General features: G+C 40.5%; 189 protein-coding genes, 4 tRNA genes, 2 pseudogenes and 1 riboswitch (2 of these 196 cut by a window edge). Of the genes and pseudogenes, 109 read left to right on the forward strand and 86 right to left on the reverse strand.

Annotation, left to right across the window (positions count from 1 at the left end; all coding sequences use genetic code 11):
* Both ACKPCE_RS07820 and ACKPCE_RS07825 read right to left on the reverse strand, forming a co-directional pair.
* A protein-coding gene (locus ACKPCE_RS07820; protein ID WP_319505939.1) for a transglycosylase domain-containing protein crosses the window boundary here: on the reverse strand, positions 1-1,140 show its start. 1,269 nt of this gene lie to the left of the window's left edge; 1,140 of the gene's 2,409 nt are visible here — the first part of the coding sequence; its start codon is at positions 1,138-1,140; its stop codon lies off the left edge, out of view.
* Positions 1,141-1,570: 430 nt separating this feature from the next.
* Positions 1,571-1,825 carry a type B 50S ribosomal protein L31 gene (locus tag ACKPCE_RS07825; protein ID WP_319504750.1) on the reverse strand — a complete coding sequence of 85 codons (255 nt, stop codon included), beginning with the start codon at positions 1,823-1,825 and terminating at the stop codon, positions 1,571-1,573.
* A gap of 207 nt (positions 1,826-2,032) precedes the next feature.
* Here ACKPCE_RS07825 and ACKPCE_RS07830 point away from each other — a divergent pair, with 207 nt between their 5' ends.
* Complete coding sequence (locus ACKPCE_RS07830; RefSeq protein WP_024997537.1) at positions 2,033-3,049, forward strand: endonuclease/exonuclease/phosphatase family protein; 1,017 nt, start codon at positions 2,033-2,035, stop codon at positions 3,047-3,049.
* A gap of 276 nt (positions 3,050-3,325) precedes the next feature.
* Positions 3,326-4,327 carry a class II fructose-bisphosphate aldolase gene (locus tag ACKPCE_RS07835; protein ID WP_319504751.1) on the forward strand — a complete coding sequence of 334 codons (1,002 nt, stop codon included), beginning with the start codon at positions 3,326-3,328 and terminating at the stop codon, positions 4,325-4,327.
* Between the two features lie 93 nt (positions 4,328-4,420).
* Here ACKPCE_RS07835 and ACKPCE_RS07840 read toward each other — a convergent pair whose 3' ends face one another.
* The 8 genes from ACKPCE_RS07840 to ACKPCE_RS07875 form a co-directional block, all read right to left on the reverse strand.
* The gene (locus ACKPCE_RS07840) at positions 4,421-6,271 is read right to left on the reverse strand and encodes a glycoside hydrolase family 13 protein (protein ID WP_319504752.1); all 1,851 of its coding nucleotides are present in this window, start codon (positions 6,269-6,271) and stop codon (positions 4,421-4,423) included.
* A gap of 115 nt (positions 6,272-6,386) precedes the next feature.
* Complete coding sequence (locus ACKPCE_RS07845; protein ID WP_319504753.1) at positions 6,387-7,715, reverse strand: tetratricopeptide repeat protein; 1,329 nt, start codon at positions 7,713-7,715, stop codon at positions 6,387-6,389.
* Positions 7,716-7,928: 213 nt separating this feature from the next.
* Positions 7,929-9,089, reverse strand: a complete 1,161-nt coding sequence (locus ACKPCE_RS07850) for a sodium ion-translocating decarboxylase subunit beta (RefSeq protein WP_277639084.1) — start codon at positions 9,087-9,089, stop codon at positions 7,929-7,931.
* Positions 9,090-9,093: 4 nt separating this feature from the next.
* On the reverse strand, positions 9,094-9,525 hold the full coding sequence (locus tag ACKPCE_RS07855; RefSeq protein WP_308765055.1) for an acetyl-CoA carboxylase biotin carboxyl carrier protein: 432 nt from the start codon (positions 9,523-9,525) through the stop codon (positions 9,094-9,096).
* Positions 9,526-9,550: 25 nt separating this feature from the next.
* Positions 9,551-10,498: an OadG family transporter subunit gene (locus tag ACKPCE_RS07860; protein WP_319504754.1), complete on the reverse strand. Its 948-nt coding sequence runs from the start codon at positions 10,496-10,498 to the stop codon at positions 9,551-9,553.
* A 21-nt stretch (positions 10,499-10,519) separates the two neighbouring features.
* Complete coding sequence (locus ACKPCE_RS07865; RefSeq protein WP_319504755.1) at positions 10,520-12,073, reverse strand: acyl-CoA carboxylase subunit beta; 1,554 nt, start codon at positions 12,071-12,073, stop codon at positions 10,520-10,522.
* Positions 12,074-12,111: 38 nt separating this feature from the next.
* On the reverse strand, positions 12,112-12,516 hold the full coding sequence (gene mce / locus ACKPCE_RS07870) for a methylmalonyl-CoA epimerase (RefSeq protein WP_319504756.1): 405 nt from the start codon (positions 12,514-12,516) through the stop codon (positions 12,112-12,114).
* A gap of 161 nt (positions 12,517-12,677) precedes the next feature.
* The gene (locus ACKPCE_RS07875) at positions 12,678-13,661 is read right to left on the reverse strand and encodes a GNAT family N-acetyltransferase (protein WP_319504757.1); all 984 of its coding nucleotides are present in this window, start codon (positions 13,659-13,661) and stop codon (positions 12,678-12,680) included.
* Positions 13,662-13,761: 100 nt separating this feature from the next.
* Between ACKPCE_RS07875 and ACKPCE_RS07880 the strand changes: the two genes are divergently transcribed.
* From ACKPCE_RS07880 to ACKPCE_RS07895, 4 genes are read left to right on the forward strand one after another with little or no spacing between them, the layout of a single operon-like run.
* Positions 13,762-14,298 (forward strand): nitroreductase family protein, encoded by a 537-nt coding sequence (locus ACKPCE_RS07880; RefSeq protein WP_276962990.1) that lies wholly within the window; start codon positions 13,762-13,764, stop codon positions 14,296-14,298.
* 11 nt (positions 14,299-14,309) lie between these two features.
* On the forward strand, positions 14,310-15,101 hold the full coding sequence (locus ACKPCE_RS07885; RefSeq protein WP_319504758.1) for a Rossmann-like and DUF2520 domain-containing protein: 792 nt from the start codon (positions 14,310-14,312) through the stop codon (positions 15,099-15,101).
* 1 nt (position 15,102) lies between these two features.
* Positions 15,103-15,624, forward strand: a complete 522-nt coding sequence (locus ACKPCE_RS07890; protein ID WP_319504759.1) for a KdsC family phosphatase — start codon at positions 15,103-15,105, stop codon at positions 15,622-15,624.
* 25 nt (positions 15,625-15,649) lie between these two features.
* Entirely contained in the window at positions 15,650-16,258 is a 609-nt protein-coding gene (locus ACKPCE_RS07895; RefSeq protein ID WP_319504760.1) for a Maf-like protein, read from the forward strand.
* Positions 16,259-16,334: 76 nt separating this feature from the next.
* On the opposite strand, the gene ACKPCE_RS07900 is transcribed toward ACKPCE_RS07895, so the two are convergent.
* The 9 genes from ACKPCE_RS07900 to pheS all read right to left on the reverse strand — a co-directional run bounded on the left by ACKPCE_RS07900 (position 16,335) and on the right by pheS (position 26,931).
* Positions 16,335-16,856: a DUF3836 domain-containing protein gene (locus tag ACKPCE_RS07900; protein WP_319504761.1), complete on the reverse strand. Its 522-nt coding sequence runs from the start codon at positions 16,854-16,856 to the stop codon at positions 16,335-16,337.
* A 220-nt stretch (positions 16,857-17,076) separates the two neighbouring features.
* A complete protein-coding gene (locus tag ACKPCE_RS07905; protein WP_319504762.1) occupies positions 17,077-19,275 on the reverse strand; it encodes a tetratricopeptide repeat protein in 2,199 nt (732 codons plus the stop codon).
* Positions 19,276-19,287: 12 nt separating this feature from the next.
* On the reverse strand, positions 19,288-20,466 hold the full coding sequence (locus ACKPCE_RS07910) for a DUF418 domain-containing protein (RefSeq protein WP_319504763.1): 1,179 nt from the start codon (positions 20,464-20,466) through the stop codon (positions 19,288-19,290).
* Between the two features lie 20 nt (positions 20,467-20,486).
* Positions 20,487-21,506 (reverse strand): porin, encoded by a 1,020-nt coding sequence (locus ACKPCE_RS07915; protein WP_319504764.1) that lies wholly within the window; start codon positions 21,504-21,506, stop codon positions 20,487-20,489.
* Between the two features lie 15 nt (positions 21,507-21,521).
* The gene (locus ACKPCE_RS07920) at positions 21,522-22,397 is read right to left on the reverse strand and encodes an ABC transporter substrate-binding protein (RefSeq protein WP_319504765.1); all 876 of its coding nucleotides are present in this window, start codon (positions 22,395-22,397) and stop codon (positions 21,522-21,524) included.
* Positions 22,398-22,573: 176 nt separating this feature from the next.
* Entirely contained in the window at positions 22,574-23,833 is a 1,260-nt protein-coding gene (locus tag ACKPCE_RS07925) for a phosphoglycerate kinase (RefSeq protein ID WP_276963011.1), read from the reverse strand.
* A 104-nt stretch (positions 23,834-23,937) separates the two neighbouring features.
* Positions 23,938-24,594 (reverse strand): endonuclease III, encoded by a 657-nt coding sequence (gene nth / locus ACKPCE_RS07930; protein ID WP_319504766.1) that lies wholly within the window; start codon positions 24,592-24,594, stop codon positions 23,938-23,940.
* Positions 24,595-24,626: 32 nt separating this feature from the next.
* On the reverse strand, positions 24,627-25,823 hold the full coding sequence (locus ACKPCE_RS07935) for an MFS transporter (protein ID WP_319504767.1): 1,197 nt from the start codon (positions 25,821-25,823) through the stop codon (positions 24,627-24,629).
* A gap of 88 nt (positions 25,824-25,911) precedes the next feature.
* Entirely contained in the window at positions 25,912-26,931 is a 1,020-nt protein-coding gene (gene pheS, locus ACKPCE_RS07940) for a phenylalanine--tRNA ligase subunit alpha (protein WP_024997520.1), read from the reverse strand.
* A 110-nt stretch (positions 26,932-27,041) separates the two neighbouring features.
* On the opposite strand from pheS, the gene ACKPCE_RS07945 reads away from it, so the two are divergent.
* Positions 27,042-28,352: an MATE family efflux transporter gene (locus ACKPCE_RS07945; protein ID WP_319504768.1), complete on the forward strand. Its 1,311-nt coding sequence runs from the start codon at positions 27,042-27,044 to the stop codon at positions 28,350-28,352.
* A gap of 9 nt (positions 28,353-28,361) precedes the next feature.
* Here ACKPCE_RS07945 and ACKPCE_RS07950 read toward each other — a convergent pair whose 3' ends face one another.
* From ACKPCE_RS07950 to ACKPCE_RS07975, 6 genes are all read right to left on the reverse strand, one after another.
* A complete protein-coding gene (locus ACKPCE_RS07950) occupies positions 28,362-29,273 on the reverse strand; it encodes a DUF4249 domain-containing protein (protein ID WP_319504769.1) in 912 nt (303 codons plus the stop codon).
* Positions 29,274-29,278: 5 nt separating this feature from the next.
* A complete protein-coding gene (locus ACKPCE_RS07955) occupies positions 29,279-31,918 on the reverse strand; it encodes a TonB-dependent receptor domain-containing protein (RefSeq protein WP_319504770.1) in 2,640 nt (879 codons plus the stop codon).
* A 31-nt stretch (positions 31,919-31,949) separates the two neighbouring features.
* On the reverse strand, positions 31,950-33,110 hold the full coding sequence (locus ACKPCE_RS07960; RefSeq protein WP_319504771.1) for a FecR family protein: 1,161 nt from the start codon (positions 33,108-33,110) through the stop codon (positions 31,950-31,952).
* Between the two features lie 69 nt (positions 33,111-33,179).
* On the reverse strand, positions 33,180-33,773 hold the full coding sequence (locus ACKPCE_RS07965) for an RNA polymerase sigma factor (RefSeq protein WP_024997029.1): 594 nt from the start codon (positions 33,771-33,773) through the stop codon (positions 33,180-33,182).
* Between the two features lie 83 nt (positions 33,774-33,856).
* On the reverse strand, positions 33,857-35,770 hold the full coding sequence (locus tag ACKPCE_RS07970; protein WP_319504772.1) for a KUP/HAK/KT family potassium transporter: 1,914 nt from the start codon (positions 35,768-35,770) through the stop codon (positions 33,857-33,859).
* A 147-nt stretch (positions 35,771-35,917) separates the two neighbouring features.
* Positions 35,918-37,132 carry a DUF6051 family protein gene (locus ACKPCE_RS07975; RefSeq protein ID WP_319504773.1) on the reverse strand — a complete coding sequence of 405 codons (1,215 nt, stop codon included), beginning with the start codon at positions 37,130-37,132 and terminating at the stop codon, positions 35,918-35,920.
* 167 nt (positions 37,133-37,299) lie between these two features.
* On the opposite strand from ACKPCE_RS07975, the gene ACKPCE_RS07980 reads away from it, so the two are divergent.
* From ACKPCE_RS07980 to ACKPCE_RS07995, 4 genes are read left to right on the forward strand one after another with little or no spacing between them, the layout of a single operon-like run.
* Entirely contained in the window at positions 37,300-38,043 is a 744-nt protein-coding gene (locus tag ACKPCE_RS07980) for a glycosyltransferase (protein ID WP_319504774.1), read from the forward strand.
* Positions 38,036-38,656 (forward strand): lipid-A-disaccharide synthase N-terminal domain-containing protein, encoded by a 621-nt coding sequence (locus tag ACKPCE_RS07985; protein ID WP_024997032.1) that lies wholly within the window; start codon positions 38,036-38,038, stop codon positions 38,654-38,656. The genes ACKPCE_RS07980 and ACKPCE_RS07985 overlap by 8 nt, the downstream gene beginning before the upstream one ends.
* Position 38,657: 1 nt before the next feature.
* A complete protein-coding gene (locus tag ACKPCE_RS07990; protein WP_319504775.1) occupies positions 38,658-39,677 on the forward strand; it encodes an NAD-dependent epimerase/dehydratase family protein in 1,020 nt (339 codons plus the stop codon).
* A complete protein-coding gene (locus ACKPCE_RS07995) occupies positions 39,655-41,319 on the forward strand; it encodes an ArnT family glycosyltransferase (protein ID WP_319504776.1) in 1,665 nt (554 codons plus the stop codon). Before ACKPCE_RS07990 ends, ACKPCE_RS07995 begins: the two co-directional genes overlap by 23 nt.
* Before the next feature lie 314 nt (positions 41,320-41,633).
* Here the strand turns inward: ACKPCE_RS07995 and ACKPCE_RS08000 are convergent, their stop codons facing one another.
* Positions 41,634-42,005, reverse strand: coding sequence for an RNA-binding regulator (locus ACKPCE_RS08000; protein WP_319504777.1), 372 nt, complete (start codon positions 42,003-42,005; stop codon positions 41,634-41,636).
* Positions 42,006-42,328: 323 nt separating this feature from the next.
* Between ACKPCE_RS08000 and ACKPCE_RS08005 the strand changes: the two genes are divergently transcribed.
* Positions 42,329-44,635, forward strand: a complete 2,307-nt coding sequence (locus tag ACKPCE_RS08005) for an LruC domain-containing protein (RefSeq protein WP_319504778.1) — start codon at positions 42,329-42,331, stop codon at positions 44,633-44,635.
* A 151-nt stretch (positions 44,636-44,786) separates the two neighbouring features.
* Positions 44,787-45,533, forward strand: coding sequence for a NigD1/NigD2 family lipoprotein (locus ACKPCE_RS08010; RefSeq protein WP_024997036.1), 747 nt, complete (start codon positions 44,787-44,789; stop codon positions 45,531-45,533).
* A 381-nt stretch (positions 45,534-45,914) separates the two neighbouring features.
* Here the strand turns inward: ACKPCE_RS08010 and ACKPCE_RS08015 are convergent, their stop codons facing one another.
* Complete coding sequence (locus ACKPCE_RS08015; protein ID WP_319504779.1) at positions 45,915-46,466, reverse strand: DNA-3-methyladenine glycosylase I; 552 nt, start codon at positions 46,464-46,466, stop codon at positions 45,915-45,917.
* A gap of 146 nt (positions 46,467-46,612) precedes the next feature.
* Here ACKPCE_RS08015 and ACKPCE_RS08020 point away from each other — a divergent pair, with 146 nt between their 5' ends.
* Positions 46,613-47,485 (forward strand): gamma-glutamyl-gamma-aminobutyrate hydrolase family protein, encoded by an 873-nt coding sequence (locus ACKPCE_RS08020; RefSeq protein ID WP_319504780.1) that lies wholly within the window; start codon positions 46,613-46,615, stop codon positions 47,483-47,485.
* A gap of 35 nt (positions 47,486-47,520) precedes the next feature.
* Positions 47,521-50,358: a DUF8487 domain-containing protein gene (locus ACKPCE_RS08025; RefSeq protein ID WP_319504781.1), complete on the forward strand. Its 2,838-nt coding sequence runs from the start codon at positions 47,521-47,523 to the stop codon at positions 50,356-50,358.
* A 69-nt stretch (positions 50,359-50,427) separates the two neighbouring features.
* Here ACKPCE_RS08025 and ACKPCE_RS08030 read toward each other — a convergent pair whose 3' ends face one another.
* Genes ACKPCE_RS08030 through ACKPCE_RS08040 form a run of 3 tightly spaced genes read right to left on the reverse strand, consistent with a single transcriptional unit; the run spans position 50,428 to position 55,703 of the window.
* A complete protein-coding gene (locus ACKPCE_RS08030) occupies positions 50,428-50,940 on the reverse strand; it encodes a hypothetical protein (protein ID WP_319504782.1) in 513 nt (170 codons plus the stop codon).
* A 22-nt stretch (positions 50,941-50,962) separates the two neighbouring features.
* A complete protein-coding gene (locus ACKPCE_RS08035; RefSeq protein WP_319504783.1) occupies positions 50,963-52,408 on the reverse strand; it encodes a SusD/RagB family nutrient-binding outer membrane lipoprotein in 1,446 nt (481 codons plus the stop codon).
* Positions 52,409-52,430: 22 nt separating this feature from the next.
* A complete protein-coding gene (locus ACKPCE_RS08040) occupies positions 52,431-55,703 on the reverse strand; it encodes a SusC/RagA family TonB-linked outer membrane protein (protein ID WP_319504784.1) in 3,273 nt (1,090 codons plus the stop codon).
* A gap of 228 nt (positions 55,704-55,931) precedes the next feature.
* Here ACKPCE_RS08040 and ACKPCE_RS08045 point away from each other — a divergent pair, with 228 nt between their 5' ends.
* From ACKPCE_RS08045 to ACKPCE_RS08065, 5 genes and pseudogenes are all read left to right on the forward strand, one after another.
* Positions 55,932-56,390, forward strand: a complete 459-nt coding sequence (locus ACKPCE_RS08045; RefSeq protein WP_319504785.1) for a cupin domain-containing protein — start codon at positions 55,932-55,934, stop codon at positions 56,388-56,390.
* Positions 56,391-56,538: 148 nt separating this feature from the next.
* Positions 56,539-57,699 (forward strand): COG1470 family protein, encoded by a 1,161-nt coding sequence (locus tag ACKPCE_RS08050; RefSeq protein ID WP_319504786.1) that lies wholly within the window; start codon positions 56,539-56,541, stop codon positions 57,697-57,699.
* 2 nt (positions 57,700-57,701) lie between these two features.
* A pseudogene (locus ACKPCE_RS08055) lies at positions 57,702-58,382 on the forward strand (ABC transporter ATP-binding protein); the annotation flags it as partial.
* 262 nt (positions 58,383-58,644) lie between these two features.
* On the forward strand, positions 58,645-59,601 hold the full coding sequence (locus tag ACKPCE_RS08060) for an ABC transporter permease (RefSeq protein WP_319504787.1): 957 nt from the start codon (positions 58,645-58,647) through the stop codon (positions 59,599-59,601).
* Between the two features lie 67 nt (positions 59,602-59,668).
* Positions 59,669-60,436 carry an EFR1 family ferrodoxin gene (locus ACKPCE_RS08065; protein WP_319504788.1) on the forward strand — a complete coding sequence of 256 codons (768 nt, stop codon included), beginning with the start codon at positions 59,669-59,671 and terminating at the stop codon, positions 60,434-60,436.
* A gap of 5 nt (positions 60,437-60,441) precedes the next feature.
* Here ACKPCE_RS08065 and ACKPCE_RS08070 read toward each other — a convergent pair whose 3' ends face one another.
* The 6 genes from ACKPCE_RS08070 to ACKPCE_RS08095 all read right to left on the reverse strand — a co-directional run bounded on the left by ACKPCE_RS08070 (position 60,442) and on the right by ACKPCE_RS08095 (position 65,230).
* Positions 60,442-60,954, reverse strand: coding sequence for a TlpA family protein disulfide reductase (locus ACKPCE_RS08070; protein ID WP_319504789.1), 513 nt, complete (start codon positions 60,952-60,954; stop codon positions 60,442-60,444).
* Between the two features lie 41 nt (positions 60,955-60,995).
* Positions 60,996-61,787 carry an EFR1 family ferrodoxin gene (locus ACKPCE_RS08075; protein WP_319504790.1) on the reverse strand — a complete coding sequence of 264 codons (792 nt, stop codon included), beginning with the start codon at positions 61,785-61,787 and terminating at the stop codon, positions 60,996-60,998.
* A gap of 2 nt (positions 61,788-61,789) precedes the next feature.
* Positions 61,790-63,043, reverse strand: a complete 1,254-nt coding sequence (locus ACKPCE_RS08080) for a Y-family DNA polymerase (protein ID WP_319504791.1) — start codon at positions 63,041-63,043, stop codon at positions 61,790-61,792.
* Positions 63,043-63,474, reverse strand: coding sequence for a LexA family protein (locus ACKPCE_RS08085; RefSeq protein WP_024997049.1), 432 nt, complete (start codon positions 63,472-63,474; stop codon positions 63,043-63,045). Before ACKPCE_RS08085 ends, ACKPCE_RS08080 begins: the two co-directional genes overlap by 1 nt.
* A gap of 96 nt (positions 63,475-63,570) precedes the next feature.
* On the reverse strand, positions 63,571-64,029 hold the full coding sequence (locus ACKPCE_RS08090) for a MarR family winged helix-turn-helix transcriptional regulator (protein ID WP_319504792.1): 459 nt from the start codon (positions 64,027-64,029) through the stop codon (positions 63,571-63,573).
* A gap of 37 nt (positions 64,030-64,066) precedes the next feature.
* On the reverse strand, positions 64,067-65,230 hold the full coding sequence (locus ACKPCE_RS08095) for an IS4 family transposase (protein WP_319504793.1): 1,164 nt from the start codon (positions 65,228-65,230) through the stop codon (positions 64,067-64,069).
* 242 nt (positions 65,231-65,472) lie between these two features.
* On the opposite strand from ACKPCE_RS08095, the gene ACKPCE_RS08100 reads away from it, so the two are divergent.
* A complete protein-coding gene (locus ACKPCE_RS08100) occupies positions 65,473-66,183 on the forward strand; it encodes a DUF169 domain-containing protein (RefSeq protein WP_319505940.1) in 711 nt (236 codons plus the stop codon).
* 54 nt (positions 66,184-66,237) lie between these two features.
* On the opposite strand, the gene ACKPCE_RS08105 is transcribed toward ACKPCE_RS08100, so the two are convergent.
* Together ACKPCE_RS08105 and ACKPCE_RS08110 are read right to left on the reverse strand one after the other, a co-directional pair.
* The gene (locus tag ACKPCE_RS08105; protein ID WP_319504794.1) at positions 66,238-66,840 is read right to left on the reverse strand and encodes a sugar O-acetyltransferase; all 603 of its coding nucleotides are present in this window, start codon (positions 66,838-66,840) and stop codon (positions 66,238-66,240) included.
* 54 nt (positions 66,841-66,894) lie between these two features.
* Positions 66,895-66,968, reverse strand: a tRNA-Ala gene (locus ACKPCE_RS08110).
* Positions 66,969-67,044: 76 nt separating this feature from the next.
* Here ACKPCE_RS08110 and ACKPCE_RS08115 point away from each other — a divergent pair.
* From ACKPCE_RS08115 to pulA, 3 genes are read left to right on the forward strand one after another with little or no spacing between them, the layout of a single operon-like run.
* Positions 67,045-67,350 carry a DUF4286 family protein gene (locus tag ACKPCE_RS08115; protein WP_319504795.1) on the forward strand — a complete coding sequence of 102 codons (306 nt, stop codon included), beginning with the start codon at positions 67,045-67,047 and terminating at the stop codon, positions 67,348-67,350.
* A complete protein-coding gene (gene ruvC / locus ACKPCE_RS08120; protein WP_024997052.1) occupies positions 67,347-67,913 on the forward strand; it encodes a crossover junction endodeoxyribonuclease RuvC in 567 nt (188 codons plus the stop codon). Before ACKPCE_RS08115 ends, ruvC begins: the two co-directional genes overlap by 4 nt.
* A gap of 29 nt (positions 67,914-67,942) precedes the next feature.
* A complete protein-coding gene (gene pulA, locus ACKPCE_RS08125) occupies positions 67,943-69,952 on the forward strand; it encodes a type I pullulanase (RefSeq protein ID WP_319504796.1) in 2,010 nt (669 codons plus the stop codon).
* A gap of 64 nt (positions 69,953-70,016) precedes the next feature.
* Here the strand turns inward: pulA and ACKPCE_RS08130 are convergent, their stop codons facing one another.
* Positions 70,017-74,192: a hybrid sensor histidine kinase/response regulator transcription factor gene (locus ACKPCE_RS08130; protein ID WP_319504797.1), complete on the reverse strand. Its 4,176-nt coding sequence runs from the start codon at positions 74,190-74,192 to the stop codon at positions 70,017-70,019.
* Positions 74,193-74,565: 373 nt separating this feature from the next.
* Here ACKPCE_RS08130 and ACKPCE_RS08135 point away from each other — a divergent pair, with 373 nt between their 5' ends.
* The 18 genes from ACKPCE_RS08135 to ACKPCE_RS08220 all read left to right on the forward strand — a co-directional run bounded on the left by ACKPCE_RS08135 (position 74,566) and on the right by ACKPCE_RS08220 (position 105,116).
* Complete coding sequence (locus ACKPCE_RS08135) at positions 74,566-77,739, forward strand: SusC/RagA family TonB-linked outer membrane protein (RefSeq protein ID WP_319504798.1); 3,174 nt, start codon at positions 74,566-74,568, stop codon at positions 77,737-77,739.
* Between the two features lie 16 nt (positions 77,740-77,755).
* Positions 77,756-79,390 carry a RagB/SusD family nutrient uptake outer membrane protein gene (locus ACKPCE_RS08140; RefSeq protein ID WP_319504799.1) on the forward strand — a complete coding sequence of 545 codons (1,635 nt, stop codon included), beginning with the start codon at positions 77,756-77,758 and terminating at the stop codon, positions 79,388-79,390.
* Between the two features lie 16 nt (positions 79,391-79,406).
* Complete coding sequence (locus tag ACKPCE_RS08145) at positions 79,407-80,825, forward strand: glycan-binding surface protein (protein ID WP_319504800.1); 1,419 nt, start codon at positions 79,407-79,409, stop codon at positions 80,823-80,825.
* A 24-nt stretch (positions 80,826-80,849) separates the two neighbouring features.
* Positions 80,850-83,069 (forward strand): endo-1,4-beta-xylanase, encoded by a 2,220-nt coding sequence (locus ACKPCE_RS08150; protein WP_319504801.1) that lies wholly within the window; start codon positions 80,850-80,852, stop codon positions 83,067-83,069.
* A 179-nt stretch (positions 83,070-83,248) separates the two neighbouring features.
* Positions 83,249-84,466: an alpha/beta hydrolase family protein gene (locus tag ACKPCE_RS08155; protein WP_319504802.1), complete on the forward strand. Its 1,218-nt coding sequence runs from the start codon at positions 83,249-83,251 to the stop codon at positions 84,464-84,466.
* Between the two features lie 167 nt (positions 84,467-84,633).
* Positions 84,634-85,488 (forward strand): DUF7833 domain-containing protein, encoded by an 855-nt coding sequence (locus ACKPCE_RS08160; RefSeq protein ID WP_319504803.1) that lies wholly within the window; start codon positions 84,634-84,636, stop codon positions 85,486-85,488.
* A 357-nt stretch (positions 85,489-85,845) separates the two neighbouring features.
* Positions 85,846-86,703, forward strand: coding sequence for an AraC family transcriptional regulator (locus ACKPCE_RS08165; RefSeq protein WP_319504804.1), 858 nt, complete (start codon positions 85,846-85,848; stop codon positions 86,701-86,703).
* A gap of 229 nt (positions 86,704-86,932) precedes the next feature.
* Entirely contained in the window at positions 86,933-90,013 is a 3,081-nt protein-coding gene (locus tag ACKPCE_RS08170) for a SusC/RagA family TonB-linked outer membrane protein (protein WP_319504805.1), read from the forward strand.
* Positions 90,014-90,032: 19 nt separating this feature from the next.
* The gene (locus tag ACKPCE_RS08175; RefSeq protein ID WP_319504806.1) at positions 90,033-91,982 is read left to right on the forward strand and encodes a RagB/SusD family nutrient uptake outer membrane protein; all 1,950 of its coding nucleotides are present in this window, start codon (positions 90,033-90,035) and stop codon (positions 91,980-91,982) included.
* 94 nt (positions 91,983-92,076) lie between these two features.
* Positions 92,077-93,792: a GH35 family beta-galactosidase gene (locus tag ACKPCE_RS08180; protein WP_319504807.1), complete on the forward strand. Its 1,716-nt coding sequence runs from the start codon at positions 92,077-92,079 to the stop codon at positions 93,790-93,792.
* Between the two features lie 160 nt (positions 93,793-93,952).
* The gene (locus ACKPCE_RS08185; protein ID WP_319504808.1) at positions 93,953-95,437 is read left to right on the forward strand and encodes an MFS transporter; all 1,485 of its coding nucleotides are present in this window, start codon (positions 93,953-93,955) and stop codon (positions 95,435-95,437) included.
* 18 nt (positions 95,438-95,455) lie between these two features.
* Positions 95,456-96,595, forward strand: a complete 1,140-nt coding sequence (locus tag ACKPCE_RS08190; RefSeq protein WP_319504809.1) for an endo-1,4-beta-xylanase — start codon at positions 95,456-95,458, stop codon at positions 96,593-96,595.
* A gap of 16 nt (positions 96,596-96,611) precedes the next feature.
* Positions 96,612-99,155, forward strand: coding sequence for a glycosyl hydrolase 115 family protein (locus tag ACKPCE_RS08195; RefSeq protein ID WP_319504810.1), 2,544 nt, complete (start codon positions 96,612-96,614; stop codon positions 99,153-99,155).
* Between the two features lie 117 nt (positions 99,156-99,272).
* Complete coding sequence (locus ACKPCE_RS08200; RefSeq protein ID WP_024997721.1) at positions 99,273-100,247, forward strand: glycoside hydrolase family 43 protein; 975 nt, start codon at positions 99,273-99,275, stop codon at positions 100,245-100,247.
* A 70-nt stretch (positions 100,248-100,317) separates the two neighbouring features.
* A complete protein-coding gene (locus ACKPCE_RS08205; RefSeq protein ID WP_319504811.1) occupies positions 100,318-101,301 on the forward strand; it encodes a Gfo/Idh/MocA family protein in 984 nt (327 codons plus the stop codon).
* Positions 101,302-101,334: 33 nt separating this feature from the next.
* Positions 101,335-103,395: an alpha-glucuronidase family glycosyl hydrolase gene (locus tag ACKPCE_RS08210; protein ID WP_319504812.1), complete on the forward strand. Its 2,061-nt coding sequence runs from the start codon at positions 101,335-101,337 to the stop codon at positions 103,393-103,395.
* Between the two features lie 39 nt (positions 103,396-103,434).
* Positions 103,435-104,607, forward strand: coding sequence for a mannonate dehydratase (gene uxuA, locus ACKPCE_RS08215; RefSeq protein WP_319504813.1), 1,173 nt, complete (start codon positions 103,435-103,437; stop codon positions 104,605-104,607).
* 140 nt (positions 104,608-104,747) lie between these two features.
* The gene (locus ACKPCE_RS08220; protein WP_319504814.1) at positions 104,748-105,116 is read left to right on the forward strand and encodes a hypothetical protein; all 369 of its coding nucleotides are present in this window, start codon (positions 104,748-104,750) and stop codon (positions 105,114-105,116) included.
* 389 nt (positions 105,117-105,505) lie between these two features.
* Here ACKPCE_RS08220 and ACKPCE_RS08225 read toward each other — a convergent pair whose 3' ends face one another.
* From ACKPCE_RS08225 to ACKPCE_RS08260, 8 genes are all read right to left on the reverse strand, one after another.
* Entirely contained in the window at positions 105,506-106,384 is an 879-nt protein-coding gene (locus ACKPCE_RS08225; RefSeq protein WP_319504129.1) for an IS3 family transposase, read from the reverse strand.
* Positions 106,385-106,416: 32 nt separating this feature from the next.
* Positions 106,417-106,782, reverse strand: coding sequence for a transposase (locus tag ACKPCE_RS08230; RefSeq protein ID WP_319503938.1), 366 nt, complete (start codon positions 106,780-106,782; stop codon positions 106,417-106,419).
* A 92-nt stretch (positions 106,783-106,874) separates the two neighbouring features.
* A complete protein-coding gene (locus tag ACKPCE_RS08235) occupies positions 106,875-107,975 on the reverse strand; it encodes an AMP-binding protein (protein ID WP_319504815.1) in 1,101 nt (366 codons plus the stop codon).
* Positions 107,972-109,000, reverse strand: coding sequence for an o-succinylbenzoate synthase (locus tag ACKPCE_RS08240; protein WP_319504816.1), 1,029 nt, complete (start codon positions 108,998-109,000; stop codon positions 107,972-107,974). Before ACKPCE_RS08240 ends, ACKPCE_RS08235 begins: the two co-directional genes overlap by 4 nt.
* Positions 109,001-109,027: 27 nt before the next feature.
* Positions 109,028-109,852 carry a 1,4-dihydroxy-2-naphthoyl-CoA synthase gene (gene menB / locus ACKPCE_RS08245; protein WP_027318111.1) on the reverse strand — a complete coding sequence of 275 codons (825 nt, stop codon included), beginning with the start codon at positions 109,850-109,852 and terminating at the stop codon, positions 109,028-109,030.
* A 4-nt stretch (positions 109,853-109,856) separates the two neighbouring features.
* A complete protein-coding gene (gene menD / locus ACKPCE_RS08250) occupies positions 109,857-111,521 on the reverse strand; it encodes a 2-succinyl-5-enolpyruvyl-6-hydroxy-3-cyclohexene-1-carboxylic-acid synthase (RefSeq protein WP_319504817.1) in 1,665 nt (554 codons plus the stop codon).
* Between the two features lie 12 nt (positions 111,522-111,533).
* Positions 111,534-112,628, reverse strand: a complete 1,095-nt coding sequence (locus ACKPCE_RS08255) for an isochorismate synthase (RefSeq protein WP_319504818.1) — start codon at positions 112,626-112,628, stop codon at positions 111,534-111,536.
* A complete protein-coding gene (locus ACKPCE_RS08260) occupies positions 112,625-113,857 on the reverse strand; it encodes a Cof-type HAD-IIB family hydrolase (protein WP_319504819.1) in 1,233 nt (410 codons plus the stop codon). The genes ACKPCE_RS08255 and ACKPCE_RS08260 overlap by 4 nt, the downstream gene beginning before the upstream one ends.
* 114 nt (positions 113,858-113,971) lie before the next feature.
* Between ACKPCE_RS08260 and ACKPCE_RS08265 the strand changes: the two genes are divergently transcribed.
* Entirely contained in the window at positions 113,972-115,426 is a 1,455-nt protein-coding gene (locus tag ACKPCE_RS08265; protein ID WP_319504820.1) for an ATP-binding cassette domain-containing protein, read from the forward strand.
* A gap of 95 nt (positions 115,427-115,521) precedes the next feature.
* Positions 115,522-116,178 carry a fructose-6-phosphate aldolase gene (gene fsa, locus ACKPCE_RS08270; RefSeq protein WP_024997160.1) on the forward strand — a complete coding sequence of 219 codons (657 nt, stop codon included), beginning with the start codon at positions 115,522-115,524 and terminating at the stop codon, positions 116,176-116,178.
* Positions 116,179-116,263: 85 nt separating this feature from the next.
* Here the strand turns inward: fsa and ACKPCE_RS08275 are convergent, their stop codons facing one another.
* Both ACKPCE_RS08275 and ACKPCE_RS08280 read right to left on the reverse strand, forming a co-directional pair.
* Positions 116,264-117,301, reverse strand: coding sequence for an endonuclease/exonuclease/phosphatase family protein (locus ACKPCE_RS08275; RefSeq protein WP_319504821.1), 1,038 nt, complete (start codon positions 117,299-117,301; stop codon positions 116,264-116,266).
* 104 nt (positions 117,302-117,405) lie between these two features.
* The gene (locus ACKPCE_RS08280; RefSeq protein WP_319504822.1) at positions 117,406-118,866 is read right to left on the reverse strand and encodes an aminoacyl-histidine dipeptidase; all 1,461 of its coding nucleotides are present in this window, start codon (positions 118,864-118,866) and stop codon (positions 117,406-117,408) included.
* Positions 118,867-119,107: 241 nt separating this feature from the next.
* Between ACKPCE_RS08280 and ACKPCE_RS08285 the strand changes: the two genes are divergently transcribed.
* From ACKPCE_RS08285 to ACKPCE_RS08295, 3 genes are all read left to right on the forward strand, one after another.
* Positions 119,108-119,341, forward strand: coding sequence for a hypothetical protein (locus ACKPCE_RS08285; protein WP_024997163.1), 234 nt, complete (start codon positions 119,108-119,110; stop codon positions 119,339-119,341).
* Between the two features lie 28 nt (positions 119,342-119,369).
* On the forward strand, positions 119,370-119,981 hold the full coding sequence (locus tag ACKPCE_RS08290) for an OmpH family outer membrane protein (RefSeq protein ID WP_024997164.1): 612 nt from the start codon (positions 119,370-119,372) through the stop codon (positions 119,979-119,981).
* 224 nt (positions 119,982-120,205) lie between these two features.
* The gene (locus tag ACKPCE_RS08295) at positions 120,206-120,994 is read left to right on the forward strand and encodes a DUF4382 domain-containing protein (protein ID WP_319504823.1); all 789 of its coding nucleotides are present in this window, start codon (positions 120,206-120,208) and stop codon (positions 120,992-120,994) included.
* A 52-nt stretch (positions 120,995-121,046) separates the two neighbouring features.
* On the opposite strand, the gene ACKPCE_RS08300 is transcribed toward ACKPCE_RS08295, so the two are convergent.
* Complete coding sequence (locus ACKPCE_RS08300) at positions 121,047-121,385, reverse strand: hypothetical protein (protein ID WP_024997165.1); 339 nt, start codon at positions 121,383-121,385, stop codon at positions 121,047-121,049.
* Complete coding sequence (locus tag ACKPCE_RS08305) at positions 121,382-121,699, reverse strand: FtsB family cell division protein (RefSeq protein ID WP_024997166.1); 318 nt, start codon at positions 121,697-121,699, stop codon at positions 121,382-121,384. Before ACKPCE_RS08305 ends, ACKPCE_RS08300 begins: the two co-directional genes overlap by 4 nt.
* Positions 121,700-121,823: 124 nt before the next feature.
* Between ACKPCE_RS08305 and ACKPCE_RS08310 the strand changes: the two genes are divergently transcribed.
* A complete protein-coding gene (locus tag ACKPCE_RS08310) occupies positions 121,824-123,674 on the forward strand; it encodes a DNA polymerase III subunit gamma/tau (RefSeq protein ID WP_319504824.1) in 1,851 nt (616 codons plus the stop codon).
* Between the two features lie 73 nt (positions 123,675-123,747).
* Here ACKPCE_RS08310 and ACKPCE_RS08315 read toward each other — a convergent pair.
* From ACKPCE_RS08315 to tilS, 7 genes are all read right to left on the reverse strand, one after another.
* Positions 123,748-123,826: transfer RNA gene (locus tag ACKPCE_RS08315), tRNA-His, on the reverse strand.
* A 73-nt stretch (positions 123,827-123,899) separates the two neighbouring features.
* A complete protein-coding gene (locus tag ACKPCE_RS08320; protein ID WP_319504825.1) occupies positions 123,900-124,988 on the reverse strand; it encodes a CapA family protein in 1,089 nt (362 codons plus the stop codon).
* Between the two features lie 99 nt (positions 124,989-125,087).
* Complete coding sequence (folD, locus tag ACKPCE_RS08325) at positions 125,088-125,978, reverse strand: bifunctional methylenetetrahydrofolate dehydrogenase/methenyltetrahydrofolate cyclohydrolase FolD (RefSeq protein WP_024997169.1); 891 nt, start codon at positions 125,976-125,978, stop codon at positions 125,088-125,090.
* Between the two features lie 16 nt (positions 125,979-125,994).
* Complete coding sequence (ffh, locus tag ACKPCE_RS08330; RefSeq protein ID WP_319504826.1) at positions 125,995-127,311, reverse strand: signal recognition particle protein; 1,317 nt, start codon at positions 127,309-127,311, stop codon at positions 125,995-125,997.
* Positions 127,312-127,383: 72 nt separating this feature from the next.
* Positions 127,384-128,706 carry an MATE family efflux transporter gene (locus ACKPCE_RS08335; protein ID WP_319504827.1) on the reverse strand — a complete coding sequence of 441 codons (1,323 nt, stop codon included), beginning with the start codon at positions 128,704-128,706 and terminating at the stop codon, positions 127,384-127,386.
* A 103-nt stretch (positions 128,707-128,809) separates the two neighbouring features.
* Positions 128,810-130,870: a transcription termination factor Rho gene (rho, locus tag ACKPCE_RS08340; RefSeq protein WP_319504828.1), complete on the reverse strand. Its 2,061-nt coding sequence runs from the start codon at positions 130,868-130,870 to the stop codon at positions 128,810-128,812.
* Positions 130,871-131,174: 304 nt separating this feature from the next.
* A complete protein-coding gene (gene tilS, locus ACKPCE_RS08345; protein WP_319504829.1) occupies positions 131,175-132,461 on the reverse strand; it encodes a tRNA lysidine(34) synthetase TilS in 1,287 nt (428 codons plus the stop codon).
* A gap of 128 nt (positions 132,462-132,589) precedes the next feature.
* Between tilS and feoB the strand changes: the two genes are divergently transcribed.
* The 7 genes and pseudogenes from feoB to ACKPCE_RS08380 all read left to right on the forward strand — a co-directional run bounded on the left by feoB (position 132,590) and on the right by ACKPCE_RS08380 (position 139,087).
* Entirely contained in the window at positions 132,590-135,205 is a 2,616-nt protein-coding gene (gene feoB / locus ACKPCE_RS08350; protein ID WP_407655030.1) for a ferrous iron transport protein B, read from the forward strand.
* A complete protein-coding gene (locus ACKPCE_RS08355) occupies positions 135,202-135,414 on the forward strand; it encodes a hypothetical protein (protein WP_407654959.1) in 213 nt (70 codons plus the stop codon). The genes feoB and ACKPCE_RS08355 overlap by 4 nt, the downstream gene beginning before the upstream one ends.
* 50 nt (positions 135,415-135,464) lie before the next feature.
* Positions 135,465-135,535 (forward strand) — tRNA-Cys (locus ACKPCE_RS08360).
* Between the two features lie 110 nt (positions 135,536-135,645).
* Positions 135,646-136,386 carry a Fic family protein gene (locus ACKPCE_RS08365; protein WP_319504830.1) on the forward strand — a complete coding sequence of 247 codons (741 nt, stop codon included), beginning with the start codon at positions 135,646-135,648 and terminating at the stop codon, positions 136,384-136,386.
* 2 nt (positions 136,387-136,388) lie between these two features.
* Positions 136,389-137,150: a Fic family protein gene (locus ACKPCE_RS08370; protein ID WP_319504831.1), complete on the forward strand. Its 762-nt coding sequence runs from the start codon at positions 136,389-136,391 to the stop codon at positions 137,148-137,150.
* A gap of 234 nt (positions 137,151-137,384) precedes the next feature.
* Positions 137,385-137,708 (forward strand): annotated as a pseudogene (locus ACKPCE_RS08375) (TIGR02391 family protein); the annotation flags it as partial.
* 239 nt (positions 137,709-137,947) lie between these two features.
* Entirely contained in the window at positions 137,948-139,087 is a 1,140-nt protein-coding gene (locus ACKPCE_RS08380) for a DUF4062 domain-containing protein (protein WP_319504832.1), read from the forward strand.
* 301 nt (positions 139,088-139,388) lie between these two features.
* On the opposite strand, the gene ACKPCE_RS08385 is transcribed toward ACKPCE_RS08380, so the two are convergent.
* Genes ACKPCE_RS08385 through ACKPCE_RS08395 form a run of 3 tightly spaced genes read right to left on the reverse strand, consistent with a single transcriptional unit; the run spans position 139,389 to position 141,646 of the window.
* Positions 139,389-140,912, reverse strand: coding sequence for an RNA-directed DNA polymerase (locus tag ACKPCE_RS08385; RefSeq protein WP_319504833.1), 1,524 nt, complete (start codon positions 140,910-140,912; stop codon positions 139,389-139,391).
* Positions 140,913-140,934: 22 nt separating this feature from the next.
* A complete protein-coding gene (locus tag ACKPCE_RS08390; protein ID WP_319504834.1) occupies positions 140,935-141,372 on the reverse strand; it encodes a hypothetical protein in 438 nt (145 codons plus the stop codon).
* Between the two features lies 1 nt (position 141,373).
* Entirely contained in the window at positions 141,374-141,646 is a 273-nt protein-coding gene (locus ACKPCE_RS08395) for an ECs_2282 family putative zinc-binding protein (protein ID WP_319504835.1), read from the reverse strand.
* A gap of 1,436 nt (positions 141,647-143,082) precedes the next feature.
* Here ACKPCE_RS08395 and ACKPCE_RS08400 point away from each other — a divergent pair.
* The 5 genes from ACKPCE_RS08400 to ACKPCE_RS08420 all read left to right on the forward strand — a co-directional run bounded on the left by ACKPCE_RS08400 (position 143,083) and on the right by ACKPCE_RS08420 (position 148,711).
* Entirely contained in the window at positions 143,083-143,586 is a 504-nt protein-coding gene (locus ACKPCE_RS08400; protein ID WP_319504836.1) for a DUF2867 domain-containing protein, read from the forward strand.
* Between the two features lie 99 nt (positions 143,587-143,685).
* Positions 143,686-144,705 carry a sensor histidine kinase gene (locus ACKPCE_RS08405; protein WP_319504837.1) on the forward strand — a complete coding sequence of 340 codons (1,020 nt, stop codon included), beginning with the start codon at positions 143,686-143,688 and terminating at the stop codon, positions 144,703-144,705.
* Positions 144,702-145,394 carry a LytR/AlgR family response regulator transcription factor gene (locus ACKPCE_RS08410; RefSeq protein ID WP_319504838.1) on the forward strand — a complete coding sequence of 231 codons (693 nt, stop codon included), beginning with the start codon at positions 144,702-144,704 and terminating at the stop codon, positions 145,392-145,394. The genes ACKPCE_RS08405 and ACKPCE_RS08410 overlap by 4 nt, the downstream gene beginning before the upstream one ends.
* Positions 145,395-145,411: 17 nt before the next feature.
* The gene (locus ACKPCE_RS08415) at positions 145,412-146,260 is read left to right on the forward strand and encodes an MBL fold metallo-hydrolase (RefSeq protein WP_319504839.1); all 849 of its coding nucleotides are present in this window, start codon (positions 145,412-145,414) and stop codon (positions 146,258-146,260) included.
* A gap of 138 nt (positions 146,261-146,398) precedes the next feature.
* On the forward strand, positions 146,399-148,711 hold the full coding sequence (locus ACKPCE_RS08420) for an outer membrane beta-barrel protein (RefSeq protein ID WP_319504840.1): 2,313 nt from the start codon (positions 146,399-146,401) through the stop codon (positions 148,709-148,711).
* Between the two features lie 67 nt (positions 148,712-148,778).
* Here the strand turns inward: ACKPCE_RS08420 and ACKPCE_RS08425 are convergent.
* A tRNA-Thr gene (locus ACKPCE_RS08425) sits at positions 148,779-148,852 on the reverse strand.
* Between the two features lie 130 nt (positions 148,853-148,982).
* Here ACKPCE_RS08425 and ACKPCE_RS08430 point away from each other — a divergent pair.
* The gene (locus ACKPCE_RS08430; RefSeq protein WP_319504841.1) at positions 148,983-149,543 is read left to right on the forward strand and encodes a TlpA family protein disulfide reductase; all 561 of its coding nucleotides are present in this window, start codon (positions 148,983-148,985) and stop codon (positions 149,541-149,543) included.
* Here ACKPCE_RS08430 and ACKPCE_RS08435 read toward each other — a convergent pair.
* Entirely contained in the window at positions 149,536-150,264 is a 729-nt protein-coding gene (locus ACKPCE_RS08435) for a class I SAM-dependent methyltransferase (protein WP_319504842.1), read from the reverse strand. The genes ACKPCE_RS08430 and ACKPCE_RS08435 overlap by 8 nt on opposite strands.
* Before the next feature lie 101 nt (positions 150,265-150,365).
* Between ACKPCE_RS08435 and ACKPCE_RS08440 the strand changes: the two genes are divergently transcribed.
* Complete coding sequence (locus ACKPCE_RS08440; protein ID WP_276994018.1) at positions 150,366-150,554, forward strand: hypothetical protein; 189 nt, start codon at positions 150,366-150,368, stop codon at positions 150,552-150,554.
* 65 nt (positions 150,555-150,619) lie between these two features.
* Here the strand turns inward: ACKPCE_RS08440 and ACKPCE_RS08445 are convergent, their stop codons facing one another.
* The 6 genes from ACKPCE_RS08445 to ACKPCE_RS08470 are packed head-to-tail and all read right to left on the reverse strand — an operon-like array spanning position 150,620 to position 155,359.
* Positions 150,620-150,997 (reverse strand): VOC family protein, encoded by a 378-nt coding sequence (locus ACKPCE_RS08445; RefSeq protein ID WP_276963106.1) that lies wholly within the window; start codon positions 150,995-150,997, stop codon positions 150,620-150,622.
* Between the two features lie 19 nt (positions 150,998-151,016).
* Entirely contained in the window at positions 151,017-152,237 is a 1,221-nt protein-coding gene (locus tag ACKPCE_RS08450; protein WP_319504843.1) for a DUF4468 domain-containing protein, read from the reverse strand.
* A gap of 8 nt (positions 152,238-152,245) precedes the next feature.
* Positions 152,246-152,977, reverse strand: a complete 732-nt coding sequence (locus ACKPCE_RS08455; RefSeq protein WP_319504844.1) for an MBL fold metallo-hydrolase — start codon at positions 152,975-152,977, stop codon at positions 152,246-152,248.
* Between the two features lie 12 nt (positions 152,978-152,989).
* Positions 152,990-153,637, reverse strand: coding sequence for a pyridoxamine 5'-phosphate oxidase (gene pdxH, locus ACKPCE_RS08460; RefSeq protein WP_319504845.1), 648 nt, complete (start codon positions 153,635-153,637; stop codon positions 152,990-152,992).
* 11 nt (positions 153,638-153,648) lie between these two features.
* Positions 153,649-154,353 (reverse strand): pirin family protein, encoded by a 705-nt coding sequence (locus ACKPCE_RS08465; protein ID WP_027317911.1) that lies wholly within the window; start codon positions 154,351-154,353, stop codon positions 153,649-153,651.
* 4 nt (positions 154,354-154,357) lie between these two features.
* The gene (locus tag ACKPCE_RS08470; protein ID WP_024996197.1) at positions 154,358-155,359 is read right to left on the reverse strand and encodes a 2-hydroxyacid dehydrogenase; all 1,002 of its coding nucleotides are present in this window, start codon (positions 155,357-155,359) and stop codon (positions 154,358-154,360) included.
* Between the two features lie 282 nt (positions 155,360-155,641).
* Between ACKPCE_RS08470 and ACKPCE_RS08475 the strand changes: the two genes are divergently transcribed.
* The 4 genes from ACKPCE_RS08475 to queF all read left to right on the forward strand — a co-directional run bounded on the left by ACKPCE_RS08475 (position 155,642) and on the right by queF (position 159,041).
* A complete protein-coding gene (locus ACKPCE_RS08475; protein WP_319504846.1) occupies positions 155,642-156,982 on the forward strand; it encodes an OmpP1/FadL family transporter in 1,341 nt (446 codons plus the stop codon).
* Between the two features lie 253 nt (positions 156,983-157,235).
* Positions 157,236-157,916 (forward strand): queuosine precursor transporter, encoded by a 681-nt coding sequence (locus ACKPCE_RS08480; protein ID WP_277639005.1) that lies wholly within the window; start codon positions 157,236-157,238, stop codon positions 157,914-157,916.
* Positions 157,913-158,575, forward strand: coding sequence for a 7-cyano-7-deazaguanine synthase QueC (queC, locus tag ACKPCE_RS08485; protein WP_319504847.1), 663 nt, complete (start codon positions 157,913-157,915; stop codon positions 158,573-158,575). Before ACKPCE_RS08480 ends, queC begins: the two co-directional genes overlap by 4 nt.
* Position 158,576: 1 nt before the next feature.
* Positions 158,577-159,041 (forward strand): preQ(1) synthase, encoded by a 465-nt coding sequence (gene queF, locus ACKPCE_RS08490; protein WP_276994271.1) that lies wholly within the window; start codon positions 158,577-158,579, stop codon positions 159,039-159,041.
* Positions 159,042-159,044: 3 nt separating this feature from the next.
* On the opposite strand, the gene rlmH is transcribed toward queF, so the two are convergent.
* Positions 159,045-159,518 (reverse strand): 23S rRNA (pseudouridine(1915)-N(3))-methyltransferase RlmH, encoded by a 474-nt coding sequence (rlmH, locus tag ACKPCE_RS08495; RefSeq protein WP_024996192.1) that lies wholly within the window; start codon positions 159,516-159,518, stop codon positions 159,045-159,047.
* Positions 159,519-159,629: 111 nt separating this feature from the next.
* Between rlmH and ACKPCE_RS08500 the strand changes: the two genes are divergently transcribed.
* The 7 genes from ACKPCE_RS08500 to ACKPCE_RS08530 all read left to right on the forward strand — a co-directional run bounded on the left by ACKPCE_RS08500 (position 159,630) and on the right by ACKPCE_RS08530 (position 164,829).
* Entirely contained in the window at positions 159,630-160,022 is a 393-nt protein-coding gene (locus ACKPCE_RS08500) for a DUF4783 domain-containing protein (protein ID WP_024996191.1), read from the forward strand.
* Positions 160,015-160,854, forward strand: a complete 840-nt coding sequence (nadC, locus tag ACKPCE_RS08505; RefSeq protein ID WP_024996190.1) for a carboxylating nicotinate-nucleotide diphosphorylase — start codon at positions 160,015-160,017, stop codon at positions 160,852-160,854. The genes ACKPCE_RS08500 and nadC overlap by 8 nt, the downstream gene beginning before the upstream one ends.
* A gap of 100 nt (positions 160,855-160,954) precedes the next feature.
* Positions 160,955-161,509 carry an RNA polymerase sigma factor gene (locus tag ACKPCE_RS08510; RefSeq protein WP_024996189.1) on the forward strand — a complete coding sequence of 185 codons (555 nt, stop codon included), beginning with the start codon at positions 160,955-160,957 and terminating at the stop codon, positions 161,507-161,509.
* Positions 161,493-162,548: a Dma2 family dual membrane-spanning anti-sigma factor gene (locus tag ACKPCE_RS08515; protein WP_319504848.1), complete on the forward strand. Its 1,056-nt coding sequence runs from the start codon at positions 161,493-161,495 to the stop codon at positions 162,546-162,548. Before ACKPCE_RS08510 ends, ACKPCE_RS08515 begins: the two co-directional genes overlap by 17 nt.
* Positions 162,549-162,573: 25 nt before the next feature.
* Positions 162,574-163,101, forward strand: coding sequence for a DUF4943 family protein (locus ACKPCE_RS08520; protein ID WP_319504849.1), 528 nt, complete (start codon positions 162,574-162,576; stop codon positions 163,099-163,101).
* 21 nt (positions 163,102-163,122) lie between these two features.
* The gene (locus ACKPCE_RS08525) at positions 163,123-163,794 is read left to right on the forward strand and encodes a DUF4858 domain-containing protein (RefSeq protein ID WP_319504850.1); all 672 of its coding nucleotides are present in this window, start codon (positions 163,123-163,125) and stop codon (positions 163,792-163,794) included.
* A gap of 96 nt (positions 163,795-163,890) precedes the next feature.
* A complete protein-coding gene (locus tag ACKPCE_RS08530; protein ID WP_319504851.1) occupies positions 163,891-164,829 on the forward strand; it encodes an NAD(P)H-dependent flavin oxidoreductase in 939 nt (312 codons plus the stop codon).
* A gap of 101 nt (positions 164,830-164,930) precedes the next feature.
* Here ACKPCE_RS08530 and ald read toward each other — a convergent pair whose 3' ends face one another.
* A complete protein-coding gene (ald, locus tag ACKPCE_RS08535; protein ID WP_319504852.1) occupies positions 164,931-166,037 on the reverse strand; it encodes an alanine dehydrogenase in 1,107 nt (368 codons plus the stop codon).
* Positions 166,038-166,561: 524 nt separating this feature from the next.
* Here ald and ACKPCE_RS08540 point away from each other — a divergent pair.
* From ACKPCE_RS08540 to ACKPCE_RS08555, 4 genes are all read left to right on the forward strand, one after another.
* On the forward strand, positions 166,562-167,908 hold the full coding sequence (locus ACKPCE_RS08540) for an ammonium transporter (RefSeq protein ID WP_319504853.1): 1,347 nt from the start codon (positions 166,562-166,564) through the stop codon (positions 167,906-167,908).
* Positions 167,909-168,045: 137 nt separating this feature from the next.
* A complete protein-coding gene (locus ACKPCE_RS08545) occupies positions 168,046-169,686 on the forward strand; it encodes a M23 family metallopeptidase (protein ID WP_319504854.1) in 1,641 nt (546 codons plus the stop codon).
* 88 nt (positions 169,687-169,774) lie between these two features.
* Positions 169,775-171,415 carry a C69 family dipeptidase gene (locus ACKPCE_RS08550; RefSeq protein WP_319505941.1) on the forward strand — a complete coding sequence of 547 codons (1,641 nt, stop codon included), beginning with the start codon at positions 169,775-169,777 and terminating at the stop codon, positions 171,413-171,415.
* An 81-nt stretch (positions 171,416-171,496) separates the two neighbouring features.
* On the forward strand, positions 171,497-173,242 hold the full coding sequence (locus ACKPCE_RS08555; RefSeq protein ID WP_276963143.1) for a phospho-sugar mutase: 1,746 nt from the start codon (positions 171,497-171,499) through the stop codon (positions 173,240-173,242).
* A 61-nt stretch (positions 173,243-173,303) separates the two neighbouring features.
* Here the strand turns inward: ACKPCE_RS08555 and nudC are convergent, their stop codons facing one another.
* Together nudC and cdd are read right to left on the reverse strand one after the other, a co-directional pair.
* Positions 173,304-174,089: an NAD(+) diphosphatase gene (nudC, locus tag ACKPCE_RS08560; RefSeq protein ID WP_319504855.1), complete on the reverse strand. Its 786-nt coding sequence runs from the start codon at positions 174,087-174,089 to the stop codon at positions 173,304-173,306.
* 13 nt (positions 174,090-174,102) lie between these two features.
* Positions 174,103-174,582 (reverse strand): cytidine deaminase, encoded by a 480-nt coding sequence (gene cdd / locus ACKPCE_RS08565; protein ID WP_024996181.1) that lies wholly within the window; start codon positions 174,580-174,582, stop codon positions 174,103-174,105.
* 97 nt (positions 174,583-174,679) lie between these two features.
* Between cdd and ACKPCE_RS08570 the strand changes: the two genes are divergently transcribed.
* The 18 genes from ACKPCE_RS08570 to ACKPCE_RS08655 all read left to right on the forward strand — a co-directional run bounded on the left by ACKPCE_RS08570 (position 174,680) and on the right by ACKPCE_RS08655 (position 196,599).
* Positions 174,680-175,591 carry a glucosaminidase domain-containing protein gene (locus tag ACKPCE_RS08570; RefSeq protein WP_308765312.1) on the forward strand — a complete coding sequence of 304 codons (912 nt, stop codon included), beginning with the start codon at positions 174,680-174,682 and terminating at the stop codon, positions 175,589-175,591.
* Positions 175,592-175,733: 142 nt separating this feature from the next.
* A complete protein-coding gene (locus tag ACKPCE_RS08575; protein WP_319504856.1) occupies positions 175,734-176,981 on the forward strand; it encodes an efflux RND transporter periplasmic adaptor subunit in 1,248 nt (415 codons plus the stop codon).
* Positions 176,978-178,264, forward strand: coding sequence for an ABC transporter permease (locus tag ACKPCE_RS08580; protein ID WP_319504857.1), 1,287 nt, complete (start codon positions 176,978-176,980; stop codon positions 178,262-178,264). The genes ACKPCE_RS08575 and ACKPCE_RS08580 overlap by 4 nt, the downstream gene beginning before the upstream one ends.
* Before the next feature lie 10 nt (positions 178,265-178,274).
* Positions 178,275-179,555, forward strand: a complete 1,281-nt coding sequence (locus ACKPCE_RS08585; RefSeq protein ID WP_319504858.1) for an ABC transporter permease — start codon at positions 178,275-178,277, stop codon at positions 179,553-179,555.
* Between the two features lie 31 nt (positions 179,556-179,586).
* Positions 179,587-180,252, forward strand: a complete 666-nt coding sequence (locus tag ACKPCE_RS08590) for an ABC transporter ATP-binding protein (RefSeq protein ID WP_308765310.1) — start codon at positions 179,587-179,589, stop codon at positions 180,250-180,252.
* A gap of 25 nt (positions 180,253-180,277) precedes the next feature.
* Entirely contained in the window at positions 180,278-181,561 is a 1,284-nt protein-coding gene (locus ACKPCE_RS08595) for an ABC transporter permease (protein WP_319504859.1), read from the forward strand.
* Positions 181,562-181,572: 11 nt separating this feature from the next.
* Complete coding sequence (locus ACKPCE_RS08600; protein ID WP_319504860.1) at positions 181,573-182,844, forward strand: ABC transporter permease; 1,272 nt, start codon at positions 181,573-181,575, stop codon at positions 182,842-182,844.
* A 565-nt stretch (positions 182,845-183,409) separates the two neighbouring features.
* The gene (locus tag ACKPCE_RS08605; protein WP_319504861.1) at positions 183,410-186,016 is read left to right on the forward strand and encodes a sensor histidine kinase; all 2,607 of its coding nucleotides are present in this window, start codon (positions 183,410-183,412) and stop codon (positions 186,014-186,016) included.
* Positions 186,017-186,143: 127 nt separating this feature from the next.
* Positions 186,144-187,625 (forward strand): TolC family protein, encoded by a 1,482-nt coding sequence (locus ACKPCE_RS08610; protein WP_319504862.1) that lies wholly within the window; start codon positions 186,144-186,146, stop codon positions 187,623-187,625.
* Between the two features lie 94 nt (positions 187,626-187,719).
* Positions 187,720-189,078, forward strand: coding sequence for a sigma-54-dependent transcriptional regulator (locus ACKPCE_RS08615; protein WP_319504863.1), 1,359 nt, complete (start codon positions 187,720-187,722; stop codon positions 189,076-189,078).
* A 6-nt stretch (positions 189,079-189,084) separates the two neighbouring features.
* The gene (locus tag ACKPCE_RS08620) at positions 189,085-190,377 is read left to right on the forward strand and encodes a sensor histidine kinase (RefSeq protein ID WP_319504864.1); all 1,293 of its coding nucleotides are present in this window, start codon (positions 189,085-189,087) and stop codon (positions 190,375-190,377) included.
* Positions 190,378-190,560: 183 nt separating this feature from the next.
* A complete protein-coding gene (locus tag ACKPCE_RS08625; protein ID WP_276992899.1) occupies positions 190,561-191,859 on the forward strand; it encodes an inositol-3-phosphate synthase in 1,299 nt (432 codons plus the stop codon).
* A gap of 118 nt (positions 191,860-191,977) precedes the next feature.
* Complete coding sequence (locus ACKPCE_RS08630; RefSeq protein ID WP_276992897.1) at positions 191,978-192,685, forward strand: sugar phosphate nucleotidyltransferase; 708 nt, start codon at positions 191,978-191,980, stop codon at positions 192,683-192,685.
* 2 nt (positions 192,686-192,687) lie between these two features.
* Positions 192,688-193,554 carry an ATP-grasp domain-containing protein gene (locus ACKPCE_RS08635; RefSeq protein WP_276992895.1) on the forward strand — a complete coding sequence of 289 codons (867 nt, stop codon included), beginning with the start codon at positions 192,688-192,690 and terminating at the stop codon, positions 193,552-193,554.
* Entirely contained in the window at positions 193,541-194,464 is a 924-nt protein-coding gene (locus tag ACKPCE_RS08640) for a CDP-alcohol phosphatidyltransferase family protein (RefSeq protein ID WP_319504865.1), read from the forward strand. The genes ACKPCE_RS08635 and ACKPCE_RS08640 overlap by 14 nt, the downstream gene beginning before the upstream one ends.
* A 3-nt stretch (positions 194,465-194,467) precedes the next feature.
* Entirely contained in the window at positions 194,468-195,466 is a 999-nt protein-coding gene (locus ACKPCE_RS08645; protein WP_319504866.1) for a lysylphosphatidylglycerol synthase transmembrane domain-containing protein, read from the forward strand.
* A gap of 3 nt (positions 195,467-195,469) precedes the next feature.
* A complete protein-coding gene (locus tag ACKPCE_RS08650; RefSeq protein WP_319504867.1) occupies positions 195,470-196,201 on the forward strand; it encodes an HAD family hydrolase in 732 nt (243 codons plus the stop codon).
* Positions 196,202-196,254: 53 nt separating this feature from the next.
* A complete protein-coding gene (locus tag ACKPCE_RS08655) occupies positions 196,255-196,599 on the forward strand; it encodes a winged helix-turn-helix transcriptional regulator (protein WP_276963174.1) in 345 nt (114 codons plus the stop codon).
* 8 nt (positions 196,600-196,607) lie between these two features.
* Here ACKPCE_RS08655 and ACKPCE_RS08660 read toward each other — a convergent pair whose 3' ends face one another.
* Both ACKPCE_RS08660 and trxA read right to left on the reverse strand, forming a co-directional pair.
* Complete coding sequence (locus ACKPCE_RS08660; RefSeq protein ID WP_027317919.1) at positions 196,608-197,069, reverse strand: thioredoxin family protein; 462 nt, start codon at positions 197,067-197,069, stop codon at positions 196,608-196,610.
* Between the two features lie 9 nt (positions 197,070-197,078).
* Positions 197,079-197,375: a thioredoxin gene (gene trxA / locus ACKPCE_RS08665; RefSeq protein ID WP_276963177.1), complete on the reverse strand. Its 297-nt coding sequence runs from the start codon at positions 197,373-197,375 to the stop codon at positions 197,079-197,081.
* Between the two features lie 156 nt (positions 197,376-197,531).
* Here trxA and ACKPCE_RS08670 point away from each other — a divergent pair, with 156 nt between their 5' ends.
* From ACKPCE_RS08670 to ACKPCE_RS08680, 3 genes are read left to right on the forward strand one after another with little or no spacing between them, the layout of a single operon-like run.
* The gene (locus tag ACKPCE_RS08670) at positions 197,532-198,347 is read left to right on the forward strand and encodes a UDP-2,3-diacylglucosamine diphosphatase (RefSeq protein WP_276963179.1); all 816 of its coding nucleotides are present in this window, start codon (positions 197,532-197,534) and stop codon (positions 198,345-198,347) included.
* Positions 198,344-199,468, forward strand: coding sequence for a glycosyltransferase family protein (locus ACKPCE_RS08675; RefSeq protein WP_319504868.1), 1,125 nt, complete (start codon positions 198,344-198,346; stop codon positions 199,466-199,468). The genes ACKPCE_RS08670 and ACKPCE_RS08675 overlap by 4 nt, the downstream gene beginning before the upstream one ends.
* Positions 199,465-199,647 carry a type II toxin-antitoxin system HicB family antitoxin gene (locus ACKPCE_RS08680; protein ID WP_024996166.1) on the forward strand — a complete coding sequence of 61 codons (183 nt, stop codon included), beginning with the start codon at positions 199,465-199,467 and terminating at the stop codon, positions 199,645-199,647. The genes ACKPCE_RS08675 and ACKPCE_RS08680 overlap by 4 nt, the downstream gene beginning before the upstream one ends.
* Positions 199,648-199,672: 25 nt before the next feature.
* On the opposite strand, the gene ACKPCE_RS08685 is transcribed toward ACKPCE_RS08680, so the two are convergent.
* The 3 genes from ACKPCE_RS08685 to ACKPCE_RS08695 are packed head-to-tail and all read right to left on the reverse strand — an operon-like array spanning position 199,673 to position 205,292.
* On the reverse strand, positions 199,673-201,841 hold the full coding sequence (locus ACKPCE_RS08685; RefSeq protein WP_319504869.1) for a S46 family peptidase: 2,169 nt from the start codon (positions 201,839-201,841) through the stop codon (positions 199,673-199,675).
* Between the two features lie 23 nt (positions 201,842-201,864).
* On the reverse strand, positions 201,865-204,030 hold the full coding sequence (locus ACKPCE_RS08690; RefSeq protein ID WP_319504870.1) for a S46 family peptidase: 2,166 nt from the start codon (positions 204,028-204,030) through the stop codon (positions 201,865-201,867).
* Between the two features lie 26 nt (positions 204,031-204,056).
* Complete coding sequence (locus ACKPCE_RS08695) at positions 204,057-205,292, reverse strand: anaerobic sulfatase-maturation protein (protein WP_319504871.1); 1,236 nt, start codon at positions 205,290-205,292, stop codon at positions 204,057-204,059.
* A gap of 271 nt (positions 205,293-205,563) precedes the next feature.
* On the opposite strand from ACKPCE_RS08695, the gene ACKPCE_RS08700 reads away from it, so the two are divergent.
* On the forward strand, positions 205,564-206,295 hold the full coding sequence (locus ACKPCE_RS08700; protein ID WP_319504872.1) for a DUF4369 domain-containing protein: 732 nt from the start codon (positions 205,564-205,566) through the stop codon (positions 206,293-206,295).
* A gap of 12 nt (positions 206,296-206,307) precedes the next feature.
* Here ACKPCE_RS08700 and ACKPCE_RS08705 read toward each other — a convergent pair whose 3' ends face one another.
* The 3 genes from ACKPCE_RS08705 to ACKPCE_RS08715 form a co-directional block, all read right to left on the reverse strand.
* Complete coding sequence (locus ACKPCE_RS08705) at positions 206,308-207,063, reverse strand: lysophospholipid acyltransferase family protein (RefSeq protein WP_276963191.1); 756 nt, start codon at positions 207,061-207,063, stop codon at positions 206,308-206,310.
* A 123-nt stretch (positions 207,064-207,186) separates the two neighbouring features.
* Positions 207,187-208,761 (reverse strand): Rne/Rng family ribonuclease, encoded by a 1,575-nt coding sequence (locus ACKPCE_RS08710; RefSeq protein WP_024996160.1) that lies wholly within the window; start codon positions 208,759-208,761, stop codon positions 207,187-207,189.
* 269 nt (positions 208,762-209,030) lie between these two features.
* Positions 209,031-209,309: an HU family DNA-binding protein gene (locus ACKPCE_RS08715; protein WP_024996159.1), complete on the reverse strand. Its 279-nt coding sequence runs from the start codon at positions 209,307-209,309 to the stop codon at positions 209,031-209,033.
* A 204-nt stretch (positions 209,310-209,513) separates the two neighbouring features.
* Here ACKPCE_RS08715 and mutY point away from each other — a divergent pair, with 204 nt between their 5' ends.
* From mutY to ACKPCE_RS08735, 4 genes are all read left to right on the forward strand, one after another.
* Complete coding sequence (mutY, locus tag ACKPCE_RS08720; protein ID WP_319504873.1) at positions 209,514-210,557, forward strand: A/G-specific adenine glycosylase; 1,044 nt, start codon at positions 209,514-209,516, stop codon at positions 210,555-210,557.
* Positions 210,558-210,656: 99 nt separating this feature from the next.
* On the forward strand, positions 210,657-211,106 hold the full coding sequence (locus ACKPCE_RS08725) for a single-stranded DNA-binding protein (RefSeq protein ID WP_276992869.1): 450 nt from the start codon (positions 210,657-210,659) through the stop codon (positions 211,104-211,106).
* Between the two features lie 101 nt (positions 211,107-211,207).
* Positions 211,208-212,551 carry a gliding motility-associated protein GldE gene (gene gldE / locus ACKPCE_RS08730; RefSeq protein ID WP_319504874.1) on the forward strand — a complete coding sequence of 448 codons (1,344 nt, stop codon included), beginning with the start codon at positions 211,208-211,210 and terminating at the stop codon, positions 212,549-212,551.
* Positions 212,552-212,622: 71 nt separating this feature from the next.
* Positions 212,623-213,258, forward strand: coding sequence for a 4'-phosphopantetheinyl transferase family protein (locus ACKPCE_RS08735; RefSeq protein ID WP_319504875.1), 636 nt, complete (start codon positions 212,623-212,625; stop codon positions 213,256-213,258).
* An 81-nt stretch (positions 213,259-213,339) separates the two neighbouring features.
* Here the strand turns inward: ACKPCE_RS08735 and ACKPCE_RS08740 are convergent, their stop codons facing one another.
* From ACKPCE_RS08740 to ACKPCE_RS08760, 5 genes are all read right to left on the reverse strand, one after another.
* Positions 213,340-214,068, reverse strand: a complete 729-nt coding sequence (locus ACKPCE_RS08740) for a DUF4465 domain-containing protein (RefSeq protein WP_319504876.1) — start codon at positions 214,066-214,068, stop codon at positions 213,340-213,342.
* Positions 214,069-214,107: 39 nt separating this feature from the next.
* Positions 214,108-216,072, reverse strand: coding sequence for a YncE family protein (locus tag ACKPCE_RS08745; protein ID WP_407654960.1), 1,965 nt, complete (start codon positions 216,070-216,072; stop codon positions 214,108-214,110).
* Positions 216,073-218,106, reverse strand: coding sequence for a TonB-dependent receptor plug domain-containing protein (locus ACKPCE_RS08750; protein ID WP_407655031.1), 2,034 nt, complete (start codon positions 218,104-218,106; stop codon positions 216,073-216,075).
* 32 nt (positions 218,107-218,138) lie between these two features.
* A riboswitch (cobalamin riboswitch) is annotated at positions 218,139-218,336 on the reverse strand.
* 36 nt (positions 218,337-218,372) lie between these two features.
* Positions 218,373-220,148, reverse strand: coding sequence for a two-component system sensor histidine kinase PhoR (locus ACKPCE_RS08755; protein WP_276992857.1), 1,776 nt, complete (start codon positions 220,146-220,148; stop codon positions 218,373-218,375).
* A 14-nt stretch (positions 220,149-220,162) separates the two neighbouring features.
* Entirely contained in the window at positions 220,163-220,852 is a 690-nt protein-coding gene (locus ACKPCE_RS08760; protein WP_024996151.1) for a two-component system response regulator PhoB, read from the reverse strand.
* 189 nt (positions 220,853-221,041) lie between these two features.
* Between ACKPCE_RS08760 and ACKPCE_RS08765 the strand changes: the two genes are divergently transcribed.
* From ACKPCE_RS08765 to ACKPCE_RS08790, 6 genes are all read left to right on the forward strand, one after another.
* On the forward strand, positions 221,042-222,235 hold the full coding sequence (locus ACKPCE_RS08765) for a hypothetical protein (RefSeq protein WP_319504878.1): 1,194 nt from the start codon (positions 221,042-221,044) through the stop codon (positions 222,233-222,235).
* Positions 222,236-222,593: 358 nt separating this feature from the next.
* On the forward strand, positions 222,594-225,779 hold the full coding sequence (locus tag ACKPCE_RS08770) for a SusC/RagA family TonB-linked outer membrane protein (RefSeq protein ID WP_319504879.1): 3,186 nt from the start codon (positions 222,594-222,596) through the stop codon (positions 225,777-225,779).
* Between the two features lie 17 nt (positions 225,780-225,796).
* Positions 225,797-227,806 carry a SusD/RagB family nutrient-binding outer membrane lipoprotein gene (locus tag ACKPCE_RS08775; protein WP_319504880.1) on the forward strand — a complete coding sequence of 670 codons (2,010 nt, stop codon included), beginning with the start codon at positions 225,797-225,799 and terminating at the stop codon, positions 227,804-227,806.
* Between the two features lie 157 nt (positions 227,807-227,963).
* Positions 227,964-228,680 carry a hypothetical protein gene (locus ACKPCE_RS08780; RefSeq protein ID WP_407654961.1) on the forward strand — a complete coding sequence of 239 codons (717 nt, stop codon included), beginning with the start codon at positions 227,964-227,966 and terminating at the stop codon, positions 228,678-228,680.
* 391 nt (positions 228,681-229,071) lie between these two features.
* Positions 229,072-230,040 (forward strand): tyrosine-type recombinase/integrase, encoded by a 969-nt coding sequence (locus ACKPCE_RS08785; protein WP_319504881.1) that lies wholly within the window; start codon positions 229,072-229,074, stop codon positions 230,038-230,040.
* Positions 230,041-230,603: 563 nt separating this feature from the next.
* A protein-coding gene (locus ACKPCE_RS08790; RefSeq protein ID WP_277639839.1) for a hypothetical protein crosses the window boundary here: on the forward strand, positions 230,604-230,686 show its 5' end (the start). 292 nt of this gene lie beyond the right edge of the window; the window shows 83 of its 375 coding nt (coding positions 1-83); its start codon is at positions 230,604-230,606; its stop codon lies off the right edge, out of view.

The raw sequence follows: 230,686 nt of genomic DNA on the forward strand, positions 1-230,686 counted from the left end.
GCGCCACGGATTCTCGCGTCCCCAGTGGTTATTGAAGTTGCGTTGCACCACACGCATCTGCTTGTCGACTGCCTCCTCGGCATATTTCTGCATACGCGTATCAATGGTGGTGTATATCTTCAATCCGTCGGCATATAAATCAATGTTATTTTCCTGACACCAGCTTTGCAACGATTCGGCCACTGCTTCGCGAAAATACAATCCTTCACCGTCGTAATTGCTTTCCACGTTGAAGTTAAGCTGCATGGGTATTTGCTTGAGCGAGTCAAACTGAGCTTTGGTTATCACACGGTGCGACCACAAATTCTCGAGCACCACGTTGCGCCTCTTCAAGCTGTTTTTCGGATTCAGCTTGGGGTTGTAAGTGGTGGTTGCTTTGAGGAGTCCCACAAGTGTAGCAGCCTGTTCGTAGGTTATGTCTTTGGGTGTGGTGTGGAAATAGGTTTTACAGGCCGTTTTTATGCCGTAAGCATTGCTGCCGAAGTCGACCGTATTGAGATACATCGTCAGAATTTCCTCTTTGCTGTAAAACATTTCAATTTTCACGGCGGTGATCCACTCTTTCGACTTCATGATAATCAGTTTCACTCCGGGGATGAAGCCCAACACTCCGGTAGAATATTGTGATCTTACCTTGAACATGTTTTTTACCAGCTGCTGGGTAATGGTGCTGGCGCCGCGGGCTTTACCGCCGGCCATGTCTTTAACGGCAGAGAAAACACCTTGCAAGTCGACTCCGAAATGCTCGTAAAAGCGCTCGTCTTCGGTAGAAATCAATGTTTTGATTAGTACGGGAGAGATCTCTTCGTATTTTACGGGCGAGCGGTTTTCGCGGAAGAATTTTCCGATGAGCTTGCCATCTTCACTGTAAATCTCAGAAGCAATGGGTTGGTCGGGGTTGTGAATGCTCGACAATCCGGGCGATTTGCCGAATAACCAAAGGAAGTTTACATCGACCATCCCTAAATAGATGATGAACGAGGCGATAAAAGTCAGTATGACTATTAGCGTCTTTTTGTACCAGGGCGACCGTTGGTAGAGATGTTTGTACCAATTCCATCCGGCTTTGCCTTTGCTAGTCAGATAATAGAAAGCGCTTTTCGCGCGTGAAACCCATTTATGGGTATCAAAGTTTCTCATCATGCGGCATATAATAAAACGGCTGCAAATGTACTCCAAATTTCGGAATATTGTCATCGCGAGGACTAAAATTCTGTGGTCGGTACGAATATTAAATGAACTGCGTACGGAAGCTAAGCCCATGTGCCCCATAGACTAACGCATTTGCTGCCGAAGTTTAGTTCGTCACTGCACCCTGTGCCACTCGTCACAGCATGCGAGGCTATACGTCCCCGCATGCAGTGCCATTCGTCCCCGCATGCGGGGACGAACTGTTGATAAAGAAGAAACGACTTAGTTAGCGTGCTGTTTGCCCTTAGGTAACGGTAGTAGTAGCGTTGTTCGGCGTGTTGAAACGGGTGAGTGTTTTTACTCGTGCGGGGTGGGTATCAAACAAAAAAGAGGGAATTCAGTAAGAACTCCCTCTTTTTTATCTGTCTGACTTGACTGATTACTTCTTTTTACGGTCACCGTAGCGGTTCATGAACTTATCAACGCGTCCTGCTGTGTCAACCAATTTAGATTTACCAGTATAGAACGGGTGAGAAGTACTTGAAATTTCAATTTTCACTACCGGATAAGTTTCTCCTTCAAATTCGATAGTTTCCTTTGTATTGCAACTAGATTGAGAAAGGAACATATCGCCATTCGACATATCTTTGAATACAACCGGACGGTATGATTCTGGATGAAGACCTTTTTTCATTTCAGTATCTTTTTTATTAATTATTATTTCGTTTACTATTCGGTAAAATAGTGTAATGGTCATTTTCAGAGCGCAAAGATAACACTTTTTATTTTAGTTCAAAAGTAAGTCTAAAAAAAATAGGATGAAAACACATACTATTACTATTTTTTGAGATATTTGTAGGCTCAATATAATGGCAAACTAAAATATAATACATATTATTCCATGAGAAAGTTATTCTTTTTATTACTGTTTCTGGTGCCCGGCTTAGCACAAAATGCCCACGCACAAAAGAAAGAGACACTTTACAGTGTAGCGTTTTATAATTTAGAGAACTTGTTCGACACCATTCACGATACGGGAAAGGACGATTATGAGTTTCTGCCCGATGGTGATATGAAGTGGACTCCAGAAAAATACCTGGCCAAGCAGAAAAACATGTCGACCGTGCTGAGCATGCTCTCGCGTGAGAAAGTACCTGCCGGCCCGGCATTCATCGGTGTGGCCGAGATTGAAAACCGACGTGTGCTCGAGGACTTGGTGAAACAACCGGCTTTGGCTGCCGATAACTATCAGATTGTGCATTATGAAGGTCCCGACAAGCGGGGTATTGACTGTGCACTACTTTATAACCCAAAGCAATTTGAAGTGATATCCAGCAAATTGGCTCCTTATGTGTACGTTGACGATACGGTACACAAAACACGTGGTTTCCTCATTGTAAACGGAAAACTGGCAGGAGATAATGTTTGTGTCATTGTAAACCACTGGCCTTCGCGCGGAGCTGACTCACCGGCTCGTGTGCGCGCTGCTGAACAGGTAAAGGCGCTGAAGGACTCTTTGCTGGCCGGCAATAAGAATTTGAAATTGATTGTGATGGGCGATATGAATGATGACCCCATGGACGAAAGCATGGCAGTCACTTTGGGAGCCAAGAAGTTTGCCAATGAAGTGAAGGAGGGCGAATTCTTTAATCCGTGGTGGTCTACGCTCGAAGACAAAGGCGTTGGTACCTTGCTTTATCGCGGAAAATGGAATCTGTTCGACCAGATTGTCGTTTCTTCTTCTTTGCTTACAGCCACAAAAGGTTTGAAGTATGATCACAACGAAGTTTTTCTGCGCGATTTTCTGATTCAACAAGATGGCAAATACAAAGGATCACCCCTGCGCACGCACGGCGGAAAAACATGGTTAAACGGTTACAGCGACCATTTGCCCACCATCATTTATCTGAAAAAATAAATTAATATAATAATGTCTAAATAGGCCGGAGTGACTAAACAGTGTCTCCGGCCTGTTTGTTTATATACCGTACGCCGGGTAATAATGAAGCAACAGAGAAGGCGGATTGTAATATGGAGATTACAAATCATTCAATACAATGCGGCAAACCCTATAATTTTGCTGTTTATGACCGTTCATAGCAGACATTTGTTAGAAGTAAGCTCTGTTTTTAGAACTAAAATTGTTACTTTTGCGTAGTTTTTTTAATTCACTAACAATAAAAAAATAAAAAACATGATTAATTACAAAGATTTAGGCCTTGTAAACACCAGAGAGATGTTTGCCAAAGCTATTAAAGGCGGATATGCAATTCCTGCTTATAACTTTAATAATCTGGAGCAATTGCAGGCTATCATTCAGGCAGCTGCAGAAACAAAATCTCCTGTTATCCTTCAGGTTTCTAAAGGTGCACGTGCTTATGCAAACCAAACTTTGCTTCGTTTCATGGCCGAAGGTGCCGTTGAATATGCAAAAGAATTGGGCTGTGCAAAACCTGAGATTGTGTTGCATCTTGACCACGGTGACTCTTTCGAAACATGTAAATCATGTATCGACATGGGCTTCTCTTCTGTAATGATTGATGGTTCTCATCTTCCTTATGATGAAAATGTTGCTCTTACAAAGAAAGTCGTAGAATACGCTCATCAGTTCGATGTAACTGTTGAAGGCGAATTAGGTGTATTGGCTGGTGTTGAAGACGAAGTTTCTGCAGACCACCACACATATACAAAACCTGAAGAAGTAGTTGACTTTGTTACTAAAACCGGTTGCGACAGCTTGGCTATCTCTATCGGTACTTCTCACGGTGCTAACAAATTTACTCCCGATCAGTGTACTCGTGACGCTAACGGCCGTTTGGTTCCTCCTCCTTTGGCATTCGATGTTTTGGATGGTGTTATGCAGGAACTTCCCGGATTCCCTATCGTTCTTCACGGATCGTCTTCTGTTCCTGAAGAAGAAGTGGAAACGATCAACAAGTATGGTGGCGCATTGAAAGATGCAATCGGTATTCCTGAAGAGGAATTGCGTAAAGCTGCTGCTTCTGCTGTTTGCAAAATCAACATCGACTCTGACAGCCGCTTGGCAATGACTGCTGCTGTTCGTAAGGTGTTTGCTGAAAAACCTGCTGAATTCGACCCACGTAAATACTTGGGACCGGCTCGTGATAACATGAAGAAGCTTTATGTTCACAAAATTGTGAGCGTACTTGGTTCTGCTGGTAAATTGGCAGAATAATCTTCCGATACCCGTAAACACTTTTAGATAATAAAAATCCCGATGGTCGTATGATCACCGGGATTTTTTTATATTCTCTCTGCCAGGTTTGCTTTATAATTCAATAATGAGGGAGCCTCTTGCTTCCAGGGTCAGCTTATCGGCAAGCTGCACTGTCTGGTTGCTGATAATCTCTTTGCCCTGAGTTTTTCCCTGAAGTATTTCCGTGTAAAAGTGCAGGGGTAGGTTTATTTCTTTGTTGGTACCGTTGAGCAATACCATCACCGTTTTGCCTTTATACATGCGGGCAAATACATATACGCCTTGTTGAGGCATGAACTGCACCATATCACCTTTGGCAATTACGTCGTTGCCTTTGCGCCATTGCAACAAGGTGCGGTAGAAGTTGAAGCATTCGTTTTGAATCTGGCTTCGGCCTGCGGAAGTAAAGGCATTTTCCTTATCATCCATCCATCCGCCGAGGAAGTCTTTGCGAACGTAACCGTCACTCTTGTCTTTCACACCGTTCATCATAACTTCCGTGCCGTAATAGAGCTGGGGAATGCGACGGGCAGTGAGCAGAAGCGCCACGGCTTGCTTGAGGGTTTGCAGGTCTTGTCCTTCTCCCAGGTAACGGTTGGTGTCATGATTCTCATAGAAAGCAAGTACCATAGCCGGGTTAGGATACAAGAAATCGTATACAAAACTATTGTAAATGCGGTTTAAACCGGTAGAGTAGGGGTCGGTCTCTTCATGCTTCATCGTATTTACTTTTTCGAAGAAGCTGAAGTCCATAACGGTCTTGAGGTTGCTGTTGCGCGGAGCGGATAACTTGGAATCTTTTTGCCACCAGGCTGTGTAGGCCGGCTCGGTAACCCATGTTTCGCCTACTACGTTATAATTGGGATATTCATCGTTCAGCTCTTTCATCCAATTACTCATGGCATCGTAGTCGGCATACGGATAAGTGTCCATACGGATGGCATCAATCCCGGCGTACTCAATCCACCAGAAACTGTTTTGCACTAAGTAACGATACACGTGCGGATTCTTTTGATTGAGATCGGGCATGGCCGTTACAAACCAGCCGTCGTTCATCTGATTGAAATCATATTTGGAGGTATAGGGATCAACGTGCGGAGTCAGTTTGAACGATGTTTGAACAAAGTTTGTTTTATGGTCGGGATTGTTAAACCAATCTTTTGAAGGCATGTCTTTGATCCATAGATGTTCCACACCGCAATGGTTGAATATCATGTCCATTACCATTTTGATGCCTTTGTCATGCGCTTTGGCTATCAGACTTTTGTATTCTTCGTTTGTTCCGAAACGTGGGTCTACTTTATAATAATCAGTAGTGGCATAGCCGTGGTAAGAACCGCCGGTCATGTTATTTTCCAGCACAGGCGTAAACCATAAGGCTGTGATACCCAAATCGCTGAAGTAATCGAGGTGTTTTTCCACTCCGGCTAAGTCGCCTCCGTGACGGGCGTTCGGGTCTTTGCGGTCAACCGTGTAAGGTGCCATTCCTTTTATCTGATCGTTATCGGGATTGCCGTTAGCAAAGCGGTCGGGCATCAGCAGGTACAAGGCATCCGAGGCGTCGAACCCTTTGCGTTCGCAGGGTTTCTTCTCGCGTTCTTTGAGTTCATACGTTTGGATGATCTTCTTTTTACCTTGCGTAAAAGTCAGATTCACCTTGCCGGGTTTGGCTTCCTTACTTACGTGGAGGTAAACAAGCAGGTAGTTGGGGCTTTCCAGTTTAACCACGCTGCTAAGCGATACACCCGGATAACTGACTGTTACGTTGGCATTGCCAATACCTTCTCCGTAAACCATTAGCTGGAGTTCAGGGTTTTGCATACCGGTAAACCAGCACGGCGGGTCAATTTTGTTCACATTCATAGCTGCATAAGTACTAATGGATAGTATCAGAGAGCTCAATAAGAATAATAATCTTTTCATGATATTAGTAATTCTGTTATTAACACCTCTAAGATAGCATTTAATATTCAGATAGCTATTGCACTCAGTCTGTGTGAACACTTATATATTTATGCAAACGTTTTCATTTCTTGTTTTAATTCACGGCTTTGTACTCTTTGTTGTTTATAATCACCTTTGAAGGCACTCCTTCTCTGAAAAACTGTTCTTTCCGGATGGCGTCCAAACGACGTTCGGCTACGTTATACAGAGAGGCACTGATTGTTCCTTCCGGATCTTCTTCTTTGGTCTGTTTTTCAGGACGGGTGGCCATAAACATTTCCAAATATTTTTTGGCTCTGCTCATATCTTCCAATGCGTCTTGGTAGATGCGGCCAACAGTAAATAAAAGCTGGTGGTTGTTTTTATCGTATTTGTACTGTTCCAGTAGCGCTTGTATTTGTTCTTTGGGTTTTTGTGCCAGGTTATAACAGTCGGCCAGCCCTTGATATAGATTGGTATACGTTTCGTCACTTGGTGTGGTAAGGCGTATCGCCTTGTTCATGTAGTCGATGCCTTCTTTTTTCCAAGATGTTTTGGCGCAGGCTCTTGCCAGGTAATAGAGTAGGTTGATGTTGTTGGGATCATTCTTGATTGCGGCCTCGAGGTAATCATGTGCTTCGTAAAATTTTTCATCGGCATAATAACAAATTCCCAGGTAATGGCAAGTTAAGGTGCTGGAGTCGCCTTGAGCAACGAGCTTTTCGTATTGATTAATGGCTTCTTTGTATTGCTTGTTCAGACAGTATGCTTGGGCATTCAGGCGGTTAATAACGATCTGCGAACTGTCTGTTTCTTTATATTTTTCAGTGCAGATGATTGCATTTACATAGTCTTCACACTTAATGTATAAACTGGCTAACCGGGCTGTAGCGATGTAATCGGTCGAATCGTTTTTGAGTATATGGTTATAACAGTTCATGGCAGAATCGTTTTCGTTCAACGCTTCATGGCATTGAGCCAGTTGCTTCAGACTGATGTTTGAGCTGTCATTCTTGAGATAGGTTTGACAAGCCTCTTTGGCTCGTTTAAACTGTTCCATGCCGCACAGCAAACTGATGTATTGCAAAGAGGCGTAACGATTCTCCGGATTATCTTCCAGTATTTGTTTATAGAGATTCGATGCTTCGTTGAATTTGCCCGACAAGCGGTAGCACTCGGCTAATTCGGTAAGCAGGCGTACGTTTTTGGAATCTTTCTGCAGTAGTTGTGTATAAAGAGGGATGGCCTCTGTGTATCTGTTCAACCCTTTGAGAACCAGTGCTTTTTGTGATGTCAACTTTGTCGTTGCATTTTTCTCTGAATCAATGAGCTGCAATGCTTTTGAATAATCATAATTACTGATGGCTTCTTCTATGGAAGAGTGGTTCTGTGCACTGATGCTCAGGCAAGCGCAGAGGAATGTTGCAATAAGTGTTTTTCTCATAAGGGTGTTTTTTGTAGTTTATGGTTGCAAGGTAGAAATAAAATGAAACAAGCACGATGTCTTATAATGCGATTTATTGTAAAATTTGTTTTTTTAACTTTGTGAGACATTCGGTTGTGTTATAATAAAAAGCGCCTTCCCACAATAAATGGAAAAGCGCTTTTTTATGTACGGATAAAATTGTCTGTTTCTTCAGATGCCTTCTATCTTAATTTAAATAAGGAAGCCCAAAAGTACACCGGCTGCAACGGCAGAACCGATAACTCCTGCTACGTTCGGTCCCATGGCATGCATCAACAAATAATTGGTTGGGTCATATTCCAAACCAACGTTTTGAGAGATACGTGCCGACATAGGTACGGCGGATACTCCGGCATTACCGATAAGCGGGTTGATCTTCTTACTTTGAGGTAAAATCAAGTTGAACAACTTAACAAATGTCACTCCGGAAGCTGTGGCAATAATAAATGCCATGAATCCAAGGAAGAAGATGTAAAGTGTGCTCGAAGTAAGGAATTCACTTGCTTGTGTGGAAGCACCTACTGTTAGTCCTAATAACATAGTGATAGAATCAATCAGCGGTCCGCTGGCTGTATCAGCCAAACGACGTGTTACACCACTTTCTTTCAGTAAGTTACCAAAGAATAACATACCTAACAAGGGTAATCCCGATGGTACAAGGAAACAGGTTAGCAACAAACCGATAATAGGGAACATTACTTTCTCTGTGTGTGATACCTGACGAGCCGGTTTCATGCGGATCAACCTCTCTTTTTTAGTTGTAAGCAAACGCATAACAGGAGGTTGTATTACCGGAACAAGTGCCATGTATGAATAGGCAGATACGGCAATAGCACCCATTAAATTTGGCGACAATTTGGATGAAAGGAAGATTGCTGTAGGGCCATCTGCTCCACCGATGATTGCAATACCGGCTGCTTGATTAGGCTCAAATCCTAAAGCAAGAGCAACCATGTAGGCGCCAAAAATACCAAATTGAGCTGCGGCTCCAACAAGCATTAATTTAGGATTGGAGATTAATGCTGAAAAGTCAGTCATAGCTCCGATACCCAAAAAGACAAGTGGAGGATACCATCCTGTTCTTACTCCCTGATAAAGGATATTCAAGACAGAACCTTCTTCATACAAGCCAACTTCCAATCCCGCATCTATTTTAAAAGGAATATTACCGATCAGAATACCAAAACCGATAGGTATGAGAAGCATAGGCTCAAAATCTTTCTTGATTGCAAGAAAGAGGAAGAACAATCCTACCAAGATCATAATGAAGTGCTCGTAACCCGCATTAGCGAATCCCGTATAACTCCAGAAGTCGGCAAAGTTGTTCGATATAAATGACATAAACTCTCCCATAAGACTATTCGATTATGATAAGGTCTGTTCCTTCAAGTACAGAATCACCTTTGTTAACTTTAACTGCAGATACTACACCGTCTTTATCGGCATTGATATTGTTTTCCATCTTCATCGCTTCGAGAATAGCAATAAGTTGTCCTTTCTTAACCGTATCGCCTTCTTTAACTTTAATATCAAGAATAACGCCTGGTAGTGGAGACTTGATGCCGCTTTTAGTTGAAGTGGCTGCCGGACGGGCAACTACAGGTGCGCCGGTTGAAGTTTTAGGAGCAGATGCCGGACGAGTAACAGGTTTGGGAGCTGTCTTAACCGGTTTGTCCATCTCAACTGTATAAGGAGTACCGTTAACCTCAACGCGGGCAATGTTCTCTTCGATATCATTCACCGTCACATTATAGAGGTTACCATTGATTTTATATTTATATTGTTTCATATTCGTTTTTCTTTAGGGTTTTAATTTAATTTTTGGGTGTCTGACGCAAAGTGTAAATCTTAGAACTCCATGGAGAGTAGTTGCGTTTTACTCTATTGATAGTCAAGATGGTATCTTCAATATCATGAACGTTGTCTTGATATTCATGGAGTGCTAAAGATATGGCAGCAAATATTTCACCCGATTCTGCACCGATAGCCTTTTCTTTGGCTTCTTTCTTATCGGTGATACCGCGTGTCTTCATTGCATTTCTTTTAGCCAGTTTAACACTGATTGCGCCAATCAGACGGAATGAAACGTATAACAAAACAAGTCCGCCAAATACAATAGACATAGCAATGATAGCCATGGCAATACCTGCACTGTCGTGCTTACGGAAGCCATCTATCTTTTCTTGCTTGTCTTGCGTTTGATTATTGGTATTTGGGGTTACGTAACTATTAGCATCTCCACCTTTAAGAATCCAGTGGTGACTTCCGTCTGCTTTTCTTGCGTATGAGAAGTTGGCAGGAATATTGGCCGGCACTGTAACAGAGTCGATCAATGTTTTGCCGTTAGCATCATACAACGCAATCCAGTTTGAAGCAACAGAATCTAAAGCAAAATTTAAATGAAAAGTACCTCTGTTAGGTCTGTTGTCTGCCCAAAATAACAAATGTTGTCTGGGAGCAATTTCCGTCAGTACGTCACTCTTGGGGATAGTATACATCATACCAACCCTCTCCTCAATACTTAAGTTTGGATTAAGAACTCGCTTATCATTTGTAAGGTAGCAGCTTCTGATATCAACACTGGCAAAAGAAGAGTTGAAAATTTCAATCCACGCATTGCGCTGACCGTAGTCATCTTGGAAATTTTCAGTGTTCTTTATCAGTACTTCGTTGATTTTCAGACTTTTTGCTCCTTGTCCGTAAGAGTTGAAGCAAACTGCTGCCAATAAAACGATAAGTATTCCTGTTTTTATTTTATTCATAACTTACTTCATTATATGATGTTACAATGGAATATTACCGTGCTTTTTGGCAGGATTGGTCAATTTCTTGGTTTGTAATTGCTGTAAAGCTCTAATAATACGGAAGCGGGTATTTCTTGGTTCGATAACATCGTCAATATAGCCATATCTGGCAGCATTGTAGGGGTTAGCAAACAGTTTGGTGTACTCAGCTTCTTTTTCAGCAACAAAAGCTGCAGGGTCTGCGGCTTCTTTAGCTTCTTTAGCATACAACACTTCTACAGCACCGGCACCTCCCATTACTGCGATTTCAGCAGTTGGCCATGCATAGTTCATGTCGCCGCGAAGTTGCTTACAACTCATAACGATGTGAGAACCACCGTATGATTTACGCAAGGTCACAGTTACTTTAGGCACTGTTGCTTCACCATAAGCATAAAGCAGTTTGGCTCCGTGAAGAATGACACCGTTGTATTCTTGTCCGGTACCCGGAAGGAATCCAGGAACGTCAACCAATGTAACCAAAGGAATGTTGAATGCATCGCAGAAACGAACGAAACGAGCAGCTTTACGAGATGCATTGCTGTCGAGCACACCTGCCAGGAATTTAGGCTGGTTAGCTACTACACCTACTGATTGTCCGTTGAAGCGGGCAAAACCAATAATGATGTTTTTAGCATAATCTTTTTGAACTTCGAGGAATTCACCGTTGTCAACGATGGCACCTATCACTTCATACATATCGTATGGTTTGTTGGGGCTATCAGGAATGATTTCATTCAATGAGTCTTCCAAGCGATCAATAGGGTCGGTGCAGTTTACGATGGGAGCTTCTTCCAAATTATTTTGAGGGATAAAGCTCAATAGTTTACGGATGATGGATAATCCTTCCTCACCATTGGCAGCAGTAAAGTGCGTAACTCCCGATTTGTTTGCATGTACGCTGGCACCGCCAAGGTCTTCTTGTGATACATCTTCGCCGGTAACTGTCTTCACCACTTTAGGACCTGTTAGGAACATGTAAGAAGTTCCTTCTGTCATAAGTGTAAAGTCTGTTAATGCCGGAGAGTATACAGCACCGCCGGCACAAGGTCCGAAGATTCCTGATATTTGAGGAATAACTCCCGAAGCCATGATGTTACGTTGGAATATTTCTGCATATCCGGCTAATGCGTTGATACCTTCTTGAATACGAGCACCACCCGAGTCGTTGATTCCGATACAAGGTGCACCCATCTTCATGGCCATATCCATTACCTTGCATATTTTTTGTGCCATTGTTTCTGACAATGAACCACCAAATACGGTGAAGTCTTGTGCAAAAACGTATACTAATCTTCCTTCTATGGTTCCGTAGCCGGTTACTACTCCGTCACCTAGGAAATGTTTCTTTTCTTGTCCGAAGTTGGTACATCTGTGTTCAACAAACATATCCATTTCTTCAAAACTTCCTTCGTCAAGCAATTGGGCTATACGCTCACGAGCAGTATATTTTCCTTTTGCATGTTGTTTTTCAATAGCTTTCTCTCCACCACCTAAGCGGGCTTGAGCGCGAAGCTCAATAAGCTCCTTTACTTTTTCAAGCTGGTTACTCATGAATTTTATGTTTAAGCGTTAATATTTTGTTAATTCGATCAATGTTCGCAAAGTTCAGTAAGTACGCCACGCGTTGATTTCGGATGAAGGAAAGCGATGCTCAATCCTTCTGCTCCTTTACGAGGTGATTTGTCAATCAAACGGATTTCTTTGCTTTCTGCTTCCGCCAAAGCATTTGCAATTCCATCTTCAACAGCGTATGCTATGTGATGAATTCCTTCCCCTTTGTTTTCGATGAACTTAGCGATAGTGCTTTCAGGAGATGTTGGTTCCAGCAATTCAATCTTTGTTTCGCCAACTTTTAAAAAGGCCGTTCTAACTTTCTGATCTTCTACGGTTTCAATGTTATAACATTTAAAACCTAATACATTTTCGTAGTAAGGAAGAGCTTCTTCAATGCTTTTTACAGCAATGCCCAAATGCTCGATGTGTGAAATCTTCATAACTATAATTTTTTGATATTGAATTTAAATGTGTTTCGTTTGGATAAAAACTGCACAAAGAAACGGAATAATTGCATAATAAAGAAATATTTCTTCATTTTAGTGAGAAGTTTTAAGGGTTGGGAGCGAAGTTTTAAAAATAGTTATTTTTACTTTGAGGGCTAAACGTATATCTTGCACAAAACCTTATTCAGCCATTTCCACCTGACACGGAACCAGCGGCGACTACTACTCTGCTTACCGCCGAATTGGAGCACAAAATCGCGATATCCGTGCTTTCGGAAAGGCAAGCCTACATCCATAAACTCTAAGTGCCGGTATTTATTTTCATGTGCGTATTGCATCGCAGCCCATACGGATAAAACACCCGGATAAAGTGACGCGTAAGTTTTACGCATCCCACCCGAAAACCACAGATAGGCTGTATCTTCCGAGAAAATGAGAACGGATCCTCCAATGATTTTGTCTTTGTATCTTACAACGAATATTTTCCCGATCTTTGCAGACAATAAAGTGCTGTCTATATGCTCGAAAAACTCAAATCCCGGGAAGTATCGGCGAATGCGGGCGGAGTAGATGCGATGCATGACTTTGGTGAAAGCCTGAATTTCTGCTTTATTTTGTGCTTCGTATACTTCTGCGCCGTTCTTTAATCCTTTTTTTATTTGCCGGATTCGTGAGGCTGTGAAGCGTTCATCGACAGATTTTACGCTATGCAGGGAGTTATGCACCCGTAGCCAATTGACAGGAAAGTAATGATTGCTCCGAAAATGTTTATACCCGAAAAGAGAATTATTCAGATTCCTGAATTCAATAATAGAGGCTTCGCGAAATATTTCTTTAGTGAAGTGACTAAGCATTTCGCCAAAAAGTGTTTCTTTATCAATGGTATCATCCAAATATTCGCCTGTACCGTATACGTCACAGCGATTTAGAATTGAAAAAGGAATCAGACTGGTGTTTTTTCGAATGACAACTAATATTTTAGCTAAAGTTTTTTGTTCTTCAGTAGCTACTATATATATAGGTGTATAAGAAGGAGTTGCTTCGTATAAAAGAAACAGCTCTTTGGAGTGAAAGAAGTTATTCCCTGGCAAATGGGGAATATCACTACCTTTATAATATGTAGTAAGTTTTAATGCCATGTGGGGGCAAATATACATTTTTTAATAGAAACAAGGCTACGATTGTACTGATCATTTTTTTGTATCTTTGTACCCGTGTTATCAAATAAAGGATTTATTCATGGAAAATTTTAGTGAATTGATAAAGTCTCGTCGCAGTATGCGCAAGTTTACCGAAGAAGAATTGTCTCAGGAAGAAGTAGTGGTTTTGTTGAAGGCTGCTTTGATGTCTCCATCATCCAAAAGAAGCAATCCATGGCAATTTATTGTCATAGACGATAAGAACGTGTTGAAAGAATTGTCTCATTGCAAAGAACACGGGGCATCTTTTTTGGGTGACGCTGCTTTGGCCATAGTAGTTACGGCCGATCCTTTGGCAAGTGATGTATGGATTGAAGATGCTTCGATTGCTTCGTTGATGATTCAGCTCCAGGCAGAAGATATGGGCTTGGGCAGTTGTTGGATACAGATTCGCGAGCGATACACCGCTACAGGGATGCCTTCCGATGAATTTGTTCGTGCCGTGTTAGACATCCCTTTGCAGTTGCAGGTGTTATCAATTGTTGCAGTGGGTCATAAAGGGATGGAACGTAAACCTTTTGATGAAGAACATCTGCAGTGGGAGAAAATTCACATCAATAAGTTTGGCGGTCAGTAATCATTCTTCAAATGATAAATAGCATAAAGAACATATCAGTAGTTTTTATTGGTGCCGGGAATCTTGCTACAAATTTAGCAAAAGCACTTTATAAAAAAGGTTTTAGTATTCAACAAGTGTATAGCCGTACGGAAGAATCTGCAAAGGCTTTAGCCGATTTGGTTGAATCGACTTTTACCACTTCATTAGAAGAGGTCACCAATAATGCTTCTTTGTATATCGTGTCTTTGACAGATGATGCTTTATTGCAATTGTTGCCCAATATAACAAAAGGGAAAGAAAATGCGTTGATTGTACATACGGCCGGTAGCATTTCTTTAGATATATGGAATAGTTATGCGCAACGTTTTGGAGTGTTGTATCCCATGCAGACTTTCAGCAAAAAAAGAGAGACTTCCTTTCAGGATATACCTTTTTTTATTGAGTCTAACTCGCCCGAAGATACTGAGTTACTTAAGAAAATAGCGTCAATACTGTCGGATAAGGTGTATTACGCAACGTCACAACAACGGTGCTCTCTTCATTTGGCTGCTGTTTTTACTTGCAACTTCACCAATCACATGTATGCATTGGCAGCGGAGTTGCTGGAGAAAAATAATTTGCCTTTTGATGTGATGATTCCCCTTATTAATGAAACCGCTGCAAAAGTGCATTTACTACCTCCTTGTGATGCGCAGACCGGCCCGGCTGCTCGTAATGACGAGGAAGTCATGAGAAGACACTTGAAGATGTTATCTGATGATCCCGCTACTCAAAACATTTATAAGTTACTGAGTGATAGTATTATCTCAAAAAAGAAATAATATGAGTACGATAAATTATGATTTAAACCAAATAAAAGCGTTGGCTTTTGATGTAGATGGTGTGTTGAGCTCGGATGTGTTATCTCTTCACCCCACAGGAGAACCTATGCGTACTGTTAATGTAAAAGATGGATATGCATTGCAATTGGCTGTGAAATTAGGATTTCATGTAGCGATTATTACAGGTGGCAGAACAGAAGCGGTACGTAAACGTTTCGCCGGCTTGGGGATAGAAAATATTTATATGGGATCTTGTGTGAAAATTCATGATTATAGAGATTTTCGAGATAAACATGGATTAAAAGATGAGCAGATTTTATATATGGGAGATGATGTTCCGGATATTGAAGTGATGTGCGAATGTGGCTTGCCGTGCTGCCCTAGGGATGCTGCTGCTGAGGTTAAGCAGGTGGCTCTTTATATTTCTCATCAAGATGGTGGGTGTGGCTGCGGCCGTGATGTGATTGAACAAATTTTAAAATCTCAGGGCAAGTGGATGAATGGCGATGCTTTTGGGTGGTAACTAAGTTCTAATTAATTAGATAATCGTGTTAGAAGATTTAAAGAAATATTCAGTCGTCTTGGCTTCGAACTCACCTAGACGAAAAGAATTGCTAAGTGGTTTAGGGGTCAATTTTACTGTAAAGACGCTTCCTGATGTAGATGAGTCGTTTCCCGATACTTTAAAAGGTGAGGAAATACCTTTATTCATTGCTCGGAAAAAGGCGGATGCATATAAAATGCTATTTTCATCTGTAACTTCAAATGAAGTTGAAGAACCTTTGTTGGTTATAACAGCCGATACAATTGTTTGGATAGAGGACGAGGTATTAGGTAAACCTGCCAATGCAACAGAGGCCAGAGTTATGCTTAGCAAGCTATCCGGAAAAAAACATCAGGTTATTACAGGAGTGTGCCTGACTACCGCTTTATGGCAAAAAAGTTTTGCAGCAGTTTCCGAGGTTCAGTTTTCATCTCTTACTGAGGAGGAAATGGATTATTATATTCATAATTACTGTCCTTACGACAAGGCAGGGGCTTATGGTGTGCAAGAGTGGATTGGCTTTATTGGCGTTGAAAGTATACAAGGAAGTTATTTTAATGTAATGGGACTACCTATTCAACGGCTGTACCGGGAATTAAAAACAATCAAATAAATAAAGTGAGCTGCTTTTAAGGGCAACTCACTTTCTAGAAAAACATCGATATGTAATAATCTCTTCACAGAGCGTTTTAATTTCTTTGGGCGAATATATCTTCTATTTTTGAAACGACAGCTTTTTTCTGTAGTTCCCATTGGCTGGTATGTTTGTTCATTTTATAGCAATACTGGGTAACTAGATTTGTATCGTTATTGGTTACATAAACATACTTCTGAGAAGGAAGAAATCCTTTTTTTGAACTAATCCATTCGCCATATTCTACAACAGTCTCATCCGTATGGCGGCTGATGTTCATTTTTGATTCTTCAACCCATTTGACTTTAGCCGGGTTCCACTTATAAGTTACCTTTTCGGCTAATTCTCCATTTAGATCATACTTATACTTATTCATTTTAACGGGAAGCATGCTATAGGATGCTTTGTCGAGAGCATAAATTTCGCGGACTACAACTTTTCCTTCCTTTAAAGAATCATTGTATATAAAACTTCTTTCACCTCCTTTGTTGGAGTTTGCGGCTGATGCCATTCCACATGCTGATAACAATAGAGTAACTGATACAATTACTTTGCTGATAAATAATGTTGTTTTCATACTTGAAATATTTAATTGGTTTTTAATTCTACCTTTTGTTTATTAGACGTAACTCGATTCCATGAAGTTGCATCAATCTGAATATTTTCCAGTGAATTATTCAGTATCAGTATGAAGACAATAGTCGTGCCGTTTGTTTAGTGTGTTGATAATCAGCTATTTACATAAATAAAAGGGTGTTCAGAAATGAACACCCTGTACTTATTTTATAGTCGTTACGTTATAGTAAGTCAATCAATAAAGGAATGTCATTTTCATGAATGCCATTCTTTAGAAGTAATTCTTTATCTTGGTAGAAAAGTTCTATGAATCGTTCTTTTGAATTTATAGTTGAAAAAGCTTTATTATATTGCGATAAAGCTTGATCTATTTTTTTAGTACACAGGTATGCATGTCCTGCATTTAGATAATCCTTGTAATTAGGCTTCATGGTAAGGACTTTCTCGTAGTAAATGACTGCTTGCTCCAATTTATCGTTGGCCAAAGAACACCAAGCTATTGCCCGCCATGATTTAATGGAAGCCGACCCCATGAAATCTAACTTAAAGAAGTAGTTAATAGCTTCATCATATTTTTTAAGTTCGGCTAAACAGACACCAATGTAATATGTAACATTTGGATTTTCAGTTAATACAGATTCTACTTTTTTATAATAGCTAAGAGCATTGGAGTAATTTTTCGTTATTCTATAACAGGTGGCCAGATGACGCATTGTCCACACATTGTCAGAGTGAATCATGTCTGCTTTTCGGTACGCCTCTATTGCTTTATCGTATTCTTTTAGTTTTTGGAAGCAAAAGCCTAATTTCTCAAAAAGATCAGCTTTCCCTTTAGCTAACCCGATAACTTCCGAATATACTTCCGCTGCCTTATCAAAATGCTCTTTGCTAAAATAATAATTGGCTAAAGGCAGAAGGTACTCTTCTTTATATAATACATCACGAAGAGTATGATGACGATGAATATTGATGCTTCCATCGAATATTGTTGGAAATTCCTTACGTGACTGATGCAACTTAAAGAATCGATAGAGACTGTGCAAATACTGCCTGCATACAATGTTAGGTTGAGTGTCTCCTTTTTTGGCACTCAGAATTTGCATATCATCTGTGAAATCATTGAGTTGTTGTTCGGTCAGTTGTGAGAGCATTTGCTGCCTTTGAGACTCAGGAACATGTTGAAGTGTGAAGCAAAGAGAGTACTTATCACTATCACAGAAAATGGTACTGTCAAGTATGAGATTGACAATATTTTTGGGATCTGTGCCTTCTTGTAAAACATTGACAACCATAGAGTGCTGTTTGTCAAAAGGATAAAACCAGTTGCTCAATATTTCAAAGAAGGGATATCTTTTGAGTTGTGAGAAAGAACTCATATAGACATCTGCTCCTTCTTGTTGCAATTCACCAACTTCGCGCATCATATCCTCAAAATCCGATTGTTTTTTATTACTGTTCCAATCGGGGTTTTTATCTTCGTTGTCATCGTCTGTTTCATCCAGAGGCAGATCTAAGTTTTGCGTGGCATTTTTAATCATCTCTGGAATAATTTCTTCACGCATTTTTTTATCGATTTTCTCGGTCTCTTGGCAAAACAACCATTGAATATGCATTCGATTTAATTCTTTGCCAAACTCAGGCATTTCATTCAGACTGTTGACTTGTGCTCTGATTTCGGGATACAGATGCATTCGTTCTTCGTATAAGTGGATGTTGAATGCTATTCCTACCAACGCACGTTGATTGACATTTGTTGAAGTATGGAGATAAGCGTCAAGTAACCATTTCATTTTTAAGGAATCAAAGCAAATGAGTAGGCTCATTGTCACAGCACTGACCATAAGGCATAAATCATTCCCTGCCACATTCGATGTCTTAAGGAATGAATCTGCTGCTAGTTTGTCTGTTTTGTCCCAATGAGTATTGAGATAGATGTAAGTGAACATTTCAGCCAAGATATCCTCGTGTCTTTTGCGAATCTGATCACTCTCAAATGAGTTGTCTTTGATGTCTAGGTTTGAATCGATGCACCATGTTTCAAGCTCAGTTTTTATTATTTCAAGATTTTTGTTGTTATGACTGTTTGAGTAGGCAGCTTTTAATCTATAATAAGAGTTGTACTTATAGTTAGCCAGTTGGCTAATTTTCATCCGGTCGTTGATCTCCAATGTCTCTGCCAATAATTTCATATATAAGCTATGACGTTCGGGATCTTCAACTCCCTTTTGCATGTATTGTAGCATGCTTGTATATGAAAATCTTATTTCATCCAGTTTATATTGTAATTCTGCTTGAGCTATTGTTTCCACTAACGGAGCCAAGAGTGAAATAGCTTCGTTTAATCGTTGATCCAATATCAGCTTTTTTATGGCTGTATGTTGTAACTCAATATATTCAGCACTTAGAAAATTGTTGTCCATCTTACGTATTGTTTATTTTCTGATCCATGTCAGATATTTCCATAATCCCTCAAAAGGGCCATGCTTATGTCGCTTTAACCACCATGAGCAAAAGCTCATTTGTAGAAGTACAAAAAGAATGCCAAAAAGAAAACTTAATGTATGATTCATGTTGGGACTAAGGAAAAAGCCCCAATGATAGAAGAAAAGCGATCCGATAATAGATTGTCCGATATAATTTGTCAGACTCATCTTCCCATAACTGCTAAAACGCATTAAGAAACTGCGATTTTTTACTTTGTAAAAGGTAAGTAGCCCTCCCGTCACCAAAACTAACATGAAACTCAAATTAGTAAGTGAATAAAGAATCAGGTTTAGTGGCTCATAATAGGCTGGTCGGTTAATAAATTCAGGGAGTAAGTTCTTTAATCCATAGAGAGGGAAAAATAGGATTAGTGCAAATCCTAATGTCTTTAACCAAATGAGTTCATGTTTGGGGGTATAGATAAAGAGCTGACGTCTGCCTATTAGCATGCCAAACAGAAAGAGGGCGGCAGTTTGCATGATCCGGCCATGTTCAAAAGCCCAAGTGAAGTTTGCCAGCTGTCCTTCCCATAAATTCATACGCAGTGTTTCAAGAAAAGTTCCGTTTTTCTGTATATCGTACGCTACACCGAAATAGTAATTAGATAGGCTTTCGCCAGGCGTATAGGAAGTATCAATCAGAGCATAAATTAACTTCCCCCAGTCGAGTGGCTGCAATATGAGCAGCGTAGCAATAATCGTTATTGTTCTATCATTGAGCTTGCAACAAACAGGTAATATGATTCCAATTATGGAATACATCACTAATATTTCTCCTGTGAAAAATGAAGCGTTAAATTGTCCGATGATAAATAATAGGACCAATCTCCATAAGAAACGTAGGCGAAAATCTTTTCCTTTTTGATTTTGATTGTTATTTTGAATATAAAAGCTAAACCCAAACAGCAAAGCAAAAACGGCATAAGCTTTGCCGCTGAATGTGAAAAACAAACCATCCCAAATAATGCGATCAGTAAATTTCATCCATTCAAATGGCGGATTCTCAGGAAAGTAATAAAAGTTATAATGCTCAATGCTGTGTAATAGAATAATGCCCATCACGGCCAGCCCTCTGAGTACATCAGCTACATCTATTCGGGTATTATTCTGAATTGAAGGTGTCTCCATGTTATCAATTTATTGGTGGTTTAGAAACGCACTTGAATCTGCGTTTGAATTCTGTTGTAGTTTTCACCTTTTTTATTGTCACAATAGGTATATTGCGCTTGCAGGCGGCATTTGGGATAGAACCAATATTGTATGCCCGCAACGTAGTTTTGCTGTTTGTAGTCCATATCCTTATTTTTATTTAGGTAATCATAAGAAAGAATGATGTCGAAGTTCTTGCATGCATGATAGTTTGTTGTTGCATAAAAACCTTCGCTTTTCACATTACCATCCTTACCTGCCAGATATTCTGCACGCAAATTAAGCGGCTTCGTTTTTAAAATACTCCCCAATGACCAACGGTTACGGGTGTAGCTTTGATCTTTCTTAATGTCAGGATTAATGTCTGACGTTTCAACAGCACAACCTTTTCCCTTAATAAAGGAGCCGGTTACTGATATAATTTTAGCCGGATTGAAGGTGATATATCCTACAAGGTCTTTGTTATCGTTTTTATCTTTGATATTTATACCTTGTCCGTTCATTACTGCCAAATTGTAACTTAATCTTTTTTGGAACAGGTCTCCAAAAATCATAAATCCCATATCACGACCGGTGGATGATCCATATAACTTATCGCTATTATCAACTCCAGCTAAATAGTTGGTTGCTTGAGAGCCGCAATTAATTAATTCTATTTCACTGGGAGACATTTGATTCTCCATAGCATACATTGTTTTGAATTGTCCTAATCGGGCTGTTAATCCGGGCAAAAATTGATAGTCGGTATATACTTCCAGCAAGTTACCTCCACTATTAAAGTTGTACATAAAGTAGCATGACCATTCTTTGGTTATTTGTCCGTGTGCCATGAAGATGATGCGTTTAACGTCAAAAGTATTGGTGGACTCCTTTAGATCATCATATGTGTAACCCGCCTGAGCATAGCCCGATAAGGTAATTCGCTCCTTGAGGGTGTTGATTACTTTATCTGTTGTAATTTGTGCATGAGAAATAAACAGTGTAAAAACAGAGGCTATTGCCAGTAGTATTCGTTTCATAAAAAAAGTTATTTGTTATTTTTCAATATTTACTTGTTCAGATTGAATATATGATGAATCGATAACGCTTGTGTATTGAAAGGATTTATGAATGATGTTTTTTTCTATCAACCATGAGGCACATTTTTCTAAATCATCCATTGAAGGTAATGATGCATATGTATATTGTGGTAATGCAATGATACCGGCTAAAGCCTCTGGTATACCAATTTCTTCTATTAATATTTGTTTTAAAGAGTCAGTTGGATGGTTTTGTATATAATCTACTCCAAGGTTATAACCTTTGATTAGTAATTCTATCTCCTTTTTCTTTTCTTTAAGAGCTTTTACCGAGAAAACAGTTCCGGTTACCGATATATTTAATTCGCTGGTACTGGTCAGTGATTTATGTCCATTACTCATGGCTATAGTAGCATACGGGTCAGGAAAAAGTGAGGCGTCAATTTGTCCGTTTTCAAGCATTAATAGTCTCAAAGGAATATTATCAATTTCCGGTCTGTTGACTTGTTGCGGTAGAATTCCTGCTGTTTTGATTATAAAGTCTGTTGTGTAATCAACGACTGTATTTCTAGATACAGCAATGTTTTTGTTTTTAAGTTCTTTGATCGAAGTGATGTTACTGCCGTTCCTAACAATCATGCATAGATAACTTTCATTTCTCATGATAATTTTCAAAGGAATACCCGAAGACTTAAGTTGAAATGCGCTGAGAAAGTCGGTTATGGTTCCATCGATTTGTGCCGATTGAAATGCATGGTCTCTATCTGTTGAGGAATAATATTTAATCAGGTTAACTGTTAATCCTAATGTATCATAGATACCGGCCTTTTGAGCAACAATAAATGGTAGATAGTCAACAGAAGGCATTACTCCCAAAGTGATGACTTTCATTGGTGTGTGAGAAATATTTTCTTTCTTTCGGGTAGGAGTACAAGCCGTGAATAATACCAGAATCGTACCTATGTATAGGATGTGTCGCATAGTAACAAAGATAAAGTTCCGATTATAATAGGAAAGGCAATTTTCCTAGAAGTGTAGGAAAATTGCCTGAAATATGCAAAAAGAAATTATTCTTTGATTGCTGCGATACCGGGGAGAACCTTACCTTCAATTGCTTCTAGTAAAGCACCACCACCAGTTGATACGTAGGATACGCCATCGGCTAATCCGAATTTATTCACACAAGCTACTGAATCGCCACCACCAACTAAAGAGAAGGCTCCATGCTTTGTCGCTTCAACAATGGCTTCTCCAACAGAGCGTGAACCATGAGAGAAATTATCAAATTCAAACACACCTGTCGGTCCGTTCCATAGGATCGTTTTAGATGCTTTAATAACTTGTGCATAAAGTTCTTCTGTCTTGGGGCCGATATCAAGACCACTCCATCCATCAGGAATCTGATCAGCGTCAACAAACTGAGTGTTTGCATCGTTAGAGAAAGAATCTGCAACCTTAGCGTCAACTGCAATAACTAACTCTACGTTGTTCTTTTTAGCTTTTTCAATTAATTCTAAAGCCAAATCTAATTTGTCGTCTTCACAAAGTGAAGAACCAATTTTTCCACCAAGTGCTTTAGTGAAAGTAAAAGTCATACCGCCAGTAATGATTAGATTGTCAACCTTAGAAAGTAAATTTTCAATGATTTCAATTTTTGAAGAAACCTTAGAACCTCCCATGATTGCTGTGAACGGACGTTTGATGTCATTTAATACTTTATCAACCGCTTTCACTTCTTTTTCCATCAAATAACCAAACATTTTGTTGTTTACATCAAAATATTTAGCAATTAATGCAGTGGAAGCATGTGCGCGGTGAGCAGTACCGAAAGCGTCATTTACATAACAGTCTGCATACGAAGCTAATTTTTTGGTGAATTCTTTCTGACTTTCTTTCACCGCTTTCTTAGCAGCAGCTTTTTCTTCGTCAGTAGCATCTTCTGCTAAACCACGAGGTTTGCCTTCCTCTTCTGCATAAAAGCGGAGGTTTTCAAGCAACAAAGCTTCACCTGGTTTTAAGGCTGCCGCTTTAGCTACTGCTTCTTCACCCATGCAATCGTTGGCAAACTGAACTTCTACGCCCAATACTTTAGAAACGTGATTAACAATATGCTTTAACGAGTATTTGTCTGTTACGCCTTTGGGACGGCCCAAATGAGAACCTATAATCAGACTGCCGCCATCTGCAATAATCTTTTTTAGAGTTGGGAGAGCAGCGCGAATACGATTGTCATCTGTAATGTTGAAGTTTTCGTCCAATGGAACATTGAAATCTACTCTGACAAATGCCTTTTTACCGGCAAAGTTGAATTGGTCAATTGTTTGCATAATACTCTATTTTATTTAAAAGTGTTATATTATTTTCTGTAGACTGCAAAGTTACTATATATTTCTATTTTTTGCTATGAATTTATCATTTATTCTTTATGTGTCTACGAGTCTTTTTCAAGTTTATGAGAGTCTGAATAATATTTGCAGAAAGGCCTTAATCCACATTGATCACACTTTGGAGTTCTTGCCTGACAAACATACCTCCCGTGCAAAATGAGCCAATGATGTGCGATAGGAATAAGGCCCTTTGGAATGTATTTTGTCAACTCTAGTTCTGTTACCAATGGATTTTTAGAGTTAGTAGTGAGTCCGATACGGTTTGAAACCCTAAACACATGGGTATCAACTGCCATAGCTGCTTTGTTGTATACAACAGATTGAATGACATTGGCTGTTTTTCTGCCTACACCAGGCAATTTAATAAGTTTTTCTAGTGTATCGGGCACTTCGCTATTAAAATCATTCACTAACATGCGAGCCATTCCTACTAAGTGCTTTGCCTTATTATTGGGGTATGATATGCTCCGAATATATTCAAATATTACTTCAGGCGTACTTGCTGCAAGTGCTTCGGGAGTAGGGAAGTCTTTAAATAATCGGGGGGTAATCATATTAACCCGTTTGTCTGTACATTGTGCAGATAAAATAACTGCAATCAGTAGCTCGAAGGGGTTATTGTAATGTAGCTCAGTTTCAGCAATTGGCATGTTCTTTTGAAACCAATCTATTACATTCTCAAATCGTTCTTTTTTTCTCATACTTACTTAAATACTTAGGTGTATATTAAACGTTATCTCATCTTATTTCGTTCAAAGTGAGGGGTTACTTTGAGCTTAAAAAACAATGCCGAGATAACGGTGAGCAGGGCACCGAAAAAATAAGCAGTATCAAAAGATGTGATTTGAGCAATATATCCGCCCGACATAAGACCAATACCTATGCCTACGTCCCAAGAAGTTAGATAGGTGGAAGTAGCTGTACCTCGTTTGCTGTTTGGAGCTAGGTTAACAAATAAAGAATTGAAGGCCGGAAACATGGTTCCAAATCCAACTCCTAGCAACAGAGCTATCAGGAAGAATAAGACTGTTGTAAATTCAGGGTTCCATTTCATCAATGTTCCACATAAACTAAGTGAGAAAAAGCAAAAACAGACTAAATACAGACCTAATATGATGATTTGTGTGATGCGCCCTTTGTCGACTTGTTTTCCTGAAAAAAGACGTGAGACGGCCATGCCAAAGGCCATGAATGTAAAGAACAATCCGGAGCTTAATGTGATACCTATTTTTTCAGCATACATGGCCACGTAGGTTGTTGTCATGCCATAAGGAATGGACAATAATAAAAGAGAAATGCCTGCAGGAATACCTTTCAATAAAATAAATCGATCAAATGATATAGGCTCACTTTCAACCGGCTGTTTGGCAGGAGTTCGTACCAAACAAGCCATAATGAATCCCAATACGCCTGAAGTCAAAGAGCAAATAAAAATAGTGTTGAATGAACAAGCTTCATGCATGAATAATCCTACCATAGGTCCTATACTCATAGCTGTATTGTTCATTAAACCGTAGTATCCTACTGCTTCACCCCTACGCGAAGAGGGTGTAATGTCAATAACGATCGTGTTACCTGCTACGGTTACCATACCAAAAGCCAGTCCATGAACAATTCTTAGCATTATAAATAGACTCAGAATTCCAGCCAAAAGATAGCCTGCGAAAATGGCTGTAAAAATAAAATAGGCGATGAGATAAAGTGGCTTTCTTGACAACGTGTCAAGTAGGTATCCCGAAAAAGGGCGGATGCAGAGTGCTGCAATTGTATAGCAGGAAAGAATGATACCAACAGTGGCATTATTTGCATTAAATACCTCAGTCAGGTAGAAAGGTAAAACAGGCAGAATGAGGTAGAAAGCAAAAAATAATAAGAAGTTTGCAGCAAGTATCCGACAATAGTCAATTGTAACAAGCCTATCTTTAGTCATAATGAACCGTTTTACGCAAAGATGCAGAGCGTTTACCCTGCATCTTTCATTTTAATATTGAGAAATCTGTTATGTCAGAATGCAGTTCTTAATAGGCTGCCTCAAATTCTTTTAGGAAGCGCATATCGTTTTCTGAAAACATACGCAAATCTTTTACTTGATATTTCAAGTTGGTGATACGTTCTATACCCATACCCAATGCATATCCGCTATATATCTTGCTATCAATGCCGTTGGCTTCGAGTACATTAGGGTCAACCATGCCACATCCTAAAATTTCTACCCAACCGGTATGTTTGCAGAATGGGCATCCTTTACCTCCACAAATGTTACAGCTGATATCCATTTCTGCACTTGGTTCTGTGAATGGGAAATACGAAGGACGCAAACGAATTTTAGTTTCCGCGCCAAACATTTCTTTTGCAAATAACAGTAGAACTTGCTTTAAATCAGTAAATGAAACATTTTTATCAATATATAACGCTTCTACTTGATGGAAGAAACAGTGTGCACGGTAGCTGATTGCTTCGTTGCGATATACGCGTCCCGGACATATAATGCGGATAGGAGGCTGCGAAACTTCCATCACTCTACTTTGTACGGACGAGGTATGTGTGCGCAACACTACATCGGGATGTGCCTCAATAAAAAAGGTATCTTGCATGTCACGAGCCGGATGGTCTTCTGCGAAATTCAAAGCGGAAAAGACATGCCAATCGTCTTCTATCTCAGGACCTTCAGCTATGCTAAAGCCTAATCGGCCAAATATGTCAATAATCTCATTTTTTACAATTGACAGTGGATGACGTGTGCCTAATTTGACAGGATAGGCAGAACGAGTAAGATCAATCTCAGCTGAGCCATTGTCTTGAGCTTCGAATTGTTCTTTTAGCGCAGTTATTTTTTCCTGTGCCAATGTTTTCAGTTCATTCAGTTTTATGCCTACTTCCTTTTTCTGCTCGGCAGCCACATTACGAAAGTCTGCCATCAAATCATTAATGGCGCCCTTTTTACTAAGGTATTTTATACGAAGGGCTTCCAACTCTTCTGCGTTTGAAGCTTTCAGAGTCTCGACCTCTTCGAGAAGTTGTTTAATTTTGGCTATCATATCTTTATTAATTTAATACGCTGCTGGACATTTGTAAAAGAGATGCAAATATACAAGTTTATCTTTGAATAATTTAATTTATGGCTAATTTTGCCTTAAAATGAATCGCAATGAACAAAAAAATACTTCAACTAGCTTTGCCATCTATCATATCTAACATAACGGTGCCATTGCTGGGGCTTATTGATGTTGCCATTGTAGGGCATTTGGGAGCTACCGCCTATATAGGAGCTGTCGCCGTAGGGGGGATGCTGTTTAATATTCTTTATTGGAGTTTTGGCTTTTTGCGGATGGGGACCAGCGGTCTCACATCGCAAGCTTATGGAGCCGGGTTACTCGACGAATCAGTACGTACACTGATTCGATCATTGATCGTTGGTATTGGTATTGGAGTTCTTTTTATTGCTTTTCAGCTGATAATAGAAAATATAGCTTTTTATTTTATTGAAACATCAGATAGGGTGAGAGAACTTGCCGTTATTTATTTTCGTATCTGTATCTGGGGAGCGCCTGCCTTATTGGCTCTTTACGGATTTACAGGTTGGTTTATAGGTATGCAAAATTCACGTATTCCAATGTTTATTGCGATAGCCCAGAATATCATGAATATAGTTGTTAGTCTGTGTTTGGTATTTCTGTTTGAGATGAAAGTTGAGGGTGTGGCAATTGGAACCTTAGTAGCCCAATATGGTGGTCTTATAATGGCTGTATGGTTATATCGTAGATATTATAAGAAGCTTGGCTTCAAGCAACATTGGCCGAACACTTTGTGTCGAGTAGCTATGAAACGTTTTTTTAGTGTGAATAGTGATATCTTTTTGCGTACGCTCTGTCTTGTTAGTGTTTCGGTGTTCTTTACTTCAACAGGAGCTGGTGAAGGAGAGGTAATCTTAGCTGTAAATACACTTCTTATGCAGTTTTTTACGCTTTTTTCGTATGTCATGGATGGTTTTGCATACGCCGGAGAGGCTCTAACTGGCCGTTATGTTGGTGCCAATGACTTTTTAATGCTGCGCCGTTTGATTCGTTTACTTTTTCGATGGGGATTTGGATTGTCTATCTTATTTACATTGCTATATGCCTTTAATGGTAATGCCTTTATTGCATTGCTTACTGATGACGAGGCTGTAGTAGCTGTGTCTCAAGAATATTATTACTGGGCATTGGCAATTCCATTAGCTGGTTTTTCTGCTTTTATCTGGGATGGAATCTTTATTGGAGCAACGGCTACACGTTATATGCTGTTCTCGATGTTGATCGCATCGGTTAGCTTTTTCATTATGTTCTATTTTCTGCATAATCAGTGGGCAAACCATGCTCTATGGGCTTCGTTTATTGTATATCTTATATTAAGAGGAGTGATGCAAAGTTTTTTTGGAAAAAGTATATTCCGGGTCAAGATAACCCGGAATATTGATTAAACTGTATCTTTATTGCTCTTTTTTTGCTATTGCTTGCTTTTGTGAAATACTGTAGGCCGCGAAATATCCGATGCCACCTCCTTTAATATTAGTACTGATGTTGCTTAACGGTCCTCCGAAGAAAGGACTTTCTCCATCTTTTTCTTCTTGACATTGCAATAAGAAGTTATAAAAACCTTTGCCAATATTTGATAGTTGTAGTTTCACTACATCTCCATCAGCGATGAATGTCATCGTGTTATAATCGTCTGCATCTTTGTATTCATCTCTTTCTGTATCGTCAAAGAAATAACCGATTGAAGAGCCGTTAATGTATTGATTGTCATAACTTAAATCATCAAAAATAACATATTTGCTTATACGGTCATATACCGAATCATTGACAATGTATTTGCACATGTAATAGTTTGTACCAGCAGGTTCTTTGGCATAGATATTAAAAGAATAATAATGGTATTTAGCTATTTTCTCATACGAAATATCTATTGAATCGAGTTTAACAGGCAGTTCCATTTTAGCGTCGGCTTCGTAGGTTTCATTAATGCCATCATTATTGAAGTCTACCATCACTTTTAAATGATAATTTTCTCCCGGAATACCTGCCATTTGAGTGGTCGTTTTATATGTTCCGGGCGTGTTGTGTACCTCTTCTAAATTGTATAAGTCTCCTTTATCGGAAGTTATTGTAATTGTCGCGCCTGATACTTTAGCATTTTTATTGCCATCAAAATATCCTGTTGAAGAACTTAGTTGCACCTGCTGATAAGTCAGCTCATCTGTAATGGTGCTATAAATAACAATCACAGGATCAGCGTCATCGGTATCTAACTCAATACTTTCTGTGCAACTGCTTAGTCCCAGCAAAATAGCAGTCAGTGTTATGGTCAGTATGTAATATTTATATAATAATTGAACTATCATCGTCATTAAAATTTAAAATTATAAGTAATGGATGGAACCATGCTGAACAAATAAGTCATCTCTGCATTAGGGATTCCACTTGCTGTATTTTGGTCGTAAGTAATAATCCATGGATTTTTATGTCCGTAGGCATTGTACAGTGAGAAATTCCATTCTCCTTGCCATTTTTTACCCGGTTTATGAGTTGGTACATAGTTTACTGACAAATCAAGGCGGTGATAATCTTTCTTTCTATATTCGTTTCTGCCTGAATATATGGGGAAATATTCTCCGTTGATCTCAAAGCGTCCTGTAGGGTAAGAGGTTGGATTACCGGTTGCGTAAATCCAGGCAGCAGATACGCTCCATTTTTTAGAAAGCTGATATGCCGCTGAAATATTGATGCTGTGCGTTTTATCAAACGGAGAAAGATAAGTCTTGCCTTCATTAATTTCAGGAATTGTTCTTTCAGAACGTGACAGTGTATAGTTGATAAATCCGGTTAACGGTCCGTTGTTCTTCTTTACCATAAACTCAATTCCGTATGCTTTTCCTTTACCCGAACGAATTTCACCATCTAATTTATCATTGAGTAATAATTGAGCGTGATCCGCAAAATCAATTACATGATTCATCTTCTTGTAGTATACCTCTACAGATGTCTCAATATTGTTTTCGTTGAAATTACGGAAATACCCGGCCGATAACATATCAACTGTTTGAGGTTTTATGTTGGGACCGGCAGGAAACCATAAGTCCAAGGGTGAACCTGCGGAAGAATTATTGGCTAACTGAATAAATTGTGTATTGCGAGCGTAATTAGCTTTCACAGAAGAGGTTTCGGATAGTTTGTATACCATTCCAATTCTAGGCTCTAGTGCATGATATGTATGGTATATTTTTCCTGATCCGTATTGTGTTGAATCAGCTACTTCGTAGTTTTTATCATAGCTATATACTGTAGCGCTGCCTAGGTTTTGAAAAATGGACCATCGTAATCCATATCTTATTGTAAATTTATCTGTAAATTTCTGCTCAGCAGAAAGATATACTCCGTGCTCCAAAGCCTTGTTTTTAGGTATTCGAAAGTCCGGATAATCAGGCTGAGTGATAAAGCCCGGATTAAAATGATGTAGCGTACTGGTTGCTCCGTAGGTGAGTTTCAAGTTTCTGTTTAAGGTTTGGTTCCAATCCCACCTAAACATTAAGTCTGTAATGCCGGCTTCCCACTTAATACTAGCTTTGTCTAGCTTTGATTGTAACATGTAATGGTAATTGCTTGCATTTAAACTAATCTTTGAAATGAGGCTCTCGTTGAATACATGTCCCCATGTAAGCGATCCTACCCGGTTCCCATACGAAAATTCAGCAACTGAAGCAGCTCCAAATTTATCATTACCCATATAAAGATTGAGTGACAGTTTGTCTTTATTCGATAAACGATGAGATATTTTCGCATTAATATCATAAAAGTAGATAACGCTTTTGTTCAGTGACTCATCCGATGATGCTTTTAAAAACAAATCAGCGTAGCTGCGACGTCCGCCTACCATCCAGTTTGTTCGTTCGCCCATAGAACCCTCCAGCATCAAACGACTGGATATTAATCCAATACCTCCACTACCTTTTAATTTGTCAGTATAAGTGTCTTTCAATTGCACATCAAGAAGTGAAGAAAGACGCCCGCCATATTTCATGGGTAAGTCTCCTTTATATAACTCTACATTATCAACCACATCATTGTTGAAAACTGAAAAGAATCCAAACATGTGCGAAGCATTGTACACGGTAGCGTTATCAAGTACAATTAAGTTCTGATCGGCCGAACCTCCTCTGACACTATACCCTGATCCTCCTTCGGCTGTAGCTTGAACTCCGGGCAATAGTTGTATGGCTTTAATGACATCCACTTCACCCATTAGTGCAGGCATTCGCTTGATTTCATTCATTGTCAGCTTTTCAACGCCCATATTTGTGCGACTCACATTCTCGTCTTTTTTATTGGCTAACACGACTACTTCATCTAACTTTGTGTCCGACTGGAGCATAAATTCCTGTTGTGTTTCCTGACGAATGTTGATCTTTTCAGTGCGTGTTCCATAGCCGATGTAGGACATCCTACAAGAATAATTCCCAGTTGGTAACACTATGGAGAACAAACCGTTTTCGTCTGTTGAAGTACCGATACCTAGCTCTGGAATGTATATGTTTACATTCATCAGTGGCATACTGTTTTCGGCATCCTTAACAGAACCTTTAAATCTGACATTCTTTGCCACTCTGTTTTGTTTGGCCGGCATTTTCTCGTCTCGGCGATTAATAGTCACTTGCCTGTCGTTTATTTTATAGGTAAGTGTTGTGCGATTCAGAATTTCATCCAGAATTTGCTTTAAAGGCTTCTCTGTAGCCGATATAGTTACCCTGCGTGTCAATTCAGTCTTTACATCATCTGAAAAGAAAAATACATAGTTACTTTTCTTTTCAAGTTCATTCAATACTTGAATGATGGGAGTTTCTTTTTTATGAATTGATAATTTGTTAGTTTGTGCCAGTATCCCCGTAGAAATAGAAGCGAACAGAATAGTTAGTAAAAAAGTCTTTAGTTTACAAAATTTCATCTTCCTAAAATAATACCCATTGTTTTCTAATAAATCAGTTAGTCTCATAAATTTGTAGTTTGTACATTTAATACTCTTTTTAATCGGTTGAACATATTTTTATTTTATTGTCTTTCTTCACTATTTTTACAGGCATAGTCATTGCAATGCTGTTTAATACATCTTCTATGCTATCTGTTAGTATAAGCTTTCCATTACATTTCATACTATCGGCTTTGGCACAACTTTCTATTTCTACGCCATAATATCTCTCTAAATAATGTACTACATCGCTGAGTGGTTGACTGTTCAATGTTAGTACTCCGTCTTTCCAGCTTATATAATTGTATGCATCTACCTCATGAACCGTGAGATTGTTTTTGGTAATTGCGGCCATTTGGTTAGGGTCCAATATGAGTGATTGATCATTGCTTGATTGTACTTTGACTTTACCTTCCAATAGCACTACTCGTTTAACTATATCACCAGGATATGAAGATATATTGAATTTTGTGCCTAAAACTTCAACAGAAAAATTATCTCCCTTTACAGTAAAAGGACGTTTGGGATCTTTACTTACTTCCAGGTATATTTCTCCTGATACATTTACTTCTCTTTTGTTATGATCCATCAACGCGGGAAATTCAATCTCAGTTCCGGAGTTGACCCATATTTTACTCCCGTCGGGCATGCTTAAATAGGAACGCTGTCCACGAGGAACAATAAGTCTGTTTCGTTTTCGTCCGCTTTTAATCGATTGCGACTTAGTGTTGTTTTCACTAATTAAAATACTCCCGTCGGTTCTATATGTAATGTGAGCATTTCGTGGAAGAATTGATACTTTTTCATCCGTTATCAGTTGAATCACCTTAGAACCTCGTGCTATCGTATCGTTAATTTGATTGTCTTTTATAAATAGATTTTGCAGCACGAACAAAGCCCCAATCAAACATGCAGCGGCTGCAACATACGAAGTACGGAGTAATATAACCTTTCTTTTATTATTTCTAATACGCACTTTTAATTTCGTGAGCTCTTCTTTTTTCTCTTCTAGGGAAAGGCTGCATTGATTTAATTTAGTAGACTGCAATATTCTGATAGCCTGAATTATTTCAGGTTTGCAAGCAGGATATTCGTTCTGAAAGTCTGTCCAGAACTTATTGTTGCTTTCATCAGGGGAGAGTCTCCAGCCAATGAAATTTATGTCTTTAGCAAAATCAACTGCTTTATATGAACTATATTTTTCTTTTGATATCTGCATAAAAAAGAGGTTTTGTATATAAGACGACAGTCTTTCAAAAACGTTCCCATTTTTGCAGAAAAAGTTTTTTTAGTTGATCATTCTTGAAATACAAAGCAGCATCACCAGTGACAATTCTTCCGTACGAATGCGCGCTATGGCTCTGCATACTAGTTTACGAACTGCCGGAGCACTCATTTCGAGTATAATAGCAATTTCTTCATATTCCATTTCTTCAATGAAGCGCAGATAAACAGCCTCTCGCTGTCTTCCGGTCAGAAGATTAAGATATAGTTCTATCTGTTTTTCAATTTTATTCCGCTCTTCTTCGGCTATTAGCTCATCGAGTACAGTTGGTCTTACCGAAAATTCCAGTCCGGTCAAATCTATAGTGTCCATGTTTGATTTCTGTATGTCGAGAATACGGTTTTTAAGTGCTCTGATAAGGTAGAATTTAGGGTTGCTAACTCCCTGAAAAGCTTTGCGATTAAAATATAATTTATAGAAAACGTCTTGAATTGCATCTTTCAGAGTTTCTTTATCAAAACCCCATCCCATGCCATACGCCATGAGCTGATTTACATAGCGATTATAAATTATTGTAAAAGCATCATCATTTCCGTTTATGAAACGATCTAGCAAGAACAAATCATCGGTTGGTAACTGATTAAGCTTTTCAGACATATAAAGAATGACGTATATGTTATATTTTTTTGCAAATATATCATAACGTCATTGCATTTATGTGTTATTTACTTTTTTTAATACTATTGTACGGACTTAAGAGGCACATATTCAAGTGTAACAACAGATGGATCCAGATCCAGTATCTGAGTATCCGATGTGGAACATTTCTTTATTAGATAATAAAGAAGTAATAGTGTCTTTTTCATCGGAGGTAAATCTACATTCCGAGCTATTCGTTCAACCACTACAAAACGAAAATCACCTTCTATTTTTCGTTCCCGTAAAGATGGGTAACGGCTTAACAAGTCCACTTCACCTTTTTCCTCAAGCTCTTTACAGATGCGGTGAACAAATTTATCAATGTGTGCTCCTTGTTTGAATCCCGAGTGAATATCTATTCTGAACATCTTGCCCGGTACAAATACTTTAACGTCATACTTAAAGTCATAAGGTTCGTCACTGCGGTGCAAATAAACAAACCAGTATGTATCTGCTCTTTTAGGTTGTTTATTTATAAGCGAATAAGATATTTTGCTTTCCATATCTGTGGGATATTTGGCGCGTGTTACGTAAACCAAATGTGTTGCAAATTTTGGAATGCTTTTATCTTCGCAAATATTTTTTAAACAGTCTATAGTGGGAGCAATTGGTTCGTATTTTGAATAGCGGTTTTTTATTCTTCGTCCGTTGTACCATACGAACATAATTCCGAAAATACATCCTGCAATTAATATGGTAGCCCATCCTCCATGTGTGAATTTAAACAGATTAGCAATGAAAAAACTACTTTCTATCGTAATAAAGAATGCTGTAAGCGGTATACTTATCCAAAGAGTGATGTTTTTATATTGAAAGTATATGAATAATAACAGCGTAGTCATCAGCATGGTAATTGTGATGGATAAACCGTACGCTGCTTCCATGTTCGATGAAGAGCCAAAACATACAACCATTAGCACACAAAGAGCCATCAGGGCATAATTTACTTGAGGAATAAACATTTGCCCTTTAATGTTAGTTGGATATTTAATTTTAATATTAGGCCATAAGTCAAGTGAGATTGCTTCACTGATGATAGTGAATGACCCACTTATCAGAGCTTGGCTGGCAATAATAGCTGCAAGTGTAGCCATCCCGACTCCTATAAAAGAGAACCATCCCGGCATAATTTCAAAGAAAGGATTCACGTCTGTTGTTACGAGGTTGGGATGTGTGATAATCCATGCTCCTTGCCCCAGATAGTTTAAGATCAGAGTTGATTTTACGTATACCCATGATACCCTGATATTGTGCAAACCACAATGCCCCAAGTCTGAATATAAAGCCTCGGCGCCCGTTGTACAAAGGAATACGGCACCTAGAATAATGAACGCATCGGGAACCTCAATCAGCACTTTTACTGCATAAATAGGATTAAAAGCTTTAATAATCATTGGATAATGAAAAAAAGCCAATAAACCCAATACGCCAATCATGCTGAACCATAAAAACATGATACGACCAAACGGTTTACCTAAACGTGCAGTACCTAAAGGCTGTACCAAGAATATTGCTGCGATGATGATTAACGCGATAGGTACTACCGGTAATGATGGCAATAATCCGTTGAGCCCTTCAACGGCCGAGACCACAGTAATGGCCGGAGTAATAATCCCGTCGGCAAGTAAGGTCGCAGCACCGATGATAGCAATGATATAGGCCCATCTATACTTTTTTCTCATTAGCGCGAAAAGTGATAAAATGCCTCCTTCCCCTTTGTTATCAGCTCTAAGAGTGACTATTACATATTTTATAGTTGTTTGCAGGGTCAGCGTCCAGATAATACATGAAATTGCTCCGATGATATAATCAGGGTTTGCTTTTAATCCGGAAGGAAGGCCATTGATAATGGCTTTCATCACATAAAGCGGAGAAGTACCTATGTCCCCGTAAACAATACCGATAGCCATAAATATGCCCATAATACCAAAGGGCACTTTGTGCTGCTGTTTCATTTTACTATAATCTCTAATTTTACCTTAATTGAAAATCGCGCAAAAATAGATAAATAAGTGAAACCCAGTTGTTTTGAACGGCTAAATACGTTGCAAGACTTCTAAGATACCTCTTAAGAGATATGGATGTTACAAAACTGTTTCATTTCATCGTAAGAATTCGCATATTCGGTTAAAGGTTCGGTGAAAATGTTCGTCTACACTGTCGGCTATCGTATCCAGAGCAGGGAAGGGGTCCTCGTGTTTATATGGATATGGAAAGTCTAAAATATCTACTTTAATTGGGATGTTTCGCTTTACTCCTTGTAAGGTGTTAATCACTTCGTAGGCCGGTACAACAGTGTCTTTTGCCAGTGTTATAGCCAGAATTTGTTTGCTCATTTGGTTAAAGACGGCTTCACGCGGTTCGGTCAAGCATTTGTAATTCAACATTTTGCGGAAATTAACCCCTTCCGGATGCGCATCACTTAAATAATGACGAAGCAATTCGTCTCTGCGCATGTGACTTTCCAGATGCTCTACTACATACGAGTACAAGCTTACGTTTGCTTCACTGTCTAAAATAAATTTAGATACCGGTGACAAACGGTTGAATACGGCGCCTCCACAGAACATGCACAATTTTGATTCAGAAAAATACCCATCTTTGTTCGTCATCATGAGAATTTCAGCCAAAAAGCTACCTATTGAATATGAAAAGAAATCAATAGAAGCTTCTTTTTCGATGGCCGGATGTAGTCCTGCTTTGATTTGTTCCACCAAATCAATAACATCATAGTATGTTTGTAAGCCCGACCAGATAAAACGTTGAGGTTTGTTGTGCAGGCGGGTGCTAATTGCTACATTCGAAAGCGTTGAACACAGCACATCAGGGTGCCTTTCTTTTCTTTGTTGGCTGATGGCAAACATTTGTCGGCTGTCACTCCAGCTGAGCGGTGCTCTGTTCATGTGAAATGCGATGGGGAATAGCAATACAGCTTTTCCTGTCTCTTCAACTAACGTTTTAGCCCATGTTAAGTATTTGGCCCAGTATTTCTCATTAAAGCCATGAAATAACAAAATTACATGGTTTACCTTGTTATCACCTTTCGGACGGAACAAGTGATAACGGAATTTGATGTTTTCCATGATTTCCGCATCACACTTGTTTATCATGGATTGTATAATATCCGGTTCATAATCAGGATCGGCAGCCGTACAATACTCATAGGAATCTTGATTGCCGGTTCCTCCTGGTAGGAGAAATCGATAGGCCGATTCAAAGTTGTAGTTTTGCACGATAATCTTTTCGTCAATTACAATTTCCTTATTTTCATAGTTGACAATCTTTTTGAGATAGTTATGAAGGTCGATGTATTTCATTGTTACGTCTGATTTAATAATTGTTCAATGCTTAGAACATTGCCAAAGATAAATATAAATGTTTCAGATTGTTATTTAAATCGGGATAAATGGTGTTAAATACCTAAATACAGATTCTATTCAGAATTTGCACCTACTTTTACGTCCTTAAAATATTTATATTGTTTATGAATAAGACTGGTACTTATCAATTTTGTATTATCATTCCGGTATACAATGAAGAGGGAAACATAACTAGATTGGAAAACGAACTAAAAAAGTTTCAGCATATTTCTCCTCTTAAAACATGCATCCTTTTTGTTAATGATAGTTCGATAGATAAAAGCTTAGCGCTGATAAAAGCTGTTTGCGCAGTCAATGAAGGTTTTTTCTACCTTTCATTTAAGCAAAATAGAGGTTTAAGTGCAGCGATTAAAGCCGGAATTGATTATGCTGAATCAAAGTTCATCGGTTATATGGATGCCGATTTGCAGACAACGCCGGAAGATTTTAACCTCCTGTTTCCCTATTTGAACGATTACGAAATGGTCATGGGCATTCGAACAGGCAGGAAAGATTCGTTTATTAAAAACCTTTCTTCCAGAGTGGCCAACGGATTCAGGCGGATGATGACAGGCGATGGTATTAAAGACACGGGTTGTCCTTTGAAAATAATTCATTCGGATTGTGCCAAACGCATACCCCTGTTTAATGGCATGCATCGTTTCTTGCCGGCATTAGTGCAGTTGCAGAATGGCAAAGTAATGCAGATTCCTGTTCGTCATTTTGAACGAACTGCCGGTCAATCCAAATATCATCTATTTAATAGATTAGTTGGTCCTTTTAAAGATTGTTTTGCTTTCCGATGGATGAAACATCGGTACATAAATTACACGATTGATTCAAGTAATGTTGACCTATTGAATGAATAATTATATTGTTTTTGGCATTGGCTTTCTGGCTCAGGCACTTTTCTCCGCTCGTTTGGTTGTTCAATGGCTTCTTTCCGAGAAAGCGCGAAAGGTTGTTTCACCCACGAGTTATTGGCAAATTAGCATTTTGGCGTCTTATTTGCTGTTTGTTTATGGCTGGTTACGTGATGATTTTGCTATTATTTTGGGTCAATACATTTCATATTACATTTATATATGGAATTTAAACACTAAAAATCATTGGAAAGAACTACCGGCATTCATTCGCCTTGTATTGCTGTTAACGCCTGTATTAGTAATAATATATCTGCTATTGACATGGGATATAAACGGGCCGAGATTATTCCGTAATGCCAATATTCCGTTGGGATTGTTAATTTTCGGTTCTATGGGACAGATTATTTTCACCTTTCGTTTCATATATCAATGGTTTTATTCTCGCCATAAAGGAGAATCTGTTTTCCCGGTTACGTTTTGGGTGCTCAGTTTACTTGGCTCAGCCATTATAGTAAGTTACGGTATTTATCGTAGCGATCCGGTACTTATTCTGGGGCAGTCGGCCGGGTTCATTGCATACATAAGGAATTTGTTTATACTTAGAAAAAATAAGTAAGATGAAAGTATTGGTAACCGGTGCAGCCGGATTTATAGGATTCCATGTAGTTCGCAAACTACTTGATTATAAGTGGCAAGTAGTAGGACTTGATAACATCAATTCCTATTATGATGTTAATTTGAAATATGCACGTTTGCAACAATGTGGCATTCATCGAGAAAATATTATTTCTCATAACGAAGTTCTAAGTTCCAGCTATGCTAATTATTCTTTTTATAAGATAGACTTGGCTGATAAAGAGCAGATGGATGAACTATTCAGAAACCATTCTTTTGAGGTTGTTATTAATTTGGGTGCACAAGCCGGTGTACGCTATTCTCTGGAAGACCCCTATACGTATGTGCAATCAAATATTGTGGGCTTTGTTAATTTGCTGGAGAACTGTAGAAAACAGGGCATAAAACACTTTGTATATGCTTCGAGCTCTTCAGTATACGGAATGAACTCAAAATATCCGTTTTCGGAAGATGACATGGCTGATTATCCCGTTAGTTTGTATGCTGCGACCAAACGCAGTGATGAATTAATGGCATTTACATACAGTCATCTCTACCAGTTGCCCTGCACGGGTCTACGGTTTTTTACTGTATATGGTCCGTGGGGTAGACCGGATATGTCGCCTATGATTTTTGCCGATTCCATTCAAAAAGGAGTCCCACTAAAAGTGTTTAATCACGGTGATATGTTAAGAGACTTTACGTATGTTGATGATGTGGTAGAAGGCTTAGTCTCAGTACTTGATTATCCACCTGATGTAAATGAAGAAAAACCGTATTACCGTATATTAAACATTGGCCATGCAGATCCTGTAAAACTCCTTGACTTCATTCATGCAATGGAAGAGGTGATGGGAAAGAAAGCCAAACTTGATTTTCAGCCTATGCAAGCCGGCGACGTGACTGTTACTTATGCAGACGTACGTCATTTAAGAGAACTCACAGGCTATCAGCCTCGTACATCGCTAACATGTGGATTAAGTAAATTTATATCTTGGTATGAAACCTATTATGATCTCTGATCAGATAAAGCATCTGGCATTACTTTTACTAGTATGCTTTTTTTCTTTCTTTGTACACAATGACTTCATTCCTGCTGATTTGATGGAGTCACGGAATCTGGCTACTGCACAGGAAATGGTGGCGTTGGAAAATTATCTTGCTCCAACCATGAATGGAGAACTTCGTCTCGAAAAACCACCTTTGCCTACTTGGATCGCTGCCTGTGTCAATCACATAAAGCCCCACAGCCTTTCTGCCCAACGGTATGCCGCGGGTGTAGCTGCAACTCTAATGGTTGTCTTTCTTTACCTTGTAGCGAGGCAACTAAGTAAGAACTCTACTGTATCTTTTGTTTGTGCTTTGATATTGGCTACTTGTTACAATGTTATTATGATGGGGCGTACGGCTACGTGGGATATTTATTGTCATAGCTTTATGCTGGGCGCCATCTTTTTTTTCATTAAAGCACTATCACATGAAGGACCTCAGTGGCGTTTTTTTGTGTTCACTGGTTTATTCATGGGACTTTCCTTTTTAAGTAAAGGTCCTGTTTCCTTTTTTGCATTGCTCATACCTTTTATTATAGCTTATCTGGTCACCTGGCATCCTTCTTTCAAAGGAAAGATGAAGCCTATAATTGCAATGATTTTAGTTTGTTTGATGGTTAGTTTTTGGTGGCCGGTTTACATTTATATTTTTCACAGAGACTGGGGGGTACACATTGCAAATAAAGAATCGTCTTCCTGGTTAAATCACAACGTGCGTCCTTGGTATTATTACTGGCAGTTCCCGGCTGAAGCTGGAATTTGGGCCCTTTTCTGGGTCACATCACTTGTTTGGCCTTATTGGAGGAAGCTTTTTAGCCAAATACACCTTCATAAAATTTATCTGTTTTCCATTGTCTGGACTGTTGGTTCGTTGATTCTTCTTTCACTGATTCCCGAGAAGAAAACCCGTTACCTCTTACCATTGCTTATTCCGGGTGCCATAAATGTGGGCTTATGTTTGTACTATTATCTATCCGGCCGATTAATTCTTTCAAGAGAAAAGAGGCTATTTCGAATTAATATGAGTTTAATCCTATTGGTTATTTTAGCTTTGCCGGTAGCCCTTTATCTGTTTTTTGTGCAGAAACAGGAACTCGAAATTTCGCTTTTTGCTATGATATGTTTCTGCTGTTTTTTATTGGTATTGTTGTTGGCATGGAGTATTTACAACCGGCGTGTAAATTATAAAATTGCTTTGGGATGTGTGATAGGTACCATGCTGGTAGTGGAAGGTCTCTGCTTTATTCCGGCAGGTAAACTTTTTATTAACAATGAAAGACACAGTATTAGTGAAGTTCGTAAAATACCGGTTCTTCAGCATTTACCTTTTTACTATGTTGAAGGTGAAGAACTGCGTATTGAATTGGTCTATGAAAGTGACCGGGTAATTCGTCCGCTAAATATAAGAAATATGAATCTTGTAGAAAGCAAGCTGCCTTTTGTCTTGGTTAGTGCTACCCCTGTTGATTCAGTGTTGGATGCATCAAAATGGGAAATAGATGAAATAGGAAGATATGATAATAATTGGCAGAAAACCAATAGTCGGAAGTACAATCTTGATTTAGTTCGTTACGTTAGTGTTTTGCGTATTAAATCTACAGATTCCACACCTTGATCCACATTTTCCACAATTGGCAGTAGATAGAGTATTACTTGTAATAGTCTGATAATGAATGGATTGGTTCTTCTAGGGGAGTTTGGCACGGTTATTGTAACTATATAAGTATTAAAAGAATACTATAACCTAAACGATGAATGAGAAGATCCTTAATTATGAAAAGAATAATTGGTTAAGTTTGTTTATTGAGAAGAAAAACAAAACACAAAGCTCTGGATCTTAACAATGTTGCAGTGATGCAATGCCTTTTGAATTGTTTGTTTTTCCCGGGTTTGCAGAATCTGTAAACCCGGGATTTTTTTTATGTCAGATTAGTATCTGCCGCCACCGTAACCACCGCCACGGTTGCCACCGCCGCTGTAGCCGCCACCACGGTTTCCACCGCCGCCGTAACCACCACCACGATTGCCACCACCGCCAAAACTGCGACGTGGAGCCTCAGTTCTAGGGCGAGCTACTGATACAGAAAGAGTCTTTCCGTCAACTTCAGCACCGTTTAATTCTTCGATAGCTTTGTTTCCTGCTTCTTCGTCAGCCATTTCAATAAAGCCGTAACCTTTTGAACGACCTGTTTCTCTGTCTGTTACAACCTTTGATGAAGTAACTTCTCCATACTCAGTGAATAATTCCCCTAATTCGGAATCGCTAATGTTATAGCTTAATCCAGCGATAAAAATGTTCATTAAAAATAAATAATTAAAATGTGTATAAAAATTGATAATAATTTGCAATGGAAGGTCTTTGTATAAGGAGATAGTGCTCTGCAATATATAATGAATATGATTGAAAAGGGGAAAATTACCTTAGCAAGAATTTCATTGCGCAACAAAGATATGAATAAGAATTTAAAATCAAAGGAAAGATTCAAACTTTTGCATTTTTATTTTGTTGTCATTATAGTTGTGGATGTTATCCAAAGTTGCTAAATTTGTCCGAATTAACTTTCCATAAGTAATGTATGAAGCCTTTTGAGAAAATATCTTTAGTATTAAACACTTTCTTCTGTTTGATATTTTTTGCTGGTTGTATTGATAGCGAAAGAGATCTTTATGATCCTACTTATCAAACAGAGAACCCTTTGGAAATTTCTGCTCCTGATGGTTTTGACTGGACAACCACAAACTCTGTAAAATTGAGTGTTGAGGCTGACGATGAGTATGATGGAACTTATTTTTATACAATAGAAGTTTTTGATAATAATCCTATTGCCAGTAACGATTCAATAGCTTCTTTGGCAAAGGGAACGGCAACAAAAGGACAGCCTTTTGTTGTATCTCTTCTACTATCAAAGCAAACGGCGTCTCTGTATATTCAGCAAACAGACCCTAAGGGCAGGAGTGTGGTGAAGTCGTATGATGTTCAGGAGACTATGAATTGCGATTTTAAAACAAGCGTATCCTCTACAGTTTCCGCAGCCACACGTGCTGCAGCAACAAGAACCACCGTAGCAATGCCCGATTATACTACCATTCCCAGTGGAGCCATTGAAGTGAGCAGTCTTAGTGCTTGGTCTGCGCTGGAAGGCAATAAGGTTTATAAAATGACAGGTACATATAATCGTACGATTAATTTTTGGGGCAATTATAATACCATTACTAAACTTTTTGTACAGGGCACGTGGACTATCCCGTCTGATTTTACATTTCAGAATGGAATTGAGGTGATTGTTATGAATGGGGGCAAAATTATTTCGACCAGAGATATTGCTTTCGTTAATAGTTCCTACCTTACAATTATGCCGGGTGGTTCTGTGAGTTTTAGAAACCTGGAGTTTACCAACTCAGGCAATGAATTAAAAAACTGGGGAACAGTTACTACTACTCAGGACTTGAAGATTAGCAATGGAGGATTGTTTTACTCGAAGGGAACCATTGTAGCCGAAGATGCTAGTTTTAATAGTTCATCGTTAATGCAAAATGAGGGTACAATTTCTCTGAGTGGACTGTTTTATATGCCTTATAATGCATCTTTAATGACTACCGGAGAGATTACAGCCTATTACCTTCAAGCTAATGGAGTCTCATTAACCAATAATGGTAAAATGATATTTAATAGCATTTACGAGCTAGGTAATAGTACGGTTACTAATAACTGCTTTATTGAGAGTAAATTGGATGTCTATATATATAATACGTCTTTGAATTTTAATAAAGGCTATTTAAAAGGAAAGGACATCGTGATAAAAAATTGTATGGTTAAACTATATAATGGCTCTATGATAGAAGCAACCCGCACGCTTGATAACGAATCGGGAAGTACTTATTATGATGGGGGAACGGGTAATAGATCATTGTTGAAATCGCCCAACATGTACGGATATGGTCTTTATTATTACGGCAATCTAACAGTTGAAGTCAATAAACATCCATCAAATATTCTTTGGTTTACTGCATATTACCTTCAAAGTCCTGCTCAAATGGCTCGTTATGGGAAATCAAATGTCATAATAGAGGTTTGTACGGGTACTGCTAACGAGGGTGATCCGGGAACAGATCCCGAGAATCCAACTTTCCCTATAGAAAGTGTGAACAATACGACCTATACTTACATGTTTGAAGATTTATGGCCCCTTTATGGAGATTATGATATGAACGATGTGGTTATTCGTGTTAAGAAGACAACCTTATATCTAAACTCCTCCAATAAAGTAGAGAAATTTAAGCTTGAGGCAGAATTGGTCGCTGTTGGAGCTTCTAAGAATATTGCTGCTGCGGTTCAGTTTGACAATGTGCCGGCATCATCAGTATCTGCCGTTGAGTATACAACTGCTAAACCGACACCTTTGTTCATTTATAATAGCATCGGTTTGGAAGAAGGTCAAGAAAAAGCTGTTGTTCCTCTTTTTGCTGATGCGCATAAACATATGGGTGGAGTTGACCGGGCATTTGTAAATACCGTAAAGGGTAGTAGTTCAAATAAGAGCAATTCACCTATAACAATCAGTCTTTTGTTTAGTACACCCACTCTGACAGCAGAAGATTTTGGTAATGACAAACTCAATTTCTTCATCATAACAGATGGCTTAAGTAGTAGAAGAAAAGAAGTTCATGTTGTTAATTACCCTCCAACCGATAAAGCTTCTACAGCTTATTTTGGCAATAACAATGATGATAGTTCTATCTCTGCAGGCAGATACTATATAAGTAAAAATAATCTGGCTTGGGCTACTTGCGTAGCTTCTAACATGTTCTATCCTTTGGAATACGCAAATATGAAGTCTGTTTTCCCTAATTTTGTGGGATGGCTATCTTCCGGTGGCGCTGCATATTCTGATTGGTATACAAACTATGACAGCGAACTGATTTTTCAATAATATAATCTTTCAATAAAATACATAAGCCCTGTTTTAAGTGAGTAACTTTCACTGAAACAGGGCTTTATCATTTCTAAATAGTGTTAAAATGATGCAGTATTGTTTGTAGTCTTGTATTTTATAGATACAAATAACTTAAAATATTGTATGTATGAAAAAGATTAGTTCAATTATTGGTGTACTTTTATTGATTTTGATAATTCCTGTTTTGCAGTCGTGTGACAATGATGACGATGGCTATTCGCTCGGCAATTTTCAGGTGCAAATGGCCACGGTGAAAGTAATCAATGGAGCTAACTACTACCTGGTGCTCGACAACAATAAGACTGTTTGGCCGGGAGCTACAGCTGTTCCGCAGTACCAAGCGGTTGACGGGCAGCGTGTGATTGCCAATATTACTCTTCTGGGCGATCAATATGGTAGTTATGATTACGTAGCCAAAATTAATTATTTGAATAATGTGCTAACCAAAAGCGTGGAGGAACTCACTGAAACGAATGAAGCAACTTTTGGTAATGATCCTTTGCGTATGAGGCAGATATGGCTTAGCGCCAGCCATCTGAATGTTGATTTCCTGATGAGGATGCCTTCGCAAAAGAAACATCGCATCAGTTTGGTTAGAAACACTACGGCAGAATCTCCATCGGATGGATATGTGCATTTGGAACTTCGCTACAATGATCAAGATGATGTGACGAATTACGTAGCTCGTGGTTTGGTGTCTTTCTACGTAGGTGAGTGGGGAAAAGCCGATGAACTGAGCAACTCTATTCGTGGTATTAAAGTAAAAGTAAATACTGCGGAAAGTGGTGAAAAAGAATATGTGTTCGACTTTAATAAAGAGGAAGCTCAAGCTCCGTTGGTTGAAGATGTAGCTGAAGGTGTTAGCATTGAATAAAGAAACCTGAAGAATTTCTTTTTCAGGTTGCAAAACTTCTTGTAGACCCGGGTGTACACATGCTGTACATCCGGGTCTACAAGTTTCCTACATGGGGGTGTACAAAGTGTGTACATCCGGGTGTAGACGAAAATTGCTAACCTGCAAAATAAATCGCAGAAGCATGCTAACTAAAGATCCTGTATAGAAAGAATAAATAGCAGCAAATATGTAAGGAATTACTGCCAAAAAAGTTGGTGATACTTGGTGATACTTGGTGAGGCTTTTTTTAGGCAAGTATCACCCGTAATTATCTGATTATCAATTTGTTACAAGGTTGGTGATACTTGGTGATACTTTTTTTCATACTTTTTATGTAGCAAGGAACAGTTTTTTGAGGATTTATTTTCCTTGCAACCACATGGGACCTTCCTCGAGTATCTTTTGATAGACAGGGCAATCAGCATCATGTGCCCCTTGAAGATAACCGATACTCATTAAAAACTCGCCAACAATTTCTCCTCCGGTAAACTTGAAAGTCTTTTTAAAAAGCTTCACCCATTCCTCCTTGCTTTTGGGATGGTGATACGCTAACCATTTTTCAAACGAGCCATACTCTTTTTGCAGCATGAGGATGGATTTGGCATTTTCAATGGCTGCATTTATCTTCAGCCGGTTTCGTATGATGCCTGCATCGTTCAGCAAGCGTTCTCTGTCAGCCTCTGTATAAGCAGCTACTTCTTCAATATTGTAGTTACTATAAGCGTTTCGGAAAGCCTTTTCTTTCTTTAAAATGGTTTCCCAACTTAAGCCTGCCTGATTGATTTCCAATAGCAGTCGCCCGAAAAGCTCGTTGTCATCGTGTAACGGGAAACCGTATTGTTCATCGTGGTAATGAGCATGTAAGGAACGACTTGGTTCCTTCATTTCGGGTATGTACGTGCAGTATGACATGGGGTAATGGTTTTATCTTCAGCACAACTTATGCCTCATAATTTGGCTGTAAAAATAGATAATTTTCACGTAGTATTGCTGTTTTATGCGTTTGAAATCTTATTTTTGGGAAATTGAATCAAAGAACGCTTATAACAATGATTGATATGGAAACAAAAAAGATAAAATTTATTGCAGTATTTATTTGCTTTCATCTTGTGGCACTTGTGGCTAATGCCCAAATAGGAGTGGTAACCGATTTGCAAAAACTCCATGCGAAAATAGATTCCTGCTCTGCAAACCTGAGTAGAAGCAGAGGCCCGGTTATCGGGGTGTCTGCATATCAGCACGGAGAGGGTGGAAGCAGTGTGCCCGGAACGTATATCAACGCTGTCATTAAAGCAGGAGGAACACCGGTCGTTATTCCTGTTACGGATAATATGGGGGTGATCAGTCACATCCTGAATGAGGTCGACGGTCTTGTTTTAGTAGGTGGTGAAGATGTAAACCCTTCGTTTTATAAAGAACAACCTGCTGCGGAACTCGAGAAGGTCGATTCGATTAGAGACGTGTATGACTTGACATTGATTAAGTTGGCTACAGACCGGAAATTACCTATTCTGGGTATTTGTAGGGGCGAACAGATTATCAATGTGGCTTTTGGCGGAACGTTGTATCAGGACTTGCCTACACAAAACAGCTCAACAGTGCAACATCGTCAGACTCTTCCTCGCGAAGTTGGCACGCATAACGTATCTGTTGTGAGCGGTTCAGAGCTTGCTCGCATCTTGGGTCCGGGTAACTTCATGGTTAACACTTTCCATCATCAGGCTATTAAAGACCTTGCGCCCGGATTCACGGTGACCGCCCAAGCAGATGATGGAGTGGTTGAGGGAATTGAATCGTTGAAGAAACTGAATATTCTGGCAGTACAGTGGCATCCTGAAGGTTTGGTAAACGGAGGCGATACGGTGATGCTTAACATCTTTAAAGATCTGGTACATAGAGCCACTACCTATAAAAAACAAGAACGTAAATAATTTGTTATCTTTGCCTTGAATTTAATCTAATCATCATGAAAAACATAAAATGCATTGCTGTATGGGGTGTTGTAGCTTCCATCGCTTTTTTGGCAGGCTGTTCAACTCAGAAAGAATCGTTTAAAGAGCAACGTAAATTTGTATCGTTGGCAGGTCCGTGGCACACTGACTTGGGAATCATTCATTTGCCGGGTAGCGTTGATCAGAGTGGCTTGCCTCCTCGCAATGCCGACACGCTTACCACAACGCGATTAACACGCCTCCATCCGTATGTTGGGGTTATGGAGTATGTACGTGAAGTAGATATTCCCGGATCTTTGGGCGATAAAATGATTCGTTTGGTCATGGAGCGCACCAAGCCGTCAGCTGTTTGGGTGGATGGTGATAGTGTAGGCAGGTGTAATACGTTGCTTTCCTCTCAAATATATGATCTCTCGAAATGGCTTACTCCCGGTAAGCATGAATTGAAAATCAGGATAGATAACAGAGATGAGGCTGTGCCTTCGGGAGTGCACGGCTCGCACGCGTGGACAGAAGCAACTCAGACAAACTGGAATGGAGTTATCGGACGTTTGGGACTGGAAATATCTGAGAAGAACTTTATTGAACAGGTTCAGGTTGTGCCCGATGTAGAACAAAAGAGGGCCGTGCTGCATGTGTCATTGGTGTCGGGCAAACAACAATCTGCAGTTATTACCGTGGAGGGATATGCATGGAATGCTACTCGTAAAGACTTTATAAGAAAACAGGAGTTTCCTGTGGAGCTGGTAAAAGGCCGTTCGGAAACGGAACTTGTTGTCAACATGGGTGAGGAGCCGTTGTTATGGAGTGAGTTCTCACCTGCGTTGTATAAATTGAACGTGGAACTGTTAACCGATGAAGGGGCCGACAATCAGTTGGTCGATTTTGGAATGAAAAGTTTTGGCGTTAAGGGCACACAGTTTACTATTAACGGTAAAACTACATTTCTTAGAGGCAAGCATGACGGGTGTGTGTTTCCGCTTACCGGTTATCCATCTACTGAAGTAACGGATTGGCTGGAACAATTTCGGATTGCACAACGATATGGAATCAATCACATACGTTTTCATTCCTGGACTCCGCCCGTAGCTGCTTTCAAAGCGGCAGATATTGCGGGTGTTTACTTACAGCCTGAATTGCCTTTCTGGGGAACCATGGATGCGAAAAACACATCATTGAATCAATGCCTGCTGCACGAGGGTGAACAGTTGCTGAAAGAATACGGCAATAGTCCATCGTTCACGATGATGGCATTGGGCAACGAACTGAATGGCGACATCAACCTGATGAGGCGATTGGTAAATCACTTCCGGAGTATGGATAATCGTCATCTGTATTCGTTTGGTTCCAACAATAATTTGGGTACGGCAGGAGAGCAGGCGGGAGAAGATTTCTTTGTCACTTGCCGCGTGGGGCGCGATACGGATTCTACTTATGCTACGCATGTACGCTCTTCTTTTTCATTTGCCGACGCATGGAAAGGGGGAATTCTAAACGGTACCTATCCGTCTACTCGTTGGAATTACGCAAAAGCAATCAGTAACTCTTCCATACCCGTGGTGAGCCATGAGAACGGACAGTTTCAGGTTTATCCGGATTACAAAGAGATAAATAAATATACGGGTGTTCTTTATCCTTATAATTACGAAGTCTTTCGCAGGCGGTTAGCTGATAATCATTTGGAGAAACAGGCGCTTGAGTTTCATCGGGCTACTGCTGCCTGGTCTGCTCTTTGCTACAAGGCAGACATTGAAATGTGCATGCGTACGCCCGGAATGGGAGGTTTTCAGTTGCTGGATCTCATTGATTATCCGGGACAAGGTAGTGCTTTGGTGGGTTTAATGGATGTGTTTTGGAAGAATAAGGGTGGCATGAGCGAGGAAACTTTTGCCGGATTCTGCAATAAGGTAGTTCCTATGGCCGAATTCAAAGCCTATTGCTGGAGCAATGAAGAGGAGTTTCAAGCGAGGCTTATAGTAGCCAACTATGATGAGGCTGATTTGAAGGAATTGCCTTTGCGCTGGAAACTCGAAACAGTTACAGGCAAAGTGGTTGCCAAAGGTGAGCAGGTTATTTCTGTTAAGCAGGGTGCAGTTGAATCTCCCGGAGAGATAAGGGTTGCTTTGAAACAAATTACTCAAGCAGCAAAGATGCGCCTCACCTTGCAGGTTGGAACGTATAAGAATGCTTATGATTTATGGGTTTATCCAGCTACGAAGGTGGAAGAGCCTGCGGAATTGTTACAGGTAAAAGAATTATCGGCCACTGTGCTAAAGAAATTGAATGAAGGCGCCAATATCTTGTATTTTCCTCAGAAAAAACAAACAGACAGTATCTCTGTTGGTGGATTGGTTACACCGGATTATTGGAATTATGCTATGTTTAAAGGAATATCCGAGTGGGCTCATAAAGAAGTGTCACCGGGAACGATGTCTCTTTTGGTGAATGCCGGACATGCTCTCTTTAAACATTTCCCTACCGATACTCATACTAACTGGCAATGGTGGGAAGTTATTAGAAACAGCCGTGCCATTATACTCGATGCTCTTCCGGCGGGTTATTTGCCTGTTATTCAGGTTATTGACAATGTGGAAAGAAATCATAAGTTGGGCTTGGTGTTTGAATTCAGGGTAGGGAAAGGCAAATTGGTGGTTTGCTCAAGTAATGTTTCCGACTATCAGGATAAGCCTGAGGGTAGGGCTTTTTATCAGGCTTTGATGGACTATGTTGTTTCGGATGCATGCAACCCGCAATGGCAGGTAACCCCTGACGAGATAAAGAATTTCTTCCAAACAAAAAAGAAAGAAAAGCAAATTATTGAGGTGAGAAACATTACTGATTATGACATTTGATGTTGATGAGTAATGAATGAAATCCCGGGGAGCTTGTTGTGGTCTCCCCGGGATTTTATATGAAAGGTATTACATAAATTTGAGTTCTACACTTTGAAAGAGAGTAATGATCTCTTCGGGAGTTTTGGCGTTTGATACGGCTTGTTCAAAATCGCTCGTATTCTCTTCCGTGCAGATGATATTGGCACAGTCAAGTACATGATTCATTTGTTGGCATGCTTCTTCCTTCGTTATGCTACCTTTTTTTAATGCGTTTTTAAAATACTTGTTCACTTTCAGTACGGCTTTGTATACCGATGGTTTGGAGACTTCAACGGTGTTGCCCGAGAACCCTGTGCTGTTACTGAAGGTATGGGTATAGCTTTCGTTAAAGGTATTCCATTTCTCTGAAATTTCAGTGCCCAGAAAGTGTTGCTCTTCATAAGCCGGCTTTCGTTTGGGAAGTTCGCCGTATACTTGATAGGTGAACCGGATAGCCGGGGTTTTACCGGGAGTGGCCGGACTGTTTCCTTCGTTTGCATAGGCTGTTGTCATCAGTACGGCCATCAGTGCATGCACAAGTAATAAAATGATTCTTTTCATAACGACATGTTTTGTGTGAAACTTATTTCTGCCACATCAGTTTGGTACTCAATTCATCTCCTCCCATAACTGCTTTGGCTTCTTGATAATTTTTTAAATTGGTGCGTTGCAGTACAGCCGGGTACAAGAGTCGTTTGGGCATGACATTACCCGATGGAACTCCGTCTCCGCGTGGCATTACGGGTAGTCCGGTGCGGTTTTGCTCAAACCATTGCTGGTAATCAACAAAGAATAAAGCAAAAAATTTCTGTTCCATAATACGTTCTAATGTTCCGTTGTATGCAGCTTGTGCATTGGCAAAGTAATTGGCAGGCATCACTCCTCCCCATTGTTCAACAGATGCTTTTACACCATTTTCGTAAGCCGTTTGAGCCAAACTTGGGTCGATAATACTTCTTTGTGCCAGTTCTGCTTTGATAAACTCTACTTCAGAGTATGTCATAATTGCCAATTTCATCGGGGCTTTACAAATAGCCTGATTGGGTTGTGATGCATTGATGGATGGGGCAATGGCATATCCGCTGGGTAAGCCGACGTAAGAACTGACTCCACCGTTTTTGGCTTTGGTGGCAAAAAGGGGCAGGCGAGGGTCATTCCAGGCAACCAGGTGGTTAATGAAGAATTCTGAAAGCGACAAGTATGCCGTGAAGTCCTGCGGCCTTGTTAACGGTGCTTCTTCGGGGGCTACGCCTGTAATACTCAACATGGCTGCGTCTTCGTTCGATGTAAATACCGGGTAGGTTGTAGGGTCATCAATCATTTTTTTCAATTCGGCAGCAGCATTAAACCCGTCAACATCAATTACGCGCATTAAAATACGCATACGGAGTGAGTTGCAGAACTTTTTCCACTTCAGCATGCCGGTGGCATCTGTACTGCTGGCTTTATAAAGCATATCGGCAGTTGTGTTGTATTTTAATCCGGTTTTGGTGTCAAACAGAGTGTTGGCTGTGGCAAGATCATCAATCAGTGTATGGTAAATATCTTCTTGAGTGTCGAATTTGGGAGTAAATAGTTGTTCATCTCCCCGACAGGCTTCAGTCATGGGAACATTTCCAAAGGCATCAGTCAGCAGTTGGTATATCCAACTACGTAAGGTAATAGATACGGCCTGATAGTTTACAACATTCAGCTTAACCGCTTCTTTCTCCATTTCGCGAATGTTATTCAGCCATTTATAATACGTACTCCAAGTGCCGTCGCCGGCAGCATCTCCTACATAATACCATCCTAATCCATTGGTACTGCTGGTCGATACTTTACTCTGCATCAGTGCAAACGTGTAATCGTTGTATCGTTTCCAGTTATAGCTGGTCATGTTATACAGAATGGGGTTGAGAAAGGTGCCGGGGTTGGCTTCGTCCAAACGGGTAGGGTCAGTATTTAACTCATCGAATGAGTTGGTACATGAAGTCAACAACGCACTTGCCAGTACGAACGCAACTATTATTTTATTGATTATTTTCATTGTTATTTCAATTAAGTGATGATTAAAAACCAAGGCTGATATTAATACCGAATGAGCGGGTTGACGGTAGTGATCCCGTTTCTACTCCCGGAGTGATGGATCGTCCGTTGAGGGCAGCTGCTTCGGGATCAAACATTGGGAAATCGCTTATGCAAAGCAGATTTCTACCATATACACCTACTGTGGCTTGCGTAAGGAACGTTTTGCCTAGTATGTTTTTGGGCAAACTGTATTCCAGCCTAACTTCGCGTATTTTAATAAATGATGCATCGAATGAATTAGTTTCTACGTTGGCCATTCGGTAATACTCTTTGTTATACTTCTCTACAGTGGTTACAGTTGTGTTGGGACTAAAAGAACCGTCGGCATTGCGTACCACTCCGGGTGCAACCATGTATACTCCGTCGAGAGGGGTTAATTTGGCTGCGGCAATGCGAGGATCATCGGCCGACATGTAATATTCCGTTCCGGGTAATCGTCCGTTCAGTGTATGAGCCAACTTTCCTTGCTCTGTCATTTTATGATGTGAATGTGAATAGATGATACCTCCATGCTGTCCGTCGATAAGTACACTCAACTTTAGATTCTTGTATTTGAATTCGTTGTAAAAACCCGCTTTCCAGCCAGGGTAAGCACAACCTACATACTCTATCTCATCAGCTTGTTCGGGTAATCCGTTTTCGTTGATAATAACTTCTCCTTTTTCGTTTCTAACTAGTTTGTATCCCCACAAATCTCCGGTTGTACCACCTACTTTACCTATAACGGAAACACTACCGATGCTACTGATCAGCTGATTCTCGTCAGACCCTTCAGCTAATGACAGAATTTTATTTTCATTTTTAGACCAAGTTAGCGTACTGTTCCATTGGAAGTTCTTGTTTTTTATCGGCGTAGCAGTTAGCTCAAGTTCGTAACCTCTATTACGTACGTTGCCTGAGTTGATAGTTGCTCTTGAGTAGCCGGTTGTGGGATCCATAGGTGCATCCAAAATCTGGTTTTTAGTCTTGTTGTAGTAGAAAGTAAAATCAATCCCTATACGATTTTTGAACATGCGGAAGTCGAGCCCCGCTTCATAGTTCGTTGAGATTTCCGGTTTGAAGTTTGCATTGTGTAAAGTGGTTGGGAGTACTGAAGTACCTGCAAAATCGGTTGTCTCGTAGTAGGCTGATGTTTTATAAGGATCTGTGTCATTACCAACCTGTGCCCAGGAAGCTCTTAACTTAAGCAAACTAATTATTCGGGGTAGCTCTACCCATTCGTTAACTAGTGCACTCATACTCACCGAAGGATAGAAGAAAGAGCGATTGCTGCGGGGTAGTGTAGACGACCAGTCATTGCGTCCCGTTACATCTAAAAAGAGTTTGTCTTTGTAAGCGAAATTGGCTGCAAAGTAAAGACTATTCAGCTCTTTGTCATTGATGTCGGTTTTGACTAAAGGGCTTGAAGCGCCGTTGGCTAGTTTATAAACTCCCGGAGTGATAAGTCCTTTTACCTCGGCCGATAACATGTCGTAATGTTGCTTCATCAGGTTACCTCCTACAGAGGCATTTATGTGAAGTCCGTTTTCAAAACTATCGTGATAAGTTAGCAGTGCATCACTGTTTAACTCATAATCAAATACGTTTTGTTTTTTGAAGAAACCGTTTCCATAAACCACGTCGCTCACCGGACGGTGTTGTTCTCGCTGATCTGCCGATAGTTGTAAACCCGAACGAACCATTAAATCAAATTTACGACTGAGTTGTAAGGTTGCCGAAAGTGATGACACCACACTGTGTTTCTCAGAAGGATTTTCCGATTCATACAGAATCACGAAGGGATTGCCGATAAAACTACTGTAAGGCTGCAACTGCTTTACATTCTCTTGTCCGGTACGCCACATAGGTCTTAGCCAGTCGAGATTTACGTTAGGATTTTGAAAAATAAGAAAATAAGAGATGGAGTTGCTGTTGTAGCCAAGTGCCGGCGTATTGTCAATCTGTCTGTTTGTATAGCTGGCTTTGTAGTTAATGCGCAACAAACGCGATACCTGTTGTTGTCCGGATATGCTTGCCACTATACGTTGAAAGCCTGTATTAGGAAGTATCCATTCATTCTTTGTGTGTGTAATAGAAGCACGCACAGAACCTTTATCCGTGTTACCGGTTATAGCTACTGAGTTAGTCAGCGTATAACCCGTCTGGAACAGGTCTTTGCGGTTGTTTTTGTATGCTACCCAAGGTGTTGCGGTTTCTGCTCTGCCTTGTAATACTGGATCGTATTGATAAAACATTTTGTTTGCGTCGAAACGTGCACCGTATGCACTACTTGTACCGCTGGTGCTGCTGTTGCCGTCGGGCGCTGCACCGTATGAATAATAAAGCTGTCCGGCATATTCAGTTCCGGCTTTGCCTACGTTGCTGGGCAAACCTTGTCCGAACTCATATTGGTAATCGGGCCATTGCATGACATTATCTATGCTGATACCGGTATTAAAAGTTATGCCGATTCCTTTTTTTGCCTTGCTGCCCGTTTTGGTGGTAACCATGATAACACCGTTAGCAGCACGTGTGCCGTAAAGAGCAGTAGCACTTGCACCTTTTAATACTTGTACACTCTCAATATCTTCGGGGTTGATATCAGAAAAACCATTGCCATAGTCAACTGATAATTCAGAACTGGATCCGGCACCATAAGCAACACCCGGATTGGTCATCGGACTACTCATCGGTACACCGTCAACCACTACCAATGCATTGTTACCATTTTGGTTAAGAGATACATCACCACGCAAGGAAATTCGACTGGAGCCCAGAGGGCCACCGGGAGATACGACGCTAAGACCGGCTACTTTGCCGTTTAAGGCCGATGACCAGTTGGTAGGCATAGTACCCGAAACCATATCGCCATCTACTGTTTGAGTAGCATATCCCAATCCACGCTCTTCACGTTTAATGCCTAATGCGGTAACCACGACATCGTTCAAAACTTGTGATTCTTCCTCCAGCATGATGTTGAGAAATTTATTCCCGCTATGAGTTATCTCTTTGGTCTTGTAGCCTATATAACTAAACGAAAGAATGCTTTTCTCTGTCATCGTTTTAGGAGAATTCAGAGCAAAGTTTCCATTGACATCTGTTACTGTACCTATAGCGGTGTTTTTTAAGGCTACTGTTGCACCGATCAGCGCTTCTCCTTTTTTATCGGTCACTTTACCTTTGATAGTAGTTTGTGCTATTACCTGATTTGCGCATAGCAACAAAATCAAAATATACCATCTGTGTGGCAATAAATAGAAAAGTTTTCTTTTCATCTCATTGATTATTGAATTAATAGATTTGATTTTTGGGGTTTTCGTGCTGCAAAGTGAGCGTTTTTAAGTTACGGAGAGATTACAAACTTTTTAAGAATAGGTTTAATATTTGTATAAGACATGAAATAAAAGTTCTATTTAAATAGGATGTATCATGTTTTTTGATGAATATTGCCGATCTATTTTATAGATAGAAGAAACATTGTTTGATTAACGTAAAAAGAAAGTATGATGAAGAAAATGGAAATTATTGCCGAGAGTCAGAACTTTACAGCTGTTAATATCGGCTCATTAGATGAACTAACAGGTTATTCTCTTATACACCCTAAAACCGGACAAGAGATTGTAGGTAAAGCCTTTGTGAAAGATATTACTAAATCTACCGGAACTGAGATATCATTTACCACACTTCCACCAAAGTCTGATTTGGGCTATTTTCACATTCATAACAAGAATGAGGAAACATACATTATCTTGAAAGGATATGGAGAATTTCAGGTTGATGATAATTGTTTCCCTATTAAAGAAGGAAGTGTGATAAGAGTAGCTCCTGCCGGCAAACGGTGTATGCGCAATTCTTCCGACTTGCCTATGGTTTATATTGTTATTCAAGCGAAAGAGAATTCTTTGGAGGAATATACAACCGAAGATGGGAAGCGGGTAGATTACACCGTTCAATGGTTATAATTGACTGAATGTACAAACGGCTTAACCAGAATGTAACGCCTGATTAAGCCGTTTAAATTTTTTCAGTAAATTTAAAACTTAGCAATAATCAGATTTAATATTTTTGCTCCCCGTATTGAGAATCATTTAAATATCAGGAGGATTTTTTATGACAATGCGGATTAACTATTTAAATCTATTATTGCTGTTTTTGTTGGGATCAACTCCCTTTAGCCTATACGCTTCGGGCGATTCATTGAAAGTGAGAGGCGTAACGTTGTATACTCCGTACACAAAGATTTCAGTGCCACCCGGAGAATCTATTGATTACAGTGTTGACGTAATCAATAAAACACGATCAGTAAAGAACGCAGCTATCGCCGTTAGGGGTTTACCCAAAGGATGGGGTTATGAAATCAAATCGGGTGGGTGGACTGTGAATCAACTTTCGGTATTGCCCAATGATCAGAAAAACTTTTCTCTCAAAGTGGACGTCCCATTACAAGTGAATAAAGGAACGTATCGCTTTTATGTTTCGGCAGATGGAATGTACACTTTGCCCTTAACCGTGGTGGTCTCGCAGAAAGGTACGTATCAAACAGAATTTACCACCGACCAAATTAACATGGAAGGTAGTGCAGAAGCAACCTTTACTTTTAATGCGACACTCAAAAATCGCACGGCCGAAAAGCAATTGTATGCACTTACTGCTAATGCTCCAAGAGGATGGAATGTTGCTTTTAAACCGAATTACAAACAAGCCACTTCGGTAGAAGTAGAGCCTAACGCTTCAACAAATGTTACGATTGACATTAATCCGCCGGCAAATATCAAGGTGGGTACTTATCGTATTCCGGTGAGAGCTGCTAATGGTACTACATCGGCAGACTTAGGATTGGAGGTGGTTATTAAGGGATCTTATAAGATGGAACTGACTACTCCTAATGGATTGTTAAGTACCGATGTTACTGCGGGTGATACTCGAAAAATAGAATTGGTAGTTAATAACAGTGGTACTATTGACCTGACAGATATACAGCTATCAGCAGCTAAACCCGCAGATTGGGACGTTACTTTTCAACCACAGAAAATTACTTCGTTGAAAGCAGGGGAGAAGGCTCAGGTGTTGGCTGTTGTCAAGGCTTCTAAGAAAGCAATTCCGGGTGACTATGTGGTGAAAATGGAAACTCGTACACCGGAGGTAAACTCTGCTGCGGAATTCAGAATAGCGGTGAAAACGCCAATTATCTGGGGCTGGCTGGGCATTCTTATTATTATTGGTGCATGCGGTGGCGTGTATTACTTATTCCGTAAATATGGAAGGAGGTAAGCATGGATGCACCTGTAATTCAACTCACAGATTTAACCAAAAAGTACGGTGCATTTACGGCGGTTAACCAACTGAACTTGACTATTCAGAAGGGTGAAATCTTTGGCTTGCTTGGACCTAACGGGGCTGGTAAGTCAACTACCATACTCATGATGCTGGGGCTTACTGACCCGACTTCCGGTGAGGTTAGGGTTTGCGATATTAATTCAACGACACACCCGCTGGAGGTAAAAAGAAAGGTAGGTTATTTGCCCGATGATGTAGGATTCTATGATGATCGTACAGGAGTGGAAAATCTTATTTATACGGCAGAATTAAATGGCTTTTCCCGGGTGTCGGCCCGGGAAAAAGCCGAAGAGCTATTGAGTAAAGTTGGCTTGGAAGTAGATACCAAGAAGAAAACAGGTAAATATTCTCGTGGTATGCGTCAGCGACTTGGGTTAGCCGATGTGTTAATCAAACAGCCTGAGGTTATCATTTTGGATGAGCCAACTTCCGGACTAGATCCGGCCGGAGTACATGAGTTTATGAATCTGATTGTACAATTGAGTAGGGAACAGGGACTTACGGTATTGTTCTCTTCACATCACTTGCATCAGGTGCAACAAGTGTGTGACAGAGTGGGCATCTTTGTTGGCGGTCATTTATTGGCTGAAGGTGATATCCCTTCGTTGTCACAAAAGTTGTTTGCCGGAGAGCCTTTTGTGATTGAAGCACACGTTGATTCTGATCAGGAGATAGATCTGACTTCTTGCTTACAGAATATAAACGGTGTACTGAATGTGGCAAAGCAAAATCGTTTATATCGCATGGGTTGCTCGAAAGATGTGACACCGGATATTGCCCGAGCCATTGTGCAATCAGGAGTAGGACTAACCGGTTTGTATAAAAAGGAATACGGGCTTGATGACATTTATAATCGTTATTTTGAAGGAGGAAAGAAAAATGGATAGAACAGCACATCCTTTTTGGGTAATGGTAAACAAAGAAATAACCGATCATGTGAAAAGTTGGCGTTTTATTATACTCATTGTGCTTATAGCATTTACTTGTCTAGGTTCACTTTATACGGCATTGAGTAACTTTGGACAAGCATTGAAGCCTAATGACCCCGATGGTTCGTTTTTCTTTCTGAAACTATTCACTTTATCAGACGGTACGCTGCCACCTTTTATTATTTTTATAAGTTTTCTAGGACCTTTGTTAGGCATTGCATTAGGCTTTGATGCTGTTAATTCCGAGCAAAACAAAGGAACCTTAAGTAGAGTGATGTCGCAGCCAATTCACCGTGATTATCTTATTAACGCCAAGTTTGTAGGAGCATTGACGGTAATCAGTGTGATGCTTTTTGTATTGGGCTTTCTCGTAATGGGCTTCGGGCTTATTGAAATAGGAATTCCGCCCACAGCAGAGGAGTTTCTGCGTATGGTGGCTTTTATTGTGGTGAGTATTTTTTATGTTGCATTCTGGTTAAACCTGGCCATATTGTTTTCTATTCAGTTTCGTCAGGCGGCCACTTCGGCTTTAGCATGTATTGCCATTTGGCTGTTCTTTAGCGTTTTTTATTCCATGATTATCAATTTGATTGGTAAAGCGTTGGCTCCTCCCGAAACTGCTAGTATGCATCAAGTTATTGCGTACCAAAAGTTTATGCTTAATTTGATGAGGCTTGCACCCGGAGAATTGTTTAATGAAGCAACCTCTACTTTATTGATGCCTTCGGTCAGAAGTTTGGGACCACTAACTATGGAGCAGGTTAGCGGAGCTATTCCCAGTCCACTGCCGTTAGGACAAAGTTTATTGGTTGTATGGCCACAGCTTACCGGGTTAATAGCCGCAACTGTTCTGTGTTTTGCTTTATCATATTTCAGTTTTATGCGCCGTGAAATTCGTCCTCGCTAAGGAATAAATGTAATCGTCCTTGCTTTTGTCGATATTTGGTTTACTTTTGCAGCCAAAACAGAAACGTATGATCTTTTATTTCTCAGGAACAGGTAATTCTAAATGGGTGGCCCGCCAAGTAGCCGCTTATCAGCATGAGTCGCTTATAGCTATTGCCGATGAGTTGGCGGGCGGTGCCGACCTTATATACACACTTCAACCATCGGAAGTGGTGGGGTTTGTGTTTCCCGTTTATTCGTGGGCGCCACCTGCCATTGTAATGGAGTTTATCAGTAAGGTCCGTTTCACTAATGCCGAAGGACATTATTTCTTCTTTGTTTGCACTTGTGGTGACGAAGCCGGATTGACACTTAACATCATGAATGAAACTATAGCAGCCAAAGGTTGGACATGGCAAGCGGCTTTCACCATTATCATGCCCAACAACTATGTTTCTTTCCCCGGATTTGATACTGACCCGAAAGAACTAGAGCAGCAAAAATTGCATGCAGCTATAGATGAAATGGAACGTATAAATCAAGTGCTTGCTTCACGTTCAAATGTGTTTCAGTGTAAAGTAGGTAGTTGGGCATACGTAAAAAGCCGCATCATCAGTAAACTGTTTAACAAATATCAGGTTACAGCTAAACCTTTCTTTGCTACAGATGATTGCATCTCGTGCGGGTTATGCGCACAGTATTGTCCTGTGCACAATGTAAAAGTACATATCAAACCCGAGTGGGGTAATCATTGTACTTCTTGTTTGGCTTGTTATCACATTTGCCCCCGCCATGCTATCCATTATGGAAAAGCAACGTTGAAGAAACATCAATATTTTCATCCGGAGTGTAAATAAAGACTTTACTTAATTGCCTCTTCAATTTTTTGCATTAACTCGGAAAACTCGGTCTCGTTGAATCCTATGCTGATGTGAATTACCTTGCCATTCTTGTCAATCAGGTAACTTCTGGGAATTGTGCTGCTGGCAAAGGAGTCGAAAACAACTCTTCCTTTGTCGGCATAAAGTGGAAACGTAAAATTCTTTTTTGTGTTGTACGTTTTTAGTTCTTCATTTGTATGATCGCGTCCGATAACCAATAGCTTGAAGTTGGCATTATCCTTAAACTCCAGCCATAACTTACTCTCAACAGCAGCAAGTTCCTTTTGACAGGGAGGACACCAAGTTGCAAAGAAATTCACCAATACCACTTTCCCTGCCAGTGAGGACGATTTTAGCACTTCATTACCATTGTCGGCAACAAGAGTAAAAGTAGGCATTATGTCGCCGACTTTAATTTTCTCAGTATTTTCATTTTGTGCTTTGGCAATCAATGCGCTTACCAACAGCATACCTGCTATAAAGATCTTTTTCATGTTTGGTTTTTTTTAGAAATAATAATAGAACAAAGATAAACTTATAAAAAGAATTCGGGCTCTTTTCTAATAGCGAAATTTTCAAAAAGATATTTTCGAAAAGGGGTTTCGAAACTTCGTGCCTTTTCCGGACACGATTTGACACAGGCACAACACTTAATGCACAGAGCCTGGTCACTGAATATGTTCTGGTCATCTATCAGGCTGATGGCATGAGTGGGACAGACATCAAGACAAGCTCCGCATAAGGTACAACGTTCCTGATCAATAGATGGTGCCTGTGGTGTGTGTGCTCCTTTTACTTTATAAGGGAAATTACCTTTTACCTGAATTTCAGAGGGAGTGTATTGGGTTTTTTCTTTCTTTCTCCAAGCCGTTACTACTTGTGCTCCAAATCGACGAGCAGTCTCTTTGTCGGCTTCATCAGGGCGACCTTGAGCAATAGGCATCTCTTGGGTACTGTATGAATGCTCAGCAATGAAGGCTCCTGCTGCTAAGGGAACAAATCCTTGTTGTGTCAGTACGTCACAAAGTTCCTTTAGCGCATCTTCGTAATCTCTGTTCCCGTAGGTAACTAATACAATAGCAGGTGTGCGTTCTCCGTTAAACTTTTGCAGACGTTCTAGCGCTATTCCTGGTATTCGGCCGCCGTAAACAGGTGCGGAAACTATAACCGGATTTTGCCCCATCCATACTTGTTCTGTGGGAATTTCTTTGGTGATGTTCCATGTTTTGATGTTACCTACTTCCATACCCCTAGCCACTTCATTGGCTATACAAGCCGAGCCACCAGTGGGTGAAAATGTAATGATGTCGAGTTGTGTGTTATGCATAATTATACTTTTATTTCGATTATCTCGTTTATATTGGTGCTAAAATGTTTAGAAACATACTCCTTGTTTACAAAGTCACGAATCTTTCTAGGCCCTTGTATTACTAGCGATATGGAGTCATCTCCCGCCTTGTTTTTAATGCTGTCAATTACTTTGAGCAATCGATCCTGCTTGCTCCGGTCTATCGTGTCAAACAGGTGGGTTTGTACTCCTTCCGAGGCAATGTCGTATACAAGCACGCCTGCCTTTTTATAATCGTAACCCTCCCGATAGATGTTTTGAAGAAGCTGCTTTGCATATTTCACCATTTCTGATGGATCCGATGAAGGTACAGGAAGTTTTATTGAGGCTGAATTGTGGTATTGAGGTAAATCTTCACGATGACTGTTAGTCACGATGTAAACCAATAATGAACCCGCTTTGGACTCTTGTTCCCGCAGCTTGCGTGCACAAGCATCTGTAAAGTTGGCAACGGCTTCGTATAACTCCTGAAAGCGTGTGATTGATTTGCTGAAACTCCTGGAAGTTGTGATGCTTTTCTTTTCATTTCCTGCTTCAAAGTCTATACAAGCAAGGCCCCGTAACTCTTTCCAAGTGCGTAATCCGGTAACGCTGAACTCCTTGCGTACCCAACTTTCTGATTTCAAAGTAAAATCATAAGCTGTTTTCACTCCAAAGTATTCCATTCGTTTGCGTAATCGTCGTCCGATGCCCCAAACGTCTTCTATCGGAGTCATCTGCAAAGCTTTTTCTCGTTTGGCCTCTGTGTCGATAATACACACTCCGTGATAAGCTTTGTACTTTTTAGCAAATTTGCTGGCAACCTTGGCTAATGTTTTGGTTGAAGCTACTCCCATACTTAGCGGTATGCCTGTTCCTTTTGATACTTTTTGCGTGAGATCCTGGCAAAATACGGGCAAATTACTTATTCCCGACAGTCCAACGAAACACTCATCGATGGAATAAATCTCAATGTGAGGCACTGCATTTCGTATTAGGCTCATTACCCGGTGTGACATATCTCCGTAGAGTGTGTAATTGGAAGAAAATGTAAACACTCCATGTTGTTTGACTATGTCTTTTACTTGATAATAAGGTACCCCCATCTTGATACCCAGCGCTTTGGCCTCGTTGCTTCGGGCAATGACACAGCCGTCATTGTTAGACAAGACAATGATAGGTCGGTTTCTCAGTGCAGGATTAAATACTCGTTCGCACGACGCGTAGAAATTATTGCAATCAATCAATCCATACATTAGCGCTTTCTGCTTTTGTGAATCACATAAGTGACAATTCCCCAGATAATGAAATCATTTTCTTTTGTTACCCTGATGGGAGCGTATTGTTTGTTAGCGGGTACGAGCAAAACCTCATCCGCGCGTATTTCAATAAACTTCAAAGTGAACTCTCCGTCAACGAAACATACAGCCATATCACCGTTAGTAGGTTCTAAAGACTTATCAATAATTAAAATATCGCCATCAAACACTTGTGCATCTACCATACTGTCTCCTTTCACTTTTCCATAAAAGGTGGAAGAAGGGTGTTTTACCAATTCCCGATTCAAGTCGATGGATAAGTCCATGTAATCTTGTGCCGGACTTGGAAAGCCTGCTTTGATACCTTCTTCTGCATAGGGCAGAGGTAAATCTTGCGATGCGTCAATGCTATGAATGTCTATGTTCATACTTGCAAAGATATAAAAAGGAGAGTGGTTTATTTATGAAATATATTCAAAAAAATATCTATTAGTTATTATTATAGATCGCATATGCATGTATGTTCACTTCGGTGAAGTTGCTGATTCATTTAGGTAATCTAAGCTATTGTTTTCTATTTTATATAATATGGTTAGTAAAGTTGCTTGCTCTTCCTTGGAGATATTTTTAAGAGAGATCTCAGTTGAACGTTTCTGACATTTTTCTATGCCTGGTTTTATTTCTTGTCCCTTTTTTGTACAATATACCAAGTGGCTTCTACCATCTTTCCTGCTTTTTCTTTTAGTTATATAACCTTGCTTCTTTAAATTTTCTACGATACGCGTTACATTAGCAAAATCTTTTCTGGATTTTATTACCAAGTCTCCCATTGATAATCCATTTTCTTCCCATAAATAATGAAGAATGACCCATTGCTCAGGTGTTATTTCTAGGCGTTCTTCTGCTATTATTCTGTAAGTTTGCCTCTTTAATAATCCAGCTAAAGTTGCTATTTGATGATTAATTTGGTGCTCTAATATCATATTCATAATCATTAGTGTCCACTAAAAATGTGGACGATTAAAAATTAAATAAATTTGGTTCACTTGAACCGCATCGATCTTTGTCATTTTTGAATTTAGCCTTATCAAAGAGATTTGTCAAATGGGTTTTGTCAGTAAGTGAAATACTTAAAATCTGCAGTACCTCGTAAGTACTTCTTTCTAGTTTCATATCATGCTGTACAATAGCCACTAGACAATATGCACTAATAGCAGAATATATCTGAATTCGAACTGCATTCTGGGTTGTTCCCCAGAATTTTTTAATCTTTAGGTGTTGCTTAAGCCATTTGAAAAACAGTTCAACTTGCCACCTATTTTTATAAAGTTCTGCAACCTGAATAGAGGTTAAATGCATGGCATTGGTTAAGAACATGAACTCTCGTTTCTGTTCATCATCCCAATAACGTACAAGCCTCAGTTCATTAGGATAATGCTTTTGGGGGTAGTACCCAATTAACTCTATTCTAGCATCGGATAATACATTCTTTGGCATACGACGCTTCCATTGGATCGTTTTGTATTTCAGATTCTTTTTGGCTCTGATAACAAAATATGACTCAATTGTTTCTATTTTGAATAAACGCTTAAAGTCATTATATCCACGATCAAAGATGTAGTATGAGCCTACTTCATAGGGGATTACATCCATCGCCTTTGAATCATGAACTCTTGCATCTGTGATATGAAAGAATGCTGGAACCTGAGTTTCCACATCATAAAGAGTATGCATTTTAATGCCGCCTTTATGTCTGCGGAACTTTGCCCACCAAAATACATTTAAGCATAAATCTATTGTCGTGGAATCAAAGGCATATACGTTACCATCAAGTCTGAAGATATTAACGGCACGTTTCTTACGTGCTTCATCGACGAGATAATAAGCAAAATCTTCAAAGATTCTGTAGTCTCTATTTTGATTAGCTTTTGCAAGATTACTTTTAGTTACATTACGACCAAGTCCCAGATGATATGTCTTATTGGCATGTGCCTCTATTGCAACTATTAAGTCACGTAGACTCTCCCGATTGCAAAGTTGACCAAACATCAATGTTAGGAGTTGATTCCAACAAGTAAAGAACTTCACATACTTATCTCCATCGTATTTTGCTACGATTCGATTAAACTTACTTCTGTTGAGAAATGCAGTCAGTTGAGCGAAAACGTATTTATCTTGAAACATATGCTATTCAATTAAGAATGCAAAGTAACAGAATCAAGTCCGTTCGCTCGAATAATCGTTGTATAAGACTAATATTCAATCATTTCAAAGAACTCTTTGCGTTTTTTAGTGGACGCTTATGATTCATAATATAAAAATAGTGAATTTATTTGTTATGGCAAATATAAGTCATATATTTGCCATAACAAATAAATGAGTGATAATAAAATATAATTAGTTGATTTAATAGATAAATTCTTATGATGAATGTCGATTTGTTTATTCAGAATTATAAGGAAGCTTTTGGAGAAATAGTCGAATTACCAATTGTGTTTGGTTATTCAAATTCACCATTAGTTGAAACGGAGAAAATAAACGGATGTTTTCTGAAAGGGCTAAGGCTAGTACGTGAAGGCTTTCCAATCAGTGTAAATCTTAATAATATAGGTTGTATGGGTGGCAAATTCTATACTGGATTTGTAGATATGCCCGAGCAGATTCCTCAATTTGTTTCTTTGAAAGAAAAATATAAGAAAACTCCTGACATGGTTATTGGATTTATAAATAATTTGAACGTTTATCGTACGAAATTTTCTTATCTTAACTTTACGCGAATTGATCAAATTGACACCTTTGAAGGTTGGGAGGGAATCTTTTTTTTGGCAAACCCTGATATGCTTTCCGGATTAGCTTCTTGGGCTTATTTTGATAATAATTCAGACGAAACAGTGACTTCCTTTTTCGGTTCAGGTTGTTCTTCTATAATAACTCAAGCTGTAAATGAAAACAGAAAAAATGGTCGGAGAACTTTTATAGGGCTTTTGGATCCCTCTGCACGTCCTTATTTTGAAGAAGATATATTAAGCTTTATGATACCAATGTCTCGTTTTAAAGAAATGTGTGACACGATGAGACAAAGTTGTCTTTTTGACACCCATACATGGGGAAAGGTACGAAGTCGAATTAATAAGTGATGGCTTGTCAATTAATGAATTCATGTGCCATAACGCATGGAAAATAATTTGATGTTATGTCAGTTCGGTAGGTTTGTTTATTCCTTCCAAAAACTCGCGATCATTTTCAGTAATGGGTCTGATAACTCGGCAGGGGTTTCCATAGGCCAATACACCCGCCGGAATGTCCTTGGTCACAAGGCTTCCGGCTCCAATAACCGATCCCTTGCCGATAGTAACACCGGGCAGCACCGTGACGTTACCGCATAACCAGCAATGATCTTCAATGTTAACAGGAAGAGCTGTCATTAGCCCCAAATCTCTGTCTTGGTAGCAAAGTGAATGCGTAACAGTGTAAATGGAGCAATTAGGGCCGATAAAGCAGTGCTTGCCAATAGAAACCAAAGCTTCATCGAGAGCTACAAAATTAAAGTTTATGATAGTGTTATCGCCTACCTCAAGGTTGCCCAAGTCAATGTGCATAGGAGGATTAACAATCACCTGATTACCCAACTTTTTAAAGAATTCTTTTAATAGATTGTTTCTGGCTGCTTTTTCCGAGGGTGGTAGGAGATTGTAACGGTGACAATAATCTTGTCCCCTTTCCAAAGCAGGGACGAATACCGGATTGAAGCCCCAATAAAGTTCACCGGCAGCCATTTTCTCTAAATCAGTCATGGTGTTTTGAATTTATAAAAAGCGTACCCGAGAGAGCACGCTTTCAAAATTGGGTGGAGAGTATCGGACTCGAACCGATCACCTTAACACTGCCAGTGTTACGCTCTAGCCAGATGAGCTAACCCCCCGTGATATATGCCGCAAATATAATGCATTATTCTGAAATAATTGCTAAGTTTGCGTGATAATCCTAAAAAAATAAGTATGTTGGTATATAATACGACCTATCACGTTGACGATGAGATGATTGGAAATTTTTTAATTTGGCTTAAAGAATGTTACATTCCTGAAGTTGAAAAGCATGGCTTGCTTAAGGCACCACGCTTATGCAAAGTGTTGAGCCATCGCGAAGATTCGGGTGCATCTTATTCGTTGCAATGGGAAGTAGAGAACTCGGCTGTGTTGCATCAATGGCATACTGAACTGGGAGCTAAGTTGCACCAAGAGCTGATTCATATATTTGATAATAAAGTGGTGGGCTTTCCTACTTTAATGGAGGTGATAAAGTGATTCAACCGGTAAAGGAAAAGATTATTTTAGGAATAGATCCCGGTACAACTATTATGGGGTACGGTGTTCTACGCATTACGGGAACTAAACCGGAAATGGTTGCTATGGGGGTGATTGACTTGCGGAAGTATGGCAATCACTACTTGAAATTACGCAAAATATTTGAACGGGTAACAGGTATTATTGAGAGTTATTTGCCTGATGAGCTGGCTATTGAAGCTCCCTTTTTTGGTAAGAATGTGCAGTCTATGCTTAAGCTAGGACGTGCTCAGGGGGTGGCAATGGCTGCTGCATTGAGCAGAGATATACCCATTACGGAATATGCACCGCTAAAAATAAAGATGGCGATTACAGGGAACGGTCAGGCTTCCAAAGAGCAAGTGGCCGATATGTTACAGCGCATGCTGCATATTCCTAAAGAAGAGATGCCTTCTTTTATGGATGCAACCGACGGATTAGCGGCCGCTTATTGCCATTTTCTGCAGATGGGACGTCCGGTGGTGGAAAAGGGGTATAATGGTTGGAAAGATTTTATTGCCAAGAATCCCGATAGAATAAAGTAAATACTTAGTAACTAATATAATACTGAGCTATGAAACAGGTAAGTTTTTTGATGACTGTAGCGTTGGTCATGCTTTTGATCTCATGTACTCCAACGCGGAAAAAAGAATATGTTTCTTTTGATGAATATCCCGTACCAAACGGCGACTTAACGGAGATGGAGTACACTGCACATTCTACAACATTTTCTCTTTGGGCACCTACTGCTGATGAAGTGCGACTGATGTTATTTGATTCGGGTCACGAAGGACATGCATATCAAACGGTACCTATGGAACCTGCTGATGATGGAACGTGGAAAGCAACGGTTGAGAAGAATCTGCTGGGTAAATTTTATACGTTCAATGTGAAAATAAATGATAAATGGCAGGGCGATACTCCCGGGATTAATGCTAAGGCTGTTGGCATTAACGGTAAACGGGCTGCTATTATTGATATGCGTATGACCGACCCTGAAGGATGGAATACGGAAGTCAAGCCTGCTTTTAAATCTCCTGCCGATGTCGTTATTTACGAGATGCATCATCGGGATTTATCCGTGCATTTCTCGTCGGGTATTAAAAATAAAGGTAAATTTATAGCTTTAACCGAGCGTGGAACTAAAACGCCTGATAGTTTGATTACTACCGGTTTGGATCATCTCATCGATTTGGGTATTACGCATGTACACCTCTTGCCTTCCTTTGATTATGCTTCAATTGATGAATCCAAATTAAAAGATAAGAAATACAATTGGGGATACGATCCGCTTAACTATAATGTTCCTGAAGGATCTTATGCCACTGATCCTTTTACTCCTTCTTCACGTATCCGAGAATTTAAGAAGATGGTTATGGCTCTTCACAAAGCTGGTATTCGTGTCATAATGGATGTAGTGTATAATCACGTTAATGATTTGGAAAGTAGCAATTTTGAACGGACGGCACCGGGCTATTTTTTCAGGAAAAAGAAAGACGGATCTTGGGCCAATGGTTCTGCCTGCGGCAATGAAACGGCAAGTGAACGACCCATGATGCGCAAATACATGATTGAGTCAGTGCTTTATTGGATGAAGGAGTACCACGTTGATGGTTTCCGATTTGACTTAATGGGTATTCATGATATTGAAACAATGAATGAGATACGAAATGCTGTGAATGCTGTCGACCCGTCTATCATCATTTACGGTGAAGGTTGGGCTGCGGAAGCTCCTCAGTTGCCGGCAGACTCACTGGCCATGAAGGCAAATACACAACGTATGCCCGGTATTGCTGCTTTCTCTGATGAAATGCGTGATGGCTTGCGGGGTCCTTTCAATAATAATCATAAAGGAGCTTTTCTGGCCGGAATTCCGGGAGGTGAACAAAGCATTAAGTTTGGTATTGTGGGGGCGGTAAAACATCCGCAAGTGCATCTTGATTCGGTGAATTATACAAAGATAGCCTGGGCAGGTGAGCCAACTCAAATGATTAGCTATGTTTCTTGTCACGATGACATGTGTCTGGTCGATCGTTTGCAGGCCAGTGTTCCGGGCATAACTCCCAAGCAGTTGGTTCTGCTTGATAAGTTAGCTCAGACGGCAGTCTTTACTTCACAAGGTATTCCATTTATCTATGCAGGAGAGGAGATCATGCGTGATAAGAAAGGAGTGCACAATAGCTTTGAAAGTCCTGACTCTATTAACGCCATTGATTGGAGGTTAAAAGCGTTGCATGCAGATGTTTTTGCTTATTATAAAGGACTTATTGCTTTGCGAAAGGCTCATCCGGCTTTTCGGATGGGTAAGGCCGAGATGGTTCGCAAGCACTTAGAGTTTTTGCCGGTTGCCGGCAGTAATGTGATTGCTTTCCGTTTGAAAGGACATGCCAACGGAGATGCATGCCAAGATCTGATCGTTATATTGAATGCACGGACACAAATGACCAAGGTTACGGTGCCCGCTGCTAAATATACTGTTTTCTGTAAAGATGGTTTTGTGAGTGTTGACGGCTCTCTGGGCACATTGTATGGGCCCGAAGTTTATGTGGCTCCTCAAACGGCGCTCATTATGGGTAGTTACTAAGCATATGTTTTACCGCAGTACATGACAATTATGACTGCGGTAAAACTTTCGCTTTTGTCTGGCATTACATCTGTGAAGCCGACTGTTCTTTATATTCCGTAGGAGAAACTCCATAAAACTCCTTGAACGTATTCGAGAAGTGTGAAAGGTTAGAGAACCCCGTAGCATAAGCAACCTCAGAAATAGTGAGGTTTTTCTCTTTCAATAGGGATGCTGCTTGTTTTAACCGGATACCTCTGATAAAATCGCGGGCCGACTGGTTGGTTAGCTCCTTGAGTTTACGATGCATGTGTACACGGCTCATACCGGCATTTGCCGCTAATACTTCAACGTTAAGAGTCGGGTCAGCCAAATGTTCATTGATGGTTTTCATGATCTTTTCCATCAATATTTCATCGTTTGATTTGAGATGAATCTTATCCATTTTGTCTTCAACCTGCTTTTCCGTATTGAACTTTCCTCTCAATCTTTCTCTGTTATTAATCAGGTTACTGATCGTTAAGCGAAGCAAATCAATGTTGAATGGTTTCACAAGGTATGCATCGGCGCCAATTTCTAAACCCTCCATTCTATCTTCGGGCTTTGAACGAGCTGTTAGTAACACAACGGGTATGTGATTGATATTGGTGTTTTGTTTTATTTTTTGGCAAAGCATGTTGCCATCCATTTCCGGCATCATTACATCGCTTATAACCAAATCGGGTTTCTCCTTCAAAATGTACTCCAGCGCTTGTTTTCCGTTTACACATTCGGCTATACGGTATTCACCGCATAACTCCTGGCGAATGTAATGTCGTATATCATCTTCATCTTCAACAATGAGAACGCGGTAGTTTGTTTTCGCTTTTACCTTGTCTTTTTGCATGCATTCATCATCATCCGATCCATAGAGCTGAGTAGTATCTTTTTCAAATACTGTTTGTTGAGATTCGCCCTCTGATATCTGCGTAGGATCTTCTAACTCTTCTGCTTTCAGATGATCAGAGCCTAACGGCAGACGAATGATAAATCGGGTACCCGATTCGTCTTCTCTATTTTCAGCCTTAATGGTGCCGTGGTGGAGTTCAACCAAAGACCTGGACAAATGCAGACCTATGCCGGTTCCGAAATTCGATTTGGTGAGGTCGTTGTTTATCTGATAAAAGCGTTCAAAGATTTGCTCTATTTTGTCCTTGTCAATACCTATTCCGCTATCAGTTACACTTATTTCAAAATAATTCTTTAAAGCTCCTCTGCATGTTTCATCCTTACCGGTAGAGAGATTGACGGAGATATTGCCTCCTTGAGGGGTATATTTAAATGCATTTGATAGCACATTGAGCAATACTTTATCGAAGTTGTTCAAATCGACCCAAGCCTTCAATTCCTTTTTGGTAGTAGGATGATCTTCTTTCTCTGAGTTATCAGTCGGGTTATTGCTTAAATTAGTCGTAAAACAAAACGATATACTCTTTTTTTGAGCTTGATAGTCAAAGGTTTGCATCAGGTCGTCAACAAAACCTACAATATCTGTTTCGCGAAACTTGAGGTGCATCTGTCCCTTATCTATCTTACGGATATCCATGAGCTGGTTGATCAGACGTAGAATGCGCTGTGCATTACGGTACATCATCAGGTAAGTGCTTTGTTTATCAGAACTTTCGCTCAGCAGTTTTTCCAAAGGACTCAGAATCAGAGTCATTGGAGTACGTATTTCATGTGAGATGTTGATAAAAAACTGAAGTTTCGCTTCGCTGATTTGCTCTTGATGTTCTCTTTTAAGCATTTCTTGTTTATGATGTAACCGAGAAAGAATATACATGATGATGGTATACATAATGGCACTACCTATTAGTACCCACAAACAGATGGCCCACCAACTTTGATACCACGGTGGAGTAATGACAATAGTCACTGTTCGCACATTTGAATAGTTGCCATGATCAGAGGCTCTGACACGGAATGTGTAGGTGCCCGGACTGAGGTTACTGAACGTTACGCGATTTACCCCGGGATGGTTACTAATCCATTCATTACCCAATTCATCAATCATGTATTGGTAGCTAATGCGTTCCGGATTATTAAAATCCAAAGCTGAAAACTCAAGGCTAAATGTGTTTTCATTATATGCCAGTGTAAACTTGTTAGCATCTATCACGGCAGTCTCGGTAATTAAATTTCCACCCGATTTATCTCCTTGTTTCACTGCATGATTGGCCAAATACAAGTCGGTGATAATTACCTTCAGCTCTTTTTTGATTTCGGTTATTTCATAAGGAATGAAAGAAGTGATACCATTGGTACCTCCGAAATATATTTTTCCTCGTTTATCTTTAAAGACAGCACCCCGTGTAAATTCATTCCCTTGAATGCCATCGCATGCATAGTAATTGATGAATCGATTCTCCTTGGTTACGAATTTGGAGATCCCTTGGTGAGTGCTTATCCATATATTACCCTGTTCGTCTTCCGCCATTCCGCAAATCACATCGCTGGGTAGGCCGTTGGACGTTAAATAGTGGCTAACTTTGCGGCTTTTTACATCAAAACAAGCAACACCTTCTGTAGTGCCTGCGTATATTTTACCATCTGCAGCTTCTAGTATGGTGTTAACGACGTACCCAGGCAGGAGATTGCTTTGGTTCAGAAAGTTGATAAACGTATTTTTTTTAGGATTAAAACAAGATAACCCTTTGAACGTGCCAATCCATATAAGACCGTTGCTGTCTTCCACAATTGAATTAATCCAATCATTGGGCAGTTTATCAACTCTCCAATCATCGTTTTCACTTCGGGTCGATTCGTAATGGGCTACTTTATGTGTCTTAAGGTTAATCTTATAAATACCCGAACCGTAGGTTCCTACCCATAAGTTCTTGTTGCTGTCTTCTGTGATACAAAAAACCTTGTCATTAATGCCACCATGACCACTCAAGTGATTCATGTATTCACATAGTCCGTTTTTCTTGTTGACTTTACCAAGCCCATTGAAGTAAGATCCTACCCATAAATCTTGATTGGAATCCTCAAAGATACACATGATACTTCCCGGCAATGAACGCGGGTTGCTTGGTGAAGGTTTAAAATGCAGTAATTGTTCTCCCAAATCATTGATGGCATAAAGCCCGTCATTATCTGTTCCAACCCATGTTGTGCCGGCTTTGTCTTTATGAATAGCCATGATGCAGCTTGACCCTATCGTGTTTTTGCGAAGTGATTTGTAACCGAAATAACCAAATCGGTTAGTGGCTCCGGGTATAAATATAATTCCTTTCTGGAAGATACCCAGCCAAAGATTATTATCTTTATCTTCAACGATGGAGTGTATTTTTGATTTGGAAAAGTCAAACGGTCCGGTGCTAATCTCGCTATCCTCAATTATATCTTTCTGATAGTTATACTCTTTCAGTCCTTCACCGTCTGTTCCAATGAATAAGCGCCCTTGCTTATCGAGCATCAGCGCACGTACGTTTAACGGAATGTTGTGCGTGTAGCTTATGGGTACAAACTTTTGCGATCGGTCTTTTGTCGATAGTTTGAAAACTCCTCCGGTGAGGGTGCCTACAAAGATGGTACCTTCTCTGTCTTCTGATATGGCCGATATATCGTCTTTTAAAATGTCTTGCGGAGCCTTAAAACACTTCAACGCATTGGTTTCGGGATTATATTTGAAAAGCCCCTTGTCTTCAGTTGCTATCCATAGATTCTTTTGAGAGTCTTCATAAATAACATTCATGAAATTACTGTTCATCCGATCAATCAGATTCTTTTCTTTCCGGAATTCATTGACTCCTTTTCCCTTTTTCAGCGATATAATGCCTTGTCCGGATGTGGCAATCCAAATGTCTCCGTTGGTGCGCTCTATAATAGAGGTAACATGAGGATTCTTTCTTCCGTCTTCTCGGTGAATAAGTATTTCTTTGAACGAGTCTGTAGCACGGTCGTATAATTGTAATCCATTGATACAGCCTATCCAAAAGCGACTGCTACTGTCTTCGAACACGGTTCTTACGTAATTGTTTTTCAGCGAAGTACTATCGGCTGAATTATGCTTATAAATGGTGAAACGGTTGCCGTCAAAACGGTTTAATCCGTTCTCTGTGCTGATCCAGATAAATCCTCTTCGGTCCTGATATACTTTATTGATAAGACTGTTCGATAACTCTTTATCCGTAGAGTAGAACTTTCCGGTTTGAGCCCATGTGTAAAAGGGTAATAGACATGTCAGGATGAATAATGTTTTTCTTACTTGTGCTTTCATTCTAAATCGATGTTAACTTCTTATTCGCAAAGATAGGTAAATACTTGATTTAAAGGTCATGGCTAAACCATTTAAATACTTCATATAGACCGATAACGGTGTTTTTTTAGCTAATTATAGTGCTATATTCCAATTAAGTAACGAGCAACAAAGAGTATGTAACAGTGGCAAAAATACATGTAACTAACATCTAACAAACAGAAACATAACTTAGCTATGTGTATAAAACTAATTTGTAGTTTTGCGTAAGTCCAGATAGAATTGTTTAACTTTTAATGATCTATAGAAATGAAAACATGAAGCACCTTATCTTATTAATTTAGTCCTTTAACTTTAAACAAGTATTTATATTAATTAAAAAAACGATGATTGTATGAAAAGCACAAATCATTATTACAGGCCCGTGGGGCTGTTTATTTTGCTATGCCTGGTACCAATATGGGCATTTGCACAATCTATAACTGTAAGAGGTACAGTGAAAGACGCAGCAGGTGAACCTATAATAGGAGCTAGCGTACTAGAAAGTGGAACAAGTAATGGAACCATAACGGATTTGGATGGTCAGTTCTCGTTAAAGGTTTCGCCAAGAGGCAAACTTACCATTTCTTTTATCGGGTACGAAAAACAAGAAATACTTGTTGCCGGAAAAATCCAACTCTCTATTGTAATGAAAGAGGATACGAAAGTGCTTGATGAAGTTGTGGTAGTGGGTTACGGTCAGATGAAACGTAGTGATTTAACAGGGTCAGTTGTATCCGTATCAAGTGACGCTATTTCAAAATCTGTAACAACATCTATTGATCAGGTGCTACAAGGTAGGGCAGCAGGTGTACAAGTGCAACAAAATAGCGGCATGCCGGGTGCAAGTTCTTCTATTCGTATTCGTGGTGTAAACTCTTTAAATGCTTCAAATGAACCCATATTTGTTATTGATGGAGTGATTATTGACGGTTCAACCGGTTCGGGAACAGATAATGCGTTGGCATCCATTAACCCTGCAGATATTGTTTCTATGGATGTTTTGAAAGATGCTTCAGCTACGGCTATTTATGGAGCTCGTGCGGCCAATGGTGTAATTATAATTACAACCAAACGAGGCAAAAGTGGTGAAGCTAAAATAACTTATGACGGCTATATGGGCTGGCAGGAAATGCCTGAAAAACTCGATATGCTCAATTTGCGTGAGTATGCTGAACATAAAAATGTGCGTTCAGGTAATGATTATTCCGGTCAAAATTGGGGAATTGTACAAGCGGATGATAATTTTGTACGTCCCGATTTACTGGGTGAAGGGACCGACTGGCAAGATGAAATGTTCAGTAAGGCCACTATGACTAGCCATAACTTATCTGTTACAGGAGGTAGTGACAAGAGTAATTATGCCTTGGGAGCCGGTTATCTCAATCAAGATGGTATTGCTATCGGGTCGGGTTTTCGTCGTTTAAATCTCCGAGGAAGTTTTGATTCTCAGGTGAAGAAGTACCTGAAGATGGGCATTAACTTTGCATTTAGTAATTCTCGACAAAAACTCACCGTTTCTGATGAATCATTAATTGAAACAGCGCTTAAGCAAACACCCAATGTGGCAGTCAGAAATGCAGATGGTACTTTTGATGGCCCGGATACGGATGAATATGTACAGAACAACCCGGTTGGTTTGGCTATGATTAAGGATAATCGGAACGAAAAAATGGGTATTCGTGCCAATACGTATGCAGAAGCCACAATCATTGATGGTTTGTCTGTTAAAACCGAACTTTCTTTTGATTATGGTATAACCAATACATATAAGTTCGATCCTTCTTATACGTTCGGAGCTATTGAGAATACCAACAGAGAAGGCTCTTACTCAAAGTCATACAATAAATATTGGAGTTGGAGAAACCTTGTCAATTACAATAAGGTTTTTGGTCAGCACAATCTTCAGGCAATGGTAGGTCAAGAAATGCAAAAAAGCCATTGGGAGTATCTGTACGGTAACCGTAAAGGGTATCTGTCAAATAGTGCAACCGATTTGACTTTAGGCGATGCCTCTACAGCTAAAAATGACGGAAGCAGTGGCGAGAGTTCTATTCTGTCTTATTTCGGACGTATGTTTTATTCGTACAATGACAAGTATTTGCTGACATTTACTCTGCGTAGGGATGGTTCTTCGAAATTCTATAAGGATAATCGCTGGGGTTGGTTTCCTTCAGCTGCGCTTGCATGGAAGGTTACTAACGAGGAATTTCTGAAGGATAATAATATAATTAATAACCTCAAAGTCCGTTTGGGATGGGGAACAGTAGGTAACCAAAATGTGCCTAACAATGCCTACTTAGCCACTTATTCTTCTGTTGCAACAGTTTGGGGAACAGGGTTGCTGGCAGCCAATACGCCGAATCCTGATTTAAAATGGGAAACAACTTATTCTAGTAATATAGGATTAGATTTGAACTTATTTCAAAACCGTATTGAATTTATAGCTGATTTATATTATAAAAAGACGAAGGACTTATTGTTACAGGTACCTCTGCCTGCTTATGTAGGAACTTCAGGTCCGGGATCTACTGCTGCACCATGGAAAAATATCGGTTCGTTGGAAAACAAAGGTATAGAACTGACATTGAATACAGTCAATGTTGATAAAAAGGGTTTTCAATGGAGGTCTAATCTGGTTTTCTCAATGAATAGAAATAAGGTTAAAGAACTCGATACTGAATCAAGTTTAATTAATAAATCATACCAAAGCGGCTCAACCATTACTATCATTACTCGTACTGCAGTAGATCAACCTATCGGTCAGTTCTATGGTTACAAGGTTATAGGCCGTTTTGAAAAAGCAACAGACTTTTACTACAAAGATGCTGATGGCAATTTGAAACAGACAGCTTTACCAAAAGACATGTCAATTGGAAAAAATAGTGTATGGATTGGTGATTATATTTTTGAAGATATTAATAAAGATGGTGTAATTGATGAAGAAGACCGATCTTTTATTGGTAATCCCGAGCCTGACTTTACGTATGGCATAGGCAATACCTTCTCGTATAAAGGTTTTGATTTAAGTATCTATTTAAGTGGCAGTTACGGCAATGAAGTGGTGAATTGGGTTAGAAAAGACCTTGAAAATCCACGTGAAAACACCAATTTGTTGAAAGATGCTCTTGACTATGCACAATTGGAATTGATTCATTCCGATGGTCCGGATGACTATCGGAACATTAAAATCATTGGTGGAGATCCCCATGCTTGTCGTATGGCTTCTTCTTCCGCTTCCAATACTTCTAATTATCGTTTTAGCGATAAGTTTGTTGAAGACGGTTCATACTTGAGAATTCAGTCGATTTCTTTGGGATATACTTTACCCCAAAAATGGGTAACCAAAGTTGGTCTTCAAAATATGAAGATTTATTGTAACTTGCAAAATGTATATACTTTTACGAAATACAAAGGCTACGATCCTGAGATTGGTTCTGCTAATCAAGATGCACTACTTACCGGATTTGATAACTACCGTTATCCCACTCCGCGCATTTACACATTTGGTTTAAATCTTACATTCTAATTTAATAGATATGAATATGAAAACAAGTAAATATATATACTCGCTTGTATTGGCAGCATCTTTAACGATAACAGGATGTAGTGATTTCTTGGATACCGAGAATAATTCCAGTATTACTGCTGAGAATTTTTATCAGAATGAAGAAGATTTTAGTGCTGCCACCGGAGCGCTTTATAATAAAGTTTGGTTCGACTTTAATGATAAGTTTTATTATGGGTTAGGTGATGGTAGAGGCTTTAACTTGTACGCTCCCTACTCTGATTATATTTATCCGTTTACAGACCTGAATGAAACAGGGCTAACCGGACCGCTAGTCAGTGCATGGGCGTCGTTGTATAATGTGATTCAGCAGGCTAACAAAGTAATCATTGGTATTACAAATAGTCCTTATAATAATGAAGATACAAAAAAAGAATACATTGCTGAGGCCCGCTTTATGAGGGGAGTTGCTTATAGCTATCTGGCCATGCTTTGGGGTAATGTGATTTTGAATGAAAATACAGACGATTTAATTGCTAATCCTATTGTCAACACAAGTCCCACTTCTGACGTATACGAATTTACAATGCGTGATTTGGAGTACGCAGCAAAATATCTTCCCGGGACTTCAAGTGCAGCCGGACGGGTTAATAAGTATAGTGCTTATGCAATGCTTTCGCGCGTGTACTTAACTTATGCGGGTTATGGTACTGATGCTAATAGCGGAGTGAGGAGTGAGGAATACTTAAATTTAGCCAAGAAAGCTGCCCAAAAAGTGATTCAAGAAAGTCCTTTCCAGCTAATGGATAATTACGAAGACTTATTTAAGATAGAAAATAATAATAATTCTGAATCTGTCTTTGCTCTGCAATGGGTTGCCAATGGATCTTATGGTGAAACGAATACCCAACAGGCATATTTTGCATGTGGTTCTGAAATAACCGATGACGACGCTGCATGGGGATACTGGACTCGTGCACAACCCAATGTGATATTTGAATATGAAAAGGGCGACAAACGTCGTAAGGCAACCTGGATGGCATATGGCGACCAATATCCTGAAATTCAAGCTTCTAAGGGTGGATATACCTATGAAAAAACGGAACAAGCCTTGAATGTGAAAAAATATGTTTGCGGATCGGCAAAGGACAATCCCAAAATATCTCGAATGAGTTGCCCGATTAACACATACATGATGCGCTTGGCTGAGGTTTATCTGATTTATGCTGAGGCAGTACTTGGTAACAATGCAACTACTTCTGATGAAACGGCTCTTGATTATTTTAATAAAATACGCGCCAGAGCCGGACTTAATCCGAGAGATGCAATTTCTTACGAAGACATTCGTCATGAACGTCGTATGGAATTGTGCATGGAAGGCCAGTATTGGTATGATCTTGTTCGTAGGTCTTACTACAAACAGCAGGAAACGGTGAATTACATAAAGAACCAGCAGAGAGATGTTAATACCCCGGTGCTGTGGAACTCGGAAACCCAAACTTTATCTGTTGATGAGTCTCGTGATCCCAGCAGTCGATCAATTGGAACTATAGATGCAACTATATTCTTATTGCCTTATCCGGAATCGGAAACAGTCCAGAATCCGCAGCTCAAAGCAGAGCCGGTTTCTTATGAGTTTAAAGAAGATCGAATTACCGATTTGTTTAATTAAAAATACCTATTTAAGTATGAAAAACTTAATGATAAATTATAATGTTCTGAAGGCAGTCGTTTTATTTATAGTCCTTTTTATTACCTCTTTCACATTGACATCTTGCAATGATGATGAGAACAATAATGGAGCTGAAATGACTATTACAGGTGTTTACCTAGAAGATGCAGACTCTGATGTTCCTGACAGATTGGTTGAATTTGCTCGTTTGGGACAACTTATTCGTGTAGAGGGTAAAGGATTTACCGGCTTAAAGAAAGTGTACATTAATGGCTATAGTTGTTATTTTAATCCGGTAATGGTTTCTGATAAATCTTTTGTAGTAAGCGTAAACAAGAATATTCCCACAACAGAAGCAGAAGAAGCAATTCGCAATACAATTCGCTTAGTGAAGGATGCAGGAGAGTATATTCATAATTTTACCATTCGTTCGGCTGCACCTGCCATTACAAGGATCTCAAATACCATGCCCAAAATGGGCGAACCGATCATTGTCTTTGGTTCTGGCTTATTAGAAGTGACAAAGGTTGTTTTCCCGGGTAACGTGGTTGTTACGAGTGGCATTACTCAAAGTAAAGATGGGACTTATTTTATGGTGAATGTACCCGAAGGGGTTTCTGATAATGGAGGATCTATTTTTATTGAATGCGCTAACGGAGGTGCTTATTCTCCAGCTTATTTTAATTGCAAAAAGGGAGTGATTCTTGATTTTGATGAGAAAGGGCAACAGGGTTCTTGGGGCTCGAGCGCAAGCATGGTTGCTCCGGAAGATCTAGAATCGGCAGTCATAGGTGAAGGCAATGTGTCTCAAGGTAATTACTGTGTATTGCCGGCAGCGAAACAATTGCCTGTTGCCGGGGGCAAAAACCGTTGTGCCGAGGTATGGACAGCCGGTAATGGTGTTGACGATTGGAGTGAAGCTGCGTTGGGTATACCACACACCACTTCTATCGACTCCGTTGGTTTCCAATTTGATATTTATGTTCCGGCTGCTACCCCATGGAGTGAATCGGGCTTTTTAAAGCTTTGTTTGATTAATGGTTTAAACGGTGGTGAATGGGCTTCTTCAGATAACAAACAATGTTATAATTACGTTCCTTGGGTTTCAGGAGGTTCTGCCGTTCCTTATTCATCCTCAGGGTGGGTTACTGTTACTATTCCCTTTAGTAAGTTTTATGTATTTGCGGCCAATGCAAACGTTTCTTCAATGACTTTTGCAGATGTTGTAGCTTTGCGTGATGCAGCCTCATATAAAAACTTTGGGTTCTATTTCGAAAACTCAGATTTTACATTAAATAAACTTACCGGAAATAGTGCTGACGAAGCTACGAGCTTTATCTCAAAAGAAACATCAGTAAGGGTTTATGTTGATAATTGGCGTATTGTGCGGTTGGGTGTGCCTGCTTATTCTGATTTCCCGACTGTTGCTGAGTAAGTAATAATTTTAATAGTGATAATTATGAAATACAATAAAATCATTCCAATAGTGGCATTACTGGCTACTACTATGAGCTCATGTGATGAGGAAAAAATGAATTGGTATAAAGACCCCTCGCACGGAGAAGTGGCGTCTTCCGAATTACCATTGGAGTTGAGAGAAGCCATATCCCGTTATGAACCTTTAAAAACTTACGTGGCCGACGCTAATTTTAAGTTAGGTTGCGGGGTGGGGCTAACTCCTTATGTGGAAAATGAGCCATACAATCAGTTAGTGAACGAGAACTTTAATGAAATTACAATTGGATACCTGATGAAACATGGTCCGGTTGTAAAATCAGATGGTAGTCTTAATTTTACTGAGATTGATAAATTGTTTGCCAAAACAGATGAAGCCGGTATATCCGTTTTTGGACATACCTTGGTGTGGCATCAAAACCAGAATGCTAAGTATCTCAATTCATTGATTGCCGACAAAGTCATTGTAACGCCGGATGATTCAGAGAAAATTATTAATATACTTGATAATAGTGATTTTGAAAACGGAACCATCAGTCCATGGGGTGGTTGGGGTAACGACTCATCTCGAAAAGTGTCTGAAAAGGGACAGGGGTATAGTAGTGATTATGCCATGATTTTGGTTAATCCCAAAGATGCGGATTCCTATTCGGCGCAAGCTGCTTATTCACTACCTTCTGAACTTATTGTAGGTAAAACTTATTGTTATTCGGCCATGGTGAAGGCTGATGTGGTGAATGCCGATTTTACCTTTCAGGTTCAGAATCCTACCAGTTATGCAGGAGAAGGGTATGTAAGCGGCACAACAGCTGTAGGTCAGTGGGTGCTGATAGAGGGAGAATTTGAATGTACCAAAGAAGACCTTACAAGGCTATGCATTAACTTTGGCAAAGCAGCGGGTAATTATTACATTGATAATATTAAATTTGGTGAGAAGAATGAGAATGTAGATAAGATGTTGAATGTGATAGATAATACTACCTTCGAAACAGCAACCATCTCTCCATGGGGCGGTTGGGGCAACGACTCTTCTCATAAGATTTCTGATAAAGGTCAAGGTTACAACAGTGATTATGCCATGATTTTGGTTAACCCCACAGATGCAAGTTCTTATTCTGCGCAAGCAGCCTATTCTCTGCCTGCTGAATTAGAAGTAGGTAAAACCTATTGCTATTCGGCTATGGTGAAAGCTGATGTGGTGAATACCGATTTTACCTTTCAGGTTCAGAATCCTACCAGTTACGATGGAGAAGGGTATGTAAGCGGCACAACAGCGTCAGGACAATGGGTACCTATTGAAGGAGAATTTACATGTGCGAAAGCCGGAATGGAAAGACTGTGCATCAACTTTGGTAAGGTTGCCGGAACCTATTACGTTGATAATGTTAAGTTTGGTGAGAAAAAAGCAACTACCAAAGCGGCTACCCGCGGGGTACAGATTATTCCGCTATCCGATGAGGAAAAGACTCAACTAATAGGCGATGCTTTAGAAAGCTGGATTTCACAGATGGTATCACATTGTAAGTCACACATCAAAGCATGGGATGTCGTGAATGAGCCTATGCGTGAGGGTGGAACTTTGCGTGATGGAACAGAATCTTCTGGAGACGATGTTTTTTCATGGGTGAAATATTTGGGTAAGGACTATGCTGTTACGGCCTTTAAACTTGCCCGTCAGTATGGTAACGGTGATAGTGACAAACTGTTTATCAACGACTACAACCTGGAGGTCAGTGAGGCTAAGTTAGCCGGACTTATTGATTATGTTACTTACATTGAAAGTAAGGGGGCTAAGGTTGACGGCATTGGTACACAAATGCATTTAAGTTTGAGCGGTAAAGATGCGAATGGAATAGCGAACCTGAAGCAACAAATAGATAAGATGTTTCAAACACTTGCTGCCAGCGGTAAGCTGATTAAAGTTTCTGAACTTGATATAGCTTTGGGAACTGCATCTCCTACCGATACGCAATTTGCAGATCAAGCTGAAATGTACCGTTACGTAATTGAATCTTATAAAAAGTACATACCACAAGCACAGCAGTATGGTATTACAATTTGGGGCGTGTCAGATGATCCTGCAGAACATGAAAACTGGCTACCCGATGATGCTCCTAATTTATGGGATGCAAGCTATGGTCGTAAGCATGCTTACAAAGGTGTGGCTGACGGATTTGCCGGCAAAGATGTCAGTGAGGATTTTAGTGGTGATCTTCAGTTTTAAAACTGATTAGGTTAGACTTTTGTGTTGAGAACCCGTAGCGTTGAATAACAGTGCTACGGGTTTTCTTTTTATAAATAAAAGTGGTATTTTTTTTAGAATAAACAATCATATTATGCCATTTTAGATTTGTTCTATTATCTTTGTCGTCGAGAAACCTGTCTGTTATAAAATATGATGCTATGAAAGTAAAATTGAATTGTATTGTTTGGAGTTTGCTAGCCCTGCTGTGGCCGTCCTCTCTCGGAGCACAATTACCGCTTGTTTATGATAAAGAAAACATGGGTAACGCGTATACCTTTTCTGATTTTCCGCAAATAAATGAATTGCCGGAGATAACGACCTTGCCCGATCCGTTAGCCTGGGCGAATGGTAATGGGAGGTTAAGCCGTTTTAAAGATTGGGAACGCCGCCGTACAGAGATTATCCGGCAATTACAACATTATGAGTTAGGCTGTAAACCAACGGTTGCCAAAGATAGTATGGAAGCATCTATTACGAATGATACCTTACGCGTTGTGGTGCACAACAATGGCCAAACATTGGTTCTGACTGCATTAATTAAATATCCTGAGGGGGCCGGACCGTTTCCGGCTATAATAGGCATAGGAATGCCCAGTGGCTCTCTTCCGTCGGAATTGTTTACTAAGAGAGGCATAGCGCAGATTGCATTTAACTTTACACAAGTAATGTCTCACACACAAAAACGAGGTAATGAGCCCATAAACCGTTTGTATCCGGAGTTGATAGAGATGGGAGCGTATAGCGCTTGGCCTTGGGGGATAAGCCGTTTGATAGACGGGTTAGAGATTGTAGGTAAAAACTCACGTATTGACACCTCTCATCTGGCAGTGTCGGGCTGTTCGTTTGCCGGTAAAGTGGCTTTGTACGCAGGTGCTTTTGATGAACGTATTGCTTTGACCATTGCCCAAGAACCGGGAGGTGGAGGCGTAAACGCATGGCGTGTTTCCGAAACATTGGGTAACGTAGAAACATTGGGACGTACTAACCATGCCTGGTTTTTAGAAAGCATGTTTCAGTTTTCAGAAAAGAATGTAAATCGTTTGCCGGTTGACCATCATGAATTGGCAGCGTTAATAATGCCCCGTGCATTGCTTGTACTGGGTAATACGGATTACGAATGGCTGGCCGAAGAATCTAATTATGTATCTTGCCGTGCAGCGCGTAAAGTTTGGGAAGCGTTCGGGATTGAAGATAGAATGGGGTTTTCTATACAAGGCGGACATCCACACTGTCAGTTGCCGCTAAGTCAATATCCTGAAGTGGAGGCATTTATTGATAAGTTTTTATTAGGAAAAAAGGACGTAAATACGATTGTTACCAAAGCAGAAATGTTTAAAGACGTTGATTATAAAAAGTGGATGCCTTGGGCGAAATAGTACAGGCATAAAACCTCTTTTTTGCTGTTTTTTGCTGTTGTACCAATATTATTCGTCTTTTTTCTTCTCGTGTTGACTAAAAAGGTAACAGGAAACTCATTTCTTTTTTTGAATCTTTATAATCAGATAGTTAGCGCTTTTGTTAACCAATTAATTTAATTATAAAGATGGGAAAAAACTTTTATTTTAAACACGATGCTTCGGCTTTTAGTGATGCCAAACTGATGAGCTTGATCAAACAAGAAGGGATGACCGGTTATGGAATCTATTGGATTATTCTTGAATTTTTACGCATGCAGCGTGAATATGCAGCTTCGTATGTCATGCTTTCGCATCTGTCGAAAAGAGCGAATACATCATCCAAAAGATTGATGAGAATTATATCCGATTATGATTTATTTGTGCTAACCGATGACTGTTTTTATTCCCCTGGTCTGTCCGAAAGAATGGTAGCGCACGACCGAGTTGTGAGCTCATGTCGGGCTCATGGACGTCTCGGAGGACTAGCTAAAAGCCTGAAAATCAGCCAAAGTGACGAAGCGAACGCTTTAGCATTACAGAGAGAGAGTAATCATATAATTACTTCTTTGAAGAGTGAGAGCGAAGCGAACTCTTGCTCTTCACCGGAAGAACTGCTTCGTACGGTGGCAGAGATGAAGCACGAAACCATCTGGCAGGAGCAGATGGCCATGAAGAGTGGCATGGGGATGAAATTCGCCGCACATTTCGACGCTTTGCTGCTGGCCTTTTCCACGTACATCAGCCTCATTGGCGAGGAAAACTCCATTCCCACGGTGAACGATGCCAAACGGCGGTTTTTCTTCTGGATGCAATCGGCCGACTGCAAGCAACTCATGGCCCGTTTGCAAAAGCAAGAGGAAGCTGCACCCGATCCGTACCGCTTCGAAACGATAGTCGACGGCCGGCGAACCTACTGCGGCATGCCCATCGTTGAGGGAGCCCCACCACGCCCCGCCATCAATGCCGTGTGGGATGACGACGGTCATTGCTGGAGACATTAGCCCCTTTCCCCGGCTATATAGACCACGCCCCGTAAGCTATATAGCTCAACCTTGCCGGGGTATATAGCCCGTGAGCATAGGCTATATAGCTCACACCCCCTGAGGTATATAGCTCATTAGTGAATCAACACTATCTTCTTCAAAAAGCTTGTAGCAAGGCTTTTCATGAAGTCTTGTAACTGCCGGCAAAATATTTGTAACCAATGTGATGTTCATAGTAACGATTGAAAAAGTGTTTGAAACGGCTAATATGTACATTGCCATAAATGGTTGTATCTTTGTTTCTGTTATATCCAATATTCACTTAAAAATTAAAGCATTTGCCAAGCCTCTGTTATGGAATCAAAGAAAAAAATCATGAGTGAAAAACTTCCCATTACGGAAGTAAACCCCATTAATTCGCGTTACTATGATTATGCGCACTTCACTTATCCGTGGCATTTTCATAGCCAGTATGAGATTATCTGGGTGAAAGAGAGTACGGGTCTGTGTTTCGCGGGCGATTGTATCGAACGTTTTGGACCTGGTACCCTTATCTTGTTTGGTAGCAATTTGCCGCACTACATGCAGAGTGATGACGTTTATAAAACTGACAATTCCGAACTGCGTGTAAGAGGTACTATTATTCAGTTCGAAGCAGCTTTCATGCAACACTCTATTCAACATTATCCACAGTTCAGGCAGATAAAGACATTGCTTGAAGAGGCACGTCGCGGTATCTTTTTTAGCAGTCTTTCTGACCCAGACATTATGGGGATGTTGGACGAGTTCCCTCGTATCCTTGGGTTCGATCAGATTGCTGGGCTTCTGTTATTGCTCCAACGTCTGTCGGTATGTGCTGGGCGCGACGTGCTAGCTTCTCCTATGTATGAAGAGGTGTTCCCTACGTTGGGAAACACTCGTATTGAAAAAATCATTTCCTACATCAACGGCAACTACACGCGCGACATGGGCTTGGCTGAGATTGCTTCAATGGCGGCAATGAATCCTGCTGCTTTTTGCCGCTATTTCAAGGAAAATACGGGTAAAACCTATGTACAGTACGTTACTGATATGCGTATCGGTTATGCTTGCAAACTGCTGGCTCTGAACAGTCTGAATATTTCGAGAATAAGCTCTGAGTGTGGTTTCGACTCGTTGAGTCATTTTAATCGCCTCTTTAAACAGGTCACAAATTACACCCCTTCACAGTACCAGCGGTACATTCTAAAGTAAAGCGGACGTAAAGTATCGTATATTTGCAAATATTACATTATTATACGCAAAAATACATTCATTTATATATCCGTTTTAGTTATATATTTGCATTGAATACATAATGTATGCAAAATTGTTTAATCCTTAACTTATATCGAGCCTATGCAGAACAAAACCAAAGTTAACTTTACTTTAGACTTTTCTAGAGAGAAGATATCCCCATGTATCAATTTAATTTTTTAATATTATGAATCATATCAAATTTAAGTTTATTGTTTTGTTATGCCTAATATCCGTATGCGCATCTGCACAGAATATAGCGGTAAAGGGCGTTGTGAAAGACACAAGTGGCGAGCCGATTATTGGTGCCAGCGTGCTTGAAAAAGGTACCACTAATGGTATCATTACCGATTTGGACGGAAATTTCTCACTGCAAGCTAAGAAAGGATCTGTACTTGTTGTTTCCTTTATCGGATACAAAACACAGGAAGTCACAGTAAACAGTGTACAGTCTTTAAAAATCACTCTTCTGGAGGATTCCAAAACATTGGATGAAGTTGTTGTTATTGGTTACGGCACACAGCGAAAAGAAGCAGTGACAGGTTCGGTGGCCTCCATGCGTGGCGATGACTTGCGTCAGATACCAACAGGTAATGTCACAGCTGCTCTTCAAAATCGTGTGGCAGGTGTTGAGATGACACAAACTTCATCAAAACCCGGTGCAGGTATGCAGATACGTATTCGTGGTGTGCGCTCGCTTAGTGCTAGTAACGATCCGTTGATTGTACTTGACGGTATTCCGTTTGCAGGTTCTATTAATGATATTGATCCTAATAGCATCAAGAGTCTTGATATTTTAAAAGATGCCTCTGCTACCGCAATTTACGGTTCTCGTGGTGCTAATGGCGTTATTCTTATTACTTCAATTCGTGGTAATGCCGGACAGAAACCCCAAGTTACTTATAATGGTTACTACGGTATAAAGAATGCTATTGAGTTTCCTATGATGAATGGCCCCGAGTTTGCCGAATTGCGTCGCCAAGCTGCACGTACTATTAAGGATTTGGGATTAAGTGCTTCTCCTGTGACGAATTCAGAAGATGAGAGCGATGAGACCAATACTAACTATCAGGATCTGATGTATCGTACGGGTGTTATTACCAATCATGATATCAACGTAAGTAAAGGAACAGATGATGGTAACTATGCTTTTGGAGCGAGCTATTACCTAGATCAGGCGCCCATACCGACTCAGCAATATAGTCGCCTTGCACTTCGTGCATCTGTAGATCAAAAATTAGGTAAATACATGAAGGTAGGGTTGTCCTCTAACAGTAGTTACAGTCTATCGCAAGGTAGTCAGATTAACACAGGTGATGCCTTGGCAAGTTCACCATTGTCAAATCCGTATAATGAGGATGGTACTATAAAGAGAGCGGTAAAAAGTGGTCCTACAGATGTATATAAGGTGTGGACAAAAGATTTGCTTCAAAAAGCAGATGATAAATGGATGAGTGATACTAAATCATTTGCTTCATACAATAGCCTTTACGGTGAAGTTAGTACTCCGTGGATAGAGGGTTTGAAATACCGTATTAATATTGGTTTAAATGTGCGTACTACTAAAGGCGGTGGATTTACTGGTATTGGTGTAACAAGTACTACAGATCCTAACGCACCGTCGTCAGCCTCAGCCGATAATACGCTGACAACCAACTGGGCTGTGGAAAACATGTTGACTTATGATCGTACATTTAATAAACACAATATAAACGTGGTAGCCCTTTATAGTGCAGAACAAACACACTATGATCGTACAAACATAGCGGTAAGAGACTTACCTGCTGATCATTTCCAGTACTATGATTTATCGAAAGCTGAAGGTGAAGTGACTATTACTCCAAATAATCAGGGATATTATGAAAGTGGACTAATGTCGTATATGGGCCGTGCAATGTATAGCTATGATGATCGTTATATGGCTAGTGTGACATTCCGTGCTGATGCTTCCAGTCGTTTAGCGAAAGGGCACCAGTGGCATAGTTATCCTGCCGTCTCTCTTGGTTGGAACCTTCATAAGGAGAGCTTTATGCAAGACTTTGGATGGCTTGACCAGTTGAAGTTACGTGTGGGCTATGGTGAAACATCCAATCAGTCAGTTAATCCTTATCAAACTTTGGGATTGCTGGGCACTAATAAATATAACTTTGGTACGACTTATCTTACAGGATACGAATTGTCACAGTTACCTAATCCAAAACTTGGTTGGGAATATACTACTACATGGAACTATGGCTTGAACTTCTCACTTTTTGGAAATCGTTTAAGCGGTACTATTGAATATTACTCTCAACACACAAAAGATATTCTGTTGAGTGTGAATTTGCCTTCAACTTCCGGAGTGGGCTCTTATATGGCTAATATCGGTGAAACGCAGAATCGGGGTTTTGAAATTTCTCTTAACGGCGTGATATTGGAAAACGTAAACGGTTGGACTTGGGAGGCAGGTGTGAATTTTTCTCACAACCAGAATGAATTGCTTAGCCTCGCTTCCGGACAAGATAATGATGAAGGCAACTGGTGGTTTAAAGGACATCCCATAAATGTAATCTATGATTATCAGAAGATAGGTATCTGGCAGGAAAACGACCCTTATCGTAATATCTTGGAACCAGGTGGGAATGCAGGTATGATTAAAGTGAAATATACAGGTGAATATGCCGAAGACGGTACTCCTGTTAGGCAAATTAATACAGATGATCGCCAAATTATAGAAGTGGATCCCAACTTTCAAGGAGGTTTCAATACTCGCGTGGCATATAAAAATTGGGACCTAAGCATCGTGGGTGGATTCCAAAACGGTGGTACACTTATCTCAACTCTTTATGGTGGAACAAGTTACCTCAATATGTTAAACGGACGTCACGGTAACGTAAAAGTGGATTACTGGACACCAGAAAATACAGGAGCCAAGTATCCCCGCCCTGGAGGTATTACTTCTGCCGACAATATGAAATACGCTAATTCTATGGCTATGTTCTCCGGTTCATATATGAAAGTACGTACCATTACGGTAGGTTATAACGTGCCGAAATCGTTTCTTGAACATTTGGGTGTGAATGATTTGCGTCTTTATGCTACTGTACAAAACCCATTTGTATTTTTCTCACCATATAATAACGAAACAGGTATGGATCCCGAACCGAATTCATTGGCTAATGAAAACCAAGCTGTCACCACGCAGTATCCTAACAAAGGATTGGTTGTAGTAGGATACAATACACCGGCTACACGCAACTTCCTGTTCGGATTGAAACTTACGTTCTAAACCTTTAAAAGATAAAGATATGAATAAAATATATACAAAATTTATGCTGGGAGTGGGTCTTATACTCTCTTTTGCTTCTTGTTCCGACATATTGGATGAAGAACCCCGTAATATTTTTGAACCCGGTTTCTTCGAGACTGAACAAGGAGTGGTAGGTGGATTGACCGGACTATACGAAAGTCTGCGTCATGTTTATGGACAACCTTACTATTACGGAGCTCTTGAGGCGGGTACCGACGAATATACTTATGGATCGCAAGCAGACGGAAACTTCAAAAATGCTGATCTAAGTATACAAGGTAGTATTCCTGATGCCGCCAACTCTCGATTTGATGTTTTATGGAATACAGCTTACGGTGCGATCAATAATGCTTCGGCTATTATTGACAATGGAGCGGCTGCTGGAGTTGCAGATGCTCTGACGGCTGAAGCACGTTTTTTTCGTGCATTCTATTACTTCCAGCTTGTGCAGAGTTTTGGCGGTGTGCCTCTCGACTTAGGATCAGGTGAATTGAAAGCTAATACTACGCCTTCACGTGTTTCTACTCGTAACACTGTGCCTGAAGTCTACTCTCGTTGTATCTTTCCAGACTTGTTGAAAGCAATTAATGATTTGCCCGAACAATCTCGACTTACTGGTACTGTGACGAAAAATGTTGCACGACTTATTTTAGCCAAGGCTTATCTAACTTACGGTTGGTGGTTAGAGAATCCCAATAATATTCCTACCTATCCGGAATGTCCTCGTACTGATCCGGATGGAAAAGACAAGACTTGGTATTTCCAACAAGCATACGATATTTCACTCTATGCTATAGCAAATCCAGGTCCTTACGCTCTTCAACCCACGTTTTACGACGTACATTTGTGGACTAATGACCGCAATAAGGAAATTATGCTGTATGCCGACCATAATGAAGATAACGCAGTCTATAATGAAGGAAATGTAACCGGTTGGGATGGATCGCCAGATGGAGATAATAGTGCACAAAACCAGGCAGTGTGGATGGTGACTTGGTACTTTCAAAATGTACAGAGCAGTACAGTTACTGGTTCGTGGTCTGGAAAAAGTCCTTTCCAACGTACAGTCAAGGCTGGGCAGAAATTTAGCCGAATGTGGAGCCGTATGGCACCTATAGCCGACGTTTTCGAGAAAGCTTTCGCAGAGAAGACTCTTGATTCGCGCTTTGACGCTACTTTTGTCACTACCTATCCTGCTACGTATCAGTATGGAACAAATCCCCCTTCTGTTCTTTATAACGCTAACTACATGCCAATAAAACCTGGTGATTTTGCGGTTTCTTTCTTACCAAAAGATCCTGGAGGTATTGATTATAGTAACAGTGTTTACAAAAGTAATAGCGGCCTTGGTGTATTGCCTGGTCGTGCTGATTACGTAGTAGCGCTCGACAAGATTTCTCGTACTGTTTTTCCTGGGCTCTGGAAACTAGGCATCGCTCGTAAGGGAACTGATTATAATGACGATAAAGTATCTAGCACTCGTCCATTTAATATATTAAAATTCTCTGAATTTTATTTTATTGCTGCTGAGGCAGCTGTAAAGGGAGCCACTGGTAGTCAGTCTGCTCGTGACTTGATTAATGTCATTCGTGCTCGTGCAGGTAAGTGGACATATAGTGTGGCAGAAGAAGCTCCGAAAAATGTAGATAATAGTACTGCTGTGATAGCTGCTACCCCAGCTACTATCACTATTGATTACATTCTTGATGAACGTAGTAGGGAATACTTCGGTGATGGTTTACGTTGGTATGAACTGGCTCGTACACAAACATGGAAAGAACGTTGCGGTACGTATAAAATCAGTGCTACTGTAGGTCAGACACCTACTGTTGTACCTCGTTATATTGAAACGTACATGTATCTTCGTCCTGTTCCCACTAGTCAACTAGATAGACTGGAAGGTGATGAGGCTTATAAAGCTGCATTCCAAAATCCAGGATATGAATAATTGGTAGGTTAGGTTAATTAAATGAGTATTTGTAAACCGTAAGTGAGGCAGCGATGCGGAACTTACGGTTTACATTTCAATTATAAATTAGAAAATGAGAAAACTTGCTTTTATATTTTTATTTCTGGTTGCCTCATGGGCTTTTTTATCTGCTCAAAGTGCCCTTGCTTACCTGAATAAACAAGGTACGGCGACACAACTTATCGTACAAGGTAAGCCTTTTCTTATTGTGGGAGGTGAATTGGGTAACTCATCTGCCTCTTCGTCTGAAGATGTTGAACGTATTTTCCCCAAATTGCAACGTATGGGACTAAATACAGTATTGGTTCCTGCTTATTGGGATTTGATTGAACCCACTGAAGGAACGTATAACTTCTCTCAAATAGATAAAGCAATAAATCAGGCTACGAAAAATAACCTAAAAGTAGTATTCTTGTGGTTTGGTGCATGGAAGAACTCAATGAGTTGCTATGCTCCGTTATGGTTTAAAAGAGATTATAAGAAATACCCGCGCGCTTATACTAAAGCAGGAAAACCGTTGGAGATTGCAAGTGTTTTCTCCGAAAACGTGTATCAGGCTGATAATCGCGCATTTAAGAAATTGATGCAACACATTGCCGAGGTCGATAGCGATGGACAAACGGTCATTATGATGCAAATAGAAAATGAAATTGGCATGCTGGAAGATGCACGCGATTATTCGAAGGAAGCAACTAAACTATTTCAATCACAGGTACCGCAGCAATTGTTGAACTACCTTCTGAAAAACAAAAAAGAACTTCATCCTCAGATGCTTCGTAAGTGGGCACAAAATGGGTATAAAACCCAAGGAACCTGGCAGGATGTTTTTGGGGCAGACGTTTATACGGATGAAATATTTATGGCTTTTCATTATGCGCAATATGTAGATAAACTAGCACAAACAGCACGTTCCATTCATTCTATTCCCTTATATGTTAATGCGGCAATGAATAGCAGAGGACGCAAACCTGGTGAATATCCTTCGGCCGGTCCGTTGGCACACCTCATTGATGTATGGCATTGTGGGGCACCGCACATTGATTTGCTGGCCCCCGATTTATATGACAAAGGCTTTGTTGATTGGGTAGCACAATATAAGCTGCCTAACAATCCGTTGTTTATACCCGAAATTAAAAGATCAATGAACAATTCGGTGCAGGCACTATATGTCTTTGCAGAGCACGATGCAATAGGTTTTAGTCCGTTTTCCATTGAAGATGGATCGGATTCCCCACAAGATCCGCTTGTGCAGGGCTACGGACTAATGAAAGAACTGATGCCTGTGATAACTTCCAATCAAGGGAAAGGAGTTATGAACGGTTTGTTTTTTGATGCTCAGAACAAAGAACGTGTGCTGCAATATGATGGTGTTAAGCTCACTTGTCGGCACTACTTCACATTGCCTTGGGATCCGCGCGCTACCGATGGAAGTATATGGCCGGAGGGTGGGGGTGTTGTTTTACGCCTTTCGAAAGATGAATTCCTCATTGCCGGAAATGGTATAGTGGTGGAGTTTGAAAAAGCAGATGTACACAGCCAAACGATAAACACGAAACTCGGAGAAGACGGGTTTGCTTATCAGGGAGGAGATCATGCGCAACAAGAAACTTCTTGGAAAGGAGAAAGCCGTGTTGGCATAGGAACGGTTGACGAGGTCAGTATTCAGGCTGATGGCTCGTTTCAATATGTACGTCGGCTAAATGGTGATCAGACTCATCAAGGACGTCACGTTCGTATTTCCGTTGGTGAATTTAAAATATTATATGTAAAGCTGTATGAATATAAGTGATAATGAAGTATGTAACGTACTCAAAAGCATTTGTTACAATAATGCTGTTTGCTGTTACACAGAGTAAATGACTTGATATGCTAATTCTCAATAGCTCAGTCTTATATAATTAAATTTGCATGTATATACAGACATAATTAATCATAAAAAATAAAATGCAATGAAAAGCTCCAATCAGAAAGTATCAATGGCCGAGAAAATTGGCTATAGTCTGGGTGATGGATCAGCGAACCTGGTCTTTCAAATGATGATGATGTTCCAATTATTTTTCTACACGGACGTCTTCGGTATTAAAGCAACAGCAGCAGGAATGATTTTGTTGGTAGCCCGCGTATTCGACGCCTTTGTCGATCCGGTGGTGGGTATCTTATCAGACCGAACCCAAACCCGCTGGGGAAAATACAGACCTTGGGTGTTGTGGACAGCTATTCCGTTTGCATTGTTTTTTATATTGGCTTTTTCTACACCCGACTTGACTGAAAGGGGCAAAATTATTTATGCCGGCGTTACCTATACTTTGCTGATGGCTATTTATTCATTCAACAATACTCCTTATGCTTCTTTGGGAGGTGTCATGACTAGTGACATTAAACAACGTACCAGCATATCTTCCATACGTTTTGTAACGGCAACCATTGCTACTTTCATTGTACAAGGGCTTACGTTGCCTCTGGTTGCTAAGTTCGGGCAAGGGGATGCACAAAAAGGATGGTTTGTTACGATTACATTGTTTGCCGCTGTGGCAGTTGTTTTACTTGTTATCACATTCTTCTCTGCCAAAGAGCGTATTCTTCCACCGGCCAACCAGAAAAACTCTATCAAGCAAGATTTTAAAGATATTGTTTCCAACCGTCCGTGGAAAGCCATGTTTGTGCTTACGCTATTCTTATTTACTACGTTGGCAATGTGGGGAAGCAGTATGTCTTACTACTTTAATTATTTTGTAGATAAGACTTCTTTATTTAATTTCTTGCAGCATTTTGGCTTGGTTACCGTTGATGGAAATACCTATGGCTTGTGGCATCAGTTCTTAGATGCGTTCGGACTCATTGCTCTTCCCGATCACAGCAATGTTTTTGCAGTAGGTTATAGCCTTTTTAATATGGTAGGTCAACTTCTAACTCTTCTCGGAGTGATTTTTCTTTCGGGCTATTTGTCGAACATATTTGGAAAGAGAAATGTGTTCATCATCTGTTTGGCACTAACGGCTGTATTCACCTCGTTGTTTTTCGTTGTAGATGCCAAAAGTGTAGGGCTTATTTTTGTGATTAATATGCTCAAAAGTATGGCTTATGCACCTACTATTCCTCTTTTATGGGCTATGATGGGCGATGTGGCCGATCACTCCGAATGGGTTAATCACCGGAGAGCAACCGGTTTTGTTTTTGCAGGTATTGTGTTCGCTTTGAAAGCCGGCTTAGGAATCGGAGGTGCCATTTGTGGAGCTATTGTTGATTCCTTTGGCTTTATTCCTAACGTGGTTCAAACAGAATCTGCTTTGTTCGGAATCCGTATCAGTTCAAGTATCATACCTGCGCTTACTTTCGTTGTGGGAGTTTTCGCGTTGCTCTTTTATCCCATATCCAAGCATTTTAATGAGAAGATTCAACAGGAGCTTGCAGTGCGAAGATCTAATAAAGTATAATCAACAACACCTTGTTTTATGAAAGTACAAAATTTAATTTTAATGGCGGGACTTGGCCTTGTTTGTTTGTCAGGTTGCAAAAGTACTAAGGGCAATCGTGAAGTAACGCTGAAGGATGTTTTTGCCAATAAATTTTTGATGGGAGTGGCTATTAATGACAATCAGGCGTCGGGAAGAGATAGTGCGGGTGCGCAACTCATCATCAAGCATTTTAATTCTGTGGCTCCAGAAAACTGTATGAAAAGTGAAGTGATACATCCTGAGGAGGGACGCTATGATTTTACTCAGTCCGACCGGTTTGTTGCTTTTGGAGAGAAATATAACATGGATATAATTGGGCATACATTAATATGGCATTCACAGCTGGCACCTTGGTTCTGTGTGGACGAAAATGGTAAGAATGTATCAAAGGAAGTGCTTATAGAACGTATGAAAGAGCATATCACTACCGTTGTGAGTCGCTATAAAGGTAAAATTAAAGGATGGGATGTGGTGAATGAGGCGTTTGAAGATGATGGCTCTTATCGCCAAACAAAGTTTTATGAAATATTGGGTGAAGACTATATACCTTTGGCCTTTCAGTTTGCGCATCAGGCCGACCCAGATGCTGAGTTATATTATAATGACTACTCCATGGCACACAAAGGTCGTAGAGACGCAGTGGCCAATATGGTTAAAAAACTACAAGCAAAAGGCATTCGGATTGACGCTGTAGGGATGCAGGGACATTTCACAATGGAATTTCCTAAGGTGGAGGATTTTGAAAAGAGCCTGCTAGCTTTTGCTGCGACTGGTGTAAAGGTGATGATTACCGAACTTGATCTGACCATTCTCCCTCCTCCTGCGCCCAATGTAGGTGCCGATGTTTCTGCTAATTTTGATTACCAGAAGGAAATGAATCCTTACCCCGACATGTTGCCCGATTCTGTTTCAAAGGCATGGAATGACCGAATGAGAGAGTTCTTTAAACTTTTCATCAAACACAGTGATAAGGTGACTCGTGTTACCGTCTGGGGAGCTACGGATGCCGACTCATGGAGAAATGACTGGCCGATGAAAGGTCGTACGGATTATCCTGTATTGTTTGATCGGAATTTCCAACTCAAACCAGTTGTGAATGAAATGATCAATGAAGCTAGTAATAACAAAAGTAAATAATAAAGGTTATATACGTATGAAGAAACTTTGTTCAACCTTTGCGCTTTTATTGTTTTGTTTAACCACGTATGCAGCAGATCAATTTGTGACTTTCAGGAAAGCCGATGGCGCTTTTCAGATAATCGGTAGCGGAAAAGTGGTAAATATCCTTCTAGATGAAAAGGATCAGAAAGGTATAGGAATAGCCGTTAATAATCTTATAGAAGACTTTAACCGTGTGTGCGGCATGAAGCCTCAGTTATTAAAAAATACTTCCTCGGAAAGCTGTATCATAGTAGGTAGCTTGGAGTCTACGTATATAAAGCAGCTTATCAAGGCTAAAAAACTCGATAAGAAGCAACTTGAGAATAAGAATGAGAAGTTTATCATCACTACAGTAGACAATCCACTTCAAGGGGTGGAGAAAGCTTTGGTAATAGCCGGTAGCGACCGCCGTGGTACTATATATGGTGTGTATGAACTGGCTGAACAAATGGGTGTGTCGCCCTGGTATTGGTGGATGGATGTACCTGTGGTGAAGCAAACGGAGGCTTATGTAATGCCGGGTGTCTATACCGATGGGGAACCGGCTGTAAAATATAGGGGGATCTTTTTGAATGATGAAGCTCCGTGTCTCACCGGATGGGTAAAGCAACATTATGGGACCGATTTTGGTGGCCATCGTTTTTATAGTGATGTATTTGAACTTATTCTCCGTCTGAAAGGTAACTTCTTATGGCCTGCCATGTGGAGCTGGGCATTCTATGGTGATGATCCTCTAAACAGCAAAACTGCCGACGAAATGGGAGTGGTAATCAGTACTTCTCATCATGAACCAATGGCACGCAATCATCAAGAATGGACTAGAAAGCGCAATGAGCATGGAGCGTGGAATTATGCAACCAACAAGAAGGTGCTGGATCAGTTCTTTCAGGAGGGGATAGAAAGAATGAAGCATACAGAAGATGTGGTTACTATCGGCATGCGTGGCGATGGTGATGCTGCCATGTCCGATGGTACTAACGTGAAGCTTCTTGAAACTGTTGTTGAAAATCAACGAAAGATTATTCAGAATGTAACGGGCAAGCCTGCTAAGGAAACTCCTCAAGTGTGGGCTCTTTATAAAGAGGTGCTCGATTATTACGATAAAGGTATGCGTGTGCCCGATGATGTTATTATGCTTCTGTGTGATGACAATTGGGGCAATGTGTGTCGTCTGCCAGCTGAAAAAGAACGTAACCGTTCCGGAGGATGGGGATTGTATTATCATGTGGACTATGTAGGTGCTCCGCGTAACACGAAATGGTTGAATGTTACTCCTATACAGGGGATGTGGGAACAGTTGCATCTGGCATACGAATATGGTGTCGAAAAACTGTGGGTTCTGAATGTGGGCGACCTTAAACCCATGGAATATCCTATCACTCTATTCCTTGATATGGCATGGAATCCGGATGCTTATACTGCGGAGAACTTTATGAAGCACCCTCGTAAGTTTTGTGCTCAGGCTTTCGGTGAAGAGCAGGCGGATGAAGCAGCCAGGATCCTTAATCTGTATAGTAAGTATAACGGTAGAGTTACTCCGGAAATGCTGGATGCTAAGACTTACAATCTGGAAACCGGCGAATGGAAGCAGGTGGCCGATGATTATGCGCGCCTGGAGGCTGAGGCCTTGCGCCAGTACATGTCTTTGACTCCCGAGTATAGAGATGCTTACAAACAGTTGTTGCTTTTCCCGGTTCAGGCTATGTCTAACCTTTATGAAATGTATTATGCACAGGCTATGAATCATAAGCTTTATGCAGAAAATAATCCGATGGTTAACCATTGGGCCAACCAAGTTGAGAAGTGTTTTGCACGCGACAAGGCTCTGAGTTATGATTACAATAATGTGATGGCCGATGGAAAGTGGAAGAATATGATGATACAAAAGCATATCGGATATACAATATGGAATGATAATTTCCCTGCCGACAAGCTACCTGAGGTATTCCGCATTGCTGAACCTGAAAAAGCTGTGGGTGGCTATGTCTTTACCGGTAAAGATGGATATGTAGCAATGGAAGCTGAACATTTCTTTGAGAATAAAGCTCCGCAAGGTACTGAATGGAAGATAATACCTGATATGGGGCGCTTCTTAAGCGCTGTAACTCTGATGCCTTATACATCGCCTGTGAACGGTGCTTCGCTTTCGTATAAGATGACTCTGCCGCAAGAGGCCAGGGGCATGAAGACGGTTAAGGTAATCGTGGTCGTTAAGTCTACGCTCGCTTTTCAGGATGTGAAAGGGCACAAGTATACTGTAGGCTTCAGGGGCGGTAATGAGGAGACTGTTAACTTCAATCATAACCTGAATGAATTGCCCGAGAATGTGTATAGTGTGTTCTATCCTACGGTAGCTCGCCGGGTGATAGAGAAAGAAGTTACGTTAGAACTTCCTGTTTCTGAGGATGGCACTTACATTCTTGATTTTAAACCGTTGAACCCGGCTGTGGTGCTAGAGAAAATTGTGATTGATTGTGGCGGATACAAAAAATCATATTTGTACATGAACGAATCTAGCTGCGAAAGAAGACAGTAGGATAAAGTTGCAGCTTTGTCTTCATTCAAATAGCAGAGCATTTGATATAATACAGAGAAATTAATATGAAGTATAAATCGTCCAACGTTGTTTGGATTTTAAATGAAAGGTATCATTATGGAAAATAAAGCAAAATATTTAGTTCCGGGAGATTATATGGCCGATCCGGCTGTGCATGTGTTTAATGGTAAACTATACATTTATCCGTCGCATGACCGGGAGAGTGGCATACCCGAGAATGATAACGGTGATCATTTCGATATGAAAGATTACCATGTCTTTTCGATGGAAACGATAGATGGTCCGGTTACTGACCACGGAGTGGTACTTGATGTGAAAGATATTCCTTGGGCAGGACGCCAGCTGTGGGACTGTGATTGTACTTGTAAAGACGGAAAATATTATATGTATTTCCCGTTAAAGGATCAAACGGATATTTTTAGAATAGGAGTAGCCGTGGCCGATAAACCCGAAGGTCCTTTTATTGCTCAGCCCGATCCGATGAAGGGAAGCTACAGTATCGATCCCGCCATACTCGATGACGGTGATGGTAATTACTACATGTATTTCGGTGGTTTATGGGGCGGCCAGCTGCAACGTTATAAGAATAACAAGGCGTTGGAGTGTGCTGAATTCCCTGCTGATAACGAACCTGCCATCCCTTCCAGAATTGCCAAACTAGCCGATAACATGCTTGAATTTGCAGAAGAGCCTCGTCCTGTTGTTATACTTGATGAGAATGGCAAACCTCTTACGGCAGGTGATAATAATCGTCGCTTCTTTGAGGCATCGTGGGTACATAAATATAATGGTAAATACTATTTCTCATATTCTACCGGTGACACTCATCAGCTTTGCTATGCAATAGGTGATAATCCGTACGGGCCATTTACATATCAGGGTGTTATACTTACTCCGGTGGTAGGATGGACTACGCATCATGCTATTTGTGAATTCCAAGGAAAATGGTATTTGTTCCATCATGACAGTGTGCCCTCTGGCGGACGTACTTGGCTTCGCAGCTTGAAGGTTTGCGAACTTGAATACAATGCCGATGGCTCTATCAAGACAATTGAAGGGGGAGGGAAGTAATTTCCCCAACTCTTTTGTTCCTGAAATAAGGTTTAGTGAGAATGTGTTTGAATGCATGAAAGGATAATATATGTTTGAAACGGTTAGAATAGGAATTATTGGAACCGGTTGGATTGCCGAAAAAATGGCGATTACCCTCCAAGGAATGGGCGATGATGTGATTGCTTATGGAGTTGCTTCACGAGATGCTGAGAGGGCCAAGGCTTTTGCTCAGAAATGGGGAATTGCGAACTCTTTTTCTTCTTACGAGGCGATGCTACAAGACGAACATATTGATTTGGTTTACATTGCTACTCCTCATTCTCATCATTACGGGCACGCTAAAATGTGTTTGTTGAAGGGAAAAGCTGTCTTATGCGAAAAAGCCTTCACTGCAAATGCTGCTCAGGCAGAAGAATTGCTAAATTTGGCTCGTGAAAGAAATGTTTTCATTACCGAAGCCATTTGGACTCGTTACATGCCTCTGTCGCGCACCATTAATGAATTTGTGTCAAACGGTGTTATTGGGGAACCGACTATGTTGACTGCCAATTTAGGGTATCCCATCGGTTATAAAGAGCGTATGTTGCAGCCTGCTCTGGCTGGCGGAGCATTGCTTGATTTAGGCGTTTATACGCTGAATTTTGCATCCATGGTCTTTGGCACGGAGATTGAAAAGGTTGTTTCTACTTGTGTAAAGACTGATACGGGAGTTGACTCTCAGAATGCCATAACTCTTATCTTTAAAGATCATAAAATGGCGGTGTTGCATAGTTCTATGGAGTGTATGAGCGACAGGCAGGGCATTATTTCGGGAACCAAAGGACATCTTATTATTGAAAACATAAATAATCCCCAACGGGTTACCGTAGTGTCGCGTGATTATGAAATGTTAGCTCATTATAATTGTCCGCCACAAATTACGGGATACGAGTACCAGGTGTATGCTTGTATAGAGGCTTTACGAGAAGGTTGGATTGAGTCTCCTTATATGCCTCACGCTGAAACATTGCGTATCATGAAGCTGATGGATCAATTAAGAAAAGAGTGGGGAGTGATTTATCCGTTTGAATGATAAAATAGTTTGTTATACCAAATACATGTTAGGATGATTAGATTTTTCTGTTTACTGATATTTTGTTGTTTAGCATCGGGTTCGTATGCTAGTGAAGCAGATAGTTTATGGCTTCGGATGCCTGCACCGAAAACAGCCGCTGAAGTGATAACTCGTAAAATGACACCAACCATTCAAGTGGCTGTTGCTGAGTTGAAACACGGATGGCGTGGCGTGCCGGTGGTGCTCAAGGTCGACAAAAGTAAAGTTGAACGTGAACTGGGTAGCGATGGCTATTGGATTCGGACAGCTACAGATGGTAAGAGTATCACAATCAGTTCAATAGGTGATGCCGGTCTTTTGTATGGAGCCTTTCAACTGTTGCGCATGCAGCAGACGGGGGCATCGATGAACCGGCTCGACATCAAAGAATCTCCATCTTATAAAATACGTATACTGAATCATTGGGACAATTTGGACCGCACGATTGAACGGGGTTACGCAGGGCGCTCGTTGTGGAATTGGGACGAACTGCCGGCAACTCTCTCTCCTCGTTATGAAGCATACGCCCGTGCCAATGCTTCGATCGGAGTCAACGGTACGGTACTGAATAATGTGAATGCAAGTCCGGAAGTGCTCTCTGCTGCATACTTACAGAAAGTGCAGGCTTTGGCCAACGTGTTCCGTCCCTACGCACTCAAAGTATACTTGTCTATTAACTTCTCATCGCCTGCCGAGCTGGGCGGACTGTCTACTTCGGATCCTCTGGATAAGAATGTTCGCAAATGGTGGATTGATAAAGTCAACGAGATTTATAAACTGATTCCCGACTTTGGAGGGTTTCTAGTGAAAGCTAACTCCGAAGGGTTGCCCGGTCCGCAGGACTTTGGGCGTACGCATGCCGATGGAGCCAATATGCTTGCCGAGGCTTTGAAACCGCATAAGGGTATTGTTATGTGGAGGGCTTTTGTGTATAATCCCGGAGATCAGGATCGTGCCAAGCAGGCATATCAGGAGTTTATGCCACTCGACGGGCAATTTCATGATAACGTGATTGTTCAGGTGAAAAACGGACCGATTGATTTTCAGCCGCGCGAACCGTTTAGTCCGCTGTTCGGCGCCATGAAAAAGACACCGGTTATGCCCGAGTTTCAGATTACCCAAGAATATCTGGGCTTCTCTAATCATCTGGCTTATTTGGCCTCCATGTGGAAGGAATGTCTGGAAAGTGATACGTATCAAAAAGGTAAAGGCTCTACTGTGGCGCGCGTTACCGATGGGTCTGTTTACCCTCATGCGCTGACTGCTATGGCAGGAGTGGCTAATATCGGCGACGAGGATAATTGGTGCGGACACACGTTTGCCCAATCTAACTGGTATGCATTTGGCCGTTTGGCATGGAATCATGAATTGTCTTCGGAACAAATTGCAGACGAATGGCTGAAGCAGACTTTCCCGGATGCTGCAAGCTCTGCTTCTTTTTTGTCGGCTACCGAAAAAATGATGATGGAATCTCGTGAGGCTGCCGTGAATTATATGATGCCACTGGGCTTGCATCATATATTTGCTTTCGGACATCATTACGGACCCGAACCTTGGTGCGAAGTGCCGGGAGCGCGTGCCGACTGGTTGCCGGGCTATTATCATAAGGCTGATAAGGTTGGAGTCGGTTTCGATCGCAGTAAGACGGGTAGCAATGCGGTGGCACAGTATCAATCTCCATTGTGTGATTTGTATGATGATGTGCAAACGTGTCCCGAGAACTTGATTCTGTGGTTCCATCATGTGCCGTGGAGTTTTAAAATGAAGAACGGGCGTACGCTTTGGGAGGAACTCTGTTATACTTATGATAAAGGATTACAGCAGACTCGTTCATTCCAAAAAACATGGGATGCTTTTGAAGGCTTGGTTGACAGCAACCGTTTCAAAGAGGTGCAACGCCGATTGAAGATTCAAACGCGTGATGCCATGTGGTGGAAAGACGGCTGCTTACTTTATTTTCAGCAATATAGCCAAATGCCTATACCGTATGAACTGGAAAGACCCGTGCATGATTTGGATAGTCTGAAAAGATTTAAGCTCCATATTTCCAACCACGAGAATGCTCCCCGATAAATAATTCGTAACTTTGCTTCATAAAAAGAAATCAGTATCATGCAGAAAACATGGAGATGGTTTGGGAAGGGTGATAAGATTACACTTCCCATGCTTAAACAGATAGGAGTGGAGGGCATTGTTACAGCCCTTCATCATATTCCCAATGGCGAAGTGTGGAGCTTCGAAGCCATCACGGAAATGAAACAGTATATTGAATCATTCGGCCTGAAGTGGTCGGTCGTTGAAAGTCTGCCCGTTTCCGAATCGATCAAATACGGAGGTGCTCAGCGCGACGAACTGATTGAAAATTATAAAATTAGTCTGGCCAACTTAGGCCGTGCAGGCATTACCACCGTTTGCTATAACTTTATGCCGGTGATCGACTGGATTCGCACGGATCTGGCTCACCCTTGGGCCGATGGTACCTCGTCGCTTTATTTTGATAAGATCCGTTTTGCTTACTTTGACTGTAAGATACTGAACAGAGAACATGCCGAGTCTGATTATACTGCCGATGAATTGCGTCAGGTTGACGAACTTGATCGGACCATAACGCAGGCAGAAAAGGATGAACTGGTTGATACGATTATCGTGAAGACACAAGGATTTGTTAACGGTAATATAAAAGAAGGCGATCAAAATCCGGTTGCCATTTTTAAACGCCTGCTTCAGTTGTATAACGGTATCGACCGGGACGGATTGCGTGAGAACTTGCGCTATTTCCTTGCTGCCATTATGCCGGTGTGCGAAGAGTGGGGCATCAACATGTGCATTCACCCCGATGATCCTCCTTATCAGGTATTGGGATTGCCTCGCATTGTAACCAGTGCGGAAGATATCGATTGGTTCTTGCAGGCTGTAGATAATCCGCACAATGGACTTACCTTTTGCGCCGGTTCACTGAGTGCCGGACTTCATAATGACGTGCCTCAACTAGCCCGTCGCTTTGCCTCGCGTACTCATTTTGTGCATCTGCGTAGCACAAACGCTACGCCCGATGGAAACTTCATCGAAGCTTCTCATCTGGAGGGTCGCGGACACCTGGTTGATCTGGTTCGCATTTTTGAGAAAGAGCGTGCCGACTTGCCTATGCGAGTGGATCACGGTCGATTGATGCTCGACGATGCCGATAAAGGTTACAATCCCGGATATTCTTTTCACGGACGGATGCTTGCCTTGGCACAGGTGGAAGGCATGATGGCTGTAGTCAGAGACGAAATCAAAGATTAAGAATAAAAAAAGGATAGAATCGTTTGCATTTTATCCTTTTTTTATGGATTTTTGCAAAAGCTATAGCTAAGACTTAACAATTATCAACGATAACAGAAGCCCTGGTAAACTAGCACTTACTAATTTTAATACATACTAATATGAAAAAGATTCTTTTATTTGTTTTGCCGGCCATGTTGCTGTCGTCTTGTTGTACTCTTTTTACTCCATCTAAACAAGCCATAACCTTCAATGGCGAAAATGGCATCAAGATTTATGATGATGGGGTGAAGATTGCCGAGATTAAGGACAACAACTCTACATCAGTATTTATCAAAAAAGAACTTTCCAGCAAGTACTTGATTGCTAAGAAAGAAGGTTACCGTCCCACACCTTTGAAGTTAGATGCGAAATTTAATTCGGTTGCAGTGATAAATATCTTGTTCTGGCCGGGTTTTGTGGTTGATGCCGCAACCGGACAAATGTGCAAGTGGGACACTACTAATATCGATATTGAGATGGAGAAATAAGCTGGTTAGCTTTTCTTTATTTCCTCGTGGCAAAATCTTATATACACCCGGGTGTACACAGGCTGTACATCCGGGTGTACAAGTATCATACATGGGGGTGTACAAGGTCTGTACACCCGGGTGTATACGATATTTGTTCACCAGCTGTAATAACCTAATATAGGTTGACTAAACGTCTCTTATCCCTATCTGAAGTTGACAGGTTATAATTTAAATCTCTAACTCAGGTTGACTAGCTTCTTTCTAGTCCCTAACTTGGATTGACAGCTCTCTTCTAGGCTTAAAATATTTAAACGTGAGGAGCTGTTTGCATCCATCCGGGTTTGTTTCATTCAAGTGCTAAACAGAACCCGGTTCACTCTTTTGAAAGCAAAGATAGTTTTTTCTTCTTATTGCGGGCAAGGATCTCTGTATTTATCCTTATAACTTCTCCACCGCTTCTTGATGAGCCCCGTCTTACCATAAGCTTGTTCAGGAGTCAGCATATCCAAACTTCTATGAGGTCGTTTAGTATTGTAGAATGTGACAGCTTCCTGTACCGCTTGCCTGACTTGCTCTATCGTTTGAAAGGAATATTGATTAAGGAATTCCTTTTTGAGAATGCCATTTACCCTTTCTGCTATGGCATTCTCTTTAGGATCTCCATTCTGGGTCATACTAATCCTTATTCCTTTTTGCCTCAATTCATTTATATACCCAAAGCTTGCGTACTGCACCCCTCGATCTGAGTGATGAATCAATGAATCTCCCTGTTGTATACTTCTGTTTTTATAAGATTGCTTAAGAGCCTCTATGGTGTGAATAGCAGCCAGCGTAGGGCCTACGTAAGCACCTACAATCTCATGGTCGTAGGCATCTGTTATAAGGGAGAGAAAACAAAATTCATCTTCCCGTAAACGAATATAGGTTATGTCGCTCACCCAGACTTGATTGGACCTGTTGATAGTCAGATCCTTGATTAGGTTAGGGTAAGTCGGTAAACCGTGAGTCGAATCGGTGGTACGGCAACTTCTCTTGGGCGCTTTGAGCATCAGGTTGTGTTGCTTGAGTACTTTCAAAAAAGCATCACGGCCGATGCTGTAATCTTTACCGAAGTATTGGTTGTACATCACCCAGAGTTTCTCACCACCTATGGCAGCGGATTTTCCGCGAATATCTTGAGCGAACTCAATAATGAAACGGCAGAGGGCAAGAGATTTGATGTTATCATCTACGTGTTGGTAATAAGCTTGCTTAGAAGCACCAAACAGTCCGCAAAGAGCTCCCACATGATAAGAGGGATTCTTTGCGTGAAGCTGTTTTACCGTTTGGTGCCAGCTTTTTTTCGAATAGGAAGCTGAAACTTTTCTTCGGCTACATTAATCATTTCATCTAAGAAATCAGCACGCATCTTTTCACGCTTCAAGCACAATTCTTTTTCTTGAAGAAGACGACGCAAGGCTAAGATTTCTTCGTTCTCACTCTGAGGTTTCTTTGGCATGGGCGTATCATGTAGTTCATTATCCGGAGCAAAGATACGAATCCAACTCCGTAATGTACTTGTACTGGGAATGGAATATTTATTACACAAAGAACGTTTGCTATGTGTACCCTGAAGAAACTCTGCAACTACCGACATTTTAAATGCGGTATCAAAAACACGACGACTCTTAGATATATCACTCATCTTTTAAGGAATTTCAGAGTCAACTTTTTCTAGGGTAAGACAAGCAATAAAATTGTTGTAAACGTGCCGATTAAAATCCTTTGTGTAGCCGATCAATGCTGTTCCATCAATCTTTGAGCAAGCTCTTTGCAGCCCGCCCGGTCTATCTTCCCGCTACCGGTCTGCGGTATGCTATGCGTTATTAAAATGTATTTGGGCGAATGATACTTCGGCAAGAATTCATCCATCTGTGTTCGGAGCGTATCTGTGTTTATGTTCTCAGCATGTTTGAGAAGTAGCACAACAGCTTCACCGAGTTGACTGTGGGGTACCGAGGTGATGGCAAAGTCTGTCCCGATGAGCGGGCGCAGTTGCTCCTCCACCCATTCGGTTTGCACCTTAATTCCTCCCGTATTGATTATATTGTCTTTCCTTCCCAGAATCGTGAAACTTCCGTCGTCGAAAATACGGGCTACATCATTGGTCACAAGCTGTTCTGCGCATACAGAAGGTGCATCAATAACCAAAGTTCCTTGGTCGGATAAGGACAACTTCACCTGTTCAAACGGTTGGTAATGCGATGAGGCATTGGGACCGTTGAGGCGCCGCAGGGCAATGTGCGATAGGGTTTCGGTCATGCCGTACGTTGAATAAACCGCCCCCGGTAATGTTTTTATTTCTTCTTCCAGAGTAGAGTTAATGGCTCCGCCCCCGATGATAAGTTGTTCGATGCGGCACAAAGCTTGTCGCTCGGCCGGGTTTTGAAGTGAGTTGTATACTTGCAGCGGTATCATGGCAGCAAAACGCAAAGGGGAGTGAAGATGTGCCAACGGGTGCCCGGAAGGTTCTCTGACCAGCAGATTCATACCCGCCACCAGTGCCCGCACTACCATCATTTTGCCGGCAATGTATTGCAGAGGCATGCATAGCAAAGCGGTGTCTCCTTTCCTTAATTGCAAATAATCGCAAGTCAACTGCGCGCTCTTTATCATCTGCTCTTTCAATACAGTGATTGGTTTGGGCGTTCCTGTTGAGCCCGATGTGTGCACAACCAGGGTAGGTGAGGGCGAATACCAGTCGTCCAGAAAAGCATAGAGATCTCTGAGGATGACAGGCGGCTCGTCCGTAACGGATTGGTTCAGTTCTTTGATTTCCTGGGCATTGTACGTAATGCCGTTCAGTGTAATGGACTGTGTTCTTTCTTCTGTAATCATGGCTTTTCAGCGCAAAACCACAAGCAATCTTTTCGGATTTCAAGTGGCAGGTCAATGTTATCGGTAAATAGTTGCCCGGTACCCAAGCCCTGAGGCAACGCATTGTGTAGCGTGGCGCACCATTGAGCAATGGCGTTGAGCCCGATGTTCGATTCAAGTGCCGAGGTTACCCACCAGCCAATGTTTTGCTTTTCGGCTTCTGCAATCCACTCATTGCTGCCGCAGATGCCTCCGTGCAGAGAAGGTTTCAAGATGATGTATTGCGGACGAATGGCTGAGAGAAGTTCTTGCTTAATTTCAGGTATGTTGTGCCCTATCAGTTCTTCATCGAGTGCGATGGGCAGGGGCGTGCGGGCTGTTAACCGGGCCATTTCCTCCCATTGTCCCGCCCGTATGGGTTGCTCAATGGAATGCAAATCTAACTTAGACAATGCGTCGAGCTTATGCATGGCTTCTGCGGGTGAGAAAGCTCCGTTGGCATCAATGCGCAACTCGATATCCTTTACACTGAAGCGAGAGCGTATGTGTTTCAGCAGTGTTAGCTCCGCATCGAAGTCAATGGCACCAATCTTTAACTTGATGCAGCGGTAACCGGCCTCCATTTTAGCTTCGATTTGCCGGTACATTTCCTCGAAGTTTCCCATCCATATCAGTCCGTTGATGGGAATACCCGCTTCGCCTCGTGAAAAAGGAGTGTCCCATAAAGCCAGACTTCCTGTTTCATAATGACGCAGAGCGGTTTCTAATCCGAACAAGATGGATGGATAATTGCGCAACGATTCGGTTGGGATGTTTCCTTCCCGAGCTACTCTGCTGCATGCCTGTTGTAGTACCTCTTCGTACTGGGGAACATCGTCACAACTTAAGTTGGGCAGGGGTGCACATTCGCCTATGCCTTTTATGGAAGGGTTTTCCATAGAAGAAATTTCTATGTACCACACTTTGCGGGTGTTGTAAACGCCTCTTGAAGTCCCCGCCGGCTGTTTGAAGTGCAGCAGGCGGGGAGTTATTTGAATGTTATACATCACGAAACAGTTAGATTCGGGAATTGATTAAGGTAATTTGGGGAACTTCTTGAAGTCGGGTTTCCGTTTCTCGAGGAAAGCGTTTTTCCCTTCTTGCGCTTCGTCCGTCAAATAATAAAGCATGGTGGCATCGCCTGCCAATTCCTGAATACCGGCCTGACCATCCAGCTCGGCGTTCAAACCGGCTTTAATCATGCGCAGGGCCAGCGGACTTAGCAACATCATTTCTTCTGCCCACTGTACGTATTCATCTTCGAGTTGTTCCAGCGGAACCACTTTGTTGACCAAGCCCATGTTCAACGCATCTTGCGCATTGTATTGGCGACAGAGGAACCAAATTTCACGGGCTTTCTTTTGTCCCACGACGCGTGCCAGGTAAGAAGAACCGAATCCGGCATCAAAGCTCCCCACGCGAGGTCCTGTTTGTCCGAAGATGGCATTCTCCGATGCGATGGAAAGGTCACAAACCACGTGCAATACATGTCCGCCACCAATAGCATATCCGTTGACAGCGGCAATGACCGGCTTGGGGATGGAGCGAATTTGCTTTTGCACATCGAGCACGCTGAGGCGGGGAACCCCGTCCTTACCGATGTATCCGCCTCTTCCTTTCACATTTTGATCGCCACCCGAGCAGAACGCTTTGTCGCCTGCACCGGTAATGACAACCACCCAAATGTCGGCTTCTTCACGGCAGATGCGCAAAGCATCACTCATTTCACCGGTTGTTGTGGGTGTAAAGGCATTGCGGTAGCGCTCGCGGTTGATGGTGATGCGGGCAATTCCGTTATAATAGTCAAACAGAATCTCTTCGTATTCTTTGATGGTAGTCCATTCTCTAGATGTACTCATATATTTATTTTTTTAGTTGGTGATAATAGTCTTTTAGTATGCGGGAGTCTTTATTCTTATTGGTAAAAACTTCCATTAAGAGAGGTTGCGCAAGCATCTCAGGCTGAGTGAAGGTTTTCATGGCTTCCTCCAGCTGAGTTTCATCTTCCGCCCGAAGGTAAAGAAAACCTCTTTCCTCTGCCCATCCTTTGGCGGATGTGGTGTGCACGGCAGTAATGAACTGATGCGAGCGCCCCGACATTTCCAGTCCGGGCAGTGTGTTGAAAATTTCGCCTCCACCATTATTGAGCAGCATGATGCGGATGTTGTTCCCAATGTTCCGGTTCCAGATGGCATTCATGTCGTAAAAGAAACTAAGGTCTCCGATAACGATAAAGTTTAGCTTCTCCGAGGCCACCGCATAGCCGATGGCGGTAGACAATGATCCTTCTATTCCGTTTGTTCCGCGGTTACAACACACTTCAATGCTGTTTGATACCGGGAATAGCTGGGCATAACGAATGACCGAACTGTTGGCCAAATGCAGCGCACATTGCAGAGGTAAGGAACCGATGAGGCTCCCAATGGCCGACATTTCCGAGTAGGGGAACTGGGGCAGTGGTATGTCTTTGCAATAGTTTTCCCATAGCCGCGGATAATCGGGTGTGTTGTTTTCGAGCAGAAAAGCAATCTTCTCCAGAAACTCAAACGGGTCCATTTCGATGATGGTAGTGAGCGAACCATATAAATCGGTTACCGAACCGTCTGCCGATACGTGCCAATGCTCCACAGGTGGATGTTCCCGAAGGTATTTCTTCAGACGTTTGGAAACAATATGTCCGCCGTAGGTAATCACCAGTTCGGGCACCATTTTTTCTTGTGTCTCTTCATCCATGGCATACAGTGCGGCATCAAAGTTCTTGATGGGAATGCCCGGTACGGTTTGGTTGCCTATGTGCTCGGTGAGCCATGTAAACTGTTTATAAAGAGGCTTGGAATATTTCTTTTCAAACAGATAAATCAGGCTCATTTGTCCCACAATAACCATTCGTTTCTTGTATTTGTTCAGCCGCTCAATGAGGTCGTTGTAGTCGCGGTCGTACACGTTTAACCCTTGGTAGCGGGTCATTACGCGTACTTCGGGCAATGTTTCGGTGGTAAATTGAAACAGAGGTTCCGCCAGAGGCACGTTGATGTGTACCGGTCCTTTACCGTGATGGTTTACTTCCAGAAGCGCCTCGTTGATCAGTCGGTTGCAATACCATTCGTCTTCCTCCGTATGTATCTCCGGTAAGTTAACCGATTTCTTCACGAGCGATTGGAACACACCCGGTTGAGGCAACGTTTGCCCGTCCATTTGTCCGATCCATGCCGCGGGGCGGTCGGCCGATATAACAACCAGCGGTACCTGCTGATAAAAAGCTTCGGCCACAGCCGGATGCAGGTTTAGCAACGCCGTACCCGAAGTACAGCATACCGCTGCCGGCTGACCGCCATGCAGCGCCAGTCCGATAGCGAAAAAGCCTGCACTTCGCTCATCGGTCATTGAATAACAGGTGAAATCCGGATGCGTAACCAACGTGTGAATGATGGGTGCGTTACGGCTGCCGGGGCACAATACTATTTTCGTTACGCCGTGCGCTTTCAGAAGCGCTACCAGTTGAAGGATGTTCTTTTTATCGGAGTACATAGGTTGTTATTTTCAGTTGTTAGTAATGGCCAGCATGGTTTGCAGCTTCTTTTCCGTTTCGTTCCATTCGTCGGCTAACTTCGAAGTGGGTAGCAGTCCGCCGCCGGCATACAGCGTTAGCCGTTCCTTACCGATGTGCATGCATCGTAAGTTTACGTATAAATCAGTTCTGCCCGAAGGATTCAGGTTCCCAATGAAGCCCGAATAATAACTACGGTCGTACCCTTCCTGGCTTAAGATAAACCGATATGCCTTCTCTTTGGGCAAGCCGCATACTGCCGGAGTGGGATGCAATAACTTTAACATATCGCCCAGTGAATTTGTTTCTCGAAGAGCGAAGTGGAAATCGGTTTTCAGGTGAGCAAGCTCTCCGGCACGAACGGCATAAGGACCTTTCTCCGTGGGCTGAATGTGTAACGTTTGAAGTTGTCTTCGTATGTAAGAAGCGACCAATTGCTGTTCCTTTTTGTTTTTGCTGTCCCAGTTAATGGGCAATTCTCCTTGTTGTAAGGATTGCGTTCCGGCCAGAGCGGTGGTGCTCCACGAACCTTGCTCGCCCGACAGAATGATTTCGGGAGTACTGCCCAGCCACATGCCTGTTTGCGGTGTGTAACAAAGATACACATAAGAATGTGTGTATCGTTTGCTTGCCCGGAAGAAGGCAGCAGCCGGAGAAAAAGTAGCTTCTCTCCTCAAGGTTGTTGAACGAGATAGCACCAGCTTGTCGAACTCCTTCTCCTGCAGTGGTTGCACAAAAGCGTGAAATTTCCGGGTGTATTCTTCTTTTAAAGCGTCTCGGTTGCTTTCTTCGAAAGCATCATCGAGTTCGTTTAATGGCTCACAAGGAGTGGCTGCTAGTTTCTCAAGCTCCAAACAATCCGGTTGAATGAGAACAATGGGCTTATTGCTACCCGAATGAAAGGGAGCTATGACAAAACCTTGCTCTCCGTTCAGTTCCTTCAGGTCGTAAAACGTCCGGATGTGGCCGTTGGTTTGTGCCAAGAAGTGAATATTCTTATCTTCGGGCGCCCGATACAGGGCAAAGCTTATGTTCCGGTTGGCCAAGCTATCTATAATATCACCGTATAATTTTTCTTTTGGGCTCATCTTTTTTTAAGTATGCTGTTAACTACACGTACGGACGATACCAGCTTGTCGGTCGACGTAAATACATCTACATTCCAAATATGCGAGGAACGTCCTTTATGAATGATGGTACCTACAGCCCTCACCGTATCGCCTTCGTGAGCAGATGATATGTGGTTTCCGCTGACTTGCATTCCCACAACAAACTCGTCGGGGTTGCAGAGAATCATGGAACCCAATCCGGCTACGGTTTCAGCTAAAGCGAGCGTTGCTCCGCCGTGCAAAATGCCAAAAGGCTGGCGCGTTCGCTCGTCAACCGGCATGGTAGCCTCAATTCGTTTGTCGGATGCATAGGTGTATTGAATCCCCAAATTGCCCATCAGAGCGTGGCGTGCCCGGGCGTTTAGTTCATCTAGAGGAATTTCCGACGGATGAATTTCGGCCAGAATGTTATTCTCAACAGCTAGTGCCACGCCGTCTTCGTCGTTGGAGGTGGTTACAATATCCGCGCAGGCCTTCACCGAATCTTGAGCATTTCCCATTGCTATGCCTAATCCGGCCAGCTGAATCATGGAGAAGTCACACACGCCGTCGCCTATCGCCATTACTTCTTCGGGCTTAACGGACAGTTTCTCTAACAGCACCCCCAAGGTGTTGGCTTTATCAATGAAATTAGGAACTACTTCCAGGAAATAAGGCTCGGAACGAAAGACATCCAAAACCCCGTTCAAACGCTTTCTCCAATGCTCTTCCAGTTTGATGAGGTGATCTTCCCTCTTACCCGCAATCATGAACTTACAGGGTGCGAAGTCAATGTGCGGTGCCAGATGCTCGAAACTCAAAACGCCCATCCGGTTGATATGGGCTTCGCGGGTAATGTATTCGTTGAACGGATTATTGGTGTAAATCTTATCTTGATGATACGTAAAGACATCGAATCCGCTTTCTGTAGCTTTCTTCTCCAGGTACGCAAGCATTTCGGGATTGATGCGTTTTTCAAACAACAACTCTTCCTTTTGCATACTGATAATTTGTCCGCCGTTATAAGAAAGTATGAAGCCATCGTTTTTATCGAGCTCCAACTTTAAGGCAATTGGCCTGATTCCGAATGTAGGTCGGCCCGATGCCAATACGATTCGAACTCCCATTTGCTGTATTTTAAGCAATGTGGAGAGAGTACGGGGGCTAATCTCCTTCTCTTTGTTGAGAAGAGTCCCGTCAACATCAAGAACTAATAGTTTGTACTTCATCGTCTCAGGTGTTACTTATTACGCAAAGGTATGAATTTTGGCACGATGTTTCTTTGAATATGACTCCTCATTTATCTATTTTTGCAAATATTTATCCGATAGACATCAAAAATCATGAAACACGATATCATATCCATGCATCAGGGCGTTGCCCGTAATCCGCTTGTACGATTGGCCAAACCGATTGAATTTTCTTTGTTGCAAGGCGAGCATCTTGCCGTTGTAGGCCCCAATGGTGCCGGTAAAAGCTTGCTCATTGACACCCTTTTGGGGAAATATCCGTTGAAGGAAGGTTCTGTTTCGTATGATTTTTCACCGTCGGATACGCAGACGGTTTACGACAATGTGAAGTACATCACTTTTCGTGATTCCTATGGTGCCGCCGATGCCAATTACTATTATCAGCAAAGATGGAATGCACATGATCAGGAAGATGCGCCAACAGTGGGCGACTTGCTGGGTGAGACGGACAATGTGGCGTTAAAAGAAGAGCTTTTTGCTTTATTCAATATGGAATCGTTGCTCGATAAGAAAATTATTTTGCTGTCGAGCGGTGAGTTGCGTAAGTTCCAGCTAACTAAAACCTTGCTTACTTCACCGCGGGTCTTACTAATGGATAATCCTTTTATCGGTTTGGATGCATCGGCACGCGAGCTGCTTCATGATTTGCTGAAACGTGTCACCCGCCTGTCTGATTTACAAATTGTTCTGGTGCTTTCCATGCTCGATGATGTGCCCGATTTTATTACTCATGTGCTCCCCGTCTTTCATGGAAATGTGGGGGAAAAGCAAACGCGCACGGACTACCTCAATGGACTGAGTCTGCATCTTTCGGAAGATGATTGCAGTGAAGTGCAACAAGCTATTCTTGATTTGCCTTACCAACGCACGGATTACGAATCGGCCGAAGTGGTGAAACTCAATGGAGTGAGCATTCGTTATGGAGACCGTACCATTTTGAAGGAGCTCGACTGGGTGGTCAACTTGGGTCAGAAATGGGCTTTAAGTGGTGAAAACGGTTCCGGAAAATCAACACTTTTAAGTCTGGTTTGTGCCGATAACCCACAGTCGTACGCTTGTGATATCAGTCTTTTTGGTCGGAAAAGAGGAACGGGAGAGAGCATTTGGGAAATCAAGAAACACATTGGTTATGTGTCACCCGAAATGCATCGGGCTTATTTGAAGAACTTGCCGGTCATTGAAATCGTTGCGTCGGGGTTGCATGATTCCATCGGATTGTATAAACGTCCCCTGCCCGAGCAAATGGCTATTTGCGAATGGTGGATGCAGGTATTTGGAATCTCTTCGTTAAAAGACAAGATGTTTCTGCAAATATCTTCCGGCGAACAGCGGTTGGCCTTGCTGGCAAGAGCTTTCGTGAAAGACCCCGAACTGTTGATTCTGGATGAACCTCTTCATGGGTTAGATACCTTTAATCGTAAAAGGGTGAAAAAGATTATTGAAGCCTTTTGCCGGCGCCAGAATAAAACCTTGATTATGGTTACTCACTATGAAAATGAACTGCCTGCAAACATTACAAACAGGTTGGTATTGGAGAAGTCTCGTTAAAAGCTTGACGCTCAATAAGGCCTTTTTTGGTGAACAAGTTCTTCTCAAGACTGTTACATGATATAATTAGTGTTTAATTTTTAAATCAATATATCATGAAGTTTTTTATTGATACGGCTAATCTGAGTCAGATACAAGAAGCCCACGATATGGGAGTTCTTGACGGAGTAACAACGAATCCTTCTTTAATGGCTAAAGAGGGTATTAAAGGGGTTGAAAATCAACGTGCACATTATGTCGAAATATGCAACATAGTACAAGGTGATGTGAGTGCTGAGGTAATTGCTACTGATTACGAAGGCATGATTAAAGAAGGACTTGAACTGGCTGCTCTTAATCCTCATATCGTAGTAAAGGTTCCCTGCATTGCGGAGGGCATTAAGGCTATTAAGTATTTTACCGAGCACGGCATCCGAACGAATTGTACTTTGGTCTTTTCCGTTGGACAGGCTTTATTGGCTGCTAAGGCAGGGGCTGCTTACGTTTCACCGTTTGTAGGCAGACTCGATGATATCAGTGAAGATGGAATTGCGCTTGTTGCTCAGATTGTTGAAATGTACCGGTATTATGGATATACCACTCAGGTGCTGGCAGCTTCTATTCGCAACACCAAACATATTATTGAGTGCGTGCAAGCAGGTGCCGACGTTGCAACTTGTCCGCTGAGTGCCATTAAAGGTTTGCTCAATCATCCGCTAACGGATGCCGGTTTGGCTAAGTTTCTGGAAGATTATAAAAAGGTAAACGGATAATTTTGAATTATTATTGTATAACTTAAAACGGGGTGGTCTAAGAATTAGATTGCCCCGTTTTTTAATGACAATCTTCGCTTCTGTTCTAGAATTGAGTTTTGACCTTCAGGTCCAAGTATACTGGCAGATGATCACTGAATCCGCCTTGATAACGCATCCCGTTGTAAGTCCGAAACGGTTGCACACCACCGTATTTGGCATCTTCTGTTAGTAAAAAGGTGAGTCCGGCTATGTGCGCCATCTCTTCAGAAGTATGCGTGTTACCATTTGAGTCGAGGAGTGCTCCCGATACGATTAATTGATCCAGTAAGCCCCATTCTCCTTTATATTTATAGGACCCCACCTCTTTTTGCTTACTCTGAGAGGCCAGTAAGTTATATAGTTTATTGGTCTTCAGGGGTGGGATGGGAGCTGTTGCACCAAGTACCATGGCTATTGATTTGTTATGCGGATAATCATTGAAATCGCCCATGATAATAATTTTCGAATCCGGAGATGTTTGAAACAAACTATCAGTTGCAGCTTTGATAATTTGAGCTACTTGTAGTCGCCTTGGTTCTGAAGCCTTTTGTCCGCCCGACCTTGAAGGGGTGTGTACAACGAATACATGTAATGTGTCGAGGCTCAAGGTTACTCCTGTCACATGAAGGATGTCTCTTGTTGGTCGTTCCTTGGCATGGAGACATGGAATGCGTATGCTTCTGTGATTGATTAATTTGAAATGCCCCCGCTGATATAACAAGGCAACGTCAATCCCCCGATTGTCGGGAGAGTTGGTCATTACGTATCGGTAACCATATTTTTTTAATGGAGAGTAGCGTGTCAGATCCCTTAATACACTGTCGTTTTCGACTTCACACAACCCAACTAATATGGGTGGTTTCCATTCTCCAACGGCAGCAATGGTGCGTGCAACATCTGCTAACTTCTTTTTATATCGTCCATAGTGCCAATGCCGTAAGGCTTCGGGCAAGAACTCTTGGTCTTGTTTGAGAGAATCGTGTTTGCAATCAAATAGGTTCTCTACATTCCAGAACATAATACGTAAGGAATCAATATGCTGCGCTTGAGTCGGAACAGATAGAAAACAAATAAAACAACATACTACTATTCGTGTTTTCATAGACTTTAAAGGTCATTGTTAGGGTAACAAAAAAGGTTATTTGATAAGATCAATTTGTATCTTTATCAAATAACCTTTCAGAATTGTACAATCAGTATGCTGTTTTATTTCTTGGTCGGAACATTAGCCAAAACATCAAGCAAATGGTTCCAGAATTTCTCAACTGATGGAATATGCATTCGCTCGTCCGGTGAGTGCACTCCTGTTAATGTGGGTCCAAAAGAAATCATGTCCAGCCCGGGATATTTATCAAGGAAAAGGCCACATTCCAGTCCGGCGTGAATGGCTTTCACCTTCGCATCAACTCCAAAGAGGCGTTTGTAAGAGGCTACTGCAATTTCCAGAATTTCAGAATGAGGGTTTGGTTTCCATCCCGGATAACCTTCGCCGAAGGAAACGCGTGCTCCTCCTAGTTCAAAAGCTGCTCTTACAGTGTTGGCCATGTCATTTCTGGCTGAAAGGATAGAACTGCGTTGGCTGGTTTCTATTTTGATCTTCTTACTGTCTATCATTTTTATAGATGCCAGATTTGTTGATGTTTCAACTAAACCCGGTATGTCCTGACTCATTGCATATACCCCATGAGGCACTGCATAAAGCGTTTTCAGTAAACGTGAAGAAGTATCTTGGTCTATAGCCATTTTGCGAGGTGTTTCCGATTGAAGAGTCAACTTTAAGTCCGGCTCGGAAACAGCAAATTCATTTTCAATATCTGCTATGAAAATATTGAGGTCAACACGAACCGGCTCTTTGGCATCATGAGGCACAGCACATATAGCATAAGCCTCTCTGGGAATAGCGTTACGAAGATTACCTCCGTTTACTTCACAGATATACATATCATACTTCTTGGCAGTCTGACTTAAGAAACGGTTCAGGATCTTGTTGGCATTTCCACGACCTAAGTGAATATCACCGCCTGAATGACCGCCTTTTAAACCCTTTACATCAACACGGAAAAAGAAATATCCGGTAGGAACAGGCACTTCACGATAGTGAAACTCACCTACAGAGTCTATTCCGCCGGCACAACCTATGAAAAGTTCGCCTTCATCTTCAGAGTCGAGATTCAACAATATGTCACCACTCATAAAGCCTTCTTTCAGGGCAAATGCACCGGTTAATCCTGTTTCCTCATCAATGGTAAATAAACATTCTATGGGACCGTGTTCAATGTCATTAGCAGCTAGTATCGCTAATTCGGTAGCTACCCCAATTCCATTATCAGCACCCAAAGTTGTTCCTTTCGCTTTTAACCATTCACCGTCAATGATCGTTTCAATGGGATCGGTAAGGAAGTCGTGTTCAACATCATTATTCTTCTCACATACCATATCAACGTGTGATTGTAGAACCACAGTCTTTAAATTTTCTTTTCCGGGTGTAGCAGGTTTCTTTATTAATATATTACCCGCCTCATCTTTTTTAATCTCAAGCTTTTGTTCAGCTGCGAAGTTTTCCAGATAAGATATAATTTTCTCTTCTTTTTTGGAAGGCCTAGGGACCTTGCATATTTCGCTGAAATAATAAAATACTGATTCAGGCTTTAATTCTGATAGTTCCATTTTTTTTCTTTTTGGGTTTGTAATTGAAGTTAAAATATAACAATTATAAGTTCATAATGTTCTTTTCTCTCTTTTTTTATGTATCCTTGCAAAAGGATAAATGAATTGTGGTTATTAACCGAATATTGCTAAATATGGTTAAATATGCAGGTTTGCGATAAACCATTTTCTTTTTTTTATCCATAAAAAGGATGTATAATCGGGGCAAAAGTCTATATTTGCACCCACAAAATTAATAGAAATGCTCAATACAATACTGATTACTCTGTTAATAGTTGCAATATGCCTTATTTTATTAGGCATCAATGTTTTTTTTGTGAAAGGTGGTAAGTTTCCAAACGGCCACGTTAGCGGAAACAAAGCTTTAAGAAATAAAGGAATTAGCTGTGCACAATCTCAAGATCGTGAGGCACAAAGTAAACCCCGCTTTTCTTTTAGTGATGTGGAGCGAACCTTAAACGATAGTATGAATTAATTAATTAAAAACAACAATATTACAAGTTATGAAGAGAACAAACTACCTCATTAACGGAGTTGCGGCTGTTGCAGTGATGTTTTTATTTGCTCAGTGTGCGGGTAAAACTGAAGACAAAACTGGAGGGGCAGCTTCTGGTGGAGCTGTGGCTACTACGAATATGAAAATTGCCTATGTTGAAATTGATACATTATTAACTCAATATAATTTCTGGAATGATTTGAATGAGGCAATGATGAAAAAGGAAGAGAATATCCGTGCCACATTGAATCAAAAGGCCAGAGAACTTGATGGAGAGGCTCAGGAGTTCCAACGTAAATTACAAAACAATGCTTTTGTAAGTCGTGAAAGAGCTGAACAAGAGCACGCTCGCCTTACAAAGAAACAGCAAGATCTACAAGAGTTGCAGAATAGGTTGACCAATGAGTTGGCTGCTGAAAATCAAAAAAACAGTTTGCAACTTCGTGATTCAATCAATGCTTTCCTGAAGGAATATAATAAAACGAAAGGCTATAGCATGATTATAAGCAACACAGGATTTGATAACTTGCTTTATGCTGATAGTGCATTCAACATTACTAAAGAGATTGTTGAAGGATTGAATGCAAGATATACTCCTGCTTCTGCAGCTAAGAAATAGTATTTCCTATATTATTTAGGTAATAAGGCAGCAAGACATTTATTGTTTTGCTGCCTTTTGTTGTTTTGCAAATATTCCATAATTATCCTAAAAGAGCCTACTGACTTGTGTGGAACTTATAATAAATAGTATATATTTGTATTGAATAGACGCCCAAGATGCCATGTTTTATCTTTAATCAGTAAAATATGGTATAGCTAATTTATTAACCAAACTTTACGTGTATGAAAACAAATTTCATTTCTTTTATCTGCGTGCTCGCAGCATTTGGGTTATATTCTTGTGACAGTGATAACTCAAATAAAGGTACTGCCACGGTTGGCTTCTATTTGACAGATGCCCCTGCTACTGAAGGTATTAAATCCGTTAATATTGATGTTCAGTCTATTACTTACTCTTTAGATGGTGAGAAATGGGAATCACTTAATGTTGAACCGTTTGAAATAGACCTTCTTAAATTCTCAAATGGGAAAGATTCTTTGCTCTCAAATATCCAATTAGAGGAAGGAGTGAAGGTTCAACAAATCAGATTGACTTTAGGTGATAACAATTATTTGGTGTTAGAAGACGGTACTTCTGTTGAACTAAAAACTCCTAGTGCACAACAATCCGGATTGAAGTTTAATGTGCATTCTGTAGCTGAATTAACAAGCGGTTATAAGACTGTAATTGACTTTGATGCGGCGCGTTCTATTGTAAAACAAGGAAATGGCACTTATTCATTAAAACCTGTTATTCGTGCTTACATAGAGGCAAATACTTCTTTTATTTCGGGCTATATTGTTCCGGCCAACGAAATGATGAGAGTTTTCACTGTGACAAGTCAAGGAGATACTATTTCAACGCTTTCTGATACAACTCAAAATAATTTCTTTATGCTTCACGGCTTGTTCAGTGGGTCGTATGATCTGAAAGCTCAAGACCTTGCTACAAATGAGATTCTGACTATTCGTTCAGGGCTAAATCTGATAGGTGGTACTGATATGCCTCTCGGTGAGGTTTCGGTAGAATAGTTCAAAGTGAGAGTATGTTTATCTGTTAAATAAGTAAAGGAGCCAAAGAATGTTATTGTTCTTTGGCTTCTTCTTGTGGTATGCGAAAGGAAGTGTATAATTCTAGTACAGCTGCAATACATAAACAAGCAATCCACTCGTTTCCGCGGGTTGTGAACATGAAGATGCCGGACATGATTAGCATCAAAGCTCCCAAAATTTGCTGTAAACGAAGACGCTTTATTATTTTATTCGTTCCTTGATAGGGGGTATTTATTTGGGCTATAGCAAACAGGCCTGCACCAATAATATAAATATAAGGAGATAGGAACCAACCGGTGATATAAAAGGCTGCTCCGGCCAATGTCATAATTCCACCTACCATCATGAGCCCTTGAACTATCTTTTTCATTCTTTTTCTGTTTTGTTTTCTTCTTCGAATACGTAAATGTCCTCGTTTGGCTTTTTCATAAAATACCGTTCACGAGCAATGCGCTCAATTGCTTCAGGATTAGTAGTGAGTTCATTTAGTCGCTGAGTACTTTCCTCATACTCTTTACGATATTGCTCTATTTCTTCGTGCAAACGATTTATTTCTCTGGCATAACCCACACGCCTTACCATGCTGTTTTCATCTAAAAAGCCGATTATAATAGCAAAGACCAGCGTTGCTATCAGGTATTTATGTCTTCTGATGAATCCCCAAATTAATAATAATCTGCTCATGGTATCTCTACGAATTCGAATTGATAATTGATTATGCAAAGATAAAACTTCTATCTTAAAACCTACTGTTACAGTCTTTTTTTTATGTATATTTGCAAAAATAGAAAATAGAGAATCCCTGGTTATGGATAATTATATTGTTTCAGCTCGTAAATACCGTCCTGCTACCTTTGAATCTGTAGTAGGCCAAAAAGCACTTACCACAACATTAAAAAATGCTATTGCAACACAAAAGTTAGCCCATGCTTACTTGTTTTGTGGACCTCGTGGAGTGGGAAAAACTACTTGTGCACGTATTTTTGCTAAAACAATAAACTGTTTGCATCTCACTCCTGAAGGAGAAGCCTGTAATGAGTGTGAATCATGCGTTGCATTTAACGAACAAAGATCTTATAATATTCATGAACTGGATGCGGCTTCCAATAATTCGGTTGATGATATCAGGCAGTTAGTGGAGCAGGTTCGTATCCCTCCACAAATTGGTAAATATAAAGTATATATTATAGATGAGGTTCACATGCTTTCGGCATCAGCTTTCAATGCTTTCTTGAAAACATTGGAAGAACCTCCTCATCATGCTATCTTTATTTTAGCTACTACTGAAAAACATAAGATTCTGCCTACCATCTTGTCACGTTGTCAAATTTATGATTTCAATCGAATCACTGTTGAAGATACGGTTGAACACCTTTCATATGTGGCCCGACAAGAAGGGGTTCATTTTGAACCTGAAGCGTTGAATGTTATTGCCTTAAAGGCTGATGGAGGAATGCGCGATGCTTTATCTATCTTTGATCAGGTTGTAAGTTTTACCGGTGGAAGTATTACTTATAAAAGTACTATCGAAAACCTAAATGTGCTGGATTATGAGTATTATTTTAAGCTGACAGATTCTTTCTTGCAAAATAACATAACCGATGCGCTTTTATTATTCAATGATGTGTTGAATAATGGGTTTGATGGTAATCATTTTATAAACGGATTAGCATCACATCTGAGAGATTTGATGGTTTGTAAGGATGTTGCTACGGTTGCCTTGCTTGAAGTTGGTTCCAGTATTCGTAAGCGATATCAGGATCAGGCGCAAGTGTGTCCGTTGCCATTCCTTTATAAGGCGATGAAATTATGTAACGATTGTGATTTGAATTACCGAATCAGTAAGAATAAACGCTTATTGGTTGAGCTTGCTCTTATTCAAATTGCTCAAATAACATCCGGTGAATCAGATGACGACGCTCATGGGCGTAGCCCTAAGCAAGTCATAAAGCCCGTTTTTAGTTCGTCAGGAACACCTGCTCAACCTGCTCAATCAGGTGCGAATGCGTCGGTTGTGGCGCCAAAGTCTTCTGTGCAGCAGCCAGTTGCGACTCAGGTTTCGTCTCCTGTTGTTGGGGAGACTGCTCCCAATCAGGCTGTATCAGCTTCTGTGCGTGAGAGTCAATCTTTATCGGATGTGCTGACTAAGGCTAGTCAACGCACAGAAAGCAAAGTTCCTTTAATGAAAGGTTCCTCAATCGGACTGTCTATCAAGAAAATGCAGAGTGATAGTGACTCGGATAAGGATGATACTAATTCCTCTCATGATGTCGAATTATCGGCTACCGTACAGAATATGCCTTTTGATGAGGAGAATGTAAATTATTACTGGAGGGCTTATGCTGCTCAGTTGCCACTTGAACACAAGGCTTTTGCCATGCGTATGCAAAACATCAAGGTTGTGAAAACGGGCGAAACTTCTTGTGAAATTGTAGTAGATAATGAGTTGACTAGCAAAAACTTTACTGATTTTATTCCTCAGATACTTGCTTATATTAGAACTCAATTGAATAATAATGCTATAACAATGAGTGTTCGTGTGAGCGAGAGTAATGAGAATGTGAAAGCTTTTGGTAAGGTAGAACGCTTTCAAATGATGGTGCAGAAGAATAGCGCTTTACTTGATTTGAAGAATGAATTCGGATTGGAATTTTATTAGTAGATTCTAATCCAACTTTATATACCAATAAAAAAAGGATTGCTTGTTTAACAAGCAATCCTTTGTATTTTTATGGGGGTGGAAGACGGGGCTCGAACCCGCGACCTTCGGAACCACAATCCGACACTCTAACCAGCTGAGCTACATCCACCATGTCGCTTTTCTAATGCGGTGCAAAGATACGTATTATCTTTTATTCTGCAAATATTTAAATAGATATTTTAGCTAAAAATTATATTCGCTTATTCCATGATTGTGCTTGTTGAAAAGCTTTTCGGTGCTTTTCGTAAAGAGAATCAGGCGATTACGTGCTTCCATGGGCAAGGTTGGAGGAATGTTTCTTACCGGAATTAGTTTGTGATTTTTTTCACGGGTAAGAATAGGGCGTCCTACCCAAATAAGACTATATCCACTATTGCTTAAATAAGTAATGCTGTCTTTGGTTAATTCCAGTTTCAACATAAGTCCACCGTCGGTGTTGGGAGCCGACATATTAGAAATGTAATTTCCCAGCGAATAAGCAATTACGTTTTTCTGTTGGCTGAGGCTGTCAGTTTGAACTACAATAGGTTGAACAACGTGTGGATGTGACCCGATTACGTGGCTTACACCTTGCTTGATTAGCCACATTGCCATTTCCTTTTGCGCATTGCTGGGAATTTGTTTGTATTCTTCACCCCAATGCATGCAAGCAATAATCACGTCCACCTTTTGGGCGCGTGCTAATTCGATGTCACGACTAATTGCTGTTTTATCAATGTAATTCACGACATTTGAACCTGTTGTTTTAAATCCATTGGTTCCATAAGTATAATTCAGCAAAGCAATGCGTATGCCTTTTTTCTCGAGAATCAGTGGATATCGTAAACTTTTAATTTGATTGTTTTGATATGTCCCGGCGTACGGAATACCCAGCGAATCAAGTTTGGCAATGGTTCTTTCCAATCCTTTTTGTCCCCTGTCCAGACAATGATTGTTGGCGGTCAGTAATACATCAAAACCGGCATCCCGTATGGCATAAAGAAATTCATCGGGAGCACTGAACTGCGGATAACCTTTGTAGGGTTTGCCTCCCAGTGTTACTTCAAGATTACCGATGGCAATGTCTGCACTGTCAATCTCGTCTTTCACTAATTTGAAACAAGCTGAATAATCGTAGCCCTGAGGAGTTCGCGCTGCATCAATTTGTCCCTGATGTTGCATCAGATCGCCTACGAATAATAAGGTTACTTTGTCTTTTGTCTCTTGGGAGTTACTGCTACAAGAACAAAGTAACAACAAGATGAATAAAGGGAAGGAGGGCGTTTTTATCATAAAAGAAAGATTTATTAAGGTCTAAAATGCAGGTTTGGTACGCAGGAATTAAAAAGCAGCACTCCTTTTTCTAAGAAAAGAATGCTGCTTCCATTTGATTTATTTATAGATAGCCTTTTTACCGGCTAACAATGTATTCTTCATGAGCGATACAATGGTCATGGGACCCACACCACCCGGAACAGGAGTTATAAAAGCGCATTTGGGTGCAACTTCATCAAACCTCACGTCGCCCGTCAGCTTGAATCCTGACTTTGTTTTGTCAGAGGGTACACGTGTTGTTCCTACGTCAATAATCACAGCTCCTTCTTTTACCATATCAGCTGTAACAAAGTTAGGTTGCCCCAACGCAGCGATAATAATATCCGCTTCCTGGCATTCTTTAACTAAGTCGCGTGAGCGGCTGTGACATACAGTAACAGTTGCATCACCCGGATAACCTTTCTGCATCATTAGAGCAGCCATTGGTTTGCCCACAATGTTGCTTCGTCCAAGTACGACACATTTTTTTCCGGAAGTTTCAATCTGATATCTTTTCAACAGTTCGATAATTCCGTTGGGAGTAGCCGAAACGTAGCAAGGCAGTCCGATTGACATTCTGCCCACATTGATGGGGTGAAAACCGTCAACATCTTTTCTGTAATCAATGGTTTCAATAACCTTCTGTTCTGAAATGTGATCGGGCAGAGGAAGTTGTACTATAAAACCGTCAACATCATTATCTGCATTCAGCTCACGTACCTTTTCCAAAAGCTCTTCTTCAGTTACATCGCTTTCATAACGAATGAGCGAAGATTTGAATCCGCATGCCTCACATGCTTTTACTTTTGCTGCAACGTAAGTCTCGCTACCACCGTCATGTCCAACCAAAATAGCTGCCAAGTGGGGGCGCTTGCCACCGTTTGCCACCATTTCAGTTACTTCTGCTGCTATCTCTTGTTTTACTTGTTCCGAAATAGCTTTTCCATCAATTAATGTGTAGTCTGCCATTGTTATATATAGTCTATTATCGTTTTAATTTAGGCATCGTTTTGCTTCCTCCCGTAATCATTTTCATCATTTTCCGGGTCTCCTCAAACTGTTTCAAAAGGCGGTTTACATCTTGAATGTTTGTTCCGCTTCCCTTGGCAATTCTGGTACGTCTTGAACCGTTGAGAAGTGCCGGGTTAGAACGTTCTAGGGGAGTCATCGAATAGATAATGGCTTCAATGCTTTTGAACGCATTATCGTCAATATCAATATCTTTGATTGCTTTTCCTACACCCGGAATCATGGAAGCCAACTCTTTAAGGTTACCCATTTTTTTGATCTGTGCAATTTGTGTCAGGAAGTCGTTGAAGTCGAACTGATTTTTTGCAATCTTTTTGTGTAAACGTTTGGCTTCTTCTTCATCGTACTGCTCTTGGGCGCGTTCAACAAGTGAAACAATGTCACCCATTCCCAAAATACGATCTGCCATACGTTCGGGGTGGAATTGATCAACTGCATCCAACTTTTCACCCGTACCTACAAACTTGATGGGTTTATCAACTACGGTACGGATTGATAGAGCCGCACCACCACGTGTGTCACCATCGAGTTTGGTTAATACCACGCCGTCAAAATTCAATCTTTCATTGAATTCTTTGGCTGTGTTAACCGCATCCTGACCAGTCATAGAGTCAACAACGAAAAGAATTTCTTGCGGATTAATAGCTTCTTTGATAGCACTAATCTCGTTCATCATCTGTTCGTCAATAGCCAATCGGCCGGCTGTATCCACAATTACCAGGTCATAGCCTTTGGCTTTGGCCTCTTTAATTGCATTTTGTGCAATGGATACGGGGTCTTTGCTGTCGAGTTCGCAATACATGGGTACGCCTACCTGCTCAGCCAATACACGTAACTGTTCGATAGCTGCAGGACGATAAACGTCACTAGCTACAACCAATGGGTTTTTCCCCTTTTTGGTTTTGAGCATGCGTGCCAGCTTACCGGTAAAGGTAGTCTTACCCGAACCTTGCAATCCGGACATCAGAATAACAGCAGGCTGTCCTTTCAGGTTTATTTCTGCCGTTTCACCTCCCATTAACTTCGCTAATTCGTCGTGAACGATTTTAACCATCAACTGACTAGGCTTTACAGCAGTCAATACGTTTTGTCCGAGCGCTTTTTCCTTAACGGTATCGGTGAAATTCTTAGCAACCTTGTAGTTAACATCGGCATCTAGCAATGCTTTACGAACATCTTTCAGCGTTTCTGCAACATTAATTTCGGTGATTTTTCCCTCACCTTTCAGAATCTTAAACGACCTCTCAAGTCTTTCGCTTAAATTATCGAACATATATCTAAATCAAATTATTAATTATCTTTATTTGGGTACTTAAGGGTGCAAATGTACAAAATATCCATTTATTTATATCTTTTTATTTTGCCATTTTGCTTTTTTCAGATAAATATAACTACCTACAAGGAGTAATACATAGTATAAAATTTCTGTTGTGAAACAAATCTCAACCGGAGCTTGCCATGCAATAGCAACTATGAAAACATAACCGATGTAAATGACCAGTGTTATTGTTTCGAGCATAAGAGCAGAGCGTGTATTCCCTGTGCCCGATATACTGCTGAATAGAATATTTGACACTGAAGCCACTAACATGGCTATTCCAATAACTAAAACAGAAGCACCCGATTCATTAATTAACTGCACCTCGTTTGTGTAAATAGCCAGAACCTGCTCTTTGAACAATACGATAATGCCCACGGATACCAGCATGATAAGGAATGACATTCGGCTAATTTTACCAATCAAAGGCATCACCTGAGGCAATTTACCCGACCCGATGGTGTTACTGACTAAACTGTTGGCTGTTGTTGCCAACGAGCTGACCGGTATCATCATTACAATATAGATACTTCGCACAATGTTGGCTATGGCCAAATCTCTTTGTCCTAAACGTTCTACAGCGGCAAAGAATGCAAACCACGTAGCCATAGAGAGAAAATATTGAAGCATGGTAAAGCATGATATATTCAATATTTGTGTGAGCAATTTTAAATTGAAAGTACGAAACTGGTTCAAACCGTATTTCTTAAAATCAACAGTCACATAGGTGTAAATCAGGAAGAATACTATAGATGAGGCCTCGGCTATGACCGATGCAATAGCTGCACCCGCTATGCCCATTTCTGGGAATCCGAAGTTTCCGAATATCAATGCATAGTCTAAAACCACATTCGTAAGAGCCATAACAATAGCATTGATAGTAAGCACCTTCGTTTTGGTTACTCCGATATAGAATGCACGGAACATCACATTGATAAATGAAAAGAAGAAACCGAATACACGCCAATACAGATAATCCATTGTCGCATCAAAGATTGTATCCGATGACACAATAAAATGCATGATATCCTCTCCGAATACACGTGTAAACAGAAACATGAATAGGGCTGCCGCCAAAAGGAAGATGACTCCCTGAATCATGACAGGCCCCACTTCGCTATGTCGTTGTTCACCGTTGCGACGGGCAATCATTATTTGAGAACCCGTGCTGAATCCGAAAGCTACGGTGAAGATGCAGATATAAAACAATCCGCCCATAGCCGATCCTCCCAGAGCCACTTCGCTTACCCTTCCAAGGAAAGCTGTGTCCGTTACATTGATAATGTTTTGTGCCAGCAGGCTTAATACAATTGGAAAACTTACGTTCCAAATTTGTTTGTTGGTATACATAAAATCGGTTGTTCTCTTTTGTAATCTCAAAGTCTGTTTTACTGAAAAAAAAGAGCGAAACATGGTATCTTGTTCCGCTCTCTTGTTACTGATTCGTTTCGGATTAGCTATTCATGCTCATCAAAAACTCATCGTTATCTCTTGTCTTTTCCAAGCGGTCTTTTACAAAATCCATAGCCTCAATCGGGTTCATATCCGACAGGTATTTGCGTAGAATCCACATGCGGTCAAGCGTTTGTTTATCGAGTAGCAAGTCATCACGTCGGGTGCTCGATGCTACGATATTAACAGCAGGGAAGATGCGTTTGTTAGATAAGTTACGATCCAATTGCAATTCCATGTTACCGGTTCCTTTGAATTCTTCAAAGATAACTTCGTCCATTTTAGAGCCGGTATCAATCAATGCAGTAGCTAAAATGGTGAGTGAACCTCCGTTTTCAATGTTACGGGCAGCTCCGAAGAATCTTTTAGGTTTATGCAATGCGTTGGCATCCACACCACCAGACAATACTTTGCCCGATGCAGGCGAAACCGTGTTGTAAGCACGTGCCAAACGAGTGATTGAATCCAGGAAGATGACTACGTCGTGACCACATTCTACCATTCTTTTGGCTTTTTCAAGTACAATACCAGCAATTTTCACATGACGTTCTGCAGGCTCGTCAAATGTAGAAGCAATGACCTCAGCGTTAACGCTGCGCGCCATGTCGGTAACCTCTTCAGGACGTTCATCAATGAGTAGCATGATCATATAAACTTCCGGATGGTTGGCTGCTATAGCGTTGGCAATGTCTTTTAATAGAAGCGTTTTACCCGTTTTAGGCTGAGCAACGATTAGTCCACGTTGACCTTTTCCTATCGGAGCAAACAAATCAACTACACGAGCAGACAAAGAGTCCGAATATCCACCTTTGCATAATTTGAACTTCACATCAGGGAATAAAGGAGTGAGGTGTTCAAAAGGAACGCGATCACGTACAAAGTTGGCATCACGTCCGTTGATCTTAGAAACCTTTACTAGCGGGAAATACTTTTCACCTTCTTTGGGCGGACGTATAACCCCCTCTACGACATCCCCTGTTTTCAAACCGAAAAGTTTGATTTGAGACTGCGATACATAAATATCATCCGGAGAAGAGAGGTAATTGTAGTCAGATGAACGAAGGAATCCGTAACCATCTTGCATGATTTCGAGAACACCAATTCCCGTCAGAATATCATCAAACTCATAAGCCTTTTCCGGAGCTTTTCTTTCCGGCATCGGTGCATTTTCGCTTTGAGGAGCTCTTTGTGGTTGCGGACGTTGCTGATTATTGTTGCTTGCCTGCGCATTGTTTGCGGGACTGTTGCCGCCCTGATTGTTCGGTTGATTAACCGGACGTACAACCTTGGGTTGTTGCTTATTCGGTTTGCGATCCTGCGAAGATATAGCTTCAGGCTTTGTTGATTCTACTTTAGTAGCTTCAAATTTGCCTAATAGCTCGGTTGGTAATTCAAATCTTTCAGAAGGAAGTTCTTCAATAGGAATGAAATCATCTTCAACTTCGAAAAGATCGGGAGTCTCTTTCTTTACAGGAGCAGGAATTACTTTTTTGATTGGTTGAGCTATTGGCTCAGTTGGTGTAACTGCTTTTTTTGCCTCTACAGGAGCGGTAATGACTTCATTACTTTCTTTCTTGGCAGGGGTGTTACGAGAATTCTTGCGTGATTTTGACGCTTCAGCGTTTGCAGTTGTTTTAGTTGCTTTTTCTGTTGAAGCAGCGGGTTTGGCTGTTGCAGTAGAGGAAGCGGTTGCCGGAGTGGCTGTTTGTGGAGTAGCGGGTGCAGCAAGTGTAGCAGGTTGCGTGGGTGTTTTAACTGTTTTTGAAGTAGTGTTGGCTGCTTCTGGACGAGTAATTTCCCCATTTTTGGAGGCAGAGAAAACTTTGTCAGCTGTTTCCTTTTTTACACTGACCCGTGAGCGCTTCTTTTTGTCATCTTTGCGCTCCTCTTTTATTTTGTCGGCTGCAACTTTTTTGGTTGCTCCAGCTATGGCTTGCTCATCTAAAATCTTGTAAACCAGTTCTTCTTTTTTTAGAGAATCAGTTTTTTTGAGGCCTAATTCTTGGGCAATAGATTGCAATTCCGACAAACTTTTGTCGTTAAGTTGAATGATGTTATACATACGTATAGGTAATTTTTTTATTATTTTTTTCGCTTAGAGTGCATAACATGGCTACGACTATCGGTCAAAAGCGATGTGGCACAAGCGTTATTTTATGAATTCGGGATAATTACTATTGAATTGGGATTTATGTTTTCGTTTCCCTGATTAGGAGTTCACAGAGAATTTCAACGGGGCAAAGGTAATGATTTATTTTGAAACAAATAAATAAATGCTATTTTTTATTTGCAAAAACAATAAATTTTAAATAAGAGGAGAGTTTTAAGCCCTTTTTTAAGCCTATTTTATTGGCAAACCGATAAAATTACTCTTGTTTCCCTAGTTTGGCTATTATTACTTTTTGGGTGGAGTCGTCAATACGGAAGCGATTGTCGGTTCTTTCACCGATAAGCCAAGCTATCTGATCATTGCAAGATAATACCCACTGCTGCTCCTTTTTGAGCAATGAGAACTTACTGTCAGTCATGAAGTCGCTAACTAGTTTTTTCCCCTTCATACCAAAAGGAATGAAATAATCGCCTTTCTCCCATTTCCTGATGGAAATAACCCCTTTGAATTTGTTGGCGTCAAAGCAGGCTGTGTTTTTATCCTTGGGTATGACGAATTCTTTGGTGAGAAGAACTTCTTCAAAAATAATTTCTGGTTTATTGTTGGCCGTTTTCACTCTTTCAATCAAAAGAAACTCTCTGTCTTTCACTACCTGCCACTGGCTGCTTATAAACCGTTTACCCGGCTGTCCGTTCAGTGACCCGTATACCTCCTCAACCTGCGTAGAGTTGAACCCCAGCGGAAACAATACTTCGAATAGTAAAGCCTGAGGAGCAGGCTCATTCATTAATTTCTCAATGCTGATTTCTTTTCCGGGAGTTATAAAGATACGGTCTATGCTTTCTTTGATGGCCTGTTGGTAAATCTTTGAAATATCGTTCAGGTAAGAGGATGTTTTGATTAATCCGTCTTTCACCGAAGGGTTAATCTCTTCCATTAAAGGCAGGAGATTCAAACGGATTTTGTTACGCGTGTATTCATCCTCCAGATTCGTACTGTCGGTAACATAAGTCTGATTCATGCGGTGCAGATATTCCACCACCTCCTGGCGTGAAGCGCAAAGTAAGGGACGCACTACGTTTCCATTTTTCGGTCGGATGCCCAATAAACCATTGATGCCCGTGCCACGAATCAAATTGAGCAACATGGTCTCAACGCTATCATCCTTGTGATGAGCGACGGCAACTACACTACATGTTGACTCCTCGCGGATTTTGGAAAACCAATTATACCGCAATTCCCGGGCAGCCATCTCAATGGAAATACTTTGTTGAGCAGCATACCGACGCGTCTCGAAGTGAATGGAATGACACTTGATGTTCAAAGACCGGCAAAAGTTGCGTACGAAATCCTCGTCTCTGTCAGATTCCTCACCTCTCAGTTCAAAATTACAATGAGCAGCTTCACAATGATAGCCCAATGTGATCAATATACGGGTTAACGCTACCGAGTCGGCACCGCCACTCAGCGCAACGAGAATTTTGTCCTGTTTAGAAAACAAATCTTCTTTCTCGATGAACTCCTTAACCTTTTTCATTAACATAGTGCAAATATAATTCTTTTGAATTGATAAAGATTGCTTCAATGCTATTTAAAAACAATCTAAATAATTTGTTTCAAAGCAACTTATGCTCTATCTTTGCCCACATTAAGTTTTTGAAGGAATTAGGTATGCGTTTATCCGAACTCAAAACAGGAGAAAAGGGAGTTATCATTAAGGTATTAGGGCACGGCGGTTTTCGCAAGCGTATCATCGAGATGGGCTTTATCAAAGGAAAAACCGTGGAAGTCATGCTGAATGCCCCTTTGAAAGATCCTATAAAATATAAAGTTCTGGGCTACGAAGTTTCTTTGCGCAGGCAAGAAGCCGAGATGGTTGAGGTACTCACAGAGGAAGAAGCACGCGGCTTGCGGCTTGAACGCAGGCACAGACGAAGAAGAATGCATTGTGTAAATGCTCTTCATCCCCTTGCGCCCAGGTTTCATTACCACCAACATGCAAGTTTCAGGCGTGATAATCCGTTTCGATTTGACTGCAGAGGCTTTCAACGTGACCAATTGTTAGGCACGATTTCCGAAGATACCTTTCGCTCTGAAGAGAAGCTCAAGAAATTAGCTTTGGGTAAACGCCGTACCATCAACGTAGCTTTGGTGGGTAACCCTAATTGCGGCAAAACATCTCTGTTTAATTTGGCATCCGGTGCCCATGAACATGTGGGGAACTATAGCGGTGTGACGGTTGATGCCAAAGAAGGCTATTTTGATTTTGAAGGTTACCATTTTAAAATAGTCGATTTACCCGGAACTTATTCACTCTCAGCCTATACTCCCGAAGAGCTATATGTGAGACGCCACATTATTGATGAAACCCCTGACGTTATCATCAATGTGGTCGATGCGTCGAATCTAGAGAGAAACCTCTACCTTACCACACAACTCATTGATATGAATGTGCGCATGGTCATTGCGCTTAATATGTATGATGAACTGGAAGCAAGCGGCAACAAACTCGACCATCATTTGCTGAGCAAACTTTTTGGTGTGCCTATGGTGCCAACGGTTTGCAAGAAACAAAAGGGGATAGACCGCCTTTTCCACATCATTATCAACTTGTATGAAGGAGCTGATTTTCTCGATAAGAAAGGAAATATAAATCCTGAGGTTGCCAAGGAATTACAAGATTGGCATCGGGCTCATGTTGACGAGAACAACCATGAAGAACACATGGAAGACTATGTGAAGCAGGAAAAACCTCATCAAAATGTGTTCAGGCATATTCACATCAACCACGGAGCCGATTTGGAGAAAGCGATTGCTTATGTAAAGGAGGAAGTCTCGAAGAACGAATCGATCCGTCACAAATACTCAACCCGTTTTCTCTCCATTAAATTGTTGGAAAACGATCGCGAAATAGAAAAAGTCATTCAAACGTTACCCAACGCAGGCGAAATAATTCGTAAGCGAGATAAGGCGGCACGACAGATTAATGCAACGCTCAATGAAGATAGCGAATCGGCAATTATGGATGCCAAATATGGCTTCATCAGTGGCGCCTTGAAAGAAACCTTTACGGATAGCCATCAGGAACAACAGCAATTTACGAAAGTGCTCGATTCCATTGTAACGCATCGCGTGTGGGGGTATCCGTTGTTTTTGCTGTTTATGTATCTCATGTTCGAAAGTACTTTTGTGCTGGGCGAATATCCGATGATGGCTATTGAATGGATGGTTGCATCGTTGGGCACGCTCATACAAAACAACATGGGTGAAGGACCTCTGAAAGACATGTTGATTGACGGCATCATAGGCGGGGTAGGAGGTGTTATCGTATTTCTGCCCAACATTCTGATTCTGTATTTCTGTATTTCGTTGATGGAAGATTCAGGCTACATGGCTCGTGCTGCATTTATTATGGATAAGATTATGCACAAGATGGGGCTTCACGGCAAGTCATTTATTCCTTTGTTGATGGGATTTGGCTGTAACGTGCCGGCAGTGATGGCAACGCGAACCATTGAGAACCGGAAAAGCCGCATTATCACGATGTTGGTTAATCCGTTGATGTCGTGTAGTGCACGTTTGCCCATATACTTGGTGTTGGTAGGCGCTTTCTTTCCGCATTCTGCAGGTTTGGTACTTTTCAGTATTTACTTGGTGGGTATCTTCCTGGCAGTGGTAATTGCCCGAATCTTCAGCCGTTTTTTGGTTAAAGGAAATGATACACCCTTTGTGATGGAACTTCCGCCTTACCGCATGCCCACGTTGAAAGCCATTATGCGCCACACGTGGAGTAAAGGAGAGCAATACCTCAAGAAAATGGGAGGCATCATTATGATTGCTTCTATTATTATATGGTTTTTGGGTTATTACCCCAGTCATGAAAACTACGATACGCAGGCGGAACAACAAGAAAATTCCTATATCGGTCAGATAGGGAAAGTGGTTGAACCGGTTTTGGAGCCCTTGGGTTTTGACTGGAAACTAAGTATCGGTCTGTTCTCGGGTATGGGAGCGAAAGAGTTGGTAGTCAGTACTCTGGGAGTGCTTTATACCAATGATGCCGATGCTGACGGTGTTAGTCTGGGCGAACGCATTCCTATTACCCCCTTAGTAGCTTATTGCTATATGCTTTTTGTGCTGCTTTACTTCCCTTGCATTGCTACACTGGTAGCCATTAAGCAAGAATCCGGAAGTTGGAAGTGGGCTTTGTTTGCGGCCTTTTATACCACGGGATTGGCGTGGGGAGTGGCTTTTGTTGTTTATCAAGTAGGAAGTTTAATAGTATGAATTGGCAATATTGGATCGTTATACTGCTAGTGGGCCTCTGTTTTGCAGAGGTATCCCGGCGCATCTATCTTTTTTTTCGTCGCTCGCAAAGCAGCAATAGTCCTTGTGACAATTGCACAAGTGGTTGTGAATTAAGAGATTTGATGGATAAGAAGAAGAAGGAGTGCAAGGAAAACCAGGCACCTCCAAAGAAAAATTGCTGCGGATAGTTTGGAAGTTTCATAAAAAGTGCTACCTTTGCACCGCAATAGAGAAAAACGGTTCCTTGACCGAGTGGCTAGGTAGCGGTCTGCAAAACCGTCTACGGCGGTTCGAATCCGCCAGGAACCTCACAAAAAGCTTCAAAACTACCTGTAATAGATGGTTTTGAAGCTTTTTCTTTTTAAAGGACTGAAATGGCCTTTGAGAAGCAACATGGAAAACTCTAAATTTTATGCTGTATGGGACCAGTATTCAACGATGAACAGCGTAAAAAGGCTATCTTTATATTGGAAAGTCCTTTAGCAAAGTTATCAGAACTTTATTCCGCTGAGATAAAGGACTTGGCAGTGCTGTGGTGCTATTATTCAGGAAAAATAGAAGGAAACACCTATACTTATGTTGAAACAGAAGCATTACTGAAAGACGGCATCACTTCTGAAAAAAGATATGAAGATGCCAAGATGCTTAAAAACCTCTACAACGCTTTTACTTCTGAATTGGAATATATTCATAAATTCCAAAATCAAGAAATCATAAACGAGGCAACTCTTTTTCGTATACATCAATTTATTTCTACCGGTTTGGTTTCTAATGAAGAGTCGGGCTCATTAAGAACACGTGCTGTTCGTATTAGTGGCACTCTTTATACTCCCCCAAAGAATCAGCAAGAGATAAAAAGTAAATTGAACGAAATACTGTTTCAACAAGAAGAGTATGTTAATCCGTTAGAACGAGCCGTGTTTTTGCATTGTAATCTTGCTCGTTTGCAGCCCTTTATTGATGGCAACAAACGTACTGCCAGAATGATTGAGAGCGTGGCTTTGATGAATGCAGATATTATTCCCGTCTATTCAGCAAAAGATGCTGATATCCTTAAATATAGAAAAGCATTGATTGCTTTTTATGAAACAGAAGATTATAGCAGTTACGCTGATTATTTTCTTGATAGGCAGATTGAGCGAATTAAAGAAATAGAATGACTATGAATGAAAATATAAAGAAGTTGCTGATAGAAGTAGATGTGCTCAAAGAGCAGCTATCAACTTTGCGTCCATTGCCCGGAGAAGCGCTGAGGAAGATTCAGGATGCTTTGGATATTGAATATACGTACGAAAGTAATCGTATAGAAGGCAATACTCTTACCTTGCAAGAAACTGCTCTTGTTGTAAACGAAGGGGTTACAATTTCAGGAAAGTCTATGCGCGAACATCTGGAAGCAATCAATCATACCGAAGCTATCAACTACATTAAGGATATTGCTAAACGGGATATAGAGATAAACGAACGCACCATTAAAGAAATACATTCCCTTATTCTTCATGGGATAGATCGTGAGAATGCCGGCAGGTATCGTACTGTTCCCGTTATGATTTCTGGTAGTACATATATGCCACCGCAACCGTATCTAATAGAGAAACAAATGGAAGATTTTATGATCCGGTTTAAGCAGATGGAAGAAGAGAAGGTACATCCAGTTCTTGTAGCCGCTTATCTGCATGATGAGCTGGTACGAATCCACCCGTTTATAGATGGCAATGGCCGTACCTCTCGTTTATTGATGAACTTATACCTTCTTCGAAATGGCTATGTTATTATAACACTGAAAGGTAGTAACGATGCAAAAGTAGGCTATTACAAGGCGTTGGAGAAGTCACATACAGAGCATTTCACAGAAGACTTTCAGCAATTGGTTGTTGAAGCAGAGATAGTAGCTTTGCAGAGGTATTTGTCTATTATGGCTTAATTGTATTCTTTCAAAAGTGTAGAAAAATGTGTGCGATTCTTTTTGCTCAATTTTAGCTGTTCCAATACTTTTTGATATTTTTATAATTGTTTTTATGAAGTAAAAAAACTGTGTTAGTAAAGTTGATGTTCTTATTTACTAGCACAGTCTAGATTGTAGTTCCTTGTTTATAAAAAGATCACTATGAAATAGGCTTAATCTTATTCTTTTTAATAAAAATACAATGATTATTTTCATGCTGTACAAGAATCAATTAAGAGTATTTTAGTCCGAGTTCGAGAGATTTCTTGCCTCTCTACTGATGGAAGAGCTTTAATTCAACAAGCATTTCAATTAACTGCTCCATACATCATAATAAATAATTTTCAAACGAGTTCTGAAAGAAATGAGCAGGAAGGATTTAAAATGATTTGCGAAGGCTTGGTTAGTATGATTAGAAACCCAACAGCTCATGAAGCAAAAATCCATTGGTCAATTACAGAACAGGATGCACTTGAAACATTATCTATGCTTTCTTATATACATAGAAAGTTAGACACAACCCATCGTATAAGGTAATAGACAAGGATTAAATTCTTTCAGATTACGATAAGTAATGATAGATTGAATTTTCTAAATCCACGTTCTTGACAGAAACGCTACAATGGCAAAATCTCCGTAATTCTTTGGCCCCTTGAAGAAAATCACAGGATAGCAGACCTACATTACAGAAATATCTTAATCTTTTTGGCTAAAATGGCTAAGAATCAGTGTCCTTTATTTAACTTTGCATAATTCAAACTTAGTAAATCACATATATGGCAGCATTAAAAGTCTTTATATCATCAACTTGTTATGATTTGAGTATAATTCGTTCTGAGTTAAGAGGGTTTATTTCTAACTTGGGACATGAGCCTATTATGAGTGAATATAATGATATATTATTTGATCCAAGCACTCATACGCATGAGAGTTGCATTTCTGAAATACCGAATTCGGATGTAATAATACTAATCATAGGTTCAAGATTTGGTGGGAAAGCAGTACCTCAAGCAGTCAATAGTATAGATTTTGATAGACTGAAGGCAGCATCTAAGAGTTCAACAATATTAGAAAACCCTGATAGAATATCAATAACTCAAATGGAGATATTGCGGGCAATTGAATCCAATATACCTATCTATGCTTTTGTAGACAGCAAAGTAATGAATGACCATCTGCTATATGAAAAAAATAAAGATAAAGATTTTATTGATAGAATTATATTTCCTTCCATTGATAAAAAGGAAACGGCAATGTACGTTTTTGAATTTATTAATTTCTTGAAACATAGAAATTTTAATAATAGTATTTTTGAATATTCAAAAATTTCTGATATAGAGGATATTTTAAGGAAACAATGGTCTGCACAATTCCAAAGAATGCTTAAGGAACAACGTAAATCTAAAAATGAAAAGATACAATCCAGCTTACTCTTAGAAAGTGTACAAGACCTTAAATCTTTAATACTATCAACAATAAGTACTGACAAGGGAAAGGAAATAGGCAAGGGTGTATTGAAATATAGAAGATTAATTGATTTTGTCATATCGTTAAAGCCATCTGATGAAATAACTTTTTTGAAACAAAATGTAACATGGGAAGAACTCTTAAAACAGTTATCCATAGTAGATATTGTTTCAGTAATAGATAATGATGGTCGTAACCGATGGTTTTTGATAAAGGAAGATGGGACATATTTCAAATTCAGATTGCCAATCAATCTTATTAAAGGATATGAAAGAGATTGGAGCTCATTTAAACAATATGATGAAGGTTTGAAAGGCAGTATTATTGCCTCAATATTAGAAAGTGATGAACGACATATGCCTTCTCTTTTTTATGTTAATAGTCAATTTTCTGATTTTCAGAATCAACAAATGTATCAAATAGTTGAAGAAGAAAAAGAAGAAGACTGATTTCTTATTAGACAAAAGGATTAAAACAAGGATTAAATTTTTGATAAGCTATGATAAGTTGTGATAAGTCGGATTTTCTAAATCCATCTTTCTTGCTAGAAAGGGAGGTCTTCAGCTAATCATTGCAACTATCAGTAAATCAAACAATAAACTCGCAAAGAACCTTAAGGAAAGCTCTAAAGTTATTGAAAATCAATACTTTCGGAGCTTTCTAATTTTAAGAGATGCAAATAGGGGCGGATGCTTTGGTGAATTTTCTACAGAAAAGTCATGCGTGTCAAATTTTACATGTTATAAAAAATCAGATTTTTGCTAATATATCACTCTTTATAAATGAGATTTTTTCTCGCTTTATAGCCTTGTACTCTCCGCTAATATCACTCTCCGACAGAGTTTCGTAAACGAATAGCCAATACCTATCAAATTCGGCTACCGATAAGTCTTTTGCTATTTTTTTTAGTTTTTTTATTCCGTCAGCATTTTTATCTATTCTCATTCTCAAAAAAGTCATTAATAAAAAAATACAATCATTGCTATCTTTTGCATTTTTAAGAATCTGCTTTTCTTTAAATTTATAATTGTACTTAATTGACCAATAAATAGGGAAACTACATGCTTCGTACAGTCTTCGGCTTATGCCTATTTCATATAAATCAGCTCCTATCTGTTTTTTTAAATCAATATTCAATTCAAATCGATCAAAGACATACTCATCCATTAGATGAACTAAATATGGGAACAATAACAATAAATGATGTATCTGCTTTACATAATAGTCTAATGCGTCTTTCCCTAAATATTTTGATGCAATAACTTTTATGGCATAATTTAAAATAGCGGTATTATTATTTTCTAAGGCAAGTTCAATTGCTAAATCAAGAAATGCTCTAAGACGTTTCAATCTCAGAACTTGCTTTTTTTCTTTTGAGTATTCTTCTCCGAAATAAAAATTATTCAACTTATTAATCCAACTTGAATCTGACGGAATAGGTAGACTTACTATTTTGGTTTTTTTGTGATTGAGGCTAAGTTCATATTCTTTCAATTCTTTCGATAAATCTAACAAAAAAGTCTCAGCTTCTTCATATGAACTGACATAGCAGGTGTAGTCATCAATATTGCGAATATATCTATATCCATGCTTCCACAATTTATTATCTACTGATAATAAAATTATTTCTGAAATCAAGTTAGATGAATGCGGTCCAATTAAGATACCATTAGTTTCTTCGTTCTTGATATTTCGGACAAACAAGTCCAACTCATTACACCATTCTCCTGCATCTCTTTTCTCTTTTGCAAGCTTTTTTCCCAATATAGCCCAAGCAATAGAATGAGAATAAATACTCGGAAAACAATTAGAAATATCAGCTTCGACCCGATATCGTTTTTTTATCATTATATCCTCGCAGGGGTCTTTGTCATTGTCAGAATGATTATAATTCATTTCAAATAGAGATTCTTTATCTTTCATCTTTCGCAAATGGATTCTGCTTACTTTATGAGTTTGAGCCGTTAGCTGTTTATTAAAAAAGGACTGCAAATTTACCCAATTACAAGAGATACAATTGCATAAATTAGCATATACGAATGGATTAGGAATGGATAATAATCTTGGGATGTTTATATTTCGCATGCTTTCATATCTGATATAATCTTTGCCTTTTTTCTCGAACGTGGGCTTCCCTAGTTTTATAAAATAGTCATAGAAAGATTCTCCGCTCAAGATTGGCGGTATTTTATCTGCAAAAAGTCCATGAGCTAACAATCCTTTTAAAATCTCATCCTTGTTTATTTCGCTTAAATACTCAATATATGTTTTCATTGCATAAATAGTTTTTCGGTTATCAAAGAGTCAAAACTTGAATCAATTCATTGTCATGCTTAAAGTCATCATCCCAAATGAGTTTGATATTTAACTTAGATGCTCCTTCTGATAGCAATAAGAATATTTCGGAGTTATCTTGTGGATTTAACAACTCATAAGGAAAGTGGTCGTCTCTTGGAATGATATTTTCCATATCGCCCAAATATTCAACTCTAATATTACGAGCAATAGCCTTTCCTGAATTGAATACCTTTAGCACCCGACTACCTTTGTTCCCCTTTACAATATTGCCTCTTATCAGAGCTTTTCTATTTTCAGATTCCTCTTCATTAATCTTTTTCAACTGATAAGCATTTAGTTTTTCTTCTTGTTTTTTCAATCGCTTATCATGTTTAAAATACATTGCAATTGTCAATACAATTGCGAATGCCGATAAAGCTATGCTTATAATATCCATTTCATTTGAATTTTATATTCTTATTTCCTTTGAAGGCTTTCTTGAACATATCTGACAATTCCTTTTGCAAATCATCTTGAACTTCATTTTTTATACCATCAACACTCTCATTGATATTTTCCTGGTTGAATTTGACTAATTCGTCATATCCACCAAAATATTCTCGATTGCACAAATTACATTTAAGATAAGAGCTGTTTTCATTGATGCTAAAATCTTCTCCTCCGCAAGTTGCGCATCTTAATTGGATATTTCTCTGATAGTTGTCTTTCATATTATCTCGTTTGTTATTTATATGACGAATTTATGCTTTTATTTTTGATTTACAACGTTTTTGTATCGAAAATGAAGCCGAATAGGCTCACGGGGATAAAAGCCGTAATTTTCGGCACGAAAACGATTTGAACAAAATTTGGCTCAAAAGATACTTCGTAAGCTCTTTTCTAAGGCCTTGTTCCACTTAGACTTAGAATTGATTCCCATGATAGAGCATGGCTGATGACAACATAATATATCTACGTATTCGTTTGTGTATACTCGCCAGCCAATATTATAGTTGTATTTTTTTTCTGCATTTCTACTGAGCATTCACTATATACTATCTTTGAGATGAAACTATGACATCTTAAATGGAAATCCGGCCTGGCAATACGGAATTGACCGATTGCTTACGATAAACAAAGAACAAAACCAATGAACAGCAACCCCCATTCATCTACCATAAGTTATAAAAACAGAACTCCTCAAAATAGACCAAACTAACCTTTGTGAGGGGAATCTTGAATTTCTAAATCATACCCAATATCCTTCTTATTATTATATATTTAAACGAGTAGAACTAATTTTACAAATATACCCCTTGAGATCATGAATCAGGCAAATCTTGTCAAGAGCAGTTTTATATATTATTAACGAGTAAACAGGGAAGCAACAAGGAGCAGCAAGACTTTGGTAAAACATAACCAACTTTTTGAAAAACATAACCAACTTTTTCAAAAAGATAACCAGCAATTTTAAATCATAAACCGTCTTTTGGGTCGTGAGCAACCGTCTTACGGCCATAACACGGTTGCTCAGGAGCCTTTTGCTACCGTGCAAACCGGCGCGAGACACCGTGTGAATGCAATCATAAATCGTCAAGGCATAAAAAAAGGCAAGAGTACGAACTCCTGCCTTTGCGCCTATAATAATTTGAATATACTATAAGCTTATAAGTACAAAGATAATACATTATCCTGTCAATTCCAAATCATTGTGGTTCTTTTATCAGGTTATTATTAGGGCACAAACCGCGGTGTTTCGAATGTAACGAAAATAGCCAATCCGCAAAATAAATACATAAAGGAACCAACGAAAAGCCTTATATACAAACAATAAACAGCTGTATGCTTATAAGGAATCATCACCAAAAAAGTTGGTGATACTTGGTGATACTTGGTGAGGCTTTTTTTTAGCCAAGTGTCACACTTAAAAAACTGATAATCAATCCGTTGCAAGGTTGGTGATACTTGGTGATACTTTATTTCATACTTTTTATGAGGCCAAAACGACACCTGTACAAGTATCCGTTGGCAGAATTCATGAAGTTAAAAGGGTTATGCCTGAATGACACGATGAGTTTCATCACCGAATTTAGCCCGTTCATGAACTAAATTTGGGAACGGATTGCGACTGATGCATCTTTGTGGCAAAATAACTAATGATAGGTGTATGAGAAAAATTGAAATTGATGAATCCTCTTTTGCTTACGAGGTTTCCAGAAACGTTGACTACAAAGAGTGTTATGAGGTAGGCCCATTCAATCACGGCATATCAATGAAAAGTTGCCTGGAACTGTTTTTTGCTAATCCTAGGTGGATAGATTGGCTTTATAAAATCCGGAGTGTGTTGGTTAAGCCTTTTGGTTTGTCAACAGATACGTATTACGCTGAACCTAACGCCGATATCAAAAAAGGTGATAAATGTGGCTTTCTGCAAGTGTTGGAGTACACGGAAAATGAAATACTGCTGTTCGGTACTGATAAACATTTGGAGGCTTGGTGTTCTGTTTATTGCAAGCCATCTGCCAATGGACTTTATGTTATTAAATGCTCCACTATGGTTTTGTATCATAACTTGCTGGGTAGGGTTTATTTCGCTCTGATTCGTCCGTTTCACTATTTGGTGGTATGTAGCTTGCTTCAAAGAATTCAAAAAAAGGAAAACCTTTTATGATAATAATCTGCTGTAATGCTTTTACTTTTGCTATTCAATTGGTAGCTTTGTGTGAATATTTGTTGCTCGGGTCTCTATAACAAATTAATCTGTTGAAAAATGATGCGTACTCTCAAAATAATCATTCATTCTCTTTTTTGGCTGGTATTCGGACTGTTTAGTCTGCTCATCAATATGGCGCCCCACAGAGAATTACTTTCGGCTATACAACACGCTAATAGTATGTATCTGGTGAATTTCATCTGGGCAATGGCGGTGTTTTACTTCTCGTATTTCATGCTGACGGGCTTTTTTGAAAGGAAACAATTGGTTCGTTATATTCTCTTTTCAGTGGCTTTGAGTGTGGTTGCTTCTGTGTTCTTTTTCGGCATTATCAAATGTTTCTTTGTCGATTTTAATGTGACCGACTGGAGTACTACGGTACCTCCCGTTATCGGTTCCTTTATTATAGCGCAATGTGGTTGCTTGATAAAGGGATTTGAAAACTGGTTTGCGAATATTCAAATGAAGGAACAGATTGAGAAGGAGCATCTTAAAAATGAGTTGGAATTGCTGAAGCTGCAAATAAACCCGCATTTCTTGTTTAATACGCTCAACAACATTGATTCGCTGATCCGGAAATCTCCCGAAGATGCTTCGGATATGCTCATCAAATTGTCGGAAATGTTACGCTATATGATTTACGAAACGCAAACAGCCAAGGTTGCGTTGAAGCAGGAGGTCGACTATCTGAAGCGTTACGTTGACTTGCAACGTGTTCGTTTTACCAAGGAAGAATCTGTGAAGTTTGTTGTGCCCCAAGAATCGGCCATGTCCGGTTTGCAGATTGCTCCGATGTTACTCATCCCTTTGGTGGAAAATGCGTTCAAACATTGTTCGCAAGCAGGACCGATGCCTGTGATTCGGATCACCGTCTCTGTCGATGAAGATGTTTTGGCGTTTGACTGTGTGAATAATTGTCGTGAAAAAGGGGCAACTCCGCAAGTCGTTCGTCCGTTTGCCGGCATTGGTTTGGAAAATGTAAAAAAACGATTGCAGTTGTTATATCCGAACCGATTTGTTTTGGATATTGACAACGGAATGAATACCTTTAGCGTCAAATTAATTATTCGATTATGACCTTGTCGTGCATCCTTGTTGAAGACGAACCACTTGCCGCCGAAAAGCTTAAATTGTTTATTGAAAGAGTGCCTTCTCTCAAATTGATGGGTTCTTTCGAGAATGCGTTTGACGGATTGTGTTTTCTGAATTCGCACGAAGTCGATCTGCTGTTTCTTGATATACAGATGGAGGTGATGACGGGCATTGAGCTGATTGAAAATCTCTCTTGCAAACCGCATGTGATCATCACATCTGCTTATTCTGACTATGCTCTGAAAGGTTATGAACTAAACGTGTCCGATTATTTGCTGAAACCTTATTCGTTTGATCGGTTCTTATCGGCTGTCAACAAGGTGGCCGACGAAGTGAAACTGAAAAGGGAAACGGCTCATGATGTGCCCGGAGCTGCATTATTCATTCGCTCGGAGTACAAATTGGAGAGCATTCCTCTGCACGACATTCTTTATATTGAAGGCATGCAAGGGTATCTGAAAATTTATTTGCCAAACAAAAAGGTGCTGACCAAGCAGAGCTTTAAGAACATCTTAACGATGTTGCCGCCTCACGAGTTTGTACGGGTTCATAAGTCGTACGTGGTTGCGTTAGGCAAAATAACGTCTGTTGTGCAGAATAAAATCAAGATTGGTGAGAAACTGATTCCCGTTGGCGATATGTACAAAAAAGACTTTTACGAAAGTATTATTTAAATTTAATAGAAAGCATTATGCGTATATTTCTGGTGTTGGTTATTACTCTGTTCAACGTGTGTATCAGTGAACTGTTTGCGCAGGGCTCGCAAAACAAGTTGCAAATAACGTATGTTGCCAACGAGGGATACTTGTTGCAAACTCCTCGTCACAAGCTGCTTATCGATGCTCTTTTTACTGAAAGCTACGGTCTTTTTGATGTGCCCGGTAAAGATACGATTGATGCGATTCTCAATGGACGTGCTCCTTTTGATAACGTCGATATGTGTTTGCTCACGCATTATCACAAAGATCATTGCGAACCGTTGCTGATTGAAAAATACCTTAAAAAGTTTCCGGCTATGAAGCTGGTCACGAATAAGAATGCGCTGGTGTTCATTGATGGTGATCGCTTTGGCTTTGTTACGCTGAAGAAACAGTTTTGTGAACAGACTCCTGCGCCGAATGCTTCTTGTTCGCAGGTGGTTAACGGTGTGCAAATTACCGCGCACGGCATGAAGCATTTGTCTTACTACCGTGGAGATGTTGATTTGGAGGAGTACATGTTCAATGTTGCTTATAGCATAGAGGCCGACGGGTTGCGCATCTTTCACTCGGGAGATACCAGCATCGAAAATATGAAAAAGTATTTCGACCGGAATCAGGATGCCGACTTGCATGCCGATGTGGCATTTCTGTATTACGAGATGCTTAACTCGGTTGATGATTTGAAATACATCATCTCTAAGCTGAGGCCTAAGAAGATAATAATAATGCATGTTCCTTTGTACCTGAATGCCCAATGGCAACAAAAAAAAGAGGAGCTGAAAACTGTTTTTCCTGAGCTTTATCTGATGAATAAGGCGGAAACAGTGAGTCTTTATTAAAACGTTCTGAGGTAACTGTTATCACAAAAATCAGGCTTTTTTTTATTTGCGTGCAACTTCCCGCGGGCTTGTTACGTCTAACATTTGTAGCGCGCACAAAAATAAAAATAGAGTATTAACTGGAATAGCCTGATTTTAATGAAAAAGATACTAAGTTTGCTTGTCACCGTATTCGCATGTCAATGTGTGTTGGGCCAGGCACTGCAATTAAAGGGATTGATCATGTCATCATCCAAACAACCTGTTGAATTTGCCAATGTGGTTCTCAGGAATAACGACTCGGTTTTTGTAACGGGGGGTATTACCGATGATAAAGGTCGTTTTAATATGAATAACCTTCACAAAGGAGCCTATAAATTACAAATTTCTTGTCTGGGATACGAAACCAGAACACTGGAACTGAAAGACTTTACCAAAAATATTGATTTGGGGCGTATTGAGATTGACAGTACTTCAATCGCTTTAAATGAGGTAGTGGTAACGGGTGCCAACGTGATTAATAAAGTTGATCGCAAGGTGGTACTTCCCAGTGCCTCTCAACTTAAATCATCGACCAACGGATTTGATTTGCTGCAACGGCTTAATTTGAACCGCATCGACATTGACTTGTTACGCAATGCGGTGTCGGGTGCAGGTGGTGGCGAAGTGCAACTTCGCATCAACGGCGTGAAGGCTAGTGTGGAAGAGATTAAATCGATCCGTCCGGAAGACATTGTCCGCATTGAACATTATGAAGAACCGGGAGCGCGGTATCAAAATGCCGAAGCGGTGATTGATTATATTGTGCGTCGTCGCAACAGTGGGGGATATGTATCTGCCGACCTGAGCAATTCTTTTCAGTTTCCTTTCGGCGACAATAATTTTAATGCCAAACTGAATCACAACAAATCTGAATTTGGCGTATTCTACAGCGGCAGTTACCGTGGCATTGACGAGATGTACCGAAATAATTCGGAGGAGTTTCACATGGCCGACGGCCGAGTGTTGAATCGCATTGAGGAGGGATCACCCGACTGGTGGAAGATGAACTGGCAATACATGCATTTGAATTATAGTTATCAGGAACCTGATAAATGGTTTTTTAATGCAACTGTCCGCAATCAGATCAATGACGTTCCCCGCGAAAATCATACCAGTAAGTTGTATTGGCTTCATCGCTCAAACGAAGCAATGAACATGATCGAGAAATCGTCATCCGAAACGCACATCCCTTCTGTGGACTTGTATTTTCAGTCGAATCTCAAGAATCAGCAATTTTTAATGTTCAATTTGGTGGGAACGTACATTGACACGGGTAAGAAAAGATATTATTCCGAAATGACGGGCAATGAAACTTTAACCGAATTGCTTTCTGACATAGATGGTGATAAGTATTCGGTGATTGGTGAGGGTATTTATGAGAAAGGTTTTAAAAGTGGTAGCCTCAGTGCCGGAATAAAGCATACGCAAAGCTATACGGACAATACGTATACCGGTTCAACCAATGCCGAAAGTACGATGAAGCAAGCGGAGACATACCTGTATGCTGAGTTTAAAGGAAAGGTAAAACGTTTCAATTATTCGTTGGGAATAGGCGGAACACGCTCTTGGATGAGTGCTCAGGGTAACGGGTATCAGGACTATACGTTGCGCCCCACCATTAGTTTGAAGTATAACCTGACCGACAAGTCGTCTATCAAGTATACTGCCAATTTGTATAGCTCTTCTCCGTCTCTTTCTGATCTTGAGAATGTGGAGCAAATAGTTGACTCCATGCAGATTCGTCGCGGAAATAGTCAGCTGAAACCTTACATGGTGTATGCACATTCGTTGAATTATGAAATGAGTAAAGGCATCTTTAACGGTGGTGTGTATGTGGGGCACAGGTATTCTGATAATCCCATCATGGAAAGTACTACGCTGGAAAATGGGAAGTTTGTTCGCAGCATGGAGAACCAAAAGAGCTGGCAACGGTTGAATACGGAAGTTTCTATCTCGGTGAAGCCTTTTAAGGATCTGCTCACCATGAAGTTTAGCGGTGGTATGGCTCATTTTGACAGCAGGGGACTGAACTATCACCACACGTATACCAACTGGTATTACAACGGAACCCTCAATGCTACGTATAAGGCTTGGTCGTTATATGGATATATAAAGAAAGGGCGCAATAATTTGTATGGCGAAACAATGAGTCGCAATGAGAATTTCCATTCCATTGGCATGAACTATCGCCACAAAAGTCTGACGTTGGGTATGATGACGCTGAATCCGTTTACAAAGACTTGGAAAGGTGGAGACGATAACTACAACGCTTTGGCTCCTTCCAAAGAACGTATTTACATCGGAAATCTTTCAAAGATGATGGTATTCTCAGTTTCTTATAACTTTAATTTTGGCCGTAAGTTTAGCTCTGTAGAGAAAAGATTGAATAACGAGGATAAGGACTCGGGAGTATTAGATGCAGGTAAATAAATTGTTTCAGGCAACAGTTAACAACAAAAAACTCTTCAACCATTTTTGATTGAAGAGTTTTTTTATGAGCCTCTTGTCGGATTCGAACCAACGACCCCGAGATTACAAATCACGTGCTCTGGCCAACTGAGCTAAAGAGGCGTTTTCTGTTTTGCGGGTGCGAAGGTACAAACTATTTTTTGATCTTGCAATAGTGCATATACCACAGGTTAGCTATTTGAACTGCTGTTTTCTTTGCTTACATTTGCAAATCAATTAGTTAGATATATCAATGAGAACAAAATTATTTTTTATTTGTAGCTTTTTTCTGCTTTCTGCCCTGGGTTGTGTGTCGGGTCAGCAGAAGAATCAGCAAGGTGTTGAGGCAAAAGCCGACAGTACCGGGTATATTGTTAGGGTAGGTGATGAGGCTCCCGATTTTACGGTGACGCTAACCGATGGGAAACAGGTTACTCTTTCTTCTTTGCGTGGCAAGGTGGTCATGTTACAGTTTACTGCCAGTTGGTGCGGGGTGTGTCGTAAAGAGATGCCTTTCATTGAAAAGGATATATGGCAGAAACATCAAGCGAACGATCGTTTTGTATTGATAGGCATCGACCGTGACGAACCGCTTGATAAGGTTATTGCATTTGGAAAGGCGGTAGGAGTTACTTATCCGTTAGGTCTGGATCCCGGTGCGGATATTTTTGCTAAATATGCTTTGAGGGAATCGGGCATTACACGCAACGTACTGATTGACCGCGACGGACGCATTGTGAAACTGACCCGCTTGTATAACGAAGAGGAGTTTGCTTCGCTGGTTGCTCACATTGATGCCATGCTGACTAAATAGTCAGCTTGGCCAAGTAATCGTAATGTTTTCCTTCTTTGATTAGTTCTGTTTGAAAGCCAAATTCGGAGGCGTACAGACTTAGTGTCTGAAAGTCGATGTACAACCAGTCGAACGTATCACCCTTGATGTTTTTGTATTGCATCTGGAAGTCTATTTCACCGTAATAATCGCCGGCCAGATCAATGACGTAACTGCCGTCTTCTTCCTCAAAAAGATAGCGGAGGTCACTGGAATCCATCAGAATGCAACCGCCCGGGCGAAGCAGTCTTTTCATTGTCTGAAAAAAGATGGGGAGGTTTTCTATTTTACCAATGATGCCCGATCCGTTCATCAATAATAAGATGGTGTCAAACTGTTCGTGAAAGGTTGCGTCGAAAAGATTGACGAGGTGGGCATCTTTTACGCCTCTCTTTTTCATCACTTCAACCGATAAGGCCGATATGTCAATGGCACATACCTCTTTGTTCATCTCTTGCAAGGCCAGTGAGTGGCAACCGCTGCCTGCTCCTACATCCAATATTTTGCCTTCGGCCATTTGCAACGCCGTTTGTTCTATGACAGGCATCTGTTTCAGTCCGCGAAACAAATCCTTTACCGGTATTTCATCTTCATCAAAAAGAGAAGAAAAAACACGCAGACGTCCCGCTTTATGCAGGTTGTAATAGTCGGCTATGGCAGCACCCATGGGGTCCTTATCAGCAGATGGCAAAGAAAAATTCATGTTGATATAATCTGGTTATTTGCGGCAAAGATAGAGAATTATATGCGGGTAAGCAAAAAATGCTTATCTTTGTTGCCTCAATAACTTAAGTGAAGAAAAGTATGGGCATCGAAGATGTAATAGTAGGTGGTTTGGTTTTCAAAGGAAAGAAAGAATCTTCCAATGAGGACAAACCCAAAGTAAAGACTAAGGCCAAAAAGGCGACTTATATTCGTGGGCTTCACGGCTCGGGAGCTGCTAAAATGAAGGCCGAAATTAGAACTAAGCGTGCCAACCGGCATAAAAAGTAATATAAAAAAGAGGCAACTTTTATTTCGATAAAGCTGCCTCTTTTTTTATTTGTCCGGTTGCGTCTTTACTTTACCGGTAAAATTTCAATCCAATAACCGTCGGGGTCATTGATAAAATAAAGCCCCATGTCATGATTTTCGTAACAAACGCAGTTCATCTCTTTGTGAAACTTGCGTACTTCATCGTAATCACCTTCGGTGCGGAAGCACAAATGGCTTTCGTTTTCGCCCAGTTCGTAAGGCTGTGTATGGTCACGCAACCAAGTAAGTTCCAACAGGAAACCGGTGGTGCTGTCGGTTAGGTAAACCAATATAAATGAGCCATCTTTCGCTTCTTTGCGGCGGTGTTCTTTCAAACCCAGCGCTTTTTCGTAAAAGGCTATGCTGCGTTCCAAATCAGTCACGTTGATGTTAAAGTGGTCGAATCTGCTTTTAATTTCCATTATTCGTAAATATTGCTAGTTATTTAACCCATACATTGATGATTTCACCAATGTACATTTTATGTAATTGCTTACCCATCCATTTTTGCTGCAACTCGTTGTTGTTTATTGCTTCGGGGGTGAGCGATTGAGATACTAATTTGCGGCATTCAATGATTAACCATGCCTCTGAGAATGCTTTACTTCCCAGCGGAGTGGTGATTGGAGTGAGTCCGGCACCTTTTACCTTGTCTGTGTCTTTGCCGGAGTTACTACCACAGTATTGCAAAGCATTTCGATATGCTTCCGTATAGAAAGAAAGGGTGTACGTGTCATTCTTTTCCATCAGCTGATAGGTGTAGCGGGTGGGGTTGATGAAACAGTAAGTAACCGGTTTTTCATAAAGGAAGCCCAGTCCGCCCCAGCTGGCTGTCATCATGTTGAACTGGCTGTTGTTGCCTGCAGTGATAAGCATCCAGTCTTCGGAAAGCATTTTTATGATGTTTCCGGGTATTTTATCGGGCGCTATGGCCTTGTAACCGTTGAGGCTTGTGGTTCCCGATGCAGCAGGTGTGTTTGCCGTTACTGCCGGAATAGAACTGACATCGGGCTTTGCTGTTGCAACCTGTACGGCTGCTACTGTTGCTGCGGGAGCTGCTGTTTGTGCAACTGTCGGTGCAGCACCCATGGCCGTTTGCGCGTTGGTTAACAGAGCATCGGCAAAATCAACTGTTTTAATGCGGAACTTTGATAACCCGCGTACCAATTTGCTCTTGTCTTTGTTCAACGCATTTTGATCGGTAATCCATTCTTCGGCTGTGAACTTTTCTTTTTCCTGATATACGTAACGTATCTTTTCTATTTCCAGCAGGCATTTGCCGAATTCGCAGGTGGCAGTAAGCTGGTAGTTTACTATGGTACGATCAAGTGAAAGTGAAGTTGATTTAAAAACAATATATTCTTCACCTGTACCGGCTATCATACCTTTGCTTTTGTCGGCATACACCACACGGCTTTTATTTTTATTCTTTTTCAAACGCTTTTCCATCCACGAAAGCATTTGGTCGTAAACCTGATCTTTAGAGAGACCGGGCAATAACATCTCTTGAGAGAAAACCACTTTGCCGTCTTTCTCAGGAACAGCGCCAACCAGGTATTTACTCGGGTTTTCTTTTTCATCGTCATTATCATCTTGTGCATACGTTAAAGCGGGTATGCAAAGCAGTAGTGTAATGACCAGCAGGTGTGTTAATCGGTTCATATTGATATTTATTTATTGATGTCGAATGTTTCTCCGCGCTGTGTGATGGTTATAAAACGACAACCGTACTTACTGGCAGTTTCTGCAAAAGCATTCCCGCCTTTATAATCTTCACCAAAGTGCATGGGCACAAATATAGAAGTTTTTATTCGTTCTACGAACTGTGTAGCTCCTCTAAAATAATCTTTTCCCAATCTGGAGTCAACGGGAAACATAACAACATCAATAGCGGGGGCTTTGGCCTGCAAAAGTTTGACTTCCGCCAGAAAATCGCCTTCGGCTTTACGTACTTCTTTTTCAGTAGATTCTTCACTCCAGTGCCAGTTGTTCAGGTCGCCGGCATGAAAAATGCGCATTCCTTGCACATCGATGAGATAAGATATGCCGGCGTCGGTTGAGCCGAAAGCCTCTATTCGCAGTCGGTCGTCTTTGTAAACTTGCGATTTGCGGATGTAGTTGCCTTCTGCTTTCGAGGCCTTTTTTTGTGCCAATATGTCTCTCGAAAAAAGGTAAATGATGTCGGGCCGTCTTTCTTTCCAAGCCAGTATGTCGCGATTAAAATGGTCGGCATGGAAGTGGGTTGACAATACATAGATTTTCCCCGGACGCTGTAGCAGGTAGTCGTGCACCACTCCCTGATCGGGGTGTGTTTCCGACGAGTCCTGGTAGTAATCAATGATAATGGTTACTTCTTCGGCTTCAATGGCGAAGCCACTGTGATAAATATAGGTAAGTTTCATTTCTTATAAGTTTTATGGCGCAAGCCGTTCTAGTTTCCAACTGTTGTCCTGAGCCGAAAAGGTATAAAGAAAACGATCGTGCAGTCTGCTGGGGCGTCCCTGCCAAAACTCAATGCGGAGCGGCTCCACCTCGTAACCGCCCCAGTTGGAGGGGCGTTCAGCTTCTTTTCCCACCCAGCGGGCTGCTTCGGCTACAAATTTACGCATAATTTCCATGCGATTGGCTATGGGGCGACTTTGCGGAGAGATGCGAGCACCGATGCGACTTTTGTAGGGCCGTGTTTGAAAATAAGCATCAGATTCTTGCGCACTCACTTTAGCGGCTATTCCTTCTACATGCACTTGGCGTTCGAGTTCATGCCACACAAAGGAAAGAGAAATGTGCGGGTTGTTGGCCAAATGAGTTCCTTTACGACTTTCGTAGTTGGTGTAAAATACAAATTTGCCTTCGCGCAGAGCTTTCAACAAAACAGTGCGGGTAGAAGGAGTACCCTCCGGCGATACGGTTCCTACCAGCACAGCAGTAGGTTCTGCTGTTTGGGCTTCAATGGCTTCATTGAGCCATTTTTCAAATAAAGGAAGAGGATTATCGGGCATGTCGCTGACCTTTAATCCTCCTTTTGCATATTCTTGACGGATGTTCGCCAGATTGATCTTCATTGTTCTGTCTTTTAGAGTGGAACTTCAATAACCAGAAGATGACTTTTCTTTTTAGAAGCAATCTTCACTTGATCGACATCATATATTCCCATGGCATCTCTGCGGTTCAGCGTGGTATTCTCTATTTGTGCTTCACCTTCAATAACGAACACATAAATACCGTTCTGTTTATTGTGCAATGAATAGCTGAAGTCTTGTCCGGCATCAAATGTCCCCATGGAGAACCATGCTTGCTGCAAAAGTGTGCCCGGGGCACTGCCGTCAGGGGCAACAAGGGTGGTCAGTTCATTGGGTTTGAGCAGCTCGCGTATGTTGTAATCATTATAATTGGGTTCGGTATTGCGGGTGTGCGGCAATATCCATATCTGAAGAATCTCCGCATTAACGGAACCATGAGGATTACTCTCGCTGTGGTATATGCCTGTTCCGGCGCTCATAACCTGAATATCTCCGGGGGTAATGATCCGCTCGTTCATTTTACTGTCGCCATGTTTCAACTCTCCTTTCAGAGGAATGGTTACAATCTCCATGTTTTTGTGGGGATGAGTATCAAAGCCCGTTTCGGGGGCAATGATGTCATCATTCAATACCCGCAGCGCACCAAATCCCATTTTCTCGGGATTGTAATAGTTGCCAAAGCTGAAACTATGATAACTATCGAGCCATTCGTAAAGTGAATGGCCCCGTTTGTTACTCCTGTCTATAATTGTTTTCATACGTTTATACTTTTACTTCGTTTGCCAAAGATTTGTTCTCGGCAAAATCTTTAATATTTTGCAACGTAGTGCTAGCTATATTTTCAAGCGCTTCGTGCGTGAAGAATGCCTGATGCGATGTAACGATTACGTTGTTGAATGATAAGAGGCGAGCCAAGACATCGTCATCAATGATGCGGTCTGACTTATCTTCATAAAAATAATCGCCTTCTTCTTCGTACACATCCAGTCCGGCTGAACCTATTTTTTTGTTTTTCAATCCTTCAATCAATGCGTTGGTATGAATGAGCTGTCCGCGCCCAGTGTTGATAATCATCACCCCGTCTTTCATCTTACTGATGGAATAGTCATTGATGAGATATTTGGTTTGTTCCGTAAGCGGACAGTGCAGAGAAATGATGTCTGAACTGTGGTATAATTCATCCAGTGAAGTGTAAACCACCTGGTGTTCTCGTGCAAAGTTGTTGTCAGGATATAAATCGTATGCCAGAATATTCATACCGAATCCCTTTAGAATTTGAATTAATATCTTGGCTATTTTACCGGTGCCGATAATTCCCGCCGTTTTGCCGTGCATATCGAATCCCAGCAATCCGTTCAGAGAAAAATTGCCGTCGCGTGTGCGCCAGGTTGCCCGGGGAATTCTTCTGTTGAGGGCTAACATGAGTGCCACGGTATGTTCGGCTACGGCGTAAGGAGAATAAGCGGGCACGCGCACCACTTTAATTCCGTTCTCTTGAGCAGCGTTAAGATCTACGTTGTTGTATCCGGCACAGCGCAAGGCAATCAGTTTGACACCATTGGCAGCCATGGCACGAATCACTTGTGCGTCGGCAATGTCATTCACAAAAATACATACCACGTCAACTCCCTGAGTCAGAATAACGTTGTTCATGTTCAGATGCCCTTTGAAAAACTTCAGTTCAAAGCCAAATTCAGCATTCTTGTGTTTGAATGATGACTCGTCATAAGGTTGCGTACCGAAAAAAGCGATATTAAAAGCCATGATTATAATTGTTTTATTGTTGTTTGGTATTTTGTTCTAATATAAGTTAACGTTCGGTTAGCCTGAATTGTTTCTAAAAAGACTAAAAAGCTCTTGCCGAATTCTTAAAAGATAATAGCTTTTGAAATCGGGATGGCACTGATTCTGAGCGGTTAGTTTCATTGTGAACAGTTTGTTTCTTTAATTAATTTTGTCGTTTAGAGAAATAATATGCACAAAAATATTTGAGGTGTGCAATTTTGTGCTATCTTTGCGCCCTGATTAACTTAAATAGCGAACTTAATGAGAAAAGTATTTCTGATGAGCGCCTTGTCGCTGATCGTTTCAGTTTCAACTTTTGCAGGAGGTCTCCTGACAAATACAAATCAGCATGTTAGTTTTCTTCGTATGATAGCCCGTGGGGCTTCAGTTGATATCGACGGTGTATATTATAACCCGGCCGGTCTGGGATTTCTGCCAACGGATGGCCTTTACCTTTCTTTGAATGGTCAGAGTGCTTACCAGACACGTGTAATTGATGCCACTTTCCCTTTGTTCCCGGAAGAAGGACATACACGCAACTATAAAGGTACGGCATCCGCTCCGTTCATACCCAGTGTGCAGGCAGCTTATAAAAACGGAAATTGGGTGTTTTCCGGTAGTTTTGCTGTAGGTGGAGGAGGAGGAAAGGCCTCTTTTGATACAGGTTTGCCTATGTTTGATTCGAAGGTAATGGCCGGAATGGCTCAGCAGTTACAACCGTTGGTGGCTGCGACAGGCGCCAATGCTGCTACCGATTTATATACAATTGCTTCCGCTATGGAAGGTCGTCAGTTTATTTATGCAGCGCAATTTGGTATTACGTATAAAGTAAATGATTGGTTGTCTGTGTTTGGCGGTGGTCGTATGAACTACTTCTCGGGTGGATATACCGGCTATCTTACTGCGAATATAAAGGATCAGTATAAAAACTATGTTCCCAATCAAACATTGTATAGTCTGGAACTTGATTTGGATCAAACCGGATGGGGGCTGACTCCTATTATCGGTGCTGACGTGAAGCTTGGCAAGTGGAACATGGGATTGAAATATGAGTTTATGACAAGTCTGAACATTGAAAACCAGACAAAGAAGAACAGCGATCCTGATGGTGCATTGGCTGCTTACAAGAATGGAGTTAATACGCCAAATGACATTCCGGCTTTGCTGACAGCGGCCGTAGGTTATGAAATTCTTCCTACTCTTCGCGCTTCTGTGGAATATCATTTCTTCGATGACAAGCAGGCAGGTATGGCCGGTGACAAACAAGAGGCTTTAAAGGGTGGTACCAATGAGTACTTAATGGGTATTGAATGGGACGTGCATGATCGCGTTAGCATTAGCGGTGGTTATCAACGTACTGATTACGCTTTGGCTGACGGTTTTCAGAGCGATACAAGTTTTTCTTGTGACTCTTATTCATTAGGTTTCGGTGCCGGAATTAAACTTTCATCAAAACTAAAACTAAACGTGGCTTATTTTTGGACCAACTACAGCGACTACACGAAGGAAATGGATAACTACAACGGACTTCCATTAGGAGGAACTGATGTTTATTCACGTACTAACAAAGTATTCGGGTTGGGTGTAGACTATAAATTTTAGGTTTTCTCTCTTGCTGTTTAACAGCAATGTTCGGCTGCCACAAAGGGTGTTGTGTGCAGCCGAACTTTTTTTATGGGTTATCAAATCGGTTAATTTAAATAATATGTTTACCTTTGTACCGCAAAAGAGTATGCAATAGCATTTACTCTTTGCATAGAGTTAATAATTTGTGGCACCGCATGCTTTCAGTGAAAGATACTGAAACGGGAAGTTTGCGGTCGTGTGCTTGAATACCACGTAAAAAACAAGATTTATGAACAGTAAAGTTTCTGTGCCTTTCATGCTGCTTGGCATTTTATTTAATGTGTGCCTTATTGCGGCTAATCTTCTTGAAACCAAAGTTATTCAGGTTTTTGGTATAACTGTAACTGCCGGCCTGATTGTTTTTCCCATCTCTTACATTATTAATGATTGCATTGCCGAAGTATGGGGCTTTAAAAAAGCTCGACTGATTATTTGGAGTGGCTTTGTGATGAACTTCTTTGTTGTTGCTTTAGGGCAAGTAGCAGTTGCACTCCCCGCAGCTCCTTTCTGGGAGGGTGAAGAGTCTTTTAACTTTGTCTTTGGTATGGCTCCTCGCATCGTAGTGGCCAGCTTGTCGGCTTTCTTGGTTGGCTCTTTTCTAAATGCTTATGTGATGAGTAAAATGAAAATAGCCAGTAAGGGAAAGAACTTCTCGGCACGGGCTATTTGGTCAACTGTTGTGGGCGAGACGGGTGATTCTATTATTTTCTTTCCCATTGCTTTTGCCGGAATAATTCCTTGGAATGAACTGATTTTGATGATGGGTGTGCAAATTGTATTGAAGTCTCTGTATGAGGTATTGGTACTGCCGGTTACTATCCGTGTTGTAAAATACATCAAGAAGGTTGATGGCAGTGATGTTTATGACGAAAACATTTCGTACAACATCCTTAAAGTCAAAGAGGTATGACGGATGTAAAAGATGCGGCGGTAGTTTTGTTCAGTGGAGGACAAGATTCCACAACTTGCTTATTTTGGGCGAAAAAACAATTTAAAACGGTATATGCGCTGAGCTTCGTATACGGACAAAAACACGTGCACGAAGTGGAATTGGCAAAAGGTATTGCCGCAAGGGCAGGAGTGGAGTTTCATGTGATGGATGTTTCTTTTATAAGTCAGCTGGGACGTAATTCCTTGACGGATACGTCTTTGTTGATGGACGAAGAGAAGCCGGCAGATTCTTTCCCTAATACATTTGTGCCGGGCCGAAACCTTTTCTTTTTAAGCATTGCTGCGGTTTTTGCTCGAGAAAGAGGAGTACGTGACATCGTTACCGGAGTTTCTCAGACGGATTATAGCGGCTATCCGGATTGTCGCGATTCGTTTATCAAGTCGTTGAATGTGACACTGAATCTGGCCATGGATGAACAGTTTATATTGCATACCCCACTGATGTGGATAAACAAAGCTCAAACATGGGCTTTGGCAGATGAGCTGGGAGTGCTTGATGTAGTTCGTAATGAAACATTGACTTGTTATAATGGAGTACCTGCAGATGGGTGCGGTCATTGCCCGGCGTGCAAACTTCGTGGGCAAGGACTGGATGAATATTTAAAAACAAAAAAATAATATGGCGGAACTAAAAGATCAACTCTCTTTGTTGGGAAGGAACACGGAGTATAAACAGGACTATGCTCCCGACGTTTTGGAGGCTTTTGATAATAAACATCCCGGAAATGATTATTGGGTACGATTTAATTGTCCCGAATTTACGAGTCTGTGTCCTATTACCGGTCAGCCCGATTTCGCGGAGATACGCATTGCTTATCTGCCCGATGTGAAAATGGTTGAGAGCAAAAGCTTAAAACTTTATCTTTTTAGCTTCCGCAATCATGGAGCCTTTCATGAAGATTGTGTGAATATCATTATGAAAGATCTCATACAACTGATGAATCCCAAATATATTGAGGTAACAGGCATATTCACTCCCCGGGGAGGTATATCTATTTATCCTTTTGCTAATTATGGCCGTCCGGGTACATCTTACGAAGAGATGGCACGTTTCCGCATGATGCATCACGATTTGAACGGATAGTCGTTATTCATGGTGGTAAGGACCTCCGTGAAGTATGTTCATGGCTCTGTAAAGCTGCTCAGTGAAGATTAGTCTGATCATTTGATGAGAGAATGTCATTTTTGACATGGAGATCTTTTCATGGGCAGTTTGATATACTTTCGGTGAAAATCCGTAAGGACCTCCAATGATGAAAATGAGACGCTTGTTTACGTTAGCCATCTTTTTCTCCATCCATGAAGCAAATTCAACCGAGCGAAACTCTTTGCCGTTCTCATCGAGAAGCACCACAACATCTCCCGACTGAAGAAATTTGCAAATCAATTCGCCTTCTTTCTCTTTTTGTTGCTCTTCCGTAAGGCTTTTCGTGTTTTTAAGCTCAGGTATAACTTCCATATCAAACGAAATATAACGTTTGGTTCGTTCGATGTAATCGTTGATGGCTGTTATGTAATGTTGCTCAACTGTGCGTCCTACTACTAATAATATTGTTTTCATTTTCTCTGTCAGGGATTGATTGATGTGCCCTTTGAACCGACAAAAATAATGCTTTTTTGTTGTTTTCTTATATAAATGCTTACCTTTGCTTATCTTTTAATGCTTTTGTTTATGAGAAAAAGAGTGTTTTTATGGATGAGTGCCTTATTTCTTTTTGTGTCGGTTTCACTGGCACAGGATATACCGGCCGGATTATCAATAGCTTTTAAAAAAGGGAATTCACAAGAATTAAGCAACTACCTTGGAAGTAAAGTCAACTTGATTATTCAGAATCGTTCATCTGACGTGAATAATCAGACTGCACAAACTATGATGGCTGATTTTTTCTCAAAAAACAAGGTGATTGGTTTCAGCGTGAACCACCAGGGCCGACGAGATGAGTCGGGCTTTGTCATCGGAACGCTTACTACAGATAATGGCAGCTTCCGTGTGAATTGCTTTTTCAAACGAGTAGACAATAGATTTTTAATTTATCAAATAAGAATAGACAAAACCAATGAATGAGTTGATAGACAGACTGATTGATCTGGCTTTTGCCGAGGATATAGGCGATGGCGATCATACAACGCTTTCGTGTATTCCTGACACAGCTATGGGGAAATCAAAACTGCTGATTAAAGAGGCAGGAGTATTGGCCGGTATTGAGATTGCCAAAGAAATATTTCATCGTTTTGATTCGGAGATGAAAGTGGAAGTATTTATAAATGATGGAACGGAGGTTAAACCCGGTGATGTTGCCATGATTGTGGAAGGCAGGGTGCAGTCTCTTTTACAAACGGAAAGATTGATGCTAAACGTGATGCAGCGCATGAGTGGTATTGCCACCATGACACGTCGTTACGTGAAACAGCTTGAAGGGACGAAAACGCGCGTTCTCGATACACGTAAAACGACTCCGGGCATGCGTATGCTCGAGAAAGCGGCAGTCAAGATAGGTGGTGGAGTGAATCATCGTATCGGACTTTTTGATATGATTCTTCTAAAAGATAATCATGTTGACTTTGCCGGCGGTATTGATAAAGCCATTCAGCGAGCACAAAACTACTGCAAGGAAAAAGGAAAGGACCTGAAGATTGAAATTGAAGTCCGTAACTTTGATGAATTAAATCAAGTGCTTGCCATTGGTGGGGTTGACCGAATCATGCTCGATAATTTCACGCCCGAAAACACACGCAAAGCGGTAGAACTGATTGCCGGTAAGTATGAAACGGAGTCTTCGGGAGGCATTACTTTTGATACACTGCGCGACTACGCATTGTGCGGGGTGGATTATATATCGGTTGGGGCGTTGACCCACTCGGTGAAAGGTCTTGATATGAGTTTCAAGGCTTGTTGATTTTAATATTCTTTAATATTTTTGTTTGCAGCATTCTTTCGTTTACTGCGTCTAACTTGCAAACGGCGCAAACATAACGTTAGGCAAAAAGGCATTTAAGTTGGAAAACGAAATTGAATTAATTAAAGGCTGTAAGGCAGGTGACAATGTAGCCCGCAAGAAACTTTACACCCTCTATTCCAACAAGATGCTGGCGGTGTGCTACCGTTATACTGGCGATATGGATGCAGCGCATGATGTACTACACGATGCTTTCATTAAAATATTTACCGGATTTAATTTCCGGGGTGAAGCATCGCTTAGTACATGGATTACCAGAATTATGGTCACTCAATCACTCGATTATCTGAGAAAGCAAAAAAAGATTAGTCAGACAATGGTGAGAGAGGAACAGATTCCTGATATTCCCGATGAACTTCAAGACAGGGAGAACGCGAACCGGATTTCAGAAGAGCAATTACTGGCTTTTGTTGCCGAGTTACCCGATGGGTGCCGTACCGTGTTCAACTTATATGTTTTTGAAGATAAATCGCACAAGGAAATTGCGGATTTGCTTCGTATAAAAGAGCATTCTTCGACTTCCCAATTGCATCGCGCTAAAAGTTTGCTCGCAAAAAAAATTAAAGAATATTTGAATCATGAAGAAAGAAAATGATGAATTAACGGACTTGTTTCGTTCGCGATTGACAGAAGCAGAGCTTCCTGTCAGGGAAACATGCTGGGAGAAGCTTGAAAAAGATTTGCCTGTTGCTGTTCGTCATCGCAAACTGATGATTTATCGTTTCAGTGCTGCAGCTTCGGTATTGCTTGTACTTATGGCTGCCTCTGCGGCATTTTGGTATTTCTCTCCCAAAGAAGAAATAGCCAACGCATTTGTTCAGGCTGAGCGTACTGCCGGTGCCAATGCTACTTTGGAGGATGATGCTGTAAAAGAGGACTTTCCTTCCATTCATCCGGCTACTGTTTTGAGTAAATCATCGGGCTCAGGCGATCTACCTTCTTCTTCAACTAATCTTTCTGAAAATGCATCCGATTCTGTTTCTGTAACAGTATCCATGTCTTTTTCGTTTTCTTCTTCCTCTTCTTATACCAGCCGCAACAGAAACAAACGCCAGCAACAAACAGCAATGGTTAGCGAACAGGCAGTCTCTGATAGAACAGAGGCTCAAAGCGTGAATAATTCAAACGACAATTCTTCCGAAAGTACGAAAAAAGCAACCACAGCATTGAAGATAGGGGCAAGTATAGCTCCTGTTTCAGCGAAAGGATTACGCGCGCCTATAGGGGCAAGCGTTACGCTTGAGAAAAAACTCAGTAAGCGTTTTTCTGTGGAGGCTGGGATCAATTACTCGTGCGAACAGAGTGTTGATCAAGGAAACTTGCATTACATAGGTGTTCCGGTTAAAGCGAATTTGTTAATTGCTACCAATGACAAGTTGGATGTTTATGCTTCGATAGGTGGAATTGCCGACAAATGTATCGGGGGAGCACCTCGCAACGGGTTTGGCAGTGAACCGATACAGTTGGCTATGACAGCTGGTTTAGGAGTGAATTACAAACTGAATGATAAGTTTGCTGTGTTTGCCGAACCCACTCTGGTTCGCCACTTCGATGCGGATAGGCAATGGGAAACTGCTCGTTCCAGAAAGTCTACCAATTTGAACCTTCTTTGCGGAGTAAGAATGACATATTGATTCGGTAATCCCTAAATTAAATGGTATGAAAAACATTGTATTCATAATAACGATGACGCTTTTACTGTTGGGCTTTTGCGGATGTACCGATGAGGTGATCGATTACAATGATCCTGATGTGGATCTTTTCGTGAAGCAGTTAAAAGATGGTAGTTATAAAACTAAAGGGCCCGACGGATATATTGAGGTTCCTAAATTTACAAGAGAAGATATTCCCAAACTATTGACCTATGCCGATGATCTGACTATTATTCCTTCATTCCCGTTGCCACCGGTATGCACTTATTTTGGAACCAAGGTTCGGTTGGGAGAGTGCATGTTGTGGATTGTAGAAAGTATACGCTTAGGGCAATATGCTTCTTTGGGGTGCAAGATGGTTTACGCTGACGCAACTAATTATGAGGGAATCTACTTCCTTTCAAATGAGGAAGTACACGATGCTGCTAAAAGATATCGATTCTGGTGGGAAAACTCTCAATATCCTCAAACTCAATGGACCATAACCCCGTGCTATAATGACCCGCTTTGTGGTAGCGGATATCGTTGGTGGTAATCTTTTAAAAATAGATGTTGAATGACAAAACGTATAGCTTTATTTGTTTTTGTCACTTCCTTGTCGCTGTTGTCTCATGCACAATGGACAGGGAAGGACTCTATCAATCTGAAAAGATTGTTAGAGGGTGACGGTGAGATAAAATTGAATCAGGAAGCCATAAAACAGGTGCAGCAAGATCTGGGAAGTCCTTTGATCATTCGTGAATCTTCTGCTACAAAGTACGATGAATCTCTTCCAAAGGTGTATCCCGAGAAAGAAAAGTTGGTTTTGACGCTAATGCCTTATACAGCGAGAACAAAATATAACTATGATCCCATTTATAAAAAGAAAATTGACGTAAAGGCAGACACCTATAAATCCAATCCTTTTGAGACTCTTTATGCCTTGTCTATTCCCACAAATTGGGCCAAACATCCGTTTGAGGGTGGTTACAGGAAATCGCTGGAAGAGATAGAAGCTACGGGTTTGAGGTACAATCCCTTAGCAGAACGGGCTAACAATAAGGCTGTTGGAGCGTGGAAGTCAGCTGCAGGTCCCACCGGATATGATTTTATGACGCCTTTCACAAAAGACTTCTGGAATATTAAAGGAAATAAACGTAAGGCACGTACACTAGAGGTGTTAGCTAGCTATGGCGATTCTACTTCGGTTTTGATAGATGAACCTATACTACGCCAAAAAATCAAGTAAAAAGGTTTTTGGCTTCATAGACGCTCTATTTGGCTTTTTTATTTGGTCGTTTTATATGTGAGCTTTACATTTGCATATATTTAAAAATAAAGTAATATGAATAGAATAACTTCTCTTTTGGGAATTCAATATCCGATTATACAAGGTGGAATGGTTTGGTGCAGCGGTTGGAGACTTGCTTCTGCTGTTAGTAATGCGGGTGGTCTTGGTTTACTTGGCGCCGGGTCTATGCATCCGGATGTTTTGCGCGATCATATTCAAAAATGCAAACTGGCGACAATTAAGCCTTTTGGAGTAAACGTGCCGCTGATGTATCCTCAGATTGAAGAAATCATGAATATCATTGTGGAAGAAGGTGTTAAGATTGTTTTTACATCAGCCGGAAACCCTAAAACCTGGACGAGTTGGTTGAAGGAAAAAGGAATCACGGTAGTGCATGTTGTTTCGTCTGCTAAGTTTGCTTTGAAATGCCAAGAAGCCGGTGTTGATGCTGTTGTGGCCGAAGGCTTTGAAGCGGGTGGACATAATGGAAGAGAAGAAACGACTACTTTGTGTTTAATTCCGGCTGTTCGCAAGGCTATTTCACTCCCTCTGATTGCTGCCGGCGGAATAGGAACAGGCGAAGCGATTCTTGCGGCCTCTGTTCTCGGTGCCGACGGGGTTCAGATAGGTAGCCGCTTTGCGTTGACCGAAGAGAGCTCGGCACACAATGACTTCAAAGAGTATTGCCTGACCCTGAAAGAGGGTGACACTAAATTGTTACTAAAGAAACTGGCGCCTACGCGACTTGCCAAAAATGCATTTCGTGACTTGGTGGAAGATGCTGAAAATAAAGGGTCTTCAGTGGAGGAGATGCGTGATTTGCTTGGAAAGGGACGCGCTAAAAAAGGAATCTTCGAAGGATATCTGGATGAAGGTGAGCTGGAGATAGGTCAGGTTACTGCTTTGATTGATCAAAAAAATACGGTAGCAGAGGTTATGGCAGAGTTGGTTGAGGATTTTAAAGCCGCATGTCAGAAAGAAAATAATTGGTGAATGTCATCGCGTCATTCTATATAATAATAGATATAGATAAAAAGGCTGCCTCGAGAAGAATTCTTTTGAGACAGCCTTTTACGTATTTATTAAAATCAGAATTATAGAGTAATCGGTTCGTATTTTAATCCATAGACATCTGCCACTGCCTTGAATGTGACTTTTCCACCCACGACATTAAGCCCGGCAAATAATGCAGAACTTTCTTTGCATGCGCGTTGCCATCCTTTGTCTGCTAAAAATAGAGCATACGGCAGAGTTGCATTTGTCAGAGCAAGTGTGGATGTATAAGGTACAGCTCCGGGAATATTCGCTACTGCATAGTGTACAACTCCGTCAACCGTGTATACGGGTTCACTGTGGCTGGTGGCATGTGATGTTTCAAAACATCCGCCTTGATCTATTGCAACATCTACCATAACAGTTCCGGGTTGCATCATCTTTAACATCTCTTTGGTGATGAGATGCGGAGCTTTATCACCGGGTATGAGTACGGAGCCAATGATAAGGTTGGTTGATGGCAATTCCTCTTTAATGTTGTGCTCAGAAGAATAGAGCGTTTTTACGTTTTTGGGAAGTATCTCACTTAAGTAACGTAAACGTGGAAGAGAAATGTCTGCAATGGTAACATCTGCACCTGCACCCGCAGCAAGAAGTGCCGAATGAGTGCCCACTACTCCTCCTCCCAAAATAAGAACTTTAGCAGGTTTTACTCCAGGTACTCCACCTAAAAGAATACCTTTACCACCTTGAGGCTTTTCTAAGAAACGTGCTCCTTCTTGTACGGCCATTCTTCCGGCAACTTCACTCATGGGAATAAGTAGTGGGAGTGAGCCATCCTCTTTTCTCACCGTTTCGTACGCCAAACAAACAGCTCCACTTTTAATCATGGCATGAGTCAATTCTTCATCCGATGCAAAATGGAAGTAAGTAAAAAGCAGTTGACCTTCTTTGATCAGTTCATACTCAGGTTTTATAGGCTCTTTAACTTTAATGATCATCTCAGCTGTTGCATAGACCTCCTCGATTGTAGGTAATATTACTGCACCTGCTGTGAGGTATTCATCATCACTGAATCCGCTACCCATACCTGCGGTATGTTGCACAAATACTTTGTGCCCTCTTTTACATAACTCAAAAACTCCGGCTGGCGTCATTCCAACCCGGTTTTCATTGTTTTTGATTTCTTTGGGAATTCCAATTATCATAATGTCCGTTTTTGGGGGTTAATTATTTCGCAATGTAGTAATATTCCTCATTCGTTATTCTCAGAATTGAACTGTTTTATGGCAGAATGTAATGGAAGTTTCTAATTTCTTTTTTTGTTTTTAAATAAGTAATAAAATGTAAGTTGAAGTTGTCTTATTATGATATTATGTGTTTTGAGCCTTCTTATTGTCACTTTATTTTTTGTGTTTATGGCTTTTTAATTCATTATGATATATAAATGGTGGGAATTGATGTATTGCTCCCATTTATTATTTATATGTAGAATTATGGATCAGTTTTTATCTTTATAATGTCATATAGTTCTTTATTATGCTTTTTTTGTTTTAAATTATAAGTTTATATGGTTGCTGCTTGTCCTTTTTATCAATATGATTCATTATTTGCTTTTTTTATATCTAAAAGATCTGTATATTTGCACCTGATTTTGTCAAATGATCTAAGTTGTGATTATATTATTTCTATATGATAATTATATATATTAACCAATAAAAGCTGTTTGTAGATGAAGAAAAGATGGATTATTTTGATGGCTATACTAGTAGTCATTAGTGTAATGGGCCTTTTTGCTCCTGAGCAACCCGAATTGTGGACTGTTGATTCAAATGTAAATAACGCGGATGTTGCTTGGATGATAACGGCAACTATTTTTGTGCTGATGATGACTCCTGGATTATCTCTATTTTATGGAGGAATGGTGCGCCAGAAAAACGTTATTTCAACCATCTTGCAAAGTTTTATAGCAATGGGTGTTATTAGTATTATATGGGTTGTTTTTGGTTTCAGTTTGGCTTTCGGCGATGATATCGGCAGTTTTGTGGGTAATCCGGCAACGTTTTTCATGTTTGATGGTGTAGGAGCCAAAACCGATCCTTTGCTTGCTCCAACAATACCATTGGCTCTTTTTGCTTTGTTTCAGATGAAGTTTGCCATCATAACTCCTTCTTTGATAACGGGCTCTTTTGCAGAGCGCGTGAGGTTCTCAGGCTATCTCGTATTCATGATGCTTTTCTGTATTTTTGTATATTGCCCATTGGCTCATTGGACCTGGCATCCAGACGGCTTCCTTCGTCAGATGGGGGTTGTTGACTTTGCCGGTGGTATTGTGGTTCATGCTTCATCGGGTGTGGCAGCGCTTGCCGGTGCTATATTTTTAGGCAAAAGAACAGAACAAAATTCAACTCATGTACCTGCCAATATACCTTTTGTTATATTAGGAGCTGCTATGTTGTGGCTGGGTTGGTTTGGCTTTAACGCGGGCTCATCGTTGGCTGCTAACGGAGTTGCGGTAAAAGCTTTCTTAAATACAAATACTGCGTCGGCAACAGCTATGATGGCATGGGTTGTTTTTGATTGTTTACGTGGACGTAAACCGTCTGCTATGGGTGCGGCTATCGGAGCTGTTGTGGGATTGGTTGCTATAACCCCGTCTGCCGGCTTTGTTACAGTGGGTGAAAGTATCTTTATAGCTCTGGTAACAACAATTGTTTGTAACGTGGCTGTTTACTGGAAAAATCACACTTCAGTAGATGATGCTTTGGATGTTTTTCCTACGCATGGAGTAGGAGGCATCTTAGGTACTGTATTAACAGGTGTTTTTGTGCACGGATTGATAGACGGTCATTGGGATGTATTTTTCATTCATATCCTGGCCGTAATTATTGTTTGTGTCTATACTTTTGTAGTGACTTACGCGTTGTATTGGCTAACTAACAAAATGATACCCATGCGGGTTTCGGCTAACAGTGAAAGAATAGGTCTTGATATCAGCCAGCATGATGAACAATATGGCATGGTTGAGCCGGAACGTGAACTTGCCGAATATTCCGAGGGAGAAGTTTCGAGTAAGTAAGTTTAGAGGCGTAAATGAATAAAATGTGTGTTAATTATTCTTGTATGTATATGCTCTGTGACTAGTTTGCAAAAGGATGCCAATGTTTTTAGGAAAAAAAACGCTAAGTTTGCATTCCCGATTAAAACTGCATATAGATGAAAAAATATATAGTAACTTTATTACTGCTAGGTAGTATTAAAGTATACGCTCAGACAAATCATACCACAACTTTTACCCCTCCGCTTGATATTCCTTTGACGCTCAGCGGGAATTTCGGCGAATTGCGTCCGAATCATTTCCACGGAGGTCTTGATTTTAAAACCCAAAACACAATTGGCAAGAGAGTATTGGCAATTGCTGACGGATACATATCCCGAATTATGGTAACACATGGTTCGGGATATATGCTACATGTTCGTTACAGTAACGGATATACTGCCATATATCGCCATTTGTCCGGATTCGTTAAGCCAATGGCCGACGCGATAGAAGCATATCAATACGAAAAGGAGTCATGGGAAGTTGATTTGATCCCTTCAGCAGCACAATACCCCGTGCATGCCGGTCAGCAAATTGCATGGAGCGGAAATACGGGCTATTCTATGGGACCGCATCTTCACTTGGACCTGATAGAAGATGCTACCGGTGATCGACTGGATCCCTTGCCATTTTTTAGTAAATATATAAAAGACAATCGTGCTCCCCGAGCAGAGGCTATTATGATTTTTCCCCAGCCGGGAAAAGGAGTTGTTCAGGGAAGCCTGCAAAATAAAATTATTGCATTAAATACCGTAAGGCCTACAGAAGCGTGGGGAGTGATTGGTACCGGCATAAAGGCTTATGATTATATGACGGGAACTTCAAACCGATACGGGGTGTACTCTGTTACACTGTATGTTGATGGTGCTGAGGTGTATAATAGTGTGGTCGATCGCTATTCATCCGCTGAAAATCGAATGATCAACTCGTGGACTCACGGGCATTTCATGAAATCGTTTATTGATCCGGGTAATACATTGCGTATGTTGCGTGCCCATAATGCTGAGAGGGGATTAGTTACTATTAATGAGGAGCGAGATTATCATTTCCTGTATGAACTGAAAGATTATTATGGGAATACGGCTCGATATCGGTTTGTAATAAGTGGGAAGAAACAACCTGTTCCCCCTTTGGAACACAAGGAAAAGTATCTTTTTAAATGGGATCAGGTGAATTATTTGCAGGAGCCCGGTATGACATTAATCGTTCCAAAGGGTGTGCTTTATACTGATTTGCCTGTACAATTTAAAGTTTATCCGGATTCCAATGCTGTTTCGTACATTTATCAGCTGAATGATGAAGGGGTTCCGTTACATGCCAGTTGCGAGTTGTCGATCGGTGTGCGCCGGAGAGTTGTTCAGGATACAACCAAATACTATATAGCCCGAAAAACAGGGAGCCGTTTATCGAGTGTTGGCGGACGTTATGAAAATGGATTTGTAAAAGCCAAAATCCTTTCGCTGGGAACTTATGTTGTAGCAGTCGATACTGTTCCGCCGGTCGTTACTCCATTGAGTAAGAATACGTGGGCAAGGGCCGGAAAAATACTTTATCGGGTAAAAGACGGGCAGACGGGAATCCGTTCTTACCGCGGAACAATTGATGGAAAATATGCACTTTTCCAATGGGAAATGATGACTAATCGCTTAATTTGCAAAATAGATCCGACCAGAGTAAGCAAAACGAGTAAACACATTGTTGAACTAACAGTGACGGACCATTGCGGAAATGTAACGGTATTGAAAGATATATATTAATAAGAGAGAATATTTTAATTAAAGTAAATGAATGATGAAGACACTTTTGACTGTGCCAGGAGGGAATTTACGTAAAGCAAACGATGGAATGTTACGTAGATTTTTATTTTTGAGTTTGATGATGTTGTTAGTTCCCTTTGTAGGAACAGACGCGTGTACTAATTTAATTGTAGGTAAAAACGCATCGGCAGATGGTTCAACCATTGTTTCTTATTCTGCTGACTCATACGGTTTGTTTGGTGAGTTATATCATTTTCCTGCAGGAACGCACAAAAAAGGAACAATGGTTGATGTGTATGAGTGGGACACACACAAATATCTTGGTCAGATAGAGCAAGCCCGTCAAACGTATAATGTAATTGGCAATATTAACGAGTATCAGGTTACTATAGCAGAAACGACATTTGGCGGACGTCCGGAGTTGGTTGATACCACAGCAGTTATTGATTATGGAAGTTTGATTTACTTAGGTCTTCAACGCGCAAGAACTGCTCGTGAAGCCATTAAGGTGATGACCGAACTGGTGCAGCAATATGGCTATTACAGTAGTGGAGAGTCTTTTACTATTGCCGATCCGAATGAAATCTGGATTATGGAAATGATAGGCAAAGGTCCCGGCATACGCGGTGCTGTTTGGGTAGCCGTGCGTGTTCCCGATGATTGCATTTCGGCTCATGCCAATCAGTCCCGTATCCATACATTTGACATGGAAGATAAAAACAATTGCATGTATGCACCGGATGTGATCTCTTTTGCCCGTGAAAAAGGATATTTCAATGGTATAAACAAAGACTTTAGCTTTGCCAATGCTTATGCGCCACTTGATTTTGGAGCCCGCCGTTTTTGTGAGGCACGTGTCTGGAGTTACTTTAATATGTTCACGGATCAAGGGGCTAACTATTTGCCTTACATTCAGGGTAAAACCAACGAGCCTATGCCTTTATTTGTGAAAGCAAATCGTAAAATCTCGGTAAGAGATGTACAGAATGCTATGCGCGATCATTATGAAGGCACTGCTTTAGATATTACGAAAGATTTTGGCGCCGGTCCTTACCATACGCCTTATCGCCTTTCTCCGTTGACTTTTAAGGTTAACGATCAGGAGTATTTTAACGAACGTCCTATCTCTACCCAACAAACCGGATGGGTTTTTGTATCACAAATGCGTGCTAATAAGCCTGATGCTATTGGAGGAGTTCTTTGGTTTGGGACAGACGATGCTAATATGACTGTCTTCACGCCAGTTTACTGCTGTACGGATAAAGTCCCTGATTGTTACGCGGCAAACGGTGCCGATTATGCAACGTTCTCCTGGAATTCTGCATTCTGGATTTTTAATTGGGTGTCTAATATGGTATATCCGCGATATAGTTTGATGATTGAAGATGTGCGCACCGTACAGAGAAATCTGGAAGATACGTATGCTCAAAGCCAAGAAGCCATTGAGGCAACTGCTGCCAAACTATACGAAAAAGATCCTGCGCAGGCAAAAGCTTTCCTTGCTAATTACACCTCTGCCATGGCACAAGGTGCATTTGACAGTTGGAAACGTTTAGGCGAATTTCTGGTAGTGAAGTACAACGACGGAGTTGTAAAGCGTGTAAAGAATGGTAAGTTTGAACGAAACGAATACGGACAGCCGGCAACAGTGATACGCTCAGGGTACCCCAAAGAGTTTCTTGAAGAGTACGTGAAACAAACCGGCGACCGCTACAAAGTGACTGAATAAATAGGATATGTAAACTTATTCTTTTACATTTGTACAGTTTTTAAGACGAAGAATACAACCTAATTTATAAAAGATTACCTCATGGAAAATCAGGAACTAATAAAACAAGTAACGGAGAAAGCAGAGAAATGGCTTTCACCGGCTTATGATGCAGAGACTCAGGCTGAAGTGAAAAAAATGCTTGAGAACGAAGATAAAACAGAGCTGATTGAATCGTTCTATAAAGATTTGGAATTTGGTACGGGCGGCTTACGCGGCATCATGGGTTCGGGAAGTAACCGTATGAACATCTATACAGTAGGTGGTGCTACTCAAGGACTATCAAACTACCTGAATAAAAACTTCAAAGAACTAAAGCAGATTTCAGTTGTTGTGGGGCACGATTGCCGTAACAACAGTCGCAAGTTTGCCGAAATCTCTGCGAATATATTTTCGGCCAATGGCATCAAGGTTTATTTGTTCGAAGCCCTTCGTCCAACACCCGAGATCTCATTTGCCATTCGTCATCTGGGATGTCAGAGCGGTATTGTGATTACAGCTTCTCACAATCCTAAAGAGTACAACGGATATAAAGCTTATTGGGATGATGGAGCGCAAGTGTTGGCTCCTCATGATACAGGCATTATTGAAGAAGTGGAGAGAATCTCTTCTGCAGCTGAAATTAAATTTGAAGGAAACCCCGATTTGATTGAGATAATCGGTGAGAACATAGACAGTGCATTCCTTGATATGGTTAAAACAGTGTCTATTGCTCCTGACGTAATCAAGCGTCATCATGATATGAAGATTGTGTACACGCCTATTCACGGTACGGGTATAACACTTATTCCCAGAGCTTTGAAATCTTGGGGATTCACCAATGTAATTGATGTACCTGAACAGAACGTTATCAGTGGAGATTTTCCAACCGTAAAATCACCTAACCCCGAAGAACCGGCTGCTCTTTCCATGGCAATTGATAAAGCCAAGGAAATGGATGCCGACTTAGTGATGGCTAGTGATCCTGATGCCGACCGTGTAGGTATTTCCTGCAAAAATGATAAAGGAGAGTGGGTACTCATAAATGGTAACCAGACCTGTATGATGTATCTTTATTACATTCTTACTCAATACAGAGCTTTAGGCAAGATTACCGGAAACGAATTTTGCGTGAAGACCATTGTGACTACGGAGTTAATCAAGAAGATAGCCGACAAGAATAACATTGAAATGCTTGACTGTTACACCGGCTTCAAATGGATTGCCCGCGAGATTCGTTTGAACGAAGGTAAGAAGAAGTACATTGGTGGTGGTGAAGAGAGCTATGGTTTCCTTGCCGAAGACTTTGTACGTGATAAAGATGCTGTTTCAGCTTGTTGCTTAATTGCCGAAATTGCTGCTTGGGCAAAAGACAATGGCAAGACATTATATCAATTGCTTCAGGACATCTATGTGGAATACGGATTCTCTAAAGAGAAAGGTATTAGCGTAGTGAAAAAAGGAAAGAGCGGAGCCGAAGAAATCAAGCAGATGATGACCAACTTCCGTAACAACCCTCCTAAAGAAATGGCCGGTTCAAAGATTGTGTTATGGAAAGACTTCCAGACTTTGAAGCAGACCGATGCTGCAGGTCATGTAACTGATTTGGTAATGCCCGATACTTCAAACGTTCTGCAATATTTCACTGAAGATGGAAGTAAGGTATCTGTTCGTCCTTCGGGAACCGAACCTAAGATTAAGTTCTATGTAGAAGTGCAAGGAGAAATGGGATGTCGTAACTGTTATGCAGGAGCCGATGCTGCTGCCGACGAAAAGATACAGGCAGTACTTAAGTCCTTGGGCGTATAACGATATGCTTCTTTAAATAAAAAACCTCCGGAATCCTTTTGGGCACCGGAGGTTTTTTTATTTATTTCTGTTTCTCAATCCACCAATCAATCATTTTCCGAGCGAGACTAAGTCGCCGGGGTAATTCTGGCAAATGATCTTTCGTATAGAAACGTCCCTCGCTCAACTCTTCCTCCTGTAATTTAATGTCTCCACTTTCGTAGTCGGCAATAAAGCCTACCATCAGTCCGCTGGGATAGGGCCAGGGTTGATTACCGAAATACTTTATGTTTTTTATTTTCAATCCGGTTTCCTCCATCACTTCTCTGGCAACACACTCTTCGAGCGTTTCACCTGTTTCAAGGAAGCCTGCAACGAGACTGTGGAAGGGGCCACGGAAGTTACGTGCATGTACCAATAACAGCGAATCTTCCTTTTGAATCAAAGCAAGTATGGCCGTTGAGATAGCAGGATATAATTCGTTGCCACAATTCGGGCATTTTTTCATAATCGGTTCCCTCTTTTCCGTGGGAGTACCGCAAGCCGGACAGAAATTACTATTCTTATCCCAATGCAAAATTTCGTGTGCTTTGCCTGCTATTTGGTATTGAGAATAAGGCAGACAATCATACGATGCACGAAGTCCGGTCATGAAGAACTTTTCATTTTCATGCACAGCCTCATCAATAGAAAAGGCTTTGCACACTTGCCCCATGGGTGTGGTAATACTGTGTATGGTTGTATCTGCCAATGGCTTTACCGGAGGTTGGACCCCCAAAGGGAGAACACATTTATTATCTTTCTTTTCAAGTAACAACTGGTCGTTAAAGAAGACCAACCAGTGCACCTGCTCTGTTTCAGCTTTCATAAAGAATATATTTTTATTCCATTTCAGATCCGTCGAAAGACAGCGGAAGTAAATCACGAATGCTCTTCACCTCGTAAACTTCTTCTTTACCATAAAGAAGAATCCGCATCGGCTGATTGAAACGTTTTTCTGTTTCTAATATCACTTGTCGGCATGCACCGCAAGGAGGAATGGGCGCGTCAAGAAAATCTCTTTCCGTGCGTGCGGCAACCGCAAGTGTTGCAACTGCCTGATCAGGATATTGCGAGTTAGCGTAGAACAAGGTTGTTCGCTCGGCGCATAAACCTGACGGATAAGCGGCGTTCTCCTGATTGGTTCCCGTTACTATTACATCATTATTTAAACGAGCGGCGGCTCCCACACTGAATTTGGAGTAAGGCGCGTAACTGCGCTTAGTAGCATCCATAGCAGCTTGAAGCAGGGTGCGGTCGGCCTCGGTTAATTCTTCGAATTTATATACATTGAGAACGGCTGTAATAGTAAGTTCTTTCATAATCTATGTTTTTATAAGGGTCACAAAGTTAGCAAAGAGATTGTTAATTCCGATATTTTTTATGATTTTTGTGAACTCATAACCTATATGCATTCCAATGAATAGAAAACAATCTATCCGTCTCATTTTATTAGTCGTGCTTTCTGCTTTTGCATTTAGTGCACAGGCACAAAGAAGAAATCAGCGCTATCAGGAATATATCGAAAGGTATAGTCCGCTGGCTGTAGAGCAAATGCGTGTTCACAAGATACCTGCAAGTATAACATTAGCACAAGGACTTCTTGAAAGCGGGGCCGGTTACAGTGAGCTTGCCCGTAAAAGCAACAACCATTTTGGTATAAAGTGTGGCGGCAGGTGGAACGGTCCTTCCGTGCGTCATGATGACGATGCCCGTCAGGAGTGCTTCCGTGCATACGGCAATCCGGTAGAGTCTTATGAAGACCACTCGCTCTTTTTGAAACGAGGTGCGCGCTATGCTTTTCTTTTTGACCTCGATATAACAGATTACAAAGGTTGGGCACGCGGATTGAAGAAGGCCGGTTATGCAACTGACCCTTCGTACGCCAATCGTCTGATTACAATTATTGAAGATTACGAACTATATAAGTATGATCGTGCCCGTCAGCGTGGAGGCGCCTACGTGCCCCGCGTTGAAAACAGAGTCATCAATCCGCATCAGGTGTACCTGGCCAATGACCTTGCCTATGTGGTGGCACGCAGAGGAGATACCTTCGAATCTATTGGCAAAGAGTTCGATATTAGCGCCCGTAAACTAATAAGGTATAATGACCTGCACAAAGATTACACGCTGGCCGATGGTGATGTGATCTACCTGCACGCCAAGAAAAAGAAAGCTTCGAAGAATTACATCGTTCACGTGGTGAAAGACGGTGACTCCATGCACAGCATTTCGCAGACTTACGGCATCCGCCTGAAGAACCTTTATAAGATGAACCGTAAAGATGCCGAATATGTGCCCGAGGTGGGTGATCGGTTAAGACTTCGTTAACGCTCGCTTTTCAGGGTGTAAACGCACAAGGTGTCCGCTAACGGACACCTTTCTTTTTTATATATCCATTGATTATCAGTACTTTATGTATTTGGCACGGCAGTTGATAATAGTATATCCGAATCATAATAAGCTCAAGGCAATGGATAGAGAAATACCAAAAGAAGAAAAGAATAAGTTGCGTAACAAGAAGATCATTCGGTTTTCAGTTATCGGCATTCTATGTGTAGCAGGAGTCATCACGCTGATTAGTTTAACACGTACGGGAGTGAAACGGAAAGACTTGGTTGTGTCTGAAGTCGACAAAGGTACCATCGAAGTAAGTGTCAGCGCATCGGGAAAGATAGTACCTGCTTTCGAAGAGATCATCAATTCCCCCATCAACAGCCGTATATTGGAAGTTTACAAGAAAGGCGGTGACTCGGTAGATGTGGGCACACCTATTCTGAAACTTGATTTGCAGAGTGCGGAAACTGATTACAAAAAGCTGCTCGACGAAGAACAAATGCGTCGTTACAAATTGGAACAGTTGAAGGTAAATAGCCAGACAAAGCTGAATGAGATGGCTATGCAAATTAAAATCTCCGCCATGAAACTCAATCGGATGAAAGTAGAACTGCGTAACGAACGCTACCTCGACAGTTTGGGAGCGGGAACAACCGATAAGGTTAAGCAGGCTGAGTTGAGCTACAACACAGGTCAACTGGAATACGAACAACTGAAACAACAGTACGCCAACGAGAAACAAGTCGCCACAGCCGAATACAAAGTACAAGAACTAGACTTCAATATATTCCGCAAATCACTAGCCGAAACCAAACGCACCCTTGACGATGCTCAAATCCGTTCGCCCCGCAGGGCCACGCTAACCTACATCAACGATCAGGTAGGAGCACAAATCTCGCAAGGAAGTCAGGTGGCTATCTTGTCGGACCTCAGCCATTTTAAAGTTCAATGCGAAATTGCCGATACCTATGGCGACAGAGTAGCAGCCGGCGGCCGGGCCATCGTAAAGATTGGAAGTACCCGTTTGGACGGAACCGTGTCGAGTGTTACCCCTCTTTCAAAGAACGGAGTGATTTCATTCATCGTGCAACTGAAAGACGATAAGAACAGCCGTTTACGTTCGGGACTGAAAGGCGATGTCTACGTCATGAACGCAGTGAAAGAGAACGTATTGCGCATAGCCAACGGCTCCTACTATCAGGGCGAAGGTGAATACGACCTGTTTGTTCACAGCTCCTCTGATGAAATAACAAAGCGGAGAGTGCAGCTGGGCGAATCGAACTTTGAGTATGTAGAAGTGCGTAGCGGACTGCAACCTGGCGACAAAGTGGTGGTGTCTGACATGAGTCCTTATAAGAACAAGAACCGCTTAAAAGTAAAATGATGATTAAGCTCTACTTTAAGCAAGCCTGGCAATTGTTGAAGCAAAACCCCTTATTTAGTTTAATCAACGTTATGGGCATTGCGTTATCAATAGCTGTTATAACCATGCTGGTTGTGATTATGCAATCATGGGTTGCAAATTTGGAACCAGAGGTTAATCGCAGTCGTACGCTTTACGTTAAATGGGCCGGTATTCAAAAGAAAACGAATGACGAGAATTGCGGAAACGGATATTTGTCACTCAAAACAATCAATGCCTGCTTTACTCCTCTAACAACACCGGAGGCAATTAGTGTGGTTTCTCCTTTGCAAATTCAACTCATTGCATTACCCGGAGGAATGAAGGCAACTCGCTGCCACACACTTTTTACCGACGGACAGTTTTGGAAGCTATTTCATTTCAAAACCTTAGAGGGAAGACTTTATACGCAAGCGGATTTGAATGCCGGCATTCAGAAAATAGTGTTAAACCAAACCACGGCAAAAAGAATCTTTGGAAGTTCAGAGTCGGCTGTAGGCAAACAACTTGTTTTAAACTACCGCTTATTTACGGTCTGTGCTGTTGTTGCCGATGTTTCTCCACTTGCTACCGATGCTTATGCCGACGTGTGGATACCCTATACAACGGGACAAATCAAAGAGAATGATTGGGCCGAAAACATATCGGGTAATTATAAAGTATTTCTTTTGGCCCGTAGCTCAGCCGATTTTACTAAGATACGCCAAGAACTGTCAAAGAGAGTAGATGCATACAATGGCAGTTTGCAGGAATATCAGTTAAACCTGCGCAGCCAACCCGACACGAAACTGGTGGAATTCGGCCGTTTTGGTCCCGGTGATCCCGATACGGTGTCGTTGATACTGACTTTTGTTTTAGCGATAGTCATGTTGCTCGCTGTTCCGGCGGTTAATATTTCCGGGCTTACCATGGGACGAATATACCAGCGCATGGCAGAGATGGGAGTAAGGAGAGCGTACGGAGCCTCACGTGCTAACATTATGCTGCAAGTGCTCACTGAAAATTTGTTTCTTTCTCTGTTAGGCGGCATGCTGGGTGTGGCGTTCAGTTACATCGGTTTGTACCTTTGTAAGGACTGGGCACTAAGTAGCACAGCCTACTTCGGCTTACATATTAAGCCTGAACTTACTATATTCTTGTTCCTGAATCCTTGGACAATCTTCGCCATATTCCTCTTCTGCGCGCTTATTAATTTACTCAGTGCAGGTATTCCGGCTTGGCGAAGCGCATCGGTTGATATAGTCAAAGCCATTGAAAATAAATAAATGTACTGAAATGATACAACATCTTATACATATTATCTGGAATCAGCGCAAGCAAAATGCCTGGATTTGGTTAGAACTGGTTTTGGTTATTGTTTGTCTGTGGTACACAACATTATCATTGTATAATAACTATCATAGATATTCCGAACCCTTGGGCTTTGACATAACACATACTTATTGTCTGGAGGTAGCCGAACGTTCTGCCGACGCAGAGGGCTATATAAGCGCACCGGGCGAATATAAAACCGGTAGCAGTTTGCTGCAATTAATGAATCGCATTCGCCGGATGGAAGGAGTGGAGGCGGTATCTTTTTCTATTGCTTCCCATCCTTATAATTCCATGAGCAATTATTTGCAGGCATACGTTGATACTACTGCCACCCGACTGCTTTGGTACAGAGTATCTGATTCATTCTTTGACGTGTTTCGCATCAAAGCTTCCAACGGCTCATCGCTTCGGGGGAAGCTAACGGAATCATCGGTCATTTTAACCCAAGATGCAATCAATAAAATGTTTCCTGCCAATGCGGACGCTACTAGAAAGGTGATTCACATGGAAGGTTCCCATGAAGATGTCAGGATAGCCGCCGTCTCTACTCCTGTAAGCTACGGTGAGTTTTTCGGTTGCGTGCCTTCCGTTTACACGCTGTTTAGTGATAACTACATAGAAAATGGTATAAATCCCGGTAATATAAACATGGCTGAAGTTTGCATTCGTGTTTCTGCCAATGCCGACCGCAATGATTATGCCGATCGGTTTCTGGAATTGGCCAATAACTCCATCAATGCCGACAATCTATATATTAAAGATATACGCCCTGTTGAATACATGCGTTACGACTTAATTTCATCGGGTGTAAAGCGAATGAGAATGAATACCCTTCTAGGAGGTTTCTTGCTGATTAGCGTTTTTCTAGGCATAACAGGAACTTTCCTTTTCCGTACCCGTCAGCGTCGCTCGGAATTAGCCTTGCGCATTGCCATGGGATCATCGCGCAATAAACTGTTGTACTTCCTGTTTCAGGAAGGATTCATTTTGCTGGCACTGGCTCTTATTCCCGCTTTTATTATTGCATGGAACATATTTTTTGCAACCGATGGAATGGTTGGAGCCGGAACTTCTTTTGGTTTTGCCGAAGAAGAAAGAGGAGCTATCATCCGGGCTTCTCGCTTTTTCATCGCATTGGGCTTTTCGGTCGGATTGATAGCCGTGATGATGATTGCGGGCATTATACTACCGGCGTTGCGGGCTGTAAAGATGCAACCGGCAGAAGCATTACATGATGAATGATTGAATTAATAAACTTAATAATACAGAAATTATGATTAATCTAACTTCCCTCTCTAAAATCTATCGTACTGACGAAATAGAAACGATAGCACTTGAAAACGTGAACCTCACCGTAGAACAAGGAGAATTCCTTTCCATCATGGGACCTTCGGGTTGCGGTAAATCGACCCTTCTTAACATTATGGGTTTGCTCGATGTACCTACAAACGGTCAGATAGAGATTAACGGCATTCGCACCGAAGGCATGGGTGATAAGGCTTTGGCGAGCTTCCGCAATAAAAACCTGGGATTTGTGTTCCAGTCGTTCCACCTCATTAATTCACTCAGCGTGATTGATAACGTTGAACTGCCGCTGTTGTATCGACACATGTCGGCTGCGGACAGAAGAAAACGGGCACAAGAGGTACTCGAGAAAGTGGGACTGAGCCATCGCATGCGGCACTTCCCCACACAGCTATCGGGCGGACAGTGTCAACGTGTGGCCATAGCCCGCGCCATTGTAGGCAGTCCCGAAATAATTCTGGCCGATGAGCCTACCGGAAACCTTGACTCTAAGATGGGACATGAAGTGATGCAGTTGCTTCATCAGTTGAATAAAGAAGATGGCAAAACCATTGTCATGGTTACCCACAATGAAGAACAAGCCCGGCAAACAAGTCGCACAGTGAGATTCTTCGACGGTCGTCAGGTTCAGTAATTCAATCTTCTAAAAAAGAATCAATATGATAAAACAATATATTCAACAAGCCATTTACCAGCTGCGGGCACAACCGGTATTATCGGCCATTTCTATACTGGGCACGGCACTGGCCATCTGTTTAATTATGGTTATTGTGATGATGCAACAGGTAAAAACAGAACCTTATGCGCCCGAGTCAAACCGTGACAGGATGCTTTATGTGAAATGGATGACTGTTTACGAGAAAAACGGTTCTATAGAAAACTCTAGCAATAGTCCGTTGAGCTTAAAAACAGCCCGCACATGCGGGCGTTCATTGACCACAGCCGAGGCAGTGACGGTTTACAGTATGTATTCTTCCATGGAAGCTGCCATACCCAAGGGCTCCCCTTTGAGTGTCGATGTGAAACAAACAGATGAACAGTTCTGGAAAGTCTTTAATCTTTCCTTTGTAGATGGTAAACCGTTTGACGAGGCCAGTTCGGAAGCCGGACTGAAAGTGGCGGTTATCTCTGAAAGTGTGGCCAAGGCTTTATACGGAACGGTCAAAGTGGTAGGGCATCAGCTGGAGTTAGACTATTCTTCTTATAAAATCGTCGGTATAGTTAAAGATGTTAGTACGCTGGCCAGTGAAGCCTATGCACAGGTCTGGATACCTTATTTCTCTACAGACATACAGAATATGACATGGAATGCAGAGTTGATGGGGTTGATGCGCGTGGCCATATTGGCAAATAGCAAAGACGACTTCAGCAAAATACGTGCAGAGTTTGATGCGAAAGTGAAAGAGTACGGTGATGGCTTAAAAGAAGCAGCCATTTCTTTTCGAGGGCAACCCGATGATCAGGAAGTCTTTTCTTACAGAAAATGGGCCAATATGGAACCCGATATGAAATCGGTTCATAACCGTAGGATGTTGATCTTTGCTTTATTGCTTCTTATTCCCGCCATTAACCTAAGTTCAATGACTCAAAGCCGCTTAAATCAACGAATAACAGAAATCGGTATACGCCGTTCTTTTGGTTGTTCCAGAGGAGACATTATGTGGCAAGTGTTTTGCGAGAACCTGGTACTTACCTTTGTGGCAGGTTTCATAGGAGTGTTGTTGTGTTTTGGCTTTATTTTGGCCTTTGGCAGTTCGCTGCTGGCCACTTCAACGTTAGCCATGAATAATTCGGCACCGGTTGTGAATCTCTTTATGCTGATGCATTTCTCAACCTTTGTGTATGCTTTCTTATTTTGTTTGCTGATGAACCTGCTCAGTTCCGGTTTTCCTGCCTGGAGAGCCTCACGGGTTGCTATTACAAACGCTCTTAATAACCATTAAAACGACAGATAATGAACAGAATACTTTTTACGCAGGTATGGAATGAAAGAAGATCTAATTCATGGCTTTGGATTGAGTTGCTTCTTGTATACGTAGTTTTGTGGTTTGTTATTGACATGTGCTATGTTGATTTGAGGACTTTCTTTGAACCCAAAGGCCATGATATATCTAATACATACATGATTCAGGTAAATACGTTGCCCCCCAATAATCCTGATTATCAGGATAAAGACAAGAAAAAGACAACCGGAGGGCAAGACTTACTTGAACTTGTGAATCGTTTAAAACGATTTGACGGTGTTGAGGCTGTTAGTATTTCCATCAATTCATATCCTTATAACGGATCGAATAGCGGAACGGGCATAAAATATGATACGATTAATGCGGGAAGTCTCCGCCGTTTGGTGACACCAGACTTCTTCAGGGTTTTCAGAATTGAAGGTATCAATGGTGAATCACCCCAGAATTTAGCTTCTTTGATGAAAGAGGGTGTGTTGATTGTAGGTGATAATTTGTTGCTATCGAAATATAACGTTGCCGGAAAAGAGCTTTTGAATAAAACGATCTATATTAATGGAGATACTACTCAAGGGTATAAAGTCGCTGCAGTGACTAAACCTGTGAGGTATGATGATTTTGCATCATTATATTCATGGGGTTCACGTTATATAAGTCTCTTATTCTCAGAAAAGGATATCGCCCAACAAGATGATAATACGGCTAGGTTTGATGAAGTTTGCTTCCGGGTAACCCCTGAAAAAGCAAATGGATTTGTGGAAAGGTTACGAGCAGCTTCCGGTACTCAGTTCCGTGTGGGGAATATGTTTCTTGGCAAAATCTTCCCGATGGAAGAGATGAGAAGGACGCATCAGATGGACGATATGAATGAATTGTATAGCCAAATGTGGGGTGTTGCTTTCTTGTTATTTAATATTTTCCTGGGACTTTTGGGCACTTTCTGGTTCCGCACCCAGCAAAGGCGTTCAGAAATAGCATTGCACCTCAGCTGTGGCAGTACCAAACGTCAGGTATTTAATCGGTTGCTGTCCGAAGGCTTTCTCTTATTGTTGATAGCGATAGCGGTAGGCATTGTCATTTCTTTGAATATCGTTTATATGGGCTTTTTGGAAGAAATGGACGAAAAAGTAATGACAGTACCACGATTCCTTATAACGGCTGGCACTACCTTGCTGTTGATGGCGTTGACTATTGTAGGCGGCATCTGGATTCCTGCCAGGCAGGCCATGAAAATACAACCGGCGATGGCGCTTCGTGAAGAATAAGTAGCGGTGCAATAATCCAAAAGAATCGTTGCGTGCGGCAAATTTTTTCTCTTAAAAGCTTGACTTTGGTTGTATAATGTATTATCTTTGTCAATGTAATCCTATAGTACGTTCAATTTATTATAGGCGCAAAGGCAGGAGTTCCAACTCCTGCCTTTTTTTATGTCTTGACGGTTTATTATTGCCGTAACACGGTGGCTCCCGCTGGTTTGCTCGGTAGCAAAAGGTCTGCGAGAAACCGTCTTACCGCCGGGAGACGGTTTCTCGCGGACCAAAAGACGGTTTCTCTTTTCAAATTGCTCGTTATCTTTTTCAAAAAGCTGGTTATGTTTTTCAAAAAGTTGGTTATGTTTTGCCCAACTCTTGCTGATGCATGCCCGACGTTCCTCTATTAGTTAATAATATATAAACTTGCACTTGACAAGATGAGGTGGTATGTGTGTCTGTTTGTAATGAATACTGATTTTAATTTCATTCGCCTTTATTTTTTAGATAGCAAACTGTTTTTAATATAAATTATAAATTATCTTTGTGCAATAAACAAAACATTATAATTGATACTCCGATGAATACGATATACCGACTAGCTATGATCTTACTGATCATAGTTGGCTCCTCTATGGCTACGTTTGCGCAAAAAACTTATGATGTTCTTTTCATACAATCTTATTCACGTTCCAATAATTGGGCAGGCGAGTTAAACGAAGGCTTAAAGGCCGGCTTTGATGAACGCGATGTGAAAGTGAACATCACAACAGAGTTTCTTGATTCGCGCACTTGGTTGGGGCAAGCGGAGATGGAGGTGATGCGGCGCATTTGTCAGCGGGCAAATAAGCAGAACTACGATTTGATTATCACGGCCAATGATGAGGCTTTGTACGACTTACTCGCCTGTGGCGATTCCTTGCCGCACAAAGTACCCGTGATGTTCTTCAATGTGGTTTACCCCAATCAGGAAGTTTTAGCCAATTACTCCAACGTATACGGTCTGGAGGCACCCAAGCCCTTTCACCGGTTACTTGAAACCATCAAAGAAATGTTCCCGTCCCGAAAACAGATGATACTGGTGAGCGATGCCAGTTACCTGGGACAAAAATCGCTTAAAGAGTTTGATGTGCAGTGGAACGCCTTTTTACAAAGTAATTCCGATTATAAACTGAGCCGTTTCAATATCAATGATGATCAAACAACCAATATTCTTTATGAAATAAGAATATCGCCCAAAGCACGACAAAGCATTTTGATTATGCCTTACTGGGGCTTGTTTATGTCGTCCATAGCCAAGGTTTCCAAAGCCCCCTGTTTTACTATTTCCGACGAGTCTTTGTTGCAAGGCGGATTGTGTGCCTTGGCTCCTTATCCTTACGAAGAGGCTCGCAGGGCAGCATTGATGGCTGTAGATGTGCTGCAGGGCAAAAAGCTGGATAACAAAATAGTGAAGAATAGCAAACCCAATCTTATTTTCGATTACAAACAGCTCGACTTCTTCAAGATGAATAAAGATGATGTTCCTCGCGGAAGCATTGTTATCAATGAACCTCTTTGGGAAAAGTATCAGCCTCTATTCCTTTTGTTCTACAGCGCCCTTGTTGCCATCTTGATTTTAGCCATTATTGCCCTTTTTCGTGCCAATCGTCGCGAGTTTAAGCGTCGATACTACGCACAAACAAGGTTGTTGTTGCAAAGTAAAATGGTTGACCAGCGCAATGAGTTCGATAATGTTTTTCATTCCATTCACGAAGGAGTCATCATTTACGGCGCCGATTTCAAAATTCATTTTGTGAACAAAGCAGCGGCGGCCATGATTAGTCTGGAGCATGACCATGAACGAAACAAATACGAGAACTTGCCGGCGGGAACTTTCCTGAAGATATACCACAAAGGCGACGAAGTATTATATAAGTTATTGGAAGAGGTGAAGCGAACGGGCGCCAGTGTTTCCATTCCCGAAGGTTCGTTTATGCTGGAACTGAAAACAAACGGTTATTTTTCTGTTTGGGGAGAGGTGGTTCCGCTTTACTCCAAATCAAAGTTGAACGGCTATGTTCTTTCATTCAGAAACATCGCTGCCGACGAGGTGAAGAAGCGTTTCTTTAACCTGGCGGTGGAAGAAAGTTCCATTTATCCGTGGCAATTTAATATTTCCGATGGAGTGTACACTTTCCCCAAAGGCTTTATTGAGCGAATGGGACTTCATTCCACATCGGGGAGGCTATCGGGTGGTGAATTAAGACATGCAATTCACCCGGAGGATCTTCCGGGAGTTGATAGAGAGGCTGATGCACTGTTGACGGGTAAAAAGAACAATGCCCGGATTAGTATCCGGCAAAAGAATAAAAAGGGGCAATACGAATGGTGGGAGTACCGCATGATGGTACTCAATGGTCTTACTCCGCACTCTCCTTCCTCCATACTAGGTGTTTGCCAAAGCATACAACGCCACAAAGATGTGGAGGCAGAACTGATTGCCGCACGCGACAAAGCCATGCAGTCCGACCGACTTAAAACGGCTTTCCTCGCCAATATGAGTCACGAAATACGTACGCCGCTCAATTCCATCGTAGGCTTCTCGGGCTTGCTGAAGGAAATTCATTCGTTCTCGGAAGAAGAGGTGGCGCAGTTTGTCGATACAATCAACCAAAACTGTGAACTGTTGCTTTCGCTGATTAGTGACATTCTCGATATGTCGCGCATTGAATCGGGTGCCATGGACTTTCAAATTGCGGAATGCAACCTCTCCTTGCTGGTCGATGAAGTTTACCACTCGCAAAGGCTCAACGTACCACCGGCGGTGTCGTTGCTTAAAAATGTACCCTTGCATGAGGAGAAACAAATACTGGCCGACCCGGTAAGGCTCAAACAAATACTCAATAACCTCATTAACAATGCGTCGAAGTTCACCAAAGAAGGCTCCATCACCGTGGGGTACCACCTCAACGAGCCCGGGTTTGTCACGCTCTTTGTGGAAGATACGGGCATTGGCATCTCCGAAGATGACCAGAAACATATATTCGAGCGTTTCTTTAAGGTGAACAGTTTTGCGCAGGGCACGGGCTTGGGGCTGAGCATTTGCTACACCATTGTTGAACGCATGCACGGAACCATTCAGGTAACCTCGCAACAGGGCAAGGGAACTTGTTTTACTGTTCGCATTCCCGATACCGAAGCTTGATAACGGTTGCGTGAGCGAACGATGTGTCCGTTTACGGACAGTTGTATTTTTTGTAATTCCCTGTAAACAAGCCGTTTGACGCTTTGGCATGCGCTTTGAACAGTTGTTCTCAAGAAATATACGTCTTATGAGAACAAAAAAAATATGGATTGCCTTATTGTTCACTGCGGCCTCCTTGCCGGCAGTTGCACAAACGGAGAAATTAATCACTTTGTCGGAAGCCATTGCACTGGCGCGCACACAATCTGTCGACGCGGCCGTGGTGCTTAATAAACTGAAAACATCTTATTGGGAATACCGCACGTTCAAAGCCGATTTGTTGCCCGAGGTAAACCTCACCGGCACGTTGCCCAGCTATAAGAAGTCGTACAGCACCTACCAGCAGTCCGACGGTTCCTATACTTTTGTGCGCAACAACAGCATGGGCCTTTCGGGCGTTTTGTCGGTCGACCAGAACATTTGGCTGACCGGTGGAAAACTCTCCCTCACTTCTTCACTCGATTACATCCGGCAGTTGGGCACCGACGGCAGCAAGCAGTTTATGTCCGTTCCCGTTGGCGTGGAGTTTACCCAACCTTTGTTCGGCATCAATAATCTGAAGTGGAACAGACGCATTGAACCCGTACGCTACGAGGAGGCAAAAGCTGAATTCATATCGGCTACGGAAGGCGTAACCATGAAAGCCATCTCTTATTTCTTTGAACTATTATTAGCCAAAGAGGTGCTGACCACGGCTTTGCAAAACCAGCAAAACGCCGACAGGTTGTATGAGGTGGCGGGAGCCAAACGAAGAATGGGGCAGATTTCTGAGAATGAATTGCTGCAACTGAAACTTTCTGCACTCAACGCCAAAGCGGCGGTCACAACAGCCAACAGTAACCTCAATGCTAAAATGTTTCAACTCAGGGCTTTCTTGGGTCTATCCGAGGAGGTAACGCTCCAACCGGTGTTGCCCGAATCGGTACCCGATCTGTCTATCAATTATGACCGCGTGCTGCAAAAGGCATTGGAACGTAATGCGTTTGCTCAAAACATTCGCCGCCGCCAGCTGGAAGCCGATTATGAAGTGGCTACCGCAAAAGGTAATTTGCGCAGTGTGGACCTCTTTGCCAGTGTGGGCTATAGCGGACTGGACCATACGCTTTCATCGGCTTACAAGGGTTTGAAGGACAACAGTGTGGTGGAGGTTGGAGTGAAGATTCCGATACTCGACTGGGGCAAGCGCAGGGGTAAGGTAAAGGTGGCGCAAAGTAACCGTGAGGTGATCAGTTCGCGCATCAAACAGGAACAGATTAATTTCAATCAGGATATCTTTTTGCTGGTGGAGCATTTCAATAACCAGGCACAGCAGTTGTCCATTGCTCACGAGGCCGATGGAATTGCACAGCAGCGTTACAAAACAAGCATAGAAACGTTTTTGATAGGTAAAATAAATACGCTCGACCTGAATGATGCGCAAACGGCCAAAGATGAGGCCCGCCAAAAGCGTATATCCGAGCTTTACTATTATTGGTACTATTATTATCAGATCAGAAGTGTTACGTTGTGGGACTTCCGTTCCAACACCGAACTGACTGCCGACTTTGATGATGTGATACTCAAACAATGAATTTAATCGCTTTTGGTAACTTTCCGGACTTAAAATTAGTTCCAATGAAAGAACTTTCCTAATTTTGTTTGTAATCTTATTAATTTGATTCTTTATGATTCTGGTAATTGATGATGACTCTGCCGTACGTTCTTCGCTGAGCTTTATGCTCAAACGGGCCGGTTTCGAGGTGCATGCTGTTTCGACTCCTGCCGAGGCCATTCAGTTTGTACGTGTTACGGAACCCCGGCTGGTACTAATGGACATGAACTTTTCGCTCACCACCACAGGGCAGGAGGGGCTTGTGCTATTGAAACAGGTCAAGGTCTTTTATCCGCAGGTGCCGGTCATACTGATGACGGCTTGGGGAAGCATTCAACTGGCGGTGGAAGGAATGAAGGCGGGTGCTTTTGATTTTATCACCAAACCTTGGAACAACGCGGCTTTGTTGCAACGCATTGAAACGGCGCTGAAGCTGACAGCGGAAATGAACGAGCAAAAAGAGGATGCACCGGCCGAGACAACGCTTCTGCGCTCTAATATAATAGGTAAATCGCCGGCGCTGATGAATGTGCTCAACATGGTGGGGCGAATTGCCAAAACCAATGCGTCGGTTCTCATTACCGGTGAAAGTGGCACGGGAAAGGAACTGATTGCCGAGGCTATTCACATGAACAGTCCGCGGGCAAAGAAGAACTTTGTGAAAGTGAACCTGGGCGGTATCTCGCAAAGCCTTTTCGAGAGTGAAATGTTTGGCCACAAGAAAGGGGCTTTCACCGATGCAACGGCCGATAGGACGGGGCGTTTTGAAATGGCCGACAAAGGTACTATCTTTCTCGACGAGATTGGTGACTTGGATCCTTCGTGCCAGGTTAAGTTATTGCGTGTGTTGCAGGACCAGACTTTTGAGGTGCTGGGCGATAGCCGTCCCCGAAAAACGGATATCCGGGTGGTGAGTGCCACCAATGCCGATCTGCGCAAAATGGTGAGTGAGCACTCTTTTCGGGAAGATTTGTTTTATCGCATCAACTTAATTACCATTCACTTGCCGGCTCTGCGCGAGCGGAAAGAGGATATTCCGTTGCTGGTGCGTTACTTTGCCGACAAACAAATGAAGCAGAACGGACTACCGCCGGTGGAGTTTTCTCCCGATGCCATGCAATTCCTGATGCGTCTTCCTTATCCGGGCAACATTCGTGAACTAAAGAATCTGGTTGAAAGAACCATCTTGATGAACATGAAACCGGTTTTAGAAGCGGCCGATTTTGAGGCGCAGTATCAACGCATTGATTCGTCACGCGAGGCATCGGCCAACCTCAACGGGCTTACGCTGGAGGAAATAGAACGAAGAACCATATTGCATACGTTGCAATTACATAACGGCAACCTGAGTCAGGTGGCCATTGCTTTGGGAATAAGCAGGGCAGCTCTGTATCGTCGTCTCGAGAAGTATGGTATTAGCGTAAACAGTTAGCGGCTTATGAGATTGAAAGTCATATTTGGCATTTTCGCCTCGTTGTTGGTCTTGATACTGGGCTTGCTTATTTATCAGATGGCCAGCAGCGGCTCCGTGTTGTTTTACGTGACGGAGGTGCTGGTGCTTTTTGCTTTTATTCTGTTGTGGCTTTTTTATCGCAAGGTAATTAAGCCATTGCAAATTATAGGCAATGGCATGGAATTGCTACGCGAACAGGATTTCAGCAGTCGCCTGAGTAGTGTGGGGCAACACGAGGCCGATAAGGTGGTCAATGTGTTCAACCGCATGATGGATCAGCTTAAGAATGAACGTTTGCGCCTGCGTGAACAAAATCACTTCCTGGACTTGCTGATCAATGCCTCGCCCATGGGCGTGGTTATTCTGAGCCTCGACGAGGAGTTGACGCAGATTAACCCCATGGCGGCCCGGTTTATGGGCGTGCTTCCCGAGGAAGTGATTGGTAAAAAGTTAACCGAAGTTGATTCGATTCTGAGCGTTGAATTGTCAAAGATACCCCGACAGGGAACTGTTACCGTGAGGCTCAACGATTCAAGTATTTATAAGTGCACTCACTCTTCCTTTATCGACCGCGGTTTCCATCATCCTTTCTTCTTGATTGAGGTGCTGACGGATGAGGTGATCAAGGCGGAAAAGAAAGCGTATGAGAAGGTGATTCGAATGATTGCGCACGAGGTGAATAATACCACGGCAGGAATAACTTCCACGCTCGACACACTAGAGCAGGCTTTCTCTACTCAGGAAGACAGTGCCGAGCTGACTGAAGTATTGCGTGTTTGCATCGATCGCTGCTTCTCCATGAGTCATTTCATTACTCGCTTTGCGGATGTGGTAAAGATACCCGATCCTAGTTTTTCTCCTACTGATTTAAATGAAATATTGACTTCGTGCGTGCGCTTTATGCAGGGAATGTGTAACGAAAGAAACATTCAGATTCTATCTAAATTTGAGAAAATGCCCCTGCTGATGGTCGATGGTGCTCTTTTTGAACAGGTGTTGCTGAACATCATAAAGAATGCGGCTGAAAGTATCGGGCAGGAAGGAGTAATTACCATTACTACATCCGGCAACGGCGATATTGAGATTGCCGATAACGGAAAGGGAATATCCAAAGAGGTGGAAGATAAACTTTTTAGTCCGTTTTTCTCTACCAAGCCAAATGGGCAGGGTATCGGACTGATACTGATTCGAGAAATACTTACCCGGCACGGATGTACGTTTTCGTTAAGGACATACCACGACGGAATCACTCGTTTTCGTATTCATTTCTCGCAGTAAAATGAACGTTAGCGCTTTGCTTTTTGTGCTTTCCCCGTAATGCTGTTATATAACATCTTTTTATTAAATTTCCTGATAATAAGAGTTTTCGGCTACTTTAGACTACATATAGAACTTTTCGCGCTGATATTGATTCTATACTTTTGTCACTATTATATCAACAAATAATAAACGATAAGAAAAATGAAACAGGAAATTCAACCGGCAAAAGGTCGGCTAGGGATATTATTAGTCGGATTAGGTGGTGCTGTATCTTCCACTGCAGTTGTAGGTACCTTGGCAGTTCGCAAAGGACTTGCAAAACCTATCGGATCTATCACTCAACTTGCAACCATCCGTTTGGGCAAAAGGAATGAAAATCGTTTTCCTAAAATTAAAGATGTAGTTCCATTGGCAGATCTTAATGATTTGGTATTCGGTGGATGGGATATCTTTGAAGATGATGTGTATGCAGCTGCTCAGCATGCTGAGGTTTTGGTGCAAAAAGATCTGGATGGCGTGAAAGAAGAACTGCAGGCTATCAAACCGATGAAAGCTGCTTTCGACCAGAACTGGGTGAAACGTCTTCACGGAACTCATGTTAAACAGGCTGCTACCCGCTGGGAAATGGCTGAACAGATCCGTCAGGACATACGCGACTTTAAAGCTGCTAACAATTGTGACCGTGTAGTGGTTATCTGGGCTGCAAGTACTGAAATATACATTCCTTTGTGTGATGAACATCAGTCATTGGCGGCTTTCGAAAAAGCAATGAAAGAAAACAATACGGAGAAAATTGCTCCAAGTATGTGTTATGCTTACGCTGCTATTGCCGAAGGTGCTCCTTATATTATGGGTGCTCCTAACTTGTGTGTTGACATGCCTGCTATGTGGGAGTTTGCTGCACAAAAAAATGTGCCTATCTGCGGTAAGGACTTCAAAACCGGCCAGACTATGTTGAAGACTGTTCTTGCTCCGATGTTGAAAACTCGTATGCTGGGATTGGACGGATGGTTCTCTACCAACATCCTTGGTAACAGAGACGGAGAAGTTCTTGATGATCCGGATTCATTCAAGACAAAAGAGGTGAGCAAGCTGTCGGTTATCGACACTATTTTGCAACCGGAATTGTATCCTGAACTTTACGGAAGCATTTACCACAAAGTACGTATCAATTATTATCCTCCACGTAAGGATAACAAAGAAGGATGGGATAACATTGACCTTGTAGGATGGATGGGTTACCCCATGCAGCTGAAAGTGGATTTCCTTTGCCGTGACTCTATCTTGGCTGCTCCGCTGGTACTTGACCTTGTGTTGTTCGCTGACTTGGCTCAACGTGCTAACATGTCGGGCATTCAAAGCTGGTTGTCATTCTACTTCAAGAGTCCTATGCACGACTTTGACCACATTCCTGAACACGATTTGTTTATTCAGTACACCAAGTTGAAGAACACTCTTCGCAAACTGATTGGTGAAGAAACAATCGATTACTTAGATTAATTGAGGGTAGGGCAATTGAGTCTGACCTGAACATATAAAGGGGAGAACTAAAGAACCGGTTTCTTTGAGTTTTTCCCCTTTGTTTTTGAATTGATAATTGAACTCTTAATCCGTTTATATGGAATATGCAATTATTGCGGCCGGACAAGGTTCGCGATTAGCTGCCGAAGGCATTGAAACGTCAAAGCCGTTGTTGCGCCTTAATGGCACCGCCATGCTCGATAGGCTTATATCTATTTTCCTGGCCAATAGGGCGGAATCGATAAGCATCATCATCAATGAAGAAATGACCGATGTGCACGAGCATGTAAAGCAGCTTAAACTTCCTGTACCCTTGCATGTACTCATCAAATCGACGCCCGATTCTTTGCATAGCTTTCACGAATTGGCTTCGCTGATTCCTAACAGAACCAAGTTGTGCCTCACAACAATTGATCCGATTTTTTCTCCGTTGGAATTTTCTGCGTATATTCGCGCCTTTGAAGCAGATAACGAACATGACGCACTGATGGCGGTAACTGATTACATTGATGATGAGAAACCGCTATATGTGAAAACAGACGATGATCTGAAAGTTCTTGATTTTGTTGACACAGCTTACGAAGGCTGTCGTTATGTTTCGGGAGGTGTGTATTGTTTCAACAACAAAGTGCTCAATTTGCTTCAGGAAGCTGTTGACGAAGGTGTATCGCGTATGCGTAATTTTCAACGTAAAATAGTTTATAGCGGATTAAAGGTGCAGGCGCACCCTTTCTCTAAAATCATTGATGTGGATCACGCGAGCGATATTCAAAAGGCTGAGTTGTTTTTAAATGAAATGAAGTAAAAATGAAGTTAGTATCTATTGCCGGTATTCAGCGTGCAACGGTCTATTCTCCCAATCATGTAGGGAACGATGCTGCTATTTTTTCGGCTACGGCCCGTTGGCTGGAGAAAGCCGGCTATCAAGTAAATATGTATACGGAACAGGAGTTCCTTAGTAATGGTATTGAAGAGAAAGTGGCAATGACCATGCTTCGGAATCTTCAATCAATGAAGAAATTACAAGATTTTGAATCCAAAGGTTGCCTGGCTATCAATTCGGCTTTCGGTATAGAGAATTGTACGCGCGAAAAGATGACGCGCTTGCTGATGGAGCACGGGGTGCCACATCCGAAAAGTTACATTATGAACACGCACGATGATGTGTCTGACTACATACCCGAAGGGGAATCTTTTATGCCGTGCTGGGTGAAAAGGGGCGACTTTCATGCCATACACCGTGAGGATGTTTCTTACGTTCGCACGCGTGAAGAGCTAATCGGTTTGCTTTCTGAATATGCTTTAAGAGGAATACAGCGTGCTGTGGTTAACGAACACCTGAAGGGTGATTTGGTTAAGTTCTATGGTGTGGCGGGAACAAATTTCTTTCATTGGTTTTATCCTTTTAATGAAAATCATAGTAAATTTGGGCACGAAGCTATTAACGGACACCCCAAGGGCATTCCGTTTAGAGCGGATGAGCTGCAAGATATTTGCAATAGAGCCGCCGACGTATTGAAGGTGGTGGTCTATGGAGGCGATTGCATTGTATCTCCCGATGGAGAGATGCGTATTATTGATTTCAACGATTGGCCTAGTTTTGCTCCTTGTCGCGAAGAGGCATCACGAGAAATCGCTAACCGTGTAATTCAAATGATTGATGAGTACAGATAATTCAAAGAAAAAACCTTCTATTGAGTCTTCACTGAAATCGACTGATACGGAAGAGTTTATCGACTTGGTGTTTTACCGTCCGGTAGGTTATCAGTGGGCGCTTTTGTTTAACAGAATGCGTATTTCACCCAATCAGGTAACGTTGTTCTCCATCTTCTTGGGTGTGGCAGCGGGTATTATGTTTTATTTTGATAATCTGTGGTACAATGTTTTGGGCATGGGCTTGCTCATTTGGGCCAATATGTATGATAGTGCCGACGGGCAGCTTGCCCGCATGACCGGACAGAAGTCTGAGATAGGCCGTATCCTCGATGGGGTATCGGGCGATTTTTGGTTTATCTCCATTTACGCTGCCATTTGTTTGCGATTAACTCCGGAGCATTCATGGTACATTTGGGCATTGGCTGCCATAACGGGTTATTTTCACAGCAAGCAAGCGGCTATGGCCGATTATTATAGAAATATTCATTTGTTCTTCTTGAAAGGGAAGAGTGGTAGTGAACTGGATAACTCTCAGCAGCAGCGCGAACTGTTTCGTTCTTTGTCTTGGAGTAACCACTTTGTGAAGAAGACTTTTCTTTGGTTTTATGGTAATTACACTGCCGGACAGGAGAAAAGTTCGCCTTGTTTTCAACAGTTTTTTGCCGTATTGCGTCAGAAGTACGGTGAGACTATTCCCGAAAACATCAGACAGGAATTTAGAAACGGTAGTTTGCCTTTGATGAAGTACACTAATATTTTGTCTTTCAACACCCGTGTCATTGTTCTTTTCATCTCTTTGTTTATGGGTATGCCGTGGGTTTATTTTGTATTTGAACTCACTGTGCTGAACATCTTGTTGGTTTACATGGTGGTACGTCACGAATCATTGTGTAGTCGTTTATTGAAGAAAATAGAAACGGTTGATTGAACGATGAGCAGTAAATTTAGAAATGTATTTTTGGTGTTCGGAGTTTTGGTAGTGGTTATCATGCTCTTTTCATTCGATATGAAGTATGACGAGCTTTGGAACAATTTGAAGCGGGCAGGAGGCTATTTGCCGCTTGTATTGCTGTTGTGGCTGGTCATTTATTTCATTAATGCGCTTTCTTGGTTTGTTATTATCAGAGGCGGAAAACCAAGTCCGGTTTCTTTTTTAAGGGTTTATAAGTTTACCGTATCGGGCTTTGCGCTCAATTATGTCACGCCTGTGGGACTGATGGGAGGAGAGCCTTATCGAATCATGGAGTTGACTCCTTATTTGGGAGTGGAAAGAGCTACGTCATCGGTCATTCTATATGTGATGATGCACATCTTTTCTCATTTTTGTTTTTGGCTGGCTTCTGTGTTTCTTTACCTGTTCTTGTTTCCGGTTAATATGTTCATGGCTATTGTACTGGGATTGATTTCTGCTTTTTGTTTGTTTCTGATTATGGTTTTTGTTAAAGGATACAGGCATGGAATGGCTGTGGCTTTTGTGCGTCTGTGCAGTCACATTCCGTATCTGAAAAAATATGCAGCCCGTATTGCCGATAAACACAAAGATAAACTTGAAACGATTGACAAACAGGTTGCTTTGCTGCACAGCCAGCGAAAAAGTTCGTTTTACGGGGCTTTGTCACTGGAGTTTTTAGCGCGCGTTGTATCGTGTGTGGAGGTATGGCTTATTCTCAACGTGCTCACAACCGACGTTAGTTTCTTAGGCTGTATCTTAATCGTTGCTTTTTCTTCTTTGTTGGCTAACCTTCTCTTTTTTATGCCCATGCAATTGGGAGGACGCGAAGGTGGCTTTGCGTTAGCCGTAGGAGGTTTGTCTCTTTCGGGTGCTTATGGCGTTTATACTGCGCTTATAACACGGGTTCGTGAACTTTTCTGGATCGTGATAGGCTTAGCGCTTATGAAGATTGGTAATATTAAAAAAACGGATAATTAAAATATGATTGCAGAAAACCTATCGACGATAAAAGCTTTGGCATTTGATTTTGGCGGTACACTGGATGCGCCTTTCCTGCATTGGTTGGATATCTATTTAATGGCGTACGCTGAAGCACTGGGTAAACCTTTGGAAAGAGATGTCTTTTATGAGTCGTATGTTTACGGCGAACGCCAGATGGAATCTCAGCAGTTGGTAAATAAGGAGCATTCATTGTTGGAAACTCAGCTGTTTAAAACACACTTGCAAACGGCTCATTTAATTGAACGGAAGGTTTTGGATGACACTCTTTATAACAGAGAGGAACTTCCTAAACAAGTGGCAGAGTGGGTTACCGATTATTCGGCGGGATACGTAAGGCGGAATGAACCGGTATTGCGTAAACTGTCTGAGAAATACACTTTACTACTTGTTTCCAATTATTATGGTAACATTCGTCGCATTGCAACCGACTTGAACATTGCCGATTGTTTCCGGTCAATCACCGATTCGACCATTGAAGGGGTTCGCAAACCCGATCCTAAATTATGGGAATTGGCTATTCAACGGGCCGGTTTTCGTCCCGAAGAGGTGGTGGTGATTGGTGATTCTACTAAGAATGATATCTTACCGGCTTTGAGCCTGGGCTGCCACACCGTGCAAGGTTATCCGGAAAGTATAAAACCGGAGAAGATTGACCTTTCTCGTGATTATATTTTCTCCATTGAGGAGTTGCTTCCATTATTATTGGGATAGTTTCTTTGGTGGATTCTCTTTGTTGTTAACTAAAAGTTATAATAGATAAAGCAATGAAAATAGTACCTAAAGAATATGCTGCATGTCCTATACGCAACGTAATTGACCGTTTTGGAAATAAATGGTCTATGCTGATATTATATATATTAGATAAGGGAGGAACTCTTCGCTTTAGTGAAATTCAGCGTGAAATGGTTGATATTTCACAGAAAATGCTGTCTACGACTTTAAAACGTCTGGAGGAGGATCGCTTAATAACCAGAACGGTTTACCCTGAAGTACCTCCTCGTGTGGAATATGCGTTAACAGAGGTAGGTAAATCATTAATGCCCCACATACTTGGCCTGACGGCATGGGCAGTGGAGCATTTTGATGATGTGGCAGGTAGTAACTCTTGAAAGAGTTATTATTTATTCTTTAGCAAAAACTCGTCAATAGCTTTCTTGTAGGTTGCTTTATCGGCAGCACCTTTGAATAGTTGAGGTTCTCCTTCCATAGGTATAAAGACAAAAAGAGGAATGCTGGTTGCTTGAAACAAAGCGGCCAGCTCTTTTTCTTTATCTACATTTACTTTATAAATGGTTATTTTGTCTTTATATTCTTTTGCCAGTTCTTTCATAATAGGGGCAACCATGCGGCAAGGGCCACACCAATCGGCATACAGGTCAATGATAGCCGGAAGCTTACCTTTGTATTTCCAATCGGGTGTATTCTGGTAATCGAATACATCGTTGATGAACATATTCTTGTCCATTACAACTACTTGCCCGCTGTTGGTACTGTCTTTACTTGCTTTTGTCTGCTGATTGCCGGCAAAACAAAGAGCCGAAATCAATACCAGGGCAAATGCCATAATTACTTTTTTCATTCTTCGTTATTATAAGTGTTGTTTGATAATTTCTTTCAATTCTTTTGCTTGAATGACACCGGAATGTCTCCATAACGATTCGCCGTTTTTAAAGAGTATAAAGGTTGGCACTGACTGAATACGATATTTGTCGGCCAACTCTCCAAATTTATCTACGTCTATCTTTATGATTCTGGCCTTTTCACCAATGTCAGCTTTTACTTCTTCAAGAACGGGCTTCATAGACTTACACGGCCCACACCATTCAGCAAAGAAATCTACTAAGACAGGACTATCTGATTTTATGAGTGCATCGAACTTTTCCATTTCTATTTATTTTAATTGTTAGGCAGCCGAGACTGCAATCAAGTTATTTTAGTATAAAAACGTTTCATCAAAGAGAATGTTCATGTGATAGTAACGCCACAGTCATCATCTTGTAATTTATATGTGTGATTTTTGCATAAGTAAAATATAAAACGTATGTATTCACGAACTTATTATCCAACAGTGGTTCTTTCAGATATTCATTTGGGAAGCCCACATGCAAAAACGGAAGAAGTGACTGCTTTCCTGAAATCAGTTAACTGTGACAAACTGATTTTGAATGGAGATATTATTGACGGCTGGCATCTCAAAAAAAGCGGATTACACAGATGGAAGGCTAAGCATACAGAGTTTTTCAAGGTTATCATGAAAATGATGGAGAACTTTGGAACTGAAGTCATTTACGTGCGTGGTAACCACGACGACTTTCTCGACGCCCTTGCTCCGCTTAATTTCTATAATGTGAAGATTGTAAAAGATTGCATTTATGAAAGCAAAGGAAAACGATACTATATTACGCATGGAGATATATTTGATACTGTCACCACTCAGATGAAATGGTTGGCAATGTTAGGTGACACGGGCTATTCTTTTCTGCTATGGGTCAATAAAGTATACAATGCTTACCGTATGAAGCAAGGTAAACCTTATTATTCTCTTTCACAGAAGATTAAGCATAAAGTGAAATCTGCCGTTTCTTATGTGTCCGACTTCGAGAAGGAATTAGTTAATCTGGCCAAATCAAAGAAATGCAATGGAGTTATTTGCGGGCACATACACCATCCTGAAAACTGTTATTATGATGGTATTCACTATTTAAACTCGGGTGATTGGGTTGAAACGTTATCGGCGCTGACTGAAGATGAGAATGGTAATTGGGAAGTGAAGTATTTCGATAGGGCCGATTACCGGGTAACTGCTTTTCAGGAGGAGCTGGCTGTAGTCGATAAATTAATAACAATTGCGTCATGAAATTCTTGTTTATAGTTCAAGGTGAAGGAAGAGGACACTTCACTCAGGCACTTGCAATGGAGGAAATGCTGTTGCGCAACGGACACGAGGTGGTAGAAATTCTGGTTGGTAAAAGCAATAGTCGCCGATTACCGGGGTTCTTTAACCGCAACGTTAAAGCGCCGGTCAAACGATTTATTAGTCCCAATTTCCTGCCGACAGCAGAAAATAAACGTGCCAGTATAGGACGGAGTGCACTTTACAATGCAATGAAGGTGCCCGAATATTTACGAAGCATGTACTACATACAAAAACGTATCAAACAGAGTGGGACAGAAGTCATTATAAACTTCTACGAACTTCTAACCGGATTAACTTATGCTCTTTTCAAACCTTCTGCCCCTTATATTTGTATCGGTCATCAATACCTGTTTTTACATAAAGATTTTGAGTTCCCTCAAAAAAGTATGTCCCAATTGGCTATGCTGCGTCTTTTTACGAGAATAACCAGTATAGGCAGCATGAAGCGATTGGCACTTTCTTTTCAAGATATGCCTGAAGATGAGGAACAGAGAATAACGGTGGTGCCTCCCTTATTACGCAAAGAGATTACATCTGTACAGGCTGATAATGGGGACTACATACACGGATATATGGTAAATGCGGGCTTTGCAGATAGTGTGATGGCTTTTCATGAGGAGTATCCCGATGTGCCTTTACATTTTTTCTGGGACAAAGCCGATGCTGATGAGACAACCCGAATGGATGAAACGCTGACTTTTCATCAGATTGACGATACTAAATTTATGAATTCAATGGCGGGTTGTAAAGCCTATGCTACTACAGCGGGGTTTGAATCTGTTTGCGAAGCCATGTATTTAGGGAAACCGGTACTAATGGTGCCGGCTCATATCGAACAAGATTGTAATGCACACGATGCCGCTATGGCTGGAGCCGGAATTGTTTCTGATTCTTTCGACTTGGAGGCCTTGCAACGTTTTGCTTCAAGTTATCGGCCAAACTCTCAATTTATTTATTGGGTTCGTAGCAGCGAGCGAATGATAGTCAACGAGCTTGAGGAGCTAATGAACCCTCAATCCATTATTACTTTTCCTGAATTTTCTAAATACGTATCAATATGAGACTGAAGAGAGAAGATTACGTACTTGAACGTACGTCAGACGGAGGTTATTTTGCCTGGCTGTCTTTTAATATGCAATGCAACGCTTACGGTGATTCACCCGAAGAAGCTGTTCTTAACCTGCAACAGGTTATGGAAGAATTGGTAAATGACATGTATCTGGTTGAAGATTTTGTATAATCTTCAACCAGAACATGTGCTGTGACTATTCTTTGATAGTCAGTTCATTGATGAGATGTGAGGCTCCGGCATACTTTTCAATAATGAATAAAGTGTATCGAATGTCTACACAAGCGGCTCTTTGTGATGAAGGTCGGAAGGCTATATCGCCGGTTAATCCTTCGTAGTTTCTATCAAAACCGGTTCCAATAAGTTCTCCTTTACTGTTGAAAACCGGACTACCTGAATTTCCTCCTGTATTATCGGTGTCGATAATGAAGCAAACAGGCATTTCTCCATTCTTCATGGCATATCGGCCAAAGTCTTTGGCTGTATACAAGGATTTTAATTTCTCAGGAACAACGAACTCCCAATTGGCAGGATCTTCTTTTTCCATCGCTCCTTTTAATGTAGTATAGTATTCATATACCACTCCATCTGACGGTTCGTACGAGGCTACTTTACCATAAGTGAGCCTTAAAGTTGAATTTGCATCCGGATAGATGGGTTTTCCTTGCTCAAGTTTTAAATCCATCATACCTTTGACCCATACTTTATGGGCAGCATCATAATTCTGATTGGCATCTTTCATGGCCAAGGCTGTTTGATAAAGTCCGTTGGTAATGGAGTTTTTAAAGAGAATCATCCAGTCTCCCTCCAAAACTTTTTCCGAAGGTTTGGCTATGAATTTATTGAAGTTTGCTTCTGAACCGAATATGGAATAACGAAAACATGCATCAACAAAGGCATCTGTATTCCCTTTAAAACGGTCATTGATGACATTGAAAATGCTGATACGTTGTTGAGCCGGAATATATCCAGCATAAGTCGCGAGCATTCGTTTTCCTACTAAGTTTTCAACTTGTGGGTAGGGTACTGACTCGAAATACTTTTTCGCTTCTTCTTGAAGTTTAGCTTTAGCTTCAGCAATTTGGACCTTGTCTTTCTTATGCAAGGCTTCCTGCAAAGCTGAAGTAGAAGGTATTTTCATAAAGTCGAGTGCCGTGACCAATGCTTCGTTCAGGGCTTGTTGATGATACATGGCATCTTTGCGATGGGCTACGATGCTGCGTATTTCGTCAAAAGCTTTTTGATACGAATCGTCGCCTTTCTCTCTTCCCTTTGCCAATAGTTGCTCTTGTTGTTGCTTTTTGGTATCCAATACTTTCAGTCGAACCAGTCCTTCATTCATGCCGATGGCATTTTTCCAATAGTTAGCTGATGAAGCATATTTACTAGCATAATGAATGCGAACGGCAGGGTCTTTCTGCATCTGTTCCATGAGTACTTCCTGACGTGCTTCACGAACGTGATGACGCATGAAGTTGGTTGTTTGCATGCGTTCTTCTACTTCTTCGGAAATCATGTACCGCCAGTTGCGTCCCGGAAAGCCCATCACAAAAGCAAAATCACCTTCCTGAATTCCGGCCAGACTAATTGTTAGATGCTTCTTTACTTTCAAAGGAACGTTGTCTTTGGAGTATGAAGCCGGTTTACCGTTTTTATCAGCATAGATTCGGAATATAGAGAAATCTCCTGTATGTCTGGGCCACATCCAGTTGTCGGTATCTGCTCCAAACTTCCCGATAGAAGAAGGAGGTGCACCTACCATACGTATGTCACTGTATACGGTTTTAATAAACAGATAATATTTGTTTCCTCCATAAAAAGCTTTTAGCTCTAGCTTAGTGGCTGGAGTTATCTCAATATTTTCTTTTTTTGCGAATCTGTCGGCTACCGTTTCCAAGTATTTGGGTGATAAATAATTGGTTCCGTTAGGATCTTCATCTTTTGCTAATTGCTCATTAACATATGCTGTTACATCAAGAATACGATCGATAAAGGTAATGGTTAGGTCTTTACACGGCAATTCCTCGTTGCGGTTCATGGCCCAGAAACCATCGGTCAGGTAATCATGCTCCACGCTGCTGTGTTGCTGAATAGCTCCATAACCACAATGATGGTTGGTGAGAACAAGGCCTTCAGACGATATAACTTCTCCGGTACATCCTCCGCCAAAGTGTACAACGGCATCTTTTAACGAGATGCCGTTGGGGTTATACACTTGGTCGATCGGAATTTCAAGTCCTAGTTCCATCATAGCAACCGCATTCTGTTGCTTGAGATCAGTTAGCATCCACATTCCTTCATCAGCATTCGCTTGAAGTAATGTACTGCCCGACAGAATAAGGATATATAGAATTCTTTTGATCATGTTATTATATTAAATAATTGTAGTTACTCAATAATGGTCATTTCGTTAATCAAGTGACCACAGTTTCCAAGCTTTTCAACGATGAAAAGAACATAACGAATATCCAGATTGATACATCTTTGCAATTCGTTGTTGAAATTGATATCTCCACTCAATGACTCCCAGTTACCATCAAAAGCGCACCCTATTAACTCTCCGTTCTCATTGATTACCGGACTGCCTGAGTTACCGCCTGTAATGTCATTGGTTGTTAGGAAACATACGGGCATATCACCGTTAGGAAGAGCATAACGACCAAAATCTTTCTTTAGAATTAGCTCTTTTAATTTAGCCGGAACAACAAACTCACGATCTTCGGGATTTTCTTTCTCTAGAATTCCATTTGCTGTAGTGTAATACTTATTGTGTACGCCGTCTCTTGGGCTGTATGATTTCACATTACCATAAGTCAAACGAATGGTGAAGTTTGCATCAGGATAAGAAGGAACAGGAGCTTTCATTTCTCCTAAGCCTCTAACGTATGTTTTATGCAGAAGCTCAAGTTCATCGGCCAATGGATTGAGTTGTTTATTGATTTCTGTGAACTTGTTATATGCCGAGCGATAGTAACGTGCTGCCAAGTCAGATTCCAATGCTTTTTTATTGGGTTTGCTTAAGAACTTCTCCAAGTTTTCCTTGCTTGACATGATGCTGTTGCTATACATATCATCAACAAATTTATTGAAATCTCCTTTGTATTCTTTTTCAATAAATCCGTAAATATCAGGACGTTGATCAGCTGGAATCATTTCTGCATAAAGCGGGAATAATGCTTTAGCTACTTTACGGTCAACTTCATGATCGTAATCTTTATTGTGAATCCTTTCAAAAGCCTTTCGGAAATTATCCTTTAATGAATCAACCTTAGCCTTATCTTTATTTTCAATAGCTTTTAGCATGGTATCGAATGTCGTAAAAGGTGCGCTGTATTCAATTCCCATGAGGAAAGCTTCGGTCAAACAAGTTCTCTGGTATTTTAATGGAGATGATTTTGCAACCGTTTCATCAATCAGTTTTACTACTTTTGAGTATTCATCGTTGCTCTTTTCTTTAGCGAATTGTGCAAACTTAGACTCTTGTTCGGCTTTCGTTCCTAAAACATCATTGTCAATAATAGCTTTGTTCATACCAATGGAGTTCTTCCAATAGTTAGATGAACCGGCATATTTGTTGGCATATTGAATCCTGATTTTATCACTGCTATTCATCTCTGCTTTTAGTACATCCTGACGTACTCCACGAATACGAATGCGAGGTGAGTTGGTTGCCTCCATACGTTCTTTGACTTCAGATACGGTCAGGTATCGGCTAGTGCTACCGGGGAATCCCATAATCATGGCATAGTCACCTTCTTTAAGTCCTTTGATGTTGATAGCAAGATGTTTCTTGGTTTTTAACGGAGCGTTACTTGCACTATAATCAGTAGGCTCACCGTTGGCATCTGCGTAGATACGGAACATGGAGAAATCACCTGTATGGCGAGGCCACATCCAGTTGTCGGTTTCACCTCCGAATTTACCTACCGAGGAGGGAGGAGCGGCAACCATACGTACGTCGGTATATGTTTTCTTGTAGAACATATAGAATTTGTTACCTGCGTAAAAGGGTAGTGCCTGAGGAACAATCCCTTTTTTCCCTTTCAAATCACTTTTGTCATACAACTCTTGAGCGAGTGCAGTCAGGAATTTCCCTGTGAAAGATTCCGTTTCAGTAATTTCCTTTGATGCAATTTTTGCATTTACAATATCTGTAACATCTTCAATTCGTTCAATGAATGTAAAAGTCAGCCCCGGTGTGGGTAATTCTTTGTCTCTGGAAGTGGCCCAAAAACCGTCAGTCAAGTAATCGTGTTCCACCGAGCTATGTTGTTGAATAGAAGAATAACCGCAATGATGGTTTGTTAAAATCAAACCTTCCGATGAGATAATTTCACCGGTACAACCACGTCCGAAGATTCCGACAGCATCTTTTAATGATACTCCGTTGGGATTGTACAAATCGGTTGCATTCAATTTCAATCCCTGCTTCTTCATCATATCAATAGAATGTTGTTCTTGCATCAACTGCAATAACCACATGCCCTCATCCGCTTTTGCGGGAGATAAAACCAGCACAAGAAGTGCCAGCAAATAGAGCTTAAATTTGTTCATTTGTAATTTAATTTAATAAAAACATTTTATATATTCTCTCTCTTTATTCTTTCTAATTCATTCATAACATTGCTGGGAGCTCGTTGGTTCATCAATTCTTTTTTCATGAAATCCATGTAAGGTGACACGTGATGAAAGAATTTTTTGTAACCCTCACAAAGATAGTTAATCCTTTTATCTCCGTTGGATGTTTTAACAAATCTGTTTTTTGAGCATTCGCCGTTGCAAGCAAACAGAAACTCGCAACTGTTGCATTGTTCAGGCAATGTTTCTTGTTTGGCCCTTCCAAAATCTAATTGTCGTTGGCCATACATCATTTCAACGATTGACTTTTCATAGATGTTGCCTAACTTATATTCTGGGAAAACATAGTGGTCACATGAATAAATATCTCCATTAAACTCCATGACTCCGGCATGTCCGCATCTCACGTCAATGGAACACAGACCGGGTGTAACTCCCATCCAATTGGCCAAAGTGGCATCAAACAACTGGATAAAAACCTGCCCTACGTCTTCTTTTATCCATAAGTCGAATAAGGCACATAAAAAATCACCCCACTGTTGCGGTTTAACCGAAAAAGTAGCGAGTTCGTTCGGCTTCTCATTGTTATTGGCAGATAACATGTTGCCTTCGTCAGTACTTAATCGCTCAACAACAGGAGTGAATTGTATGTAATTGCATTTAATTTCTTTGAAAAAATGATAGAACTCAGTTGGGTAATTGGCATTATAATTATTTATAGTGGCCATTGCATTCCACTGAACCTGATGTTTATTTAAGAGCTCTATACCACTTATCACTTTCTGGAACGTTGGCTCTCCATGAATACCATGTCTGTAATAGTCATGCACATGTTTCGGTCCATCAATGGAAACGCCAACTAACCAATTGTTTTTCTTAAAGAAAGCGCACCATTCATCTGTCAATAAGCTCGCATTGGTTTGAATGCAATTATCGATCATTTTTCCTCTTGCATATATTTTTTGGTATTCAATAGCCTTTTTGTAAAATTGGAGGTTGCGTAAGGTAGGCTCTCCTCCATGCCAAGTAAAGAGTACCTCCTGGGTAGTTTGTGAAGCAATATATTCTTCCGTGAATTTCTCTAATAATGCGTCCGACAAAATCTGCTGTTTACTCTCATTGTATAGCTCTTTTTTTTGCAGATAATAACAATATTCACAGGCCAGATTACATGTTGATCCGGCAGGCTTAAGCATAACATATAGTGGTTTTGAGAAGGGAGCAGAGGTTCTTAACATGGCTTTTTATTAATTGTCAAAACATAGATTGACAGAATACTAATAAATATTGTTAGGCAAATTTAGATAAACTTATTGAATTATGGGTTTATAGCCTTTACTTAATTAGTATTATTAAAGAAATATGTCTTACGAATTTTAAATAAATAAAAAATGTTTCGTAAAATGCGATTAGATTGTAACTTTGTATGCAGATAATAATTATGAAGTGAGAATTTGTAAATGTTTGCATTTTGCTCAATCCTTAATTTCACAATTAATAATATTCTAAATGAATGTAGTTAGACCGTTATCATATTTGTTTTTGCTTTTATTACTTAGTTCTTGTGGTAATAAGTACAAAATTGAAGGAACATCTTCCGTGACTAGTCTGGATGGTAAGAAGCTATTTCTAAAGACTTTACGTAATGGTGAATGGTTTTCTTTAGATTCCGCAGAAGTTGTTCATGGCACTTTTAAGATGAAAGGTTCCGTTGATTCTATCATGATGGTAACTTTGTATATGGATGATGAAAGCATTATGCCTTTAGTTGTTGAGGATGGAAACATAAAAATTTCTATCGATAATACGCAGATGTCGGCTAAGGGAACTCCATTGAATGATGCCTTGTATGAATTCATAGAAAAGAAAAATTCTATGGATCTGAAGATTGAAGAATTGGAACGTAAGGAGGCCAGAATGGTAATGAATGGGGCCGATTTCGCAGTCATTCATGAAGAGTTAAACAAGGAAGGAGAGGCACTGGCAAAAGAAATGAATGAATATGTTAAGCAGTTTATTTCAACGAATTACAATAATGTATTAGGTCCTAGCGTTTTTATGATGTTATGTAGCAATTTACCTTATCCGGTTATGACGCCTCAAATACAAGACATTATGAAAGATGCTCCTGTTACTTTTAAGGATAATTGCATGATTAAAGAATTTGTTTCTAAAGCAAAGGAAAATATGCAGCTTATTGAAGAGCATCGCCGTATGGAACAGAATGCTTCCATGCAATAATGTCGCGTTCATTTAGTCTTGATCTGCATTGTATATCATTCCTTTATATTTTTCGGGCAATGCACTTTCTACAGCAGAATAGGCTTCTTCCAGTGTTTCCTTAATGTTTCTGCTGCCTTTCCCTTGGGGAGCAATCGGTTTATGTATTGTCAATGTCATTTTATGCCTGTGTATCCATTTGCCGGTGCGAGGCAATATTTCAAAAGAACCATCAATGGTTACGGGTACTACTGCTAGTTGCAGGTCGTCAGCTAATTGAAATGCTCCCTTTTTAAAGTAACCCATGTGCCCTGTAAAAGTACGGGCTCCTTCGGGAAAGACAACCAATGAAACGCCGTCTTTTAGTGATTCTTTAGCTTGCAGTATGGTTTCTAATACTTTTTTGGGACCCGATCTGTCAACGAAAATGTGCCCTGCACTTTGACATGCTTTTCCTACAAATGGCAGTTTTCTGAGACTTTTCTTCATCATCCATTTGAAATTACGACCAATAAAGCCATAAATGAGAAAAATATCAAATGCTCCTTGGTGATTGGGTACAAAAACATAAGAAGTACGTTTATGAAGATTTTCTTTGCCTTTGACTTCTACAGGTATTAGCAGCATGATACAGATTAGTCTTGACCAAATTTTCCCCGGGTGATAACCCCAAAAATGAGCTCCTCCAAGTATGGACCCAACAATAGTTACCAACGCGGTTAAAATGGTTAAAACGAATAAAATTGGCAGAGCAATGCAAATTTGATAGATATAGTATAGTACTTTCATGTTTTTCTTTATTATCAATAAAATCTACCTGTGATTAATTCTAATGCAAATATACCGATTTTGTTTGGTGGTCGAAATATTCCATAAACAAAAAGAAGGCTACCCTGGAGATAGCCTTCTTTTTTATTTAATTTCCAATTCTTCCTTCATGTCAATTTCTTCTCCCTGAGAATCATAAAAGATATACTCAAGGAAAGCTAATTTTTGATTAGGAATAATTTTAATACCAAATCCGTATTTTACGTGCCATTTACGTTTAAGGGATAATACACCCTGATTAATGTAAGCGGCAACATACGGATGGATGTGTAACGAAAATCTTTTAACCTTCAATTTATTGACTAAATAATCAATTTTACTCTCAAGAGATTCCGTAAAGAGAATGGAGGATTTGATTGTACCTTTACCAAAGCAAGTTGGACAGGTTTCCATTGTGTTTACGTCCATGGCTGGACGAACTCTTTGACGTGTAATCTGCATAAGCCCAAATTTACTCAGAGGCAGAATATTATGTCTTGCTCTGTCTTTTTGCATGTTTGAGCACATGCGTTCGTAAAGCTTCTGGCGATTTTCAGCTTCATTCATGTCGATGAAGTCAATAACAATGATTCCGCCCATGTCTCTTAATCTGAATTGGCGGGCTAATTCATCGGCAGCACCTAAGTTTACTTCCAATGCATTGGCTTCTTGTCCGTTAGCATTCTTCGTTCTATTGCCACTGTTCACGTCAACTACATGAAGTGCTTCAGTATGTTCAATGATTAAATATGCCCCACTTTTGTATGATACGGTCTTGCCAAACGAAGATTTTATCTGTTTGGTAATACCGAAATTATCGAAGATTGTCAGCTGACCCTTATATAGCTTGACTATATTGGCGCGTTCGGGTGCAATTAATGCTACGTAATCTCTTATTTCATTGTATACAGCTTCGTTATTCACGAATATGTTCTCGAATGAAGGATTGAATAAATCACGTAGTAAAGCAACTGCACGACTGGTTTCTTCGTAAATCAGCGTTGGATATTTAGTGGCTTTTTGTACTTTGGTAATGCTTTCTTCCCAGTGTTTAAGCAATATTTTCAGCTCCCCGTCGAGTTCGGCAACACGTTTACCTTCAGCTACTGTTCTTACTATCACACCAAAGTTTTTTGGTTTGATGCTCATTAATAACTGTTTCAAACGCGCCCTTTCTTCGCTCGATTTAATTTTTTGAGATACAGAAACCTTATCATTGAAAGGGATCAAAACCAGATATCTTCCTGCAAATGAAATCTCGGAAGTTAGTCTGGGTCCTTTAGTTGAAATAGGTTCTTTCACTATTTGTACAACAACTTCTTGTCCGACTTTTAGCACATTAGAGATGCTTCCATCTTTGTCGAGATCAGGAAGAATTGTTGCTTTGGTAATTTGGGCGAGCTTCTTTTTATCGCTTAAAGTTTGCTTTACGTACTTTTCGAGTGAGTTAAATTGAGGTCCTAAGTCTAAATAATGAAGGAAAGCATCTTTTTCGTAACCTACATCTACGAAGCAGGCATTTAGTCCAGGCATTAATTTCTTAACCCGACCTAAATACATATTGCCCACAGAGAAAGATATATTTCTACCTTCGCTTTGAAGTTCTACTAAGCTTTTGTCTTCGAGCAAAGCAATGGAAACTTCTTTGGGCTGTACATCTACTACTAGTTCGCTTGTCACTGCTATTTCCTGATTATTAGATTAAAAATGAACGCTTAATGGAATTAATTGTTCATACTCAATGTCTTTAAACAAAGAACAAACCTGAAAGACATTAGCTTTACAAGTTTGTTCTTTATTTCTGATTACCAGACTAAAAAATCATTTTTTGCTTTTATGTCTGTTCTTTCTTAGTCTTTTCTTACGCTTGTGGGTAGACATTTTATGTCTTTTTTTCTTTTTTCCGCTTGGCATAGCTAAAACGTTTTATGGGTTAATACTCTTGTTTATTATATTTTTCTAACTGCATCAGTAAAATCCTTAGCAGGTTTGAATGCCGGCGTATTGTGTTCCGGGATAATTATTGTAGTGTTTTTAGAGATGTTTCTGGCTATCTTTTGGGCTCTCTTCTTTACAATAAAGCTACCAAAGCCTCGGAGATAAACATTCTCTTCCCTTGCCAAAGAAGTGACAACTGAGTCCATAAAAGCCTCCAGCGTTTTGTATACTGTGGCTCTGTCAATCCCAGTGTTCTTTGCAATCTCGTTTACAATATCTGCCTTAGTCATTTTTTCTAAAAAAAATATTATTGTTATACTATATATTAAATTCGTGAATTTTGGGAATGCAAATATATGGCTTTTTAGGTTGCTAAAAAAATATCTGCAGAACATTTTTCCAAAAAACTCCTTTATCAACAGCATTGGTATGCGCTGCATACAATAAAAAAGTATTATTTTTGAGCCGTATTTTATGAAATATAATATTATTCGATGGAAAAAGAGTTTGCCCGATTACTTATAGAGTGGTATCATGAGCATAAACGAGATTTGCCTTGGAGGAATACAAATGATCCTTATTTAATATGGATATCTGAGATTATTCTACAACAAACGCGTGTAGCGCAGGGTTATGCATATTATCAAAGATTTATAGAACGATTCCCTAATCTTGAGTCATTGGCAGCTTCAGAGGAAAATGAGGTGCTGAAGTATTGGCAAGGTTTGGGCTATTATTCACGAGCCAGAAACCTACATCAAGCTGCCATATCTGTGAACGGTGTTTTCCCTGTAAGATATGAAGATATTCTAAAACTAAAAGGTGTTGGTATCTATACTGCCGCAGCGATTTGTTCATTTGCTTATAATCAGCCGCATGCAGTTGTTGACGGCAATGTTTATAGGGTGCTGTCGCGATTCTTTGGTGTTAATGAACCAATTGATTCGGGTAAAGGAAAAAAGATATTTGCTTCTTTAGCACATGACTTGCTAGATAAAGTTCAGCCTGCATTATACAATCAGGCAATTATGGATTTTGGAGCACTTCAATGTACTCCTTTATCGCCAGACTGTACCGTTTGCCCCTTTAAAAACCGATGCTTCGCTTTTAATCATAACATGGTTTCCTCTTTGCCGATAAAACAAAATAAAACGAAGACATCCGAACGTTTTTTTTATTATTTATTGATTCGTGACAATGGCAATATTTATTTAAATAAACGAACGGAAAATGATATATGGAAAAACTTATATGAGTTGCCTTTAATAGAAAGTAATACAGCATTGGCAGTAGATGACTTTATTCGTAAACAAGAATTTGCTTCTATTTTTAAAGAGGATTCAGTTGTCAATGTAAGACTACTAAATAAAACAAAGCATGTGTTGTCGCACCGAATTATTTATGCTGATTTTTATGAACTTGATGCGCAAGATATAAAAATGGATTTTTTATCAAAATATACCAGGCTCAATATGGCCGATTTGGAGTTGTACCCTGTGTCTCGTCTAATGCATAACTTTTTTGAGAATTTCTTATAAAAGTTTCTTTTATTCTTGCATTGTGTTGTTATTCTATTTAATTTTGGCATCGAAACGTCAAAATGATGTTTGATAATAACCTTTTAAAAAAATAATTCTATGTCAGTAAATAAAGTGATTTTGTTGGGAAATGTTGGGAAAGATCCTGAAGTGAGATATTTGGATTCAGGTATAGCTGTTGCCAGCTTTCCATTAGCGACTTCAGACCGTGCTTATACATTGGCTAACGGAACGCAGGTGCCCGAAAGAACAGAATGGCACAATCTTGTTTTGTGGCGCGGTCTGGCAGAGACAGCAGAAAAATATGTGCATAAAGGTGATAAATTATATATTGAAGGAAAAATAAGAACTCGTTCGTATGACGATCAGGCTGGAGTGAAGCGATATGTTACGGAAATATTTGTGGATAACATGGAAATGCTTACTCCCAAAGGTACGTCAACAGGAACGTTTGCACCCAATCAACCGGCAAGCTCTGCTGCTCCTCAATCTCAACCTATAGTTGAGCCTGCTCGTGATGATAACTCAGCTGATGATTTACCTTTTTAAAAGTATAATATGAAGTTAAAAGTGATAGATGTGACTGCTTGAATAAACCATTATATCAGTCACTTTTAACCGAGTATATTGTTTAACTAAAATTACATTCTTTGGACCCGGATGCTTATTTATGCCAATTGGCTGTTTTTCTTAACGGTTTAACCGTAAATTCTCCTACTGCATCAGCAGTTGTTGCTATAATCTTTGCAGGTATATTGCTTCTTGTTTCTGGCTTTGCTTCAGCTTCTGAGATTGCTTTTTTCTCTCTAACACCATCTGATAAGAGTCAAATTGATTCACGTATTCATCCATCGGATGAAAAGATTAGTGATTTACTAGCTAGTTCAGAACGTTTATTAGCAACAATATTAATTACCAATAATTTTGTGAATGTGACTATCATAATGCTCTGCAATTATTTCTTCATGAGCATCTTTGAGTTTCATTCTCCTATTGTTGAATTCTTTGTTCTGACAATTGCATTAACTTTCCTTTTGCTGCTGTTTGGCGAAATTATGCCTAAAATATATTCAGCCCAAAAGGCTTTAGCTTTTTGTCGTTTCGCGGCTCCCGGTATATGGATGTTTCGTACATTATTTTATCCGGTATCATCTCTTTTAGTTCGTTCTACAAGTTTTCTAAATAAATACTTTGCCCGTAAAAATCGTAATATCTCGGTTGACGAATTGTCTCATGCGCTTGAATTAACTGATAAATCAGAACTTTCTGATGAAAATAAAATATTGGAAGGAATTATTCGTTTTGGGGCAGAAACGGCCAAAGAGGTCATGACCTCTCGTTTGGATGTTGTAGATCTTGAAATCAAGACTCCTTTTTCAGAAGTTGTGAACTGCATTATAGAGAATGCATATTCTAGAATACCTATATATTCTGGCTCCAGAGATAATATAAAAGGTATATTATACATAAAGGATTTACTTCCACACTTGAACAAAGGGGATAATTTTCGTTGGCAATCATTGATTCGTCCGGCTTACTTTGTACCTGAAACAAAGATGATTGATGACTTACTACGAGATTTTCAAGCTAATAAAATACACATAGCGGTTGTTGTCGATGAGTTTGGAGGTACATCCGGAATTGTGACCATGGAAGATATTATTGAAGAGATAGTGGGTGAGATACATGATGAGTATGATGATGAAGAAAGGACATATGCTGTTTTAAATGATCATACTTGGGTGTTTGAGGCCAAAACTCAACTAACTGATTTTTACAAAATTACTCAAACTGATGAAAGTGACTTTGAAAAAATAGCCGGTGATGCTGATACGTTAGCGGGTATGCTCTTGGAGATAAAAGGGGAGTTCCCGGCGCTACACGAAAAGGTGTCTTATAAAAAATATGATTTTGAAGTCTTAGCTATGGATAACCGTAGAATCTTAAAAGTTAAATTTTCCATCAATGAATCTGAACGTGAAACAAAAGCATAATTTGTTTATGGGCATATTTGCCTTTCTGCTTTTACTCTTGATTTTGTTTATTGCATAATTCCTCTTACAAGATGGGTTTATTTAAGGATTATAGAGGAGATGACTTCCGATTTTCTGTATGGAAGATGGAAGAGAATATTGATGAATTACTGACCCTTTTGCCGGATAATGAATGTTATGCACAACGATTGTCTCAGTTTTCATCTTTACATCGCCAATTAGAATGGCTGTCTGTTCGGGTTTTGCTGTATACTATGGTTGGAGAACACAAAGAAATAGTATATGAACAAAGCGGAAAGCCTTTTTTAAAAGATGGCTCCTATCATATCAGCATATCTCACACTCGTGGATATGTTACATTGATTTTGAGTGCTTTGCATCCTGTTGGTATTGATATTGAACAATACAGCGAGCGTGTATCTAAAGTATCTTCTCGATTTGTTCGTTCAGATGAAGTGGTCACTTTGTATAAAGGAGTGGACACTTGGTCCTTGTTGTTGCTTTGGTCTGCAAAAGAGGTCATGTTTAAATGCATGTCGCGTGTTGAGGTTGACTTTAAAAAGCATTTAAAAATCTTTCCTTTTCAGATAGCGGAAGAAGGAGTTTTGGAAGCACAGGAATATCATACGGCTGATCATCGATTGTTTAGCATTCATTATCTAGTACAGACAGACTTTGTATTGACTTGGTGTGTTGATAAGTTTTGATCGAAAAAAGTCTCAGATTGAGATTCTTTGCTATAACTGCTAAAATCCTTATCTGAGACTTTCTTTTTGAATGTATATATACTATTTTTGTGTTAGCGTTATACCGTCAATGCAAAAGTAACTGGGTGTTAGCATTCCCCATGAATTGTTATCCGTTGAAGCCATGCTGAACTCTATGTATGATGCGTTGTTTAGGCTTGACAAGTCTACCCATTGCCATGTGTTTATATTTATACTTTTTCCATCTCTGAAATCAGCTAAATAAAAATCAATACTTCCAATCTCTGCTTTTGAAGAAGTATAACCGGTTATTGTTAGTTTAAACCAATCGCCAGCCACAAATTTTTTGGCCATGCTATCTCCATCTTTAATAGATAAGTACGCATATGTTGAGTTGGTGACCCACATGCCTTTGAATTTGTATAAGTCAGGGTTTAGGTTGACAATTTTTGAAGGTGTGAAGCTATTCACGAAACTTGTGAGGTATACTTTTCCATATTTACCAATGCCTGTTATTGCACTGTTATTAGTATATCCCGGAGTGCTAATGTCTGTTTTATTCGTATAGATGAAACCTCCTCCAAAGCCCCATGAACCGTAATAATGATCAAATTCTAATAATGCTTGTTCATCTTTAAAGGTAGTATGGAAGTATGTATCATCATATTTGGTTCCAGTTGTAGAGCTATATTCGCTTTCAGTTTTACTTAGTTGGGATTCAAAACCGGCAACAACATTTACTTCGTCATCATCGCTGCAAGCGCAGAATATAAATGTAGATAATAATAATAGTAAAGATAATTTTTTCATAAAACTCTATTTTTTAGTTGTTTATAATTAAATGAATATTTATTTTGAAAAATGTAAATTTTCTATGGTGAGTATTTCTGTTGAGGCTTCACCCATCCAGCCGCAATCTTGATTGATGGCTGAATATACTTTGATGAAGTTAACCTTGTCCAGTTGCACGCTATTTCCGTATTCGTCTACAGCCCACTCAATTTTGAATTGACTCTGTTCTGTATTGTTGGGATGATTGTCTGCATATCCCCACTCAAAACAATACGACACCCAATGCTGACTTACGCTGTTCCCTTCGTTTACTGCATTGTCCGGTAGCCTGCTACCTGTAAAAGTGATAGTATTATCCATCCATGCCGGATAGTATGAATCTTGTTTGTGGTATATATTTCGATATATAAACCCTTCATTTCCTTGATTGTCGGTCCATCTTACGTTTTCATCAAGCGGAGAAGGACGGTAATAAGTTATTTGATAATTTCTGATTACTTTATCCGAATGATACTCACTACCGGCTAGTTCATACCATTTGTCGTCTGCTACTCCGTTCCCGTTAATATCTGTGGATACTAATACGATTCCGGGCTCCGAACTACCTCCAAGCTTACCCGATGCAGTACCATACATATCGTAATAAGCATTGCCGTAAATTTTGAAATCATATTCTCCCTGTACGTTTTTAATGGCGTGATTAAAGCCTAAAATGATATATCCGCCAAAGCTTCCTAAGCTCAACAGTGACTTATCTTTTATTAATTTATTCGCGTATGCTAAAACGTCATCTTTACCATATCCGGGCAAATATGCCGTAGTCGAAGTATTCATATATTGGGAAGGAGCAGGCACATATTCCAAAACCTTGCTAGCAAAAGCCTCAGATGTATCTTCGTTATTTTCATCAATAACGCTTTGTGAAGCGACATCAGAAAATGCTACAGTGTTTGGGTTTAACCCAATGTTTTTTAGTTTAAACTGCAACTTTCCTTGGGGACTAAAGCACAGTAAATCACCCGTTACCTTATAATCATAGGCGTCGGTAATGTAAATGTTTCCATTGTATGGATTGATGTTTATGGCGTAAGGTGTTGTGATACTTGTTCCATCGGTTATGAAGTTTTCTCGCTCTATCGATTCTGTTTTAATATTAAATACCTTAATCGAAGATTCGCCCGACGAATAATCATAATTGTACATGTAGGCATAATCATCATTGATTGCAAAGTTTAAAACAGCAAAATTGAATGATTCAACCACCTTATCTTGGCTACTGTCTATTCTTACCAGTTTGTAATCTCCATGCTGCAAATTTCCCCTTGTAACTACATACACATCTCCATACTTGTCTGCTAGAATTTTACCCGGATTGCTTCCCATAATAATCTTTTTAATTTCTTTAAATGAAGCAATATCAATAACGGAAACAGTGTTGTCATAATTTGGATTATCCAGTCCACCTGAGTTTGAAACATATAGTTTATTGTTCTGAACACATAGTCCATCTGGATTTCGACCAACTTGCGTTAACGCTTCAATAGCAAGGCTTGTGGTATCAATGCGAGCAACGGTTCCGTCAAATGAGCAGACATAGGCTTTATTCTCAAAAAAAGTGATGTAACGAGGTTGTCTTGAGCTACCGTTTTCTGTCAACATACCAATCTGTTTCAATGAAGTGCCGGTTTTTAAATCAATCACCTCTATTTGGCTGGAAACATTGACAACAACATAGAGTTTTGAACCATATATAGCCATATCATTGGCCGTATCACCTAATCCTCTCTTATTTATTTTCTTAAAGTAGTCTGGCGTTTGTGTGCCATTGCTGAATGAGTAGTGCATTAAGGTGCTATTGTTTAAGTTAAATAGCCCCTCGTTGAGAACATAAATCTCAGCAGTTCCGGCCTCCGGAACAATAACCTCATTTTCGCTATAAGCTGGAGCATCCGTCATGTCATCACAGCTGCCCATGCAAAATGCTCCAATGATAATTAATATATATAAATAAATTCTTTTCATTTAATAAACAATTTTAATAGTGGCACGTAAAGAGCGTCCCGGCATTGGGAAATTTTTGACTACCTCATAATTCTTATTGGCCAGATTCAGCAATTCCAAATTGAAAGACGCCAATGTGTTTGCTATCTTTGTTTCTTTACTTAACGAAACACTATGATCTTGATAACTTTCAAGTCTGTTTTCTGGTAAATTCTGTCCAAGGGTATACCTTTTGCCTACCCACAACAATGAATACGACAAATTCATCAACGGAGTTTCGATACCAAACTGCCCCGATCCTGATACCCGAGGGGTATATGCTATCTGATTCTTGTAGGTATGATTGGTTGGGTTTGTTATATCCAATGCTCTTTGATATGTATGATTACATGAAATATTGAGGCGGATATTTTCAGATGGCTGTAATACCACTTTGGTTGTTATATCAACGCCTTTGATCTCCACTTTACCAAGATTTACCATACTCCATATAAATATATTCTTTGTTGGAGTTGCAATGATCTTATCATTTATTTTGTTATAGTAACCGTCTATAGTAGCCGATAGATATGGAACAAAATGATTGATTTTTTTGCTATATGTTACTCCCATGTTGTATTGAGCAGATTTCTCTGGAGACAAGTCTCTATTTCCTATTTCTCCATAATACAAGTCGTTAAAACTTGGTTGTCTAAAGCTGTTTTTATAGAACATTCTAATGCGAAGTTCTTCCTCTTTTAACACTTTAAATGATAAACTTATATCTGGATTTATTTTTCTGTATTTTCTGTTGGCATCTTCTGTTTGAGTCCTTTCCTCGATGACTGTAGCTAGTAATGATGCTGTGAGTGTTACGCGTTCAGTAACGTATTTTCCTGCCAATGCCGTAAGCCATGCGTAACGTGTCGGTTTAGCAAAGTTGGTGAGATTGGCGTTTAAAGTACTAATGCTTCCATCTGTTGATAGTGATAACGAGACATGATTCCAACCCCTGAAAAGTACTCCGGTTGAAGCATAGTATTCTTGTTGGTAGTAAGTGTTTTCCGTTTTACCATTAATACCTTTGTAGTCAGGATCCAGATAATGTTGATAAGACCAATTCCACTTAGCAGATGCTTGTAACGCCCATCTGTTGTTTAATTCCTTCTTGTATTTGCTTTGTATAAAGACATTTTTATCCCATAAATGCTGGGAAGCATAATCGTAGTACAAGGTAGTAGCTCCGGGTAAATCACGCGAAGATTGAAAATAATAAGCTTTTAGACGTAATTGCTCTTTGTCGGATAAATTCCCAAACAATTCACTTTCTATTCGCAGATTTTCTACTTTTGTGTTTTTTCGTTTTTCTTGTGAAATGCTGTCGTTGTTATTGCCATAATGCATGGTATAGGGATATTTCCCGTCGGCCGACATCCATTCGCTATTAAAAGAGTATAGCCATTTGTCACTACTTTTGTGTTCTATTCTTAACGAAGGATTTATTAAGCCCCATGAACCTGATTTTAACGACACATAGGCATTAGTCGATTTATCTTTTTTGAACGAAGGTGTTAGCGTTTGAATATTGAGCTGTCCGGCCGATGCGAATAATCTGGCCGGCTGGAATATGTTATCAGTTTGCCCATTGCTAACGGTAAGCCTGTCAATGTTATCAAGTGAAAATCGGCCAATATCAATTTGTCCGGTTTGGCAATCGCTTATGGCCACCCCGTCATAAGAAACCACAGTGTGTTCCGCTCCTAAACTGCGGAGTGAAATCGTTTTTAGACCTCCAATGCCGCCATAGTCTTTTACTATAACACCGGCCAAATGTTTAACCGCATCTGATACCTGTAATACATTTAAACTACGTAACTCTTTTGCTGTTATAACCTGTATCGGAATGGCGGCTCTGGTTTCTCTTATTTGGTAGGGTTCTGAAATAGTTATCTCCGGAATTGCGTATATACGTGTTGTGTCAAGCTTATGCTGTTGGGCAAAGCTTGATTGAGCATACAGCGACACTAGTGCCACTATTATACCGTGAAGAAATTTACGAATCAAAAGACTATTTATTTTCATAAGCTCGTTGCTCTTTCCTCGAGAGCAGTGATTAATTACGCACGGCAGGTCTTCTGACTTGTTTCAACTGTTTGCGCCTTCCCGGATTTCCCAGTGGCTAAAGGTATTGCTAACAGCTATTTTGTGAAACTTACAGCAGCGGGACTGTTCAGGACTTTCACCTGATTCCCTTTTAATCGCATCTCTGTTAAAAGATTAGCGAACCTATGCGTTGCAAAGATATGAATAATTTAGTATTTAGTAAGAATGATGCAGCTATTTTATTTTTCTTTTGCAAGAGTGAACACAAACTCCAGGCCACCTTGCTGACTGTTTTTGGCAGAAATACTTCCTCCGTGAATGATTACTGCATTTTTAACGATGGCCAAACCCAGTCCGGTTCCACCTAACTTTCTGGAGCGGCCTTTGTCAACTCTGTAGAATCTTTCAAAGAGACGATTCAAATGCTCGGGAGATACACCTACACCAGTATCAGAGAAGCTAAAATAATAATAGTTCTCGTCTTCGCGGAAACAGTTTATGTATATCTGAATGTTACTGCCGGCATAAGCAATTGCATTGTCGGTCAGGTTTCTGAATATGGAATAAATCAATGAATAATTTCCACGAATTTGGATATTCTTTTTTAATGAGTTGATAACAGAAATTTTCCTCTCTTCAAGCTCCAATGAAACTTCATTAATTATATTATTTACGATGGCACTGATATCGACTTTTTCCATTTCAATCATACTGGCCGCTTCATCCATTCGCGTGAGAACAGAAATATCGCGTAGCAAAATTGTTAGTCTGTTGCTTTGAGCATAGCATCGTTCCAGAAATACCTTCATTTTGTCGGCTGGAATATTATCATTATTAACAATTGTTTCCAAATATCCTTGAATACTGCTCACAGGGGTTTTCAGTTCGTGTGCTATGTTTTGGGTTAGTTGTCTTTTCAGCCTAACTTGCTCTTCTTCCATTGTGATATCATTAATAGAAATTTCAAAGCTCAAGTCTTGAAATATAATGCACTCAACGGTGAATGTACGACCATTTTTGTTAATAGTTACAGACATTCTTTTCTCTTCCTTTTGTATAGGCCTGTTTTGCATTTTGCCAATAAAGTCAGTTATAACCTGTAACTCGCTGATAGTAAAGACATCCTCTGAACTTAATAAGTTGGAGTCTGATATTAAATTGGCATATTGATTAAAGAGATTATTCACTAATATCTCCTTTTTCTCTTTCGTAAATATGCCAAGTCCCTCGTGTGAAATTTGCAAGTGAGTAATTAGTTTCTCTCTCTCGATATAAAGAGCTTCCTTGGTTTCATGCAATCTTTTGTATATTTCTATAATATGATGAGATATCTCACCGAGTTCATTTTGTGAGGTCGCAGATTCAAGAGCAATTTCTATTGGCTCGTTTCTATCTGCGCGCTGTGCAAACTCCCTTAGTTGCTTAATTGAAACACCTAACTTTTGAGTGAATTTATAAAAAATAAATATAAGAACAAGCGTTATAAAACCGGTAAACCATAAATAGTGGCGGTCGGTTTTAAGGCTATTTGTGAGATTTACATTATAGGGTAATGCCGTTCTGACAATGAAATCGGGATAAGCTGTAGCTGAATAGAAATATGAGACTCCTGTTGTTTGGGATGTTCTGCGAACGTCATATCCGTTGCCCTTTTTTAATGCTCTTTGTATTTCCTTGCGCTCAATGTGATTTTTTAATTTGCTTTTATCTTTTTCGTAACTGTCATATACAACATCACCGTTGGGTTTGATTACAGTAACCCTCAAATCGGTTAATGTGTATTTTTTTACATAATAATCAAGATATTGTTCTTTCGAATGAGCACTATCTTCATGTATTTCCTCATAAAGTCTGCTGTTGTAATCTTGTAATTTGGAATGGAGCAACTCTATTTTATACTCTTTCTCTCTTTGATATTGATAAGTCAAAAAACAGACTACGAATACGAGAAATAAAGAGATAACCGACAAAAATAATTTTCGATTAAAGGAGAGGAAATGACTATTATTATTCATAAATCTACGTTTCTTTATTCAGCTTCGAAGCAATATCCGTATCCCAGTCGGGTTACAATTTTCTTGCCATATATGCCAATTTTCTTTCTCAATCTGGTGATGTTTACATCTATTGTACGATCTAAAACATATACTTCATCACTCCATATCTTGCCTAAAATATCTTCCCTGGAAAATACTCTTCCTTTGTTTTGAAGCAACAGAAACAAAATCTCAAACTCTTTTTTAGTCAGAGAAATCTCTTTATCTTCAATACTTACTTTCTTTTTGGTTATGTCGAGTACTAATGATTCATGTATTATACGTTCAGGAACCTGTTCCGTTTCAATTGTTGCTGTTCTTCTTAATACAGCTTTAATACGAGCAATCACTTCTCTTAGCGAGAACGGTTTTGAGATATAATCATCGGCTCCTAAGTTAAAACCTGTAACGGTGTCGTTTTCAGTATCTTTTGCTGTTATAAATATAATAGGAATATGGGCTGTCTTTTTATTTTTCTTGATCATGTTTGCCATTTTGAAACCAGAAATTTCTCCCATCATCACATCGAGCAACAAAAGGCTGTATGCGCCGATATCTAATTTTAAAGCTTCTTCGGCAGAATTGGCCGTATCTACCAAGTACCCTTCGTTTTCAAGGTTGAACTTTAGAATTTCACATAAGTCTTCTTCGTCGTCAACTACTAAAATGCGATAATCGTTCATTTTATTAATGTTTTAAATTAAAAACTCTATTACTCTGTATAGTACAAAGTTATATTTTCTTTTTACTGCTACAAAGGTGAGGCACTTTTATTACAGTAAAATGAAACAATTATTACGATTCTGTTACGAATCAACTATTATACAAAATAATATCATATCTTTGTTTATCAATTAAATCAGTGTGAAGATATGCTTAAAATAAATATTAATCTTGGAAAGAAAGAATTGCTTATTATTGCCATCGCATTATGTGTAGTAGCAATTAGTATATCTGTTTTTCAATGTAGCTCCTTTCGTTCTGATTTTGAAATCACTGATGAATTGGGTGGAAACATATTTCCTTCGGCAATTCTTTCGGTGGCAACGACTGATGCTCAGGTAGTACAACCCTCTGATTCAGTCTATGTTGGAAATCCTAAATCATGTATTTCTGTTCGTTTAAAATCCAGATCACAATATACTCGTGTTCGTATTGATGTTGCAGAAACTCCTTTCTTCTCTCGCTCTGTTTCAGAATTTGTTCTAGAAAAATCACGAACCGAATATACCGTTTATCCAGATATTATATGGAATTATGAGGCATTAAAAGGTGCGGAGCAGGCTACCCCCGTAAGTATTGCCATTCATGTTGAAGTTGACGGCAAAAGTTTGGGCCAAAAGGTGCGTACATTTTCTGTTCGAAGCATTAATGAATGTCTTCTGGGTTACGTTAGTAACGGAACTAATTTTCACGATACTGGTATCTTTTTTGCTGCCTATGTCAACGAAGACAACCCAATGATTGATAAACTGCTGCGTGAAGCGTTAAATACTCGTATAGTCAATCGGTTTTTAGGATACCAAAGCGCACGTCCCGAGGCTGTTGATAAACAAGTCTATGCTTTGTGGAATGTATTACAAAAGCGTAAATTCCGTTACAGTTCTGTTTCGAATACTAGTTTGTCGAGTAACGTTGTGTATTCTCAAAGAGTGCGCACGTTTGATGATGCGTTGGAGTCGTCGCAAATTAATTGTGTAGATGGTAGTGTTTTAATAGCATCACTTTTGCGAGCAATCAATATCGATCCTATCTTAGTTCGAACACCGGGTCATATGTTTGTGGGGTATTATACTGATAGTAGCCATAAGAATAAAGAGTTTCTAGAAACAACTATGATTGGAGATGTTGATTTAGATGATTTCTTCCCTGATGAACAGCTTGATTCAACGATGGTAGGCAAATCGCAGAACCAAATGTCACTTATTACCTTTGATAAATCGAAGGAATACGCAAATAAAAAATACGCTCAGAATAAGAAAGGTATCCACTCTGGGAAACTAAATTATATGTTTTTAGAAATATCAAAAGATGTACGCAGGAAGATTCAGCCCATAGCTAAATAATGAAGGTTTTGGCTGTATCTTAAATTAAATTATATATTTACTGTTGATTTTCACTTTTCTCTATCGTCTGATGGTCTGTTACCTTTTTGTCTTTTCATTTGATTTTATTGTTTTATTTTGCTTTAAAAATTGTTTTTTTGATATTCATTTTTTAGAAATAAATGCTTCTATTGTTTTCTTTTTGCAGCTTTCATATTGTTGTTTTCACTACCTTTTATTTGAAAAACTATCATAGTAGAATGTTTTAATTGTATAAAAGCAATGATTTTAATATTTATTAGTTTTTATTTAGTCAGATTTATAAATTGAATTCTAAATTAATTCATAAGTTTGCAAACAAACCCAAAAAATAAAGCTTATGAAAAGAAATTATTGCTTAACATTAGCACTATGTACAGCATGGGGATTTTCTATTTACTTTTCAACAGCAGAGGCTGTGGATAGAAATGAAGTATCTGAATTTACCAGTGTACAGCAGGCTAAAAAAATTACGGGAACGGTAGTCGACTCTAAAGGAGAGCCAATTATTGGTGCAAGTGTGTTGGTTAAAGGAACCAGCAATGGTACTATTACGGATGTTGACGGGAATTTCTCGTTGAATGCTTCTCAAGGATCCGTTTTGGTAGTCTCTTACGTGGGATATACAAAAAAAGAAATTTCTTTGGGTAACGCTGCCAATTACAATATTACTTTGGCAGAAGACGCGCAAGCATTGAGCGAAGTGGTTGTTACGGCTATGGGCATCAAAAAAGAAAAGAAAGCACTTGGATATGCCGTTTCTGATATAGGTGCAGAAGAATTATTAAAAAATAAGCAAACGAATGTTGTTAATTCATTAGCAGGTAAGATACCGGGAGTAAATATCACTCAATCGGGTGGGGCGGCCGGAGCCGGCTCTTCTATTACGATTCGCGGTGGAAACTCAGCTAGTGAATCCAGGGATAATCAACCATTGTTTGTTGTTGATGGAATTATTTATGATAACTCCACGGTTAATCCAGGTAATTCTTTGACTGATGGAGTAACTAAAAGTGCAACTACATTTAGCAACAGGGTGATGGATATTAACCCTGAAGATATTGAATCAATGTCGGTCCTAAAAGGAGCAGCTGCAGCTGCTTTGTATGGCTCCAGAGCTGCCGATGGTGTCGTAATTATAACAACCAAAAAAGGCTCTGAAGGTTTAGTTCGCATTAATGTGAGCAGCAAGTATACTTATTCATGGGCAAAAGATCTTCCGGAAATACAAGGTGTGTACGGACGTGGATATTACAATGAAAAAGGTGTGCTAAGTGATTTTACAACTGAGTCTTGGGGTGAAGCCATAGAAGGTGAGGCTTATGATAATGTTTCAGATTTCTTCAAAGGAAGCAATATTTTTGATAACAGCGTAAGCATTACAGGTGGATCCAAAAATGGCTCATTTTATTTGTCGGCTTCTAATTATGAACAAACGGGTATTGTTCCGGGTACCTCATTCGGAAAAAACACGTTTCGTTTCAATGGCGAGCAAAAATACGGTGCACTTACTGCTAGTGCAAATGTTTCATATTCTCAATCCAGAACGGATAAAACCTTTACTTCAGGAGGATTATATACGGCAGGAGGATCGGGCGCCATGTCTGCATTATATGGTTGGTCGCGTTCTGACGATATAAATCATTGGCTCAACGAGGATGGAACAAGGTACCGTATCTTTGAAGGATTACAAGAGCCATATAGTGATATTGAGAATCCATATTGGGTAATAAATCGTAACTCACTTGAAGATGCTACCGATCGTTTTACTGGTGCTTTGAATTTAAATCTTAAACTTGCTGATTGGTGGAATCTTATAGGGCGTGCTGGTATTGATCAATATACAAGTAATAGTTATACTTACAAGGCTCCTGGTGGAGCGGTAGTGGAAAAGTATCAGAAAGGGTATTTGGCAAAGAGTGGAACTCAATATCAGTATCTGACTGGTAACTTTATGTCGAATATGGAAAGAAACTTTGGTGATTTTAACTTAGGAGTATTATTGGGAACAACTGTAGAGGATACTAAACGTGTTAATCAGCAGAGATGGGGCTACAATCCTTATACAAATTCTGTTATAAGCTTTGCGACGATTGAGAACAAGGATAAGTTCTTTACGGAAAGAAATGTGCGTAAACGAATGATTGGTGTTTACGGTGAGTTTCGTGCAGCTTACAAAAGCATAGCTTATCTTACAGTGACAGGACGTAACGACTGGTCGTCAACATTACCTGTGGAGAATCGTTCTTACTTTTATCCTTCTGTTTCGGGTAGTTTTGCATTTACAGAGCTTTTGCCGGCAAACAACATATTATCTTTTGGAAAGATTCGTGCATCATGGGCACAAGTTGGTAAAGATGCCGATCCGTATATGTTGGCAACATTGATGCGTCCGGTTGCTACGGTAAATCAAAACTTTAGAACGGTGGGGGTTGAGTGGACAGCCGGAAATCCTAACCTAAAACCGGAAATACAAACGGCTTATGAACTGGGGGCAGAACTTAAATTCTTCAATGGTCGTTTAGGCCTGGATTACACGTATTATTATTCTGAAACTAAAGATCAGATATGCGCGCCTCGTTTGGGGCAGTCAACCGGTTATATCTTCCTTAATCTGAATGGTGGTTCGGTTATTAATAAGGGTATGGAGTTATCTATCACCGGTAAACCTATTTTTACGAAAGATTTTCAGTGGGAGGCTACTTTAAATTTATCGGGGAATCGGGGCACCTTAGGTGATTTCGTTGATGGTGTTGATGTTTTCTATGTAACAGATGCCCAACAAGGTGGTGTAAAAGCCGGTTCAATTCCTAACGGAGGATATTTTCTTGGTTTAACAGGAAATAAGTATGTTGAAGCAGCTGGTACCGGAGGATATGAATATAACCCTGCAACCGGATTGATCAAGGACACGCAAGTTGAAACTAATATCGTTGGTAACAGAGAGCCCAAATTGATTGGTGGGTTGAATAACAGTTTTACTTATAAAGATTGGAATCTGTCGTTCCTGCTTGATATGCGGTTGGGAGGCGATATCTATAATGGTACGGAATATATGTTGACTACAAAAGGAATGAGTATGCGTACCTTAAATCGTGATAAAGTTGAATTTGTTGCTTATACAAAAAATGGTGATACTTACGAGCCTCAGACTTATACCTACGAAAGAGGGCAGATGTATACAGTCAATAAAGCTCAGAAATCAGGGGAATACATGATTCAACAATATTGGGATCAGTACGCAAAGAATGCTTATAATTTTATTACTGAAGTTAATTGGATTCGCTTACGCAACGTTTCCTTGTCGTATAACTTTGGTCGTTTGCTTAAAAAGCAAAATGTAATAAAAGGACTTACTGCTAATATTACTGGAAACAATTTGTTACTGATCACGAATTACAAAGGTATGGACCCCGAAACCGCATCTTCTGGTTCGGGCACCGGTGGTTCTGGTTCTGTGGGTATTGACTATTGTGGCGTTCCAGCGCAAGCAAGTATGTCGTTTGGGGTTAATATAACGTTCTAATTGATAAAAAAATAAATATGAAAAAGATTATATACTTTATATTAGGGTTGACTTTGTCATGCGCAGTCTGTTCTTGTGATGATTATCTTGATATAAACACTGATCCCGATAATCCTACAGCTGTGAATGCAAGTAGTGATGTTCGTCTTCCGTGGATTCAGCACTATTATGGATATGCAACAGGTACGGCTGCTATGCGTACCAATACAATACTGGGTTTGCTTACGCAGACTTCTACAACCTCCGCAAATGGACTGTTGGCAGCTTGGAACCCTGCTCAAAGTAGTTGCACAACGGTATACCAGAACTTTTATGTAGGCGCAGCAGTCAATATAGATCCAATGATTGAAAATGCAAAGCAAAAAGGCGAGTATCATTATATAGGAGCTGGTTATGCCATAAAGGCGATGGGTTTTATGTTAATGCTTGATCTGCATGGTGAATTGCCGGTTCAGGAGATGGGTGTTTTAAAAACGAACCCGACTTATGATGATGGCAAAAAAATGTATGAACTCATCATGGGATACTTAGATGAGGCTATTAAGTATTTGGAGATGGATCAGGAGGTAGGTGCTACTTCGCTGGCAAAAGGAGATACTTGGAATAGTGGTAACGTTGACAAATGGCTAAAACTGTGTCATGGACTTAAAGCTCGCTACATGTTGCGTCTTTCAAAGAAAGCGGAAGGTACCGGATTGTATAATTTCAATATGGATGGTATTCTTGCTGAAATAGAAAAAGGACCACAGTCTAACAGTGACAACATTATTGTAAAACATGAAAATAAAGCGGGTGATCAAACGAACTTTACTGTTTCCGATCCTTATAGCGCTAACTATGTGTGGGATGCCACGGGTTATGGAGCTACTCAACGTGCTACCAGATATTACGCCAATTTATTGAATAACACTTTTACTGGTGGTTCAATGATAACCGATCCGCGTGCAAGCAAATTGCTTCCTGCAATGATGAGTAATATTGTGGTTAACGAAAGTGGAGAGATTCAGAATTATATCTGGAAACGTGATGTGGGAGTTGATATGATGAATGAGGCTATTCGTCAAGAGGGTGGACCTTTGACTTCTGTATTTGTTGTTGGTACAGAAACTTCTTATGTCGCTTCCGAAGGTGGATTGCCTTTAACGTATAATATTAGTGATCAAACAGCTAGAAATAATTTTCTTGCAGCAGCAAGTGCTATTCATAAAACTAAGGTTGACGGTTCTAAAATTACTGTCGTATATCAAAAAGGTGCGGCTTATGTTAACTCTACGAATTATTTGCGGGCGGGTGATACCATTTATGTAAATATGAGATCGAATCATATGGATACCGGCGGACGTTCAGTTGTTGATCAATACTATTATCCAAGCAGTGCAGCACCCTATGTTGGAGGAACCGGTACTTTCTTTGCTCGACCCAACTCAGATACTTATGTGCTAACTTATGCTGAAATGTGCTTTATTAAGGCTGAGATTTTACTCCGAAAAGGGAAAAAAGGAGATGCTTTAACGGCATATAAAGCAGGTATACAGGCCAGCTTTGATCAGATGCAAACAAAGTTGAATACATGGAAAACTGCAGGATCTGTTAATCCTGACGAAATGCCAATGAATGCAGCAGATATTACAGCTTACATGTCTAGTGCTGCTGTTGTGCAGAACTCTGCTAATCTCACAATGGCTGATATTATGCGTCAAAAGCTTATAGCCTTAGGACTTAATGCAGAAAATTGGGTCGATGCACGCCGCTTTAATTATAGTGCAGGTAATATTAAGGACTTTGGGGTAGTTTATATTGATTATAAACGTCCTAAAGAGTTTACTGCAACAAATAAGATTGTTGGAGCCAATCTCGGCGAACTTACATATTGGTTTCGTCGTTTTAGTCAGAGTACCCATGAAAGTAACTATAATCTGACGCAACTTATGGCATCGAACAAACTGGCAATGAAGGATCCTATTTGGTCGTGTCCCGTTTGGTGGGATTGTAGTACCGATGAAGAGTATTATGGTTATATTAAGTAACCATTGCTAATATTCTTTTTTTCTCATTAAACTATAGACCCGAGTGTACCGCTATGTACACCCGGGTCTATATATTAGTGAGAAATGATATAAGAAAATATTTAAAGTCTTTGTTTTGTAATGAAATACAATTATTTTTGCAAACAAAACAAGACTTATGCAGATAATTACAACACAAAAGGAAGGAAATAACCTTTTAACTCACTCTGACTTAACAATGAATAATCAATGCATCAAAAAACTGCATCTGATATTCGTTATTTTATCTAGCTTAATAGCAATTGATTTACATGCGCAGGATTATTTACCTCAAAACTACAGCCTGATATTCGGTGGCGGATTAGCTTTATCTGCCGTAGAAGGAAATAAAAATGATTTCTTTTCCAAGAATGGTAACCGGCCCGGCTATGCCTTAATGGCTGAAGGTCGTTATTATGTTACACCCAATTTGGCTTTGGGGGCTCAATATGATTATCTGAGAGCAGCGCATTTGCCTGATAAAATGCATGTTCATTACATCGGACCCACTGTAACTTTACGTACTCTTTGGGACAACGGAAACAAAGGTGCATTTTTTGCATTAGGTATCGGATACATGGACTATCGAGAACGAGTATACCAAAGTGACATGGATCACGGGCATTTATATCAAAAGAGTTATTGTGGAATATCATTCGGTTTGGGCTATGAATTCTGCATTACTAAAAAAATGTCAGGAGTGCTAAGGCTGGATATGCTCACTGCCGATTGGGTCGCTAATCCAGACGCCCGTCTGTTTAATACTGACGACTATGATGACGGAATAGATCATAGCTGGTTCAAAAACAATATCACATTCTTTAATTTGGGATTTGCTCTGCAGTTTGGGCGATAATATATTATTGCTGTAGCCATCAATGACCTAATTAGAACTACTGCATAAACCCAATTGCAGAGTTTGCTACTTTACGTTTGGTGATTGAATTTACCATATATGAATATTCAGATATTCAATATTTTTCCGTTTTGATATCTTTAAATGAAGTTTGTATATATCATAAAACAATCAGGTGACTTCATTTGTCTAGTTGAGTGGAAAATTGTAGGTAAATGAAAAGTGAACAAAGTATCCTTTCGTATGGCTTAGTTGCCAAGATACTTACTTAATTAGTAGGGATATGGATCTCAATATTATTTATTTAGAGAACATCAATGCATAAAATAGCCTTCTATTGAAATGTCGCAAAACTATGCTTAATTTGCCTATTCAAACCAATATTGATAAAATGAATACTATAACAGATTTCGTTTCTATGCTTATTGAAGAGCTGAAACAGTCCGATAGATATGGCACTGCCAGATCTTATTCAAGCTCTATAAAGAGATTGAATACTTTCATCGGACATAATAAGTTGACTTTTCGTGAGTTAACGCCTGAATTGCTAAAAAGATATGAACTGTTTCTTTATCAGGAGGGATGCAAACGTAACACAGTGTCACTGTATATGCGTATGCTCAGATCTATCTGTAATCAGGCTACCAGACGTGGTAAGGCTTCACCCCAACTAGGATTGTTCGATGATGTTTTTACGGGAACAGATTCTTCGGAGAAAAGAGCAACAACTCCCTTGATCATAGGTCGGTTGCAGGATTTAGATTTGGACAATGCATCTTCATTGGCTTTTGCGCGCGATATGTTTTTGCTATCGTTCTTTCTGAGAGGCATTCCCTTTGTGGATTTGACCTATTTACGTAAAAGTGATGTGAAGATGGGGGTGTTACGATACCGAAGAAGTAAAACCAAAAGGTTGCTTACTGTGGCCATTGAGCCTTGTGCACAGGTTATTATACGCAAATATGAGCAATATACTCAAAATTCACCTTATTTGCTGCCCATCATTAATCCGGCTTTACCCGATAAGTACAAGCAGTATCAAAGTGCTTTGAGATTATATAATAAAAGATTAAATCATCTTTCTACCCTTTTAGGGCTAAAGATTCGACTGACTTCTTATGTGGCGCGTCATTCATGGGCAACAGCAGCTTATCGTGAAGGTATTCCAGTTTCTGTTATCAGTGAGTCGCTTGGTCATGCTTCTGAGAAGGTTACGTACACATATTTGGCTTCCTTTGAAAACAGAACTTTGCGCAACGCTAATAAGAAAGTGATTGCATTGCTTAAAATCAATTTAAATAAGGATTTTATAAAGAAGAAACCGCAAAAGAATAAATCCGTACTTAATGCTTTCAGGTGATTCTAATTTGCATCTTTCTGAGAGTAATGCTAACGTTTGCAGAAGAAATAATGTAATATATATAAGTTGTATATTTTAGTCATTCCGTTACTTTGAAGGTAACAGAACGGTTTATATATACAAAGGTTGAAAGAATTTATATCTTGACCAAATAAAAAACAAATTATTTTTTCTAATAATATTTATCAAAAATTGCTTTAAACACGACTTATAACAGAATATACAACTATCTCAATTTCATGGCTTTGTTATATAATTAGTAATGTGTATCAAATTCTTATAATGTTTACAAAATGTAAAATGATACAAATATTTATTCTGTTATTTTAATAATATTTTGCTCTATATGCATATTACAAAAACGCTGACTTGTTTTGAATGGCTTTAAATGCAGATAGAATAAATGGTTCGAAAAGTACTCAAAAGAAGCAAAAATGTGTTTGCAATGTTGAGAAGTGTTAATCAAAACATCTCAATGGTCACGGTTATGTATTTATTTTTTTTGCATAATTAATCTATATTCTGTTACCTTCAAAGTAACGGAATATATAAAGATTAAGCATATGTTGACTTTGAATACTAAACAAGCCATAAAGTTGCTGCACGACATTTATTATAAAACAGATGTAACTAAATCGAATTCATA

It is taken from the genome of Bacteroides graminisolvens, from assembly GCF_963666085.1.
Lineage (GTDB): Bacteria > Bacteroidota > Bacteroidia > Bacteroidales > Bacteroidaceae > Bacteroides > Bacteroides graminisolvens.

Excerpts from the sequence above, each read along its gene's own strand:
- ACKPCE_RS08090 (WP_319504792.1), bottom strand. The coding sequence starts at position 64,029 with ATGATATTAGAGCACCAAATTAATCATCAAATAGCAACTTTAGCTGGA.
- ACKPCE_RS08075 (WP_319504790.1), bottom strand. The coding sequence starts at position 61,787 with ATGCATAACACACAACTCGACATCATTACATTTTCACCCACTGGTGGC.
- ACKPCE_RS08295 (WP_319504823.1), top strand. The coding sequence starts at position 120,206 with ATGAAAACAAATTTCATTTCTTTTATCTGCGTGCTCGCAGCATTTGGG.
- ACKPCE_RS08080 (WP_319504791.1), bottom strand. The coding sequence starts at position 63,043 with ATGTATGGATTGATTGATTGCAATAATTTCTACGCGTCGTGCGAACGA.
- ACKPCE_RS07905 (WP_319504762.1), bottom strand. The coding sequence starts at position 19,275 with ATGGACAACAATTTTCTAAGTGCTGAATATATTGAGTTACAACATACA.
- ACKPCE_RS08455 (WP_319504844.1), bottom strand. The coding sequence starts at position 152,977 with ATGAAACTTACCTATATTTATCACAGTGGCTTCGCCATTGAAGCCGAA.
- trxA (WP_276963177.1), bottom strand. The coding sequence starts at position 197,375 with ATGGAAAAGTTCGATGCACTCATAAAATCAGATAGTCCTGTCTTAGTA.
- ACKPCE_RS08640 (WP_319504865.1), top strand. The coding sequence starts at position 193,541 with ATGAGTACAGATAATTCAAAGAAAAAACCTTCTATTGAGTCTTCACTG.
- ACKPCE_RS08180 (WP_319504807.1), top strand. The coding sequence starts at position 92,077 with ATGAGAAAACTTGCTTTTATATTTTTATTTCTGGTTGCCTCATGGGCT.
- ACKPCE_RS08715 (WP_024996159.1), bottom strand. The coding sequence starts at position 209,309 with ATGACTAAGGCAGATATTGTAAACGAGATTGCAAAGAACACTGGGATT.
- ACKPCE_RS08620 (WP_319504864.1), top strand. The coding sequence starts at position 189,085 with ATGAGATTGAAAGTCATATTTGGCATTTTCGCCTCGTTGTTGGTCTTG.
- ACKPCE_RS08335 (WP_319504827.1), bottom strand. The coding sequence starts at position 128,706 with ATGTATACCAACAAACAAATTTGGAACGTAAGTTTTCCAATTGTATTA.
- ACKPCE_RS08520 (WP_319504849.1), top strand. The coding sequence starts at position 162,574 with ATGAAAAACATTGTATTCATAATAACGATGACGCTTTTACTGTTGGGC.
- ACKPCE_RS08175 (WP_319504806.1), top strand. The coding sequence starts at position 90,033 with ATGAATAAAATATATACAAAATTTATGCTGGGAGTGGGTCTTATACTC.
- ACKPCE_RS08470 (WP_024996197.1), bottom strand. The coding sequence starts at position 155,359 with ATGGCTTTTAATATCGCTTTTTTCGGTACGCAACCTTATGACGAGTCA.
- ACKPCE_RS08030 (WP_319504782.1), bottom strand. The coding sequence starts at position 50,940 with ATGAAAAGAATCATTTTATTACTTGTGCATGCACTGATGGCCGTACTG.
- nadC (WP_024996190.1), top strand. The coding sequence starts at position 160,015 with ATGAATGAGTTGATAGACAGACTGATTGATCTGGCTTTTGCCGAGGAT.
- ACKPCE_RS07910 (WP_319504763.1), bottom strand. The coding sequence starts at position 20,466 with ATGGAGACACCTTCAATTCAGAATAATACCCGAATAGATGTAGCTGAT.
- ACKPCE_RS08300 (WP_024997165.1), bottom strand. The coding sequence starts at position 121,385 with ATGAAAAAGATAGTTCAAGGGCTCATGATGGTAGGTGGAATTATGACA.
- ACKPCE_RS08445 (WP_276963106.1), bottom strand. The coding sequence starts at position 150,997 with ATGGAAATTAAAAGCAGATTCGACCACTTTAACATCAACGTGACTGAT.
- ffh (WP_319504826.1), bottom strand. The coding sequence starts at position 127,311 with ATGTTCGATAATTTAAGCGAAAGACTTGAGAGGTCGTTTAAGATTCTG.
- ACKPCE_RS07865 (WP_319504755.1), bottom strand. The coding sequence starts at position 12,073 with ATGAGTAACCAGCTTGAAAAAGTAAAGGAGCTTATTGAGCTTCGCGCT.
- ACKPCE_RS08735 (WP_319504875.1), top strand. The coding sequence starts at position 212,623 with ATGGGTTTATTTAAGGATTATAGAGGAGATGACTTCCGATTTTCTGTA.
- ACKPCE_RS08675 (WP_319504868.1), top strand. The coding sequence starts at position 198,344 with ATGAAATTCTTGTTTATAGTTCAAGGTGAAGGAAGAGGACACTTCACT.
- ACKPCE_RS08770 (WP_319504879.1), top strand. The coding sequence starts at position 222,594 with ATGAAAAGAAATTATTGCTTAACATTAGCACTATGTACAGCATGGGGA.
- nudC (WP_319504855.1), bottom strand. The coding sequence starts at position 174,089 with ATGAAAGCTGAAACAGAGCAGGTGCACTGGTTGGTCTTCTTTAACGAC.
- ACKPCE_RS08440 (WP_276994018.1), top strand. The coding sequence starts at position 150,366 with ATGGGCATCGAAGATGTAATAGTAGGTGGTTTGGTTTTCAAAGGAAAG.
- ACKPCE_RS07840 (WP_319504752.1), bottom strand. The coding sequence starts at position 6,271 with ATGAAAAGATTATTATTCTTATTGAGCTCTCTGATACTATCCATTAGT.
- ACKPCE_RS08170 (WP_319504805.1), top strand. The coding sequence starts at position 86,933 with ATGAATCATATCAAATTTAAGTTTATTGTTTTGTTATGCCTAATATCC.
- ACKPCE_RS08305 (WP_024997166.1), bottom strand. The coding sequence starts at position 121,699 with ATGAGCAGATTATTATTAATTTGGGGATTCATCAGAAGACATAAATAC.
- ACKPCE_RS07980 (WP_319504774.1), top strand. The coding sequence starts at position 37,300 with ATGAATAAGACTGGTACTTATCAATTTTGTATTATCATTCCGGTATAC.
- ACKPCE_RS08605 (WP_319504861.1), top strand. The coding sequence starts at position 183,410 with ATGAATACGATATACCGACTAGCTATGATCTTACTGATCATAGTTGGC.
- ACKPCE_RS08190 (WP_319504809.1), top strand. The coding sequence starts at position 95,456 with ATGAAAGTACAAAATTTAATTTTAATGGCGGGACTTGGCCTTGTTTGT.
- tilS (WP_319504829.1), bottom strand. The coding sequence starts at position 132,461 with ATGTTAATGAAAAAGGTTAAGGAGTTCATCGAGAAAGAAGATTTGTTT.
- ACKPCE_RS08050 (WP_319504786.1), top strand. The coding sequence starts at position 56,539 with ATGACAATGCGGATTAACTATTTAAATCTATTATTGCTGTTTTTGTTG.
- ACKPCE_RS08100 (WP_319505940.1), top strand. The coding sequence starts at position 65,473 with ATGAATGTCGATTTGTTTATTCAGAATTATAAGGAAGCTTTTGGAGAA.
- ACKPCE_RS08430 (WP_319504841.1), top strand. The coding sequence starts at position 148,983 with ATGAGAACAAAATTATTTTTTATTTGTAGCTTTTTTCTGCTTTCTGCC.
- ACKPCE_RS07900 (WP_319504761.1), bottom strand. The coding sequence starts at position 16,856 with ATGAAAACAACATTATTTATCAGCAAAGTAATTGTATCAGTTACTCTA.
- ACKPCE_RS07850 (WP_277639084.1), bottom strand. The coding sequence starts at position 9,089 with ATGGGAGAGTTTATGTCATTTATATCGAACAACTTTGCCGACTTCTGG.
- ACKPCE_RS08680 (WP_024996166.1), top strand. The coding sequence starts at position 199,465 with ATGAGACTGAAGAGAGAAGATTACGTACTTGAACGTACGTCAGACGGA.
- ACKPCE_RS08275 (WP_319504821.1), bottom strand. The coding sequence starts at position 117,301 with ATGAAAACACGAATAGTAGTATGTTGTTTTATTTGTTTTCTATCTGTT.
- ACKPCE_RS08635 (WP_276992895.1), top strand. The coding sequence starts at position 192,688 with ATGAAGTTAGTATCTATTGCCGGTATTCAGCGTGCAACGGTCTATTCT.
- ACKPCE_RS08600 (WP_319504860.1), top strand. The coding sequence starts at position 181,573 with ATGAACAGAATACTTTTTACGCAGGTATGGAATGAAAGAAGATCTAAT.
- ACKPCE_RS08525 (WP_319504850.1), top strand. The coding sequence starts at position 163,123 with ATGACAAAACGTATAGCTTTATTTGTTTTTGTCACTTCCTTGTCGCTG.
- ACKPCE_RS08590 (WP_308765310.1), top strand. The coding sequence starts at position 179,587 with ATGATTAATCTAACTTCCCTCTCTAAAATCTATCGTACTGACGAAATA.
- ACKPCE_RS07985 (WP_024997032.1), top strand. The coding sequence starts at position 38,036 with ATGAATAATTATATTGTTTTTGGCATTGGCTTTCTGGCTCAGGCACTT.
- ACKPCE_RS08650 (WP_319504867.1), top strand. The coding sequence starts at position 195,470 with ATGATTGCAGAAAACCTATCGACGATAAAAGCTTTGGCATTTGATTTT.
- ACKPCE_RS08240 (WP_319504816.1), bottom strand. The coding sequence starts at position 109,000 with ATGTATAACATTCAAATAACTCCCCGCCTGCTGCACTTCAAACAGCCG.
- ACKPCE_RS08210 (WP_319504812.1), top strand. The coding sequence starts at position 101,335 with ATGATTAGATTTTTCTGTTTACTGATATTTTGTTGTTTAGCATCGGGT.
- ACKPCE_RS08135 (WP_319504798.1), top strand. The coding sequence starts at position 74,566 with ATGAAAAGCACAAATCATTATTACAGGCCCGTGGGGCTGTTTATTTTG.
- ACKPCE_RS07920 (WP_319504765.1), bottom strand. The coding sequence starts at position 22,397 with ATGAAAGTCATCACTTTGGGAGTAATGCCTTCTGTTGACTATCTACCA.
- ACKPCE_RS07890 (WP_319504759.1), top strand. The coding sequence starts at position 15,103 with ATGAGTACGATAAATTATGATTTAAACCAAATAAAAGCGTTGGCTTTT.
- pheS (WP_024997520.1), bottom strand. The coding sequence starts at position 26,931 with ATGATAGCCAAAATTAAACAACTTCTCGAAGAGGTCGAGACTCTGAAA.
- ACKPCE_RS08700 (WP_319504872.1), top strand. The coding sequence starts at position 205,564 with ATGAATGTAGTTAGACCGTTATCATATTTGTTTTTGCTTTTATTACTT.
- ACKPCE_RS07975 (WP_319504773.1), bottom strand. The coding sequence starts at position 37,132 with ATGAAATACATCGACCTTCATAACTATCTCAAAAAGATTGTCAACTAT.
- ACKPCE_RS07955 (WP_319504770.1), bottom strand. The coding sequence starts at position 31,918 with ATGAGACTAACTGATTTATTAGAAAACAATGGGTATTATTTTAGGAAG.
- ACKPCE_RS08765 (WP_319504878.1), top strand. The coding sequence starts at position 221,042 with ATGCTTAAAATAAATATTAATCTTGGAAAGAAAGAATTGCTTATTATT.
- ACKPCE_RS08185 (WP_319504808.1), top strand. The coding sequence starts at position 93,953 with ATGAAAAGCTCCAATCAGAAAGTATCAATGGCCGAGAAAATTGGCTAT.
- ACKPCE_RS07950 (WP_319504769.1), bottom strand. The coding sequence starts at position 29,273 with ATGATAGTTCAATTATTATATAAATATTACATACTGACCATAACACTG.
- ACKPCE_RS08320 (WP_319504825.1), bottom strand. The coding sequence starts at position 124,988 with ATGATAAAAACGCCCTCCTTCCCTTTATTCATCTTGTTGTTACTTTGT.
- ACKPCE_RS08555 (WP_276963143.1), top strand. The coding sequence starts at position 171,497 with ATGGAAAATCAGGAACTAATAAAACAAGTAACGGAGAAAGCAGAGAAA.
- ACKPCE_RS08540 (WP_319504853.1), top strand. The coding sequence starts at position 166,562 with ATGAAGAAAAGATGGATTATTTTGATGGCTATACTAGTAGTCATTAGT.
- ACKPCE_RS08085 (WP_024997049.1), bottom strand. The coding sequence starts at position 63,474 with ATGAACATAGACATTCATAGCATTGACGCATCGCAAGATTTACCTCTG.
- ACKPCE_RS08230 (WP_319503938.1), bottom strand. The coding sequence starts at position 106,782 with ATGAGTGATATATCTAAGAGTCGTCGTGTTTTTGATACCGCATTTAAA.
- ACKPCE_RS08355 (WP_407654959.1), top strand. The coding sequence starts at position 135,202 with ATGAATTGGCAATATTGGATCGTTATACTGCTAGTGGGCCTCTGTTTT.
- ACKPCE_RS08000 (WP_319504777.1), bottom strand. The coding sequence starts at position 42,005 with ATGAACATTTTTATCGCTGGATTAAGCTATAACATTAGCGATTCCGAA.
- ACKPCE_RS08265 (WP_319504820.1), top strand. The coding sequence starts at position 113,972 with ATGAAACACGATATCATATCCATGCATCAGGGCGTTGCCCGTAATCCG.
- ACKPCE_RS08065 (WP_319504788.1), top strand. The coding sequence starts at position 59,669 with ATGATCTTTTATTTCTCAGGAACAGGTAATTCTAAATGGGTGGCCCGC.
- ACKPCE_RS08220 (WP_319504814.1), top strand. The coding sequence starts at position 104,748 with ATGAAAAAGATTCTTTTATTTGTTTTGCCGGCCATGTTGCTGTCGTCT.
- ACKPCE_RS08545 (WP_319504854.1), top strand. The coding sequence starts at position 168,046 with ATGAAAAAATATATAGTAACTTTATTACTGCTAGGTAGTATTAAAGTA.
- ACKPCE_RS08095 (WP_319504793.1), bottom strand. The coding sequence starts at position 65,230 with ATGTTTCAAGATAAATACGTTTTCGCTCAACTGACTGCATTTCTCAAC.
- ACKPCE_RS07925 (WP_276963011.1), bottom strand. The coding sequence starts at position 23,833 with ATGCAAACAATTGACCAATTCAACTTTGCCGGTAAAAAGGCATTTGTC.
- queC (WP_319504847.1), top strand. The coding sequence starts at position 157,913 with ATGACGGATGTAAAAGATGCGGCGGTAGTTTTGTTCAGTGGAGGACAA.
- ACKPCE_RS08140 (WP_319504799.1), top strand. The coding sequence starts at position 77,756 with ATGAAAACAAGTAAATATATATACTCGCTTGTATTGGCAGCATCTTTA.
- ACKPCE_RS08070 (WP_319504789.1), bottom strand. The coding sequence starts at position 60,954 with ATGAAAAAGATCTTTATAGCAGGTATGCTGTTGGTAAGCGCATTGATT.
- ACKPCE_RS08705 (WP_276963191.1), bottom strand. The coding sequence starts at position 207,063 with ATGAAAGTACTATACTATATCTATCAAATTTGCATTGCTCTGCCAATT.
- ACKPCE_RS08060 (WP_319504787.1), top strand. The coding sequence starts at position 58,645 with ATGGATAGAACAGCACATCCTTTTTGGGTAATGGTAAACAAAGAAATA.
- ACKPCE_RS08760 (WP_024996151.1), bottom strand. The coding sequence starts at position 220,852 with ATGAACGATTATCGCATTTTAGTAGTTGACGACGAAGAAGACTTATGT.
- ACKPCE_RS07835 (WP_319504751.1), top strand. The coding sequence starts at position 3,326 with ATGATTAATTACAAAGATTTAGGCCTTGTAAACACCAGAGAGATGTTT.
- queF (WP_276994271.1), top strand. The coding sequence starts at position 158,577 with ATGGCGGAACTAAAAGATCAACTCTCTTTGTTGGGAAGGAACACGGAG.
- ACKPCE_RS08655 (WP_276963174.1), top strand. The coding sequence starts at position 196,255 with ATGAAAATAGTACCTAAAGAATATGCTGCATGTCCTATACGCAACGTA.
- ACKPCE_RS08550 (WP_319505941.1), top strand. The coding sequence starts at position 169,775 with ATGTTACGTAGATTTTTATTTTTGAGTTTGATGATGTTGTTAGTTCCC.
- ACKPCE_RS08610 (WP_319504862.1), top strand. The coding sequence starts at position 186,144 with ATGAGAACAAAAAAAATATGGATTGCCTTATTGTTCACTGCGGCCTCC.
- ACKPCE_RS08410 (WP_319504838.1), top strand. The coding sequence starts at position 144,702 with ATGACCTTGTCGTGCATCCTTGTTGAAGACGAACCACTTGCCGCCGAA.
- ACKPCE_RS08105 (WP_319504794.1), bottom strand. The coding sequence starts at position 66,840 with ATGACTGATTTAGAGAAAATGGCTGCCGGTGAACTTTATTGGGGCTTC.
- ACKPCE_RS08780 (WP_407654961.1), top strand. The coding sequence starts at position 227,964 with ATGCAGATAATTACAACACAAAAGGAAGGAAATAACCTTTTAACTCAC.
- ACKPCE_RS07880 (WP_276962990.1), top strand. The coding sequence starts at position 13,762 with ATGGAAAATTTTAGTGAATTGATAAAGTCTCGTCGCAGTATGCGCAAG.
- ACKPCE_RS08415 (WP_319504839.1), top strand. The coding sequence starts at position 145,412 with ATGCGTATATTTCTGGTGTTGGTTATTACTCTGTTCAACGTGTGTATC.
- folD (WP_024997169.1), bottom strand. The coding sequence starts at position 125,978 with ATGGCAGACTACACATTAATTGATGGAAAAGCTATTTCGGAACAAGTA.
- ACKPCE_RS07830 (WP_024997537.1), top strand. The coding sequence starts at position 2,033 with ATGAGAAAGTTATTCTTTTTATTACTGTTTCTGGTGCCCGGCTTAGCA.
- ACKPCE_RS08115 (WP_319504795.1), top strand. The coding sequence starts at position 67,045 with ATGTTGGTATATAATACGACCTATCACGTTGACGATGAGATGATTGGA.
- ACKPCE_RS08755 (WP_276992857.1), bottom strand. The coding sequence starts at position 220,148 with ATGAATAATAATAGTCATTTCCTCTCCTTTAATCGAAAATTATTTTTG.
- ACKPCE_RS07885 (WP_319504758.1), top strand. The coding sequence starts at position 14,310 with ATGATAAATAGCATAAAGAACATATCAGTAGTTTTTATTGGTGCCGGG.
- ACKPCE_RS08280 (WP_319504822.1), bottom strand. The coding sequence starts at position 118,866 with ATGGAACTATCAGAATTAAAGCCTGAATCAGTATTTTATTATTTCAGC.
- ACKPCE_RS08745 (WP_407654960.1), bottom strand. The coding sequence starts at position 216,072 with ATGAAAAGAATTTATTTATATATATTAATTATCATTGGAGCATTTTGC.
- ACKPCE_RS08775 (WP_319504880.1), top strand. The coding sequence starts at position 225,797 with ATGAAAAAGATTATATACTTTATATTAGGGTTGACTTTGTCATGCGCA.
- ACKPCE_RS07995 (WP_319504776.1), top strand. The coding sequence starts at position 39,655 with ATGAAACCTATTATGATCTCTGATCAGATAAAGCATCTGGCATTACTT.
- menB (WP_027318111.1), bottom strand. The coding sequence starts at position 109,852 with ATGAGTACATCTAGAGAATGGACTACCATCAAAGAATACGAAGAGATT.
- ACKPCE_RS07960 (WP_319504771.1), bottom strand. The coding sequence starts at position 33,110 with ATGCAGATATCAAAAGAAAAATATAGTTCATATAAAGCAGTTGATTTT.
- ACKPCE_RS08130 (WP_319504797.1), bottom strand. The coding sequence starts at position 74,192 with ATGAAAGCACAAGTAAGAAAAACATTATTCATCCTGACATGTCTATTA.
- ACKPCE_RS07855 (WP_308765055.1), bottom strand. The coding sequence starts at position 9,525 with ATGAAACAATATAAATATAAAATCAATGGTAACCTCTATAATGTGACG.
- ACKPCE_RS08160 (WP_319504803.1), top strand. The coding sequence starts at position 84,634 with ATGGGAAAAAACTTTTATTTTAAACACGATGCTTCGGCTTTTAGTGAT.
- ACKPCE_RS08145 (WP_319504800.1), top strand. The coding sequence starts at position 79,407 with ATGAAAAACTTAATGATAAATTATAATGTTCTGAAGGCAGTCGTTTTA.
- ACKPCE_RS08290 (WP_024997164.1), top strand. The coding sequence starts at position 119,370 with ATGAAGAGAACAAACTACCTCATTAACGGAGTTGCGGCTGTTGCAGTG.
- ACKPCE_RS08575 (WP_319504856.1), top strand. The coding sequence starts at position 175,734 with ATGGATAGAGAAATACCAAAAGAAGAAAAGAATAAGTTGCGTAACAAG.
- ACKPCE_RS08025 (WP_319504781.1), top strand. The coding sequence starts at position 47,521 with ATGAAAAACATAAAATGCATTGCTGTATGGGGTGTTGTAGCTTCCATC.
- ACKPCE_RS08740 (WP_319504876.1), bottom strand. The coding sequence starts at position 214,068 with ATGAAAAAATTATCTTTACTATTATTATTATCTACATTTATATTCTGC.
- ACKPCE_RS08515 (WP_319504848.1), top strand. The coding sequence starts at position 161,493 with ATGAAGAAAGAAAATGATGAATTAACGGACTTGTTTCGTTCGCGATTG.
- ACKPCE_RS08435 (WP_319504842.1), bottom strand. The coding sequence starts at position 150,264 with ATGAATTTTTCTTTGCCATCTGCTGATAAGGACCCCATGGGTGCTGCC.
- rho (WP_319504828.1), bottom strand. The coding sequence starts at position 130,870 with ATGTATAACATCATTCAACTTAACGACAAAAGTTTGTCGGAATTGCAA.
- ACKPCE_RS07945 (WP_319504768.1), top strand. The coding sequence starts at position 27,042 with ATGAACAAAAAAATACTTCAACTAGCTTTGCCATCTATCATATCTAAC.
- feoB (WP_407655030.1), top strand. The coding sequence starts at position 132,590 with ATGCGTTTATCCGAACTCAAAACAGGAGAAAAGGGAGTTATCATTAAG.
- ACKPCE_RS08400 (WP_319504836.1), top strand. The coding sequence starts at position 143,083 with ATGAGAAAAATTGAAATTGATGAATCCTCTTTTGCTTACGAGGTTTCC.
- pulA (WP_319504796.1), top strand. The coding sequence starts at position 67,943 with ATGAAACAGGTAAGTTTTTTGATGACTGTAGCGTTGGTCATGCTTTTG.
- ACKPCE_RS08010 (WP_024997036.1), top strand. The coding sequence starts at position 44,787 with ATGAAAAAGATTAGTTCAATTATTGGTGTACTTTTATTGATTTTGATA.
- ACKPCE_RS08480 (WP_277639005.1), top strand. The coding sequence starts at position 157,236 with ATGAACAGTAAAGTTTCTGTGCCTTTCATGCTGCTTGGCATTTTATTT.
- ACKPCE_RS07860 (WP_319504754.1), bottom strand. The coding sequence starts at position 10,498 with ATGAATAAAATAAAAACAGGAATACTTATCGTTTTATTGGCAGCAGTT.
- menD (WP_319504817.1), bottom strand. The coding sequence starts at position 111,521 with ATGTACTCCGATAAAAAGAACATCCTTCAACTGGTAGCGCTTCTGAAA.
- ACKPCE_RS08260 (WP_319504819.1), bottom strand. The coding sequence starts at position 113,857 with ATGAAGTACAAACTATTAGTTCTTGATGTTGACGGGACTCTTCTCAAC.
- ACKPCE_RS08285 (WP_024997163.1), top strand. The coding sequence starts at position 119,108 with ATGCTCAATACAATACTGATTACTCTGTTAATAGTTGCAATATGCCTT.
- ACKPCE_RS08785 (WP_319504881.1), top strand. The coding sequence starts at position 229,072 with ATGAATACTATAACAGATTTCGTTTCTATGCTTATTGAAGAGCTGAAA.
- ACKPCE_RS08385 (WP_319504833.1), bottom strand. The coding sequence starts at position 140,912 with ATGAAAACATATATTGAGTATTTAAGCGAAATAAACAAGGATGAGATT.
- ACKPCE_RS08235 (WP_319504815.1), bottom strand. The coding sequence starts at position 107,975 with ATGATTACAGAAGAAAGAACACAGTCCATTACACTGAACGGCATTACG.
- ACKPCE_RS08020 (WP_319504780.1), top strand. The coding sequence starts at position 46,613 with ATGGAAACAAAAAAGATAAAATTTATTGCAGTATTTATTTGCTTTCAT.
- ACKPCE_RS08645 (WP_319504866.1), top strand. The coding sequence starts at position 194,468 with ATGAGCAGTAAATTTAGAAATGTATTTTTGGTGTTCGGAGTTTTGGTA.
- ACKPCE_RS08365 (WP_319504830.1), top strand. The coding sequence starts at position 135,646 with ATGGGACCAGTATTCAACGATGAACAGCGTAAAAAGGCTATCTTTATA.
- ACKPCE_RS08255 (WP_319504818.1), bottom strand. The coding sequence starts at position 112,628 with ATGAGCCCAAAAGAAAAATTATACGGTGATATTATAGATAGCTTGGCC.
- ACKPCE_RS07825 (WP_319504750.1), bottom strand. The coding sequence starts at position 1,825 with ATGAAAAAAGGTCTTCATCCAGAATCATACCGTCCGGTTGTATTCAAA.
- ACKPCE_RS08405 (WP_319504837.1), top strand. The coding sequence starts at position 143,686 with ATGATGCGTACTCTCAAAATAATCATTCATTCTCTTTTTTGGCTGGTA.
- ACKPCE_RS08685 (WP_319504869.1), bottom strand. The coding sequence starts at position 201,841 with ATGATCAAAAGAATTCTATATATCCTTATTCTGTCGGGCAGTACATTA.
- ACKPCE_RS08035 (WP_319504783.1), bottom strand. The coding sequence starts at position 52,408 with ATGAAAATAATCAATAAAATAATAGTTGCGTTCGTACTGGCAAGTGCG.
- cdd (WP_024996181.1), bottom strand. The coding sequence starts at position 174,582 with ATGAAAGAACTTACTATTACAGCCGTTCTCAATGTATATAAATTCGAA.
- ACKPCE_RS08615 (WP_319504863.1), top strand. The coding sequence starts at position 187,720 with ATGATTCTGGTAATTGATGATGACTCTGCCGTACGTTCTTCGCTGAGC.
- ACKPCE_RS08155 (WP_319504802.1), top strand. The coding sequence starts at position 83,249 with ATGAAAGTAAAATTGAATTGTATTGTTTGGAGTTTGCTAGCCCTGCTG.
- ACKPCE_RS08725 (WP_276992869.1), top strand. The coding sequence starts at position 210,657 with ATGTCAGTAAATAAAGTGATTTTGTTGGGAAATGTTGGGAAAGATCCT.
- ACKPCE_RS08585 (WP_319504858.1), top strand. The coding sequence starts at position 178,275 with ATGATACAACATCTTATACATATTATCTGGAATCAGCGCAAGCAAAAT.
- ACKPCE_RS08465 (WP_027317911.1), bottom strand. The coding sequence starts at position 154,353 with ATGAAAACAATTATAGACAGGAGTAACAAACGGGGCCATTCACTTTAC.
- ACKPCE_RS07915 (WP_319504764.1), bottom strand. The coding sequence starts at position 21,506 with ATGAAACGAATACTACTGGCAATAGCCTCTGTTTTTACACTGTTTATT.
- ACKPCE_RS08205 (WP_319504811.1), top strand. The coding sequence starts at position 100,318 with ATGTTTGAAACGGTTAGAATAGGAATTATTGGAACCGGTTGGATTGCC.
- ACKPCE_RS08390 (WP_319504834.1), bottom strand. The coding sequence starts at position 141,372 with ATGGATATTATAAGCATAGCTTTATCGGCATTCGCAATTGTATTGACA.
- ACKPCE_RS08570 (WP_308765312.1), top strand. The coding sequence starts at position 174,680 with ATGAATAGAAAACAATCTATCCGTCTCATTTTATTAGTCGTGCTTTCT.
- ACKPCE_RS08015 (WP_319504779.1), bottom strand. The coding sequence starts at position 46,466 with ATGTCATACTGCACGTACATACCCGAAATGAAGGAACCAAGTCGTTCC.
- ACKPCE_RS08165 (WP_319504804.1), top strand. The coding sequence starts at position 85,846 with ATGAGTGAAAAACTTCCCATTACGGAAGTAAACCCCATTAATTCGCGT.
- ACKPCE_RS08500 (WP_024996191.1), top strand. The coding sequence starts at position 159,630 with ATGAGAAAAAGAGTGTTTTTATGGATGAGTGCCTTATTTCTTTTTGTG.
- ACKPCE_RS08475 (WP_319504846.1), top strand. The coding sequence starts at position 155,642 with ATGAGAAAAGTATTTCTGATGAGCGCCTTGTCGCTGATCGTTTCAGTT.
- ACKPCE_RS07990 (WP_319504775.1), top strand. The coding sequence starts at position 38,658 with ATGAAAGTATTGGTAACCGGTGCAGCCGGATTTATAGGATTCCATGTA.
- ACKPCE_RS08420 (WP_319504840.1), top strand. The coding sequence starts at position 146,399 with ATGAAAAAGATACTAAGTTTGCTTGTCACCGTATTCGCATGTCAATGT.
- ACKPCE_RS08040 (WP_319504784.1), bottom strand. The coding sequence starts at position 55,703 with ATGAAAAGAAAACTTTTCTATTTATTGCCACACAGATGGTATATTTTG.
- ACKPCE_RS08690 (WP_319504870.1), bottom strand. The coding sequence starts at position 204,030 with ATGAACAAATTTAAGCTCTATTTGCTGGCACTTCTTGTGCTGGTTTTA.
- ACKPCE_RS07845 (WP_319504753.1), bottom strand. The coding sequence starts at position 7,715 with ATGAGAAAAACACTTATTGCAACATTCCTCTGCGCTTGCCTGAGCATC.
- ACKPCE_RS08045 (WP_319504785.1), top strand. The coding sequence starts at position 55,932 with ATGATGAAGAAAATGGAAATTATTGCCGAGAGTCAGAACTTTACAGCT.
- ACKPCE_RS08660 (WP_027317919.1), bottom strand. The coding sequence starts at position 197,069 with ATGAAAAAAGTAATTATGGCATTTGCCCTGGTATTGATTTCGGCTCTT.
- mce (WP_319504756.1), bottom strand. The coding sequence starts at position 12,516 with ATGAAGATTTCACACATCGAGCATTTGGGCATTGCTGTAAAAAGCATT.
- ACKPCE_RS08370 (WP_319504831.1), top strand. The coding sequence starts at position 136,389 with ATGAATGAAAATATAAAGAAGTTGCTGATAGAAGTAGATGTGCTCAAA.
- ACKPCE_RS08450 (WP_319504843.1), bottom strand. The coding sequence starts at position 152,237 with ATGAACCGATTAACACACCTGCTGGTCATTACACTACTGCTTTGCATA.
- ACKPCE_RS08625 (WP_276992899.1), top strand. The coding sequence starts at position 190,561 with ATGAAACAGGAAATTCAACCGGCAAAAGGTCGGCTAGGGATATTATTA.
- ACKPCE_RS07965 (WP_024997029.1), bottom strand. The coding sequence starts at position 33,773 with ATGTCTGAAAAGCTTAATCAGTTACCAACCGATGATTTGTTCTTGCTA.
- mutY (WP_319504873.1), top strand. The coding sequence starts at position 209,514 with ATGGAAAAAGAGTTTGCCCGATTACTTATAGAGTGGTATCATGAGCAT.
- ACKPCE_RS07970 (WP_319504772.1), bottom strand. The coding sequence starts at position 35,770 with ATGAAACAGCAGCACAAAGTGCCCTTTGGTATTATGGGCATATTTATG.
- ACKPCE_RS08670 (WP_276963179.1), top strand. The coding sequence starts at position 197,532 with ATGTATTCACGAACTTATTATCCAACAGTGGTTCTTTCAGATATTCAT.
- ACKPCE_RS07875 (WP_319504757.1), bottom strand. The coding sequence starts at position 13,661 with ATGGCATTAAAACTTACTACATATTATAAAGGTAGTGATATTCCCCAT.
- fsa (WP_024997160.1), top strand. The coding sequence starts at position 115,522 with ATGAAGTTTTTTATTGATACGGCTAATCTGAGTCAGATACAAGAAGCC.
- uxuA (WP_319504813.1), top strand. The coding sequence starts at position 103,435 with ATGCAGAAAACATGGAGATGGTTTGGGAAGGGTGATAAGATTACACTT.
- ACKPCE_RS08530 (WP_319504851.1), top strand. The coding sequence starts at position 163,891 with ATGAATAGAATAACTTCTCTTTTGGGAATTCAATATCCGATTATACAA.
- ACKPCE_RS08395 (WP_319504835.1), bottom strand. The coding sequence starts at position 141,646 with ATGAAAGACAACTATCAGAGAAATATCCAATTAAGATGCGCAACTTGC.
- ACKPCE_RS08200 (WP_024997721.1), top strand. The coding sequence starts at position 99,273 with ATGGAAAATAAAGCAAAATATTTAGTTCCGGGAGATTATATGGCCGAT.
- ACKPCE_RS07935 (WP_319504767.1), bottom strand. The coding sequence starts at position 25,823 with ATGACTAAAGATAGGCTTGTTACAATTGACTATTGTCGGATACTTGCT.
- ald (WP_319504852.1), bottom strand. The coding sequence starts at position 166,037 with ATGATAATTGGAATTCCCAAAGAAATCAAAAACAATGAAAACCGGGTT.
- ACKPCE_RS08595 (WP_319504859.1), top strand. The coding sequence starts at position 180,278 with ATGATAAAACAATATATTCAACAAGCCATTTACCAGCTGCGGGCACAA.
- ACKPCE_RS08380 (WP_319504832.1), top strand. The coding sequence starts at position 137,948 with ATGGCAGCATTAAAAGTCTTTATATCATCAACTTGTTATGATTTGAGT.
- ACKPCE_RS08580 (WP_319504857.1), top strand. The coding sequence starts at position 176,978 with ATGATGATTAAGCTCTACTTTAAGCAAGCCTGGCAATTGTTGAAGCAA.
- ACKPCE_RS08150 (WP_319504801.1), top strand. The coding sequence starts at position 80,850 with ATGAAATACAATAAAATCATTCCAATAGTGGCATTACTGGCTACTACT.
- pdxH (WP_319504845.1), bottom strand. The coding sequence starts at position 153,637 with ATGAAGATCAATCTGGCGAACATCCGTCAAGAATATGCAAAAGGAGGA.
- rlmH (WP_024996192.1), bottom strand. The coding sequence starts at position 159,518 with ATGAAAACAATATTATTAGTAGTAGGACGCACAGTTGAGCAACATTAC.
- nth (WP_319504766.1), bottom strand. The coding sequence starts at position 24,594 with ATGAGAAAAAAAGAACGATTTGAGAATGTAATAGATTGGTTTCAAAAG.
- ACKPCE_RS08195 (WP_319504810.1), top strand. The coding sequence starts at position 96,612 with ATGAAGAAACTTTGTTCAACCTTTGCGCTTTTATTGTTTTGTTTAACC.
- ACKPCE_RS08630 (WP_276992897.1), top strand. The coding sequence starts at position 191,978 with ATGGAATATGCAATTATTGCGGCCGGACAAGGTTCGCGATTAGCTGCC.
- ACKPCE_RS08310 (WP_319504824.1), top strand. The coding sequence starts at position 121,824 with ATGGATAATTATATTGTTTCAGCTCGTAAATACCGTCCTGCTACCTTT.
- ACKPCE_RS08695 (WP_319504871.1), bottom strand. The coding sequence starts at position 205,292 with ATGTTAAGAACCTCTGCTCCCTTCTCAAAACCACTATATGTTATGCTT.